The organism is Sphingomonas larreae (assembly GCF_051400595.1).
In the GTDB taxonomy this organism is placed as follows: Bacteria; Pseudomonadota; Alphaproteobacteria; order Sphingomonadales; family Sphingomonadaceae; genus Sphingomonas.
In genome coordinates, this window is sequence record NZ_JBLFFI010000002.1 from 54,132 (window position 1) to 281,419 (window position 227,288).

Genomic DNA, 227,288 nt, shown 5'->3' on the forward strand with positions numbered 1-227,288 from the left:
CGTCAGCCCACGCGAACTCGCTGCGACCATGCAGTTGCTGACCGGGCACCGTTTTCGGCTGGTCCGGCCGGGTGGCGTGCCGGTGCTGAGCGCAATGATCAGCGTGACTCGCCTGCTCGCTCCACAGCCCGGCTCGGTTTTTCCTGCGTGGCAAGGCATGCAGTACCTGCGCGACATGATGGAAGGGTGCGGCAAGCTCACGCCCCTCGACAATGACCGCTACCCGGACCTGACGTGGACCAAGGCACGCCAGGTGCTTGCCGACCCGACCATGCCGCACCCGGCTCGCTGAGCAGCCCGCAAACTGCATGAGGCGGCGGATCGTCGGAGGGAACCGAAACGTAGCGCTTGCCGCCGTCGCGCCGACCCGACGTCGATGTTGACCGCGCCGGTGTCAGCGATGCTCAGGTGAGCGAATAGCCAGTCCGCTGCGACCGGCTCAGCATGCGGTTCGCCTCCTCGTCGCCGATGAAACGCTCCGCTGCGGGATCCCACTTCAGTCGACGTCCGGTCTTCATAGCGGTCCAGTGCAGTAGGCAGGTGGAACAGGCGCGATGGCCGATCTCTGCCGGCGCAGAGACCGGGCCGCGCGTGCGAACGGCGTCGAGCCAGTCGCGATGCTGTTCCGGCGTCTTGCGCAGCTGGACCTCGCCTGGTCCGATGACGCTGTCGAGGATCTTGGGGTCGCTCGCCACCAACGGGACGATCTGCGGCCCGCCAGGATCGCTGGCCGTCACGGCACCGCTGCGGGTCACGAAGATCCAGCCCTTGTCACCGATAAGCTTTACCCCATTGGGGAACGTGCCGGAGATGGTCATCAGCACGCCATTGGCGTAGCGGCCATGAGTTTCGAACGAACCATGGACGTCCCACAGGCCGCCTTTAGGGAACTCGGCCTTGCCCCAGATCTCGATCGGCCCGGTGAGCTCGGTGTCCATGCCCCAGTGAGCGATATCGATGTGATGCGCTCCCCAGCCAGTGATCATGCCGGCGCCGAACTGCTCACAGCGCAGCCAGCCCGGGCGCGCATCGATCGAGTCCTGCGGATGGACCCGCATCTCGGTATAGAAGACCTCCGGCGTGGAGCCGAGCCAGGCGTCGTAGTTCAGGTTCTTCGGAATCGGCATGGCCGGCGCTTCAGGTCCGGACGGATCGCCCGGCAAGCCGATCTCCACCCGCTCCAGCTTTCCGATGCGTCCGTTGCGGACGAGCTCGCACGCGCGGCGGAACTGCGGCCACGGTTCCGATCCGCGCTGTTGCGATCCGATTTGCAGGATTCGGCCCGATGCCTTCACCGCGTCGGCCATGATGCGCCCCTCGCTGATCGTCAGCGATGCCGGCTTCTGCAGGTAAACGTCCTTGCCCGCACGCACCGCGTCCACCGCCAGCCGGGCGTGCTGGTGGTCGGGCGTGGAGATCAGGACGGCATCGATGTCCCTGTCCGCGAGCAGGGCGCGGTAATCATCGTGACCACGCGTGCCCTTGTACGGCTTTCCCGACTGGGCCGCATAGGCGGCATCGACAAACTGCTGCCCGGATGCGAGCCGCTTCGTGTCGAGATCGCACACGGCGACGATATGGGCGTCATTGTGACGCAGCACTTCCTTCATGTCGTGCCCGCGGCTGATACGGCCAACGCCGACGGCACCGACGTTGATGCGCTTGCTAGGCGCGGCGGCACCCAGCACGCTTGCCGGGACGATCGCCGGAAAGGCCATCATCACCGCGCCCTTGATTGCGCCACGCCGCGTGGTTGCCGCCGTCATCGGTCCTCCCCTTGCTTCTTGCTATAACAGGTCAGGTGGCGTTCTGCTGCGTCTGCACAAGCCCGGCGGCGAGAAGCGCGCTGTCAGACACGATCCGGTGCACAGAGCCTGCGTGCTTCATGCGGAACTCGGCTTGTGAGACATGTGAGATATTTCGGTCGGCCTCAGGTCAGTGGAAGCGCTCACCGCGCGCGAGCTGCTCGAGGATCTGCTGCATTCTGCGAGCCCGGGTCTCCGGTCGCTTGGCCGTCTGAAGGCGGTAGTAGATCGGATATAGGTTTTTGCGGTCGAGAGTTCGAAAGAACGCCTCTGCCTCCGGCAGGGCCGCCAGCGCGTCCAGAAGTCTTGCGGGATGACCATTGTGGCCGAGCCCTCATAGGCAGTGTCCCAACGTCCTCCTGCACGCGCGGCCTCGACATGGGCGAGGCCGGCCGGTGTCATGCGACCTTCAGCAATCAGCCGCTCGGCATGATCACGGTTTCTGGCGGACCAATTGGATCCTGGCCGGCGTGGCGTGAGGCGCTGGAGGTACGAGCGCTCGTCGCCAGCCTTCTTCAGCCCGTCGATCCAGCCAAAGCGGATCGCCTCCACGACGCAGTCGGTCCACGTGACAGAGCGCTGCCCGGAGCCTTCCTTGTAGATGCGCACCCAAAGCTCTCCGCTGCTGGGGTGATGCTCGGCGAGCCAGCCGGCGAGATCCGCAGGAGTCTCAGAGGCGAGCACCTCGGCGTGAGCGAGCGTCATCACCTGAGACTAACCAGGAACGGTCTTGCTGAGAAGCGGCCCGTTGCCGCCTCTTTCCTGCTGCAGCATGTGGCCGGCCGAGACCATGAGCCAGATGAGCAAGCGGCGGCTTTGCGGAAGCGCACCACGGGTGCCTCATGACTGTTTCTGGGTCTCGGCGGGCGCCACTCAGCTGACCCGCCGAGCGTATCGATCTGTCGCTGAAATTAAAGCGTGCAGGGTGTCCGGTTCGCTGAAGGAGTGGCCGGCGCCCTCAATCAAACAATAGTCCGCCTCTGGCCAAGCCCGATGCAGGTCGTGCGCGGTACGAGGCGGACACACCATGTCGTAGCGGCCCTGCACAATGGTCGCCGGGATCTGCCGCAAGCGCACCGCATCGGCGATGAGCTGGCCCTCCTTCAGCCAACCTCCATGAACGAAGTAGTGATTTTCGATCCTGGCAAAAGCCAGCGCGAAATGCGGATCCTTGAAGCCGGCGCTCGTCTCGGCATCGGGCAACAGGGTTATGGTCCGCCCCTCCCAGATGCTCCACGCCTGGGCGGCCGTGAGACGGGTCGTTTCATCGGCCGAGGTCAGGCGCCGGCGGTAGGCACCGCGCAGATCGTCTCGCTCCTCCAGCGGGATGGGAGCGAGGAACGCTTCCCAGAGTTCCGGGAACACTTCGGAGGCGCCAAACTGATAATACCAATCGAGCTCGGCCCGGCGCAGCGTGAAGATTCCGCGCAGCACCATTTCGCTGACGCGATCGGGATGCGTCTCGGCGTAAGCGAGCGCCAGCGTCGATCCCCACGAGCCGCCGAACACCAACCAGCGATCGACCCCGGCCATTTCCCGCAGTCGCTCCATGTCGGCCACCAGATGCCAGGTCGTGTTTGCCTCCAGGCTGGCATGCGGCGTCGATCGCCCGCAGCCTCGCTGATCGAACAGCATAACGTCGTACAACGCCGGGTCGAAGAGACGCCGGTGGCGCGGCGAGATGCCGCCACCCGGCCCGCCATGAAGGAAGATGGCGGGCTTCGCTCCCGGCGTGCCGCTGCGCTCGTAGTAGACGCGGTGACCGTCCCCCGCATCCAGCATCCCGGTCTCGTAGGGCTCAATCGGCGGGTAGAAGCCGCGCCGGGTGCTCGGGTCAGTCATCGGCCTGTGCGCCCTGAAGTCGCCGCGGCACGAGGCCGAGCGAGGCTCCGGTCGAGGCCTCGATTGCCCGCGCCATCAGGCCGTGGTCGGGCGCGCGGGCGCAAGCGGGATCGGTCGCGGCGGCATCGCCTGTCATCGCCAGCGCCTGGCAGCGGCATCCGCCCCAATCAATCTCGCGGCGGTCGCAACTGCGACACAGCTCCGGCATCCAGTCGGTGCCGCGGAAGCGCCGGAACGCGTCCGAGTCGTCCCAGATCGCACTCAGCCGCGTCTCGCGCACAGACGGAAAGGTGAAGCCCGGCAGCGTCTCGGCAGCGTGGCACGGCAGAGCCTTGCCCGATGGCGACACATTGATGAAGCGGTTGCCCCAGCCTCCCATGCAGGCCTTGGGGCGCTCCGCATAGTAATCGGGAACGACATAGTCGATTGCTATTCGTCCGCTCAGGCGTGTGCGGGCCGCCGCGACCGCGGCGTTCACCGTCTCCAACTGCTCGCGGCTCGGCAACAGAGCGCTTCGGTTCAGTAGCGCCCAGCCGTAATATTGCGTGTGCGCAATCTCTATGCGCTCCGCTCCCAGCGCTTCGCCGAGCTCGAGCATGTCGTCCACTCGGTCGACATTCTGACGGTGGACGACGAAGTTGGCGGTGAGCGGAAGTCCCGCGTCTCGGATCCGCGCCGCCGCCGCGAGCTTCTTCTCATGACCGCCGCGATAACCGCCGAAGCGGTCGGCTGGGCCGGCGAACGCATCCTGGAAGCTCAGCTGGATGTGGTCAATTCCCGCAGCGAGCAGAGCCGCCATCGCCGCGTCGCTCAGCAACACGCCCGACGTGATGATGTTGGTGTAAAGCCCGAGCCGCGCGGAATGGGCAACCAGGTCTGTCAGGTCACGCCGTGCCATCGGCTCGCCGCCGGAGAAGTGGACCTGCAGGACGCCAAGCGCAGCGGCCTGGTCGAGCACCGCCGCCCACTCCGATGTACTCAGTTCGTCCTTGGGAGAGTCGAGCGCCAGCGGGTTGGAGCAATAGGCGCACTGCAAGGGGCAGCGGTGGGTCAGCTCCGCGATCAACCCCATCGGCGGCGCTGCGCGGCTCATAGCTGCACGGCTCCGCGGATAGACAGGTCCTGCAGTGCCGCGGTGACGTCAGTGGCGATCACGTCGCGCGGCGCCTGGAAGCGCCCGGCGAGATCGTCGACGATGATGTCGATCGACCTTTCACCATCGATCAGCTTCAGGATCTCGACCGCGATTTCGTCGGGCATGAACAGCTTCTCGGGCGCGAGCAGCACCCAGGCCTGACGCACCGCATCGAAGCGGAACTTGACCCCTCGGCGAAAGCTAGGAACCCGGCTGCCGACGCTCATGGCACTTCCGGCACGAAGGCGCCGGGTGGAACGACTTTCGGCGCGACATAGGCAAGGTACAGCCCGTCGAGCTGGCACCACAGGACGTCGCACTTGAAGCGGAGTGCGGCAAGCACCGCCTCCTGCTTCTCCGCCGTGTCCGCGTGAGCCTTGACGTAGGCGAGGGCCCAGTCGCTGTCCTGTGTGGCCTGCGCCAAGCGCGGGGTGAAATAGGCGAGCGTGTCAGACGTGATCCACGGGTAGCTGGCGAGCATGCCCGACACCCGTTCAGCGATGATCGTCGGCGAGAACAGCTCGGTCAGCGAGGAGGCGACCGCCTCCAGCAGGGTGCGGTCGCGCACGAAATGAACATAGGCGTCTACCGCGAACCGGGTCTCCGGCAGGATCGCGGTTGCGCCCTCGACCAGCACCGGGTCGAGCCCCACGCCCTCCGCGAGCTTCAGCCATCGAGCGATGCCACCCGGGTTGTCCGCGGTCCCGTCATGGTCCTCGATCCGACGCCGCCACTCCCGTCGCTCGGCCGAGGACGGCAGGCGGGCCATCAGGATCGCGTCCTTCGCGGGGATCGATGCCTGATAATAGTAGCGGTTGAGCGCCCAGGCCTGCACCTGTCCCCGGCTGAGCTCGCCGCCGTGAAGAAGACGGTGGAAGGGATGATGGATGTGGTAGCGCTCGGCGCCGATCGCGCGCAACGCCGTCTCCAGCTGGTCGGGGGAGAGGATGTCGCTCACAGCTCGAGCCGCATTCCGTCGTACCCGATCTCCCACCCGGCCGCCTCGGCTTCCGCCCTCTCGGCGGAATCAGCCAGCAGCACGGGGTTGGTGTTGTTCATATGGATCAGGATCCTGCGATCGGCGGCAATCGATCGGAAGGCGGCTATCGTGCCCTCCGGTCCGCTCAGGCTCATGTGCCCCATGCGGAGGCCGCTCTTGGTTCCGGCGCCGGCCGTGACCATCTCGTCGTCACGCCACAACGTGCCATCGAAGAAGACCACGTCAACACCGTCCAGCCGCTTCGCGAGCGCAGGCGTGAAGGCGGCACATCCGGGTATGAAGATCATCCGAGCTCGACCCTGCGCGATCTCGAGGCCGACCGTCGTTCCATCGACCACGACCGGCTGCATTCCCTCGCCCTCCTCCATGTAGAGAGGCGCCTTGCCTGGAACTGCGAACAGGGTGGCGCTAAGCCCGCCCGCCAGGGCAAAGGGTACGTCGAGCGTCTCGACGGGCCGGGTGACGACATCGCGCGCCAGCACTTCGAAGACGGGATTGCCGTCGAGGATGCCATGGACCGCCGCCGTGGCATGGACGGCAAGCGGTTGACGCTCCCGCAACGTCAGCAGGCCGGCGATGACGTCGACGTCGCCGCCCGTCAGCACCACGCCGGCGATGGGTGAGTGCCGCGGACCCGCGCGAGGATGCAAGTCGGCGGTGCGTTCGATCTGCTGGCGGAGATCAGGCGCGGCGTTGAGAAGGTACCAATGTTCGCCATCGCCGCTAACGGCGAGGCTTGCCTGAGTGCGAGATGGCGCGGCCGGGTCGCCGGCGCGAGCGCGACGGCAACCCGGGCCGTTCGAATTCCATTGGGGGAAGCCGCCTCCAGCGGCCGCCCCCAACACCACGACCTTCACCTGTTGTCAGGCGGTCAGCTCGGCGCAGGCATAGCAGTTGATCTCGGCGCCAAGCGCCACTTCGACGATCTTCGGAGTCTTCCAGGCCATGACAATCTCCAGCTTGCGGGGTGTCCGCTGTTGAATAAAGGCTGGTTGTGCAGTCTTTTACAAGCCCATTATCACGCGTTTGCGACGATGCGAGGCGGCCGCCGGCTTCGCCGGAGGGCGGCGGTGTTCAGGCGCGCGGTCAAAGCGAGCGCTTCTATGTTCCTTGCTAGCGAAATGCGGCATCGATCGACATGAACGATCGATCGGTTCGGCGATCCCCGAGCGACTCCGAGTGACCGCTCGGGGGTCAGGACACTCGGATGTAATCGATAAACGCACGGAGCGGCGGAGGTACAAGGCGGCGGCTCGGATGGTAGAGGAAGGGCCCGGGGAAGGACTGCCACCAATCTTTCAGGACTGGTTCCAGCGCGCCGCTTTGCAGATGCGGCCGCAGCCAGTGCTCGAACAGGTGGATGACGCCGGCACCGGATAGGGCGGCGTCCACGCCGAGGTCCATCGCGCCGCCGACGCCGACGATCAGCCGCGCCCGTGGCTCGACGCGCACCACCTCGCCGCCGTGCTCGAACTCCCAAGGCGAAGTCAGCCGACCGCTCGCGAAGCGCCCGAGAATGCAGGGATGATCGAGCAGATCACGGGGGTGTTCAGGGCGGCCATGGCGGTCAAGGAGCGCGGGCGCGGCAGCGGTGGCGAAGTGCTGCACCCGCGGCCCGATCGGCACCGCGATCATGTCCTGCTCTAAGCGCTCGTCGTACCGGATGCCGGCGTCGCAGCCTGAGGCGAGCACGTCGACGAACCCGTCTTCCGCGACGATCTCCACGCGGACATTCGGATGGGCGGCGAGGAAGCCCGGCAGGATCGTGGGCAGCACGAGTCGCGCCGCGCTGACGGGCACGTTGAGCCGCAGTGTGCCGCTCACGCCGTCGCGAAGCTCGTCAACCGTGGTCAGCGCCGCCGCTACCTCCCTCAGCGCCGGTGCGAGCCGCTCCATCAGGCGCGCACCGGCCTCGGTCGGCGTCACGCTTCGGGTAGTACGATGGAGCAGGCGGACGCCGAGTGAAGCCTCAAGCCGGCGTACCGCCTCGCTGAGGGTGGACGCGCTCGCCCCAGCGGTGCGCGCTGCCTCGCGGAACCCGCGCGCCCGCGCCACGGCCAGAAAGGCGTTCAGGTCGGCAAGATCGACGTTCATTGTTCGGTATCCCGCACGGCCCGTGCAGATCTTGGCCGATTATCAGCATGATCGGCAATGACTAGCTTGAATTTGAAGGAGACAGACCCATGCAGACGATCGACAAGGCCGGCACCTTTCCCATCGGGAACCGCGAGGTGCGGCGGATGGGCTATGGCGCGATGCAGCTCGCCGGGCCGCACGTGTTCGGCCCGCCGAAAGATCGCGATGCCGCTCTTGCCGTGCTGCGCGAGGCGGTAGCGGCGGGCGTCAACCACATTGATACGAGCGACTTCTATGGTCCTCACGTCGTCAATCAGCTGATCCGCGAGGCTCTAACGCCTTACCCCAACGATCTGGTGATCGTGACCAAAGTTGGTGCAGTACGCGGTGAAGACGCGTCTTGGAACCGCGCCGCCTCGCCCGACGAGCTGCGGCGCGCGGTCGAGGACAATCTCAGCAACCTCGGCGTTGATGCACTGGAAGTGGTTAACTTTCGCGCCATGCTCGGCGGCGGCAATCACGGACCGATCGAAGGTTCGATCGCAGCTCCCTTCGAGGTGCTCGCCCGCCTGCGAGAGCAGGGGATGATCCGTCATCTCGGGATCAGCAATGTGACCGCGGCGCAGGTGGCCGAGGCTCGGAGCATCGCTCCTGTGGTTTGCGTGCAGAACCAATACAATCTCGCCCACCGTGCTGACGACGCGCTAATCGATGCGTTGGCGGACGATGGCATCGCCTATGTACCGTTTTTCCCGCTGGGAGGCTTCAACTCGCTCCAGTCGTCGCTGCTGGATGAGGTCGCCAGCGCGCTCAGCGCTACGCCGATGCAGGTAGCGCTTGCCTGGCTGCTGCGTCGTTCGTCCAACATCCTGCTGATTCCCGGCACCTCATCGGTTGGCCACCTCCACGAGAACCTGGCGGCGGCCTCACTCGACTTGCCGGAGGAAGCGCTGGCGGTACTGGACGGGATGGGGCGCTAGCCCGCGGCGGCCTTTTCTGTCCCATCAGCGCTCGCAGGAACTCGATCGCGCGACGATGTCCCGGTCCATACGCGCGGCTTTTTGCCGGTTAAGGGCCGACGTCGCGCGGCAAGCCGGTAATGTTCACCGCCGATGCCGATGGCACTTGACGTGAGCGTTAGAGTTGTAAGGTGGAAAGCGGCGCCGACATGCCGGGACACAACGCTGCATACGCAACACGTCAGGCATTGCAGCGACGCCGCCGATTACCTGAAACCGGACCAGCGTAACGAGCCGATCTGGACGCCTGGTGACCGACCGGCTTATCCTAGCCGTTCAACCAGTCAGCTGCGATCCTGCCTCGGTGCCCTTCCGGCGCGAGTGCCACGCGGAGAGCCTCCAGTAAAGGCGGCAGCGCCTGGGTGAAAGCGTAGGGCGGATTGATGATGAAGAGGCCTGCGCCGTTAAACGATCCAGGCTGATCGACATCATACAACCAATGCTCCACAGACAAAAATTTCGGAATGCCGAGCTTACGAAGATTGTCCTTCCATCGCTGATGCATTGCGCGGTCCTTCAGCGGATACCAGATCACCGTCACACCATGCGCCCATTTGCGGTGCGCCGCGGCGAGGGTGGCGGTGATGCGTGCGCGTTCGTCCGTCTGCTCATATGGTGGATCCACCACTACTACGCCGCGACCGGTGCGGGTCGGAAGCATCGCCAGCCAGAGCTCATGGCCGTCGCGCTCATGCACGGCAGCACTCGTGCCCCGCATCACGCCGCGGAGGGCCCTCGCATCCTCGGGATGCTTCTCATTGAGGATCAGCATGTCCTGCGGGCGCAGAAGGTGAGACAGGAACTGCGGGGAGCCGGGATAGAGACGCGGCTCCGCGCCGTCATTCACCGCCCGTATGATCGCACGATAGTCGTCCAATACAGTATTGTGGTCGGCAAAGGCTCGCAGCACGCCCTGAGCGGCTTCGCCAGTGCGTTGGGCCTGTTCGCCGCCGAGATCGTAGAGCCCGCAGCCGGCATGAGTATCGATCAGGGTCAACGCACCCTGTTTCTGCTGCAAAGCCCGGACAAGCGCGATCAACAAGCTATGCTTCACGACATCGGCGCTGTTGCCGGCATGAAAAGAGTGGCGGTAATTCACTGAAGCTCAGAACTCTGACGATTGGATAATTCTTCAAACCGGCCCGGTGCGATCCCGGCGACAGACCAGTCGCCTATCGACCAGCGGACCAGCCGCAGGCAAGGCAAACCGACGGACGCGGTCATGCGGCGCACTTGCCGGTTGCGCCCTTCGCGGATGGTGATCCTCAGCCAATTGTCCGGGATGGTCTTTCGCTGGCGGATCGGCGGATCGCGTGGCCATAGGTCTGGCGCCTCGATGCGATCCACGACCGCAGGCAGGGTCATGCCATCGTTAAGCCGGACGCCCTGCCGCAAGCGATCCAGCTCCAACTCCTGCGGGTCGCCTTCGACCTGCACCAGGTATGTTTTCGGCAGCTTGAAGCGCGGATCGGCGATCCGCGCCTGCAGCCGGCCATCATCGCACAACAGCAACAACCCCTCGCTGTCCCGATCGAGCCTCCCGGCGGGGTAGACGCCCTTCACCTGGATGAAGTCCGACAATGTCGACCGAGCCATCGGGGATCCGCGGTCGGTGAATTGTGATAAGACCCCGAAGGGTTTGTTGAACAGGAGCAGCCGGGTCATCCCGAGCTCATATCGCTTGAAAGCGATCGTGTCCTCAGGTGCATGTCGACGCAGATGGGCTGCGGCCCCATGCCGCCCGCGAGCCATCAACACGTGAGTGAGGTCTGGCGCCGCGGTTCGGCAACCGTGTCGATATTCTCATCGGCAAGGGGCGGGCGGACGCGCGGACATCTTTCGCCGCACGCCAGACGACGGCCGAACAGGCGTTCGTCTACGCTGGCTATCGCTTCGGCGACGATCCGGCGATCGTGTCGGTTGCCGGGCGCGGTGCGGTATCACGGGATGAGAATGGCGCGCCGCTGCCGGCGGTGAAGTCGACCGTGCGGCAGCGCGCGCGCAATCCCAAGGGCCATTTCCTGATGATCGAGTGCGACATGCACACCAGCAATCCCGACAAGGGCCTCCGGCAGAGATCGAGGTCGCGCTTGGTCATTCTGGATCAGAGTTTCCGGCGGGTTTGATGATCGCGCAGGATGGCGATAACGCCCCGCGCGCGCAGAATTTCAAGCTGGTGGATGGGCGCGCTATAAGCAAACGGCTTGGGTCTGATCTGCCGTAGCCTTGAAGGGTGATGCGCAGCGCGTCTTCGAGCGGCGTGGACGGCACCGGGCCGAGGAACCGGCGCAGCTTGTCATCCACCAATCGCAACGGTCGCTGCCAGAGATAGATCATCTCCCGCATCTCGCGCGCCGTCTCGTGAAACGGCGCTAGGGCATGCACGAAGAGCCAGGGGAAGCGGTAGATCGGCGCGCCCGGGCTGCCTGCGGCCAGCCGGATCGCCTCCGCGAACGCCCGATTGTCGTCCACCCAGGTGCCGCCGAACTGGAAGCAATCGAAGTCGGCCAGCTCGTCGCGCCGCTCCAGCAGCCGCACCATGGTCTCGGCGAGATCGGGCAGATACGCCCACGCATGCCCGACACCGGCGCGCGCCGGGTTGAAGACCCGCTTCACCGGGCCGGTGGTCGGCACCATGCCCTGCGCCAGCCAGCTGTTGCCGCATCGCGGACCGTAAAAGTCTCCGGCGCGCACGACGAGCGCCTTCGCACCGCGCGATGATGCCGTTCGCAACCGGCACTCCATTTCAACGCGGATTTTGCCTTTGCGCGTCACCGGATTCTGCGACGCACCTTCGTCCACTGCCTCACCTGCATCCGGGCCGTAATTGTAAACCGTGCCGGGCAGCAGCACGCGTGCGCCGTTCTTCACTGCCGCGGCGATCGTGTGGTCCAGCATCGGCAGGACCAGCCCACCCCAATTGCGATAGCCGGGTGGGTTCACCGCATGGACGATCACGGCCATGCCGTCCGCGGCCCGTTCGACCGAGGTGGGCTCCATCGCGTCCCCTTGTACCCAGTGTAGATCGGGATTGCTGGCCGCCGCGCGCATCGGGTTTCGATGTAGCGCCCGTACGTCCCAGCCGCGCGCGCGCAACACGCGTGCGACCTCGCTGCCGATCCCGCCCGTCGCGCCGAGCACCAGCGCGCTGTTCGAGGCGTCTGTCATATCTGCCCTCCTTCGTTGACGGCAGACAGATGAACCTACGGGGCCTCATCAGAAATTGTGTAAAGGTGCAGGGCTGCTATACATTGCCGCATGGATATAGCTGGCCCGGGCTGGGAGTTGTGGCGCACTTTCGACGCGGTGATGCGCGAAGGTAGCCTGTCGAGCGCCGCCCGCGCGCTCGGGCTGACCCAACCGACCGCCGGCCGGCATATCGCCGAACTCGAGGCGACACTGGCCGCCGGCGCGCTGTTCACACGGTCGCCTCGCGGACTCCAGCCGACGGAGACGGCTCGAGCGCTTGCCCCGCACGCCGAGGCCATGGCCGCAGCGGCCACCGCCCTTGTCCGCACCGCCTCCGCCCCGACCAAAGCGGCGGCCGGGATCGTCCGCATCAGCGTGAGCGAAGTCATCGGCGCCGAGGTGCTGCCGCCGATCCTGGCCGCGCTGCACGGCACCCATCCTGGCCTGACGCTCGAACTGGTGCTGACCAACAGCGCTTCCGACCTGCTGCGTCGCGAGGCCGATCTCGCGATCCGCATGACGCAGCCCCGGCAACAAGCGCTTGTTGCGCGATCGACCGGTCGCATCCGGCTCGGCCTCTACGCCCATCGCGATTATCTCGCACGCTATGCGCCCATCGTTCGTGCCGCCGATCTCGCCGATCACGCGCTGATCGGGTTCGACCGGGATGCGGCATCCCTGCGCGCGCTGGAAGCGGCGTGGCCCGATCTGCCCGGTTTCGCGCTACGCACCGACAATCAGATCGCGCAGGTCGCCGCGGTGCGCGCGGGCTTCGGTATCGGCGTGGTGCAGGATCCGATCGCGCTGCACGACCCGGCGCTAATGAAGGTGCTGCGCGACACCTTCGTCGCGCATCTGCCGGTGTGGATCGTGATGCACGAAGACCTGCGATCGACCCGTCGCATGCGAATCGTATTTGATGCTTTGGTCGACGGCATGACGGCACATGCCAACCTCTGTCCAACGTAGCAGCCCGCCCGACGTTCGGCCGTTCCACCGGCGCAAGCTGGCTGCCGGAAGCGGATGCTCGTTGATCGAACATCTCATTCGTAACGAGGTGTCCGGCCCGACATTGGTGATCGGCGCGACATGAACGATCGGCGTGCGGCATGAAGCAGCGCCGCCAGCCCGATCGCCGATGTAGCGGCTCCGGCGAGTGCCACCGCCGGATAGCCGAGCCCGGCAGCGATGACGCCGCCGCCGAGTGCCGCGCCGAAGGCGTTGCCGAGGTTGAACGCGCCGATGTTGACGGCCGAGGCGAGGTTCGGCGCGTCGGCCGCCGCGGTCATCACGCGCACCTGCAATGGCGGCACCAGCGCGAAGCTTGCCACGCCCCACAGGAAGATGAGCATGACACTGGCGCCGGCATGCGACATCAGCGCGGCATAGGCAACCAGGATGGCGGATAGTGCGGCAAGCGTGACGATCAGCGTGCGGTCAACCGAGCGGTCGGCGAAGCGGCCGCCCAGCCAGTTGCCCGCCGTCAGTCCCAGGCCATAGGTCACCAGCATCGCCGTGACGAAGCCGAGCGAGGCATGCGTCTCTTCACGCAGGATCGGCGCGATATAGGTGAACACCGTGAACATCGCGCTCGATCCGAGCACGGTCAGCGCCAGCGCGCCGAGAACCGCGCGCTTTGTCAGCACCCGCAGTTCGGCGGTTGCACTGCCCCCGTCAGGAGCAGGAAGCGGTGGCAGCGTCAGCCGCAGCGCTCCCATGATGATGACGCCCCATCCGGCGATGCCCCAGAAGGAGGCGCGCCAGCCGAGATGCTCACCCCCCCAGGTCGCCAACGGCACACCGACCACATTGGCGATCGTCAGCCCCATGAACATCGCGGCTACCGCGCTCGCCCGCCGCTCCGGCGCCACGAGGCTCGCGGCGACGATCGAGCCGACCCCGAAGAAGGCGCCGTGGTTGAAGGCGGTGAGCACGCGCGCGGCGAGCAGCATCGCATAGCTGTCCGACACCGCCGCCAACAGGTTGCCTGCGGTGAAGATGGCGGCGAGTGCAATCAGCAGCGCCCTCCGGGGGACGCGCCCGGTGGTTAGCGTCATCAGCGGAGCGCCGATCACCACGCCCAGCGCATAGGCGCTGATGAGCAGCCCGGCGGCGGGAATCGAGACATGGAGGTCGCTGGCGATCACGGGAAGCAATCCCATCGGCGCAAACTCGGTCACGCCAATGCCGAACGCGCCAATCGAAAGGGCCAGCAGGCCGGCGTTGAGCGTCATCGTCTTGTCCTCACACCAACGCCGGATCGAGGCGGGCGAAGCCCTCCTGCTGGCGATAGGGCGTATGGGGGTAAGGTGGGAGCACGTCGCTCGCCGCATCGAGCGCGGCGACCTGTTGCGGCGTCAGCGCCCAACCGACCGCGCCAAGGTTCTGCCGCAGCTGCTCTTCGTTGCGGGCGCCGATGATCACCGACGACACGGTAGGGCGCTGCAGCAGCCAGTTGATCGCGACCTGTGGTACGCTCTTCCCCGTTTCCCGGGCCACCGCCTCCAGCATGTCGAGGACGCGATAGAGGTGCTCCGTCTCGACCGGCGGCGCGAACTGCTCGGTCTCGTGCAGGCGGCTGCCGTGCGGCACCGGGCGGTTGCGCCCGATCTTGCCAGTCAACCGCCCCCAGCCAAGCGGGCTCCACACGAGCGCACCGACGCCCTGATCGGCCGCCAACGGCATCAGGTCCGCCTCATAGGCGCGGCCGATCAGCGAATAATAGACCTGATGCGCGACGAGGCGCGGCCAACCGTGGCGCTCCGCCAAACCCTGCGCCTTCATCAGCTGCCAGCCTGGATAGTTGGACACGCCGGCATAGCGGACCTTGCCCGCTGCGATCAGTGACGCGAGCGTCGCCATCACCTCCTCCGTTGGCGTCGAAGCGTCGAAGGCGTGCAGCTGCAGCAGGTCGATACGATCGGTGCCGAGCCGGCGCAGCGAATCCTCGACCGCACGGACCAGCCGCGCGCGCGATGCACCCCAATCCTGCGGTCCGTCGCCCATCGGCAGACCGGTTTTGGTCGAGATCAAGACGTTGTCGCGCCGTCCCTGGATCGCTTGGCCCAGGATCTCCTCAGACGCTCCGCCGGAATAAACGTCGGCGGTGTCGAAGAGCGTCACGCCTGCGTCGAGGCAGATGTCGATCAGCCGCCGGGCCTCTGCCGCATCGCTTTGCCCCCAGGCGCTGAACAGCGGGCCTCGTCCGCCGAAGGTGCCGGTGCCGAAGCTCAGCGCCGGTACGCGCAAGCCCGAACGTCCAAGTTGGCGATAGTCCATCATCCATCCTCGATCACAAGTCTCCGCGCATAGATGGACCGCTGCCGCATGAGGCAGTAGCGATCATCAACGCGGAGGATCTTTGCGATGGATGCAAAGCTGAACGGGGGTACGGACCGGGCTCGGGCGCTGGCGCTGTTCGCGGCGGTGGTGGAGCAAGGCAGCTTTTCGGCCGCCGGCCGTGTGCTCGATATGAGCCCTTCGGCGGTCGCGCGCGCGATCGACCGGATCGAGGCACGGCTGGGCGTGCGCCTGCTGCTACGCTCCACCCGCGCGCTGTCGCTGACGGCGGAGGGGCAGACCTATCTTCAGACCGCGCGCCGCATCCTCGCCGACCTGAACGATGCCGAGCAGCAGATTGCCGACCAGGGTAGCCCGCGCGGCAGGCTGCGCGTCAGCGCCGCGCTGTCACATGGGCGTTTGTGCGTGGTGCCCCTCTTGGGCGAGTTCGTCAGGACCTATCCCGACATCCTCGTCGACATCGCTTTGACGGACACGCTGGTCGACATCGCCGCAGGTCAGGCCGATGTTGCGGTGCGCTTCGGCCCGCTACCGGACAGCACGCTGACCGCGCGCAAGCTCGGTGAGACCCGGCGCATGATCGTCGCCTCGCCTGATTACCTAAGGCGAAACGGCACGCCGGAAGTGCCTGAGGATCTTCATCGGCATAATTGCCTGAACTTCAATTTCCGCCGGGCCGAGCCGGTGTGGCCGTTCCGTCGCGAAGGCCACGATTACACCCTATCGGTGAGGGGAAGCATCGAAGCCAACAACGGAGAGACGCTCGGGCAGCTTGCTGCCGAAGGAGTGGGGATCGCGCGCGTTGGAGCGTTTAGCGTGTCGGATGAGATCGCCGCGGGCCGGTTGATCCCTATACTCGAGGCGTTCAATCCTGGCGACGTCGAGCAGATCCATGCCGTCTTTGTCGGCGGCGGGAACACGCCTGCGCGCGTTCGTGTCTTCGTCGACTTCCTGGCGTCTCACCTGCGTTGACCCGCCATCGGTGGATCACGCGGTTCGCGCGTCCTGTTTTCTGCCGTTGGTTCATTTGCCGTGCGTGGCGCGCCTACGACCCTGACCGGCTGACCTCGCGACCGAGAGCCAGCACGACGCGACGTCGACGCGCTTGTGCCAAGACCTTCCGTGCTACCGCGCTATGATCGCCGGCAGGCGCGCGATCTCGGGTTTGGCGTACCAGAAGCCCTGGTGGAAGCGGATGCCGAGCTCGCGCAACGCACGCGCCTCATCCGCCGTTTCGATCCCCTCCGCGATAAGGAGAGTGTCGAGCTCTTCGCACATGCTTACGACCGACCGCACGATGGCGCGGCGACGAAGGTCCGTGTCGATATTCCGGATCAGGCTCATATCCAGCTTGACCTCATCCGGCGCGAAGCGCGCGAACATCTCCAGACCCGAATGACCAGCGCCGAAATCGTCGATCGCGACGGTGAAGCCGACGCTCTTGTACGTCTCGATGATGCTGTTGACGTGCTGGGGCGAGCCCATCTCTTCGTTTTCGGTGAACTCGAAGATCAGCCGTTCCCGCGGCAGACCGACTTTCTCTGCGGTGCGGAGCGTCAGCTGGATGCACGCGAGCGGTGAATAGACCGCGTTCGGGAGGAAGTTGATGGAGAGGCGCGCATCGATGTCGAGCAGTCCGGCGCTTAGCGCGCCCTCGATCGCCATGACGCGACAGGACTGATCGAACGCGTAGCGATTGGTCTCATTCACGCGTGACAGGACCGAGAGAGCGCCTGAACCGTCCACGCCGCGGATCAGCGCTTCATAGGCGAAGGGCCGTCCGAGTTCCACGTCGACGATGGGCTGGTACGCCATCGTGAACGGTACGTCGAAGTCGACGCCATCGCGGCAGCCAGAGCAGATTTTGCGCATTTCCATGCGGCGTAGCTAAAGGTACATCCTTAAAACAGCCTGAAACCAACGCCTTGATCTCGCCTCTCCGAGTTCGGGGCGGTGCTTCGGCGCGCCGGCACGTCTTGTCCTTGATACCGACCGTTCGACGCCCTGCTCGCTCAGCTGGATGGCATCGCGGCGGTCGAGCCGAGCGCACGCAGGGTGGATGAACATCAAGCGGTGCGGGTCCGGGTCAGCTCAAGCGGCAGCATCCCCTTTGCTGTCAGGCGGCATCGTGCGGACTTGGGCAAAGAGCAACTTTTACTGGCACTTAGCTGCGCGCCTCGCGTTTCCCGAGCCACAAACCCAGAGGTGATGTGTGGTCCAGCTCGGTGAGGTCCTCAAGGCCATCGGCCCAAACGCGTCGATCGTGTTCGCCGCCTGGATCTTCATGGGATTCCTGCAGCAGCGCTATGACAGTGCGATCGACCGCTACCGCGAAGCAGTCGGCGACTATCGCACCAACGAGCACGACGAGCGCCGCGCGGGCAATCTCAAGGACCAGATCCTCACCTACCAGCACCGGTGCCGCCACATGGGCAATGCCACTCTCCTCGGGTTGGTCGCGGCGATCCTGTTGATCGGCTCACTGATGTTCGGCGCCGCTGACGTCCTCATGCCCCGGCAGCCCCTCATCGCTGCTGGTGGTGTGGTAACATCGATGGTCGGCTTCGCGCTGGTGATCCTGGCCGCATGCTTCGTCATCGCAGAAGGCAGGATCGTCCGCCGGCAGCTCGACGACGAACTCCGCGACGTGCCCGACCTCGCCCGGGAAGCGAGGCACCGGGTCGAGGGCGCTTGAGTGCGAACCCTTGGGGGTGTTTCGTCCCGGCAAGATGTCCTGGCTTTGCGTCACCTGGGTCGGTGCGGGGCGAGGGCGGGTGACAGCCGTCACCCGCCGCGCTCACGCCGTCTTGTACGCGCGTCCGGACTGGATCAGGCGCTGGCGCGCGGTGTTGCCGGGCACCGCGATATGGGTCGCCGGGTCGAACTCCTGCCCCACGCCGGGGCTGTCGTCCGGCACCCATAGCTCGACCACCGTGTTGGAGTAGCTGGCGGGAAGATAGCGGACCCAATAGCCGTCGGGATGATGGCTCCAGCGCCGGCTCGGCACGTCGAGGCTGCCCTTGCCAGCGGGCGCCGCGCCGGCGAGCACCGCGACGCGCTCCAAGTCGCCGAAGCTGGTGCCGGGCGTGATCAGCATCCGGCGCAGGTCCGCCTCCGCCTGCATCGCCTGCCGGATCTCGCGCGGCAGATTGTCCGCGATCGGCCCCTGCGACACGATATCGAGCACGGAGCGGTTGAGCGCAGCGAGCAGCCGCGGCGGCAGCAGTTGCGCGGCGATCGCCTTGTGCTCGGTGGTGAGATCCTCGAGCTTCGCGCGCGCGACGATTGCCCACAGCAACGTTTGGATGTCGTGCTGGTCGATTTCCGGGTGCTGGACGGAGTTGCGCACGATCGTGATGACGGCGTCGCGCGCCGAACCGAGCGGCGGTGCGTAGAGGTACCCATCACCCCCGCCCGGACCGTATGTGCCGGCGTGGAGGCAATAGCTCTGATCATGGAAACTGTAATAGCCGGGCCGGAGGACGAAGCCGCCGGCGGGCGTGCGCTGGAGCTCGGTCAATGCGCGCTTGGCCGTAGGCGGGGTGAAATCGTCGCGGCTCGGGTCCGCCCAGCGCGCGTCGGCCAGGCTGGTCGAGATCGGCTCCTTGCGCAGGCTTGGCAGGTTGATCCCGCCGGGCACCAGCTTCTTCAGCATGCCGAACTGGCCGGTCGCCGGCACCGCGAGCGTGGCGACCAGCGAGGCGGCCACGGTCCCGAGCAGAAAAGCTCGCATTCTCAGATTCTCCCCCGATAAATCCTGCGGGTCGTTACGCGGGCGCAGCGCGGAAGAAAAGATGGGCTGCTGTGCATGCGCGCTTGCCACGGTAGGCAGCGGAGAGGCACGGCGATGCGATTGACAGCCGCGACAGATCATGGCTGATTTAGAGAATGGGGAATGCGATCTCCCCACGAGGCGTCAGCTAGAGAATCGCGTCCAGCACGAATAAGTTAGGGACGCGCCATGCCTGCCACCAACGCGATTTCCTCGGACAAGCTCGCCCGTCTCATCGCGCTGCCCACCGCGCCGCGGATCATCGATCTGCGCGAGGCGGCGGCGCAGACGATCCCCGGAGCGACCAGGCCATTGCAGCGCGAACCAGCGCAATGGGACCTCGCCCGCGGACAAAGCGTCATCGTCTTCGACGCGAAAGGGGACGGCCCCGCCGTGGCCGCGGCGGCGATCCTGCGGAGCGACGGCATAGCGGCGGAGGTGCTCGACGGCGGTTTCGCCGCCTGGATGGCATCGGGCGGGCCGACCGTGTCGCTCACCCTTTTTCCGCCGCGCCATGCGGACGGGCGCACCTGGTGGGTCACCCGTGCGCGGCCGAAGGTCGATCGCGTCGCCTGTCCGTGGTTGATCCGCCGCTTCGTCGACCCGGACGCGCGCTTCCTCTTCGTCGCGCCGGCGGAGGTGCTGCCGGTGGCCGAGCGAGAGGACGCCGAGCCGTTCGACGTCGCCGGCGACGGTGTGTTCTGGAGCCACCGCGGCGATCGCTGCACCTTCGACGTCATGGTCGAGGCATTCGGGCTCGGCGATCACGCGCCGCTCGTCCGCCTTGCCGCGGTAGTGCGGGGGGCGGACACCGATCGGCTCGACCTCGCACCGGAGGCGGCCGGCCTGCTCGCCATCTCGCTTGGCCTGTCGCGCACCTATGGCGACGACCATGAGCAGCTCGAGGCCGGGATGGCCATCTACGACGCGCTGTACCGCTGGGCGCGGGACGCGCATGCCGAGCGACACGATTGGTCTTCGCATCAGCCCTCGCGCGGGCGGGTGTCGGCATGACCGCGCCGGTGATCGGGCGAGCGGCATCGGTGCGTCCCGAACCGGTAACGCTGGCGCAGGCATCATGGGTATGGCTGCGCATCGCGCTCCTGTCGTTCGGCGGGCCCGCCGGTCAGATCGCGGTCATGCACCGCATCCTCGTCGACGAGAAACGCTGGATTGGCGAGCAGCGCTTCCTGCACGCGCTCAACTACTGCATGCTCCTGCCCGGACCCGAGGCACAGCAGCTCGCCACATATATCGGGTGGCTGCTGCACCGGACATGGGGCGGCATCGTTGCGGGGGTGCTATTCGTGATCCCCGGCGCGGTCGCGATCATGTCGCTGAGCTGGATCTACGTGCTGTACGGCCGCGTGGGTATCGTCGCGGCGCTGTTCTTCGGGCTCAAGGCCGCAGTGCTGGCGGTCGTGCTCCAGGCGGTCGTTCGGATCGGGGGGCGGGCGCTGCGGTCGCGGCCCGCCCGTTTCCTCGCCGCGCTGGCGTTCGTGCTCATCTTCTTTGCCGGCGCACCGTTCCCGGTCATCGTCGCCGGGGCGGGCCTGATCGGCTGGTGGTCGGCGAAGCGCGGCAGCACGGCCTTCCGTGGCGGCGGTCACCACGCCGCCGGGGGCGCGACAATAGCCGACGCCGATACGCTGCTCGGCGAGGACCTGCCGCCGCACGCCCGCCCGACCCGGGCGCAGACCCTCCGGACGACGCTTGTGTGGGTGGCGCTGTGGCTGGTGCCGATCGCGGTGCTGCTGATCGCGCTCGGGCAGGATGATGTGTTCAGCCGCATCGCCACCTTCTTCTCCGCCATGGCCGTGGTGACCTTCGGCGGTGCCTATGCGGTGCTCGCCTATGTCGCGCAGCAGGCCGTCGAAAGCTATGGCTGGCTTCGTCCGAACGAGATGCTCGACGGCCTCGGCATGGCGGAGACCACGCCAGGTCCGCTCATCATGGTGCTGCAGTTCGTCGGTTTCCTCGCCGCCTATCGCGATCCCGGAGCGCTGTCGCCGCTCGTCGCGGGCACCTTGGGCGGTCTGCTCGCGACCTGGGTCACGTTCGTGCCCTGCTTCCTGTGGATATTCCTGGGCGCGCCGTTCATCGAGCGGCTGCGTGGCAACGTCGCCGCCGCAGCGGCCTTATCGGCGATCACCGCGGCGGTCGTAGGCGTTGTCCTGAACTTGGCAATATGGTTCGCTCTGCACACGCTGTTCCGGCGCACCGCGCTGGTCGCGGTCGGACCGATCCGCTTCGACGCGCCGGTGCTGACCAGCATCGATCCCGCCGCGGTCGTCCTCTCCCTGGGCGCGGGCTATGCGATCTTCATGATGCGGGCCGGCGTGATCACAACCCTGCTCGCTACCTCGGCGGCCGGGCTGGGGCTCTATGCGCTGGGAGCCATCGGGTGAGGGGACCGCCCACCCGGCCAGCCTAGCCGTGCTCAGCTTCGCCGATATTGCGCGCGCACGATCCCGGCGGCGTCGCGAAGATGCTCGCTCGGGCCGTTGCCGAAGATACCGAAGCCCAGTCCTTCATCCGCCCAGGTCCACCCCGTCACCCCGCTTTCCTCGCGCGGCTTCAGGCGATCGGTGCCCTCGACCTCCATCGGGCGGACATAGACCCCGATCCAGCGCTGCGCACCGTCCTGATACAGATACAGCCCGGCCGGGCCATGCTCGGTCGCGACCAGTCGTCCGCCGACCAGCCGCAACCCCGCGGCGCGGAGATCAGGCGCCTTCACCGGGCGCGCGAGCCGCTGCGAGAACCAGCGATCGAGCGCAGCCTGCTGCGTCGCGGCGATCTCCACCGGTCGCGTGCGGTCGCCGACATAAACCGCGTAGCTCGAGGCGGCCTCGCGTGCGAGCGCGGCGGTGCCGGCGCGCGGCGGCGCGGCCCACCCCCGCAATGTCCAGCCCCCCGCCGCGCCGACCAGCATCAACGCCGCCACGCCAGCGGCGACCAGCCCGGACCCCGCAGTGCGGTCACGCCGCGCCCGGTCGACGCGCAAGCGCAGGTCGAGCCGCGGCGGCACCGGCTCGTCCGCGACCGGCGCGAAGGCGTGGCGCAGCTCTTCGGCCTGTGTGCGGTAGGCGGCAACGCGCGCGGCGGCGTCGGGATGCGCGCGCAGCCACGCGGCCACGAGGGCGGCGCGCTCGGGCGCGAGCCGGTCGTCGACCAGCGCATGGAGATCGGCCTCGGTCACGGGTGCCTCGGTCACGGCACGATCCTCAGCGCCGGCCGACTTGCCACCTCGCCCTCCATCATCCGGCGCAGCCGCTCGCGCGCGCGCGACAGCCGCGACATCACTGTACCCAGCGGCACGTCGAGCACCGCCGCGGCCTCGGCATAGCTCAGTTCCTCCACCGCCACGAGTAACAGCACGCTGCGCTGCTCGTCCGGCAGCGCGGCGACCAGCGCGAGCATGTCCCGCCGTTCCACCGCCTGCTCCTGCAGCGGCGGTGCGGCCAGCCGGGCCTCGGGCACGGCCTCGATCGGGTCGCTCGCGCCCTGCCGGGCGCGCCGCCGCAGCCGGTCGAGCGCGAGATTGTGCAGGATCGCGAACAGCCAGGAGCGCAAGCTGCCGCCGTCGCGGCGCCCACCCCACGCCTGGATCGCGCGCTCCAGCACGTCCTGCACCAGATCGTCGGCGTCGTCGCGGTGGCGCAGCATCGCTCGGGCATAGCGGCGCAGCGCCGGCACGAGCGGCTGCACCAGCACGATCATGTCCTCGCTCGCCGGCATCAGGGTTTCCATGGGTGATGGGACGTCCGCAGCGCGAAGTTATTCCCACACAGGCCCGGAGGCGACAGCGAAAAAGCGCGCGGCGTGGAATAAACCGCCGCACGCCACGTCCACCCCAGCAGCAGTCACCTGGGATCGACCGGCCGATGTTCTCCCGTCACCGTGCCAACACCGCCGCCGCCGCGCTGATCGGTGCGCTCATCCTCCTGCTGGTCGGCGGGTTCGCCTGGGCCGCCGGCTGGATCGGCGCGCGCCGGATCAACGGCGGCGACGTCACCCGCGCGCTCGAATACAACAACCACGGTGCCGCGCCGGGGTACCGCCGCGCGCATGCCAAGGGGCTGTGTTTTACGGGCGACTTCCGCGCCAACGGAGCGGGCAGGGCGATCTCTGCGGCGAGCGCGTTCGCGCCGGGGGAGTATCCGGTGACCGGCCGGTTCTCGGTCGCCGGCGGCAATCCGCTCGCAAGTGATGGCCGCAACGTATTCCACTCGATGGCGCTGGTGCTGCGCACGCCGGATGGCGCGGAATGGCGGATGGCGCTGGACCATACGCCGATCTTCCCGGTGGCGGATGTGGCCTCGTTCATCGCGCTCCAGCGCGCGAGCCGGCCCGACCCGCACACGGGCAAACCCGATCCCGCCGTCATGGCGTCGTTCGTCGCGGCGCATCCCGAGGTCAAGGCCTTCCAAGACGAGCTCGCGCGCGCGGTGCTGCCCAACAGCTTCGCCAACGCGACTTATTACAGCATCAACGCGTTCCGCTTCACCGCACCGGACGGCACGGCACGCGCGGTGCGCTGGCAATTCGAGCCGGAGGCGCCGCTTGCCGGGCTCGACAAGAAGCACCTCGATCGGCTCGGCCGCGACTATCTCTTCCGCGAGATGATCGCGCGGACCGCAGCCGGGCCGTCGCGCTGGCAGCTCCGCCTGGTGGTGGCCAATCCGGGTGACGTCACCGACAAGGCGACGGTGGCCTGGCGCGGCCCGCACCGCACGATCACGGCGGGTATGCTGACGATCAGCGCGGTTCAGCCCGAGCAAAGCGGGGCATGCCGCGACCTCAACTTCGATCCGACCATCCTGCCGCGCGGCATCGCGGTGTCGGACGATCCGCTGCTCGCGGCGCGGTCCAAGGCCTATTCCTCCTCGTTCACGCGGCGCGCGCTGGAGGGACCGCACCCCAGCGCCGCGGGTGCGGATTTCGCGGAGCGCGCACGATGAGCCGCGCCTCGCCCGACTTCGCGCTGCCGCTGCGGCTGCTCCACTGGTTGATGGCGGCGCTGGTGCTGCTGATGCTCTTCATCGGCGTCGGCATGGTGTCCACAACGGGGCCGGCCTACCTCACCCTGCTGTCGCTGCATCGGCCGGTCGGGATCGCGATCCTCGTGCTGGTGCTGGTGCGATGGCCGCTGCGGCTCGCCACCGGCGCACCGCCGCTCCCGGCCGACCTGCCGCGCTGGCAGCAGCGCGCCGCCTGGGCGTCGCACGTGCTGTTGTACCTCGCGCTGGTCGGCATGCCGCTGATCGGCTGGGGCATGTTGTCCGCAGGCGGCTATCCGGTGGTGCTGACGCAAGAGCTCACGCTGCCCGCGATCCTGCCGCACCAGCTCGCGCTCTACGCGGTGTTGCGAACGGCGCACACGATCGTGGCGCTGTTGTTCTTCGCGCTGATCCTGCTCCATCTCGCAGCGGCGCTGATGCACGGGCTGATCCGCCGCGACGGCGTGTTGCGCAGCATGACGTTGGGCCATCATCGCAACGATCAACCCCCGCCGATGGCTGACGCCGTCGCGCTTTCCCATCACTGACGAGGACAGAAAAATGCACGATACCATGACCGGCGCGCTGATCGTGCGCGAGACCGGGCGCCACTTCGACGTTGCCGGTGCGCACCTCGTGTGGAAGGCGCGCGCGGAGGAGACCGGCGGCGCCTTCTGCCTGTTCGAGCAGACGCTGTCGCCGGGCGAGAGCGTGCCCCCGCACCGGCATGGCTATACCGAGGTGTTCTATGTGCTGGCCGGGACGCTCCGGTTCGAGGATGCCACCGGAACGCCGCACCACTGCGGGGCAGGCCAGACCGTGATCGCCGCGCCCGAGGTGGCGCACAGCTTCTACAACGACGGCGACGAACCGGTGCGCTTGCTGAGCATCGCACCCGCCGCGCACCAGAACTTCTTCGACGCGGTGGAAGCGGCCGATCGCGCGGCGCCGTTCGCCGCCATGTCGCCGGCCGAGGCGATGATGCGTGTCGGCAAGATCGGCGCGGCGACCGACACGCGCTTCGAACCCGCGCCAGCTGCCGGCTGATCGTGGTCGGGCCGGCGCAGCAACCAGCGCGAGCGGCCGGCCCCAGCGGCGGACGGGCCATCACCGGTGATCTAGCTCAGCGCCGGCCGATCTTCCCGTCCGCCCACCGCAAAAAGGACGCCATGTTCGGGGCGTCCGTGTGGCCGCCCTGGTGCTGCCGCCAGGCGAGTTCACCCTCAAGCAGGTCTGTCGCTGGCGGCGGCATAAGCGCGGTCCGGTAATCATTGCCGCGACCGAGATCGCGCTTGCCGAGCAGCTGCCATGCTCGCCCGGCCGCGACCGTCGCCATGTAGCTGCCCTGCTGGTCGAGCCATTCGGCATCGCCCTCGACCGGTATGCCGTAGCTCACGAAGGCCAGCCGCGGGGCAACCAGCGCCAGTAGCTCGTGCGCGTCGACGGGTATATCGGCGGCGGTCTTGCGGCCCGGGCGACCCTTCTCGGTGCCGTATCGGAGAAAGTTGCCGGCCATCCAGTGGTGGCTTCCCGCCCCTGTGAGATTCTCTACCTGCTCGCCGAAGTTGCGGCGGTGTGGCTTGACGCCGCCTTCACCGGACGAGCCGATCAGGACCATCGCGAAGCGCTCGTCGAAGGCGGCGGCGACGAGGGCGGCTTTGCCCCAGCGCGATACGCCTTCCACGCCGACGTGCGCCGCATCAACCTCGCGCCGCGTCGTCAGATAATCCAGCAGTCGGCTCGCGCCCCAGCCCCAGGCGCGCAATGCGCCCCATTGCTCGGGTGTACGGGCGCGGCCCTGATTGACCAGGCCGATGATTCCTTGACGCAGGCCGGCGCCGTCGTCGGCCTGGATGCTCGCCGTATCGAGCAGTGCGACGCCCCAGCCGTCCGCGATCAGCTTGGTGATGCGGTCGTCGCGCGGCGGCGTCGGCGGGAAGCTGCCGGTTTCCACGAAGGCCAAGCCAGGATGCGCGGCAAAGATCGTCGCGAGCGACGGGTCGCGCTGAAGCAGCGTCGCCTTCATTGCCGCATTCAGTCGAGCCGCCTCTTGCGCATCCGGTTGAGAGGGCGCCGGGTACCGTGCCGGCGCAAACATGATGAGCAGAGGGACGGGGCCCTTCGCGTTGGCGGGCAACACGAGCGTGGCCTTCATGTCGACCGCGATGTGCGGCGCCGCTCGATTGTCGACGTGCCCGACCAATTGCTGTGCGAGTACCGGCCGACCAGCGATGAACTCACGGTCGTCGGTGTCGACGCGCCAGGTGGCCGGCGGCACGGCAGCAGGGACGCGGCCGTAGACCTCGCGCTCGAACAGCGCCACCAACTCTGGCCGGCGCTCCCGCTTCCACATCGCCGCGCTCAAGACCGGGCGCCCATCCTCCATCGTCAGCAGATCAGGCCAGACCGGATACGGGTTTGCCTTGGACGGATCGTAATTTGCCGCGTTCGGCGCATCCGGGTCGCCGCTTGCGCCAGGGCGCAGTTGCTCGATGCCCAGCTGCCGCATCATGTCTTGGTGTTCCCGCTCGGCGGGCGTTTGCGCGTCACCTGCGGCGGAGAGGAGCATTGCTGCGAGCGACAAGCCGCCCATCCGCCGACCAAGCAACCGCATCCCGTCCACTCCTGCGGCGCTCGTTCTCGCCGCGTGACAGCGTACCGTCGGATCGTCGCGCCGCAAGCCTGACTGGTGCCGGCCGGAGGCATTCGATCTTACCTGCCATGCCGTGCTCGCACCGGGTGCGGCGGGGCGGTCGACTGATCTCGAACACATTTATGTAAGACAAGCTGACGTCCGGTCGACGCGTTGCTACCGGCCCAGCGCTGTCACAGCGCCATGCCGTCGCTCGGTGTGATGTGCAGGCGCCTGATGTCTTGGCGTGGTGGGGCGCCGAACAGACGGCGATACTCCCGGCTGAACTGCGAAGGGCTCTCGTAGCCGACCGTGAAGCCGGCTGATCCGGCAGACATGCCGCCGACCAGCATCAGGCGTCGCGCCTCCTGCAGCCGCAAGTGTTTCTGATATTCGAGCGGCGTCATGCGCGTGACCGCCTTGAAATGGGCGTGCAATGAAGACGGGCTCATGCCCGCTTCGGAGGCGACCTCGTCGATGCGGATCGGCGCGTCGAAGTCGCGCCGGATGGCTGCGATGGCGCGACTCACCTGGCTCAAGTGGCTGCCCGCTGTCGCCACATGGCGCAGCATCGGGCCGTGTGGACCGTTGATCAAGCGGTAGAGGATCTCGCGCTCGATCAGCGGCGCCAAAGCTTGGATCGTGTCCGGCCGGTCGAGCAGGCGGATGAGGCGGCAGGCGGCGTCGATCAGGTCGGCGTCGTTCGGATAGACGCCCAGCACGGGCAGAGCCGTGCGCTCGACAGGTCCCCCCTGCGTCACCATGAGGTCGGCGAGGATCGCGGGATCAAGGTCGATCTTGCAGCAGAGATATGGCCGCTCAGGGCTTGCATCGATGACATGCCCGACGAGCGGCAAATCGACCGAGACGACCAGATAGTGCGCGGCGTCGTAAATGACGCTGTGCTCGCCCAGCGACACGCGCTTTGACCCTTGGGCGATCAGGCAAAGCGACGCTTCGTACACGGCTGGCGTCGGCGTGCTCGCCTGGTCCGCGCGGATCAATGACACGCGGGGCATCACCGTCGTGCAGATGCCATTGCCCCTGTCGTGACGATCGACGAGGTCAGCGAGTTCAGCGATCCGGTTCATCACCGTCCTCAATCCTCAGCTCGGTCGATTGTGCAAGCTTGCATGACGCCTTTGGAGGATCGTGCAAGACGTCTGGGTTATTGCTCTACCGCCCCGACCCGTCGACCCGCCATCTCCTGTCCCGTCACATCAACCGAAAGGAAGCATCATGACGGGAGCCATCGACAAGGTCGTGCTGATCACCGGCGCCTCGAGCGGGATCGGCGAGGCGAGCGCTCGCGAGCTGGCGGGCGCCGGAGCGAAGCTGTTCATCGGCGCGCGGCGCGGCGAGCGGCTGGGTATCTTGGCGGAGGAACTGGGTGACGCCGTCGCCTGGCGTCAACTTGACGTGACCGACGGCGAGGATTTCGACGCCTTCGTCGCCGCGGCGGAAGCGCAGTTCGGGCGCATCGACGCGCTGGTCAATAATGCCGGGGTCATGCCGCTCTCCCCGCTTGCTGCGGTGAAGCGCGACGAATGGAAGAAGATGTTCGACGTGAACGTCCATGGCGTCCTGAACGGGATTGCCGCAGTGCTTCCGCGGTTCGTCGCCGCGGGAGCGGGACACGTCGTCAATGTCGCATCGGTCGCGGCGCACATGGTGATGCCCACCGCGGCGGTCTATTGCGCCACCAAACATGCGGTGCGTGCGATCACAGAGGGACTGCGGATGGAGCATGACGAGATCCGTTCGACGCTGATATCGCCCGGAGTCGTGGCGACCGAGCTCGGCCACGACATCACCGATGCGAATGTCGCCGCCGCGCTTCAGGGCTGGCGGCGCAAGTCGCTGACCCCGGATGCGATCGCTCGCGCGATCCGCTACGCGATCGAGCAGCCGGCGGGCGTCGACATCAATGAGATCATCGTGCGCCCCGTCGCCGCGGACATGTGACCGGCGAGGGCGCGGAGGTTTCCGCGCCCTTCCGGTTCTTCGCCTCACTAGGCGGCCCTGCCAACCGCGACATCAATGGCGGACGTTCAAGCCTCGTCGGTGGGGACGTCCGCGAAGATCGTCTCGATGACGCAGCGGACGCCGTTCGGCGGAAAGCTCAGCTCCACCGGCGCCTCGAGTTCGGCGGCGAGCGCCCGCTCGATGAGGCGAGAACCGAAGCCTCGGGTCGCGGGCGGGCTGACCGGCGGCCCGCCGCTTTCCTGCCAGATCAATTGCAGTCGCTCCGGCGTGTCGCCGACGATTGACCATTTCACCTCGACCCGGCCGGTGTCGTTCGACAGTGCGCCGTATTTCACGGCATTGGTGCACAGCTCGTGCAGCGCGAGCGCGAGCGAGACGGCGGTGCGCGGCGGCAGCATGACCTCGGGGCCAGCCTTGTCGAAGCGGTCCAGGCTGGTGCCGCAGCCAGGACCTACCACGTTCGCGACGAGCACGGCAATCGACGCGGCGCGCCAATCCTGGCGCACGAGTTGATGATGCGCGGCGGCTACCGCGGCGAGCCGTGCGTCAAAGGCGCGGCGCGCCGCGGGCGACGCCTGGTCACCGCGGAACGTCTGCTGCGCCAGGCTTTGGACCACCGCGAGCGTGTTCTTCACCCGGTGGTTGAGCTCGAGCAGCAGCAATTGTTGCTGTGCCTCCGCGCGCTTCCGCTCGGTGATGTCGAGCGCCGCCGTGGCGAAGCGAGGAGCATCGACCGGACTGCCCGCAATCGGGCTGATGGTGATGGTGAACCACCGCACGCCGCTGGCGTAATCGATCGATCGCTCGAGGCTGGTCGGTGCGCCGCTCACCTGCGCCATCCTCAGCCGCTGGAGAAAAGCCGTCGCCGCCTCGGGTGGTTGGACCTCGCGTACGCTGAGCCCGCTGATGTCCTCACGTCCGTACAACCGCGAGAGCGCGCGGTTGGCGGTGAGGTAGCGTGCGTCGTCGCCACGCACCTCGACGATTGAGGCAAGGAGTCCCTCCGTCTCGAAGAAAGCGCGCAGCGTCGCCTCGCTCTCTCGCAAGCTCTCGGTGACCCGGCGTACCGTCACCAGCTTGTCGAGCTGCCTCGTGCCCCAGAGCGCGAGCGCCACCAGCAGGATAATGGTGAGAGCGGTCGTGAGGGCCAATCGGAAGTCGACCGGAAACAGGCCGGCCTCCGATCCGCGGAGTGCGAACCAGGCGACGCCTGCCGGCACGATCGTCACCACCGATATCAACCAGCGCGCGGCAGTGGCCGCCACGCTTTCTCCGACGAGCAGGCCGAGCCATCCGCCTGTTGGACGGATCGCCAGCACCCCGATCGCGCTCGCGCCCAGCGCCGCGGCGGTCGGCACAGCGACCTGGGTGAAGCCCAGGATGCCGGTAAGCGGCGCGACCGCGAAGAGATGGCTCAACAGCGCGACGGTCACCAGCATGAGCACCGCGGTCACGCAGGCGGTGAGAATGACGCTTGAGCGACGCCCCGGACGGCATGCGAGCAGGATCGCGACCGCGATGAGGAGAAACGACGTCGCGGTCGGCTCCGCCATCCTGCCCGGGAAGGCGTAATACGCTGGCTGGGCGGCGGTCGCGCGTGGAAACAGAAGTCGATCGGTGCCGAGGTCGACCCCAAGAACATGCTGAATGAGCGACTGGATTGCGATCACCGCGACCGACAGGGCGGCCGTCAGCGCCACGCCGTTTTTCCGCGCCGCAGCGCCGAGGATGCCCGCGCCAGACAGGATGGCGCACGCCGCGGTCACGGGCTGCATCGCGCTGCGACCGATAAAGAACTGGGTGAGCGCCGAAGCATTCAACGCCCAGCCGAGCATCACGATAATGCCGATGACGAGCGAGACGGCTGCGCTACACGCTGCGAGAACATGAAGCCGGGAGGCCGACTCGGCCGCGTTCGGCCGCGACGTCGCTGTCGACTTGGTCGTGGACCTTGAAATCGCTCGCCCGGCCAGCTGTTGCCTCCTCCACAGACGTGAGACTATCCGCATCCGATCACCGGTGCCGAGTGCTGCTCGGATCGCCGATCCAACGTAAACGAAGGACACCTACCTCGTGTCCCTGGCCGGCGCTTCATCGTGGAGGGCGCCAATGCGCACCATGAGTTCGTACGGGCGATCGCTGCCGGCAGGCAAATTCTCGTCACCCGCGCCGATCGCGCGATCGCACTGGACGAACAGGCGCCTGACCGACGCGAAGGCGCGCGGCGCCGGGATACCGTTGGCGGGGGCCGTCGCGCTGGCACGACAGCCGTGAGCCATGCGTCCACACCCGCGACGCCCGCCGCTGTGTCGGCCGCCGCAGCGACGTCGACCGACGCGACCGCGCCGGGCAAGAGTCATTATGTCGTGCTCGACGGCCTACGCGGCATCGCAGCGCTGATGGTGGTCATGTTCCACACATTTGAGGCCTATGCCGGGGGCGATCCGACGCGCCAGATCATCAATCACGGCTATCTCGCGGTCGATTTCTTCTTCCTGCTGTCGGGCTTCGTCATCGCCTACGCCTATGACGACCGCTGGGGCGAGATGGAGCGGGGCGAGTTCTACCTGCGCCGACTGATACGACTCCAGCCTATGGTGGTGCTGGGAAGCCTGTTCGGCGCGGCGCTCTTCTATCTTCAGGCAGGAGGACTGTTCCCGAAGATCGCGGTCCCCCCGGTGTGGCAGATGCTGCTGGTGATGATGCTCGGCTGCACGCTGCTACCGCTCCCCAAACAGCTCGACATTCGCGGTTGGGACGAGATCCACCCGATCAACGGCCCGGCCTGGTCGCTGTTCTACGAATATGTCGCGAACGTCGCTTATGCGCTGGTGCTGCGGCGGCTGTCGACGCGCGCGCTGACCGTGCTCGCGGTGCTCGCGGCGGCGCTGCTGCTCGAGGTCGCGCTGCTCGGCGAGCGGCGTGATCTCATCGGCGGCTGGTCGCTCGACGCCGCGGGCGTGCATATCGGCCTGGCGCGGCTGTGTTATCCCTTTATCGCCGGCATGCTGCTGATGCGCTCGGGCTGGCGGCTGCATAGCCGGCACGCCTTCGCGATCAGCGCCGCGCTGCTGATCGTCGCGCTGGCGCTGCCACGCATGGGCGACACGCCGCACCATTGGAGCAACGGCCTGTACGACGCCGCATGCGTGCTGCTGCTCTTCCCGCTGGTCGTCGCGATCGGCGCCGGCGACAAGGCCGCGACGGGGAAGGGCGTGCGCGTGGCGCGCTTCTTCGGAGACCTGTCATTCCCGCTCTACATCACGCATTACCCGCTGATCTACCTCTACACCGCCTGGGTGGTCGATCAGAAGGTACCTGCGCGCGTCGGCGCGCCCATGGGCGTTGCGCTCGTCATCGCCGCGGTGGTGGTCGCTTATGTCAGCCTTAAGCTCTACGACGAGCCGGTCCGACGGTGGTTAGGTCGACGTCTGCGCGATCACGTCGCGCGCCACGCGCGGGCGGGAGAGCCCGCGGCCGCGCCGAGCGTGATCACGCATACACGCTAAGAAGGGGTGGCGTTTTCGACCGCGAGGGGTGCGCTCCGGGCCTTGATCAGCGCTGTTTCTTGGACGGAGCGGCGTGGAAATCGGGGTCTTTTTTGGCAACCCAGTCCACGAACTTGCGGACGGTGGGGTCGGCGAGCAGCCCGTCGACGTTCATGCCATGCCGCTGCAGCTCGGAATTGGAGAAATGCGCGACCAACGTCTGCTGGCAGATCGGATGCATCGGCACGACGTCACGACCTCCGCGGCTTTTGGGCACGGGATGATGCCAGACAATAGTGGTGCCAAGCACGCGGCCACACAGCCAGCAGGGTGCGACCGTTGCCGAACCTTCCGCTTCGTCCTGCTGCGGCTCGTCCAGCGGGCCACGTTTCGAATATTTACGGGCCATGCGTTGTTATCGGATCCCTGACAGTAGTTCCGCCAACCGGCGGCACGCTAAGCGCCACTACACATGTGACGGCCAGGATTGCTACAGCATACGCGGCTGACAAGAGAGGCGTGTGTCAGCCCCTGAGTTTCGCCAGGAGCATCGTCGCCGAAGAGCGGTGCGTGCCCAGAATGATGCTGCCGGCCGATATGTTCGGCTGACGGACAACGGCTGCGCCGCTCCCCCGCGAAGGGGAGCGGTGAGCCGATGATCAGAGGGTAGTAAGCACCACACCGACCACCAGCGCTTGCGCCGCAATCGCCAGCGCGGTGCTGGCGGCGGTCTCGAACATACGCATCGATAGTCTCCGAAGCCGGAGTTGCCGGCAGGACGAGAGATGGCCATTGTTGCGCGTTCGCGCAATAATCTATCTCGGCAATCACGCATGCACGGATTGCAAGCGTACTCCTCCTCTGCATAGGAAGGCAGGCCGCATGTCCCGGCCAGGCGAACGTAATGCTCAGACGCGGGAGGGAGCCAGAAGGGTTCGATCGCGCGAACGATGCAGGTCGCTGGACCGTTTAACGACCGTGACGGTATCGCGTATAAGTGGACGCGGAGCGCTGCCATATACGCATCGGTCCCGAGACGGCCACTCAGGGCAAGAGGAGCGACGAACGCGCATGTTGAGCCGCCGCGAAGCGTTGTTGGCGAGCATCGCCACCGCTGCCTTGCCATCGCCCGCCCGCGCGGCCACGCCCGGCTCGTGGCCGACCTCTCCGGCCGAGGAGATCGAGCTGTGGCCCGGTACGCCGCCCGGCGCGCCTGCTGTCTTGCCGGTCGAGCAGGTGATCGAAAACGGCACCGCACAGCGTCACGGCCGGATGGTCAAAGGCATCGCCCGTCCGCGCATGAAGGTGTTTCGGCCCGCCCGGCCGAACGGGGCGGCGTTGTTGGTGACGCCGGGCGGGGGCTATTCCGTGATCGTCATCGACGCCGAAGGCTATCAGATCGGGCCATGGCTCAGCGAGCGCGGCTGGACCGTGTTTGTGCTCTACTATCGCCTGCCCGGGGAGGGCTGGGCCGACCGGGCGGATGTGCCGCTCGCCGACGCGCAGCGCGCCTTGCGGCTGATCCGCTCGCGCGCGGCGCAATATGGCGTCGACCCCGACAAGGTGGGCGCGCTCGGCTTCTCCGCCGGCGGCCATGTCTGCGGCGATCTCGCCACGCGATATGACGCGGCCGTCTACCGGCCGGTCGATGCCGCTGACCGCCTGAGCGCAAGGCCCGTGATCGCGGCACCGATCTACGCGGTCCAGTCGATGAGCCAGCCGCTCGCGCATCAGGGATCGCGCGACTTGCTGCTCGGTGCCGATCCGTCGCCGATGATTCAGCGCGCGCACAGCCCGTCACATAACGTCACCGCGGCCACGCCGCCCATCTTCATGGCGCATGCCGAGGACGACACAATTGTCTCGGCCGAGAACACGATCGAGATGCGGGCGGCGCTCAAGGCGGCAGGCGTGAGCGTCGAGACGCACCTGTTTGCCGCCGGTCAGCACGGTCTTGGCCTGCCCGGGCCCGCGGGAGAGCCCGCGCGGCGCTGGAAGGACATGTTCGTCAGCTGGGCGCAGGCGCACGGGCTTGGGTGACGGCTTGCTGCAATTGAGCCCTGACGCCGGGTGCGGTGACAGTCGGGCGGCGCTTCCGGTCATGCCGTCAGCAGGCGACGACACTGCGCGGCACCTGCCGCCGACACCGGATTGTAGAAGCTCAGCCGAACTGGCGCCGGCGTTCGCGGTGCCGCGCCAGCGGGTCGCCATCGGCACGCCGTTCGACTTGCGCTGACGTCGCCGGGGGGCCGCAATGGCGAGCACGAACTACGATTGCGATGGTGGGGCCGTCCCTGCCGCGATCGCGGGCGGGAAGGATCGGGCGAGATGGTCAATCAGGGCGCGGACTGCCGGCGGCAGGCCCCGCCGGGTCGTGAAGACGAGGTGCACGATCCCGATCTGGCCGTGCCACGCCGGCAGCACACGCGCCAATCGCCCGGCGTCCAGCAGCGGACGGCAGACGCGATCCGGCAGAAGCGCGATGCCCAGGCCGGCAACGGCCGCGCTGAGCAACTGCTCCATGTCGGCGCAGCCCAGGCGCGGCTCGACCCGAACCGTCTGCTTGCGCCCGTCCCGCGTCTCCAGGTTCCACTCGACCAGATCGTGCTCGTCGTTGGTGGACAGGATCGGCACGGCCGCGAGCTGATCCAATGCGCCGATCTGGCTCGCGAGCTGCGGACTGGCGACCAAAATCCGCGTCGACTGACCGAGCGTCCGAACCGTCAGCTCGGCGTCCGTGTCGAGACGGGTGCGTACCCGTAGCGCCACGTCGATGCGCTCCTCGATGAGATCAACCGCGCGGTCGGTGGCGACGAGCTGAAGCCGCACCCTGGGAAAGCGGGAGAGGAACGAAGCGACTGGCGCCGACACCGGCCCGATCATCCCGGTCGGACAGCTGAAGCGGATTCGGCCGTGCGGCTCCGCTTGCGCCTCCAGGATGAGCGCCTCCGCGCGCTCGGCCTCGATCAGCATCGCGCGGCAACGCTCGTAGAAGGCCTGTCCGGTGTCGGTCACGCGGAAACGCCGGCTGGAACGTTCGATCAGGCGCAGGCCGAGCCGCCCCTCCAGCCCGGCGACGCGCCGACTGAGCTTCGACTTGGGCTCGCGCAGTGCCCGCCCCGCGGCGGCGAACCCGCCGTGGCTCACCACCTCGGCGAAATAGGCGAGGTCGTTCAGATCGGTGTGGCGCATCGTTCCTCCATTGGAACGCTGCGTGCCGAAATCCTCGGCTACAAGCAACAGCGCAGCGCCGGCATTTAGCGGGGGCAGCGGCGCTCCGCCGCAGAGCCACAGGAGACAGACAATGACGGCCCGGTTTGAGGACAAGGTGGTGATCGTGACGGGCGGGACCAGCGGTATCGGCCTCGCCACCGCCAAGGCGTTCGCCGCGGAGGGCGCGGCGGTGTTCGTCACGGGACGGCGTCAGGATGTGCTGGACGCCGCGGTAAAGCAGATCGGCGGCCGCGTGACCGGCGTGCGCGGCGACATGGCCGATCTGCACGACATCGACCGCCTCTATGACGCCGTGCAGCAGCAGCACAACCAGATCGACGTCCTGTTCGCCAATGCGGGCGGTGGCGAGATGCTGCCGCTCGGCGCCATCACCGAAGAGCATTACCAGCGGACGTTCGACACCAATGTGAAGGGCGTGCTCTTCACCGTGCAGAAGGCGCTGCCGCTGCTAAGGGACGGCGCGTCGGTGGTTCTCACCAGCTCGAACGCCGGCGCCTCAGGTACGCCTGCGTTCAGCGTGTACGCGGCGAGCAAGGCGGCGGTCCGCAATTTTGCACGCAACTGGATTCTCGATCTGAAAGATCGTCGCATCCGGGTGAACGCGGTGAGCCCGGGACCGATCGAGACAATCGGACTCAACGATGTGTTCGGCGGGGGCGAGCAGGCCGAAGGGATCAAGACCTTCCTGGCTGGTCAGATTCCTGCGGGGCGGGTCGGTCAACCTGAAGACGTCGCCAACGCCGTGCTGTTCCTGGCCTCGCCCGAGGCGAGCTTCGTCAACGGCATCGAACTGTTCGTTGACGGGGGTCTGACCCAGATCTGAGCCACGATACGGACGCTGCGACGCGCCATCCCTGTCCGCGTGAGCGACGATGGCTGCAGTGGACGAGGTCGCCGCGCCGACGATGAGCCGGCGCGGCGTTGGCTCAGGCCTTCAAACCCTTGGCCATGTTGAGGTGCGCGGTCACGGTCGGCACCAGGCCCTGCGCAAAGGTCTTGAGCTCGGGCACGTCGCCCGTCGCGGCATAGGCCTTGAGCACGTCGAGCGTCTGCTGGTGCGCCGCGGTCTGCGCGGCGGCATAGGCCTTGTCGAAGTCTGCGCCCTTCGCGGCCTGAAGCTGGTCAACCTGCTGCTGCTGCTCCGGGCTGAGCGCCGGAACGGGCTGAAGTGCGGGCGAGAGCCCGGCAGCAACCGTCTTGAGCTTGGCGGTCGAGGCGGTGTGCGCGTCGATCATCTTTTGTGCATAGCTCTTGATCGCCGACGACGATGCGTTCGTGAGCGCCAGCTTCGATGTCGCGATCTCGAAGGCATCGCTGGCCGCGGCGGTATTGGCGAAACTCTGTCCGGCGCTGACGGTGGCGGTCGGGCTTGGCGTAACCATCCCGGTGGTGCCGAGATCGCCGGCGTTGGCGGTAGTGTTCTGCGTCGCCTCATTGCCGCGGCTGCACGCGCCGAGCGCCAGCACCGCGGCGGAAGCGAGGATCGTCAAACGAAGGCTCATGGTGTCACACCTCTCCAACCAGTCCGGCCTAAGCGTCTTCGCGCGCGCAACGTTCCGGCGACGAGCCCGATCGAGCGCGATCGTCGTTATGGGTGCGCGCGGCAGCGCCGTGTCTTACGTTCCAGGAGCGATCCAGCATGAGCATCTTCGGCAACATCATGGGCAAGATCTTCCATCACAAGGCGGCCACGCCGGCCACCCCGCCGGCGCAGCCCGGTGCGAGCGTGGCGCCGGCGCCCGCCACCCCCACGCCGCCCGCCGCGGCGGCGCCCGCCCCGGCTCCGGCGCAAAGCGTCGACGTTGGTGCGGTGCTGTCGGAGATGGCATCGCTCAAGGGCGGCGGTGGCAATTACCAGTCGTCGATCGTCGACCTGCTCAAACTGCTCGACCTCGACTCGAGCCTGACCGCCCGCAAGGAGCTTGCCAACGAACTGGGCGTCCACGCCGCGGAGGACGGCAGCGCGGAGCAGAATATCGCGCTGCACAAGGCCGTGATGGCCAAGCTGGCGGAGAATGGCGGCGTCGTGCCGGACAGCCTGCGCGGCTGACCGATCGCGTCCTGCCGCGCGGGTCGCGCGGCAGGACCGGCGGCGCTATTCCGTCGCGAGCGGGCCGGGCGCGGCGTCCGGGTGCGCGTCAGTCGGCTCGTAGTCCACGACCCACTTGGGATAACCCTCTGGGCTCATGACGATGTCGGGATGTCCGATCGGGTCGTCGCCGGTTTCCACCCAGCCGGCACCAAGGCAATGCGGACAGATCGCGCGTTGGCAGCGAAAACTGACCAGATCAATCTCGACGTTCCACTGACCATGGCCGTGACAGACCGGGCAGCGCGCATCGAGCGCACCGTTGCGCGGCTGGAGCGGGACGAGGTCGAGCGCGTGTGGCGCGTCAGGACCGGCACATCGGACCACATGGCTGGGGTGGGGCATCGCTCGTCTCCTCGGCGGCTCAACCTTCCAGGCAGCGGCCCGGTTGCCCACGCGCACGGTTCGGCGGCCCGGCATGAGCGCTCGACCCGACGTGCAGCGCCTTGTGCTCGCAGAGCGACAGCACGCTGTCGATCGCGAAGTGCAATTCATTGATCCACCGCAGTGGCGATCGTTTCGCCATAGCCTTGCCTCGCTCTGCCGACTAGGTGGCGCCGGTGCATGTCCAGGTAGGTTCGCTCGCCCCGGCGGCGGCTCGTATTCGCGTCTCGCCTGACGGTCCGTACTTCGTGACGGAAGACGGGCTCCCCTGGACCCCGATCGGGCACAACGACGCGATCACCTGGCCCGACCTTGCTCCCTTGTTCCGTCGTCGCGACCTGGCAGCGGTGGAGCGGCATCTGCTCGACCTGCGCGCGCACGGGGTAACCTGCATCCGGCTCATGCTGGAATATTGCCACGGCGAGCACCGCTATTTCGAGCGACCGGCCGGCCGTTTCGCGGCGAACATGGTGAAGCTGTGGGACGACCTGTTCGACCTGCTCGAGCGCGTCGGCCTGCGCGTGCTGCTCACGCCTTATGATACCTTCTTCATGTGGATACGCTGGCACCGGCATCCTTATGCCAGCGCGAACGGTGGTCCGTGCGCCAGCCGCGACACCTGGCTGACCTGTCCCGACACGCGGCGTGCGATCAAGCATCGCCTGGCGTTCGCGAGCGATCGCTGGGGCGCGCGCCCGGCCTTATTCGCCTGGGACCTGTGGAACGAGATCCACCCGGCGCATGGCGGCAATGATGCTGCGACGATCACGCCCTTCATCGACGATCTATCGACATGGCTGCGGGCCCGCGAGCGCGCGCGTCACGGCTATGCCAATCTCCAGACCGTCTCGATCTTCGGTCCCGAACTGATCCGCCATCCCGAACTGGCTGACCCGATCTTCCGCCACCCGACGCTCGATTTCGCCAACACGCACCTCTACGAACACGGCACGATCGACGATCCGCGTGACACCGTCGCGCCCGCGCTCGCCGCGGCGCGGCTGATGCGCGCCGCCGTGCTCGCGGCCGGGTCGTCGCGACCGGTGTTCGATTCGGAGCATGGTCCGATCCACAGTTTCAAGGATCGCCGGCGAACGCTGCCCAGCGCGTTTGACGACGAATATTTTCGTCACATCCAATGGGCGCATCTTGCCAGCGGTGGGGCAGGGGGCGGCATGCGCTGGCCCAACCGCCACCCGCACGTCCTCACCCCCGGCATGCGCGACGCTCAGCGCGCACTGGCGGACTTTCTGCCGCTGGTCGACTGGTGCAGCTTCCGCCGTCGCAACCTCACGCCGGACCTGCGCTGCGACGATTGCGGCGTCGCCGCAGTCGGCTGCGGCGACACGCGGCAGGCGCTCGCATGGCTCGTGCGCACCGACGCGACCGCGGGCGACGGCACCCTGAGCGGGCGCGACGACGCGGTCGCCACCTTCCTCCATGTGCCCGGCCTGGCGGACGGCGCGTACACTGTCGCCACCTTCGACACGCGCGCGGGCGTGGTCCTCTCGCGCGCGGTCGCCGAGAGCGCCGGTGGTGCGCTCGTCGTACCGGTCGGCGCGATCCGCCGCGATCTGGCCGTCGTCGTGCGCGCCGCCGCGTGACCGCGCCCGACGAGCCGCGCGCGGGCGAGTGGCGGGAGACGGCGCTTTATGCGCCCGTCAAAGCCTTTCTCGAGGCGCAGGGTTTCGCGGTGAAGGGCGAGGTCTGCGGTTGTGATGTGGTGGGGCTATGCGAGGGCGAGCCGCCGCTGCTGGTGATCGCCGAGCTCAAGCTCTCCTTCACGCTCGAACTGGTGCTCCAGGCGGTCGACCGGCTTCGCGGCGCCGACAGCGTGTATCTCGCCGTCGCCGCGTCGCGCCGCGGGCGCGATCAGGATCCGCGGGTCACACGTTTGTGCCGTCTGCTTGGCGTCGGCTTGCTCGCCGTCGACCTTCGTCTCGGGGCCGTCGCGGTGCTCTGCGAGCCGTCCCCCTATCGTCCGCGTCCGAACCTGCCGCTGCGGCGTCGCCTGCTGCGCGAGCATCGCTCGCGACGCGGCGATCCGAGCACTGGCGGCTCGACGCGCCAGCCGATCATGACCGCTTATCGCCAGCGCGCGATCGCGTGCGCGGCGGCGATGCGTGACGGAACGGCGCGGCCGCGTGACCTGCGACACCTGGCGGAGGACGCCGGCACGATCCTGTCGCGCAACGTCTATGGCTGGTTCGAGCGCGTGCGTCCCGGCCATTATCAGTTGACGGAGCGCGGACAAAAGGTCGTGGTGGAACGTGACGCGGAGAGCGCGTGACCGCCCGCGGCAAGCGCGTCCTCCGCACGCTTATCCGGCGCGCATCTCCGCCTCGATACCGCTGCGGTCGACCGCTACCGCGTCCTCGTTGCGCAGGCGCTCCGCCCGCCGCGTCTCCAGCGCGCCGCGAAGCGCGCGCACGGCGGCGAGCGACAGTGCGCCGGCCGCACCGGCGAGCAGCAGGCTCGGCCGCACCCCCGATGCCCGCGCGGCACGGTCGAGCGCCACCTCGGCGCCGCCAGCCGCGTCCACCAGCCGCGGCACGACCTGGGTGTCGAGGAAAAATTTGGGCGCGGACGGCCCGCCGCGCTTGCGGAGCATGTAGTCGCGATCGACCGTCATCAGAAATCTCCTCTATCAACCGCGTCTTAATCGAGGTGGTCGACGCGGCGGGGTGATGCGGTGTCAACGTGAGGCCGCGGCGAATGTTGCCCCCTGCCACCCGTCGCCGCCACCGGAGGTGCCCCGTGAAGCCCACGTTCAAACCCTATCGTCTTCCCTCCGGCGGCTGGGGATCGGCACGATCGGTTGGCAACATCCTGCGGCGCGAAGGCGTGGTCGGCAGCGCGGGCATCGCACTGTCGCGCCACAACAAGGTCGATGGTTATCAGTGCAACAGCTGCGCCTGGGTAAAGCCCGCCACGCCGCTGCCGTTCGAGTTCTGCGAGAACGGCGTCAAGGCGGTCGCCTGGGAGCTAACCGCGCACCGCTGCACCCCCGCCTTCTTCGCCGAGCATACGATCACCGAGCTGCTTGGCTGGGACGACTACCATCTCGAACAGCCCGGGCGCCTGACCCATCCGCTGCGCTACAATGCCGCGACGGACAAATATGTGCCCGTTTCGTGGGGCCATGCCATCGAGGAGATCGCGCGCGAGCTCCGCGCCGTGGACGACAAGCGGAAAGGCACCGTCTTCTACAGCTCGGGCCGGCTCTCCAACGAGGCGAGCTATCTCTATCAATTGTTCGCCCGGCTGTACGGCAACAACAACCTGCCCGACAGTTCGAACATGTGCCACGAGACCACCTCGGTGGCGCTGCCGGTCAGCATCGGTCAGGGCGTCGGCACGGTCGACCTCGGCGACTTCGCCGAGGCCGAATGCATCATGTTTTTCGGCCAGAACCCGGGCAGCAACTCGCCGCGCATGCTCCACCCGCTGCAGGAGGCGAGCCAGCGCGGCGTGCCGATCATCACCTACAATCCGTTGCGCGAGCGCGGGCTGGAGCGCTTCCTCAACCCGCAGTCGCCGACCGAGATGCTGACGGGCAAGGAGACGCGGATCAGCTCGCAATATCATCAGGTGAAGAATGGCGGCGACCTCGCCGCGCTGGCCGGCATCGGCAAGGCGGTGCTGAGCGCGCATGACAAGGCGATCGCCAGCGGCGGTGCGCCGGTGCTCGACCTCGCATTCATCGCCGAGCACACCACGGGTTTCGATCGCTACGCCGACTGGCTGCGCGCGCAGGACTGGGACGAGCTCGAGCGCCGCTCCGGGCTGCACCGCGCCGATATGGAGGCCACCGCGCGCGTCTATGCCGCGGCGGGGCCGACGATCGGCATCTACGGCATGGGGCTGACGCAGCATCGCGCCGGGGTCGAGACCGTGCAGATGCTGGTCAACCTGCTGCTGATGCGCGGCAACATCGGCCGGCGCGGCGCCGGCATCTGCCCGGTGCGCGGCCATTCCAACGTCCAGGGCCAGCGCACCATGGGGGTCACCGAAAAGCCCGAGCTGTTCCCGCTCGATCGTCTCGGCGAGCAGTTCGATTTCGTCGCACCCAAGGAGCCGGGCTACAACACGGTTGAGGCGTGCGAGGCGATCCTGAAGGGCGAGGTGAAGGCGTTCTTCATGCTCGGCGGCAATTTCGTCCGCGCAATCCCCGACCACGGCCAGATGGAGCCGGCATGGCGTACGCTGCGGCTGACCGTCAATGTGCTGACCAAGCTCAACCGCAGCGCGCTGCTGCCGGGCGAGGTGAGCTACATCCTTCCCGTGATCGGGCGGCTGGAGAAGGACGAGACCGCCGCGGGGCAGCAGGTGCTGTCGATGGAGGACACGTCGGGCTGCGTCCACGGCAACCGCGGTCTGCGCGCGCCCGCGTCGCCGCACCTGATCAGCGAGATCCGCCTGCTTTGCGAGCTCGCCAAGCAGGTGCTCCCGACCAACGTGCGCGTTCGCTGGGACGATTACATGACCGACTATGCCGAGATCCGGAGGGAGATCGCGACCACGCTGCCCGACAACTTCCACGATTATGAGACCCGGATGTGGGAGCCGGGCGGCTTCCAGCGCGACCTGCCCGCCAAGCGACGCGAGTGGCACACCGAAAGCGGCCGCGCACAGTTCGTCACACCCGAGGCGCTCGACGAGGATCTCGACATGCCAGCGGTCGGCCATGACGTGCTCAGGCTGATGACGCTGCGATCGAACGATCAGTTCAACACCACGGTGTATGGCTATGACGATCGCTTTCGCGGCATCAACGGCATCCGCGCGGTGGTGCTGATGAACCGGTCGGATATCGACCGGCTCGGGCTCAAGGTCGGCCAGGCGGTGACGCTGCGCACGGTCGCGGACGACGGCGTCGATCGCCATCTCTCCGGACTGATCGTGGTCGCCTATGACATTCCGATCGGCTGCATTGGCGGCTATTATCCCGAGTGCAACGTGCTGATGCCGGTGTGGCATCATGCGGTGGGCAGCAAGACCCCGGCGGCCAAGTCGATCCCGGTGACGATCCACAGCGACGGTGACGCGGTGCTGGAGCCGCAAATGGAATATGCCACCGGGTGAACCAATTGCCCGCGCCACGTCATGCAGCCGCACGCGATCGGACGCCTTGAACAGCCCGATGTCTCGGCCGTTGGTCACCAGCGGCCGGCGTGGCGGCCGAGCGGAAGATCGAGATGACGGCACCTGATCTGCTCCCGATGGAGGCGAAGTTGGTGGCGGAGCTGCCGGCCGACGGCGGCTGGCAGTACGAGCCCAAATGGGACGGCTTTCGTGCGCTCGTCTTTCGGAGCGACGACACCGTCGAGCTCATGTCCAAGTCGGGCAAGCCGTTGAGCCGCTACTTTCCTGAGATCGTGGCGATGTTCCGGGCGGTGGATTGCCGCGACTTCACGCTCGACGGCGAGCTGATCCTGCCGATCGGCGACGTGCTCTCGTTCGACGCACTGCAGGCCCGGCTTCATCCTGCGGCGAGCCGCATCGACCGGCTGTCGCGCGCGACGCCCGCGCAGATCATGCTGTTCGACTGCCTGAGGGTCGCGGGCACGGACTTGCTGGAGGCACCGCTGGCCGCGCGCCGGCCACGCCTGGAAGCGTTTCACCGCGCTTATGGCGGACCCTCCATGCTGCTGTCCGATCGGACGGACGACATCGCGGTCGCCGAGGGCTGGCTGGCGCGTGCCGGCGGCGCGCTCGACGGTGTCGTCGCCAAGCGGCTGGACTCGCCCTATCAGCCCGGCCAGCGCGCGATGTTGAAGGTGAAGCAGCATCGCTCCGCCGACTGCGTCGTGGGCGGCTTCCGCCGCAGCAAGGACGGCGGAGGCGTGGCCTCGCTTCTGCTGGGGTTGTACGACGATGCCGGCCGGCTGGATCACGTGGGCTTTACCTCGGGCATCGCCGCAGCCGAGCGAAGTGAGGTACTTGGCCGGTTAGAGTCGCTGATCGAGCCGCCTGGCTTCACTGGCAAGGCGCCCGGCGGTCCGAGCCGGTGGAACGACGGGCGAGAAAGCGAATGGACCCCGCTCAGAAGCGAGCTGGTGGTGGAAGTCAGCTACGATCAGGTCACCGGCGCGCGCTTCCGCCATGGCACGCGGCTATTGCGCTGGCGCCCCGACAAGAGCCCGAGCCAGTGCCGCATGGACCAGCTCATCCACGAGTTGCGCCCGGCCGAGCTCGCCACGATGAACGACTTGGCCGGGGCGAGCTGACACGCCAGTGGCACGGTGTGGCGCTCACCGGTACGAGCAACCGCGATCATTGAACCAGATTGGTCAACGCTCGTTCGAAGGGTTCGAAGTTGAATCGCTCGTCTTGGCGAGCGCGACGAGGAGGCCATCGTGGCGGAACTGACACCGCATGAGCTGTCCAAGAAGATGGCCAAGCTGGATTTCGCCGTGCTGGCGACGCGTGACGACGACGGCACGATCACCGCGCGGCCGATGAGCAACAACGGCGACGTCGAATATGACGGCGACAGCTTCTTCTTCGCCTATCGTGACTCGCGCAAGGTCAGCGACATCTCCGCTCAGCCCCAGGTCGGGCTGAGCTACACCGGCGCCGCCGGCATGCTCGGCGGGCCGCCGCTGTTCGTCGCGGTCGAGGGCAAGGCCGCTCTGATCGACGACAAGGCACAATTCGAGGCGCATTGGACCAAGGATCTCGACCGCTACTTCCCGCAGGGCATCGACACGCCGGGTGTGGTCATGATCAAGGTCGTGGCGGATCGGATCCGATATAGGGATGGTGGCGACGAGGGCGAGCTGCGCGCGTGAGCGCGTCGCCGCGATCGTGCAATCAGCGAATAGAGAGCGCGCGTCATGAGTGATCTCGTCAACGTTAACGTCGCCACCGCGGACGAGCTCGACGGTCTGCCGGGGTTGCGTGGACATGGTTTCGACATCGTCCGCTATCGCGAGGAACGCGGCGGCTTCACAGACCTTCGCCAGCTCGACGAAGTTCCGGGTCTGGCCGGTAAGGCGGATGGGGCAAGCGCGGCGCTGACGACCGGAGCCGCTTAACGCAGCGCGGTGACCGGAGCGGGACGACGGCGCCCGTCTGCGATCGTCGGTCGCATTGTACCGCGTCCTTGCTCCCGACGGCCAGGCCGGCGCTACGTTTCCCGGCCGGGCGCCGCGACATCGTCGCCCATCCCGGCACTCGCGGCGAACCATTCGGCATAAGCGGTGTTGCGGACCATGCGCCGGTTCTGGTCGGGGGCACCGTCGCGCCACCAGACCGCGCCGCGCTCGCCGAGGCCGACCTTGGCTTCATGTACCCGCGCCCGCGCGGCAACGAGCGCCGCATCGTCGCCGTCGCGCAACGCCGCGCCGACTGCTCGGCGCGCGCTCATCAGGTCCGCGACCAGTTCGGTACGGCGCGCCTCGCTCAGGTTTGGGTTGGCGCGCCGCCATAGCCGGCCGCGGACGACGATGTAGCGACCGTCCGGAGTGACCAGGGGCACGTCGCTGCGGGTTGGTGCGGCGCGCTGCGGCCGGTCACGGGATGATACGGCGTCGGCTGCCATGTCGCGACGACGCCCCGCGCACGCGCGTGTTCCGCGACCGAACGTGGTGATGCCGCGCGCCGACACCATATCGAGCCCATGCCGCTGCCCCACACGCTCATCGATCTGCGTCGGATCTACCTGGAGCCCGAGGTCCGCACGTTCCCACGCGGGCGCGAGGTGCTGGCGCGCTTTCCCGGTGCCGAGCTGATCGAGGTGGCGAGCCACTGGAAGATCCCCGACCTGTCCGATCCGGCGCTCGCCGACGATTGGTTGCGGGTGAAGCGCGAGATCCTGGTGCTCGGCGTCAAGAAGGGCCTGGCGATGCGCCCCAACGGCCGGTCGGCCGACTTCATCGCGCCCTCCTCCTCCAATGGCTGCGCCATGGCCTGCGCTTATTGTTATGTCGGACGGAGGAAAGGCTATGCCAATCCGATCAGCGTCTTCGTCAATATCGACGCGGTAACGCGCGCGATCGCGCGCCATGCGGCCAAGCTCGGGCGCAAGACCGAGCCGAACAGCATCGACCCGGTCGATTGGGTCTACGACCTGGGCGAGAACGGTGACCTGTCGATCGACGCGGCGCTGTCCGACAACGTACGCGATCTCGTCGCTGCGTTCCGCGCGCTGCCGAACGCCAAGGGGTCGTTCGCGACGAAGTTCGTCAACCGCGATCTGCTCGATTATGACCCGCAAGGGCGCACGCGCGTCCGTTTCAGCCTGATGCCCGAAACGATCGCCAAAGTGGTCGATGTGCGGACGTCGCCGATGCGCGAGCGCATCGCCGCGATCAACGATTTCGTCGCCGCGGGGTATGAGGTTCACGTCAACTTTTCGCCCGTGATCGTCCATGAGGGTTGGGAGGCGGACTGGAAGGCGCTGTTCGCCGAACTGGACGCGGCGCTCTCGCCCGCCGCGCGCGCGCAGCTCAAATGCGAGATCATCTTTCTGACGCACAACGAGGGGCTGCACGATCTGAACCTGCGCTGGCACCCGCGCGCCGAGGAGTGGCTATGGCGCCCCGACCTGCAGGAGCCCAAGTGGAGCCAGTCGGGCATGCGCAACCTGCGCTACAGGGCGGGCTGGAAGCGCCAGTGGCTGGATCGCTTCATCGGATGGTTGCGTGAGGCGCTGCCTTATTGCGAGGTCCGCTACGCGTTCTGAGCGCAGGCGGGTGTGCATGATCGCGGCGGCGTACGCGCGCAGGCGTCCGACCGGCGCGGCGTCGCACCGCGCTCACTCTTCGATGCCGAGCAGGTCGCGCCCCGCAGCCTGGAGCAGTTCCTCCACCGTCGGATGGTACCAGGGCTGGTCCGCGAAGGTGGCGACGTCGGTGTCGTGGTCGATTGCGAGCGCGACGAGATGGCCGAGGTGCTCGCCGCCGGGCGCCGCGATCTCGGCGCCGATCAGCCGGCCGGCAGCATCGCCATAAAGTCGGACCAGGCCCTGATCCTCGCCGTCGATCGTGGCGCGACCGTTGTCCTTGACCGCCGCCGTGCCGGTTTGCGCGTCCTCGGGCAGCGCGCCGAAGCCGCAGCCGACCGTCACCAGGTTGGGCTCGGTGAAGGCGATCGCCAGCGGCGGCAGCACGCGCGGCGACTCGCCCCCGGCCGCGACGTCGCCGGCGATGCGGCCGCCGCGCGCGGCCTCGTGCAGCACCGGTCGCCACGCCGTCGCATCACCGGCGAGGAAGATCGCGCTGGTGCCGCAGCGGCGCGAGTGCTGGTCAAACAGCGGTGTGCCGTGGTCGTCGAGCGCGAGCCCGGTCGTCTCGAGCGCGAGGCCGGCGAGGTTGGGCGGGCAACCGGTCGCCGCCAGGATCAGGTCGACCGTGACGCTTCCGTCCGCCCAGTCGAGCCGCGCGCGTCCGTCCTCGGTGGGCGCCGCGGTGAGGGAGACACCGAGCGCGATCGTCATCTCCCGCCCGAGCGCGTCGCGTGCCGCATCGCTGACCGCCGGATCGTGCAGGCCGCCGACCTGTTCGCCCTCGTCGAGTACGGTAACCGCGACGCCGAGCCGCGCGAACGCCTGCCCGAGCTCCAGCCCCAGCGGCCCGGCGCCGAGCACGGCGAGCGCGCGCGGCAGATCGCCAAGCTCGAAGATCGTCTCGTGCGTATGCACCAGATCCGCTACCGGCTCGAGCACGTCCGGGACGATCGGGTGGCCGCCCGTGGCGATGACGATCCCGCGTCGCGCGGTGACCCGCTGCCCGTCCACCAAGACCGCATCGGGCGCGCAGAAGCGCGCTGTCCCGTGTAGCCTGTGATCGTCCGGGATCGCGTGATAGTCTGCCAACACCGCGTCGACGAAGCGATCGCGCTCCGCACGCACGCGCCGCCACAAGCGCTGGCCGTCGATCGTCACCGCACCGACGTCCACGCCGAACTCGGCCGCGCCGCGCGCCTGATGCGCAGTGCGCGCGGCAGCGAGCAGCAGCTTGGACGGCATGCAGCCGACGCGCGTGCAGGTCGAGCCGCCCGGTCCCCGTTCCACGATCATCGTCTCGGCGCCGCGCGCGACCGCGGCCTTGTACGCCTTCAGCCCCGCCGTGCCCGCTCCCAGGATCAGTACGTCACAGTCGCGCTCGGTCATCGGCTATCCTCCGCCAGCTGGAAGGCGTGCATCGGATCGCCACGCTGCCGTGCCGAACGTGTTGCCCCGTCGTTCGTTGCACATAGGTTAGTGGCGGTGATGCGCCGGCGAGCAGAGCGACGTGGCCCGGGACGGAGCGGTGCGACGCTAGCGCGTCGCATGGGCCTCGGCGTGACGGACGACCGCCTCGCAGAGCGCGTGCGTCTGCAGGATCGACGCGGCGTCCACCGGTCGCCGCTCGCGGGCATCGTCGAGGAAGGCGTCGCACATGGCCTCGAAGCCACGTTGTCGCGCGACCGAGGTCCAGTCGCCGCGCCGCTGGCGCCGCTGAGCGCCGGCCGATTCGACCTGCTCGGCGAGGTCGAGGACCGTATGGCGCGCGCCGCCACCGATGACGTCGAGCCGTTCCTCGTCTAGCCCGCTATGACGATGCATCGTGCCAATCGCGCTGAAGCCGTCGCCCGCGAGCGTGAGCGTCACGGCGTGGAGCTTGCCGTCCGTGACCTGGGTCTCGATCGTGTGTCGCCGCACCGGAGCGGGCACGAGGAACAGCAAGGTGTCGACCACGTGGATGAAGTCGTCGAACACCACCCGTCGGATCGCGTCGGGCTGACGATGCCGATGCTTCTCCATCGTGATGAGGTTGGCACCGTGCTGGCGCAGCGCTGCATAGGCCGGGGCGAAACGGCGGTTAAAGCCGAGCGCGAGCGGGGTGCCGTGGCGCTCCGCCAGCTCAACCAGCGCTTCAACCCCGCTCAGCGTGTCCGCCAGCGGCTTGTCGACGAAGGTGGGTATACCGCGGCGTAGCAGGGCGTCCGCGATCTCGGCGTGGGCGCTCGTCGCAGTATGGACGAAGGCGGCGTCGAATGTCGCGGCGGCGAGTGCTTCCGCAACCGTGGCGTAGCGATGCGGGAGGCGCAGCCTGTTTCCGACTTGGTCGCGCACCGTGCGGTTCCGCGTTGCCACGTGGAGCTCGATGTCGGCGCGGTTCGCCAGCACCGGCAAATACGCCTTCTGCGCGATGTCGCCTAAACCCACCATCAGCACGCGCATGTCCGTCTCCATCATCTCTCCAGCCCGCGCGGCCGTGCGCGGCCTATCCGAGGCAGCGCCGTCGCGCCACCGCCTCTCGATTGGCCGGGCGATCTAGCGCTTTGACCACGCGACCGAGCATGCGCGCGCATCCGCCGCCTGTCCGGCACGCGCCACGCAACGGCCAGCATCTGGGTAAATGACCAGACTGCGGAGGGGGCACAATCTAGCTGCATCACTTGGCCGAGGACCGACGGCGCGCACGCGCGTTCCTGCGGCGCAGCTGATCGTCGCCATGAAGCGCCGCGTGCCAGCGCCGCGCCGGTGACGGTGCCCGGCGCGGCGGGTATCACTAAACTACTCTGCTCTACCGTTCGGACCGGCGATCCGCCGCCGCTGCCTCTTGCCGCATCTGCGCCTTGACCCGCTCGGCCGCCTCCATCACGCGCAGCACGTTGCCGCCGGCTAGCTTGGCGACGTCCGCGTCGGACCAGCCGCGGCGCATCATCTCGGCAAGCAGCGCGGGATAGGTTGAGACGTCGCCAAGCCCTTGTGGCAACGTCTCGCCGACACCGTCGAAGTCCGAGCCGAGCCCGACGTGATCGACGCCCGCCACCTTGGCGACGTGGACGATATGGTCTGCCACCTGCGCCAACGTCACCGTCGGGGCGGGATGCGCGCGGAGCCAGGTGGCGTAATCGGCTGCGGCTTTCTCCGGCTGGCCGATGTCGAGCCCGTTGTACGGTGGCGAGTTGAGCCGCGCCTTCTCGGCCAGCGAGTCGGCAGACCAGCGGCGGTAGGCGTCGGCGACATAGCCCGGCGCATAATCCACCATCACCACCCCGCCATTGCGCGCCACCAGCCGCAGCACGTCGTCCGAGACGTTGCGCGGATGGTCGTTGAGCGCACGTGCGCCCGAGTGCGAGAAGACCACCGGCGCACGCGTCACCGCCAGCGCGTCGCGCATCACCTTTTCGCTGACATGCGACAGGTCGACCAGCATGCCGAGCCGGTTGAGTTCGGTGACTACCTGCCGGCCGAAGACGGTGAGCCCATTGTGCCGCGGGTCGTCGGTGGCGGAATCGGCCCAGTCGATCGTGCGCGAGTGGGTGAGGGTGAGATAGCCCGCGCCCAGCGCGGCATAAGCGCGTAGTACCGAGAGACTGCCGTCGATCTGCCCGCCGCCTTCCACGCCGATGAGGCAGGCGATCCGCCCAGCAGCGTGCGCGCGCCGCACGTCGGCGGCGGTGCGCGCCAGCGCGAACGTGTCAGGGTACCGGTCGGCGAGCGAGCGGACGAGATCGATCTGCTCGAGCGTCTGCTCCACCTGCTCCTTGCCGGGCAGATCGGGCGAGACCCACACCGACCAGAACTGTCCGCCGACCAGCCCGCGCCGCAGCCGCGCGATGTCGGTGTTATAGGCAGGATCGCTCGCGCCGAGGTCGCCCAGGTCCATCGTCCAGCGTTTGTCGCCCTCGCGTTCGCGCAGCGCCTCGGGCCAGTCGTTGTGCCCGTCAATCAGCGGGGTCGCCTTGAGCACGCGCGCGACGCGGGCGGCATCGTCCTGCGCAACGGCGGGCGTGGTGGCGAGCAGAGCGGCCGCGGCGAGCAGGGCGGCCCTCATCGTGCGCCTCCGCTGCGGCGCGGGCGAGCCGGCGAGTCGTTCTCATTCTCCGCGCCGGGGCCGCGCTGGCCGTGGTGGAGCGTCAGCAGCGACTCCATCAATTCCTCCTCGGCGCTCGACATCACCGCGAGCACCTCGGCCTCCTCGCAGCCCGACGCGGCGAGATAGGCGTGGCCCATGCTCGAATCGATGTAGATCGCCTGACCGGGCTCCAGCGTAACCGGATCGTAGAATTCGGTCTGCACTTCCACCCGCCCGCTCAGCACGTAAAGGAACTCCTCGCCGGAGTGGCGCACCAGCTCGCCAAACTGCTCGGCCGAGCGTGCACGGATCTTGGTGACGACCGGAATCATCCGCTTCCGCCGCAGCTCGGTGCAGAGGTAATAATAGTCGTAGTTGGGCGTTTCCACGCGCACGGAATGCGCGACGTCGCCGAGGCTGCGCCGCGCGGTGACGGGCTGTGTCGCTTCCTGGCTCTCCTCGGCGAACAGGTCAGTCATGCGCATGCCGAGCCGCCGGGCGAGGGCCTGCAACTTGTCATAGGTAAGCGTCAGGCGATCGTGCTCGATCTTCGAGAGGGTCGAGACCGGGATGCCGGACTTGGCGCTCATCTCCTTGAGCGTCCAGCCCTCGCGCGCGCGAAGCCCCTTGAGGAGCGCGCCCAGGGTCGGCGGCGATGTCGGCAAGGCGGCGTCCTCCGTGAGGCCATTGACGAAGCGCCTAAACAGGATAACCTTGTCCTGATCAGGATGATACCTGAGGATAACGACAAGCGGAGGCGGCGGCAATGGGGACGGGACGGATGCTCGCGTGGCTGTCGGCGGCGCTCGGCGCGGTGGCGATCGCGGCGCTGGCGCCAGCACAGGCGCCGGTGAAACCGGGCGCACCGACGGTGGTGCGGCCCGCCGCGCCCGCCGCACCGGTCACGCCCCCGAGCGGTCGCGCGCTCACCGGTGACGACGTCACCGCCTGGCTCGACGGCTACATGCCCTATGCGCTGCACAGCGGCGACATCGCGGGCGCGGTGGTGACGGTGGTGCGCGACGGCCAGGTCATCGCGGCGCGCGGCTACGGCTATGCCGACGTGGCGAAGCGCCGCCCGGTCGACCCGAGCCTCACGCTCTTCCGCCCCGGCTCGGTGTCCAAGCTCGTCACCTGGACCGCGGTGATGCAGCAGGTCGAGGCCGGCAGGCTCGACCTCGACGCCGACGTCAACCGCTACCTCGATTTCGCCATCCCCGCCTATCGCGGCCAGCCGATCACGCTGCGCCAGATCATGACCCACACCGCCGGGTTCGAGGAGGCGAACAAGAAGCTGATCACCTATGACGCGCGCGACGTCGAGCCGATCGGCGCCTATCTCAAGCGCCACGTCCCCGCGCGGGTCTACGCGCCCGGCACCACCCCGGCCTATTCCAACTGGGCGACGACGCTGGCAGGCTATATCGTCGAGCGCGTCAGCGGCACGCCGTTCGACGATTATGTCGAGCAGCGCATCTTCCGGCCGCTCGACATGCGCACCGCCAGCTTCCGCCAGCCGCTGCCGCGGCGGCTCCGCGGGCTGATGGCTGAGGGCTATCCGCTCGGCTCGGGCGAGCCCAAGCCGTTCGAGATCGTCGTGCCCGGCCCGGCGGGATCGCTCTCGGCCTCGGGGCTCGACATGGCCAAGTTCATGATCGCGCACCTCGACGGCGGGCGCGGCGTGCTGCGCCTAGAGACCGCGGCGCTGATGCACGACAGCCCGCGCGCCAAGGTGAACCCGCGCTCGCTGATCCCGCCGCTCAACCGCATGGAGCTGGGCTTCTTCGAGACCAACATCAACGGCCGCCGCGTAATCGCGCACCTGGGCGACACCAACCAGATGCACACCTCGCTCCACCTCTTCCTGGCGGAGCGCACCGGGCTGTACGTCTCGTTCAACTCGGCCGGACGCGACGGCGCGGCGCATGTCGCGCGCGGGCAGCTGTTCCAGGACTTCGCCGACCGCTACTTCCCCGACGCGACGCTGCCGGCCGGGCGCGTCGACACGGCCACCGCGCGCCGGCACGCCGCGGCGCTGGCCGGCCACTGGCAGGTGAGCCGCTCGTCCTTCACCAACTTCGTCGACATCGCCAACCTGTTCGGCCAAGCCGAGGTGGGCGCCGACCCGCAGGGGCGGCTCGTCATCCCCTCGGTCAAGGGCGCCAACGGCGTGCCGGTCACCTGGGTCGAGGTCGCGCCCTATGTGTGGCGCGATCCCGCCGGACACGACCGGCTCGCGGCGCAGCTCGTCGACGGGCAGCCGGCGCGCTGGAGCTTCGACCTCGTCTCGCCCTTCATGGTGTGGGACCGCGTGCCCGCCTACCGCGACGCCGCCTGGCTGCTCCCCGCGCTCTACGCCAGCCTCGCCGTGCTGCTGCTGACCGCGCTGTTCTGGCCCGCCAACTGGTACCTGCGACGCCGCTATCAGGCGGCCGCGCCGCTCGCCGGGGTGCCGCTGCGCGCGGCCCGCGCGGCGCGGGTGATGGCGCTGGCGGTGCTGCTGGTGCTGGGCGGCTGGTTCTGGCTGATCTCGGTGCTGTTCGGCGACAGCGTGCCGGGCGACGGCTGGCTGACGCTGCTGCAGCTCGCCAGCATTGTCGTGTTCGTCGGCGCGGTCGGAATCGCGGGCTGGAACGCCGTCGTGACGTGGCGCGGCGACCGGCCGTGGACGCGCAAGCTGTGGGCGGTGCTGCTGCTGCTCGCCACCATGGTGGTGCTGTGGGTTGCCGTGGTCTTCCACCTGCTCGCGCTGACGGTGCATTACTGATGCTGCGGCTCTCCACCGAAACAGCGACGCTGCGGCTGGCACAGCCCTTCCGCATCTCGGGCTATGTCTTCGAAACCGCCGAAGTGTTGGTCGTCACGCTCGACGACGGCGCGCATCAGGGGCGCGGCGAGGGGGCCGGTGCCTATTATCTCGGCGACGATCTCGCGAAGATGCTGGCCGATGTCGAGGCGGCACGCGCGGCGATCGAGGCGGGGCCGACGCGCGAGCAGCTGCGCGCGCTGATGCCGGCGGGTGGTGCGCGCAACGCAGTCGACGCTGCTCTGTGGGAGCTGGAGGCGCGGCGGAGCGGCACGCCGGTGTGGCGTCTCGCCGGGCTGAGCGCGTCGCCGCGCCCGATCGTCACCACCTTCACCGTCAGCGCCGACACGCCCGAGGCGATGGCGGCGGTGGCACGCGGCTATGCGCGGGCGCGCTCGATCAAGGTGAAGCTGACCGGCGAGCTGGACCTCGACCTCGCGCGGGTCGCCGCGATCCGCGCGGCGCGTCCGGACGTGTGGCTCGGCGTCGACGGCAACCAAGGCTTTGCACGCGGCGAGCTCGACGCGCTGGTCGCGGGGCTGCTGCCGCACCGCGTGTCGCTGCTGGAGCAACCGCTCGCGCGCGGCGCCGAGGCGGAGCTAGACGGCTATCGCTCCGCCATTGCGATCGCGGGCGACGAGAGTCTGCTGACGCTCGACGACGTCGCGGGCGCGGTCGGGCGGTTCGACGTGGTCAACATCAAGCTCGACAAGTGCGGCGGGCTCACCGAGGGGCTGCTGATGGCGACCGAGGCGCGCCGGCTCGGGCTGGGCGTGATGGTGGGGACCATGATCGGCACCAGCCTTGCCACCGCGCCGGGCTTCGTGCTGGGCCAGCTTGCCGATCTGGTCGACCTCGACGGCCCGACCTTCCTCGCCGAGGATCGCGCGCCGGGCGTGCGCTACGACGACGGCCTGCTCTACGCCGGTGCCGAGGTGTGGGGCGGGTGAGCGCCGCCGCGCCGCCCGCGCCGACCTGGTTCGGTCAGCCGCGGGGGCTGACGGTGTTGTTCCTCACCAACATGTGGGAGCAATTCTCCTACTACGGGATGCGCGCGCTGCTGGTCTATTACATGACCAAGCAGCTGATGCTGGGGCAGGCACAGGCCTCGCTGATCTACGGCGCCTACACCGCCTGCGCCTATTTCACCCCGATCCTCGGCGGCGTGATCGCCGACCGGCTACTGGGCAAAAGGCGCGCGATCGTGCTCGGCGGCGCGATCATGGCGCTGGGCCATTTCATGATGGCGTTCGAGCCGCTCTTCTACGTCGCGCTGATGACGATCGCGCTTGGCAACGGGCTGTTCCTGCCGAGCCTGCCGAGCCAGATCGACGACCTTTACGCGCCCGGCGACCCGCGCGTTGGCTGGGCGTACAACGTCTATTACGTCGGCGTGAACATCGGCGGCTTCCTCGCGCCGCTGCTGTGCGGGACGCTGGGCGAGCTGTACGGCTGGCATTACGGCTTCGGCGCGGCCGGCATCGGCATGGTGGCGGGGCTGGGCATCTACCTCTGGGGGCAACGCTACCTGCCCGCCTCGGCGCGCGCCGCGCCGGTGCGCCACGCCACGCCGCGCGGCCGCTTCACGCGCGAGGTGGCGCTGCTGCTGGTGGCGGTGGCGCTGTGCGTCACCGTGTTCCGCGCCGCCTATGAGCAGGTCGGCAACACCGTGGCGCTCTGGGCCGATACCGGAGTCGATCGCCGCGCGGGCGATGCCATTGTGCCGATGACCTGGTTCCAGTCGCTCAACCCGTTGTTCGTGATGGCGCTGACGCCGCCGCTGCTGGCACGCTGGCGGCGCCGGGCCGAGCGCGGCGGTGCGGAGCGGCCGGTGCGGCGCATGGCGGTGGGCGCGCTGATCGTGGCGGGCGCCTATCTCCTGCTCGCCGCCCTGGCGGCACGCGGAGGCGCCTCGCACTGGCTGTGGCTCGCGCTGTTCTTCGCGCTGCTCACGGCGGGCGAGCTGCACATCCTGCCGACCGGGCTCGGGCTGTTCGCGCGGCTCGCCCCTGCTGGCCTGGGCGCCACCACCGTGGCGGCCTGGTACCTCGCCACCTTCGCGGGCAGCCTCGCCGCCGGGCTGGTCGGCACCGCCTGGACCGCGCTGGGGCACGGGGCCTTCTTCCTCTTGCTCGCCGGGCTGGCCGCGCTCGCCGCGGCGCTGCTGGCGGCGATCGACCCCGCGTCCCTCGCGGTGATCAGGGCGGGCGAGCGGCGTTGATTTTCGGTTGACTATTCTCCGATCAGGACATTAGCATCCTGATTGGCAACATCGAGGGGGAAGCGATGAGGAACATTCGTCGTGGCGCGTCGGTCGCGAGTGCGCTGGCGCTCTTCCTCTGCGGGGCCGCGGCGGCGCAGCAGGCGTCGCCCGACGACGCGTCGCCCGAGCGCGAGGCCGCACAGGTCGGCGACATCATCGTCACGGCGCAGAAGCGCGAGCAGCTCCTGTCCGACGTGCCGCAGTCGATGTCGGTGCTCGGCGGCGAGGCGCTGGAGCAGCGCCAGGCGCGCACCATCGCCGACTATGCCGCTTTGGTCCCCGGCCTGTCGTTCGAGTCGGGCAATCCCGGCCAGACCCGCGTCGTGCTGCGCGGCATCAACGCTGGCGGCGCGAGCCCGACGGTCGCGGTTTATCTCGACGACACGCCGTTCGGTTCGAGCACCGGCCAGACCAACGGCGCGACGCTGGCGGGCGACTTCGACACGTTCGACATCGAGCGGCTGGAGGTGCTGCGCGGGCCGCAGGGCACGCTCTACGGCGCCAACTCGCTGGGCGGCGTGGTAAAATATGTCACCGTCGCGCCGAAGCTGGGCGAGTGGGAGGCGCGCGGGCAGGGCGGCGTCGAGACGGTGCGCGACGGCGGCACCGGCTATTACGGAAATGCATTGGTCAACGTGCCGCTCGGCGACGCTGTGGCGCTGCGCGCGAGCGGCTTCTACCGTCGCACCGCGGGCTATATTGACGCGATCGGCATCGCCGACGAGGACGTCAACCGCGCGCGAAGCTACGGCGGCCGCGCCTCGCTGCTGCTCAAGCCGAGCGACCGGCTGTCGCTGCGGCTCACTGCGGTGTTGCAGAACATCGAGGTCGACTCGCGCAATGCCTTCGATGCGGATGCGGCGACGCTGCGCCCGATCACCGCCGACCCGTTCACCGGCGCGAGTGCCGGCGGACGCGAGGTGCGCTACCAGCTCTTCCCGGATCGCAATGAAGTGAGCTACCGCCTGTACACCGGCACGATCGACTATGACCTGGGCTTCGCCAGTTTCACCTCGGTCACCAGCTACAGCCGCCAGGTCGCGACCGATCGCAGCGACGTCTCGTACAACGCGGTCGGCGACGGCGTGACGCTGGCGCAGGCGGCGTCGGCAGGCGTGTATGGCGTCGCGCCCGACGCTTATGGCATCTATTATCCCAATCGCTCGACGCAGAAGAAGTTTACTCAGGAAGTTCGGCTGGCGTCCAACGACACGGCGACGCTGGAGTGGCTGGTCGGGGGCTATTACACGCGTGAGCCGGGGCAGCTGTACCAGCGTTATTTCCCGTTCGACACCGCGACCGGTCGCCCGATCACCCCGGTGCCGGAAATCCCCGGCTTTAACGGTCTGGTGCTGGCGCAGCTCGACTCGACCTACAAGGAATACGCCGGTTTCGGCAGCGCGACCTTGCACCTCAGCGACACGTTCGATCTTACCGCGGGCGCGCGCTACAGCCATAACGATCAGCGCACTACCCAGACGCTCGACGGCGCGCTGTTTGGCGGTCCATCGCAGAATCGCGCCACGTCCAACGAGGGCGTGTTCACCTGGTCGGTCGCGCCGCGCTATGAGTTCGCGCCACACAGCGAGGTCTATGCGCGCTTCGCCAAGGGCTATCGCCCGGGCGGCCCCAACGTCGTACCCCCGGGCGCGGGCGCCGACTATCCGACGCAGACCGATGCCGACACGCTGATGAGCTACGAGGCCGGCATCCGCGCCGAGACCGCCGACCGGACCTTCGGCATCGACCTGTCGGGCTATTACCTCGACTGGGACAAGACGCTGATCGTCGCGACCTTCCAGACCGACGCCGGGCCGATCTCAGCCGACGCCAACGGCCGCGGTGCGCGCAGCTACGGCGTCGAGGCGACCGCGACGTTGCGCCCGACGCGCGGCTTCATTGTCACCACCACCGTCGCCTACAACAACACGCGGCTGCGCGGCGACACCTCGAACGGCGGACGCGACGGCGACCAGCTGCCGTTCGCGCCGACCTGGAACGCCAATGTCTCGGCCGAATACAGCTGGGACTGGGATGGCGCACGGCCCTATGTCGGCGCCGATCTCGCGACCGTGAGCGACCGGCTCGGCAATTTCGACGCGGCCTATCGCGACGTCTACGGCCGGCGCATCACCTTTGATGGCTATACCACCGCCAGCCTGCGCGCTGGCGTGTCTCTGGGGCGCTTCGACCTGTCGGTCTACGCTCGCAACGTCGCCGACTCGCGCGGGCTGGTCTCGGCGGGGACGTTCCAGACGCGCCCCAACGGCGGGATCGAGGTGAGCCCGATCCAGCCGCGCACGATCGGTGCCACATTGGGCGTCGGGTTCTGACCGTGCGCCACGCTCCCGCCTCTCCCCCTCCCGCGGTGCACGGGCTGGCGGCGCCGTACCTGCTGTTCCTCGGCGACGCGACCGAGCCTGGGTTCGCCAAGACCGCGCTCGGGCTGCGTGACTGGGCGGCGGACAAGTGCCTCGCCGAGCACGCGCTGCCCGCCGCAACCGTCTCCACCGGCCTGCCGCGGATGAGCCCCGCCGCGGCCGCTGCGGCGGGAGCGCGCTCCATGGTGATCGGAGTCGCCAACCAGGGCGGCGTGATCCCCGCCTCTTGGATGCCCGAACTGCTCGCCGCGGCCGAGGCGGGGCTCGACCTCGTCGCCGGGCTGCATACGCGGTTGCGCGAGATCCCCGTGCTCAGCGAGGCGGCGGCGCGCGCGGGCACGCGGCTGGTCGACGTGCGCGAGCCGCCCGCGGCGCTGCCGATCGCGACCGGCGCGAAGCGCACCGGGCAGCGTCTGCTCACCGTCGGCACCGACTGCGCGCTCGGCAAGAAATACACCGCGCTGGCGATCGCGCGCGGGCTACAGGCGCGCGGGCGAGACGCGACCTTCCGCGCCAGCGGGCAGACCGGCGTCATGATCGCGGGTGAGGGGATCGCGATCGACGCGGTGGTCGCCGACTTCGCCGCCGGCGCCGCCGAGCTGCTCAGCCCCGCGAACGCGCCGACGCATCTCGACGTGATCGAAGGGCAGGGCTCGCTGTTCCATCCCTCCTACGCCGCAGTGTCGCTGGCGCTGCTCCACGGCAGCCAGCCCGATCTGTTCGTCGTCTGCCACCAGCCGACGCGCGCGCAGATCCTTGGCACGCCGGGCTATAGCGTCCCGTCGATCGAGGCGGTAATCGAGCAGACGATCGCGGTCGGGCGGCTGACCAACCCCGCGATCCGCTGCGCCGGTGTCAGCCTCAACACCGCGGGCATGGCGGAGCCGGACGCGGCGGCGGAGATCGCTTACACGGCGGAGCGGCTGGGCCTGCCCGCGGCCGACCCGATCCGCGGCGGCGACGCCTTCGAGCGACTGCTCGACGCATGCGCGGCCTGAGTCCCGCCGCGGCCGACTGCTTCCGGCGGTACGTGCTGCCCGGGCTCGCGTTCAAGGCGGTGGTGATCGGCGGCGGCTATGCCACCGGGCGCGAGCTCGCCGAGTTCTTCCTGCCCGCGGGCGCCTGGGGCGGGGTGCTGGCGATGGCGCTGGCGACGCTGATCTGGGGCGTCGTCGCCGCCGCCACCTTCCGGTTCGCGCATGCGGTCGGCGCGCGCGATTATCGCACCTTCTTCCAGGCGCTGCTGGGGCGCTATTGGGTGCTGTTCGAGGCCGCCTACGCGCTGTTCGTCGTGGTCGTGCTCGCGGTGTTCGGCGCCGCGGCGGGCGAGATCGGCGCGGCGACGCTGGGGTTGCCCCCACTGGCGGGGACGCTGGCGCTGCTCGCCGGCATCACCGCCTGCGTCGCCTGGGGCAACGCCGGGGTCGAGCGCGTCTTCCTCTGGGTCTCGGTGCTGCTCTACGCCACCTACGCGCTGTTCCTGCTGCTCGCGCTCACGAGCGTGGGCGGGCGGATCGGCGAGGCCTTCGCCGCGGCCGGGCCGCCCGCACCGGGCTGGGCGCTCGGCGGGCTGACCTATGCGGGCTACAATATCGTCGGCGCGGTGATCGTGCTGCCGGTGACGCGCCACTTCCGCTCCGGCCGCGACGCGGTGATCGCGGGCGCGCTGGCAGCGCCGCTGGCGATGCTCCCGGCGCTACTGTTCTTCGTCACGATGGCGGCGTTCCTGCCCGAGATCGCGAACGCGGTGCTGCCGTCCGACTATATTCTCGCGCGGCTCGGCCACCCGCTGTTCCACCTCGGCTTCCAGCTGATGATCTTCGCCGCCCTGCTGGAGAGTGGCACCGGCGCGGTCCACGCCGTTAACGAGCGGGTCGCGCGCGCGAGCGGGCGGGACACGCTCTCGCCCGCGGCGCGCGCGCTGCTCGCGCTGGCGCTGCTGGCGCCGTGCATGCTGCTGGCCGAGCGCGTCGGCTTGGTCGGGCTGATAGCGGGTGGCTACCGGCTGCTCGCGGCTTTGCTGATCCTGATCTACGTCGTGCCATTGCTGCTGCTTACCCTGACCGGGCGGAGCGGGTCGGCCCAGCCGGAGCCAACCGCATGAGATCCGCCGCACCCGTCGTGCTCGCCGCGCTTGCCGCCGCGCCCGCATCCGCCGCGCCGCCCAAGGGCTTCGACGCGCGCGTCGAGCAGGTGATGCGCGCCTCGGGCACGCCGGGCATAGCGGTGGCGATCGTCGAGGACGGCAAGGTCACGCTCGCCAGAGGCTATGGCGTGCGGCGGCAGGGCGCGCCCGAGCGTGTCGACGCGGACACCGCCTTCTTGATCGGCTCCACCGCCAAGGCGATGACAGCGGCAGCGATCGCCACGCTGGTGGATGCGGGCACGCTCGGCTGGGACGACCGTGTCGTCGACCATCTCCCCGGCTTCCAGATGTACGATGCCTGGGTGACGCGCGAGATGACGGTGCGCGACCTGCTGGTGCATCGCAGCGGGCTCGGGCTCGGCGCGGGCGACCTGCTGTATGTGCCGCGCGGCAGCTACGCGCGCGCCGAGATCGTGCGGCGGCTGCGCTACATCGCGCCCGCGACCAGCTTCCGCAGCGGCTATGCCTATGACAACGTCCTTTACACCGTGGCCGGGCAGCTGATCGAGGCGGTCAGCGGGCAGCGGTGGGAGGACTATGTCCGCGCGCACGTGCTGGGTCCAGCGGGCATGGCGGGCGCGACCGGCGAGCTGGCTACCTTTTGGGCGACGCCCAACCGCGCGCTGCCGCACGCGCGCTTTGGCGGCGCGGTGCGCGGCACCGGCGCGATGCGCGCGCTCGACGAGCGCGATCAGCTGCCGCAGGCCGCCGCGCCCGCCGGGCTGATCGCGGCGAGCGCCATCGACATGGCGCGCTGGCTCCAGGTGCAGCTGGGCGGCGGCGTGGCGGCGGACGGCACGCGCGTCTTCTCCGCCACGGCGGGGCGCGAGATGTGGGCGCCGGTGACGCCGATGCCGATCACCCCGCTACCCGAGCCGGTCGCCGCGACCACGCCGACCTTCGACGCCTATGCGCTCGGCTGGGAGGTGCGCGACTATCGCGGCGAGCGGATCGTGTGGCACGCCGGCGGGCTGTTCGGCATGACCTCAGTGGTAGTGCTGATCCCCGCGCGCCACGTCGGCTTCGCGATCGAGCTCAACAGCGAGGAGGCCGCGCCGCGGCACGGGCTGATGTGGGAGCTGATCGACCATTATCTCGGGGCGAAGCGGCAGGACTGGCCGGCGCGCTTCACGCGCTATCGCGCGCAGCGGATCGCCGCGGCCGAGGCCGCGGTGCGCGCCAAGGCGGCGACGCCCGCCCAGGTCGGCCCGTCGCTGCCGCTGGCGCGCTACGCCGGGCGCTACGTCGACCGCTGGTACGGCCCGATCGAGGTCGGCGGTGACGCCGCCGGGCTGACGGTGCGCTTCGTGCCGACACCGCGCATGGCGGGGCGGCTCGAGCATTATCAATACGATACCTTCGTCGCGCGCTTCGACGATCCCGCCATCGAGCCGGCCTATCTCACCTTCGCGCTCGACGCGGCGGGCAGGGTGGCGCGGATCACGGCGCGGCCGGTGTCGCCGATCGCCGACTTCAGCTTCGATTATGCCGACCTGCTGTTCGAGCCCGAGCCCGCGAGGTGAGAGGATGACGATGAAGACGCTTCTGCTGGCGCTCCTCCCCGCGCTGCTCGTCGCCGCGACGCCGGCCGCGCGCCCGCCCGTCGCGCCGCCCGCGGCACCCGGCACCGAGACGCCGCCGGCCCCCGCCCCGCCTGCGACCGCGCCGCAGCTCACCGCCGCCGACGTCGGCGCCTGGCTCGATGGCTACGTGCCCGCCGCGCTTCAGGCCGGGAAGATCGCGGGCGCGCAGGTCGCGATCGTCAAGGACGGCGCGATCCTGTTCGAGAAGGGCTATGGCTATGCCGACGTCGCCGCCAAGACGCCGATGGACCCGCGCCGCTCGCTGATGCGGATCGGCTCGACCTCCAAGCTGCTGACCTGGACCGCGGTGATGCAGCTGGTGGAGGCGGGCAGGATCGACCTGAACGCCGACGTCAACCGCTACCTCGACTTCCGCATCACCCCGCCGGGGCGCGCGGTGACGATCAACGACCTGATGCAGCATCGCGGCGGCTTCGAGGAGGGGCTCAAGGACCTGCTCGCCAGCGACCCCAAGCTGCTCAAGACCACCGAGCGCTACCTTAAGGAGAACACGCGCCCGTTCCTGTTCAAGCCGGGCGAGGCGCCGGCCTATTCCAACTATGGCGTCGCGCTGGCGGGCTATATCGTCCAGCGCGTCTCGGGCGAGCCGTTCGAGGCCTATGTGGCGCGCCACATCACCGGGCCGTTGGGCATGGCGCACACCACCTTCGTCCAGCCGCTGCCGCCCGCGCTCGCGCCGCTCGCCGCGAAGGGCTACGCCACCAGCGACGGGCCGCCGCACGCTTATGAGCTGGTCGGCACCGCGCCGGCGGGCAGCGTCGCCTCCACCGCGGACGACATGGCGCGCTTCATGCTCGCGCATCTCGGCGGCGGCCGCTACGGCGGCGCGCGCATCCTGCGTCCCGAGACGGTCGCGTTCATGCACCGCCCGCCGACGCCGCCGCCCGCGGGCTTCGACACGATGGCGCACGGCTTCTTCTGGATGCAGCGCAACGGCACGACCGTGATCGGCCACGGCGGCGACACGATCGTCTTCCACACTGACCTGGCGCTGCTCCCCGAGAAGAACGTCGGCCTGTTCATGAGCTTCAGCAGTCGCGGCGAGCGCGACGCGGTCTATGGCGCGCGCGAGCGGCTGTTCGACCTGTTCATGGACCGCTACTTTCCCGCCAAGCCCGCGGCGCTGCCGCCTGCGATCGCCAGCGCCGCGGCGGACGCGCGCGCGCTGGCGGGCCATTACGAGAGCTCGCGCCGCGTCGAGACCGGCTTCATCAGCCTGTTCTACCTGCTCCAGCAGGATGTGGTCAGCGCCAACGACGACGGCACGATCAGCGTCTCCTCGATCGAGGGCAAGCGCTTCCGCGAGATCGCGCCGGGGCTGTGGCGCGCGGTCGACGGCACGCGGCTGCTGCGCGTGACCGAGCTGCGCGGTCGGCGCACGCTCGTCGACAGCCAGAATCCGGTAGGCGTGCTCCAGGCGGTGCCGGCGGCGCGGAACTCGACGATGTTCCAGACGGTGGCGGGCCTGTCGTTGTTGGTGCTGCTGCTCACCGTGATCGCTTGGCCGGCGGGCTGGTGGATCCGCCGCCGCTACGCCGCGCCGCCGGTGGCGACCGGGCGCGCCGCGCGCGCGCGGCTGCTGGTGCGCGTCGCCGCCGTCGCCGACCTCGCCTATGTCGCGGGCTGGTACACCGTCGTGGCGCCGATCCTGAGCCAGCAGGTCGACGCCTACAATGCCACGCTCGACGGCATGATCCGGCTGCTCCAGCTGGCCGCGGTGATCCCGATCGCGGCGGCGCTGATCGGGGTGTGGAACCTGGTGGAGGCGTTCCGCGGCCCGTTCGGCTGGGGCGTGCGGCTGCGCGCCGCGCTGGTCGCGCTGGCGTTCCTTGGGCTGCTGGGGGTCGCCGCGATGGCGCATCTGATCGGCTGGAGCCTCAACTACTGAGCGTGGCACTCTCCACCAGCACCAGCGCGCGCATCTTGGCGAGGAGCAGCTCGGCGGCGCCGTCCTCCAGCCCGCTCACCGCGACGCCGATGCGATACGTGTCGCCGTCGCGCTCGACCGACGCCGCGTCGAACGCGATCGAGCGCAGCGCGAGCAGGTTGAGCACGCGCAGCGGCAGGTCGGGCGAGGCCTCGCCGGCGACGAGGAAGCGGACGGTCATGCGGGGAAACCTTCGTCGGATCGTTGGCGCACAGGATGGCAGCGGCGCGGCGGAAAAGGTCTCCTCATCCGCGCCGTGGCCGCTACGCTGGGGCATGATCGTCCCAGAAATGGCCGAATCGCGGCACGAATGACCCAGCTCGACGATTATGAGCGCCGCATCCTGCGCGAATTGCAACGCGACGGGCAGCAGACCGTCGCCGAGCTCGCCGCCAAGGTCGGCCTGTCCGCCTCGCCGTGCTGGCGCCGCATCGACCGGCTCGAGCGCGAGGGCGTGATCCGCGGCCGCGTCGCGCTGGTCGATCGCCGCAAGGTCGGGCTCAGCGCGCATATCTTCGCGCAGGTGCGGCTCAACGCGCACGGCCGCGCCAACCTCGACGAGTTCGCCGAGGCGATCCGCGGCTTCCCCGAGGTGCTCGACGCCTATGTGCTGATGGGCACGACCGACTTCATGCTGCGCATCGTCGCACGCGACATCGACGCCTACGAGCGCTTCTTCTTCGACAAGCTGAGCCGGCTGCCCGGCGTGCAGGAGATCACCTCCACCGTCGCGCTGTCCGAGATCAAGTCCACGTCCGAGCTGCCGATCTGACCCGATCTCCCCGAGGAGCCGCCATGAAGCGCCTGATATCGCTCGCTGCCCTGTTGCTCGCGCCGCTGCCACTGGCAGGTGCCGCGTCGCCGCCGCGCTACGATGTCGTGATCCGCGGCGGCACGATCTACGACGGCTCGGGCGGCACGCCCTTCGTCGGCGACGTCGCCATCACGGGTGACCGGATCGCGGCGGTCGCGCCGCATGTCGCGGAGCGCGGCGCGACCGAGCTGGACGCGCGCGGCAAGGCGGTGTCGCCGGGCTTCGTCAACATGCTCGCACACCCGGAGGAGAGCCTGCTCGTCGACGGCCGCGCGCTGTCCGATCTGGCGCAGGGTGTCACGCTGGAGGTGATGGGCGAGTTCTCGATGGGTCCGCTCAGCCCGGCGATGCGGCGCGACATGGTCAAGGAGCAGGGCGACGTCCGCTATCCCGTCACCTGGACGACGCTCGGCGGCTATCTCGACGTGCTGTCGCGCCGCGCGATCGCGCCCAACGTCGCCTCCTTCGTCGGCGCGGGCACGGTGCGCGAGGCGGTGCTGGGTGCCGACGACGTCCAGCCGACGCCGGCGCAGCTCGAGCAGATGCGCGGGCTCGTGCGCGCGGCGATGGAGCAGGGCGCGCTCGGGCTGACCGACATGCTGATCTACACGCCGGCCACTTTCGCCAAGACGCCCGAGCTGATCGCGCTGGCCAAGGTGTCGGCGGCGTGCGGCGGCATCTACACCGTCCATATGCGCAGCGAGGGCGACCGGCTGGAGGAGGGCGTCGCCGAGACGATTGCCATCGCCGAGGCCTCGGGCGCGCCCGCCGAGATCTACCATTTCAAACAGGCGGGCCGCGACAATTGGGGCAAGATCGACCGCGTCATCGCCGCCATCGAGGCGGCGCGCGCGCGCGGCGTGCGCGTCTCCGCCAATATGTACACCTATACCGCCGGCGCCACCGGGCTCGACGCGGCGATGCCGCCCTGGGTGCAGGCGGGCGGGCTCGACGCATGGATCGCACGGCTGAAGGATCCGGCGACGCGCGCCAAGGTCGCCGCGGCGATGCGCGACCCGCACCCGAAGGACTGGGAAAATCTGCTCGCCGGCGCCGGGGCGGAGGGCACGTTGCTGCTCGGCTTCAAGAACCCGAAGCTAAAGCCGCTCGCGGGCAAGACGCTGGCCGCGGTGGCGCGCGAGCGCGGTAGCTCGCCCGAGGAGACCGCGATGGACCTTGTGGTCGAGGACGGCTCGCGCGTCGGCATCGCCTATTTCCTGATGAGCGAGGACAACGTCCGCAAGGCGATCCGCCAGCCGTGGATGAGCTTCGGTTCGGACGAGGCCGCGCCCGCGCCCGAGGGCGTGTTCCTGCGCACAAGGGATCATCCGCGTGCCTACGGCAACTTCGCGCGGCTGCTCGGCCATTACGTCCGCGACACGCATGACCTGACGCTGGCCGAGGCGGTGCGGCGGCTGACCAGTCTGCCCGCCGACCATCTCGCGATCACCGACCGTGGCCGGCTGCGCGCCGGGCAGTTCGCCGACGTGGTGGTGTTCGATCCTGCCACTATCGGCGATCGCGCCACCTATGAGCGACCCGCGCAGCTGGCTACCGGCGTCAGCTCCGTGCTGGTGAACGGCCGCTTCGCGCTGCGCGACGGTCGCCCGACGGGCGCCGCGACCGGCCGCGTGCTGCGCGGCCGTGCCTTCAAGCGCGAGGAAGGCGGGGGATGCAGGCGTGCGGCTGCCGACTGGCGGTGGTGAGGGGCGCGACGTCTCAGAGGGGCCGTGACCGCTCGCGATGGGGCGTTGGTGCGCGGGGTTGCGAGTAACGCCAGTCCGGCGCGCGCGTCAGGAGCGCCGCGCCCGCACCAGCGCATAGCCGGCGACGCTACATAGCGCGAGCGCGATGACGAAGCCGATCGCGGCGCCGCCCGCCGCCCCGCGCGGGCCGCCCGCCAGCCCGCCCAGCGTGACGCCCACCAGCGGAAGGACGAGCAGCGCGAGGCAACCAAGTACGGCCATGACGTCGAGGTAGGTGGGGAGGCTTCGAGGTCAACGACTTCATGTTGGCGGCTGGGTGAAGCATCGTGCCGCATTACCCTGGACAGCCGACCACATAGGCTCGCCGGAGCCGGGGTCGTGTGGCACGACCCCGGCCCCTGTCTCACAGCCGCAGCGAGACGCCCGCGACGATCTGTCGGCCCAGCAGATCGTAGGCCATGATCGTGTTGCCGCGCAGCAGCCCGATGGTCGAGCGGCTGTCGGGCACGATCGGGGGATCGCGATCGAGCAGATTGTTGGCGGCGATGCGGAACGTCATCTGCTTGCTGACGTCAAACGCGACCGCGAGGTCGATCCAATTGTACGAGCCGATGCCGGAGAACTGGTCGCGCCGCGCACTCTCGTCCTGCCGGGGGATGCCGGTGTCCTCGGGCGAGTAGAAGGTCAGCGGCATGGCACCGCGATGGCGCCAGTTGACCGACACGCTGGTGCTATTGTCCGGCGCAGTCCAGGTGGTGCGCAGCTGATGCGCCCAGCGCGGCATGCTCTCGCCGCAGCCCGCGCCGTAATAGCCCGTGCAATTGCGCCGGATCGCGGCGGGCGAGGCCTGGCCGCCGTTGCGTGTCATCAGCGTGCCGTTGAAGCTCATGTCGAGCTTGCCATAGCCGCCCAGCGCGAGGTTGTACTGGCCCTGGAAATCCCAGCCGTACGACTGTTCGGTATAGCCGTTGGACGAGCCGCGCGCGACCCAGCCGGCTGCCGGGCTGGTTGCGGGCGAGCTCGACAGCGTGCCCGTGCTCGGGTTGCGGATGATGCCCCGGCAGAAATACTCCAGCCCGGTATTGAGGCACTCGTTGATGATGTCCTGCGGCTGAAGGAATACCAGCTGGTCCTTGAGGTCGATGAGCCAGCGGTCGACCGAGACGGTTAGCCCCGGCAGGAAGCGCGGCCGCAACACGACGCCGAACGTCTTGGTGAAGGCGGTTTCCGGCGTCAGGTTGAAGCCGCCCTCGCGCACGGTGCAGCGCTCGTCGGGGCAGATCAGCGTCGCGCTGCCGTAAAGGTTGGCGGGCAGGCCGGTGTTGGCGCATTGCGTCGGGCTGCCGAGCGGGGCGAGGCGCGGGCCGTTCGGATTGCTGGGGTCGATCCGCGGCGCGCACGGGTCGGAATAGAAACCCTGGTTCCAGGTGATGTTGCTCGCGCCCGCCGCGGCGCCCACGCCCGGCGCGGCCTGCGACTTGTTGTACGAGGCGCGGAAGGTGATGTCCGCCACCGGCGACCACAGCCCCTCGATCTTCCACGTATCGAACTTGCCCGCGAGCCGGTTGTACTTGGAGACGCGATAGCCACCGTTGACCTGCAGCAGCCGCGTCCACGACTGGTCTTCGACCAGCGGCGCCTGGATCTCGGCGTTGGCCTCGAAGATGTTCTGCGTGACGCGTTGGTTCTGGCCGCCGTTGTTCTGGACGAAGATCTCGTTGACGATCGTCCGCTCCATCTCCTCGCGATATTCGGCGCCGAGCGCGAGCGCGACGCCCTGCTGCGCCAGCGGCGAGGTGATGCCGTATTTGCCGAGATCGCCGCTGACCGTGCCGATGAACTGGAGCAGCCGCGGGATGCGGGTGCTGATCCCGCCGGTGGCGCCGCCGTAGAGATAGTCGTTGGTCGCCTGGTCGCGGTTGAACGGGATGAAGGCGTTGAACGGGACGCAGCTCGGATCGGTGCCGTTGACCACCGAGCGGCAGGTCGGGGTGCCGCCCACATTGATCACGTCGAGCGAGCGGTTGATCCGGTCGAAGCGCGCGAACGGCACGTCGATCGTGTCGAGCCGCGCACGCGAGACCATGCCGGCGATGTCATAGGACCAGACGTCGTCAAAGCCCTTGCCGCGCAGGCCGGCGACGATGCGATACCCCTCGTTGGTAAACTGCTGGCGGGTGAGCGGCAGGCCATCGAAACGGTAGCGCACGTCGAGTGGCGCATAGGCGCCCGCGTTGCCCGCATTGGCGCCGCACAGGTCGCCCGCCTGCGATGCCGAGAGGAACGGATTGTCGCAGTTCACACGGAACGGATCGGTGCCATAGAAGCCGAAGTTGAATGTGCGGTTGAGCTGGGTGTTGTACGACTTGTCGCGATAGAACAGCACGTTGCTGTACAGCTCGATATCGTCGGCCAGTTCGGCGGTCAGGAAGCCGCCGACGTTGACGCGGTTGAACGGGCGCTGGAAGGCCCAGTCGTCATACGGATTGGCCGAGCTGCCAGGTGGCCCACTGTTGATCGGGATGAAGGTGCCATTGCCGGTCGGATTGTTGACCAGGATCTGGCCGGCGCGTGGCCCCGCCTGTGGGATGATCGTGCCGGCGGGCGTGAAGCTGGCGCGCGTGCACGCCAGTGGCGCGGTGTTGCTCGGCTGGGTCACCTCGCAGACGCTGTTCGCACGGTCGACCAGCCGCACCAGGTTCGACTGGCGGTAATTGACGAAGCCGGTGAGGTTGACGCGCCCGTCGAACAGATCGGCGCCGGCGGCGAGGCTGACGTCGGCGCGGCCGCCGTCGTTGCTCATCCCGTTGACCGCGTTGAAGCCGGCGCGCTCGGCCGCGGCGGTGATCGCGCTGTCGCGGTTGTTGTGGTTGAAGAAGCTATAATTGCCGTCGATGCGGACGCCGGTGAAGTTCTTCTTCAGCACGAAATTGACCACGCCAGAGACCGCGTCGGAGCCGTACACCGACGAGGCACCGCCGGTCAGCACGTCGATCCGCTCGACCAGCGCGTTGGGGATGATGCCGACATCGACCGTGTTGGGCAGGCCGATGCGGAGTCCGTCGATCAGCATCAGCGTGCGCTCATAACCCAGGCTGCGCAGCTTGATCCGCTGGCGACCCTCGGAGTCGCTGAAGTTCTGCTCGGAATTGACCTGCACCTGCGGGAGGCGGTTGACCACCTCCTCGATCGTGGTGGCGCCCTGTGCGACGATGTCGGCGGCGGTGGTGGTGACGATCGGCGCGGCCGAGCGATTGTTCGGGCGCACGATCCGCGTGCCGGTGACGACCACGTCGTCGCTTGAGGTGTTGCCCTCCGCCGCGCCGGCGCGCTGGACGTCGGCGGCGAGCTTGGCGGAGGCGACCGGATCGCCGATCGCCGGCGTGCCGCCCTGCGCGCTGTCCGCCGCGCCATCGGTGGTGACCTGCGCGGCGGCCGGCAGCGCCAGCAGCGCCGCCACACAGCAGGACGTGGCGAGCATTCCCCTGAACATCATTATGTCTTCCCCTTCGTTTACCAACGAGCGTGGGTGAGACATGTCCGCGTGGTGGTCGCTGTGGTGCGACCTTCCCGCCTCGGCATGCACGCAGCAGGCTCCTGCCTTTACCGCGCGGCGACCCGCTCCCTCCCAGTTGGTAAGCATCATGCTGTCACGATGCTGGGGCCGAAACAATACCAATTTAGCATTTGATCCGTTGATGGTGCGGCACTTTGTTGCCATGGATCAACAAGTCTCCGGCGGACGCCGTTTAGGCCTTCGTGTTTGCCCATGGCGCATGGTCTTGGCACGGCGGATCGGTGTGCGACTAGCCAAGCAGCCCCGTCCTTCTATGATCCCCGCCATAAAGGGGAGGAACTGACATGAACGTGGACCCGATCGCGTGGGAGCAGGTGGCGGATGATCCGCGCTACCGTCGGCTGGTGCGGCGACGGGGGCGCCTGAGCGGCGCGCTGACCGCGACGATGCTGGCGGCCTATTTCGGCTACATCCTCCTGGTCGCGTTCGATAAGCCGCTGCTGGCACGATCGCTGTCCGGCGGCGCGACGTCGATCGGGATCCCGGTCGGGCTCGGCGTCATCCTGCTCGCGATCGCGCTGACCGGCCTCTACGTCCATCGCGCCAACCGCGAGTTCGACGCCGAGGTGGCAGCGATCGTCGCGGAGGCCGGCCGGTGAGCGGCGGCACCGGATGGTCCGCCCTGGCGATGTTCGCCAGCTTCGTGCTGCTGACGCTCGGCATCACCCGCTGGGCGGCACGGCGGACCCGCACCGCGGACGATTTCTACGCCGCCGGGGGCGGTATCACGGGCTTCCAGAACGGACTGGCGATCGCGGGCGACTTCATGTCGGCGGCGTCGTTCCTCGGCATCTCGGCGCAGATCTACGCCGATGGCTATGACGGCCTCATCTACTCGATCGGCTTTCTGGTGGGCTGGCCGATCGTGCTGTTCCTGATCGCCGAACGGCTGCGCAACCTCGGCCGCTACACCTTCGCCGATGTCGCCTCGTTCCGCTTCGCGCAGGCGCCCGTGCGCACGCTGGCGGCGATCTCAACGCTGATGGTCGTGCTATTCTACCTCATCGCGCAAATGGTCGGGGCAGGGCAGCTGATCCGGCTGCTGTTCGGGCTACCTTACCCCTATGCGGTGGCTATCGTCGGCGTGATGATGACGCTGTACGTGCTGTTCGGCGGCATGTTGGCGACCACCTGGGTGCAGATCGTCAAGGCCGTGCTGCTGCTCGGCGCGGCCAGCTTCATGGCGGCGGCGGTGCTGTGGCGCTTCGGCTCGCCCGAGGCGCTGTTCGCGCGCGCGGTCGCGGTGAAAGCGGCGGCGGCCGCTGCGAACGGTGCGTCCGCGACGGAGGCCGCCGCGGCCGGACGCGCGATCATGGGGCCGGGCGGCTTCATCAAGGATCCGGTGTCGGCGCTCTCGCTCGGACTGGCGCTGATGTTCGGCACCGCCGGACTGCCGCACATCCTGATGCGCTTCTTCACGGTCGCCGACGCGAAGGCGGCGCGCACCTCGGTGCTGTGGGCGACGGGCTGGATCGGCTATTTCTACCTGCTCACCTTTGTGATCGGGTTCGGTGCGATCGTGCTGGTCGGCACCGCGCCGGCCTATCTCGATCCCGGCGGCGCGCTGCGCGGCGGGGGCAACATGGCGGCGGTGCATCTGGCGCATGCAGTCGGCGGCGACCTGTTCCTCGGCTTCGTGTCCGCGGTGGCGTTCGCGACCATCCTCGCAGTGGTGGCCGGGCTGACGTTGTCGGGCGCCTCGGCGGTGAGCCACGATCTCTACGCCAGTGTGTTCCGGCGTGGACGTGCGGACCAGGCGGCAGAACTGCGCGTATCGCGCGTCACCGTGCTGGTGCTGGCGCTGGTGGCAATCGGGCTCGGCGTGCTGTTCGAGCGGCAGAATGTCGCCTTCATGGTCAGTCTCGCCTTCGCGCTCGCGGCGTCGGCCAACTTCCCGGTGCTGCTGCTATCGATCCTATGGCGCGGGTGCACCACACGGGGCGTCGTCGCGGGCGGGTCGGTGGGGCTGGTGACGGCGCTGACGCTGACGCTGCTCTCGCCGGCGATCTGGGTGAGCGTCCTCGGTCATGCGGCACCGATCTTCCCGTACGGCTCGCCGGCGCTGTTCTCCATGCCCGCGGCATTCGTCACTATCTGGCTCGTGTCGCTGCTCGATCGCAGCGGACGGGCGGCTGTGGACCGCGGCGGGTATCTGGCGCAGCGGGTCCGGTCAGAGACGGGCATCGGCGCCGCGCGGGCGAGCGGGCATTGACCGGGGCACACGCGCGACCTGCGATGCCGGGCTGCTCGGCGGAGCATTTTGCGCGCCGGCACGGCGATGGCGTCAGTCGCCGTCGCTTCGCGCGGCGGTCGCCTCCGGCGGCTCCGCCCAGCCGGCACACGGCGAGGAAGCGGCATAGGCGTTGACGATCGCCGGCAGCAGCCCGGGGAAGCGCTCCTCCACCTCTTCCCAGCGCGGATGATTGCGCACCTCGACACCGTGCCGCTCGCTGCGGATCAGGCCGGCCTCGCGCAAGACCTTGACGTGGTTGGAGAGCGAGGACTTCGGAATAATCCGATCGCCGACGGAAGCGACCGCCGAACAGGCCTGGCCGCAGCCCGCGCGCATGATCGCCGCGAAGATGGCGGCGCGCTGCGGGTCCGCGAGCGCGTGCAGGATCGCCTCGGGGCGAACCTCCTCCAACGTAGGGTGAAACAACGGCCTCATACGATCGCCATATAGGGTCTTGATCCGCGATGCATTAGTTCCGAAATGCCGAACTATGGGAGGAAGGCGCCACGGCGGCGTCTTGCCCATGTCGGAGGCAGAACAGATGGGTAAGCTCAGCGGTAAGGTCGCGGTGGTGACCGGGGCGTCGAAGGGCATCGGGGCGGCGATCGCGGCCGACCTCGCGCGCGAGGGTGCCGCCGTGGTTGTCAATTATGCATCGAGTCAGGAAGGCGCGGACGCGGTGGTTGCCGCCATCAGCGCCAGCGGCGGCACCGCCGCCGCGGTGCGTGCCGACGTGTCGAAGGAGGACGAGGCCGCGGCCCTGATCGACGCCGCGGTGTCGCGGTTCGGCCGGCTCGACGTGCTGGTCAACAACTCGGGCGTCTACGCTTTCGCGCCGATCGGTGAGGTCACCGAGGAGCATTACCGGCGCCAGTTCGACATCAACGTCCTGGGCGTCCTGTTCGCGACAAAGGCGGCGTCGGCGCATCTCGGCGAGGGGGCGAGCGTTATCAACATCTCGTCCGCGATCACGAACGTGAACACGCCCAATGCGGCGGTGTATGCCGGCACCAAGGGCGCGGTGAACGCGATCACGGGCGTGCTCGCCAACGAGCTGGCGCCGCGCGGCATCCGCGTCAACGTGGTGAGCCCCGGCTTTGTGGTCACCGAGGGCACGCATACCGCCGGTATCGTCGGCTCGGACATGGAGGCGGGCATCGTCGCGCAGACGCCGCTCGGTCGCGCCGGTCGACCCGATGATATCGCGTCGGTGGTCACCTTCCTCGCTTCCGACGACGCGCGCTGGCTCACCGGCGAGAACATCAGCGCCAGCGGCGGGATCAACTGACCCCCGCGCGCCGTGCTCGCGCCGCCATCAAGCGGCGGGCGAGCACGGCGTCGCGCTTCGACCCGGGCCGGGCGCGATGTGCTCGTCGTCCTCACGCCGATCAACCGCGAGTGCAAGGTCAGGCGAACATTTAAAAATGGCGCCTCGCCTCTCGGCAGTCAGGGTCTGGCGGCTCGCTTGCTCGAGACAATCCGCGCATTATCTTGCGATCGTGGTCGGCAGGCCGCGCGCGCGGTGCCGCCTCATTGGTGGAGCTTGGGACCGCCGCGCCTGCGAGTCACTGGCATGTGCGCTGCGCCGCTGCGCCCTTCAACCGCGGGTTTCGTCGTCGATCACGCCGCGGCACGGGTCTCGAGCGTGGCGGCGAACGCATCCGCCACCATCGGGCGACCGATTAAGTAGCCCTGCACGAGGTCGCAGCCGGCGTCGCGCAGCAAGGCGAGGCAGGCCGCGTCCTCGATCCCCTCCGCCACCACCTTCAGCCCCAGCCCGTGCGCCAGATCGATCGTAGAGCGCACCATCAGCGCGTCCGCCGGGTTGGTGTGCGCATGCTGGACGAAGCTGCGGTCGATCTTCAGCTCGGCGAGCGGCAGTTGGCGCAGATAGCTCAACGTCGATTGGCCGGTGCCGTAATCGTCCATCGAGATTGCCACGCCCTTGTCGCGGAAGTGGCGCAGATGCTCCGCGGCACGCTCGGGATCGGCCAACGCCGCGGATTCGGTCACCTCGAAGATCAATCGGTTGGCCGGCACCGCGTCGCGCTCGAGCAGCCGGTCGACAGCGGTGCGGAACGCGGGCTCAGCGATCAGCATCGCGGACAGGTTCACCGCCACGGACACGTCGTGCCCGCGCGCGCGCCATGCCGCGAGATCGGTGACCGCCTGAGCGAGCACGTGAAGCGTCAGCGCGGCGATCCGGTCGGCCTGCTCGGCCAGCGGGATGAAGAGGTCGGGGCGGATCATGCCGCGGCTGGGGTGACGCCAGCGCACCAGCGCCTCGGCGCTGACGATCCGGTCGGTCGCGAGCGCGAGCTTGGGCTGGTAATGAACCTCGATCTCGCCGCGTGCGATTGCCTGGTCGAGTTCGCCCATCAGCACCAGCCGGCGCTCGAGCGCTTCGGCATCGACATGAGCGTGGCGCCAGAATGCGCCGGCGGCAACGGCCGCGTCGGCCGCAAGCGTCGCGCTCACGAGGCGGTCGTGGATGTTGCCGTCGCTTGCCGACACGCCAAGATGCACCGCGGCATCGGCCCGGCGCCCAAGGATCTCCACCGGCTCGGTCAGCACGCTCCGCAGCGCCACCACGAGTGCCTCGACGTCGTCGGTCGCCGTTTCCACTGCGAGCAACCGCTCGCCGACGCGGTAGACCGTGCCGCCGACGCTGGCGCGCAGACGCTCGGCCAGACGCAGCACCAGATCGTGTCCGGCGCGCTCGCCGAGCAATGTGGTCAGCGCGTCGGCGTTGCCGATCGTCGCAACCAGCAGCGGCGCCTTCGTGGCGGCGGCACGGTGGCGCAGCAACGCGCGACGGTTCGGCAGGCCTGTGTCGTCGTCGATCTGGCGCTGCTGCTCGAAGCGGCGCGCGAGCGCGAGCCCGAAACGTGCCAGTGCCGCCAGCACCACCAACACCAGTGCCGGGGCGAGCGGGACGACCGCATGCCACGCTGCCTGGACATAAACCGCGGCGGCGACGAGCGCGACGGGCGCGGTCACCGCGAGCGCCACGGCCACGAAACGCCGTCGCGCCACCACGATCGGCGTGGCGAGCAGCAGCGCCAGCAGCAGCGGCAACGTCGCCCCGTATGCTGAAGGCACGCCGGCCATCAGCGTCTCCGCGGCGAGCGCCTGGACCAGCACGCCCGGGATCACGCCCCAGTGCGGCGTGGCATAACGATCCCCCATCTCGATCGCGGTCGCGCCGATCAGTACGTCACGCCCGCGCACCGCGCGCGGGTCGAACGCGCCGTCGCGCACTGCGACGAAGCTCAGTCGCGGTAGCCGCATCGGATCGATCCCGCCGTCAATCGGAAAGAACGTGTCCGCGGCGCCGGGCCGGCGCGCGATTAATGCCGAGAGCGACGGGCGCGGCATGCCCGCGGTGATCGTGCCGAACGGCGCGCGTCGCACCACCCCGTCGCTGTCCGGCTGCATGCTTACCGAGGCGAGTGCGGCGTTGGCGCGCAGGGCGGGGAGCGGCAGCGAGTCGATCGAGCGCCGCTCCCCCGAGCGCGCGCGCTGCGCGAAGGTGGGCAGCGCGACCAACCCCGGCGCGCGGGCGAGCGCCCGTGCCAGCGCCGCGTCGCCGCTCGGGGTGCCGGCGGACGAAAAGTCGACATCGAAGGTGATCGAGGCGGCGCCGGCGGCACGCAGTCGGTCGATCGCGCGCGCATAATGGTCGCGCGACCACGGCCATTCGCGAATCGCGGCGACGCTGGCGGCATCCATCTCGACCACCACGACCTGTCCGCTCGGCGCCCGCACCCAGGCGGCGGCACGCAGCGGATCGAGCAGCCGGTCGAGCCGCTCGCCGACACCGCTGGCGACCACCAGCAGCGCCATAGCCAGCGCGGCCGCGAGCGCGAGCAGCCGCGGGCGACGCAGCAGCGCGGCGACGCGACGGCGCGCATCCGCCCCAGCCATCGCCGTCGCGCCGTTCCGCCTCGTCAAGACGTCATGTCCGTGCATCAGAAGGTGCGCGACAGTCGCAGCGAGAGCCGCGGCGCCCGATTGCCGGTGTCGAAGCGATCGGCGTTGAGCGGATAGGCGAGCTCGACCATTCCGTCGAGCCGTCCCACGCCCGCGCGCACGCCCACGCCGGTTGAGGCCAAGGCGCCGCTTCCGGCGCCGTCACGCAGGTTGCTGACGCGTCCCGCGTCGGCGAAGGCATAGCCCTGCACGCGGTCGATGATCCCCGGCAGGACGCGGCCGACGTCGGCGCGCAGTTCGGCCGATGCCATGACACCTTGGTCGCCGGTGCGCTCGGCATAATCGTAGCCGCGCGCGAACCCTGGTCCACCGAGCCCGATCTCGGCAGTGGCGAGCAGCGGTCGCGAGGCGAGCTGCGCCGCGCCGGCGATCACCGCGCTGACGCGGCCGGTCAGCCGCCGCGTATAATCCATCTGCCAGGTCGCGGCGACGAACCGCGCGTCGCCGTCGGCGCGTGAGAGCAGCGCGTCGCCGGCGCGGCTTACCCCGGCGAGCGGCAGCCCGATCACGCCCGCCAGCTCACCGCGCATAGCGCCACCGGCGACACTCGCCTGTCCGCTCAGCGTCGCCGTCGCGGTGGCGAGCCGGTCGCGCCGCAGCCGCGCGCCCTTGAGCGTCTGGGTGACGGTGACCGCACGAAGCTCGGCACTGCCCCACAGGCTGCGCGCCCGCGTCCGCACCAGCGCGCGCGCATAGCTCACCGAGAGATCGCCGCTGCGTCCGACGACGTCGAGCGGCTTGAGCGCTGCGCCGGGATTGGAGCGCGCGATCGACCCCGCCACCGCCAGCACCGATCCCGCCGAGTCGACCGGCGCCGCATAGCGCGCGCGCAGGAAGGCGAACTCGCTCGGCTCGAACGGCGTCTGCGCGACGACCAGCGACAGCTCGTCGCCGTCGCCGGCGACGCCACGCAGCGCGGCGAGCAGGGTCGAGCGCACCGGCCCGACCTCGGTGCTGCCGCGGTTGTCGAGCTGCGCATAGGCGCTGGCGCGATCGGTCGCGATCGTCACCAGCAGGATGCCGAACCCGTCCTGGCGGACGTAGCGCGTGTCCGTGACACGGACGCCGGGCACGTCTCCGACCAGCAGCAGCGCGCGCTCGAGCATGGCCTGAGTCACCGCGCCGCGCCCGGTGAGCGCGTGTACCAGCAGCGTGTCGGCGGCCTCGCTGCGCGCGCCGATCACGCGCACCGCGTCGATCCGCCCCAGCTCGACGTCGACGTGGAGCGTGCCGTCCGCCATCGGCTGGGCGGCGACGGACGCGGTGGCGAAAGGATAGCCGCGTGCACGCACGACCCCGGCGATCTCGCCGGCAAAGGTCGCGAGCGTGCCGCGATCGAGTGCTCGACCGAGTCGCGGTGCGATCGCGGCATCAAAAGCGGACGCCGGGATTGCGTCGGCGCCTCGCACCGTCACCGCGCGCACCGGCGGCGTCACCGCGGCGCCAGCGGCGGCGCGGCTCGCCGCCTCCACCTCGGTGGCCGCAGCCCGCTCGGGCTGATCCAGCGAAGGCCGCGGCAACGCACGTGCGGCGATCGTCGGATCGGCCCGGTCAAGCGCGGTTTGCGCCAGCGCCGCCGGGGCGAGCGCGAGCGTCGCCGCACCGAGCAACAGAAGTCGGGTGGTGGTGTGAGATAGCATCGGGCGTCCCTGTTTGCGCGGCGGCCTAGGACGGAGCGGGTTCCGATTTGGTTACGAGCGTCGCGTCATCTCGCTAACCATTCGAGCTAAGCTCTTCGCAACGCTCAGCTTCTACCCCGCAGCTCGGCATGCCTGGGCGGCATGGGGAGATTAACATGCGTAAGCCGATCCTGGCGTTGCTGGCCGCATCCACCGCCACGCTGGCGCCCGCCGCCGGCGCGGCGCCGGCGGGATGGCGCATCAGCGAGGCGCAGGGCGAGGTGCAGGTCACGCGCGCGGGCATCACCAAGGTAGCGACGCGTGGCGCGGCGATCGCCGCGGGCGACACCGTGACCACCGCGAAGGGCGCCCGCGCGGTGCTGGTGCGCGGCACCGAGTTCATGCTGGTGGCGCCGGCCTCGCGGCTCACCCTGCCGGCTGCGACCGAGACCAAGGGCATGACCCGCATCGTCGAAGAGTTCGGCAACGTCGTCTTTATGATCAAAAAGAAGATGACGCCGCATTTTGAGGTGCAGACGCCGTATCTCGCCGCAGTGGTCAAGGGCACGACCTTCGGCGTCAGCGTCGGCGATACCGGCAGCTCGCTGCAGGTGATCGAAGGGGCGGTGGAGGTCGCTACCAGCGATGGCGGCGCGCATGATCTGCTCACCCCCGGCGCGGTGGCGCAGGTCGAGGCGGGCGATCGCTTCCGCATGGCGATCGAGCAAGGCGGCGTGCGCCGCGTGCTCGAGTCGCCGGCGCGGCCGAAAGAGGCGCCTGCCGCGCTACCGGTCGCGGTCGAAACCGCTGCGGTTGCCCCGGTCGCGGCCGCGCCCGCCGCTGCGATGCCGACGGAGACGGTGGCGGCAGTTGCTCCGGTGACCGCTGCGGCGGAGCCGGCCGTCGCCGCGGCGGCGCCCGTGGCGGCGCCAGAGACCGTCGTCGCGGTCGCCGAGACGGTTTACGCCGCGCCGGTCGCGCTCGCCGACACGACGGGCGGGCTGGTCCAGGGCACGCTCGGCCAGGGTAGCGCCGTTCCGGCCGCCGCCAACGTCGCGCTCGCCGCGGTGGCGAGTGCGGCCAAGACCGCCGCCGAGGCCTCCGTCGCGGCGGTCAAGGTGGTCGAGGTCGCCAGCGAGATCGCGGCGGCGCGCGGCGAGCAGGCCGTGGCGAGCGCGGCGGCGCAGCAGAGCGCGACCGAGGCGGCAGCGGCCGCCGCCGCCAACGCCGGGGCCGAGCGCGCCGCGGCAGAGGCGGCCGCCCGCGCGCAGGCGATCGAGGCGGCCGCGCAGGCCTCGTCGCTCGCGGCGGCGCAGGCGGACGTCGCGCATGAGCAAGCCGCGGCGGCACAACTCGCGGCGATGAGCCAGGCGGAGCAGAGCAGCAAGATGGCCGAGGCGGCGATCATGGCGCAGCAGCAGGCGGCGGCGCAGCAGGCGGCGATGACGCAAGCGCAGGTGACCGCTGCCGCGACCGAGGCGGCGGCTGCGGCAGCGCAGGCGCAGGCGGAGGCGAGCGCTTCCTCGCTCGAGCAGGCCGCCGAAGCAGCCCGCCAGGCCGCCGCCGCGGCGGAAGCAGCGGCGGACGCGCAGCACGGCGCCGACGAGGCGACTCGCGCAGCGGCGGCACAGGCGGCTGCCGCTGCGCGTGCGCAGGCAGCGCAGGCCGCTGGCGCGGCGGCGGCGGCCTCGAAGGGCGCGCGTGACGCTGCTGCGGCTGCGGCGCTCGCCGCGGCGGACAGGATCGCGCGCGACACCGCCAAGGCGCTGTCCGACGCTGCCGCGCAGCGCGCGGCGCAGGATGCCGCGAGAGCGGCGGACCAGGCGCAGAGAGCGGCCGATCAGGCGGCTCGCGCCGCGGCCGACAAAGCGGCGCGGGAGCAGGAGAAGGCCGCACGCGACGCGGAGAAGGCCGCGCGCGACCAGGCCAGGGCCGCGACCGACGCCGAGAAGCAGGCCGCCAAGGCAGCGGCGGATGCGGCCAAGGAGCAGGAGCGGATCGCCCGGGAGGCACAGAAAGCCGCGGACGACGCCGCTCGTGCAGCGCAGAAGGCCGCAGACGATGCAGCCAAGAAGGGCCATGTCGACGAGCAGGCGGTCAAGCACGTCGAGAAGATCGTCGGTCCCGGCAGGCCGTGACGCTTCCGGGCGACTAGGCTTCATGCGGCGCGGTGGCTGCTGCTTCTCGCGCTTTATCCTGCTAGCGCATCGCGAATGCTTAAGATTCGAAACAAGCGTCGCGTGGCCGAGTCCGGGCGAGCGCTCGAGCGCCTGGCCGCGGTACGCGCCGCGGTGATGGAACTCGGCGACGACGACCTGCTCGACTTCGCCGATATCTTCGTCGAACGCGATCCGTCCCCATTGCGCGAACTGGCGGAGGCCGAACTGCGGCGGCGGAATCTCAGCTTGTGAAGGCGTTGCCGTCGCGTTTTCGGCGCCTGGACGGTGCGCTTGCGGACCTGCCCGTGGCGGAGCCGATGCTCCTTACCGAGCTCGACGGCTTTCTCACCGGATTGCTGGTCTGCCCCGTGCCGATCGAGCAGGGCGAGTGGATGATGGTCGTGTGGGGAGCGGAGAGCGGGGGCGTTCCGCCCTTCGATGATCCGCTCGACGTGCATTGGTTCGCCACCGCCGTTGCCGCGCGGCGTGACGAGATCGCGCGCGATCTCGCGCGCGGCAAGCTTCAGCCGATCCTCGATGTGGACGATCGCGGCGGCGAGGTCCTGTGGGAATATTGGATCGACGGGTTCGCGGCGGCGATCGCGCTTCGCCCGGACGATTGGCAAGCGCTGGCCGACGAACCGCTGACGGCTGAGCCCTGTTCGCGCCTGGCGACGTTGATCGCGATCGCGCGCGAGGAGAGCGAACTCGACAGCGTGGAAATCAACGCGTTCGAGGAGCGGGCGGCGCGCGAGATGATCGACGCCGTTCAGCTGCTGTACGCGGCGCGCCCGTCTCCTCAGACTATCGGATCGCCTGCATCCACGCGCGCAGCGGAGGCCAAGAGGGGACGCAATGATCCGTGTCACTGCGGATCCGGGAAAAAGCACAAGCGCTGCTGCGGCTGAACGATTGTTCGTTCCGGCGATGAGTGCCGGCGCGACACAGCCGGGCGTGGCATCGGAGTAGACCGGCTCTTCCTTGACGCATGTTGCGACGTGAGGCGTCTTACATTGATGTAAGTGGCAAGTTTTAAAAAACGTCTTAATGACGTTTAAGATCAGAACCTTCTTTGTGCATGTCGAGTTGAGAACAGCATGCCGTGCTTTTCTCTCCGTTACATGGACAAGTCGAGCCACGTGATCGCGGATCAGCGGCTTCGCGTTCCCGATCTCTGGCACGCAATGGCCTGCGCCAATCGACGGCTCTGCCGCACCTTTGGCAGCAGCGGCGAACCGGCGTTGGACCCGAAGGGTCGCGTCGATGTGCTCGATCGCACCGGCGTCGTCGTCGCGCGCATCTATTGCGCCGAAGCGATCGCCGCGATGTCGTGACCGACGCTCCCGCTTCCGACGCCATCACCCTGCCGGGCCGCGACACCGACGTGTTCGACATCCCCGAGCCGCGCGACGAACCGTATGCAGGACCAATCGCGCTGAATGTGGACGCCAGCGACCGATGGCGCGGTATTCTCCGGGTGCGCGAGGTCATTCCGGTGACCCGGGCGGGGGAGCTGGTGCTGCTCTACCCCAAATGGCTGCCAGGCTTCCATGCACCGGTGGCGCCGATCGAGCTGCTCGCCGGCCTGTCGTTCACCGCCGCCGGCGAGCCGCTTCCGTGGCGGCGTCATCCCACGATGGTTCATGCCTTTGCGGTGACGGTGCCGCGCGAGGTCGATGCGATCACGGCGGAGTTCCAGTTCCTCTCGCCCACCGACCCGGCGCAAGGACGCCTCATCAGTTCGCCGGACATGCTGTTGCTGCCGTGGAATGCGGTGATCCTTTATCCCGCGGGCCATGCCGCCGCCGAAATCCGCGTCGACGCGCATCTCGCGCTTCCGGAAAAATGGGACGCAGCGTGCGCCATCGCGTTCGAGCGCGGTGACGGTGAGCGTCTGACGTTTGAGCGCAGCGCGCTCGACACGCTGGTCGACTCCCCCGTGCTCGCGGCGCAGCACTTTCGCACCGTTCCGCTGGACGAGCACGTCGACCTGCACCTCGCCGCCGACGAGGCGCGCCATCTCGCCGCCGCCGACGAACAGATCGCGCCGCATCGCGCGGTGGTGGCGGAGGCGTTGCTGCTGTTCGGCTCGCGTCCGTTCGATCGCTTTCATATGCTGTTCGCGCTCAGCGACACGCTCACCGCGGCGGGCGTGGAACATCACCGCTCGTTCGAAGCGGTGAGCGCGCCCGAATATTTCACCGGCTGGGACGCGCACGTGTCGCGCCGCGATACGATCCCGCACGAGTTCATCCACAGCTGGAACGGCAAGCACCGGCGCGGCGCGGATTCGTGTGCGCCCTCGTTCGATCGCCCGATCCGCAACAGCCTTTTGTGGGTCTATGAGGGGCAGACGCAATATTGGACCAACGTGCTGTGCGCGCGCTCGGGCCTGTGGTCGCGCGAGCTGACGCTGGGCGCGCTGGCGCTGACCGCGGCGCGCTACGAGGCGCGGCCCGGCAGCCGCTGGCGCCCGCTGCTCGACACCACGCGCGACCCGATCATCGCGGCGCGCAGCCCATTGCCATGGCCGAGCTGGCAGCGCAGCGAGGATTATTATGCCGAGGGCGCGCTGCTGTGGCTGGAGGTGGACACGCGCCTGCGCGAACTGTCTGGCGACACCCGGTCGCTCGACGATTTTGCACGATGCTTCTTCGGCGGCGCCGAGGGCGACTGGTCTACCCGGCCGTATCACCTGGACGACGTCGTGGCTGCGCTGACGCAATTGGTGCCGTTCGACTGGCATGCTTTTCTGTCGCAGGCGCTGGACGAGACACGGCCCGGAACGCTGCTGGGCGGTATCGAACGTGGCGGGTACCGACTCGATTATGGCGAGACGCCCAACCCCTATCAGCGCTGCCAGGAGGCGGAGTCGGGGATCACCGATCTCACGCACACCGTCGGTATCAGCGTCGCATCCGACGGTCGCATCAGCGATGTCCTCTGGGGCGGCGCGGGGTTCGACGCTGACCTCACGATCGGCTCGATCATCGTCGCGGTCGACGAACGTCCGTTCTCGGTGGAGCGTCTGCGCAGCGTACTGGAGAGCGGCGTCGACTCGCTCGCGCTACTGATCCGTCGCGGGGTGAGGGTGCGTTCCGTCCAGCTGCACACACCGGGGCGGCTACGCTATCCTCTTCTGGTCCGGCGCGACGATCGCGCCGATCGGCTCGGCGCCATCCTTCGACCGCGACGCTCGTCCTAGCGGCTGGTCCGCGCCGCGCGATGCGATGGTTTAGGGGCAAGACCCACCGCGATGCAGGCGCAGCGCGCGGCTGTCCGTTATCGTGTCAGCGTGCCAGCGGGGACGCGTCAAAGTCGGTGAGCAACGCCGCAACGTCGTCGTAGAGTGCGATCGCACCGGCGTCGCGCAGCGCCTGGTCGGCGAACGTGCCGGAGCGGACCGCCACCGCGGCGATGCCGCACCGTGCCGCAGCCTCGATGTCATAGGGGGTGTCACCCACGACGATCGTCTCGCTGGCGTGCAGCGGTGCCAGCTTCGCCAGCGCGGTGGCAAAGATGTCCGGCGCGGGCTTGGTCTTCTCGACGTCGTCCGATGTGGTCGTGCCGTCGATGAGTTCCTGTGCCTCGAGAAGCCCGACATAATGGTCGAGCTCTTCGCCGGAGGCGGAGGAGGCGAGCACCACTTTCCGGCCGCTGTCGCGGACGTGCCGCAGCAACGCGTGCGCGCGTGGAAACGGCGTCACCTTCGCGAGATAGCGCTCCTTGAAGATCCTGCCATGCGCCTCGCCGAGCCGCTGTTGTTCCGTCTCGCTCGCGCCCGGCAGCAAGGCCGGCACGAGCATGTCGGTGCCCTTGCCGATCTGATCATGGACAAGTTGGTCGTCGAATTTCGCGCCGACCGCGCGAAACGCCTCCTGCCACGCGGCGACATGATCGTCGTTGCTGTCGACGAGGGTGCCGTCGATATCGAACAGAACGGCCTTGATGATCATGGTGATGACGCTTTCGCTAGCAGGTGGTGCCCCAGTCTGCGCCGGCGTGGGCGGCGGGGGAAAGGGACGCCCCGCCGCCGCCGACTTACTTCTTGCTGCGCGCGCGCTTCGGGGCCGCGGCCGCCGCGGCGTCTTCTTCCTCGTCGGGCTGCTCTTCGCCCGCCTCGGTGAGCGCCTCGCCGAGCGCCTTCAGCTTGTCCTGCGACTTGTCCGACTTGTCGGCGATCTTCGTCGTGGCGGCGCCGAGGCGGTGCAGCAGGTCATGGACCCGATCCGCATCGGGCGAGTCCTTCTCGAGCTGTTTGCGCAGCGACGCGAGGTCGCGAAGGATGCCCTTGGCGCCGGGCGTGTCCACTTCCGCCAGCGCGGCCTCCCAATCCTCCACCATCGTGGCGCCCTTGGCCGGCTTAGTGTCCTCCAGGCCTCGGTTGATCGCGTTCATCGTTCCGGCGAATTTTACGGCCATCGCTTGATCCTCTCAGACGCCGGCGCATGCCGGCGGTCGTCAACGAGGCATGTCGCGAAAAGAACCCAGATAAATGAGCGAATTGAAAAGATCGCCTTTGCTGGCAACGCTTACGTGTCGCGGGGCGATCGGGGGTGGAGCGGGGTCGCCGGCTCGGTCCTCTGCCGTGCCGAGCACTCCCGTCACGCACGATTGGCGAGCTGTTCGGCGCGCAGTCGCGCTTCGACCAGACGCTGGACGATCCCTGCACCAGCGCGGCGGGCGGCCTGTTCCAGAGCAATCCGACGGTCCGCGCCAATTGCATCGCGAACGGCGTCCCCGCCGACGGCAGTTATACCGAGCCGCAGGGCGGGCAGATCAGCGTGCAGACCGGCGGCAACGCCGCGCTGCGCCCGGAGACGGCGCGCACCTGGGTGTTCGGTGGCGTGTACAGTCCGGCCTGGGCGCGGCAGGCCTTTGCCAGCGCGCTCAGCCTCGAGGTCAATTACTATGACATCAAGGTCGACGGCGCGATCGCGTCCATTCCCGCGGCGGTGCTGCTCAATCGCTGCGTCCAGACCGGTGATGCGCTGTCGTGCGGCGCGGTCGGGCGCACGCCGAACGGCTTCATCTCGGCAATCAACGGCGTGCTGCTCAACACCGGCGGCATCCGCACCCGCGGCATCGACGCCACCTTCAACCTGCGCACGCAGCCGACCGGCGCGGGCACCTTCGGCCTGTCGGTGAGCGGCAACTATCTGCTCCGGTACGAGGAGATCGTTCCCGCCACCGAGGGTACGACCAGCACCAACTATACCGGCACCGAGCGCGGCAGCCCCGACCAGGCCTATCCGCACTTCAAGGGCCAGGCGACGCTCGACTGGGATATCGGTCCGGTCGCGGCGGCGTTCACCGGCCGCTACATCGACGACGTGATCGAGACCTCGGGCGGCAACAAGCTGAAGAGCCGGTTCTACGGGGACGTGCAGCTGTCGTTCCGCCCGTCGTGGCTTGATGAAAAGATCGGGCTGACGCTCGGCGTCAACAATGTGTTCGACACCGATCCGCCGGCCTGCTTCTCGTGCAGCCTCAACAACTATGACCCGACGACCTATGATGTGCCGGGGCGGTTCGGCTATGCAGGTTTGAGCTACGGCTTCTGACGCGACGGCGGGAGCGGCCGCGGTCGCTCCCGCTGCTACGGAGATGGCGCACGGGCGTTGCAGTGGCGTCCAGACCCCGACAGCTTCCCGCGAAGACCCAAGTCCATGACCTGCCTTCACCCCTTCTCGCGCTATGTGCGGGAAAGGGGTTTTCTCGCGTGCGATGTCATCGGAACGTTGCTGTTGTCCGCTTCAAGTCATTGAGAACGTTCATCCGAATAAAATAAGTAAAAATGCAAAATGATCGTTGCGTGAATTCCGCATGCATCCTTATGCTCGCCTGCATGAGGCCTGGTGACGGCATCAGCCGACCGGTTTCGTTCAAGAGAAATGGGGCATGTACGATGCGGATGGGGATGAGGAAAACGACGCTGGCGCTGGTCGCGTCGACGATGCTGGCGACGCCGGCCTGGGCACAGCAGGCGCCCGCCGCGGAGCAGACCCCGCCCAACGTCACCACGCCGCAGCCTGAGACCGGCGGCACCGGTAGCACCACCGCGGAGGCGGTACCCTCCGAGGCGCAGGCCGAGCCGCAACGCGACGTCGTCGTCACGGGTTCGCGTATCGTGTCGAGCGGTTTCAACGCGCCGACGCCGACCCAGGTGCTCAGCTACGAGGCGATCACCAAGAACGCGCAGCCGAATGTCTTCACCACCGTCGCGCAGCTACCCGCGCTGCAGGGCTCGACCGGCGCCAGCGTCGGTGCCAACGGCACCTCGACCGGCGTGCAGGGGCTCAGCACGCTCAGCCTGCGCGGCCTCCAGCCAATCCGCACGCTGACGCTGATCGACGGTCAGCGCGTCGTCGGCGCCAATGTCACCGGCGTCGCGGACGTCAGCCTCTTCCCGCAGCTGCTGATCGAGCGCGTCGACGTGGTCACCGGCGGCGCCTCGGCCTCCTACGGCTCGGATGCGGTCGGCGGCGTGGTGAACTTCGTCACCAACACGCGCTTCACCGGTTTCCGCGCCAACGTGATGGGCGGCATCAGCACCTATGGCGACGACGCGAACTATACGGCGCAGGCGGCGGTGGGTAAGTCGCTCGCAGACGACCGGCTGCACCTGATCCTCAGCGGCGAGTACAGCCACGAGGACGGCATCCCCTCGGCCGGCTTCGGCGTGGGCAACGATCCCAACGGCGATGGGCCCAACGGCCGCACCTGGCTGGTGGCGCGCGGCGTGCAGAACCGCGGCATCGCCACGGACGGTCTGCCGCAATATCTCGTGCGCGATCACGTCCAGTCCACGTTGTTCGGCCGCTACGGGCTGATCAACGCCGGCCCGCTCGCCGGCACGGCGTTCGACAAGAACGGCAATCCGGTGCCCTTCCAATATGGCACCGGCTGTCTGCCAGGCTCGTGCATCGGCGGCGACCTGAGCGGCAGCGTCACCAACGGCAACAGCTTCAAGTCCGAGATCACGCGGATCAACAGCTACGCTCGGATCGGCTTCGACATCGCGCCCGATAACGAGATCTACGCCACCCTGAACGTCGCGCGGGTCGACACCAGCAACACGCCCAATCCGGGATCGGCGCAGGACAATCTGACGATCCAATGCTCGAACCCGTATGTACCGGCCGCGATCCAGGCGGCCTGCGCGACGAACGGTATCACCAGCTTCCGCTTCGGCACGGTCAACCCGATGTTCGATTTCATCGACGTCAACACGCGCCGGCACCAGTATCGCGGCGTGATCGGCGCCAAGGGCAAGGTCGCGGCGTTCGGTACCGACTGGCGCTACGATGCCTATTATGAGCACGGCACCGGCATCACCGACATCAACGTCAACAACATCCCGCTGATGCCGCGTTACCGCGCCGCGATCCAGGCGGTGCGCGGCGCCAACGGCGTGATCACCTGCGCTGATCCGGTCGCGGTGGCGAGCGGCTGTTCGCCGCTTAACGTGATCGGCGGGCAGACGCCGACTGACGCGGCGCGCTATTATGTCGAGCCGCAGAACGGGCCGTTCCAGCACACGCGCCAGACTCAGGATGTGGCGAGCTTCGCGGTCAGCGGCGAGCCGCTGGCGCTGCCGGCGGGTCCCTTGGCGGTCGCGTTCGGCGGCGAGTTCCGCCACGAATTCTACCGCGTCACTGCCGACCCCTACGGCAATGGCATCCTCACCGGCGACGGCTATAACGAGGATTACGCCGCTGATCCGCTGCTCAACCCCCAGGGCGGCAATTGGTATGCCGGCAATTACCGCAACGGCAGCGGCGGCTATGACGTTCTCGAATCGTACCTCGAGCTCAACGCGCCGCTGTTCAACAGCGACGCGATCGGTCGCGCGAACCTCAACGTCGCGGGCCGCGCGACCAACTACAGCACCTCCGGCACGGTCTACACCTGGAAGGTCGGCGGCACCTGGGACACCCCGGTCGATGGCTTCCGCCTGCGCGGCGTGACCTCGCGCGACATCCGCGCGCCCAACCTGTCCGAGCTGTTCGCCGCCCCGGTCACGAGCAACCGCACGGGGACGATCGACCCGTTCAACGGCAACCGCTCGATCACGGTGCTGCAGACCACCACCGGCAACCGTGCGCTCACCCCCGAGATCGCGCGCAACACCGAGGTTGGGTTCGTGCTGTCGCGCGCCAGCTGGCTCCCGGGTTTCAGCCTGTCGTTCGACTATTTCCGCATCAAGATCGACGATGCGATCTCGTCGCTCGACGCGCAGACGCAGATCAACCTCTGCTACGGCGGCGTGCAGTTCGCCTGCGGCTCGTTCGATCTGAGTAACCTCGATACCGCCTATGTCACGGTGCAGCCGTTCAACTTCGCGTCGATCTTCACCGACGGCTTCGATATCGAGACGAGCTACACCACCAAGCTGGACGGGATCGGCCTGCCGGGCCGGCTCAGCCTGCGCGGGCTGGCGACGCATACGATCAACTTCGTGCAGGACACGGGCCTGCCCGGCACGATCCCGCGGCAGCTCGCCGGCACCAACATCGAGGCCACCGCGGTGCCGCACTGGAAGGTGCTGGCGTCGCAGGACTGGAGCACCGACACGGTCAGCTTCACGGTGCAGGAGCGCTGGTTCAGCGCGGGCGTGTTCTCGAACGAGAACATCGTCTGCTCGACCAATTGCCCGGTTTCGACCGTCAACCGCCCGACGTACGATCACAACCGCGTGCCCGGCGCGCTCTACGTCGACCTCGCCGCGTCGTATCGCTTCACCCCCGCCTTCCAAGCCTATGCCAAGGTGGACAACGTCTTCAATCGCGACGGCGAGACGGTGCCCGGCAACATCACCACGCCGACGCTGTACGACGTGGTCGGTCGCGCCTTCCGCCTCGGTCTTCGCGCCAACTTCTGACCCACCCGATCCTCCCCGCTTGCCGGGGAGGGGGACCGCGCCCGCAGGGCATGGTGAAGGGGGCTCCCCACAGAGCAGCGCCTGCGGAAGCCCCCTCCGCCATGCTTCGCATGGTCCCCCTCCCCGCAAACGGGGAGGATCTGCGTGCGTTTGCTGAGAGGAACCAGGACCCGCCATGCTTTCTCTTCTGCTGATCGCGGCGCAGGCCGACACCTCCGCCGCGCCCGCGATCGAGCGCGCGATCGCCGCGATGACGCTGGAGGAGAAAGCCGCGCAACTCGGCAACGCTGCGCCGGCGCGGCCCGCGGCCGAGCTGCCCGCCTATGACTATTGGAGCGAGGGGCTGCACGGGCTCGCGCGCAACGGCGTCGCCACCGTCTTCCCGCAGGCGATCGGGATGGCGGCGAGTTGGGACGTCGACCTGCTGCGCCGCGTCGGCGACGTGGTCTCCACCGAAGCGCGCGCCAAGTTCAACGTGCGCCCGCGCGACGCGGACCGGCCGCGCTTCGCGGGGCTGCATATCTGGTCGCCCAACATCAACATCTTCCGTGATCCGCGCTGGGGCCGGGGGCAGGAGACCTATGGCGAGGACCCGTATCTCGCCGGGCGGCTCGGCGTCGCCTTCGTCCGCGGCATCCAAGGGCCTGACGCCGCCAACCCGAAAGCGATCGCGACGCCCAAGCATTTCGCGGTTCACTCCGGGCCGGAGGCAGGACGCAACGCCTTCGATGTCGACACGTCGCCGCGCGACATGGCGGAGACCTACACGCCCGCCTTCCGCCTCGCGCTGACCGAGGGCGGCGCGCTGTCGACGATGTGCGCGTACAATGCGATCCACGGGGTGCCCGCCTGTGCGTCGGAGACGCTGCTCAACGGCCGCGCGCGCGATCGCTGGGGTTTTCGCGGCATGATCGTCTCCGACTGCGACGCGGTCGGCTATATCGAGAGCTTCCACAATTACCGGCTGGACGTACCCTCGGCCGCCGCGGCCGCGCTGGCGGCGGGAACTGACCTCGACTGCGGGCCGAGCTATGACGCGCTGCCCGAGGCGGTTCGCCGCGGGCTCGTGTCCGAGACGAAGGTGGATGAGGCGCTGCGCCGGGTCTTCGCCTCGCGTGCCGCGCTCGGCATCGCGTTCGGCCGGCGCAGTCCGTGGGATCGGATCGGGCCGCATAGCGTCGACACCCCCGCACACCGCGACCTCGCGCTCGAAGCCGCCGAAAAGTCGCTGGTGCTGCTGACCAACAAGGACCGGCTGCCGCTCGCGTCCGGCACCCGGCTGGCGGTGATCGGCGCCAATGCCGACTCGCTCGACGTGCTCGAGGCCAATTACCACGGCACCGCCGCCGCGCCGGTCACCCCGCTGCAAGGCATCCGGGCGCGTTTCGGCGCCGCCAACGTGCGCTATGCGCAGGGCAGCGTGCTGGCGGAAGGGGTGGCGGTGCCGGTGCCCGAGACCGCGCTGTCAGCCGACGGGCGACCCGGCCTGCGCGGCGACTATTTCCGCGGGGCGACACCCGTCGGGCGGCCGCTGCTCACGCGCCAGGACCGCGTCATCGACTTCGACTGGGATCGCGCGCCGCCTGCGCGCGGGCTCCAGGACCGCCATTATGCGGTGCGCTGGACCGGTCAGCTGACGCCGCCCGCACCCGGCACCTACACGCTGCGCTTGGAAGTGCCGCGCTGCTTCGACTGCGACGGGCACGACGCGGTGCGGCTATGGGTCGATGGTCAGCCGGTGATCGCCGATCGCGGCAGCGACGAGGGAGTCGAGGCGAGCGTCGCCTTCGCCGATGCGCGCCCACGTGCGCTGCGCGTCGAGCTCGATCATGTCAGCGCCGACGGCGGCATCGGACTGCGCTGGGTCGCGCCCGCCGCGGCGCAGCTGGCCGAGGCGGTTGCGGCGGCGCGCGACACCGACGTGGTCGTCGCCTTCGCCGGCCTGTCGCCGACGCTCGAGGGCGAGGCGCTGCGGCTCGACGTGCCCGGCTTCGTCGGCGGCGACCGTACCAAGATCGAGCTGCCCGAGCCGCAACGCGCACTGCTCGCCGCGCTGGCCGCAACGGGCAAGCCGCTGGTGGTGGTGCAGATGACCGGCGCCGCAATCGCGGATCCCTGGACGAAGGACACAGCGGACGCGGCGGTTGCGGCCTGGTATCCCGGCCAGGCGGGCGGCACCGCGATCGCCGGGCTGCTCGCCGGCGACATCAGCCCGAGCGGCCGGCTGCCGGTGACCTTCTACGCCGCGACGCGCGATATGCCCGCCTTCATCGACTATAGCATGAAGAACCGGACCTACCGCTTCTTCACGGGCAAGCCCTTGTACCCGTTCGGTCACGGGCTGAGCTACACGCGCTTCGCCTACGCCGCCGCCACGCCCGCGGCGGTGCGTGTCGCCGCCGGCGGCGCGCTGGAGATGAACGTACGCGTCAGCAATCGCGGCACGCGCGCGGGCGAGGAGGTGGTGCAGGCGTACCTCGCACCGGTCGCATCGCAACCGCAGGGACGCACCGTGCCGGTGCTCCAGCGTCAGCTCGTCGGCTTCGCGCGCGTCGCGCTCCCGCCCGGCGCCACTCAGGACGTGCGGCTGCGGATCGATCCCCGCTCGCTCAGCCTGGTTGGGCGGGACGGCACGCGCACGATCGAGCCGGGGGCATATCGCCTGTTCGTCGGCGGCGGTCAGCCGGGCGACGCGGACGGGGTTTGGACCGAGGTGACGATCACGGGCACGCGGACGGTGCTGCCGGAGTGAGCCGCCGCGTCGCCGTCCGTCGGGCGATCCGCGCCACCAAGCCCCTCAGGCGATGATCCTGCCGCGCTCAGCGGCAGGCAGGCGTCGCGCATAGCAGGAGAATGTCTTGACCAGCCTTACCCTTCGCGCCGGTGTCGCGCTCATCGTGCTTGCCGCCGCCGGATCCGGGTTAGGGGCGGCCGCACAGCAGATCGAATGGCCGTCGTCGCGCATCGCGCATCCGAAGCGCGCCAGGATCGGCCCATACAGCGCCACCTTCCTGTCCGGTTCCGACGGCATCGAGTGGCTCGCGCAGGGCTATGCCGCTGACGAACGCCTGCCGGAGGCGCCACGCTGGACGTTCAGCGCCTGGATCAAGCCGACGCAGCTGGCCCGCGGGCGTGTCCCGGTGGCGGCGATCGGTCGCGTCGGCGACGCCGCGGCGCGCGTGCTGTCGCTCGACGACGGCCGCCCGATGTTCACTCTGGGCGACGTCACGATCGGCGCGTCGCGCCCGATCGCCGCCGGGCGGTGGCAGCTGCTCGCGGTCACCGCCGACGCCGGCACGTTGCGCCTCTACGTCGACGGACGCCTCGTCGGGAGCGCGCGTGGCACCGCGTCGGCGCCGCGCGCGTTGGTGGCGCTGGGGACGCGGGTCGCGGGAAGGGAAGGCTACGCCGGACTCATCGCCGAGGTCACGCTCGCGCCCGAGCTGGCCGATGTCGCCGCTTCGGCCAAGCGTCCGCCCAACGAGTCGCTCACCCGTTTCCAGGATGCCAGTCCGTCGTGGCCGCTCCAGGTGAAGACGCAATATGGCCTCACTACCCCGCAGCCCGCATGGGAGCTGCCGACGAGCAAGGCGCCGGCCGCGCGCCCGGTCGCGACGCCGGCGTCGGATGCACCCGCGCTGGCGCGTGCCGCGGCGGGACGCTGGGACGTCAATGGCTGGCGCATGGCGGCGGCGCCGGGCGTGCGCGCGGCGGGTGCGGCGATCTCGCGTCCGGGTTATGACGCGCGTGCCTGGCATGCCGCGACCGTGCCCGGCACTGTGCTCACCACGCTGGTCGATCGCGGCGTCTATCCCGATCCGACGATCGGGCTCAACAACATGGCCATCCCGGAGACGCTCGCGCGGCAATCCTATTGGTACCGCACCGAGTTCCACCTGCCCGCCGGCGCGAGCGAGCGGCTGACGCTCACCTTCAACGGCGTGAACTATGCCGCGCGGGTGTGGGTCAATGGCGAGGAGGTCGGCGAGATCAAGGGCGCGTTCATCCGCGGCAGCTTCGATGTCGGCGCGCGGATGCGCCGCGGCGCGCGCAACAGTGTCGCGGTGCTGGTCGCGCCGCCGCCGCACCCGGGGATCGCGCACGAGCAGTCGCTCGCCGGTGGTCGCGGCGACAATGGCGGCGCGCTGATGAGCGACGGCCCCACTTTCGGCGCAAGCGAGGGCTGGGACTGGATCCCCGCGGTGCGCGACCGCAACACCGGCCTGTGGCAGGGGGTCGAGCTGGCCGAGACCGGCGCGGTGACGCTCGGTGACCCCGCGATCTCGACGCGGCTGCCGCGCGCCGATCTGTCGCTCGCCGACGTGACGATCGAGGTGCCGGTGACCAACCATGGCGCCGGCGCGGTCGACACGTTGGTGCGCGCCGCGTTCGACGATGTGGTGGTGGAGCGCGCGGTGACGGTGGCGCCGGGCGCGACCGTGACGGTGCGCTTCACGCCGGAGGAGCAGCGGGCGCTCCACATCGCGCAGCCGCGGCTATGGTGGCCCAACGGCTATGGCGACCCCGCGCTCCACGCGCTGACGCTGACCGCGGCGAGCGGCGGTGCGACCTCGGATCGGCGCCAGCTCGATTTCGGCATGCGCACGGTGACGTACGAGCTCGGCTCGCTCAATGCCGCGGGCGCACTGCGGCGTGTGCTGGTCGACAACGACATGGCGCATCGCCTCGGTACGCCGGTGCTCGACGAACGGCACCCGGCGCTGCGCAAGGTGCGTGGCGGCTGGGCCAACTCGCTCATGCCGGGCGCCGAGCGCTCGCCCGCGGTGACGACTTTGCCCGACGACCCGCTCGGCACGCAGCTGGTGCTGCGCGTCAACGGCGTGCGCATCGCCGCGCGCGGCGGCAATTGGGGCATGGACGACATGATGAAACGCGTCGCCCCGGCGCGGCTCGACCCGTACTTCCGGCTCCATCGCGATGCCGGCATGAACGTGGTGCGCAACTGGATGGGGCAGAGCACCGAAGAGGCCTTCTACGCGCTGGCGGATCGCTATGGCCTGATGGTCCTCAACGATTTCTGGGAGTCGACGCAGGACAACGACGCCGAGGCACAGGACGTGCCGCTGTTCGTCGCCAACGCGCGCGACGTGGTGCGGCGCTACCGCACGCATCCCTCGATCGTGCTGTGGTTCGGCCGCAACGAGGGCGTGCCCCAGCCGGCGCTCCAGACCGCGCTGCAGGACATGGTGTGGGAAGAGGACGGTACGCGCCTCTACAAGGGCAATTCGCGGATCATCAACCTGGGTGGGTCCGGACCCTATGAGTGGCACCCGCCCGAGGATTATTTCACCAGCTATCCGCGCGGCTTCGCGGTGGAGGTGGGCACGTCGAGCTTCCCTACGCTCGAGTCGTGGCAGCGCACCGCGCCCGCCGCCGACCGCTGGCCGGTCAGCGACACCTGGGTGTACCACGACTGGCACCAGGAGCGCGGGGTCTCGATGGCGAGCTTCATGCGCGCGCTGGAGAGCGAGTTCGGGGCGGCGCGCAATCTCGCCGACTTCGAGCGCAAGGCGCAGATGCTCAACTATGAATCATACCGTGCGATTTTCGAAGGGTTCAACGCCGGGCTGTGGACGCAGAACAGCGCGCGCATGCTGTGGATGACGCACCCGGCCTGGCCGTCGACTGACTTCCAGATCTACTCGTCTGACTATGACACCCACGCCGCCTTCTACGGCACAATGAAGGGTGCCGAGCCGGTGCACGTCCAGCTCGACCAGCCCGAGCGCCGCGTGCTGATGGTCAACACCACGCGCGCACCGCTGTACGGCGTGCACGTGATCGCGCTCGTCACCGACGTCGCGGGACGCGAGGTACTGCGACGCGCGGCGCAGCTGGACGTGCCCGCGAACGCCACTGCCACCGCGTTGGCGCTGGGCGGCGACGCCGCGCTTACCGCGGCGCTGGCGCGCGGCCCGGTGCTGGTGCGGTTGCGCGCCGCGGGAGCGGATGGCGCGGCGCTGTCCGAGAACTTCTACTGGCAGTCGGCCAAGCCCGAGGACCTGCGCGCGCTCGCCGCCATGCCCGACGTAGCGCTGCGAGCGAGTGCCTCCGCGGCTGCGGGCAGCGATGGCGAGCGTGCGGTGGAGATCGCGCTGGCCAATGAGGCGACGACGCCCGCGCTTCAGGCCAAGCTGACGCTGTTCGACGCGCGCGGCGAGCAGATCCTGCCGGCCTATTTCAGCGACAATTACGTTTCACTGCTGCCCGGCGAGGCGCGGCGGGTCATGGTGCGCTATCCGGCGTCCCGTGGGGCGGCGACGGTGCGGCTGCGCGGCTGGAACATCACGGCAGCGGAGCTGCCATCGGCGCGGTGAGGGCATCGCCGCTCGCCGCGAGCGGGAATGTGGGTGGCGCCGTGGCGGCCGCGGGCAGCGGCACCATCTCGCCGGCGGGGGCGGGAGCCAAAGGCGTTGTGCGGCGCTCCCTCGCCTATACCAAGGCGGACAGGCCCAGCGTCAACAACAGCGCCACTACCGAGATCAGCGTCTCGCACACCGTCCAGCTGCGGATCGTATCGGCGACGCTCAGTCCGAAATATTCCTTCACCAGCCAGAAGCCGCCGTCGTTGACGTGGCTCAGCACCACCGACCCCGCGCCGGTGGCGAGCACGAGCAGTTCGGGCCGTACCCCCGGGTTGGCCGCGGCGAGCGGCGCGACGATCCCCGCCGCGGTCGCCATCGCCACCGTCGCCGAGCCGGTCGCGACGCGCATCAGCGCCGCAATCAGCCAGGCGAGCAGTACCACCGGCACATGCAGCTGTGCCGCCAGCGCGACGATCGCGTCGGAGACGCCGCTGTCGGTCAGCACGCGACCGAAGCCGGCGCCAACGCCGACCACCAGCGTGATCATCGCGGTGGGCGCGAGACACTCGTTGGTGTAGCGCTGGATCGTCGTCGCCGAGAGGCCGCGCGCCAACCCGAGCGTCCAGTAGCTCACCAGCACCGCGGCGAGCAGCGCGACCACGGGGGTGCCGAGGAAGCGCAGCGCCTGGTCGAGTGCGCTGCCCGGCACGGCGAGCGCGGGCGCGAGGCTGCCGAGCAGCATCAGCACGACCGGCAGCAGCAATGTCGCCAAGGTGATGCCGAAGCCGGGCAGCGCGTGCTCGGGCACCTCCTCGATCGCGGCGGACGCGGCGGCGGGCGCCAGCCGCGGTACTACCAGCCGGGCGTACAACGGCCCGGCGACCGCGGCGGTGGGGATGCCGACGAGCAGCGCGAACAGCACGGTCAGGCCGACGTCCGCGCCATAGGCTTGGGTGGCGAGCATCGCGGCGGGGTGGGGCGGCACCATCGCATGCACCACCGACAGTCCCGCCGCCATCGGCAACCCGAGCCGCAGCGGATGTTGGTGCAGCCGCGACGCCACCGCGAAGACGATCGGCACCAGCAGCACGAAGCCGACCTCGAAGAACACCGGCAGCCCGACGATCAGCGCAACCGTCATCGCCGCCCAGTCGGCGCGGCGCGGCCCGAAAAAGCCGATCACGCTGCGCGCGACGCGGTCCGCGCCGCCGGATTGGACCATCATCTTGCCGAGGATCGTGCCAAGGCCGACCACCAGTGCGATATGGCCGAGCGCGCCGCCGACCCCGGCCTCGAATCCCTTCACGATCGCCGCCGCGGGGATGCCCGCGACGAGCGCGAGGCCGAGCGACACCAGCGTGAGCGCGATGAACGGGCTGAGCCGCACGCGCACGATCAGCAGGATCAGGATCGCGACGGCGGCCGCCGCCTCGATCAGCAGCAGCGCGCCGCCACCCACTTAGGGCTGCTTCCAGGCGACGCAGTCGACCTCGACCTTGCAGTCGACCACCATCTGCGAGACGACGCACGCGCGTGCCGGCGGGTTGGCGCCGAAATATTCCTTGAAGATGCGATTGAACGACATGAAGTCGCGGGCGTCGTCGAGCCACACGCCGCAGCGCACCACATGCTCCGGCCCGTAGCCCGCTTCCGCAAGGATCGTGAGCACGTTGCGGATCGCCTGGTGAGTCTGCGGGATGATCCCGCCGTCGATGACTTCGCCGTTTACCATCGGCACCTGCCCCGAGACGTAGAGCCAGCCGTCGGCCTGGACCGCGCGCGCGAACGGCAGATGCTGCCCGCCGGTGCCGCTGCCGCCCTCGACGCCATAGCGCTTGATACCGTCCGTCATCGTTCACTTCCTTCGTTTTGGTTTCTTCTCAGGGCCACGCCCGCTATCGGCCTGAGTCGCGACCATCGGCCGCGTAGGTTAGGCTATCCTGTGCGCCGGGCCGCCATCGCCGGGCGCATCCGCGCGTCGCAACAGTCGGCCGCCGCGGGCGCCGGTGACGCCAGTCTCGTCGAGCGTGGCGACGCCGTTGACCCAGACGCCTCGCACGCCTTCGGCCGCCCGTACGGGGTCGTCGTAATCGGCCAGATCGAGGATGCGGGCCGGGTCGAACAGCACGAGATCGGCGGCCATCCCCTCCCGGACGTAGCCGCGATCGGTGAGTCCGAAGCGGTCGGCGGGGAGGCCGGTCATCTTGCGGATCGCCGCGGGCAGCGACAGCAGCCCGCGTTCGCGAACATAGTGCGCGAGCACGCGCGGAAAGCTGCCCCACAAGCGGGGATGCGGCCGCGGGTCGCATGGCAGCCCGTCCGAGCCGATCATGGTGAGCCGGTGCGCGAGGATGCGGTCGACGTCCGACTCCGCCATGCAGTGATACACGGCGCCCGCCGGCTGCAGCCGCACCGCCGCATCGCGCAGCGAAACGCCCCAGTCAGCGGCGATGTCGGCGAGCATCCGCCCCGCCTGCGCGGGTGCGGCGTCCGACCAGGTGATGAGGATCGGCGTCTCGGGCACCACCTGCTTGAGGTCGAGCGTGGAGGAGCTCGCGGTATAGGGATAGCAGTCGCATCCGACCGGATGCCGCTCGGCGGCCTGCTCGAGCCGGTGCAGGATCTCGCCACTGCGGCCATATTGGCTCGCGCCCGCGCACTTGAGGTGCGACACCACCAGCGGCGCGGCAGCGTGGCGCGCGATCGAAAGCGCCTCGTCGATAGCGGGAAGGATGTCGGCGCCCTCGCTGCGCAGATGCGTACAATAGAGGCCGCCGGTGCCGCGCAGCGCCTCTGCGACGGCGGTGACCTCCGCGGTCGAGGCGCTCGCCGCATTGGCGTAGGCGAGCCCGGTGGAAAAGCCGAACGCGCCGGCGTCCAGCGCGGTGGCAAGATCCGCACGCATCGCCGCCTGCTCCGCGGCGGTGGCGGCGCGGTCGAGTCGGTCGAGGTGGCGTGCGCGCAGCGCGGTATGGCCGACAAGCGCAACGACGTTGGTCGCCGGACGTGCCGCTTCGACCGCTTGCGCGTAAGCGGTGAAATCGTCGTACGCGAAATCACGAGGGGCGCCGAGCAGCACCATCGGATCGGGCAGCGTCGCGCCGCGCGGGCGCCCCGTGCCTGCGCTGATGCCGCAATTGCCGACCACCACGGTGGTCACTCCTTGGGTGATCTTGGGGAGCATCGCGGGCGCGGTGATGGCGACGAGGTCGTCATGCGTGTGCGCGTCGATGAAGCCCGGGGCGAGCGCCCATCGGCGCGCGTCGATCGCACCCTCCGACGGCACGTTCCGCGCCGGCGTCACCGCGGCGATTACACGGTCATCAATCGTCACGTCAGCGCGATACGCCTCGCCGCCGCCGCCGTCGTACAGCAGCGCGCCGGCGATGATCGTCTGTGTCATGGCGTCCTCTCCCGCGCGGCCGTGAACGCTACTGTCACGCGCGAAAAGAATAATGTAAACATCTTTTGTTATTTGGAGATTGGCAGTGGGAACCGGCGACATCGAACTGAACAAGGGCGTTGGCAGCCCCAGCGACGGCGCCGGCCCAGGCTGGGATCTGCTCGCCGGCGAGGTGCCGCTGCCCGCCGCGGTGCTGAGCGAATCGCGCATGGCGCACAACCTCGCCTGGATGCGCGCCTTTATCGCAGCCTATGGGATCGCGCTGGCGCCGCACGGCAAGACCACGATGGCGCCCGCGCTGTTCCGCCGCCAGCTCGACGCGGGCGCCTGGGGCATCACGGTCGCGACCAGCCAGCAGGCGCTCGTCGCCGCGGCGCATGGCGTCGAGCGGATCCTGATCGCCAATCAGGTGGTCGGCGCAGCCAATCTCGCCGCGGTCGCCGAGCTGGCGGCGCTGCCCGGGCTCGACCTGTTGTGCCTGGTGGACAGCCCCGCCGGCGTGGCGCTGCTCGGCGCGGCCTGCCGCGCGCGCGGCGCCACGCTGGACGTGCTGATCGAGCTCGCGCCCGAGCGCGACCAGCCCGGTCTGCGCTGTGGCGTGCGCGACGACGCGCAACTCGCCGCGGTGCTCGACGCGTTGGACGCATGGCGCGATGTGCTGCGGCTCGCCGGGATCGAGTTCTACGAAGGCGTACTGCCCGATGAGCAGGACGTGCGCCGTTTCGTCCGCCGCGCCGTGGCGGTGAGCGCGGCGCTGGTGGCGGACGGTCGCGTCGAGCGCGCGCCCGCGATCCTGACCGGCGCCGGCTCGGCCTGGTTCGACGTGGTAGCGGAAGAGAGCGCCGCGCTGGCGGACGCGGGTACGGTGCAGGTGGTGTTGCGCCCCGGCTGCTACATCAGCCACGACGACGGGCTGTACCGCGTCGCGCAGGAGCAGATCCTGCGCCGCAACCCGGTCGCGCCGCGACTGGGCGAACCGCTCCAGCCGGCGCTGCGGATCTGGGCGGCAGTACAGTCGATCCCCGATCCGGCGCGTGCAGTAGTGGCGATGGGCAAGCGCGACGTCGCGTTCGACGCCGGGCTGCCGCGCCCCGCAACGCTGTTCCGTCCCGGACGCGACGAGCGGCCGCACAGCGCGCCGGCGCATTGGGAGGTGACCGGGCTGATGGACCAGCACGCCTATCTCGCGATTGCGCCGGGAGACGATCTCGCGGTCGGCGACGTGGTGGCGTTCGACATCTCGCACCCGTGCCTCACCTTCGACAAATGGCGCCGCGTGCTGGTGGCGGACGACGATCACCGTGTGCTGGAGGTGGTCGAGACGTATTTCTGAGCCGGTTCGGCAGGGCGCCGCCGGTTAGCGACTTCGCCCTACGTGCGTTGTGGCGCTTCCGGCGCGTCCCGCGAGGTTGTGGGGCTGGTTCAGGGGATGAGCGGATGAGGTCGCTGGGCCCTTGCAGGATCCCTTTGCCAAACTCGTCCGTCATCCCGGACCACCACGCCAAATTCTTGCCTTACGGAGAGCGGCTCGGCGTGGATCGCGCGATGTGATCGCGCTGCAACTGCCCCGCCGCTGAAGAGACCTTTACGGTTGCGTGGCAAAGGTCTCACCGCCGCACCGCGGCGACGAGACCTCCGGACGGCTCAGCCCGCGTTCGACGGCGGGCGGTCCTCCTTCGCCGTGCCGAAGCGCGACGGGCGCGCGCCCATGACGAACTCCAGCTCGCCGCCCTGGATCAGGTCATGGTGCGCGATCCAGTTCTTGGTCCAAGGGCGGCCGTTCCATCGCACCGACTGGACATAGGGACGGTCGGGTGCGTTGCCGGTGGCGCGAACCCGCAACGTCCGCCCCGCACCGACGCGCAGCTCGGCCGTGTCGAACAGTGGCGAGCCGAATACATACACGCCGGTGGTCGGGTCGACCGGGTAGAAGCCGAGCGCGGAGAGGATGAACCAGGCGCTCATCTGGCCGCAATCGTCGTTGCCGATCACGCCGTCGGGATCGTCCTTGTACATCTCGGTGCACAAGCGGCGCACCATCGCCTGTGTCTTCCACGGTGCGCCGACATAGGCGTAGAGATAGGGCGCGTGCTGGTCGGGCTCGTTGCCATGCGCATACTGACCTACCAAACCGGCGATGTCCGGCGGCGCGTTGGCGGGCAGCGTCGATGGCGCCTCGAATAGCGAGTCGATCTTGCGCTCATAGGCGGCATCCCCGCCCATATGCGCGATCATGCCGTAAACGTCGTGCTGGTTGAGGAAGGTGGCCTGCCAGCCGTTGGCCTCGGTGTAATCGCGCCAGCGCGGCTCCGGCATGTGGCCGAGCTGGACCGGGTCATACGGCGTCCACCATGTACCGTCGGCGAAGCGCGGGCGCGCGAAGCCGATGCTGGGGTCGATCACGTTGCGCCAGTTGCGGCTGCGCTGGCGCAACCGTGCGGCATCGTCGCGCTCGCCGATCGCCTCGGCCAGCAGCGCCATGGCGTGATCGTCATACGCATATTCCTGGGTGCGACTTACGGACTCGCGGATCTTGTCCGCCGGGATATAGCCGAGCTTCATGTAATGGTCGCGCCCGAGCGTCGCGAGATTGTCCTTGTACGTCGGGTCAAAGGCGCGACGCTTCATATTGGGCCAGGCAGCGGCGTAATCGGCCGCGATCCCTTTGGCATGTGCCTCGGCGAGCACCACCACCGCGTGCCAGCCGTTCATGCAGCCGGTCTCGAAGCTCTGGAGCGGCCAGGTCGGCGGGCCGTAGGGGCTCTGCTGCGTCTGACGGATCAGGTCGTGGACGAAGCGCCGCGCCATGTCGGGACGCACCAACGTCATCAGCGGGTGCAGCGCCCGATACGTGTCCCACAGCGAGTAAGCGCTGTACGCAGAGTCGCCGGCGGGCAGGCGGTGCACCTGCTGGTCGAGCCCCATGTAGCGACCATCGCGATCGCTGAAGAGCGTCGGGCCTATGAAGGTGTGATACAGCGCGCTCGCCATGATTCGGCGCTGCGCCGGCGTGCCGCCCGACACCTTGACGGCGTCGAGCTCGCCCGCCCAGCGCCGCCGCGCCGCGGTGGCATAGCGGTCGAACTGCCAGTCCGGCGCCTCCGCCAGCGCCGCGCGCGCGCCGGCGACGTCGACCCCGGAGAGGCCGGTGCGGATCAGCAGCGGCGCCGCACCCGCATCGTCAAAGAACAGCGCCACCTTCAGCCGATGCCCGCGGACGCTGCGCGCGCCGGCCGCGGCGGGGCGGTCGTCGTCGCCGTAGAACTCGACCCGGTCGGGACGGCGCGACAGCTGCATCGCGAAGTGGATGCGGCGTCCTTCGGCCCAGCGGAACACTTGGCGGCTGCCGGTGAGCATGCCGTCGGCGTCGAGCGCGAGCGACGCGTCCTCGATCCGGATCAGCTCGTGCTCGCTCTCCTGCTTGCAGTGGGCGAAGTCGATCAGGACGTGCCCTGCGCCTTTGAGAAAGGTGTAGCGATGCAGTCCAGTTCGCTCGGTGGCGGTGAGCTCGGCGAGCACGCCGCTCTCGAGCCTGACGCGGTAATAGCCCGGCTCGGCATGTTCGTCGCTGTAGCGCTGGCGATAGCCGGCGTCGGGGGCCTGCGTCGTGCCGGGAACCAGCTTGAGCGGACCGCGCGTCGGCACCACCAGCACGTCGAGCATGTCACCGATCCCGGTGCCCGACAGATGCGTGTGGCTGAAGCCCATGATCGACCGGTCGGACTGGTGATAGCCGGAGCAGGCGTCCCAGCCGAAGTTGTTGGTGTCGGGCGAGAGCTGCACCATGCCGAACGGCAGCGTGGCGCCCGGAAAAGTATGGCCGTGGCCGCCGGTGCCGACGAACAGGTCGGGCGCGGTAGCGGCGGGAGCGCCGGCGCGCCCGGCGACGGCAGCGGTCGAGGCGCTCGCGCCGAGGGCGGCGAGGGCGGAGCCGGCGAGCAGCTCGCGGCGGTTGGCGCGGATCACGCGTTGGTCTCCCGATGAAGAGGGTGGATGAGAAGGGTCAGTAGCGGCGGGCGAGCAGGTCCGGCCGGCGCCGCTCGAGATCAAGGATGAGGTCGCCAAACAGGCCGTTCGCCCAGGCGAACCACGGGCGCGAGAAGCGCGTCGGATCGTCTTGGTCGAAGCTTTCGTGGATGAAGCCGGTGCCTGCGTGGGTGCGCTTGAGCCAGCCGAGGCACTCGACGATCTCGGCCTCGTCGTCGCTGGTCATGGCCCGAACGATGATCGACATCGGCCAGATCATGCCCAGGCCCTTGTGCGGTCCGCCTATCCCCGCGGCGGCCTTGCCACGGAAGAAATACGGGTTGCGCTCGCTCCACGCCAGCGCGCGGGTGCGGCGGTACAACGGATCGTCGCGGCGTGCGGCGCCGAGCAGCGGCAGCGCGGACAGGCTCGGCACGTTGGCATCGTCCATGAAGAAGGCGTTGCCGAACCCGTCGGTTTCGAACGCCCAGACCTCGCTGCCATCGGGCGCGCGGGTGCGGCCGTATGTGGCCAGGGCGGCGTCCACCTCGTCGGCGAGCGCGCGGCTGTCAGCCGCGGCGGCGCGGTCGCCCCGCGCCTCGTCCTGCACCTGCGCCAGCATGCGCAGCGCGGCAACGGCGAACAGGTTTGAGGGGATGAGGAAGGGCAGCGTGCAGGCGTCGTCCGACGGGCGGAACATCGAGTGGATCAGCCCGACCTTGGCGGTGGGCGCGCCGACGCCCTTGAGCATCAGCGTCTCGGTGGCGAAGCGATTGACCCGCTCGAACTGGTACGGACCATCGCCGTGCTTGCGCTGCTGCTCGCGCATCGTCGCCACCGCGCGCGCCATTGCCTCGCCCCAGCGCGCATCAAAGGGCGCCTTGTCGTGCGTGGCGGTCCAATAAGCGTGGGCGAGCCGCATCGGGTAACAGAGCGAGTCGAGCTCCCACTTACGCTCGGCGACGCCGGGTTTCATGTCGGTGAGATCGTCGATCGCGCCCAGATTCGACCTGGCGGCGGGATCGGCCATGAAGGCGTTCGCATAAGGATCGATCAGGATGCAGCGCGCCTGACGCTGGATCGCGCCGTGGAACAGCCGCCGCAACGCGGCGTCTCCCGGCGTGAGATGGACATAGGTTTGAAGCTGAGCCGAACTGTCGCGCAGCCACATCGCGTCGATGTCGCCGGTGATCACGAACGTGTCGGGCTGGCCCTCGGCCGTGCCCTGACGCACCGTGGTGTCGAGCGTGTTGGGATAGCAATTGGCGAACAGCCAGGCGAGCTCGGGATCCGCCAGCCGGCGCGTGACCCGGGCGATCTCGCGCTCCACCGCGACGCTGCGGAAGGCGCGTTTCGCCACCGGCGGCCGCTGACTCGAGAGCGCCGGCGCCGCGATGCCGCGCCCCGCGAAAGCCAATCCGGCGCCGGCGACCAGGCCGGTGCGGAGCACGTCACGCCGGGCGGGCTGGGGGGCTTCGTTGCGGACCATGGCTCTCCTCTCGCGTTCTCGGCGGCTTTTCTATGCGGTTGCAGGCTAGAAGCACGAAACGCGAGCGGCAAGGATAAACAAAATTGCTTTTAGTTTTTCGGGACAGGTCTGGTGAGGCGGTGCGTGCCGGGCGCGGGAGGGCAGGGTGGCGCTTGACCGTGATCGTGCGACCTGATCGAAGACAGCGATGAGTGAGCCATCGAAGCAGAGCAATGACGCCGGCACCCGCGCGGAGCAACGCGCGGTTGAGGCGGCGGCGATCCGGCGGCGCTGGATCACGCTGGGCGAGCTGCTGGCGCTGGTCGCGGTGATCATCTCGGCGCTGACGCTCTGGAGCAACTGGAGCGATCGCCGCGACGAGAAGGTCGCCAAGGCCGCGGAGGCGAGCCGTGCCTCGACTCGCGCGGCGACGCTGACGCTGGTGGCGGGCGAGGCGACCAAGCACCGCATCACGCTCAAGCCGGCGTCGGACACGCAGTCGGTGCAAAGCCAGACGATCCTCTTTCCCTCGTCGCTCAAGCTCGCTCCGGCGGAGACGACGGGCGAGCCGCGGATCGAGGGCGACTGGTTCGAGGACGCGCTCAAGAAGGCGCGCGCGGCGGCGCATCACCCCGACGACAGCCGCGGCGACGAGCAGATGCCGCTCGCGATCGTCACGCGTTACCTCGTCGACGGCGCGGCGCACGAGGATGTCGCGCTATACGATGTCGGCTATTCGATCAGCGGTCATCTGTTCAGCGGGCACACGATCAGCCTGCGCGGCATCTCGCTGGTGACGCACGTGCCGCGGGCGAGCGTCCAGGCGCGGCTCGACGCGCGCTGGGCAAAGCTGCTGCCGCCGCGCTGATCGGGCGATAACGCGCCCTAGCGGCGCCGCTCCTGCGCCTGCAGGAGCCTAGGGCCGCGGGTGCTGCGCTTTGTTGTTCTGGGCTCCTGCGCGCGCAGGAGCAGGTGGTCTCGCCATCTCGTCCATCGACAATCGCGCGCTCGAAAGGACGCGCACCGGCGCGGCCGCAGCGACCGCGCCCCGCCCCTGAAACCTCAGCGCGGCGGCACGTCATTCTGCGAGATCGGCACCACCTTGATCTCCACGCGACGGTTGGCGGCGCGGCCCTGCTCGGTGTCGTTGGTCTCGATCGGCTGGGTCTCGCCGAAGCCGCGCGTCGCGATCCGCGCCGCCTGCACGCCGTGGCTCGACAGATAGTCCGCCACCGAGGTCGCGCGCCGCTCGGACAGGTCCTGGTTGTACGCGTCGCTGCCGGTCGAGTCGGTGTGGCCGTACACGTCGATATAGGTCTGCGGGTAGTCCGCCAGCACGCTCGCCACCTTGTCGAGCGTGGCGCGGAACTGCGGCTGTACGTTCGCCGAATTGTAGGCGAAGTTGATCCCCGACGGGATGTTGAGCAGCAGGTCGTCGCCCTGTCGCGTCACCTGCACGTCGGTGCCGCGGGTGCGCTCGCGCATCTCGCGCTCCTGCTTGTCCATGTACGCGCCGACGCCCGCACCGGCGATGCCGCCGAGACCCGCGCCCAGGATCTTCTCGGTGCGATCGCGCCGGCCACCGACGAGGTCGCCGAGCAGATAGCCGCCCAGCGCGCCGCCCAGCCCGCCGATCGCGGTCTTCGACATGCGGCGCTCCCCCGTCTCCGGATCGGTGGTGCACGCGGTGACGGACACCAGCGACAGCGCTGACGCCGCGGCGACCAGCTTCGACGAGAGCTTCATGTTCTACCCTTTCCCCAGTCCACGCCCGGACAACCCGAGGCGCACGAGCATTGTTCCTGTCCCGCTGAATGCGGGCTGACGGAGCGATCCGCCACTTTGCGGATTGTCGCGCGAACGCTTTGCCGCCAAGAGAGACGATACGAACATGCTACCGCCGTTCCCCTGGATCGACGTCGTCATCATCCTGGCGCTGGTCGCGCTCAATGGCGTTTTCGCCATGAGCGAGTTGGCGATCGTGTCCGCGCGCAAGGCGCGGCTGGAGGCCATGGCGCGCAGCGGTCGTCGCGGTGCCGCTACGGCGATCGAGCTGGCGGCCGATCCGGGCAAGTTCCTGTCGACCGTGCAGATCGGCATCACCCTGATCGGTATCGTCGCGGGCGCCTATTCGGGCGCGAGCCTCGGCACCCCTACCGCGGCGCGGCTCGAGGCGCTGGGGCTGGGGCACGCCGCCGCGGAGCGGATGGGCTATATCCTCGTGATCGGGCTCACCACCTACGCGTCGCTGATCGTCGGCGAGCTCGTCCCCAAACAGTTCGCGCTGCGCAAGCCCGAGACGGTCGCGGCGTTGATCGCGCTGCCGATGGCGTATCTCGCGCGCTTCACCAAGCCGGTGGTGTGGATGCTCGATTCGACCAGCGCGCTGGCGTTCCGGTTGCTCGGGCTGACGCGCGAGAACGAGGATCAGGTCACCGCCGAGGAACTTCACCTGATCGTCGCGGAGGCGAGCAAGTCGGGGGTGATCGAGGAACATGAGCGCTCGATCATCTCGGGCGTGGTGCGGCTCGCCGATCGGCCGGTGCGTGAGGTGATGACGCCGCGTACCGAGGTCGAGTGGATCGACGTGTCGCTCGACGATGCCGCGGTGCGCGCCAAGCTGCTCGAGACCGCGCACAGCCGGCTGCCCGTGGCGGAGGGGTCGATCGATGCGGTAATCGGCGTGGTGCAGGCGCGCGATGTCGCGATGGCGCTGTTCCGCGGCGAGACGCTCGACCTGGCGCGGCTGATGCGTCGCGCGCCGGTGGTGGTGGATCAGATCGACGCGATGGACGCGCTCGACGCGCTGCGCCGCGCCGAGGTGCCGATGGCGCTGATCCATGACGAATACGGCCATTTCGAAGGAATCGTGACCCCGGCGGACCTGCTCGCCGCGATCGCGGGCGAGTTCGCCTCGGACGCCGATCCCGACGAGGCGCCCAACGTCGTCGAGCGCGACGACGGCTCGCTGCTGGTGGCGGGAACGATGGCGGCGGACGCGCTGGCGGAGCGGCTCGGCATCGATCTGCCCGAGGATCGTGATTATGCGACGGTGGCGGGGCTCGCGCTGGCGGCGTTCCGCAAACTGCCCGCGGAGGGCGAGAGCTTCGAGGAACAGGGCTGGAAGTTCGAGGTGGTCGATCTCGACGGGCGCCGCATCGACAAGCTGCTCGTCAGCGAGGCGTAAGCGCGGCGGCTCGGCGGATAGGCCGCCGCGCCGCCGATCGCTGCCGCCGATCAGAAGCGGTAGAGAGCGCTCGCCAGAACGGTGCGTCCCTGATCGCGGTAGCAATAGCCTGCGGCGCAGGTGACCGGCTCCGCGCCCAGCAGGTTGGTGGCGTTGAGTTGCAGCCGCAGCGGCGCGAGCGATGGCACGTCATAATGGATCACTGCGTCGACGAAGGTGCGTGCGCGGTTGCGGATGGTGTTGGCGTCCTCACCCCAGCTCGGCCCGAGGTAGCGCACACCAGCGCCGAACCCCAAGCCCCGAACCGGGGGCGCATAGTCGGCCCATAGCGACCCGCTGTGGCGCGGTGTCGCCGACAGGCGATTGCCGATCGTGCCCGTCGCGCCGCGCCGGATCCGCATGTCCGTGAGCGCATAGGCCGCGGTAAGGTCGAGCCCCGCGACGACGCGGGCGGAGGCTTCCAGCTCCACACCCTTGGAGCGGAGGTCGAGCTGGACCTGGCGGTTGATCCCGGTCGAGGCGTCGAACACCACGCCGTCGCGCTGGCGGATGTCGAATGCCGCGGCGCTGAGCAGCACGCCTGTCCGCGGCGTCCACTTGACGCCGCCTTCATATTGCCGCGCGCTGGTCGGCCGCGCCGGCGTGCCGTCGAGCAGCAGACCGACGTTGGGTTCGAACGACGTCGACCAATTGAGATACGGTACCACGCCCCCTGCTACGTGCAACGTTGCGCCGACGCGACCGCTCAGCCGCCGGTCGTCGCGCTCGATCGTCGGCGCGCCGGGCACGTCGGTGCGCGCGTCGAGCCAGTCGTGACGAAGGCCCGCGGTGATGCCGAGCGCTCCCGCCTCGACCTGGTCCTGCGCGTAGACGCCGACCTGTGCGAACCGCTGGCGCGTCGTCGGCACCAGCGCAGGCCGCGCCAGATTGGTGTCGCTCAGCGGCGCGGTGCCGAAGCCCTCGGCACTGCGGGAGCGGACATCATTATAGTCGAGCCCGATCAGCAGGCGGTGGCGCACCGTGCCGGTGGTCAGCTCGGCGCGCAGCTGATCGTCGAGATTGACGCTCTTGGTCCAGTCCGCCGCGCGCGCGCCCAGGCGGGTGACCGGCGCGGTCGGATCGGTGACGTAGGAATAGGCCATGTCGACGGTGACGTCCTGCACGCGCATGTTCTGATGCAGCGATACCGTGTCGCTCAGGCGGTGCTCGAGCGCGAGGCCGGCGCGCCACTGACGATGGGTCAGGTCGTTGAAGCGCGGGTCGCTCAGCGGGATCCTGGTCACGCCGCCGGCGTCGTTGAAGAAGGCGGCGCTCGCCCCCGTGCGCGACCGCATATATTCGCCAAGCAATGTCAGGTCAGTATCGTCGCCGAGCCGCACTGTGGCAGCGGGCGCGACGAAATAGCGATCGTCCTTGAACCCAGCGAGCGACGTGCCGCTATCGCGCGCCACGCCCGTGATCCGCAGCGCGACACCGTCGCCGACCGGTGCGGACACGTCGGCATTGAGCTGATAGCGGTCATAGCTGCCGACCATGCCTTGTATTTCGGCGAAGCGGTCGGCGCGCGGCCGCTTGCTGGTGACGTCGACCAGCCCGCCCGCGCCGCTGGCGCCGTACAGCACCGAGGCGGGGCCGCGCACCACCGCCACGCGCTCGATGCCATAGGGTTCGTTGCGCCACAGCGCGAGCGGACTGTTGAGCTGACGCAGCCCGTCGCGGAACACGCCGGTATAGGTCGCCTGGAAGCCGCGGATGAAGAAGGCGTCGAAGCGCGGGTCGAAGCCGTAGCTGGCCGTATTGACCCCGGGCACATACGCGAGCGCCTCGTTGAGCGAGCGCGAGGCACGATCCTCCAGCCGGCGGCGATCGAGCAGGGTGACCGATTGCGGTATGTCGGCGAGCGGCGTCGCGGTCTTGGTCGCGGTGGCGGTTGTGCCCGTTACGATAACGTCGTCGGCCGCCCCGTCCTGGGCGCGAGCGGTGAGCGGCGCGAGTGCGACGCCGACGATGAACGCGGCAAACAGGCGCTGGTTCATGCGGGATCCCCTTCGAAGGATCCCTATAGCAAGATGCGAATGCGTCGCAACAGCGGGCCGCTAAGCTGCTCGTCTTGTGCCGTTCCGCAGCATCGACTCAGCTTTGCCCGACGCTCAGCACCTCAATCGCGTCCTCGCGTCCGTTGAAGGTGACGAGATCGCCCTCGCTCGTTCCGAGCAATGCGCGCGCGAGCGGTGCGGAGAGCGCGATCAGCCCAGCGGTGGGGTCGGCCTCGTCGTCGCCGACGATCGTCACCCGCCGCTCGCGCCCGTCGAGCGTGAAGGTCACGGTGGTGCCGAAGCCCGCCACGCCGTCGCCGCGCGCGGCGGTCTCGATTGCGGTGGCGCGGCGCGTCTTCCAGTAGCGCAGATCGCGCGCGAGCGTCTTGCGCGCCTCTTCGTCGGACGTGCCTGCCAGCGACAGCTCAAGCGCGGCGACGCGCTCATCGATCAGCGTGCGGCCCCGCGCGGTGACGAGGTTGGGGCCCGGCGGGATCGGCAACTCGAACCGCGGCTCAAGATGCTCCTCGTCACTCTCGCGGCGAAAGGCGACGCTCATCCGATCCGTCCGAACTGCGCCTCGTAGGCGGCGCGGTCACCCTGCGCCAGCAGACGCGCCTGTTCGCGCCAGCGGTCGCGCTCCATGCGGCCGGTGAAGACACCCAATCGTGCGTCCAGCTGTGCTGCCTCGGCGTCATCCAGCCAGGCGAGCTGATCGACGCGGGTGATGCCGAGCTCGCCGAGGCGCGTCGCGATCTTGGGTCCGAGGCCCTTCAGCAGCGTGATCGGCTGCGCGCCGGGCGCGGCGTCGACGGACGTGGGTGCATCGGCCGCGGCGCTCGCGGGCGAGGCGTCGAGCGGGGCGGCGGCGGCGATCGGCTCGTCCGCGAGCGGGCGCTCGGGCGGCAGTTCGTCGGTGGAGGGGGGCGTCGGCGTCGGTGCGACCGCGGCTGGCGCCCCGCGCGAGCTGTCGACTGCACGCGGGGCCGCGGGCGCGTGCTCCGCAGGGCGGTTCGCCGCCTCCGCGCCGCCCAGGATCGGCGGCACGCCCCCGGCGGTGTTGGTCACCTCGACGCCGTCGGCGCGCAGTTCCTCGATGCGTTGCTGCTCTTCCGCCTCGGCGGCGCGGCGCTTGGCCTTTAGTCGCGCGCCCCAGATCATGCCGATCACGGTGACCACAGCGAGCAGCGCCGCCAGCGCCAGCGCGATCGTCACGAGCACCTGATCCTGCGAGATCGGCGCCAGGGCGTAGCCGGATGTGTTCATCGAATCGTCCTAGGGTCGGGCGTGATTGCCCGCTCAACCATCGGCGCGCGCCTTCGCTCCGATGTCGCGGCGGAAGAAGCCGGTGGGGAAGTCGATCGCGGCGACCGCGCGATAGGCCGCGGTCTGCGCAGTGCCGACGTCCTCGCCGATGGCGGTAACCGCGAGAACGCGACCGCCGCTCGCCACGAGCGCGTCGCCGTCCTGCCGCGTGCCCGCCTGAAACACGGTCGCGCCGGTCGCCTCCGCAGCGTCGATGCCGCCGATCGCGCCGCCGGTCTGCGGCGTGTCGGGATAGCCCTGCGCCGCCATCACCACCGTGAGCGCGGCGTTTCGGGCGAAGGCGGGGGCGGGCAGGTCGGCGAGGCGACCCTCGGCCACCGCCAGCAGTGTCTCGGCCAGATCGCCCTCGAAACGCGCCATCAGCACCTGGCACTCCGGATCGCCGAAGCGCACGTTATATTCGATCAGCTTGGGGCCGTCCGCGGTGAGCATCAGCCCGGCATAGAGCACGCCGACATAAGGCGTGCCCGCGGCGGCGAGCGCGTCGATCGTCGGGCGAACGATCTCGCCGAGCGCCTGCTCCTCCAGCTCGGGGGTGAGCACCAGCGCAGGGCTGTACGCACCCATGCCCCCGGTGTTGGGACCGGTGTCGCCGTCGCCGACCCGCTTGTGATCCTGCGCCGAGCCGAACGCGGCGGTGGTGGTGCCGTCGCTCAGCACGAACAGGCTCGCCTCGGGGCCCTCCAGCCGTTCCTCGATCACCGCCTCGACGGGGCCGTTGGCGTAGAGGTCGCGGATCGCCGCCTCGGCCTCGGCGCGCGACATCGCCACGACCACACCCTTGCCCGCAGCCAGGCCGTCCGCCTTGATCACGCAGGTGTCGCCGAAATCGTCGAGGCAGGCGAGCGCGCCGTCGCGCGAGGTCACCTTGAAATAGCGCGCGGTCGGGATGCCGACGCGCGCGCACAGGTCCTTGGTGAAACCCTTCGAGCCCTCCAGCCTCGCCGCCTCGCGCCCGGGGCCGAACACCGGCACGCCGATCGCGCGGATGTTGTCGGCCAGCCCGCGCACCAGCGGCACCTCGGGGCCGATCACCACGAGACCGATCTGGTGGCGCCGCACGAAGTCGATCACCGCGCGATGGTCGTCGATGTCCAGGTGCGCGATCGTGGCGTGCTGCGCGATGCCGGGGTTGCCCGGCGCGGCGAAGAGCGTATCGAGGCGGGAAGATTGCGCCAGTTTCCACGCAAGTGCGTGCTCGCGTCCCCCCGATCCCACCAGCAGGATGTTCATGGCCGACCCCCTCTACGATACTCAGGCGGGGCGGCTGGTAGCCGAGGCCACGCCCGGCGACAATGCGATGGCGGTCAGCGTCAGCGAGCTGTCGGGGCGGCTCAAGCGCATGGTCGAGGGTGAGTTCGGCAACGTCCGGCTGCGCGGCGAGATTTCGGGCTACAAACGCGCCGCCTCCGGCCATGCCTATCTGTGCCTCAAGGACGATGCCGCGGTAATCGACGGCGTGATGTGGAAGGGCAGCGCGGCGTGTCTGGCGTTCCGGCCCGAGGACGGGATCGAAGTGGTCGCGACCGGGCGGCTGACGACCTATCCCGGCCGTTCCAAATATCAGATCGTGATCGAGCGGATGGAGCTGGCCGGCGCGGGCGCGTTGATGGCGCTGCTCGAGAAGCTGCGGCTCAAGCTGGCGGGGGAGGGGCTGTTCGATCGCGAGCGCAAGAAGCCGCTGCCGTTCATGCCGCGCACCATCGGCGTCGTGACCTCGCCGACCGGAGCGGTGATCCGCGACATCCTTCATCGGCTCGAGGACCGCTGCCCAACGCACGTCATCGTCTGGCCGGTGAAGGTGCAGGGCGCGGGTGCGGCGGAGGAGGTGGCGGCGGCGGTGCGCGGCTTCGACGCGCTGCCGGCGGACGGTCCGGTGCGCCGCCCCGACCTGGTGATCGTCGCGCGCGGCGGCGGGTCGATCGAGGATCTGTGGGCCTTCAACGAGGAAGCGGTGGTGCGCGCGGTCGCAGCCTGCTCGATCCCGATCATCTCCGCCGTCGGGCACGAGACCGATACCAGCCTGTGCGACCATGCCGCCGACCTGCGCGCGCCGACCCCGACCGCCGCGGCCGAGATCGCGGTGCCGGTGCTTGCCGAGCTGCGGCTGTCGCTCGACTCGATGCGGCAGCGCACCGAGCGGTGCGCGCGACGCCACGTCGAGCGCGGGCGCGAGCGGCTCGACGCGCTTGCGCGGGTGATGCCGACGCGTGACCGGCTGCTCGGGCCGCAGCGCCAGCGGCTCGACGATCTCGGCGGCCGGCTCGATCGCGGACTGGAGCGCCGCACGACGCGCGCGCGGGGCGAGCTCGACCGGGTGGCGGGCGCGATCCGTCCCGCGGTGCTGGCGCGCCGGCTCGACGGCGCGCGTGCGCGGCTCGCCGATCTGGGTCGGCTAGTGGAGAGCCTCAATCCGGACAAGTTGCTGCAACGCGGCTATGTACGAGTCGAGGCGGCGGCGGGTGGCACCATCACCACCGCGGCGGCAGCGCGCGACGCGGGCGCGTTGCTGCTCCACTTCCGTGACGACGTAGTGGCGGCGCAGGTCGATGGCGCGCCGCGTCGTGTGCCCGCGGCGGCGGCCAAGCTTGAGCCCAAGCCGCCGCGTTCCTATCCTGAGAAGCCCGATCAGCCGCGTCTGTTCTGAAAGTGTCCCGATGTTGATGAGCCACACCGACCGCCCCGCCAAGCTCCATTACCTCGCCAACGGCTTCCGCGTCTTGGTGCCGGGCGATCACGTGGTCTGTGCGGTCTCGGGTGCGCGCGTGCCGATCGAGGACCTGCGCTATTGGGACGCCGCGACGCAGCGGCCGTTCGCCAGCGCCGCGATCGCTGGTGAGGCGCTGGCACCGCGGTGAGGCAGCCATCGCGCGCGGGCTGGTTGATCGCGCTGGCGGCGGGGGGATGCGTGCCGGCAGCCGCGCCCGTGACCTCCACTCCCATTGCAGTACCTCCCGCGATCGCGACTGCACCGACGCACCCGACCCTCCCGCCGCCGCCCGAACTGGTCACGCCGGCGCGGCTGGGTCTGCCTGCGGTGATCGCGCAGGGTGGCCTCGCGCTCGGCACCGCGCCGCCCGGCACCATGCGGCTGACGCTCGACGGTGCGGCCGTGCCGGTCGCGCCCGACGGACGATTTCTGATCGCCGTCGACCGCGACGCGACCGGCACGCTGACGCTCGTGGCGTTGCTCCCCGGCGCGCCCGCGCTCACGGTGTCATTGCCAGTGACGCCGCGTGCGTGGCGGCTCGAGCGGCTCGACCGCGTCGCCAAGGTGCCCGTACCCGATGCCGATTTCGCGCGCCGCCGTCCCGCCGAGCTGGCGCAGATCGCCGCCGCCCGCAGCGTCGGTTCGCCGAGCGCGGGGTGGCGCCAGCGCTTCCGCTGGCCGGTCACGGGGCGGATCTCCGGACTGTTCGGGGCGCAACGGATCTATCGCGGCGAGCCCGGCAGCTATCATGGCGGCGTCGACGTCGCGCGCGGCGAGGGCACGCCGGTGGTCGCGCCGGCGGACGGCGTGGTGACGCTCGCCGCAGACCCGCCGTTCACGCTCGAGGGTCGGTTGCTGATCCTCGATCATGGCGCGGGGCTGACCAGCGCCTTTCTCCATCTCTCCCGCATCGACGTGCGCGTCGGCCAGCACGTGCGCCAGGGCGAGCCGATCGGGCTGGTCGGCCGCACCGGGCGTGCCTCGGGGCCACACCTTCATTGGGCGATGACCTGGCGCGGCGCGCGGATCGATCCGCAGCCGGTCGCGGGCGCGATGCCGGCGGGGTAGCTTTATCTCCGCGCGGCCGACTCGGCGGCGCCGCGATCAGCGCACGCGCAGCGCGCGATAACCGCGTCCGTCGACGTTGAGGAAGAAGGCGCCCATCGCGCCCTTGCGGATCCGCACCTTGGCGCCGGGCTTGGGCGGGAAGTTCATCGGATCGGTGACCTGCCACACCGGCGTGCCCTCATCGGCCAGGGTGATGTCGACCCGGCCGTTGCTGCCGGCGCGGGCGCTGCGAACCGTCGTGTTGATCTCACTGAAGGCCTCGCGCTCGCCCTCGTCGCCGCGCTCGCCGCTGCCGCCGAACAGCCCGAGGTCCGGCACGTTGAGCCCGAACAGCGAGCGCCGGGCGCGGCGCACTTCGCTGCGGTCGACGATGCGCACGTCCTTGGCATTGACCGCCTGCTCCAGCGCAGCGCTCGCGCGATCGTAGCAGCCGAGGCGCGCCGCGCCGTCAGTGATCGCACGGCAGGCGGCGAAGCCATCGAGCACGCGCTGCGCGCCGCTGCCCTGCTGCGCGGCTACCGGCGCGCCGCTGAGCGCCGCTGCCACTGCCATCCACCGTCCCCACATCGCGCGTCTCCCACCTGCATCGCCGCCCAAGCAGCGAAGCGCCGGTTTTTCAATCTGTGTCGTTGAAGTTACACTCTTACAAAAACGCGCAGTCTCACGCGTGCCATGTTGCTGTGCAGCGCGGCTTCACGGTAGCCATCATGCATCCCGGGCGACCATGTCGCGCCGGAGCACGATCGGGGATGCCGGAAAACCGGCCCGAAAAAGGGGACCAAACTCAATGCTGAACGCCTATCGTTCGCGCCTGCTCGCCTCGACCCTGTTGGTCGGCGCGGTGATCGCCGCGCCGGCGACCGCGCAGACCGCGGATCCCGCCAGCCAGCCCGAGACGGGCGTCCAGAGCAACGATCCCAACGCGCCCGCGGCCGGCATCTCGAGCCAGGAAGCGGCTCCGCCGGCCGGCGAGAACAGCGCGGGCGACATCGTCGTCACCGGCACGCTGATCCGCAACCCCAACCTGGTGTCTTCCAGCCCGGTTGCGGTGGTCGGCGCGGAAGAGATCCAGCTGCGCCAGCGCAACACCGCGGAGGAGCTGCTGCGCGACCTTCCGGGCGTGGCGCCGTCGATCGGCTCGTCGGTCAACAACGGCAACGGCGGCTCCGCCTATGTCGATCTTCGCGGGCTCGGCAACTTCCGCAACATCGTGCTGCTCGACGGCGCGCGCATCACCCCGGCGAGCACAGTTGGTCGCGTCGACCTCAACAACATTCCGCTCGCGCTGGTGGAGCGCGTCGACACGCTGACGGGCGGCGCGGCGACCACCTATGGCGCCGACGCGGTGTCGGGCGTGGTCAACTTCATCACGCGCTCGGACTTCTCGGGCATGGAGGCAAACGTCTCGCAGGGCATCACCGAGCGCGGTGACGCTTCCTCGTTCCGCGCCGACCTGACGCTTGGGGCGAACTTCGACGACGGCCGCGGCAACGCGGTGGTGTCGTTCGGCTATCAGGACGTCGACCCGGTGTACCAGGGCGCGCGCGATTTCTCGCGCAATAACTACACCTCGACCTCGGGCGGCCGCGGCGGCTCGGGCACGACGGTGCCGGGCCGCTTCACCTTGGGCAACGCGTACAACACGATTGTGCCGGACACGGGCACGCTGCGCCCGTACGTCGGCGCGACCGACGGCTTCAACTTCAATCCGTACAACGTCTTCCAGACGCCCTTCAAGCGCTACAACATCTATGGTGCGGGGCATTACGAGCTGTCCGACCATATCGAGGTCTACGGCCGCGGGATGTTCTCGAAGAACACCGTGAGCACCATCATCGCGCCGTCGGGCGTGTTCGGTCAGCTGCTCACCATTCCGGTCAGCAACCCGTACCTGCCCGCCCCCGCGCGCGCGCGATTCTGCGCGAACAACGACTTCGATCCGAATACCGCGGGTATCCAGACGCTGACCGCGGCGCAGTGCGCGGCGGCGGCGACGGCGACCTCGCCGACCGACCCGAACTTCCGCACTTTCACCACCACCGCCGGACGCCGCTTCACCGAGGTCGGTCCGCGTGTGTCCGACTATGTTACCACGATGTTCGACTATCGTGCGGGCGTGAAGCTGGGCATTACCAACTCGATTTCGCTCGATCTGTCGGGCGCTTACGGCGAGTCGGAGAATCGCCAGACGCAGTCGGGCTACGTTCTGATCTCGCGGCTGCGGTCGGCGGTCTATGCCACCAACCCCAACACCTGCCTCGGTTCGTCGCCGGCGGTGCTCAACCCCGACCCACGACTCCCGCCACTCGCCAACGCGGGTGCGGGTACCAACGCGGGCTCGGGCTGCGTTCCGGTCAACGTCTTCGGGGCGGACGGTTCGATCTCGCCCAATCAGATCCCGTATCTGACCGCGGCGGCGACCACCTCGCAGAACACGTCGCTGGCACAGGCGCGCGCGCTGCTCAGCGGTGACATCGGCAAGACGCTGCCCTGGGCATCGGAGCCGATCGGCTTCGCGGTCGGTGCGGAATATCGCAAGTACACCGCCGAGCAGTTCGCCGACGAACTGTCGCAGACCGCGGGTGAACTCGGCGGCGCCGGCGGCGCCGTGCCGAACTATCGCGGCAGCTACGACGTCCGCGAGGGTTATGCGGAGATCATCGCCCCGCTCGTCAGCGACAAGCCGTTCTTCCACAGCCTGACGATCGAGGGCGGCGTGCGCTACTCGAGCTACAAGGTGCAGGCGGAGGGCAGCCCGGCCTATGACACCTGGACGTACAAGGGTGGTGGTAGCTGGGAGCCGGCAAGCGGGCTCAAGATCCGCGGCAACTACCAGCGCGCGGTGCGTGCGCCGAATATTGCTGAGTTGTTCTCACCGGTTAACACCGGGTTGACCTCTCTAGCGACTGATCCCTGCCGTACAACCCGTAATCCTACGACCGGTGCGATCACCTATGCAGGCCCGCTCGGCAACGCGAACTTGCAGGCTGTCTGCCTGGCTCAAGGGGCAGCACCGGAAACAATCGGCGGTATTGCCAACCCGACGGCTGGCCAAGCAAATGCTACGACTGCTGGCTCGACCACGCTGCGGCCAGAGACCTCGAACAGCTACACCATAGGCGCGGTGTTCCAGCCAAACTTCCTGCCCGGCTTCAGTATCTCGGTCGATTACTACAATATATCGATTCGAAACGCGATCTCGCAGCCTGTTCCTGGCGACCTCGTCTCGGGCTGCTTCGGCAACAGCAATGCTGGAGGAATCACCGCGACGAGCGTGAGCAATCCCATTTGCTCGTTGTTCCGGCGCAACTCGGTCACTGGTGGGCTCGATGGTGATCCGGCCACGACCCAGGGCCTTCTGTTCCCCGCGACCAACTCGGGCCGCATCCTGACCGATGGTATCGATCTCGGGATCAACTACCGTCGCGATCTCGGCTTCGCGAAGCTCAACCTGTCGTTCAACGGCAATTGGACGAACCGGTCGAAGTTCCAGGCTATCGTGGAAGGCTCCACCGTGCCGCTCGGCAACCCCATCGGCGCCGGGCTCGCGCTGCCGACGACGGTCTATCGCGAGTGCGTCGGCTTCTACAGCGGCAATTGCGGTTCGCCCGGTTCGGCTGGCCCGAGCTCGGCGGCGGGTTCGATCCAGCCGGAGTTCACCTGGAACCAGCGCACCACGCTCAGCATCGGCGACGTCGATCTGTCGGTGCTGTGGCGCCACCTTGACGGCGTCGAGGTCGAGCCGGGCGTGACCACCTTCTCGGGCACGATCGAGGCAGGTGCGCTCGCCGGTCGCGACGTCAATTTCGGGAAGATCCCGGCGTACAACTATTTCGACCTCGCCACCCGCTTCGGCGTCAGCGACAATTTCGACCTGACGGTGACCGTGACGAACCTGTTCGACAAGCAGCCGCCGCTCGTCGGTGGCACCGTGGGTGCGACCTCGTTCAACAGCGGCAATACCTATCCGTCGACCTATGACGCGCTGGGCCGCCGCTTCAACGTCGGCGCGCGCATCAAGTTCTGATCGCGCCCGGACGGACGTGAAACAGGGGGTGGGCTTCGGCCCGCCCCCTTTTTCGTGCGCGATGGCGTCGCACGCCGCCCTTGCGCCCTCGGCGGCACACCCGCACATCGCCTGCGATGGATCCCGTGGTCACCCGCTTCGCGCCATCGCCGACCGGGCGGCTGCACCTCGGCCACGCCTGTGCCGCGATACGCGCGCACGATCATGCGCGTGATCGCGGCGGGCGCTTCCTGCTGCGGATCGAGGACATCGACGGCACGCGCAGCCGCGCCGAGCATGTCGTGACGATCCTCGACGATCTCGCCTGGCTCGGCCTGACGTGGGACGGTGAGGTCGTCTTGCAGTCGCATCGGCTCGACCGCTACGCCGCCGCGCTTGATCAGTTGCGCGGGATGGGGTTGCTCTACCCCTGTTTCTGCACCCGCGCCGAGATCGCCGAGGCAATGAGCGCGCCGCATGCCGCCACGCCGATCTATCCGGGCACGTGCCGCGCGCAGCCCGCGCCCGATCTGTCGCGCCCGCACGCCTGGCGGCTCGACATGGCCGCGGCGGTGGCGCGCGCCGGCCCGCTCGCGTGGAGCGACAACGGCGGCTTCGTCCAAGCCGACCCGCTCGCGCTCGGCGACGTGGTGCTCGCGCGCAAGGATGCGCCGGCGAGCTATCACCTCGCGGTGACGGTGGACGACGCCGCGCAGGGGGTTACCGACGTCGTGCGCGGGGTCGACCTGTTCGAGGCGACCCACGTTCATCGCCTGCTCCAGGCGCTGCTCGGCCTGCCGGTGCCGCGCTGGCACCACCATGCGCTGCTCACCGGCGCGGACGGTCGGCGGCTCGCCAAGCGCGACGGCGCGCCGACGCTGGCAGCGCTGCGCGAACGTGGCGACGACGGTCGCGCGCTCGCGGCGCGACTGCGCGCGGGCGACTTCCCAAACGGCGATGGAGGTCCTACCTACCGGGCATGAACACCTTCCTCGTCATCCTGCTCGTCGCGGCGATGATCGCCACGGTGGTCGCGCTGGTCCGCGGCATCGTCTCCTTCCTCCAGGAGGCATCCGCCAACGCGCGCGGCGAGGGCGGCGGGCCGACCGCCGCGCAGCTGAAGAGCAACCGGATGATGCAGCAGCGCATCCTCTTCCAGGCGCTGGCGGTGCTGGTGGTGGTGGTGCTGCTGTTCGCCGCCGGGCGGACCTGATCCGCGGCGGTGGTCAAGCTCAACAAGATCTACACCCGCACCGGCGACGCGGGGACGACCGGGCTGGTCGACGGCAGCCGCGTGCGCAAGGACGACGCGCGAATGGCAGCGATCGGCGACGTCGACGAGGCGAACAGCGCGATCGGTGTCGCTGCCGAGACGATGGCTGACGCCGACATGCTGGCGGCGCTCCGTCGCATCCAGAACGACTTGTTCGATCTTGGCGCCGACCTCGCCACCCCCGGCGACGATTACGCGCCGTCCGCAATGGTCCTGCGCGTGGTGCCCGCCCAGGTCGAGCGGCTCGAGCGCGAGATCGATGCGCTCAACACCGATCTGCCGCCGCTCACAAGTTTTGTGCTGCCTGGCGGTGCGGCGGCCTCGCTGCATCTCGCGCGCGCGATCGTCCGCCGCGCCGAGCGGGCGGCGGTGGCGCTGCTGCCACATGCCAACCCGGTGGCGGTCATGTACCTCAACCGATTGTCGGATCTCCTCTTTGTCGCATGTCGCGCGGTGAACCAAAAGCGCGGTGGCGACGTTCTGTGGGTCGCGGGGGCAAATCGTTAACACAGGATAATCCCGCTGGCGTCGCGTGGGGCGGCGCGAGGAGCTGGTTGATGATAGCGCGTCTCGATCCACGGGCCGGCAGCGACGCGCTGGCCGAGCGCTATCGCCGGGTGCGCGCGTTGAGCGAGGCGCTGGTGGCGCCGCTCTCCGACGCCGATGCGACGGTGCAGTCGATGGACGACGCCTCCCCGGCGAAATGGCATCTGGCGCACACCAGCTGGTTTTTCGAGACCTTCGTGCTGCGCGATCATGTCGCCGGCTACCAGCGGCACGACGAGCGCTTCCCGTTCCTGTTCAACAGCTATTACGAGGCGGAGGGGCGACGTCACGCGCGCGGGCGGCGCGGCATGGTGACGCGTCCGACGCTGGCGGAAGTGCTGACCTATCGGGCCGCGGTGGACGCCGCGCTGCTTGCGGCACTGGCGACGCTGCCGGGCGCCGCGCGCGAGCTGATCGCACTCGGCTGCCATCACGAAGAGCAGCACCAGGAGCTGCTCGTCACCGACATGCTCCACCTTTTCTCGGAGAACCCGCTCGAGCCGGCGATCTGGCCGGCGGCGCGCAAGGTGCCGGTCGCGCTGCCGGGCGAGATCACGTGGATCGAACATGTCGGGGCGGTGGTGGAGGTCGGCCACGCCGGCGACGGGTTCGCGTTCGACTGCGAGGGGCCGCGGCATCGCGCGCTGCTGGCGCCGCACGCGCTGGCCGACCGCACCGTCACCAATGGCGAATGGGCTGCCTTCATCGGCGACGGCGGCTATCGTGATCCGCGCTGGTGGCTCTCCGACGGCTGGGCCTGGGTGCGCGGCGAAGGCGTCGCGGCGCCGCTCTACTGGGAGCAACGCGAGGGTGTGTGGACCCGCTTCGGGCTCGACGGGCGCCGCGCCATCGATCCCGCCGCGCCGGTCACGCACGTCAGCTTCTACGAGGCGGACGCCTATGCCAGCTGGGCGGGCGCGCGGCTGCCGACCGAATTCGAGTGGGAGGCGGCGGCCGCGGCGCATGATCCCCGCGCCGGTAACCAGCTCGACCTGGCGGGAGCGGTCGAGCCCCGCCCGGCGGAGGAGGGCCCCGCCTTCTTCGGAGATGTGTGGGAATGGACCGGCTCGGCTTATCGCCCTTACCCCGGCTTCCGCGCGGTCGAGGGTGCGGTCGGCGAGTATAACGGCAAGTTTATGAGCGGACAGTTCGTGCTGCGCGGCGGCAGCTGCGCCACTCCGCGGGGCCATGCCCGCGCGAGCTATCGCAACTTCTTCTATCCCCATCAGCGCTGGCAGTTCACCGGCGTCCGTCTCGCGAAGGATCTCTGATATGCTCAAGCCCGAGATCGCCGACGGTCAGGCCAGCCTCGCCGACCCGCAGTTCCGCGCCGACGTGCTGGCCGGCCTCGCGCGCCGGCCGCGCGCGATCCCGGCACGCTGGTTCTATGATCATCGCGGTTCGCAGCTGTTCGAGCAGATCACCGACCTGCCGGAATATTATCCGACCCGCACAGAGACCGCGCTGCTGCACGAACTTTGTCCCGAGCTGCATCGGCTGGCGGGGGCCGGCCGCGCCGTGGTCGAGTTCGGGTCGGGCTCCTCGACCAAGACGCCGACGCTGCTGCGCTGCCTGGAACCCGCGGCGTACGTGCCGATCGACATCTCGGGCGATTTTCTGCGCGAGTCGTCACAGGCGCTGGCACAGGCCTTTCCCGGGCTGCCGGTGCTGCCGTTCGAGGCGGACTTTACCCGGCCGCTGACGCTGCCGGCGCAGGTGACGGACGCGCCCAAACTCGGCTTCTTCCCCGGCTCGACGATCGGCAACCTGATCCCGCTCGCCGCGGTAGACCTGCTGCGCGCAATGCGTGCGTCGCTCGGCGAAGGGGCGATGCTGCTGATCGGGATGGACCGGATCAAACAATCTGATGTGCTGCTGCCCGCCTATGACGACGCGCAGGGTGTCACCGCGGCGTTCAACCTCAACCTGCTCGAGCGGATCAACCGCGAGCTGGGCGGCACGATCCCGGTCGACGCGTTCCGCCACTGCGCGCTGTGGAACGACGATCGCGCGCGCGTGGAGATGCACCTGGAAGCGCGGCGCGACGTGGCGTTCGAGGTCGATGGGCGCGATTTCGCCATCGGCGAGGGCGAGACGATCCACACCGAGAACAGCCATAAATATGGCGAGCGCGACGCGCGGATCCTGCTGCGGAGCGGTGGCTGGACGCCGATCCGCGAGTGGACCGACGAGAAGGGGCTGTTCGCGGTGATCCTCGCCGAGGCGCAGCCGGAACGGCCGGCGCCGTAGCGCCTAAGGCATGCGGTTCGAACGACCGGCGTGCTCCTGCGGAGCCGGGAGCCTAGAGCCACAGGCGTCGGTCCTTCGGCTTTGAGCTCCGGCGTTCGCCGGAGCACGTTCCAGCCTCAGTGCACCAGAGAGAGGCCAAAAGGCGTTACAGCAGCTCCAGCCACTGTCCGTACTTAGGGGAGAGCAGGGGTCGGGCGGATCCGCGCGCGCGGCACTGGAGGAGATGCCCCACCCCCGACCTCTCCCTTGCAGGGAGGGGAGAGTAGGGCCGATCTCCCTCACCAGCGACACGCTTAGCGGTTGGTGCGGATCCGCAGCGCCACCGACTGCGCATGTGCCGGCAGCCCCTCCGCGCGCGCCAGCGCGATAGTCGCGGGACCCAGCTCGTTGAGCGCGGTCTCGTCGAGCTGGAGGAAGCTGGTGCGCTTCATGAAGTCGGTCACGCCGAGTCCGCTGGCGAAACGCGCTCGGCGCCCCGTCGGCAGCACATGGTTCGGTCCCGCGACATAGTCGCCGATCGCCTCCGGCGTGTGCCGGCCGAGGAAGGCCGAGCCGGCGTGGCGCAATCGGTCGAACAGCGCGCGCGGGTCGTCGCAGGCGAGCTCGACATGCTCCGGCGCGAGGCGATCGACCAGTGGCATCGCGTCCGGCAGCGCGGGCACCACCACGATCGCGCCATTGTCCTCCCACGCGACGCGCGCCACCGCCTCGGTCGGCAGCACGGTGAGCTGGCGCTCGACGGCTGCGGCGACGCGCTCGGCGAAGCTGCTGTCGTCGGTGAAGAGGATCGATTGCGTGGTGGTGTCGTGCTCGGCCTGGCTGAGGAGGTCGGCGGCGATCCACTCGGGATCGTTGGCGCCGTCGGCGACGACGACGATCTCGCTGGGTCCCGCCACCATGTCGATGCCGACCACGCCATAGACCTGGCGCTTGGCCTCGGCGACCCAGGCGTTGCCCGGACCGGTGACGACGTCGACCCGCGCGATCCGCTCGGTGCCATAGGCGAGCGCCGCGATCGCCTGCGCGCCGCCGACGCGCCACACCTCGTCCGCGCCGGCGAGATGCGCCGCGGCGAGCACCAGCGGGTTGATCGCGCCGTCGGGTGTCGGCGTCACCACGACCAGCCGCTCCACCCCGGCGACGCGCGCAGGAATCGCGTTCATCAGCAGCGTCGACGGATAGGCTGCGCGCCCGCCCGGCACGTAGATGCCGGCGGCGTCCACCGCGCGCCAGCGCGCGCCGAGCCGCACGCCCGCGGCGTCGGTAAAGTCGGTGTCGGTGGGGCGCTGCTTTTCGTGATAGGCGCGGATGCGCGCGGCGGCGAGCTCGAGCGCGCTCCGCAGTTCCGGCTCGAGTGCCGCGAACGCCGCGGCGCAGGCGGCGCGTTCGATGCGCCAGCCGGTCTGGTTGAGGTCGTGGCGATCGAGCTTCTGCGTGAAGGCGTGAAGCGCGGCGTCGCCCTCGTCGCGCACGCTGCGCACGATCGTGGCGACGTCGCGCGCCACGTCCGTCGCGGCCTCGCGGCGTGCGTCGACCAGTGTGTCGAAGCGGGTGGCGAAATCGCCGTCGCGCGTGTCGAGCCGGATCATGCCGCCGCCTCCACCCGCATCGTCCCCACTGCGGCACGGAACGCCTCGACCAGCGGGAAGACGTGCGCGCGCGTCTTCATCGCGGCGCGGTTGACGACCAGTCGGGCCGAGACCGCCATGATCGGCTCGACCTCGACCAGACCGTTTTCCTTGAGCGTCCGCCCCGACGAGACGAGATCGACGATCCGCGCGGCTAGTCCCAGCGTCGGCGCCAGCTCCATCGCGCCGTTGAGCTTGATGCACTCGGCCTGCACGCCGCGGCGCGCGAAATGCTGTGCGGTGACGTGTGGATATTTGGTCGCGACGCGGACGTGGCTCCAACCGCGCGGATCGTCGCGCGCGGCCAACTCGGCGGGTTTGGCGACCGACAGGCGGCAATGGCCGATGTCGAGGTCGACCGGCGCGTACAGCTCGGGATAGTCGAACTCGGCGAGCACGTCCGAGCCGACGATGCCGAGCTGCGCCGCGCCGTGCGCGACGAAGGTGGCGACGTCGAAGGCGCGGACGCGGATCAGCTCTATACTGGGATCGGCGGTGCGGAAGCGCAGCGCGCGGCTGCTCTCGTCGCCGAAGGCGGGCTCGGGCACGATGCCGGCGCGCGCGAGCAGCGGCAGCGCCTCGCCGAGGATGCGGCCCTTGGGCACCGCGATGACGATCGGGTCGGAGGGGGCGGAGGGCTCGGACATGGCGGGGCTTTACGGCCGGCGCCACGCGGGAGCAACGGGTAGGGCAGGAGGTGACGGCGATGGGCGAGTCGGTGCGGGAGGCGTTCCGGATCCAGGCCTTTTATTGCGCGCGCATGGACGCGCCGATCTACGCGCGGCTGTGCGAGGTGATCGCCGACCGGCTCCAGCGCGACAGTGAGGTGGCCCGACGCGTGCTCGACTGGCCGGGCGAGCCCACGCGCGATGCCCTCCCGCTGCGGCTGATCGGCGGGCTGCACGCACTGGTGCTCGACCGTGCCGACGACGCGCTGGCGGCGGTGTTCGCGGGCATGGTGGCCGTGCCCGACGCGATCGCCGCGGTGCTCGCCGCAACCTTCGACCATCACGCAGCGCGGCTGCTGCCTTATCTCGACGGGCCCCCGCAGACCAACGAGCCCGGGCGCGCCGCGGCGCTGATGGTGGGGCTGATCGCGGTGGCGCGGCGGTTCGGACCGCGCGTGGAAACGCTGGAGATCGGCGCGAGCGCGGGGCTCAATCTGCTGATCGATCGCTACCGCTTCGATCTCGGCGGGACGGTGATCGGGCCCGCCGAAGCGCCGCTGACGCTCCGCCCCGAGTGGCGCGGCAACCCGCCCGAATCGCTCGCGCTCGACATCGTCGCGACGCGCGGCTGTGATGTCGCCCCGCTCGACGTGCGTGACGCGGCGCAGGCGCGTCGGCTCGAGTCTTACGTGTGGCCGGAGGCGCCGGAGCGGCTCGAGCGGCTGCGCGCGGCGGTGGCGATGGTGCGCGAACACGGCGTCGCGCTCGACCGCGCCGACGCCGCCGACTGGATCGAGGCGCGACTGGCCGAGCTGCAGGCGGCCGGCGTCACGCGCGTGCTGCTCCATTCGGTGGTGTGGCAGTATCTGCCGGTCGAGAGCGCCGACCGCGTGCGCGCAGCGATGGCCGCGGCCGGCGCGGGCGCCACACCCGAGCGCCCGCTCGCCTGGGTGATGATGGAGCCTGATCGTGCGAGCGCGCGCCAGCTGGTGCGCGTGCGCTCCTGGCCCGACGACCGCGGCTGGGAGACGGTGGCGAGCGCGCACGCCCATGCCGCCTGGATCGCGCCGGGCGCGCCGGCGGAGGAGGGGCCGGGGATCACGTTGCCGGAGGCGGCGGTGAGCGCGTCGGGGTGAGCGGCAATCCGGACGCAGCGGGCACGTTTTCATACGTGGCTGACTCGTGAACCCGTGGCGCAACCCGACGCCGTCATCCCGGGCTTGACCCGGGATCCATCGTGCCGCGAGCACGTGCCAGCGTTGCTCTCGCGGAGGAACGGATCCCGGCTCAAGGCCTGGATGACGACGCGGGATAGCGTAACGCTGGTGTTGCGACGTTCTCCGTGCGGTGACAACGCGGTGATTGTCACCAACGCCGTCGAACCGCGCTTACCGCAGCCGTCGCACGTCGATCGTGACGTGGCGGATGCGCTCGCGGTTCCAGCTGTAGGTCACGTGTACCACGCCGTCGCGGGCCTGGATCACCGCCGGGTACGCATAGCCGTCCGGTCGCGGCCGATCCTCCAGCGTCAGCACCTTGCGCCAGCGCACTCCGTCATCGGACAGCGCCACCGCGAGCGGCCAACGTGGCCCCGTGTCGCTGCCGGGCCGGTTGGTACTGTCGTTGTAGACCAGCAGCAGGCGTCCGTCGGCGAGCGTGACCGCGTCGGTGCCCGCGTTGGGATTGGGAAGCGCAAGCGCGGTCAGCGCTGACCAGTGCCGCCCCGCGTCGCGCGACCAGCTCGCCGCCATCACGCCCTGCCGTGTCCGCGCCACCGCCATCATACGTCCGTCGCGCAGCGTCAGCAGGCTCGGCTGGATCGCCTCGAGCCCGCGCGGCGAGGCGATCGCGGGCAACACGTGCCACGTCCGGCCGCGGTCGGTCGAGCGCTCGACCAGCGCGTACCAGCGGTTGTGCGCGGCGCTGCCGACCTCGCGGCTTGACGGCGCCAGCCACGCGCCATCACGCGCCACGACCGGCTTGTTCTTGATCGGCCCGAGCACGCCGGCGGGCAGGCGGCGCGGCGCGCTCCAATGGCGTCCGCCGTCGCGCGACTCGATCACCATGCCCCACCAGTCACGCGGGTTCGGTCCGACCTTGTAGAAGAGCTGGAGCGGCGCGCCCGGCGGCTGGAACAGCACTGGATTCCACGTCGGCTGGCCGTTCCCGGCGGCGACCGCGCGCGGCTTCTCCCAGCCCGCGGCGGTGCGGCGCGCGAACCAGATGCGGACGTCGCCGCGGCCCTCGCCGCTGCCGCCGAACCACGCCGCGGCGAGCGCGCCGTCGGCGAGCTGGACGATCGTCGAGGCATGCGCCTGCGGATAGGGCGGGGCGGGGTCGACGAACGCGCTGGCGAAGATCCCTGAGGGCGCGGTCTGGGCCAGCGTGGGAGCGGCGGCGAGCGCGAGCGCCAGCACGCGGAGGAGGGTCATGGTGGCGCCTCGGTGGTGAAGGCGTCGCGTGTAGGCGGCAAAGCAGGGCGCGTCACTGGTAGGGCTGAGCGTCTCCCCATCCTCCCGTCGCCCCGGCGGAGGCCGGGGCCCAGGTGGGGGACGCTGGTGAGCTTCACATGGGCTTTCCCAGCTGGACCCCGGCCTTCGCCGGGCCGACAGGTAGAGCGGGTGGCAGCCTCTCCTTCGCGCGCCTACCGACTCACCGCCGCTGCGCGCGCCTCACCGCCGCCGCGGGCCCCTCGGCCCAGACGCACCGCCGCCCGGCCGGCGCTGCGGCACGCGCGCCGCGCGCGGCGGCGCCGCGCCGTCCATCGGCTCGATGCGGACGCCGTTCTCGTCCTCGCCGTCGCTGTTCGCGGACGCACGCACCGCCGCGGCGAAGCGCGCGGCCAGCGCGCGCGGCACCTGGAACTGAGTCTCCATCGGCCCGATCCGGATCGCGCCGATCTCGCTCTTCGTCACGTGACCGCGGCGGCACAGCAGCGGCAGCACCCAGCGCGGGTCGGCGTTCTGGCGCCGGCCGATGTTCATGCGGAACCACACCACGTCGTCGAAGCCGTCGCGATGCCCCTTCTGCGCGCTCTCGCTCGGCGCCTGGCCGGTCAGCTCCTCGGGCGCGGGCAACGCGGCACGCTGCGCCGCTACCAGCGCGGCGGCGATGTCCTCGGGCGAGCGCTGCGCCAGCAGCTCGGCGGCGAGCGCGCGGTCGTCGTCGTCGAACTCGACCGGTGCGAGCAGGGTCTCGAGCAGGCGCTCGCGATCCTTGGCGCGGATCTCCTCGGCGCTCGGCACCTCGCCCCATTCGGTCGCGATGCGCGCGCCGCGCAGCATCATCTCGACGCGGCGCCGCCGCGGATAAGGCACGATCAGCACAGCGGTGCCCTTCTTGCCCGCGCGGCCGGTGCGACCCGAGCGGTGTTGAAGCACCTCGGCATCGCGCGGCATCTCGACGTGGATGACCAGGCTGAGCGTCGGCAGGTCGATCCCGCGCGCCGCCACGTCGGTCGCCACGCAGACGCGCGCGCGGCGGTCGCGCAGCGCCTGCAGCGCCTGGTTGCGCTCGTTCTGCGAATGCTCGCCCGACAGCGCCACGGCGGCGAAGCCGCGCTCGACCAGCCCGGCGTGAAGGTGGCGAACGTTGTCGCGCGTGGCGCAGAACAGCATCGCGGTCTCCGCCTCGTAGAAGCGCAGCAGGTTGATCACCGCATGCTCGATGTCCGCGGGCGAGACGGTGACGGCGCGATAGGCAATGTCGCCGTGGCCGCGCTGCTCGCTGACGGTGGAGATGCGCAGCGCGTCGCGCTGATAGGTCTTGGCGAGCTGGACGATCGGGCGCGGCAGCGTCGCGGAGAAGAGCAGGGTGCGGCGCTCGGTCGGAGTCTGGTCGAGCAGCGCCTCGAGATCGTCGCGGAAGCCCATGTCGAGCATCTCGTCGGCCTCATCGAGGATCGCGACGCGGAGTTGGCCGAGCTTGAGCGCGCCGCGCTCGGCATGGTCGCGCAACCGGCCCGGCGTGCCGACGACGATATGCGCGCCATGGTTGAGCGCGCGGCGCTCGCGGCTGGCGTCCATGCCGCCGACGCAGGTGGCGATGCGCGCGTCGGCGTAAAGCCACGCCAGCTCCTTGGCGACCTGGAGCGCGAGCTCGCGCGTCGGCGCGATCGCCAGGGCCAGCGGCGCCGCGGCGGGGGGCAGCGCACCGTCCTCGCCGAGAAGCTGCTCGGCCATGGCGAGGCCGAAGGCAACGGTCTTGCCCGAGCCGGTCTGCGCGGAGACGAGGAGGTCGCGGCCGTGCGCGGCCTCGGCCGTCACCTCGGACTGGACGGGAGTGAGCGCGGTATAGCCACGCGCGGCGAGCGCGCTGCCCAGCGCGGCAGGAAGATTCGGAAAGTCCATGAGGACTGCGCACATGGGCGCGATAGCGCAAAAATGCCAGTGGGAACGGTGCCGCAGCCGGGACGTTCGGCGCTTTTCTCCCTATCACGGCAGGATAGACGCGACATGGCGCTCGTCAACGACCCCGTATGGTTCATCACCGGCTGCTCCACCGGCTTCGGTCGCGAGCTCGCGCGGCTGGTGCTGGAGCGGGGCTGGCGCGCCGTGGTGACCGCGCGCGACTCGGACCGCGTCGCCGATCTCGTCGAGCAGTTCGGCGACCGCGCGCTCGCGCTGTCGCTCGACGTGGTCGATCAGGCGCAGATCGACAGCGCGGTGGCCGCGGCGACCGAGCGCTTCGGTCGGATCGACGTGCTCGTCAACAACGCGGGCTACGGCTATCAGTCGAGCATCGAGGAGGGCGAGGATCACGAAATCCGCGCGCAATTCGACGCCAACGTCTTCGGCCTGTTCGCGCTGACCCGCGCGGTGCTGCCCGGGATGCGGGAGCGCCGCGCCGGTGCGATCGTCAACATCACCTCGGTCGCGGGGCTCGTCGGCTTCCCGTCCTCGGGCTATTATGCCGCGTCGAAGCACGCGGTGGAGGGCTTCTCCGACTCGCTCGCCGCCGAGGTGGCGCCGCTCGGCATTGCGGTCACCTGCGTCGAGCCGGGCCCGTTCCGCACCGACTGGGCCGGCCGCTCGCTGCGCCAGACGCCGAGCACGATCGCTGATTATGCCGAAACCGCGGGCGCGCGGATGGCGTCCACCAAGGGTGTCTCGGGCAACCAGCCCGGTGATCCGGTGCGCGCGGCCGAGGCGATGATCGCGGCGGTCGAGCGCGACACGCCGCCGCGGCATCTCGTGCTCGGCAAATGGGGCTTTGACGCGGTGACCGAGCGGCTGCGCGCGCGCGTCGCCGAGATCGAGGCGCAGCGCGACGCCGCGCTCGGCGCCGACTTCCCGGCAGACGCTACCAGCGGTAATTGAAGCTCACGCTGATGCGGTCGGCCTTGGCGGTGCTGGGCATCACCTCGTGGCGCAGCCAGCTCTCCCACAGGAACAACGTGCCCGGCGCCGGCTCGGCATAGACGAAGGTGCCGTCGCGCGGCGGCGCCGCCATCAGCATCGGCAGCCGCGGGTCCTCGAGCTTCAGCGCGCCGGACCCGGGCGGCACCGCGACATAGAAGGTGCCCGAGATGGCGCTGTGCGGATGAAGATGGCCCGAATGGGTGCCGCCCGGCTTCATCACGTTGACCCACAGGCTGTCGAGCCTGAGCTTGCGCCCGCCGAGGTCGAGGCCGGCTTCGGCGGCGAAGGACGCGACGTGGCGATCGAGCAGGCGCTTGAGGCCGGCGAAGGCGGGGTCGCGCTGGGGCAGATCGTCGAGCGAGGCATAGCTCGTGTAGCCGCGATAGCCGTGCGCCTTGGACCAGCGCTTGCCGGCGATGTCGTCCGTGGCGAGCGCGAGGCAGGAGTCGGCCAGCTCGGCGAGCAGCGCGGGCTGGTCGAGCCGCGCCTCGTAGAAATGCGTGGGGAAGAGCTGGCGGAGCGGCATGATGGGTCCTTCGAGATCGGGCGAGCGCTTAGCCGAAGGCGAGCGACGGGGACAAACCCTTCCCGGAATGGGAAGGATGTGGTGCGCTCGCGACGTCCGCCTAAGCGCCCAGCCGCAGCGCGACGTCGTTCATGAAGCGCACGTCGTCGCCCTTGGCCAGCCAGCCCGCCTCCGCCGCGATCGCGCCGAGCAGGTCGCTGAGCGGGTCGATCTCGCTCTTGGCGTAGTTGCCGAGCACGTGACCGGTGACGCGATCCTTGTGGCCGGGATGGCCGATCCCGATCCGCACGCGACGGAAGTCTGGCCCGAGATGCTGGTCGATCGAGCGCAGGCCATTGTGCCCCGCGGTGCCGCCGCCCTGCTTTACTTTCACCTTCATCGGCGCGAGGTCGAGCTCGTCGTGGAACACGGTCAGCGCCTCGACGCCGAGCTTGTAGAAGCGCAGCGCCTCGCCGACCGAGCGGCCGCTGTCGTTCATGAAGGTGGCGGGCTTGAGCAGCAGCACCTTGACGCCGTCGACGCGCCCCTCCTGGAGCCAGCCTTGGAACTTCTTGGCCGGCGACGCGAAGCCGTGGACCTCGGCGATCGAGTCGACCGCCATGAAGCCGACGTTGTGCCGGTGCATTGCATATTGCGCGCCGGGATTTCCCAGGCCGACCCAGAGTTGCACGATGTTGGTCTCCTGATGAGGTGAACGAGCGGGAGGCCGCGCCTCACCGACCGTCATCCCGGCCCTGAGCCGGGAGCCACGCCGCCGAAAGCACCGAGGCCGGTTCGCTGGTGGCGCCATGGATGCCGGATCAAGCCCGGCATGACGGGCGTGGGCGACGGTGGCGACACCTTCACGAAAGCGAAAGGGGCAGGGGAGCGTCGCCGCTGCCCTGCCCCCCGAACGGCTCACGCGGAGCGCGACGGTCAGCCCTCGGCCGAACCCTCGCCAGCGTCCTCGTCGCCCGCGCCAACCGACTTCAGCGCCGACGGCGCAACCAGCGTCGCCACGGTGAAGTCGCGGTCTTCGATCGCGGGATGCGCGCCGGCGGGCAGCGACACTTCGCTGATATGGATCGAATCGCCGACGTCCTTGCCCGCGACCGAGACGTTGATCTCGCTCGGGATGTTGCCCGCGTCGACCACCAGCTCGAGCTCGTGGCGCACGACGTTGAGCACGCCGCCCTTCTTCAGGCCGGGCGATTCCTCTTCGTCGACGAACACCACCGGCACCGCGACGGTGACGGTCGCGTCGGCGGCGATGCGGAAGAAGTCGACGTGCGTCGGGCGGTCGGTCACCGGGTGGAAGGCGACGTCCTTGGCCAGCGTGCGCTGCCCGTCGACCATGATCACCGAGTTCATGAAGTGGCCGGTCATCAATGCCTTGACCAGCGCCTTCTCCTCCAGGTGAATCGCCGACGGCGCCTGGTTCTGGCCGTAGATCACGGCGGGGACGCGGCCTTCGCGACGCAGTGAGCGGGAGGCTCCCTTGCCAACCCGGTCACGCGTCTCGGCCGCGAGCGTGATGGTATCGCTCATGTGGGTGCTCCGAAACGTGGAATGACTGATATGCTCCCGCCACGCCTCCAGGGATGACCATGACGAGAAGTGCGCGCGCTTAGCCGCGACGCGCCCGAAACGCAATCAGTAGTTCACACGCACCGCCTTGAGGCGGTACGCGCCGAGCTGCGCCTGGACGCTCTGCGCGCCCGCCAGATGCCCAGCGCCGACCGCGACGAAGACGGTGCCGGGCTGCTTCATCCGCTCCGCAATCCACGCTGCCCACCGCTTGTTGCGGTCGACCAGCAGCGCCTTGGCGACCTCGGGAGAGTCCTTCAGCGATTCGTTCATCTCTTGCGCCACGCCGTCGGGGTCACCGTGCGACCAGGCGCTGACCAACGTGTCGAAGGTGCGCTCGGCGGTGGGCAGCTCGTCCAGCGTGCTCTCCAGCAGCTGGAGCTGCGCGGGCGGCGACAAGGTGTCGAAGATGCCGAGCTGCCCCTCGAACGTCTCCAGACCCACCACCTGCTTGCCCGCGGCGCGTGCCGCCTGGGTCAGCACCGTCTCGGGGCCATTGGCGGCCTGGTAGCCGAGCTTCTGCATCGGCAGCAGCGACAGCGTCACCGCCGCGAACCAGGGCCGCATCCGATCATAGGCCGCCGCGGTGATGCCGCCCTCGCTCATCGCCTTGGCGAAGGCGGGGCGGTAGTTGGGCGGCAGCTGTGTCGTCAGCACGCTGCCCGCCGGCGCGAACGCCTTGGCGGCGACGATCCGCTGCGACGTCGCCGCGTCCGGCTCGACCATCTCGAGCACCAGCGTCTGCGACTGGTCGAACGCCTTCTTCACGCCCTCGTCGAACCAGGAGAGGCCGGGCTTCAGCACGTGGATCGTACCGAAGAGGTAGATCGTCGTGTCCTTGTCCTTCACCACCCACAGAGCGGGATCGGCTTCGCCCGCCGCGGCGGGGGCGGGCACTCGCTGCGCGCAGGCGGGAAGCGCGAGGAACAGCGCAACGGCGGAGAGGGCGATCTTCATGGCAGCGGTCATGCGGCGGCGTCCCGACGAAGGAAAGGGGGCGCTATCGCTGCCCGTGCGGCGCGTCGCAAGGCGCGCGCGCATCAGCCGTGGCAGAGCCGCGCCGCGACCGAGTCGAGCGCACGCGCCGCCTCTGCCCGCGTCCCGACCGGCAGCCGCGCCTTGCCCGCGACGCGCGCGCGGACCTGATCCGTCTCCTGCCACAACGCATCGGCCTGTTGTTGCGTTAGCCGCTGCATCTTGCGTGCGGTGACGATGTCCGCCTGGATCACGTTGGCGCGGGTGGCCAGCACCGAGGTGGCCGGCGTCACGCCCTGCGCAAGGCCGAGCGGTCGACACGCCGGTAGCGCGCGTGACGCGCGCGCGCTCGTCTCGGCCGGCTGAGGCAAAGGCGAGAGCACCGGGTTCACCGGTTCGGCGAGAAGAAGGGCAGCAAAAAGAAAAGGATAGGCCATGAGTAGCGCTCCTTTTTATGATAGGGAAAGATGCGCGATAGCAGAAGATTGCTGAACAGCAGCCGACTCAACTTGTCTCGCTCTTCGATGCTCAGCGGTCAGTCATAAGTTATCGAGATAAAACAAAGGCAACACTATCAGCTATCTGCGGTCAGGTGCGGTAACCGACGCGGCTGCGCCACCACGCCGACGCGCCACTCGCTTGATTCCGCGCCGGGCTTCGGCCACAGCGCCGCGGTGACCGACACCAGCGCCAACCGCCCGCTCAGCTTCCAGGCGATGATCCTGCGGCTCCACCAATATTGGTCGGAGCGCGGCTGCGTGATCCTCCAGCCCTATGACATGGAGATGGGCGCGGGCACCTTTCACCCCGCCACCACGCTGCGGGCGCTCGGGCCCGATACGTGGAACGCCGCCTTCGTCCAGCCGTGCCGCCGGCCCACCGACGGCCGCTACGGCGAGAACCCCAACCGGCTGCAGCATTACTACCAATATCAGGTGATCCTGAAGCCGAGCCCGCCCGACCTGCAGGAGCTGTATCTCGGCAGCCTCGCCGCGATCGGGGTCGACATGGGCGTCCACGACATCCGCTTCGTCGAGGACGATTGGGAGAGCCCGACGCTGGGCGCCTGGGGGCTCGGCTGGGAGGTGTGGTGCGACGGGATGGAGGTGACCCAGTTCACCTATTTCCAGCAGATGGGCGGCTTCGACATGAAGCCGGTGGCGGGCGAGCTGACCTACGGGCTCGAACGGCTGGCGATGTACATCCAGGACGTCGACAACGTCTACGACCTGCGCTTCAACGATGCGGGCGTGAGTTATGGCGACGTCTTCCTCGAGAACGAGCGCCAGATGAGCGCGTGGAACTTCGAGGTGGCGGACACCGACGCGCTGTTCGACGCCTTCCGCAAGGCCGCGGCCGAGTGCGAGAACAGCCTCGTCGCGGGGCTGCCGATCCCGGCCTATGAGCAGGCGATCAAGGCGAGCCACACGTTCAACCTGCTCCAGGCGCGCGGCGTGATCTCGGTGGCGGAGCGCCAGGCGTATATCGGCCGCGTGCGCGACCTGGCGAAGGGCGCCTGCGGGGCGTGGATGGAGAAGAACGGGTGGGCGGCGTGAACCACATGACCGACTTCCTGCTCGAACTCCGCTCGGAGGAGATCCCCGCCCGCATGCAGGCCAAGGCGCGCGAGGATCTCGCCCGCCTGTTCGCTGCCGAGCTCGCACGCGCCGGGCTCGCCGCGGTAGAGACCGTCACCTACGCCACGCCGCGCCGGCTCGCGCTGATCGCGCGCGGGCTGCCCGAGGCGACCGCCGCAGTGTCGGAGGAGATCAAGGGCCCGCGCGCGTCCGCGCCGCCGCAGGCGCTCGAGGGCTTCCTGCGCAAGACCGGGCTCACCCGCGAGCAGCTCACCGAGCGCGACGGCGTGCTCTACGCGGTGAGCGAGAAGCCCGGCCGCGCCACGCCCGACGTGCTCGCCGAGGCGGTCGCTGCGGTGATCCGCGCCTTCCCCTGGCCCAAGTCGATGCGCTGGGGCGCGGAGTCGCGCTCGACCGAGAGCCTGCGCTGGGTCCGCCCGCTCCACGGCATCGTCGCGCTGTTCGGCGAGCAGCTCGTGCCGGTGAGCGTCGCGGGCGTGGAGAGCGGCGCGGCGACGCTCGGCCACCGCTTCCACCATCCCGGCGCGATCACGATCGGCTCGGCGGCGGACTATGTCGAGAAGCTGCGCGCCTGCCACGTCATCGTCGACCAGGACGAACGCGCCGCGCTGATCCGCGAGCGCGCCGCCGCGCTCGCCGCCGAGGCCGGGCTGGTGCTGGTCGAGGACGAGGGGCTGGTGGCCGAGAATGCCGGGCTGACCGAATGGCCGGTGCCGCTGCTCGGCCGCTTCGACCCCGCCTTCCTCGACGTGCCGCCCGAGGTCATCCAGCTCACCGCGCGCGTGAACCAGAAGTATTTCGTCTGCCGCGACGCTGACGGGCGGCTCGCGAACGCGTTCGTGTGCACCGCCAACATCGCCGCGAGCGACGGCGGCGCGCGGATCGTCGACGGCAACCGCAAGGTGCTCGCGGCGCGGCTGAGCGACGCGCGCTTCTTCTACGAGACCGATCTCAAGGTGCCGCTCGAGCAGCAGGCAGAGAAGCTCGGCAAGATCGTGTTCCACGAGAAGCTGGGCACGGTTGCGGACAAGGTGGAGCGCGTCGCCAAGCTGGCGCGCTGGCTGGTGGAAGAGGGCATTGTCGGCGGCTCGGGCGATGCCGCTTCCACGTCCTCCCGTCACCCCGGCGAAGGCCGGGGCGCCGCTACGGAACGGGTGCGACTGGACCCCGGCCTGCGCCGGGGTGACGCGGAGTTGGCGGATCAGGCGTATCGCGCCGCCAAGCTCGCCAAGGCCGACCTCGTCACCGGCATGGTAGGCGAGTTCCCCGAGCTGCAGGGGTTGATGGGCGGCTATTACGCTGCGGCGCAGGGCGAGCCGGCCGCGGTGGCCGAGGCGGTGCGTGACCATTACAAGCCGGTGGGGCAAGGGGATGAAGTGCCGACCGCGCCGGTGACGATCGCGGTGAGCCTCGCCGACAAGCTGGACACGCTTGCGACCTTCTTTGCAATCGATGAGCGACCGACCGGTTCGAAAGACCCGTATGCACTTCGCCGAGCCGCTTTGGGCATCATTCGGTTAGTAATACACAATGAGCTTCGTCTAGAATTGTTGCCTGTCCTCTTTCACGCGTGCTCCGATGTTCACTTCCGGTTGCAGCGGAGTCCACTTGAACGGATGTGGCCGATTATATCTGATTACGAGGCGATAAGCCGCCGCTTGATCAATCGTGAGACATTCAACCAGTTGGTTATTTCCGCTACTCAGGCGGCGAACGAGGATGCGGCCGCGTTCGTTGAGCAAGGTACAACTGACAGTCGTATTCTCTTCGCCTTCTTCGCCGACCGCCTCAAGGTGCAGCAGCGCGAGGCCGGCGTGCGCCATGACCTCATCGACGCGGTGTTCGCGCTCGGCGGCGAGGACGATCTCGTCTGCCTGCTCGCACGGGTGCGTGCGCTCCAGTCGTTCGTCGACACCGAGGATGGCGCCAACCTTCTCGCGGGCTACAAGCGCGCCGCCAACATCCTCAAGAAGGAAGGCATCACCGACACCGCACCGGCGCAGCGGCACCAACCCCTGTCCTACACGCCGGAAAAGGACGAAGCCGCGCTCGTCGTCGCGCTCGACTCGGCCGAGCCCGCCGCCGCCGCCGCGGTCGCGCGCGAGGACTTCGAGGGCGCGATGGCCGCGCTCGCGACGCTCCGCGCCCCGATCGACGCCTTCTTTGACCATGTGACCGTCAACGACCCTGACCGGGCCAAGCGCGACGCGCGGCTGGCGCTGCTCGCGCGCGTCCGCGCCGCGGTCCATACGGTCGCCGATTTCGCCAAGATCGAAGGTTGAGAGACACCGCGCCCGGCTCTCAACTTTCTCAACATTCGCGCGCCCGCCCTCGTCGAAACAAGGACTTGGAAGCATGACCGACCAGTACGTCTATCGCTTCGGCGGGGGGGTGTCGGAGGGCAAGGCGGGCGACCGGAACCTGCTTGGCGGCAAGGGCGCCAACCTCGCCGAGATGGCCTCGATCGGCCTGCCGGTGCCGCCGGGCTTCACCATCTCCACTGCGATGTGCGCGCGCTACTATGAGAAGGGCGAACGCTTTCCCGAGTCGCTGCGCGCCGAGGTGGCCGCCGGGATCGCGCATATCGAGGGCATCACCGGCAAGCATTTCGGCGACGCGGCTAACCCGTTGCTCGTCTCGGTGCGCTCGGGCGCGCGCGTGTCGATGCCGGGGATGATGGACACCGTCCTCAACCTCGGGCTCAACGACGCCACCGTCGAGGGGCTGGCGGCGGCGAGCGGCGACGCACGCTTCGCCTGGGACAGCTACCGCCGCTTCATCCAGATGTACGCCGACGTGGTGCTCGAGCTCGACCATGGCGCCTTCGAGGAGGCGCTGGAGATCGCCAAGGAGGACCGCGGCTACACGCTCGATACCGAGCTGTCGGCGGACGACCTGCGCGGGCTGGTCGCCGAATATAAGCAGCTGGTCGAGCAGCTCTGGGGCAGGGCGTTCCCGCAGGACGTCCACGATCAATTGTGGGGCGCGGTGGGCGCGGTGTTCGGCTCATGGCAGTCGGAGCGTGCCAAGGTGTACCGCCGGCTCAACCACATACCGGGCGACTGGGGCACCGCGGTGAACGTCCAGGCGATGGTGTTCGGCAACATGGGCGACACCAGCGCCACCGGCGTCGCCTTCACGCGCGACCCTTCGACCGGCGAGCGCGCTTATTACGGCGAGTTCCTCATCAACGCGCAGGGCGAGGACGTGGTGGCGGGCATCCGCACGCCGCAATATCTCACCCGCGCGGCGCGGGAGCGGGCGGGGGCGCGGCCGCTGTCGATGGAGGAGGCGCTGCCCGACGTGTATGCCGAGCTGGCGCGCGTCTTCGACACGCTCGAGACGCATTACCGCGATATGCAGGACATCGAGTTCACGGTGCAGCAGGGCGTGCTATGGATGCTCCAGACGCGCTCGGGCAAGCGCACCGCCAAGGCCGCGCTCAAGATTGCGGTCGACATGGCGGAGGAGGGGCTGATCACGCGTGAGGAGGCGATCGCGCGCGTCGACCCCTCCGCACTCGACCAGTTGCTCCACCCGACACTCGATCCCGCGGCGGTGCGCGATGTGCTGACCAAGGGGCTGCCCGCGTCGCCGGGTGCCGCCTCGGGCGCGGCGGTGTTCGACGCCGACACCGCCGAGCGCTGGGCCGCCGACGGGCGCGCGGTGATCCTGCTGCGCACCGAGACCAGCCCGGAGGACATTCATGGGATGCACGCCGCCAAGGGCATCCTCACCGCGCGCGGCGGGATGACCAGCCACGCCGCGGTGGTGGCACGTGGGATGGGGCGGCCGTGCGTCTCGGGTGCGGGCGCGCTCTCTATCGACGCGCGGGCGAAGGTGGCGCGGGTCGGCGGGCGCGAGCTGCGCGAGGGCGACGTGCTGACGATCGACGGCGCCACCGGCGAGGTGATGGCGGGTGAGGTGCCAACGCTCCAGCCCGAGCTCGCGGGCGATTTCGGCACGCTGATGGCATGGGCGGATGCGGTGCGCCGCCTCAAGGTGCGCGCCAACGCCGAGACGCCGGCGGACTGCCGCACCGCCCGCGACTTCGGCGCCGAGGGCGTGGGACTGTGCCGCACCGAACATATGTTCTTCGAGAGCGACCGCATCACCGCGGTGCGGCAGATGATCCTGGCGAGCGACGAGCGTGGCCGCCGCGCCGCGCTGGCGAAGTTGCTGCCCGCGCAACGCGCCGACTTCACCGCGATCTTCGAGGTCATGGCGGGCTTGCCGGTGACGGTGCGACTGCTCGACCCGCCGCTCCACGAGTTCCTGCCGCATGAGGAAAAGGAGTTCGCCGAGCTCGCCGAAGCGGCGGGGGTGGCGGTCGACATACTGCGCCGCCGCGCCGCCGAGCTGCACGAGTTCAACCCGATGCTGGGTCATCGCGGCTGCCGGCTGGGGGTAACGTATCCGGAGATCTACGAGACTCAGGCGCGCGCCATCTTCGAGGCCGCGCTCGACGTCGCCGGGAGGAGCGGCGAGGCGCCGATCCCCGAGGTGATGATCCCGCTCGTCGCGACCAAGCGCGAACTCGATCTCATGAAGGCGGTGGTCGACCGCGCCGCCGAGGCGGTGTTCGCCGAGCGCGGGCGGCGGGTGGACTATCTGGTCGGCACGATGATCGAACTGCCGCGTGCCGCGCTCAAGGCCGGCGAGATCGCCGCGAGCGGCGAATTCTTCTCGTTCGGTACCAACGACCTGACCCAGACGACGCTGGGGGTGAGCCGCGATGACGCGGCGCGCTTCCTCGGCGCCTATGTCGAGCAGGGTATCTATGCGCGTGACCCGTTCGTCAGCCTCGACGTCGAGGGCGTCGGCGAGCTGGTCGCACTGGCGGCCGAGCGCGGGCGTGCGACGCGGCCGGGGATCAAGCTCGGCATTTGCGGCGAGCATGGCGGTGATCCGGCGTCGATCGCCTTCTGCGAGCAGGTCGGGTTGGATTATGTCTCGGCGTCGCCGTACCGCGTGCCGATCGCGCGGCTGGCGGCGGCACAGGCGGCGCTGGCGGCGCGCTGAGGTCCTCTTCGACCGGGCGAGATGTACCGCGAGGAAGAGGTCGTCCTGGGGGAGCGGTCAACCTCTCACGTCATCCGGCCTGGTGCCAGGGCCCATTGCGCCGCGTACGTCGAACGTCGTTGCTTTTGCGCCAGCATGGATCGCGGCGCACGCCGGGATGACGGTCGAGCGTCGATCGGTCACTGCCTCACATCGTCAGACGATGCGGCGATCTGTCGGGTGCGCCGGCGCGGCAGCAGAGCGCGGCACCACGCCCTCGTCGCGGAACGTACGCTCGTCGCGGACCACGCGTTCGTCGTAGCTCGGTGGGTCGCCCAGGATCGGCCGCTCATCGCGTACGATACGCTCCTCCACCACCGGCGGCGCGGCGCGTAGGCGCTGGTTCTCGCGTTCGAGTTCGGCGATTCGCGCATTCTCGCGCTCGAGCTCGGCGATCCGCGCGTTGTCGCGTTCCAGCTCGGCAAGGCGGCCGTGATCGCGCTCTAGCTCCGCCACGCGCTTGTTCGTCACCGCATGGGCGTCGCGCTCTGCGATGTAGCGCGTCTTCCACTTGCGCCCGCCCGGATGGCTCGCCAGGCCGAACAGCCAGCCGGCGATCAGCGCGATGGCGAGCGCCACATATTGCGTCGACGTCGTGAACAGCATCGCATCCTCCCTGCCGCCGGGCACGAGTGCCCATAACGTCATAGCAACGAGCAGCGTGGACGCGGTGTTCCGGCGCGATCAAGCAGGCGGCGACACCCGCGTCGGGTCACTTGGCGTTGATGAAGGAGTCGTTGAGCGAGCAGGCTGCCGGGCCGAGAATGACGACGAACAACACCGGCAGGATGAAGAGGATCAGCGGCACCGTCATGATCGCGGGCAGTCGCGCGGCTTTCTCCTCCGCGCGCATCATTCGCTCGTTGCGGAACTCGGCCGAGAGCACGCGCAGCGCGCTGGCGAGGGGCGTGCCGTATTTCTCGGTCTGGATCATCGTCGTCACGACGCCGCGCACCGCATCAAGGTCGACCCGCATCGCCAAATTTTCGAACGCCTGGCGGCGATCGGTGAGGAAGCCCAGCTCGATCGCAGTCAGCGCGAACTCCTCGCCGAGCTCGGCATAAGCCTTGCCCAGCTCGCGCGAGACGCGGTGAAAGGCGGCGTCGACGGTGAGACCGGCCTCGGCGCAAATCACCAGCAGATCAAGCGCGTCGGGCAGCCCCTTGCGGATCGCGTCGCTGCGCTTGTTGATCTTGTTCTTGAGATAGAGATCAGGCGCCTTGTAGGCGAGCACCAGCGTCGAGGCGACCAGACCGTAGCGCTTGAGTGGCGTCCAGTCGGGGAAGGAGTCGAGCAGGTAGACGTAGACGATCATCAGCCCGCCGAAGACGATCGGCAGCACCATGCGCCCGAAGATAACCGCGACGGCCCACTCCTTCTTGCGGATGCCGGCCTGCATCAGCTTGTGCTGCGCCACCTTGAGCTGCTCGTCCTGCAGCACGCGCAGCGACGACAGGAAGGCGCGCATCCGATCGGCGGCCTCGTTCTTCTGCACCAGCTTGGCCCGGCGTTTGCTGGTGGAGGCGGTGATGCCCGCCTTGAGCTGCTCGCGTCGATCGTTGAGCGCGCGCACGCGCTTGCTCATCGGGTCGCGCACGCCCACCGCCGCGTAGATCGCGACGAACACCGCTGCCGCCGCGATGCCGGACAACAGGGTCGCGGCCCAGGCCACGTCGATGCCGAAGAAGGTGGGATGTGCAGCCATGTCAGATCTCGAAGCTCACCATCTTGGACATGATGAAGGCGCCAATGCCCATCCAGATCATACCGCCGCCGCCTGCGATCATCAGTCGCGGGTCGCTGAAGAAGTTGAGCATATACGGCGTGTTGATCACGTAGATCAGGCCGAACACGATGAACGGCAGCGCACCGACGATATACGCCGATGCCTTGGACTCGGACGACATCGCCTTGATCTTCAGCTTCATCTGCCCGCGCTGGCGCAGCACCGTGGCGAGATTTTGCAGCGTCTCGGCGAGATTGCCGCCGGTCTCGCGCTGGATCGAGATGGTGATGACGAAGAACTGGAACTCGGGCGTCCCGAGCCGGTCGGCGGTGTCCTGCAACGCCGCGTCCATCGTGCGACCGATCTTCATCTTGTCGGACACAGCGCGGAATTCTTCCCCGACCGGTCCCGGCACCTCGGCGCCGACGACCTGCATCGTCTCCGAGATCGGCAGGCCCGAGCGCAGGCCGCGCACCAGCAGCTCAATCGCGTCAGGGAATTTGGCGGTGAAAGCAAGGATGCGGCGCTTGATCAGCTTGCCGACGACGAGGTGCGGCACCAGCCCGCCCAGTGCCGCGCCGAGGAACAGCGCCAGCAGCACGGGCATGCCGCGCAGCAGCAGCAACAGCGCCATGCCGACGCCCACCGCCACGGTGGCGCCGCCGTACTGGCCCACCGTCCAGCTCTTGCCGGTCATCGCCAGCCGCTTCTGCAGCTGCGCGACGTTCGGCAGCAGTCGCATCGCGGCAAGATCGGCGCGCGTCGCCCCCTTGCCGGTGATGCGGCGCATCTGCGCCTCGATCGCGTTGGCAGGGGAGACGGTGTGGCGCTCACGCAGTGCGGCGAGGCGACGCGTCGTCGCCTTGCTGGTCGACGGACCGGCAAGCCCGAGGGCGAGCAGCAGCAGCGTCAGCGCGGCGCCGGCGAACAGCAGGATCAGCGGCAGGATCGGCATGGCAGCTCCGGGGCACCGGCGAGCGGGATCACTTCGCCTTGGCCGGCTTCTTGGGGATCAGCGCCTTCAGATCGGCGAATTTCGACAGCAGCGACCCGCCGCGTGCGCGCGCCGCGCCCGGCATCGCCTCGGCGTCTTCGGCACTGCGCAGCAGCTGATCGGCCACATCGGCGAGCGGTGCGATCGTCTTGCTCGCCTTGCCCACTTCCGCCAGCGGCTTGCCGAGCTTGGCGGCCTGTGCGGCGAGCTTCTGGTCGAACGGCACGAGCACGTCGATCTTGCGCTCGATCGATCCCTCGAAATCCTTCCGCGAGATCTCGGGCTGCGCGCCGGCGTGCACGCGATTGGCCAGCACCGTCACCTGCACCTGCGGCGCGTTGCTGCGCAGATAGGAGAGCAGCCGGATCGAGTCGCGGGCCGAGGCAAGCGTCAGCTCGGTGACCAGCACCGCGGCGTTGACGTCGGCGAGCAGATGCGGGTGCTGCACCAGCATGGATCGCGGCAGGTCGATAACGGTCGCCTCGAAGGCGGCGCGCATCTCCTCCTGCAATTGGTAGAAAGCCGCGCCGTCGGTGACGATCGGCGCGCTGATCGGCGCCTCGGCGGAGAGCACCGAGAGCTTGTCCGACGCGCGCACCATCGCCCGCTCGATGAAGAGCCCGTCGATGCGGCTGGGATTCTCGATCGCGTCGGTGAGGCCGCGACCCGGCTCAAGGTCGAGCGCCAGCGCACCCGTGCCGAAATGCACGTCGAGATCGAGCAGCGCGGTGGCGCGCTGGCCGCGCTCGCTCATCAGCCACGCCAGCGACGTGGCGATGGTGGAGGCGCCGGTGCCGCCGCGGCTGCCGATCACCGCGACGGAGCAATGCGGCCCCACCAACGACGCCTCGGCCGGCTTCGGCGCGTTGAGCATCGCCTGCGCCTGCCCCAGCGCGTCGCGCACCGCGTCGGGCTGGAGCGGCTTGAGCAGATAGTCCTGGATTCCGCTTGCGAGCAGGTCACGGTAGAGCCGCACGTCATTGACCTGGCCGGCGGCTATCACGATCGTGCCGGGTTCGCACACCTCGGCGAGACCGTTGATGTCGCCGAGCGGGTCGCTCGACTCCGCGAGGTCGACGAACAGCACGTGCGGGGAGGACGTCACCGAGAGCGTCTGCACGGCATTGCGCAGCCCCCCCTTGTAGACGTTCTCGCTCGGCCAGCCGAGCTCGGCCGCGATCGGGCGCAGCGCCTCGGCCGAGACGTCGTCGCACGCGAAGGCGAGGAACGGGGCGCGGCTGCCGGTGCTGCCCGGCTTCCATGGTGCGTTCATCTCACTTGCCTCCCGTCGACTCGGATTTCAACGCGGCGCCGCCCGCGCCGGTGGGGGCGGCACGACGTTGCGCCGTGATCGCCTTGCCGCCGGTGAGCGGATCATAGCTCGCGTCGTTCGCGACGCCGCGCACCAGGTCGGTCGGATTGGCCACCATCGCGGCCAGATTGCCGTTGACCGCGCAGCCGTAATTGCCGCTGGTGCGCGCGTCGAAGTTGAACACGCCGCGGTTGCCTTCCGGCGTGCAACTCGTCACCGCCGCGGTGGTACGCGATACCACGACGCGGACCGTGCCGGAGGCGACCGGCGCGCCGGTGGGCGCGGCGACGTCGGCGAGCCGGAGCCCGTAGCGGCCGGTGACGGCGGCGACGTCCGCGCGGGCGGCCGCGGCCTCGCCGTCGGCCGGGTCGACCGCGACGCTGTCGCCATAGCCGAGCCGCAGCGCGTCGAGCCAGCCGCGCAGCCGCTGCGGCTCGCCGGGCGCGAGCCCGTCGGCCGTGGCCTGGAGATCGAGCGCGAACTCGCTGCGCGACACCACCGGCTGGTGGATCGACTCGACGCCGCGATAGCTGCCGCAACCGGCGAGCGGAACGGCCAGCGCGAGCGTGGCGAGAAGGAGCGGGCGGGTGAGCATCGTCATGAGCCTCAGTTGATCGAGAAGCCGGGCGCGGGCACCGCGGCCTTGCGGTTCGACGGCTTCACCGCCGTGTGGCCGTCCGACACGGGCGCCTGCGCCGGCGTTGGAGCGGGCGCGACGGGAACCGCGGTCGCCGGGGACGGCGCAACCGCGCCGATCGCGGGGGCAGCGCCCGGAGCAGGAGTCTGCATCACCGGCTTGGGGCGGTCATCGGCGCGGTTGCCGTTCTCCAGCGAGCCGAGGAACACGCGCTCGAAGTCTCCAGGCGCGCGATAGCTGTCGGTCGGCAGCTTGATGTCGTTGCCGTTGACCGGCTTCACCAGATACGGCGTGATCACGATCACCAGCTCGGTCTCGTTGCGCTGGAAGCCGTTCGACTTGAACAGCGCGCCGATCACCGGAAGGTCCGCGATCCCGGGGGTCTTGTCATAGCTATTGTTGTGAGTGTTCTGCATGAGCCCCGCGATCATGAAGCTCTGGCCCGAGCCGAGCTCCACCGTGGTCTCGGCGCGACGCGTGGTGAGCGCGGGGACACGCCCGGCACCTACTGTCACCGCGTTCGAATAATCGAGCTGCGATACCTCCGGGCGGACGCGCAGCGAGATGCGCCCGTCGGACAGCACGGTAGGGGTGTAGGCGAGGCTGACGCCAAATTGCTTATATTCGATCGTGGTGGTGCCGAGCGCCTGGCTGATCGGGATCGGGATCTCGCCGCCGGCCAAGAAGGTGCCGGTCTCGCCCGAAAGCGCGGTGAGGTTGGGATTGGCGAGCGTCGTCACTTGGCCCATCGTCTCCCCGAGGTCGATCGCGGAGAGCACGTCCATGCCGAGCAGCCGGCCGGCGAGCCCAAGCGTGGTCCGCGTGCCGCTCGGATCCTTGGTCACGCTGTATTGCGTGCCACCGGTGACGAACTGCCGCTTGACCGGATCGAACGGGAGCGAGATCGAGCCGGCCGGGAGGCCGTACAGCGACGACGCGTCCAGCTTCGGCAGGTTCGACAGGTCGGCGTCCGCGATTGTGCCCGGGTTGCGGCCCGACGCGCCGAGGAAGGTGAAGCCGCCGCTGTGATCGCGGTTGACCAAATTGTTGCCGATGTTCTTGAGGAACGAGCGGCTCACCTCGGCGAATTTGACCTGCAGGTTCACCTGCAGCGGGGTAGCGGTGCGCAAGCGGCTGATGACGCCGATCTTGAGCACGGCATTGTTCGCGCTGGTGTCGATGCCGGGGTTCAGCAGGGTCGTGACGAGACGTTGCGCCTGCTCGATGTCCGCGGGCGAATCGACGGTGCCGTTGAGGACGGCGAGCTGGCCGACCTGGGTAACCCGGATGTCCACCCCCGGCATCGCCGCCTTCAGCATGCGGTCGATCGAGGTCGAGTTCTGCGCGACATGGACGCTGGCCGAATAGACCACCGCGCCGCTGCGATCGGTCGCGAACACGGTCGACTCGCCGAACGCCTTGCCGAAGAGATGGATCTGGCGCGGATTGGCGACATAGACGTCGGCGGTGTCCGGGCTGGAGGTCCATACTTCACTGACCGTCGAGGGCAGCGTGATCAGCTCGCCTTCGCCGATCGAGAGCCACTTCTCGACGCTGGGTTTGGTGACGCCGACCGGCGGCAGGCCGGTGCGCACCGCGCGGGCGGCGACGGTCGGCGCGGCTGCGGTGCTGGTGCGGCGAGCCGCGGGTGCGGCGCCGGCCGGGGGCAAAGCGACGCCGGCCAGCGCGGCCAGCGCGGCACCGCGCGCGAGGAAGGGGGGCAGACGCATCTCAGTTCTTTCCTGCGACGGAGACTTCGGTGACGTTGTTGCCACGCGCGATCCGCACCAGCGGGGTCGACGCGCGCGGCGCGGCGCCGGCGGTGATCGGCGCGCCGGGAACGACGGGGCCGGGGGCGGCGGCGGTCGCCTTCGCCGGTACGCTGCGGCGCTGGAAGCGTGACACGTCGGCACCGACGACATAGCTCGCGTCGCCGGACTGCGGCGTGTTGGCGAGCCGGTCGAGCATCGCCTGCTCGGCCTTGGAGTCCTTGGCATCGCCGACGCTCACCGCGCCCGAGGCGATCGCCTGATCTAGTTCGGACGCGTTGTCCGCGATCGAGCGCAGCGACAGCGACAGCGTGCCGATCGTCTGCGCCACCGCGATCTGTTCGGCCATCTTCGGCGTGGCCTCGACGGTCACGTTCGAGAAGGTCTGGACGATCGTATTGCCATGCTCGTCCTTCTGGTCGCTGGTGCGCTGGTCGGTGGCGAGCACGCGCAGGTTGCGGATCACCGTCTCGCTCGTCTTGAGCGGAGGGCCATCACCGCCGCCGTCGACCGACTGGGTGAGGATCAGGTCGATATGGTCCCCCGGGAAGACGAACCCGCCAACCGAGGTCTGCGCCGACACCGGCACGGTGACCGCGCGCATGCCCGCGCCGAGCGCCGCGGCGAGGAAGCCGCGATCGCCCGGCTTGACCAGCTGGCCCTGGGTGACCGGCTGGCCGGCGGTGATCGGCAGGCGGACCACGGTGCCGATCAGCTTGGCCAGATCGGTCTGGTCCTTCTGGTAATAAGCGTTCTCCACCAGCTCCTTGGGCCAGGGCTGAAACTTCAGCGCGGTGGCGTCGAGGATCGTGCCGACGGGCAGCGCGCGGGTCGCCACCAGCACCTCGGGGCCGTCCACCGCCGGCGCGACCGGCGCGGCCACCGCCGCCGCCTCGGGCGCCGCGGCGCCGGCGACGAGCGAGCGCGCCGCAACCGCGGTGATCACCGCGACCACCAGCGCCCCGACCAGCATGATGAGCTTGCGACTATCCATCGGTGAGAAGGTCCTCTGAGCGCGCACGGCGGCGCGTTATCCACGCCGGCTATGGGTGAAATTGGTTAACAAGCGGTTCGGCTAACGTGAGCAGCCCGGCCACCGCGATGGCCACGCCATAGGGCACCTCGACCGCGCCCTCGCGCGGGTGCCAGCGCCGCTCGATCACGAAGAGGAGGGTCAGCACGCCGCCGAGCACCGACATCACCAACAGGGTGTCCAGCAGCCGCAGCGGCGTGAGCCACAGCGCCAGCGCGCCGATCAGCTTGACGTCCCCGCCGCCCATCTGCCCGATCGCGAACGCGCCGATGAAGAGCGCGAACGCCGCGAGCGCGACGCCGACTTGCAGCACCATGTCGGGCCAGGGATCGAGCCCGATCGCCAGCCACCAGACCGGCGCCAGAAGGGCAATCGCGGCGTTCTTCAGGTTGGCGATCTCGCGCGTGCGCGCATCCTCGATCCCGGCGGAGAGCAGCAGCAGACCCATGACGGCGGGCAGCAACCAGGCGAGCAGAGGATGACCCATGGCGGCGGTGCTAGACGACAGGGTTTGAGAAACCGTAACCATGTTGGGCATGATGATCGACCCCGCCATCCGCCGCCGCATCCCCGCCGACGCGAACGTGACGAGCATGCCCGCCGCGGACGGTTGGCCGCTGCGCCGGTTCGAGTGGCCCGGCAGCGGACGCGGTACGATCCTGTTTCAGACCGGCCGCGCCGACGTGTTCGAAAAGTATCTCGAGGCGTTCGCGCATTGGCACGCCGCCGGCTGGACCGTAGCGGCCTTCGACTGGCGCGGGCAGGGCGGGTCGGGCCGGCTGTGCGCCGACGCGGCGGTCGGCCATTGCGACGATGTCGCGCCCTGGCTGAGCGATTTGGCCGAGCAATGGCACGGCTGGATCGAGCGGCTGCCCGCGCCGCACGTGATCATCGGCCATTCGATGGGCGGCTTTCTCGCGTTGCGCGCGCTGGTCGACGGATGCGTCCGCCCGCGCGCGGCCGTATTGGTGGCGCCTATGCTCGGGCTCGCCTCACCGGTGGGCGCATGGCTTGGTGGACGCGTCGCGCGACTGATGGGTCGGCTCGGTGATCCGGCGCGCGCGGCCTGGAAGAGCGAGCGACCCGGCCGCACGGCGCGCCAACAGCTGCTCACCGGCGATGCTGATCGGTACGCGGACGAGGCGTGGTGGTATGATCAGGATCCGACGCTGCGGCTCGGCCCGCCGAGTTGGGCGTGGCTCGATGCGGCGTTCGCCGCGACCGCGCGGCTGCGCGCCGATCCGGCGCTCCGGCGGCTCGACGTGCCCGTGCTCTTGCTGGTGGCGGACGCGGACCGACTGGTCGACTCGCGCGCGGCGCGACGCGTCGCGGCACGGCTGCCGCAGGCCACGCTGGTGCGCTTCGGCGCCAGCGCGGCGCACGAGTTGCTGCGCGAGCGGGATGCGGTGCGCGACAGAGCGCTGGCCGCGATCGACGACTTCCTCCATGAGCACGCCGCGTGAACAGTTCTGACCTCAGCGTGGATGTCGCGATCGTAGGTGCCGGGATCGCGGGCGCCAGCCTCGCCGCGGCGATCGGTGATCGGGCGCGCGTGCTGCTGCTCGAGGCCGAGGATCAGCCGGGATATCACGCTACCGGCCGCTCCGCCGCCTTCTGGTCCGAGACGTATGGCGGCCCTGCGATCCAGCCGCTCACCACGGCGTCGGAGGCGATGCTGCGCGCCGGCGGCTATCTCGATCCGCTCGGCGCGGTGCACGTCGGCCGCGCCGAGGATGCCGCCGCGATCGAGGCGCTGCTCGCCGAGTTCGACGGCAGCAGCGTCGCGCTCACGCCGGTCGACCCGCGTCCGCTGGTGCCGGGGCTGCGCGAGGGGTGGTCGCTTGGGGTCAGCGAGCCGAGCTGCGCCTATATCGACGCGGCGCGGCTGCATGCCGACTATCTTGCGGCGGCGCGGCGGGCGGGCGCGACGCTGTGGACCGCGGCCCGCCTCGTCGCCGCCGCACGCGGCACGGGCGGTTGGCGGCTGACGCTCGCGGACGGTCGGCGGATCAGCGCCGCGCTGCTCGTGAACGCGGCAGGGGCCTGGGCGGATGCGGTCGCCGGGCTCGCCGGTGCCGCGCCGCTGGACATTCGTCCGTTCCGACGCACGGTGGCGCAGCTCGCGGTCGATCCGCCGGTTCCGGCGGCCATGCCGTTCGTGATCCATGCCGGCGGCAGCTTCTATTTCAAGCCCGAGACGGGCGGGCGGCTGTGGCTGAGCCCGCATGACGAGCATCCGGTGGTGCCGCACGACGTCGCCGCCGAGGAGCTCGACGTGGCGGTGGCGATCGACCGGTTCGAGCAGGCGGTAGACTGGCGCGTACGCCGGGTCGAACGCAGCTGGGCCGGGCTGCGCTCGTTCGCGCCGGACCGGCTGCCGGTCTATGGCTTCGCCGAGCCCGGCTTCTTCTGGTTCGCCGGGCAGGGCGGCTTCGGCATCCAGACCGCGCCGGCAGCCGCGGCGGTGGGCGCAGCGCTGCTGCTGGGGGATGAACCGCCGGTGGCGATCGAGGCGGCGCGGTACAGTCCGGCCCGGTTCGCGCAATGAGCGGGGCGATCACGATCAGCTGCGCCTGTGCCGGGCGCGAGCAGGCGCGCGTCATTGCCGACGCTTTGGTGAACCGGCGGCTCGCCGCCTGCGTCCAGCTCAGTGCGGTGGAGAGCGTGTATCGCTGGGACGGCGCCGTCCGCCACGAGGAAGAGGTGTTGCTGATCGCCAAGACGCTGGCGCGCCGCTTCGACGCGGTGGCCGCCTGTATCCGCGAACTGCACAGCTACCAGGTGCCCGAGATCATCGCACAGCCGATCGTCGCCGCGCCGTCGGATTACATCGCGTGGCTGGAGGCAGAGGCGGGGTGACGCGCGCGAAGGTGGAGGTGGCTCTGACCAGCAAGACTTGGTTGTCATCCTGAGCTCGTGGCAGGATCCACGGTCGCGCGCGCGCCGCACGCTTCGTGTGCGGCACGGTGGATCCTGAGACGGATCCAGGATGACGCGCGTGGGAGGGTGCGCCTTCTACTCACTCGCTACCGGCCGACGCGAGCGTCACGCGTCGGCCAGTCAATCAGAACGCCTTCCTCCCGCATCACCCAGCCGGGCACGTATCCGCCGCGCCGGCGTCGAGATCGAGGCAGCGGCCATCGAGACCGCTCACCGGCAGGCCGATCGTCGCCGCGAGCGTCGGCGCAATATCCACCGTCTCCACCGACAGCGGCTGCTCGAACCCGGCCATGCCCTTGCGCCAGAACAGGATCGGCACGCGGCGGTCATAGTCCCACGGGCTGCCGTGGGTCTCGACATAGCCCGGCCCCGGCGCCGCGATCGTGGTGACGCGCGGACGCAGCAGCACGGTCAGGTCGCCCGATCGCTCGGGATCGAAGGAGGCGCGTGCGCGCTCGAGCAGCGTCCAGGTCTCCGGCGGCGTGGTCGCCATCCGTGTGGCGGCGATTTCGTCACGCGTGAACGCGGCGGCCACCTGCGGCTGCGCGAGAAAGCGCTTCTTCGCCTCCGCGAGCACCTGCGCGCGCTTCGCCGCGGGTACCGAGTCGGCGAGGTAGACGTCGCCCTCCGGCCCGAGCAGCACTGGTCCCGCGATGCCGAGGTCGCGCCCGATCGCGGCGCCGATCACCTTGGCCGAGGCGGTAGGCGCGATGTGCGACTCCATGGGCATGGCGCGCTGCTGCTGGCGCTCGGTCATGTCGTGCGCGCCATGGTCCGCGGTGAGCACCACCTCATAGTCGACGCCGGTGCGATCGAGCTCCGCGAGGAAGCCGCCGATCGACTCGTCGAGCTGCGCCATCTGGATGCACATCTCGGCGCCCTGCGTGCCGAGCGAGTGGCCGATATAGTCGGTCGCCGAGGCCCCGACCGCGATCAGATCGGTCGCGGAACCGCGGCCGAGCTTCATGTCCTCGATCATCGCCGCCGCGAGCGCGAACACCGCGCCATCCAGCGCGGGCGAGGCGCGAAACGCCTTGGCGTCACCCGCGGCGCGCTCGAACCGCCCGGTGCCGAGCGTCTGCCCGCCGACCGCGATCGGGCGCGACAATGTCTTGCAATAGCCCGGCAGCGGCAGCGCCGCCTGCGGCCTGGCGAGCAGCGCGCCCACCGCGGCGTTGGCGCGCGTGACCACCGCGGGTTCCTGCCGCCCGGCGAGCGAGATGAACTTCTGCCCGCCCCAGAACCAGATCTGGTCAGTGGTGTGGCCGCCCATCATGATCGCGGCGCGGTCCTTCCCCGCCACGGCGGCGACGCGTGACTGTGGGTTGGCGCGCTTCATCATGTCGCCGAGCGTGGGCACCTTCAGGTGGAGATCCGAGGGCGTGTAATGTTCGTGGTCGCCGCCCGCGCGCTCGTCCTCGGCGCAGTAGACCGTCTTGTCCGCGCGGCCGACCTTCTGGTCGAGCCAGCTGTTGGCGATGATGCCGGTGTGCGCCGGGCGCATACCGGTGAGAATCGTCGAGTGGCCCGGGCAGGTCTCGGTGGCGGCGTGGCTCTGATAGCCCGAAGGGAAGACCACGCCGGTCAGCAGCCGCGCCATGCCGTCGCTGAAGTGGTTGCGATATTGCGCGAACAGGTCGGCGGAGAACTGATCCACCGAGATCGCCACGATCAGCTTGGGCGGGGTGCGCGGCGCGGTTGCGGCCGGTGCCGGCGCGGACGCGGCGGTCTGCGCGCCCGCGGGCAGCGCGGCGGCGGTGGCGAGCAGGGCGAGGAGAAGCGTTTTCATGGCCAACCTTGGTGCAAGCGGGAGCGACCGCGGCTATGGTCCGCGTCCGATGGTCAGGCAAGCTGTGCGCGCGGCGCTTTTCATCCTCGTGACACTGCTGACCGGGAGCGGCGCGTTGGCGCAGCCCGCGCGCCACGTCGCGCTGACGCTGGTGGCGGAAAGCGACCGGCCCGCGGCGGGGAGCGATGTCGCGCTGGCGTTTCGCGCGGTGCCCCAACCCGGCTGGCACGGCTATTGGAAAAACCCGGGCGACGCCGGCGTGGCGACGCGCGCAGCCTGGACCTTGCCCGCGGGCGCGACCACGGGGGAGCTGACCTATCCTGTGCCGTCGCGGCTGCTGATCGCCGGGCTGATGAACTATGTCTACGAGAAGCCGTGGGCGCTGCTGACGACGCTGCACGTTCCCGCCGGGCTCGCCGCGGGAACGCGGCTGCCGCTGGCGGTGAAACTCGACTATCTTGTCTGCACCGAGGAGATATGCGTCCCCGAGACGCAGACGCTGACGCTCGATCTGCGCGTAGGCGACGGCGCGATCGACTCGGCGCGGCGTGCGCAATTCGATCAGTGGCGACGCGCGCTGCCGCGCCCGCTCTCGACGCCCGCGACGTGGCAGCGCACGGGCGACCGCTTCCGGCTCGCGGTGCCGCTGCCGGCCGACGCGGCGGTGAGGGACGCCTGGTTCTATCCCGCCAGTGGGGGCGCGATCGACTATGCCGCCCCCCAGACCGTGTCGCGCGATCGCGACACGCTCGTGATCGAGACCAAAGCCGCCGCCAGTGCGACCAGCGCTGACGTGGCTGGGGTGCTCGCTACCGGTGACGGCGGCGGGCTGGCCCTGAGCGCACGGCCGGGTACGGTCGCGGCGCCGGGTGCGGGCGGCGGCATGGTCGCGACCGCGCTGATCGCGTTCGCGGGCGCGGTGCTCGGCGGGCTGCTGCTTAACGTGATGCCGTGCGTCTTCCCCATCCTCAGCCTCAAGGCGCTCGGACTGGCGCGGTCGGGCGAAAGCGCGACGCACGCGCGGCGCGAGGCCCTGGCCTATACCGCCGGGGTGCTGCTGGTGTGCGTCGGGCTCGGTGCGGGGCTGCTGGCGCTGCGCGCCGCCGGATCGAACGCGGGCTGGGCGTTCCAGCTGCAGGATCCGCGCGTGATCGGCGCACTGCTGCTGCTGGTGGTGGCGATCGCGCTCAATCTCGCCGGCTTGTTCGAGCTGCCGACGCCGCAGTTCGCGGCACGTGGCGGCGCAGCCGGGGCGTTCGCTACCGGCGCGCTCGCCGCGTTCGTCGCGACGCCGTGCACCGGGCCGTTCATGGGGGCCGCGCTTGGCGCTGCGCTGGTGCTCCCCGCCGCGGCGGCGCTCGCGGTGTTCGCAGGGCTGGGGCTCGGCATCGCGCTGCCGTTTCTGCTGATCGGCTTCGTGCCCGCGCTGCGCGCGCGATTGCCGCGACCGGGCGCCTGGATGACGCGGCTGCGGCACCTCCTGTCGCTGCCGATGTGGCTCACCGCGCTCGCGCTCGCCTGGGTGCTCGGGCGCCAGGCGGGTGTCAATGGCATGACGCTCGGGCTGGCGGCGGCGCTGCTCGCTGCGGTGGGGCTATGGTGGACCGGGCTGCGCCAGCACGCCGGGCGCGCCTTGACGTGGTGGCCGGCAGGCGTGGCGCTGGCGCTTGCGCTCGGCCTGGTCGTGACGGTCCGTCCGGCGGCGGGCGGAGCGAACGCGGTGGCGGGGCTGCCCGGCGCCGAGCCTTTCAGCGAGGCGCGGCTGGCCGCGCTGCGCGCCGAGGGGCGGCCGGTGTTCGCCTATTTCACCGCTGACTGGTGCCTCACCTGCAAGGTCAACGAGAAAGCCGCGATCGAAACCGCGACCACGGCGGACGCCTTCAAGCAGGGCAGGGTGGCGGTGCTGGTCGGCGACTGGACCGACGGCGACCCGGTGCTCGGCCGCTTCATCGAGGCGCACAATCGCGCCGGCGTGCCGCTGTACCTCTGGTACGCGCCCCGCGCGGCCGAACCGCGCGTGCTGCCTCAGGTGCTCACCAGCGGCATGCTTGCGGCGCTGCCAGCCGCGGACTGAACCAATCGCCGCTTGTGCGGTGCAGCTGAGTTCGCCAGCATGGGTCGAAATCCACTTTCGTGCGTTGCTGGGGGTTGATGGGGATAACGGCTTTTGACGAGATCATGGGGGCGGCCGATCGCGACGGCGCTCGCCCCGAGTTGGCGGAGCTGTGTCGCTGGCTCGACGACACGCCCGCCGAGGAATTGCGTCGGCGCCAGCGCTCCGCCGAGGTCACCTTCCGCCAGCTCGGCATCACCTTTGCGGTGTACGGCGAGAGCGAGGCGAGCGAGCGCATCATCCCGTTCGACATCGTGCCGCGCGTCTTCCTCGCCGATGAATGGGCGCGGCTCTCCGAGGGGTTGGTGCAGCGCGTCGAGGCGATCAACGCGTTTCTGGTCGACATCTATGGTGAGCGTCGCATCCTCAAGGAAGGCGTGCTGCCGGCTGATCTGATCCTCGGCAACCCGCAGTTCCGACCCGAGATCGCCGGCATTCGCCCGCCGCATGATGTCTGGGCGCATATCTGCGGGATCGACCTGGTGCGCACCGGGCCGGACCAATTTTACGTGCTCGAGGACAATGCGCGCACGCCCTCGGGAGTGAGCTATATGCTCGAGAACCGCGAGGCGATGGTGCGGCTGTGCCCCGAGCTGTTCGCCAAGTTCCGCGTCGCCGCGGTGGACAGCTATCCCGACATGCTGCTCGAGACGATGAAGTCGGTCGCGCCGCGCGGCAGCGGTCAGCATCCCAATTGCGTGCTGCTGACCCCGGGCCACTATAATTCGGCCTATTACGAGCACAGCTTCCTCGCCGACTCGATGGGGATCGAACTGGTCGAGGCGGCTGACCTCGTGGTCGACGACGACCTCGTCTACATGCGCACGATCGCCGGGCGGGTGAAGGTCGACGTGATCTACCGCCGCGTCGACGACGACTTCCTCGATCCGATCGTCTTCCGCCCCGACTCGCTGCTCGGCGTTCCCGGGCTGATCGCCGCTTATGCCGCGGGCAATGTCGCGATCATCAACGCGCCCGGCAACGGTATCGCCGATGACAAAGCGATTTACAGCTACATGCCCGAAATCGTGCGCTTCTACTCGGGCGGCGAGGCCAAGCTGCCGATCGTGGAGACGTGGCGCTGCCGCGAGCCCGCGGCGCTGCGCTATGTGCTCGACCATCTCGACGAGCTGGTGGTCAAGCTGGTCGATGGCTCGGGCGGCTACGGCATGCTGGTCGGCCCGACCGCCTCCCAGGCCGAGATCGAGCGATTCCGTGCCGCGCTGGTGGCCGAGCCGCACCGCTATATCGCGCAGCCGACGCTGGCGCTCTCCACCGTGCCGACGCTGGTGGAGCAAGGGGTGGCGCCGCGCCACGTCGACTTCCGCCCGTTCGTGTTGAGCGGCGCGCGTGGCGTGAAGGTAGTCTCCGGCGGGCTCACCCGCGTCGCGCTGCGCGAGGGCTCGCTGGTGGTCAATTCGTCGCAGGGCGGTGGGACCAAGGACAGTTTCGTGCTGATGCCGGGCGCGCCCGCCATGACCCAGGCCATCGGTGGCATGACCCAAACGCTCGGCGGTCACGCCTGATGCTCAGCCGCACCGCCGCCTCGCTCTACTGGCTCGGCCGCTACGTCGAGCGCGCCGATTTCATCGCTCGGCTGGTCGAGGCGACGCTGCGCCTCGATGTGCTGTCCACCCGCCCGGCCGGCGAGGACGCGTGGCGCTCGGCGCTGGCGGTGACCGAGACCGAGCCCGCCTTTGCCGCGGTCGGCGGTGACCTGACGCGTGAGGAGGTGGCGCGCTTCCTTCTCGCCGATGCGGGTCACCCCGGCTCGATCCTGCGCTGCGTCGGCATGGCACGCGACAATGCGCGCGCGGTCCGCACCGCGCTCAGCCGCGAGGCGTGGCAGGCGATCAACAGCGCGTGGCTGCTCTTCGACCAGCGCGTCGCGCGGCTCGATCCGGGCACGACCCTGGCGCTGGTCGATGCGGTGAAGGCGGAGACGCGCGGTTTCGAGGGCGCGGTGCATCGCATGCTGCGCAACCAGACGACGTTGTTCATCCGGCTCGGCCAGGCGCTGGAGCGCACCGACAACACCGCCCGGCTGCTCGACGTCAAATACCATCTGCTATTGCCCGCGGGCGAGCCGGTCGGCGGCACGGTCGATCGCGACCAATGGACCACGATCCTTCAGACGGTGTCTGCGGTGACCGCCTATCGCTGGCTCTACAGCGAGGGGCTCGCGCCCGCCAACGTGATTGACCTTCTGCTCAGCCGCGGCGAGCTGCCGCGCAGCGTCGCGGCCGCGACCGAGGAGACTGTCACCGCGCTCACCGGCCTGTCGCGATCGAGCGGAACCCAGGGCGAGGCCGACCGCATGGCGCGTACCCGTCAGGCGCGGATCGCGCGCACCCGCACCAGCGATGTGATCACCGCCGGGCTTCACCAGCACCTTCAGGCCATTATCGTGGAGAATGCACAGCTTCACGACGCGATCGGCCGCCAGTTCAAGTTCGCCTGATGCGCCTCTCGATCGAACATCGCACGAGCTATCGCTTCTCCGCCCCACAGGCGCGGATCGTCCAGCTGCTGCGCATGACCCCGCGCAACAGCCACGACCAGACGGTCGCGGAATGGCATATCTCGGTCGACTGCGATGCGCGGCTGCGCGAGCATCGCGACGGCTTCGGCAACCGCACCACGATGCTCTACGCCGAAGGACCGCTCGACGGAATCGAGATCGCGGTGGCGGGCGAGGTGGTGACGAGCAGCTCGCGTGGCGTGCTCCACGGCACGTTCGAGCCTCTTCCGCCGGCGCTGTACCTGCGGGCGACGCCCACCACCGCCGCCAATGTCGCGATCGAGGACTTCGCCCGCATCGCGGCCGGCGACGCCGCGCCGATCCCTGCGCTGCACGCGCTCAACCGCGCGCTGCACGAGCGGTTTGCGATATCGTCGGAGCGCCCCGATCCGGGTCTCACGGCCATCGCAGCATTCGCGCGCGACTCCGCCGCACCGCGCGACCTCGCGCAATTGTTCGTCGCCGCGGCACGTGCGCTGGCGGTGCCGGCGCGCTACGTCACCGGCTATTGCGACCTGCAGGACGGCCGGCGCGCCACCCCGCACGGTTGGGCCGAGGCGTGGGTGGAGGATCTCGGCTGGCTCGGCTTCGACCCCACGCTCGGTGAGTCGCCCGAGGAACGTCACGTGCGCGTCGCGGTCGCGCTCGACGCGACCGGGTCATCGCCCGTGGCGGGCTCGCGGCTGGGCGAAGGGCGGGAGTGCCTCGAGGTCGAGGTGCAGGTCAGCGCGCAGGACTGAGCGAGCCGCTCAGGTCAGCGGCCAGCGCGCGACCGCTTCGTAGCGTGCGCCCGCGGCCGTCAGATGGCTCTCATACAGCAGCAGATGCTCCAGCCGGAAGTCGGGCGTGGTCAGCGCGGCATGCGCTTCCGTCCAGCGCGCGACCGCAGCCGGGTCGACGCCGCGACGCGGCAGCCGGGCCAGCGTGATATGCGGCAGGTAGCGCCGCTGGTCGGGCGCGATCGCGGCGCGGCGCAGCGCCTGGTCGACCTTGCGGTGGAGTGCGGCGAGCGGGTCGGCGGGTACGACCCGCGCCCATAACGTGTCCGCGCGGCCGCCGCGATCGAACGCGCCGACACCTTCCACGCGCACGATCGGAACAGGCGCGATGACACCCGCGAGCGTCGCGGCAACGTCCTCCGCCTGGGTACGCTCCACCGCACCGATGAAGCGCAACGTCAGGTGCAGCTGTTCGTCGTCCTGCCAGCGCGCGCCTGGCAGCCCCGATCCGGGCGTCGCCAGCAGCGTGGCGCGGATCGCGGGGGGCGGGCGCAGAGCGACGAACAAGCGGTGCATGAAATCTCTGTAACGAAGGGTTGCTGCCGTCGGAATGGGGACCCCCTTCCTTGAAATGGAAACGGCGCGCGGCGATATTCGTCGCATCCGGCAACTAGCCGGCCGAAGGAGTTTTGAGACAATGGCCAACTGGTCCGATCCCCGGCCCTCCGCTGCCGCGTTCGGCGGAACCGCTTCGGGCACCCGCGACGCGGCGTTCGACGCCGGGCTGCGGTCGTACATGCTGTCCGTCTACAATTACATGACATCGGGCGTGCTGCTCACCGGCATCGTCGCGCTGGCATTCGCGCTGTCCGGCTATGCCGCGATGGTGTTCCAGACGCCGCTGCGCTGGTTGGTGGCGCTGGCGCCGCTCGGCTTCGTCTTTGCGATGAGCTTCGGGCAGGGCAAGTTCTCCACCTCCACGCTGAAGGCCATGTTCTGGGGCTTCGCGGTGGCGATGGGGCTGTCGCTCTCGTCGATTTTCTTCGTCTACTCGCCGGTCGCGATCGCGCAGGCGTTTGCCGCCACCGCGGCGGGCTTCGGTGCGCTCAGCCTCTATGGCTACACGACGAAGCGTGACCTGTCGGCGTTCGGCGCGTTCCTGATTATCGGCCTCGTCGGCCTGATCGTCGCCAGCCTGATCAACCTGTTCGTCAACTCGGGTCCGCTCGGTCTGATGATCTCGATCATCGGCGTGCTGCTGTTCGCGGGCCTCACCGCCTATGACACGCAGCGCACCAAGAGCCTGTACTTTCAGGTGGCGGGCTATGGTCCCGAGATGGTCGGCAAGGCGGTCGTGATGTCGGCGCTGAGCCTCTATCTCGACTTCATCAACATGTTCCTCTTCATTCTGCGGCTGTTCGGCGGCAATCGCGACTGACCGCGGCGCCGATCGACGTTCGGCAGCGTTAGGAAGGGGCTCGACGGGCAACCGCCGGGCCCCTTCGCTATGGGGCTCCGTCACGCGGGCCGGAGTTCGATCACATGCGCCTCTCGATCCAGGTATTGCTTGATTACGGCTTCCCGGAGCCCGCCGACGTGCTGCTCCAGATCGAGGCAGCGGCGTTGCCCGATCAACGGCTCCACACCCAGTCGCTGGTGATCGAGTCCGATCATCCGATCCGCGCCGTGGCCGGCGAGGAAGGGGTGGGGCAGCGCTGCTGGGCGCGCGGCGAGCGCCGGCTGGTGGCGCGCTATGCGGCGACGCTCACGATCGAGCGTGCGACGGTCGATTTCGCGACGCTCGGCGCCACGCCGGTGACCGGATTGCCCGCCGCGACGATCCCGTACCTGCTGCCGAGCCGCTATTGCGAGTCCGACCAGCTCGAGCATTTCGTGCGCCGGACCTTTGCCGGCCTCTCGGGCGGTGCGCTCGCCCGCGCGCTCGCGGACTGGGTTCATGGGCATCTCACCTATGACGGCAGCGCGACCGACACGCGCACCACTGCGATTGCCACGCTGGCGCAGGCGCGTGGCGTGTGTCGCGACTATGCGCATCTGCTTGTGGCAATGGCTCGCGCGGCGGAGATCCCGGCCCGATGCGCTGCGGTCTACGCTCCCGGGGTCGACCCACCCGATTTCCACGCGGTTGCGGAACTGTGGCTGGACGGCGCCTGGCACCTCGTCGATGCCACCCGCATGGCGCGTGCGGACGAGATGGCGCGCGTGGCGGTGGGGCGGGACGCCACCGACATCGCGTTCATGACGGTGTTCGGTACCGCGCTCCTGTGGGAGCAGACGGTTCGGGTGATCCGTCTGCCCGACTGAGTGGCAGGAACGCGGGGTGGCGCGCGGCGTTAGGTGTGACAGAAGATTGCCGCCTCAAAGGAGAGAGACAGATGACCGACCAGAGCCCGATCGACGACCGCGCGCTCGATAGCCTGTCGGTGGCGCCCGAGGCTGGAAACGCAGGCGGCGCCAAGGATCCGCGGCAGGATGCGGGACAGGACCGCTCGATCGAGAAGCGGCTGCAGAAGCATCCTGACAGCGCCGACGCGAAGGTCGACCAAGGGCTCGACGAGTCGATGGACGCGTCGGATCCGGTCTCCGCGACTCAGCCGGGGCGAAACGATCCGGCGCCGTCGTCGGGTTATGACGAAGCCGAAGAGGCCGAGCGCCAGCGCGATGCCTGAGCGCCTTATCTGAGGCGACCCGACGGCCATCGCGGGACGCCCCTCTTTGATGTGGGGCGTCACACGAGGCCGCTTCCGCCGTGAGCGGTTGCATCGCCGCCGAGCAACATGCCGGCCGGCTCTTCATCTGGATGAACGCTCTACCTCGCTCAACCCCACTCCGAGCAAGCCGATGGCGCGAACGATTGTTGCCCGAAAGACGCGTCGCAGGCGCATTATCCACCATGATACAACTGCTGGTCGCATCCATGTTGCGGTGCGGCACGGTTCGTGATGGATTGATGACAATCGGGCGAGCGGTGCGTGAAGGGTCGCATTAACCTTTCCCGTGCATGATCGTCCCGGTTGAAACACGCTGGGGCGGGGTACGATCATGGGTGCCAGAAGGAAGCCGGCCGAGGGCGCGATGACATTGGCCGAAATGAAGGAGTTCGCCGGCTTCGCGGCGGCGACGCAGCGCTATGTGCGACGCAGTCTCGATGTCGGGCTTGACCGCGACGACGCCATGACTCGCTGGTCGCGCGATGTCGTCGAGTCAGCGAGCATTCGGGCGCAGGCGCACCATTATCGTCGCCTCCCCGCGATCCGCGCGATGGTGCCCGATGACAGTGGACTCGAGACTGCCGAGCAACTGCTCGCGCCGCTGGTGACGCTCTCCGCCTTCGACCTGGGGCAGGGACGCATCACCACCTTCTCGGCATATCGCTTCCTGTACGAGCGGCTGGTCGGCGCGCAGGTGCGGCCGTGGCTGCCGTCTGCCTTCTGCGCCGCCGCCGCGATGCCGCATCTGCATCCCGAGCTGCGCCGCACGTTGCTGCAATCGATCAGCGAGGCGGCGGCGACCGCCTCGGGTTGGTCGTCGCGTCAGCCCGCCTTCTTCCCCGCCTGGGTCGAGAAGGTGGACGTCACCGCGCTGCCGCACTGAGGCACGGGCTGCGGCCGCGTCGGAGGGGCGCGGCCGTGGTCGGGCACGCGGCGAAGTGCCCGTGCGTTAGTGGGGGTGGGGCGTGATTGCTTCCATGCTTCGCCGCCTTGTCCCTCGCCGCGGCTCAGCGGCAGGCCCGCCACGCCGTGGCACCTCGCGCGGCCTGGTCGAGGTGGAAGTGATCGCGGTGCGCGGCATTATAGTCGGGCGACAGCACCGTGGCGAACAGGCCGCACGCGCCGTCGCGGACCTCGTGGAGAAAGGCGCTCTTGGGGCCGGGCGCACGCCAGTCGCGCCGCACGCTGACCGGGGTACCGTCAACCAGGCGGAAGCCGACCACGTCAAGCGCATTGGCGCGCGCATGCTCGCTCCAGCCGCCGTTCACGCGCCCGTATAAGCGTCGGCACGAATAGCTGCCGACATGCTCGATCTGCACCACCCGCTGGCCGAAGTGACGTTGCGCTGCGGGCGCGACGACGTCCCACTCCCACATTGCCAACGCAGCCGCGACCGGACAGGCGATGCCGACGCGCGCCGGCGTGAGCGCGATCTGCCGCGCACCGCCTCGAACGAGCCGCACCGCTCCGGCGTACCCGCATTGCCGGGAGGCGTCGCGTCGGGGCGGTAGGCTGGTGTAGCGGACGCCGGCGTGATCAAGCAGCGCGGCACAACGCGCGGGATCGGTCCCGAGCGCGGCGAGCTTACGTCCGGTGAACAATCCGACGGGCTCACCCAGAGTAAGGGGTGCCCAGGGAGTGTCCTGCGGTCGCGCGCGCAGAAAGGCCCAAAAGATCAGGCCCGCCGCGGCGAGCAGCGCCAACACCATGGTTGTGGTGATCAGCCGGCGCAGGCCGCGAAGCACGCGCCCGGCGCCGCTCAGCCGCGCCGCGCCGCCGCCACGGGCTCTGCGGTGACGGGATAGCCGAGATCGTCGGGGATGCAGAGGTGGTCCACTCCGGCGCGCGTCTCGATCCAGGGCGTGATCCGCCGCAACGGAGTGGCCCGCGCCTGCGCCACCGCCTCGTCGTAGCTGGCAAACTGCGCCAGCCGCTCGAGGTTGCGCCGGGTGGGGAAGATCAGGCTGCGCTCGCCTTGCGCGGCGGCCTCCAGCGTCGCACGCGCGCTGGCCCATTCCAGCCGCACGTTCTCGGTCGCATCGACCTGCGCCGGTCCGGCGTGCGCCGGCAGGCGGGCGAGGTAGAAGCGCGTGTCGAAGACGCGCGTATGGCGCTCGCCCGGGCACCAGTGCGCGAAGGGAACAAGATGATCGAGCGCGAGAGTCATGCCGCTCAATGCTTCCTCGAAGGACCGCCCCTCGTGCAACGCAGCCCGGATTGCGTCGACGCGGGTTGGCGCGGCAAGGCCGATCGCGACACCGGCTTCTTCGATCGTCTCGCGGATCGCGGCGATCCGTGCGTCGGCGTCGGGTACGGCATCGAACCCCCATGTCGCCGCGAGCGCGAGATCGCCGGGATCCACCCGCCCTCCTGGAAAAACGGTGGCGCCCGGTGCGAAGGCAAGCCGGCGCGACCGTTCGACCATCAGCAGGTCCGGAGGGCCGTCGGGGCGATCGCGGAAGACGATCAGGGTCGCGGCGGGCATGGCCGGCGGCAGCACGTGCGATGAAGGATCGTTCGTCATCAGGGCTCCAGCGGCGGTGCGCGCTGGGAGCATCGGGCGGGTGGTGGAGCCGAGGGGGATCGAACCCCTGACCTCTGCAGTGCGATTGCAGCGCTCTCCCAGCTGAGCTACGGCCCCGCCCGCGTTCCCCGCTTGTGCCGGGGAGCGCCGCCCTTAACCGGGGCCTAAACGGCTTGCAACCTGAAATGCGGGCAGCGAGCGAAATCTCCCGGCAGGCCAGCCGGTGGCACGGTGCGACGAGCCGCCGTTGCGCTACCGCAACGGCAGGAACGAACACGGCGCTTGATCCTTGTCAGTAGGCTCGCTCGCGACGACGCAGAAGTGTCGCGCGAGGTGTCACGCAGGAGAACCATCATGGGTTACGAACGCTACCCGCGCGGGACCAATCCGCAGGACGATTATTACGGCCGCAGCGAGACGCAGGATTACGGTCGCGATTACGGATCGGGTCGCAATCAGAGCTATTCCAGCGCCCGCGACTATCAGGCTGCCGGTCGCCTTGATCGCGGCGATGAGCGCGGCGGTTTGAGCGACCGCAGCGGCGACAGCCAGCGCGGCTACGGCAACGCCGGCTATGCGCGCGGCTATCGCGACGAAGGACGCGATTACGGCGATCGCGGCTATGGCGAAAGCGGCTTCGGCAACGGTGATCGCGGCCGGTATGGCGCGCAGCAATACGGCCAGTCGCGCTACGGCGAGCAGGACCGCGACCGTTTCCAGCGCCAGGATTATGGCAATCAGGACTATGGCAATCGCGGCTATTCGCAGCAGGGTTATGGTCGCCAGGATTATGGGCAGCAGCGCTCCGGGCGCGGCGATACCGGCCAGCAGGGCTATCGCAACGAGTATCACGGCAGCTACGCGTCCGACGGGCGCCGCTTCGAGGACGTAGGGTCGCGTCGCCATGCCGACGACGACAATTACCGTGGGCGCCCGTCCGGTGGACGCGACTATGGTCGTCAGCCGCAAGGTTACGACTATGAGGAGCGTGGCTTTCTCGCGCGGGCGGGTGACGAGGTGCGCAGCTGGTTCGGCGACGAGGACGCCGAGCGCCGTCGCGAGGCCGACACCCGCTACGACGAGCGCTCGTACAGCCAGCGCGGCGATCAGGACCGTGATGGCGATTATCATAGCTGGCGTTCGAACCAGATTGCGTCGTTCGACCGTGACTATGACGAGTATCGCCAGGAGAACCGCACCAAGTTCCACAACGAGTTCGCCTCGTGGCGCACGGAGCGCCAGGGTCAGCGGGACTCGCTCGACAAGGTGCAGGAGCATGACGAGGTGGTCGGCTCGGACGGCAGCCATGTCGGTACCGTCGACAAGGTGCGTGGCGATCGCATCCTGCTGACCAAGAACGACGCCGACGCGGGCGGTCAGCACCACTCGATCCCGTCGCGTTGGATCAAGTCGGTCGAGGACAAAAAGGTGACCCTGTCCAAGACCGCGGACGAGGCCAAGCAGCACTGGCGGACCGAGGAGAAGAACCAGGCGATGTTCGGCTATGGTGATCGCGGCAGCGACGATCGTCAGCGCGACACCCACTCGACCAGCGGCACGAGCGCAAGCGCCGGTGGCACCGCGACGGGTACGACCGGGGCGACCGGTTCGGCGTCGGGTACCACGTCGAGCGATAGCAACGCGGGGTCGACCAACCTGAACAGCAGCTTTTCGGGCACCTACTGAGTCGTCACGGTCGCGCGCGGGTCACTGACCCACGCTCAAAGAAGGCTCCGGGCGGCGACGCCCGGGGCCTTTCCGTTCTTGAATGGTGGTGGTCAGGCGGCGTGCGCGAGCCGCCGCACATGGTCGCGGGGCGCCTGAGCCTCGCCGACGACGAAGCGCGCGACCTCCTGCGTCAGCGAGTTGGCCCCACTCTCGAGGTTTCGCGATACAGCGGTGATCTCCTCGACCATGGCGGCATTCTGCTGCGTCACCCCGTCGATCTGCGCCAGCGCAGTGTCGATCTGGTCGAGGCCGCTGGCCTGCGACCGCGCCGAGGCAGCGATCTCGGCCACTAGCTGACCGATGCCACTGATCTGCGTGGTGATGCGATCGAGCGCCGCACCGGTCTCGTTGACGAGGCGAACGCTGGCATCGACCTGTTCGCCACTCTGCGTGATGCGCTGGCGCACGTCCGTCGCAGCCTCGGCGCAGCGGGCGGCGAGCGCGCGGACCTCGTTGGCGACCACGGCGAAGCCCTTGCCCGCGTCGCCCGCACGCGCCGCCTCGACTCCGGCGTTGAGCGCGAGCAGATTGGTCTGGAACGCGATCGCGTCAATCACCGCGATGATGTCGCCGATCTCGGCGGAGGCCTGCTCGAGCCGCCCCATAGCCGCCACCGCGTCGCGCACCACCGCGCCGCCGCGCTGTGACTCGCCGTGCACCGTCTCCATCGCCTCGCGCGCCTTGGCGGCCCCGTCGGCAGCCTGTCGCATCGTGCCGGCGATCTCGCTCATCGCCGCGGAGGTCTCCTCGAGGCTCGCGGCTTGATGTTCGGTGCGGCGCGAGAGATCGTCGGATGCCTGGCTCAGCTCCGCCGTATGCCCGTGCACCGCCGCGCTGCCGTCGCGGATCGCGCTGATCGCACCGCGGATTTCCTCCAGCGCATGATTATAGTCGGCGCGGAGGCGCTCGTAGCTGTCAGGGAAGGGGTCCTGGATACGCGCCGTGAGGCGCCCGTCCGCCAGCGCGGCGAGGTGACGCGCGAGCGTCTCGACCACGTCGCGCTGTTCCTCATCAGCGCGCGCCTTCTCCAGCGCGCCTTGGCGGAACACGCTGACCGACTTGGCCATGGTGCCGATTTCGTCTCGGCGATCCAGCCCCGGCACCGTGATCTGGAGCTCGCCACGGGCGAGCTGCTCCATCGCGCCACGCATCTGGGCGAGCGGGCGGAACATGCGCCGGGTGACGCCGAGGCAGACGAGCGCTGCCGCAACCGTGACGATCAGCGCGGCGAGTGCAATGCTGAACTGCACCTCGTGCAGGTCGGCGAGGAAGTGCGCCGCGGGGATGCCGACGTAGAGCACGCCGACCACCTTGCCATCGGCATCTTTGATCGGATCGTACGCGGTGAAGAACGGGGTGCCGAGGATGTCGGCGCGACCGCGATAGGGCTTGCCGTCGCGCAGCACCGCATCCCGCACTGCCGGGCTGGTCAGCGTCGTGCCGACCGCACGCGACCCGTCCGGGTTCTTGACGTTGGTGGCGATGCGGACGTCGTCGCGGAAGATCGTGGCGGTGCCGCCGACCAGCGCCTTGACGTGATCGACCGCTGGATTGTCGCCGTTGAGCGCATGGCCGCCGATCGCCAGCGTGTCGCCGTCGCGCCGCGCATCGCGGCCATAACGGTGCAGCACGTCCCAGGCGACGCGCATATTGGCTTCCTGGCGTTCGTTGGCGCGCTGCTCGGCGTTGGCGCCGAGGATCTTGGCGGTAACACCCGCGGTCACCAGCGCCAGCAGCGAGAGCGACAGCACGATCAACATCGTTACCTTCGCCGACAGGCTGCGCCCCGCCAGCGTATTCGCCATTCCCATGTACCGACCCGTTCTCGTTGAGCTGAGAGGGCGGCGCGTCCACGGCGCCGCGCTGTCACCTCAATGAGCGGAAATGCTTAAATTACAGCTACCAGCTTTGATAAGGTTCGATGCGCAGGCGTCATCGCGGCGCCGCTTCGCTAATACTGTGCCGTCATCCCGAGGTAAGGGAGGACGGCACGGTGCGGGCGGTCGCAGGTTGGTGCGACCGCCACGTCGCTCCGTTGCGGCGCACTCCCGCTTAGATCTGGCCCGAGAAGGTGTCGCATTGCGCGGGATCACCCGTCTCCATCCCGCGGCGGAGCCAAGTCTGCCGCTGCGCCGAAGTGCCGTGGGTGAAGCTGTCCGGCACGACGCGACCCTGCGCCTCGCGCTGGAGCGTGTCGTCTCCGATCGCCTGCGCGGCGCGCATGCCTTCCTCGACGTCGCCCGGATCGAGCCGCTGTCGGTTCTGCGCCGCCCATACGCCCGCGTAGCAATCCGCCTGCAGCTCGAGCCGGACCGACAGCGCATTGCCCTCGCGCTCGCCGCCGCGTGCCTGCGCGCGCTGCACCTGGTCGGAGGTGCCGAGCAGCTTCTGGATGTGATGGCCGAACTCATGCGCGATCACATAATATTGCGCGAAATCGCCGGGCGCCTTGAAGCGGTTGGTGAGCTCGTCGAAGAATTCGGTATCGAGATAGATGCCGTTGTCGCTCGGGCAGTAGAACGGGCCCATCGCCGACATCGCCTGGCCGCAACCCGATCGTCCGCTGCCATTGAAGAAGCGCAACATCGGCGGGCTGAAGCGTTGCCCTTCCTTGGCGAAGATCTGCTCCCAGGTATTCTGCGCGTTGCTGAACGCCTGGCACGTTTCGCGGCGCTGCGGCGAAGCGTCGCACACCTGGCGGACGTCGCTGCCCTCGGAGCGGCCTATCTGCGTGGGCGCGGACGTCGTACCGCCGCCGAACATGCTGCCGAGATTGCCGAGCCCGCCGAACACCGCGAGCAGCAGCAGCACCACGACGATGCCGCCGCAGCCAAACCGGCTGCCGATCATCGGCAACAGGCCGAGCAGCAGGCCGCCACCGCCGCCGCCGCCCAGGCCGCCGCCACCGCCGCGCGCCTCGCCGACGTTGATGTCATTGTCGTAATCGTCGAGGCGCATCGATCGGGTCCCCCCACGCGTTTCGTTGCCGTCGCGGTATGAATGCGCGCGGGGTGCGACGGGTTGCACGCGGACGGGCTTTGCTGATCCGCGGTAAGGGCGGAGGAGACGGGCGGATGATGCTGAGCGGGAAGAGCGCGGTGGTGACGGGATCGACCTCGGGCATCGGCCTTGCCGTCGCGCGTGCACTGGCGGCGGAGGGCGCGAGCGTGATGATCAATGGTTTGGGTGACGCCGCCGCGATCGAACAGACCCGCGTCGAGCTTGCCGCAGCGAGCGCCGCCGACGCGCTGTACGATCCCGCCGACATGACCCGACCCGACGAAATCGTCGCGATGATCGAGCGCGCGCACGCCGCGTGGGGCGGCCCCGATATTCTCGTCAACAACGCCGGCGTCCAGCATGTCGCGCCGATCGCCGAGTTCCCGGCGGAGAAATGGGATGCGATCATCGCGATCGGCCTCTCCGCGTCGTTTCATGCAATCCGCACCGCCGTGCCGCACATGCGCGCGCGCGGCTGGGGTCGCATCATCTCCACCGCCTCCGCGCACAGTCTCGTCGCGAGCCCCAACAAATCCGCTTATGTCGCCGCCAAGCACGGGCTGGTCGGTCTCACCAAGACGGTCGCGCTCGAGACCGCGGGGGACGGCATCACCGCAAATTGCGTATCGCCGGGCTATGTGTGGACACCGCTCGTGGAGCAGCAGATCCCCGCCACGATGGTGGCGCGCGGGCTCACCCGCGAGCAGGTGATCGACGACGTATTGCTCGCCGCGCAGCCGACGAAACGGTTCGTCACCGCCGAACAGGTCGCTGCGCTTGCCCTCTTCCTGTGCGGCGACGCGGCGGCGGCGATCACCGGCGCGAACCTGTCGGTCGACGGCGGCTGGACCGCGGCGTGAGGCGGCTCGCCGCGGGTGCGCTGCTGCTGATCGTTTCCACGGCGTGTGGCGTCACGGCGCTCGCGGCACCGGCCACGCCGCAGCCAGGTGCCAGCTGGCGTCGCGTTGCGACGGCCGCGGATCGCGAGCGCCTGCGCGGCTGGCGCTTGTCGTGGCAGCGGGCGCTCGAAGGGGCGCGTCGTACCGCGCCCGACGCGGTGGCGGCGGAGCGCGAGCTGTTCGACTATGACCACGCACTCGACGCGCCGATTCCGCCCGAGGGCGATTATCAATGTCGCATGATCAAGCTGGGCGCACAGGCGGCCGGTCAGCGCGACTATGTCGCCTATCCCGCGGCCAGCTGTCGCATTTTCGTCGACGAGCGCGGCATGCGCCGACTCGAGACGCTCGGCGGGCCGCAGCGGCCGGCTGGGATCATCTACGCCGACAATGGTCTCCGCGCCGTCTTCCTCGGTACGCTGGTGGTGGGCGACGAGACGCGCGCTTATGCCTATGGCCGCGAGCCCGCGCGCGACCTCGCGGGCTGGATCGAGCGAGTCGGGCCGACACGCTGGCGCGTGGCGCTGCCGCGGCCCGTCTTCGAGTCGCTGCTGGACGTGATCGAGCTGGTGCCGGCCCGCTAGCGCGCCGGCGTCCCGGGCGCGAGCGCGGCGGCGTCCTCATGGCGCTCGGGCCGGATGTAAATTGACGACAGCCGCGGCTCGGCGGCGCGGAGTTGGTCCTCGATCGTCTCGATCATCCGCTCGCCCTCGCCCATAGTGAGCGCATCGTCGAAATCGGCACTGATCGCGACGAAGATGCTGTCGGGCGCGGTATGGATCGTGCGGACGTGGTTGACCGCGGTGACGCCGTGCTGCGCTTCTACCATCGCGCGGACGCGCGCGACCACCGCGGGATCGGCGCGCTCTCCGATCAGCAGCCCTTTGCTCTCTCGCGCGAGCAGCACTGCGACGAGCGCCAGGATCACCCCGATCGCCATCGAGGCGAGCCCGTCGATGCGCGGGTCGGCATAAGCGTGGCTGGCCCAGACTCCCGCGGCGGCGATCACCAGGCCGGCCAGCGCCGCCGAATCCTCGAAGAGCACCATGAAGCCGGGAGGATCCTTCGAATCGCGGATGGCGCGCCACCAGCCGGACTCGCCCTTTGCCGCAGCAAACTCGCGCATCGCGATGCACCAGGACGTGCCTTCGAGCGCGAAAGCGACCGCCAGGACGATATAGTTAAGCAGCGGGTCGGCAAGCGGTTCGGGTGCGCGCCAGTGCCGCCAGCCCTCGTAGATCGATACGCCCGCGCCCACCGCGAAGATCAGGATCGCGACCACGAACGACCAGAAGTACAGCTCACGCCCATAGCCGAACGGATGCGCGGCATCGGGCGCGCGCCGCGCCTTCGACTGGCCGTAAAGCAGCAGGATCTGGTTGCCGCTGTCGACCAGCGAGTGGACGCCCTCGGTGAGCATCGACGAGGAGCCCGAGATTGTGGCTGCGACGAACTTGGCGATCGCGATCCCCACGTTTGCCGCCAACGCGCCGTACAGAACGATATTTTCGCGCACGCGCGCGGCGAGGGTGGCCATGCCGTCTCCTTCAGCCGGCGTCGCCATGCCGGTGAAGGCGCCAACGCGCGAGTGCGCCCGGCAGGCGCGTTCTCAAATCGGCTTGTCTCGATCAATGCCACTTCGGTGCTGATAGTAGCGTCTGCTTCATCCTTCCTCCTGTACAGCGTCGCCTTCCGCCGCGGGGCGTGAGGAGAGCAGCGTGGGGGTGACCGTCTATGAGCCCGCGCCCACGCCGGATGACGAGTCGGCGCGCGGGCGCCTTGTCGAGCGATCTGGCGCGCTCGCGGTTCGCCATGACGCCGTATTGCAGGCACTGACCGAAGACGTCCGCGAGACGCTACAGACCGGCGCCGCCGCGGTGTCGATTGTCTACAAGGACTGGCAATATGTGATTGCGGGCGCCGGCTTCGCGGCGGGCGCGTATAGCCGCCGTACGTCGCTGTGCGGCCACGCGGTGATGTCCGCGGGCGTGTTCCACGTCGGCGATATCGCGGCGGACGGACGGTTCGCAGGCAATCCCGTGCTGGTCGAGAATCATCAAATGCGCTTCTATGCCGCGGCGCCGCTGCTGGCGGGCGCCGGAACGGCACTCGGCACTCTGTGCGTGTTCGACCGCGCGCCGCGCGCCGACTTTCCGAGCGGGCACCGCGCCTACCTTCACCGTCAGGCCGGCGCGGTGATGGCGCGGCTCGATCGCCTCCAGGCGCGCTGAGGGCGCGCGCTCAGCCCTGCTGCGCCGCGCGATGGTGGCGGATCACCTCGTCGATGATGAAGCGCAGGAACTTTTCCGAAAATTCGGGGTCGAGCTCGGCCTCCTCGCTGAGCCGGCGGAGCCGCGCGATCTGCGCTTCCTCACGCCCCGGGTCGGCCGCGGGCAGCCCCGAAGTCGCCTTGTACGCGCCCACCGCTTGCGTGATCTTGAACCGCTCCGCCAGCAGGCACACGAGCGCGGCATCGATATTGTCGATACTCTTGCGATAGCGTTTCAGGACGTCATCGGTCATCGCTCGGCTCCCCGCGTGCGCCGCCTCCATGCTGATCGATGTCGGCGAGGGCAAGCCTGTGCTTGCGTTGCGCGCGTGCGACCTCCTAAGGGCGGGAGCAGATGAGCGCCACTCTCCACCGTCTCGCCGGCACTTCGCCGTCGCTCGACCCGATCATGACCTTGGTTGCCGACGACATGGCGGCGGTCAATCGCGTGATCGTCGACCGGATGCGCTCGGAGATCCCGCTGATCCCCGAGCTGGCTGGGCATCTGATCGCGGGCGGGGGCAAGCGGCTGCGGCCGATGCTGACCCTCGCCGGGGCACGGCTGCTCGGCTATGGCGGCACGCGCCACCACCTGCTCGCCGCCGCGGTGGAGTTCATCCATACCGCGACGCTGCTGCACGACGACGTGGTCGACGGCTCCGACCTACGCCGCGGCAAGCGCACCGCCAACATCATCTGGGGCAATCCGGCCAGTGTGCTGGTGGGCGATTTCCTCTTCTCGCGGTCGTTCGAGCTGATGGTGGAGGGCGGCAGCCTGCGCGCGCTCGAGATCCTGTCCAACGCCAGCGCGGTGATCGCGGAGGGCGAGGTGAACCAGCTTACCGCGGTGCGCCGGATCGACCTGGGCGAGGAGCGCTACCTCGATATCATCGGCGCCAAGACGGCGGCGCTGTTCGCCGCCGCCTGCCGGATCGCCGCGGTGGTCGCCGATCGCGCCGACACCGAGGCTGCGCTCGATGCTTATGGCCGTAATCTCGGCATCGCGTTCCAGCTGGTCGATGATGCGATCGATTACACCAGCGACTCGGGCACGATGGGCAAGGACGCCGGCGACGACTTCCGCGAGGGCAAGATGACGCTGCCGGTGATCCTCGCCTATGCGCGCGGCGGCGAGGAGGAGCGCGCCTTTTGGCGTGACGCGGTCGCTGGCCGGCGCGCGAGCGACGCCGACTTCGACCATGCGGTCGGCCTGGTGCGACAGAGCCGCGCGGTGGACGATACCTTCGCGCGCGCGCGTCATTACGGCCAGCTCGCGATCGATTCGCTGGCCCCGTTCCCGGCGAGTGCGGCCAAGGACGCGATGGTCGAGGCGGTCGAGTTCGCGGTGGCGCGGGCCTATTGATCACCGCGCTGGTCGGGCGCGGGTGAGAGTCGGCCCCGCCTCGTCCTCGCCTCGCGCAGGGACGATCCGCCCATGCGCCGCTAACGCGGGGCCTGCCGGTTCACACCTTGCCTTCGTCGGCCAGCCCGCACGGCGCGCCGGTCTCGACCTGGATCGTGGCGTGGCCGATCCCGAACCGCTCGTGCAGCATGTCCTGCGCGGCGTGGAGGAACGTGTCGCCCGGATGACCAGCGGGCAGGCAGAGGTGCGCGGTGAGCCCCGGCTCGGTGGTCGACATCGGCCAGATATGCAGATCATGCACTTCTGCCACGCCCGGTAGCGCGGCGAGCGCGGCGCGCACCCCGTCGTAGTCGATCCCACGGGGCACCCCCGCCAGCGCCATCTCCACGGTTTCGCGCAACAGCCCCCAGGTCTGCCAGAAGATCAGCGCGGCGATGGCGAGGCTCACCAACGGGTCGATCCACGCGAAGCCAGTGAAGTAGAGCGCGATGCCGGCCGCGACGACGCCGGCGGAGACCAGCGCGTCGGCGAGCATGTGCAGATAGGCGCCGCGGATGTTGACGTCGCCCTCGCGTCCGCGCGCGAACAGCCAGGCGGTCACCGCATTCACCGCGATGCCCGCACCCGCCACCAGCGACACGGTGAGCCCCGGCACGGACTGCGGCGCATCGAGCCGATGCACCGCCTCGAGCGCAATCGCGCCGAGCGCCACCAGCAGCAGCAGCGCGTTGGCGAGCGCGGCCAGGATGGTGGAGCCCTTCAGGCCGTAGGTGAAGCGTTTTGACGGCGCCGCGCGCGCCAGCGTCGCGCCGCCCCAGGCGACCGCCAGCCCGAGCACGTCGGACAGATTGTGCCCGGCGTCCGCGAGCAGCGCCATCGAGCCGAACGCGAGCCCGGCGCCTCCCTCAGCGACGACATAGGCCAGGTTGAGCGCGATCCCGATCGCAAAGGCGCGGTCCCAGCGCTCGGGCGGGGCATGATGGTGGTGGCCGTGACCGTGGTGATCGTGACCGTGGTGATCGTGACCGTGGTGATCGTGCCCGTGGTGATCGTGGTGGCGCGCGTGCGCGTGATGATGACCCTGACCCATGGGCGCGCGTCTACCACTGGTGGGGGAGGGCGCACCAGCGTCCCCGCGCGGGGCCGCAGTCGTCAAAATGGAGACGTGACCATGCGCTCGCGCCGTATTGCCGGTTCAAGCCCGGCCTGGCGGTGTCACGCCGCTTCGAGCAGCCGCTCCGCCTGCGCGCGCGCCTCGTCGGTCACCGTTGCGCCCGAGAGCATGCGCGCGATCTCCTCGCGCCGCTCGGCCGGATTGAGCGGCCTGACACCCGTGCGCGTCACCACGCCATCGCTCGATTTCGCGATCAACCAGTGCGTCGCGCCGCGCGCCGCGACCTGCGGGCTGTGCGTTACCACCAGCAACTGCGTGCCTTGCGCCAGCCGCGCCAGCCGCTCGCCGATCGCGCTGGCCACGGCGCCACCGACGCCGCGATCGATCTCGTCGAAGATCATCGTCGACGCGCCGCCTTCCTGCGCGAGCGCCACCTTGAGCGCGAGGATGAAGCGTGACAGCTCGCCCCCCGAAGCGATCTTCGCGAGCGCCGCGAACGGCGCGCCGGGGTTGGTGGCGATCTCGAACTCGACCCGGTCGCGCCCCGCAGCGGACCAGTCACCTTCGGCGAGCGGCGCCACCACGGTGCGAAACCGCGCCGCGTCGAGCTTGAGCGGCGCCAGTTCCGCCGCGACCGCCGCATCGAGCCGCGTCGCCGCGGCCGTACGCCCCGCACTGAGCGCCGCGGCTGCCGCCTCGTAGCGCGCCCGCGCGCTCGTCACCGCGCGCTCGAGTCCGGCGAGACCTTCCTCGCCGGCGTTGAGCCGTTCGAGCTGCGTCGCGAGATCTCCCGCCAGCGCCGCGAGCTCGTCGGGTTGGACGCGATGCTTGCGGGCCATCGCGCGCAGCTCGAACAGGCGCGCCTCATCGTCCTCCAGCTGGCGCGGATCATAGAGCAGCGCCGCTGCCGCCTCGCGAAGCCGCTCCTCCGCCGCGCCGCCCTCGATCAACGCGCGATCCACCGCCGCAAGCGCGTCGGCGAGCGCGGGATGGTCTTCCGCGATCCGTTCGAGCACCCGCGCAGCCTGGCGCAGGTGGGTCAGCGCGCCGTCGCCACCGTCAAGATGATCGGTCACCGCGTTGAGATCGTCCGCCACCTTCTCGGCGCGCTGCATCGAGCGGCGGCGCTCCGCAAGCGCCTCCTCCTCGCCAGGTTCGGGCGCGAGCTTGGCCAGCTCCGCGACCGAATGTTCGAGCCACTCGCGATCGCGCTGCGCCGCGGCGATGCCATCGCGCGCGGCATCGAGCGCACGTTCGGCGGTGCGCCAGGCGGCATGCGCTTCGGCGACCGCACGCGTGTCGCTCCGTGCAAAGGCGTCGAGCAGCGCGCGATGTCCCGTCGCCGCCAGCAGCCCGCGATCGTCATGCTGACCGTGGATCTCGACCAGCAGGGCGCCGATCTCGCGCAGCAGCGCGGCGGAGGTGGGCTGGTCGTTGACAAAGGCGCGGCTGCCCCCGTCTGCCTTGACGAGGCGGCGGATGATCAGCGGCTCGCCGGGATCGAGCTCAAGCCCATTCTCGGCGAGCAGCGCCGCGGCCGCCGGCGGCGCATCGAAGGTGGCGGTCACCACCGCCTGCGCCGCGCCGCTGCGGACCAGGCCGCTCTCACCGCGCCGGCCAAGCGCAAGGCCGAGCGCGTCGAGCAGGATCGACTTGCCCGCGCCGGTCTCGCCGGTGAGCACGCCGAGCCCGGGCCCGAATTCCAGTTCGAGCGCCTCGATCAGCACGACGTCACGGATGGATAGCGCGGTCAGCATCGGCCTGCGCTCCTTAACGGCGAATCGCCCGCCTGTTTACCCCTTTCGTTCCGCCGCGCGCGTGTGTCACTGCGGTCCGGTCGGCGTGGTGGCAGGCGTGTCGGTCACCGCGCCGGGCGCGGTGCTGCCCGAGGGATTGTCACCGCCGGTCGTGGCCGGGGTCGGCCGCGCGGGCGCGTCGGCGCTCGGCGGTGCGGCGGTCGGCTCGCCCGGAATGCCGGGCGCGTCAGCGGCGCGGGTGGCGACCGGCACGACCTGCTCGCCGGGCTTGAGCGGCGCGATCGGCGTGGCGGGATATTCCTGCATCAGCTTGTACGCGCGCTGATACCATTCGCTGCCAGGATAGTTGGCGCCGAGAACCGCCGCGGCCTTCTCCGCCTCGGGGCGCACGCCGAGCGCCAGATAAGTCTCGGTGAGCCGCATCAGCGCCTCGGGCGCGTGCGTGGTGGTCTGATACTGGTCGACGACACGGCGGAAACGCAGCGTGGCGGAGAGCCACTGCCGGCGGCGCTCGTAGAAGCGGCCGATCTCCATCTCCTTGCCGGCGAGATGGTCACGCACGAGATCGATCTTGAGCCGCGCATCCGCGGCGTAGCGCGTGTTCGGATAGCGCCGGGTGAGTTCGCCAAGTGCGTCCTGCGCTTGCGAGGTGATCTTCTGGTCGCGCGTGACGTCGTTGATCTGCTCGTAATAGCTCATCGCGACGAGGTAATAAGCGTAGGGCGCGTCGCGGTTGCCGGGGTGCACCGAGAGGAAGCGCTGCGCGCCCTGAATCGCCTGCGTGTAGTCCCGGTTGAGATAGTAACTGAACGCGCCCATCAATTGCGCGCGGCGCGCCCAAACCGAATAGGGATGCTGGCGCTCGACCTCGTCGAACAGCGCCGCCGCTTCCTTGTACCGGCCTTGGTCAAGCCGCTGCTTGGCCGCCGAGTAGAGCGTCCCCACGTCGCGCGCGACATAGGGCAGATCGGCCCGGTTGCGGTTGCCCGCGCAGCCGGCGACCGGCAGCGCCAGCGCGGCGACGAGCCCGAGCGCGAGCGGCCGGGCGAGGGGGGAGCGGAAAAGGGGGGTACGCATCGCCCCGGCTCTTAGCTTAAGGAGGTTGCGGCGAACAACGGCTTTCGCGCGGATGCAACACGCCGCGTGCACGACCCGTTATCGCCGCCGATCGCTCGTATCCGAAGGAGTCCGCATGCCCGCCACTTTGCTCGCCACCAAGCGCGTCGAGAAACCCTGGGGGCGGCATCATCTCTTCCCCGGCTTCCCCGATCCCGCCCCCGGTGCCGAGCCGATCGGCGAGATCTGGTTCCAGTCGCCGCATCCGGAAGAATCGGAGCTGTTGATCAAATATCTGTTCACCAGCGAGAAGCTGTCGGTGCAGAATCATCCGTCCGATGAGGAAGCGCACAAGCGCGGCCTACCGCGCGGCAAGGACGAGTGCTGGACCATCCTCGCCGCCGAACCCGATTCGACGATCGCGCTTGGCCCGCTTCAGCCGATCACGCGTGAGGAACTGCGCGCCAGCGCCGAGGATGGCAGCCTCGAGCACAAGCTTTTCTGGAAGCCGGTCCAGGCGGGCGACTTTCTCTATTCCGAATCCGGCGTGATCCACGCCATCGGCGCGGGGCTGACGCTCATCGAGGTGCAGCAGAACTCCGACACGACCTACCGACTGTTCGATTACGGCCGCCCGCGCGAGCTGCACCTCGACGACGGCGTCGCGGTGGCGCACCTCGACCCATATGTGCCGTATGTCTCGCCGGGACAGGTCTCACCCGGGCGCACCATCCTGGTGGAAGGCCCCAAGTTTGTGCTGGAGCGCTGGACGGGCGGCGCGCGCGAGATTGCGCTGCCCGAAGGTACGGTCGGGTGGCTCGTGCCGATCCGCGGCGAAGGCGTGATCGCCGGCGTGGAGTGGAAGGCGGGCGAGTGCGTCACCGTCACCGGTCACGAGCAGCTCCACGCGTCGAACGACGCCGACCTGCTGTTTGCCTATCCCGGTGACCGGCGGCTCTGAGCTGCCACGATCGGTTACGCCTTCGGCCTCTCAGCGACTAATCGGTCCGTAGTAAATCTTCTTCGCCCCACTCCCGTGCGTGCTATGTTAGCGATCTGTATTAGCAGACCGCTTGGCGGCAGGATCACGGGGGTGGGAGATGGATCGCGCGGCGTCGCGCAGCCTGAAGAGTTGCCTGACGGACGAGCAGATGCGGATCGTCGATGCGGATGACGACTATGTCGCCATGCTCGGCTATGAGCGCGATCTGCTGATCGGTCGCACCTTCCTCGAGATCACGCATCAGGACGATCGCACCGTCAATCGTCAGCGTGCCGAGGCGCTGATGGCGGGTGGTGACCCTTTCTCGATCACCAAACGCTATATCGTCGCGGATGGCAGCGTCATCTGGGTGACCAATCACGTCAGCCTTCTCCACGTCGGCGCCAACCGGCGGCAGCTCGTCACCGTGGAGTTGCTGGAGACGCCGCGGCCGGAGGACCGACGCCGTCTGCTCCGCCTCGCGGCCGAGCGCATCCTTGCCAAACGGCGGTTGCGCACACATTATTTTCAGGGCGAGATGTTCGGGGAACCCGCCTTCGATCTGCTGCTCGATCTGTTCGTACAGGAAATGTCCGGCCGGCAGACCTATACCACCAGCGCGGCGGTCGCGTCCGGGGCGCCGCTCACCACCGCGCTGCGCCAGATCGCGATGCTGGTCGAGCGCGGTCTGGTGACCCGCGACCCCGATCCGGTCGATCGCCGCCGAGTGCTCCTGCGCCTCAGCGACGAAGGCTCCAAACAAATGTGGGACTATCTGGCAGCGACCGAGAAGATCTGAAGCGGCTACACGGCTCGTCGTCGTGTCGGCGCGCTTCATCGCAGTGCCGCATCGCGCGTCATTGCCGGTTCAGCCGCCAGCCGGTCTAGACGGCCGCCCGGCCCGGCGACGGGCCACTAGTCCATTCCGCCGCCGGCGCGCGGCGGGGAGTGTAGTATCGCATGACCGACGTCCCTCGCCCGCGACCGGGACGGATCTTCGCCGCCGCGCTCTCCCCGCTGGCGCTCGCGGCGGTGCTGTCCGTGGGCGCGCCGAAGCCCGCCTGCGCGCAGGCCGTGATGCCGGTTGCCAACCCCGACGCCGACCGGCTCGCCGAGCTGGTACGCCGCCTCGGCGCCTCGCCGCGCGATCTGTCCGCGCTGGTCGAAGCGGGCGAGCTGTCGTTCAAGCTCGGCGATGCCACCGCTGCCGCGGCGCTCTACAAGCGCGCGGAGGCGATCGATCCCCGCAACGCGCGCGTGAAGGCGGGGATTGCGCGCATCCTCGTCAACGGCGAGCGGCCGGGCGAGGCGCTGCGCTATTTCGACGAGGCGCAGCGCTACGGCGCGGTGATGGCGCGCTACGCCGACGATCGCGGGCTGGCCTATGACCTGATTGGCGAGCAGGAGCGTGCGCAGCGCGACTATCGCCTCGCCCTGGCGCAGAGCGGTGCGCAGGGCGACGAGCTCGACGAAATCCGCCGCCGATACGCACTGTCGCTCGGCATTTCGGGACGGCAGCAGGAGGCACTGGCGGAAATCGACACGCTGCTGCGACGCTCCGACCGGGGCGCGTGGCGCGCGCGCGCGTTCATCCTGGCGATGGGCGGCGACGTGACCGGTGCGAACCGGATCGCGGCGGGCATGATGCCGACGGGCATGGCCACGGGGCTCGCTGCCTTCTTTCAGCGCCTGCCCACGCTCGGTGCGGCCGATCGCGCTTTCGCGGTGCACTTCGGCGAGGTGACGCCCACCGCCGCGCGGCTCGCCGACGCGCGGATGGTGCCGATCCTGCCCGTACTTGGCGTCGACCCTTATGCGCCGCGGCGGGTCGAGGTTGCTGCGGCAGCGCCGACACCGGTCGCGACCAAGCCGCTGTCGCGCAGCGAACAGCGCCGACGCCTGCGGGAGGCGGAGCGTCAGCGTGAGCTAGCGGCGCGTGAGGCGGTCCGTTCCGGACGACAGCCGAGCGCGCGGCCGGCGACTCCGGCACCTGTACCGGCGCAGCAGGTCGCGGCGGCGCTGCCCTCGTCCGTGCCAGCGGCGAGCAACCTTCCCTCAACCGCGGCGCCGCAGCTCGCATCAGCGACGCCGCTGCGCACGCCGACGGCAAGCGCGAGCCGAGGCCCAGTTACGTCCGCGATCACCGCCGCTCCGCAGCTTGGCGCGGTCGCTACCGCCGCGCAGACGAGCGGTGCCGTCGCCCCATCGGCTGGGTTCGGGTCGCGGACGACCAATGCGGCGCCGACCCTACCCGTGCAGCTCGCCAGCGCCCCCAGCCTGGCCGTGCCGGCCGCGGTCGGCCGCACCACGCCCACGCCCGCGCCTACGCCCACGCCCGCGCCGGCGTCGCCCACGCCCGCGGCGTCCTCGCTTGCGAGCGCGCCGCTGCCGCGCGCGGCGGCGGCGGCGACGCCGGCGGTGGCAAGTGCCGCACGCCCGACCCCGCCCCGGCTCGGCGAGGACTCGATCCTCGCGCGCATCGTTGCCGGCATCTCGGTGCCCGCCGCCGAGCTCGGCGTAGCCCCGATGCCGGGTGCGCAGCGCACGGTAGCGGTCGCCGCGACCCCCGTGGCGACCGGCGCGTCGCTCGACGAGGCGGCGCAGGCGGCCGAACGCAACGCCGCGGCGGACGAGCAGAAGCGCCAGCGGCTCGTCGCAGCAAAGCGGGTCGCGACTCGCGACGTCGTTGACGAGCCGGAGCCAGCGTCCACACGCGCGAAGGGGCGCCAGCTTGCCGCGCCGGAGAGCAGGCGCAAGGGGCGAGCCGTCGACGAGGAGGAGGCGCCCGTCGCAAAGAAGGGCGCGCGCGGTCGTGTGACCGGCGACGACGACGCACCGGTCACGAAGAAAGCCGGGCGCGGCGCTGCTTCCAGCGGGGAAGACGCACCCGCTCCCCGCAGGGGCGCACGCGGCAAGGCGGCTGCCGAAGAGGAGGCCGTGGCCAAGGAGGCGGCGGCCAATAAGGGGGCGGCGGGCAAGAAGCTCGGCGGCAAGAGAAGCGCGGCCGACGAGGACGACCTCAAGGTCGCCGGCAAGGGGACCGCGAAGGGCGCGGACAAGGCGAGGGGCAAGGCCGAGCGCGACGAGCCGCCGCGCATCTGGGTCCAGGTCGCGGGCGGCGCCAACCCGGATGATCTTGGCAAGGCATGGAAGGCGGCGCAGGGCAAGGCGGCCGCGCTCGCCGGCAAGCGCGCCTATACCACGCCGCTGCGCGCAACGCACCGCGTCGTCACGGGGCCGTTCAAGACTCAGGCAGAGGCGCGCGCGATGGTCAACACGCTCGCCAAGCAGGGGCTGTCCGCCTTTACCTTCACCAGCGAGGCGGGGCAGAAGGTCGACCGGCTCGACACGAAGTGAGCACCGTCGCGACCCACGCGCCTTGGGCAGCGGACCCGGCCCGCAGTCGTGGCCGGCTGCATTCCGAAGAGGCGGGTGACCGCGGCCCGCGCGACGCTTTCCAGCGCGACCGCGACCGTATCATTCACTCGATCAGCTTCCGCCGTCTCCGCCACAAGACCCAGGTGTTCCTCGCCCCCGATGGCGACCATTTCCGCGTGCGGCTGACGCACAGCCTTGAGGTGGCGCAGATCGGACGCACGATCGCGCGCACGCTCGGGCTCAACGAGGATCTGACCGAGGCGCTGTGCCTCGCGCACGACATCGGTCATCCGCCTTTCGGTCACGCCGGCGAGGACGCGCTGCGCGCCGCCACCCACGCGCATGGCGGGTTCGACCACAACGGACACACGCTGCGGACGCTGATGCGGATCGAGCGTCCGTATCCGCGCTGGCCCGGGCTCAATCTGACGTGGGAGACGCTCGAGGGGCTCGCCAAGCACAACGGTCCGGTGCGCCACCCCGGCTGGGAACTCGCCGAGGCGGATGCCGAGGCGGCGCTCGCGCTCGACACGCACGCCTCGCTCGAGGCACAGGTGGCGGCGCTCGCCGACGATATCGCGTATGACAATCACGACATCGATGACGGGCTGCGGGCGGGTCTGCTGACGCTCGACCAGATCATGGCGGTGCCGCTGGTGGCGCAGGGGTGGGAGCGCGTCGCCGCGCGCTTCGCGGACGTGCCACGCGCGCGACTCGCGGGTGAGCTGATCCGCAGTCAGATCGGCGCAATGGTCAACGACCTGATCGAGGAGTCAGGCCGCCGCATCGCTGCGGCAGGGGTAACGAGCGTCGACGACGTGCGCGCGGCCGGGCACGCGCTGATCGGCTTCTCGCCCGCGATGACGACCGCCGAACGCGACCTGAAGCGCTTCATGTACGCGAACCTGTACCACCATCCGCGCCAGCTCGCCGCGGCTGCGGCGGCAGCGCAGGTGGTGGCGGGCCTGTTCGCCGCCTATCGCGACGATCCGGCACGGCTGCCGGACGAGTGGCGCTCGCGTCTTCCGGCGGACGAGCCGGGCATCACGCGTCACCTCGCCGATTTCATCGCCGGCATGACCGACCGCTACGCGATCGCGCGTTACCGCGAGGTGGTGGGCGCGATTGATTTGCCGGAGGGCTTCTAAGGAAGGCCGCGCACTGATCGTGCCGCGGCGGTCATCGAATCCTCGGGCGACATCAGCCTTCGCTGAGGCCCGTTTCGGTATCCACCCACCTGCACGCCCGTTGGGCGTTCGCTCGTGGTGGATACCGGACGGGTCGGGCGAGACGCTCGCCGGTGCGAAGGCGAGCGTGGCCGATCGGATCAGTTGGCAGCGCCCGCGGCGTTGACGGTGAGCGACTGCGCCGCGCGGAACGACACGGGCACGCCATTGGCCTGGCCCGACACGCGATTGCCGTTGACCACGAAGCGGAAGCGGCCGCCGCGCTCCGCCTCATGCCCTTCGATCAGCGTGCGCTGCTCGTCGAGCGCGCTGGTGGTGTAGACATAGGTGTGGCCGTCACGCGTAAAGCTGCGCTCGACGGGGGCGGCCGTCGCCGCGGTAGCGACCAGCGTGGCCGCGGCGGCAGCGAGGATCGTGAGAGTGCGCATGATCGTTGCTCCAGCTTGGGGACTGACGTCCGTTTGATGCGGTGCAACATGCGTGCTGCGATGCAATATGTGCAAATCACCGTTGCGCATGCGTGATTGCAGCAAGTGCAGCTGTGCCGGTGCGAAACGCACGCATGGCTTTTGCGTCACTCCAAGCCATGAGCTAAGGCGCCGCCGCTATGACACTCTTCACTCGTTTCGCCGCTCACGTCGATGCCGCACTCGATACGCTCACCGCGGCTGGCACGCTGCCGGCCGGCCTGGACCGCCGCAACGTGACGGTAGAGCCGCCGCGTGACCCGAGCCACGGCGATCTCGCCACCAACGCGGCGATGGTGCTCGCCAAGCCGGCTGCGACCAATCCGCGGGTGCTGGCCGAGGCGCTCGCGGGCGAGCTGCGCGCGCTGCCCGACGTCGCCGAGGTGAGCGTCGCCGGCCCTGGCTTCATCAATCTGCGCCTGCGCGACGATGTGTGGCGTGGCGAGATCAAGGCGATCCACGACGCCGCGGCCGACTATGGGCGCTCCGCAACCGGCGAGGGCGTCACCGTCAACATCGAATATGTCTCGGCCAACCCGACCGGGCCGATGCACATGGGGCATTGCCGCGGCGCGGTGGTCGGTGACGCGCTCGCCAGCCTGCTCGAGTTCGCCGGCCACCGCGTCGTGCGCGAATATTACGTCAACGACGCGGGCGGGCAGGTCGACGTGCTCGCGCGCTCGGCGCACCTGCGCTACCGCGAGGCACTCGGCGAGGACGTTGGTGCGATTCCGGAGGGCTTGTACCCGGGCGATTATCTCGTGCCGGTCGGTCGCGCGCTCGCGGCCGAGTTCGGCGATTGCTACGCCGCCGCGCCGGAAGGCGAGTGGCTGGCGCTCTTCCGCACCCGCGCGGTCGCGGCGATGCTGGTGCTGATCCGCGACGACCTCGCCCTGCTCGGCATCCACCACGACCTGTTCTCGTCCGAGGCGGAGCTGCAGGCGGCGGGCAAGCCCGAGGCGGCCGAGGCCTGGCTGCGCGCGCGCGACCTCGTCTATGACGGCGTGCTCGAGGCGCCCAAGGGGGAGACGCCGGAAGACTGGGAGCCGGTCGAGCTACCGCTGTTCCGCTCCAGTCGGTTCGGCGACGATCAGGATCGACCGATCAAGAAGTCGAACGGCAGCTGGACCTATTTCGGCGCCGACCTCGCTTACCACTTCCAGAAAGCGGAGGGTGCGGACCAGTTGATCGATATCTGGGGCGCAGACCATGCCGGGACGGTGAAGCGCATCCAGGCCGCAGTCGCCGCGCTCACCGAGGGCAAGACCCGCTTCGACGTCAAGCTGGTGCAGATGGTACGGCTGCTGCGCGCCGGCGAGCCGGTGAAAATGTCCAAGCGCGCGGGCAATTTCGTGACGCTCGCCGACGTGGTGCGCGAGGTCGGCAAGGACGTGGTGCGCTTCACGATGCTGACGCGTCGCGCCGACGCGCAGATGGACTTCGACTTTGCCAAGGTGGTCGAGGCGTCGAAGGAGAACCCGGTTTTCTACGTGCAATATGCGCACGCCCGGGTCCACTCGCTGCACCGCCGCGCGACCGAGGCCGGAATCAGCGCCGCGGCGGCCGATCTGTCCCGGCTTGATACGGAGGAGCTGGCGCTGGTGAAGCTGGCCGCGCAATTCCCGCGCGTCGTCGAGACCGCCGCCGCGGCGCGCGAGCCGCATCGGATCGCCTTCTATCTCTATGATCTTGCGGCCGAGTTCCACGCGCTCTGGAACGTCGGCAACGATCGGCCGGAGCGCCGCTTCCTCGTCCCGGAGGACCATCAGGTCACCGCCGCGCGCTTGTCCTTGGCCAGCGCGATCGGTCAGATTATCCGCAATGGCCTCGCCATCATGGGCGTGGAGGCGGTCACGGAGATGCACTGATGACGAGGTCTGGGTCGTTCGCGCGCGGCGACGAGGACCGCCTGCCCTGGCTCGAAACGGTCGAGCCCGACGAGCCCGAGGGTGCGCCGGTCGGGCGCGTCGTGCTGCTCGTGCTGCTCGGGCTGGCGGTGCTCGGCGCGGTGCTGTTCGGCCTGTACCATTACCAGCGCGGCGTCGCGGGCGAGGGCGCGCTGATCGCGGCGCCGGCGGGCGACTATAAGGTTCGCCCCGACGAACCTGGCGGAATGAAGGTGGAGGGCGAGGGCGACTCTGCCATCGCGGCGAGCGCGGGCAGCAACGCCGCGGCGGCGATCGACCTTTCTGCTGTGCCGGAGGCGCCGATCGCACGGCCCAGCGCGGCGCCGAGCGCGACGCCAACCGTGGCGGGGGGCGCGCCCTCGGTAAGCGCGACGGTGCCGCAGGCTGCCGCGCCGCTGCGCGCGGCACGGCCAGTGGCAGCGCCGCCACCGCGCGTGCCGGGTGCGGGGACGGGCGGCACGCTGGTGCAGCTCGGCGCCTTCCCGACCGAGGCGGCGGCGAACGTCGCCTGGAGCGCGATCGCCAAGCGCTTCGGCTATGTCGCTGGGCTGGGGAAGCTGGTGCAGCCGGCGACGGTCAACGGCCGAAACGTCTATCGGCTGCGCGTCAACGCCGGCAGCGCCGGCGCCGCGGCGGACCTGTGTGGCCGGCTGAAGGTGGCCGGCGAGGCCTGTTTCGTCACGGGGTGAGGAGAAGCTGCGGGTCTGAGGCGACGAAAGGCCTGCCAGCCTGGTCTTCAGCAGGACCAGCGTGAGATGCGCGAGCCGGCCCTTACATTCTCCGTCATCCCGGACCGAATCCGGGATACACTCCTCCGCGAGAGCAGCGCTTCGAGTACAGGCGCCCCGGTGGATCCCGGACCAAGTCTGGGATGACGGAAGGTTTCTTGGTCGAATGTCCCGCTAAGCCGACGTGACGATGCTGGCTGACATCAGCCGAAGGATGGTCTTCCGCATCGCCGATCGATCAAGACAGACCTCACCTCTTACCGAACTTGCGCTGCGTCTTGCCGAAGCGGGTCTTGCGCGTGCCCGGCTTGCCCTCGTTAGAGCGGCCCATCAGCGGCGCCTTGTGCTGTTCCACCGGCAGCCCCAGCTCCTCCTGCTCCAGCTGGCGGATCTCGTCGCGCAGCCGGCCGGCCTCCTCGAACTCGAGGTCGGACGCGGCCTTGCGCATTTTCTTCTCGAGCTCCTCGATATAGGCGCGCAGATTGTGGCCGACCATGTGCGGCCGCTCGTCGTCGATCTCGACCGTGACCTGGTCCTTCGAGGCGACGTGCGCGATGATGTCGCCGATGTTGCGGCGGATCGTCGTCGGCGTGATGCCGTGCTCGCGGTTATACGCCTCCTGTTTCTCGCGGCGGCGCGCGGTCTCGTTCATCGCGCGCTCCATGCTGCCGGTGATCCGGTCGGCGTAGAGGATCACGCGCCCATCGACGTTGCGGGCGGCGCGGCCGATGGTCTGGATCAGCGATGTCTCGGAGCGAAGGAAGCCCTCCTTGTCGGCATCAAGGATCGCGACTAGCCCGCACTCGGGAATGTCGAGCCCCTCGCGCAGCAGGTTGATGCCGATGAGCACGTCATAGACGCCCAGCCGCAGGTCGCGGATCAGCTCGATGCGCTCCAGCGTCTCGACGTCGGAATGCATGTAGCGGACCTTGATCCCAGCCTCGTGCATATACTCGGTGAGATCCTCCGCCATCCGCTTGGTCAGCGTGGTGACGAGCGTGCGATAGCCCTTCTCGGTGGTGGCGCGGCACTCGACGATCAGGTCCTGTACCTGTTCCTCGACCGGCTTGATCTCCACCGGCGGGTCGATCAGCCCGGTCGGGCGGATTACCTGCTCGGCGAAGACGCCGCTGGCCTGCTCCATCTCCCAGCTGCCCGGGGTGGCCGAAACGCACACGGTCTGCGGGCGCATCGCGTCCCACTCGTTGAAGCGGAGCGGGCGGTTGTCGATCGCCGAGGGCAGGCGGAAGCCATACTCGGCCAACGTGATCTTGCGGCGATGGTCGCCGCGCGACATGCCGTTGATCTGGCCGATGGTCTGGTGGCTCTCGTCGACGAAGAGTAGCGCATTCTCGGGCAGATACTCGAACAATGTGGGCGGCGGCTCACCCGGCAGGCGGCCGGTCAGGAAGCGGCTGTAATTCTCAATGCCGTTGCAGCTGCCGGTCGCCGCGATCATCTCCAGATCGAAGTTCGTGCGCTGCTCCAGCCGCTGGCGCTCCAGCAGCTTGCCCTCGATCTCGAGTTCCTTGAGGCGCTCGGTCAACTCGTGGCGGATCGCCTCGGCGGCCTGCTTCATCGTCGGCCCGGGCGTGACATAGTGCGAGTTGGCATAGATCCGCACCGAATTGAGGCCGGCGTTTTTCTTGCCGGTGAGCGGATCGAATTCGACGATCTCCTCGATCTCGTCGCCGAAGAACGACACCCGCCACGCGCTGTCTTCATAGTGCGACGGAAAGATCTCGAGCGTGTCGCCCTTCACGCGGAAGTTGCCGCGCTGGAAGGCGGCATCGTTGCGCTTGTATTGCAGCGCGACCAGCTTGCGCACGATCTCGCGCTGATCGACGGTCTGACCCTTCTTGAGGTCGAAGATCATCGCCGAATAGGTCTCGACCGAGCCGATGCCGTACAGGCACGACACCGAGGCGACGATGATCACGTCGTCGCGCTCCAGCAGCGCACGGGTGGCCGAGTGGCGCATCCGGTCGATCGACTCGTTCACCGAGCTCTCTTTCTCGATGTACGTGTCCGACCGCGGCACATAGGCCTCGGGCTGGTAGTAATCGTAATAGCTGACGAAATACTCGACCGCATTCTCCGGGAAGAAGCTCTTGAACTCGCCGTAGAGCTGCGCCGCGAGGATCTTGTTGGGCGCGAGGATCAGCGCGGGGCGCTGCATCTCCTCGATCACCTTTGCCATGGTGAAGGTCTTGCCCGAGCCGGTGACGCCGAGCAGCACCTGATCGCGCTCGCCGGCCTTGGCGGCATCGACCAGTTCGCGGATCGCGGTCGGCTGGTCGCCCGAGGGCTGGTATTCGCTGACCAGCTTGAACGGTCGTCCGCCCTCGACCTTCTGCGGGCGGTTGGGGCGGTGCGGAACGAAGTCGGTGCCGGTCTCCGGCTCGGCAAGGGACGTGCGGATCTGGATCGCCATGGGCCTGATATGGGCGCGCGGCGTTGCCGGGGGAAGGGCGGGGGCTCATTCCCTTGCAAGCGAGGATCGATCGCGCTATTGCGAGGCAGTCGCAAGCTCGGGGGTTTCGATGTACCGCTTTCTCGACCGGCCGCTCAACCAGCTCGACGAGCATCTTCACTTCCTCGTCAGCGCGATGCGACACTGGACGCTGATCACCCGCCGTGGCGGGTGCGCGTGCCGCGTGCTTGCCCCTGCCTTCACCTGGCGCGGCGTCAACGTGGCGCTGCCGGATTTCGCCAATGCGATGGCGAGCTTGGACCGCGACGGCAAACGCTGGCTCCGCTTCGGCGATGCGGCCGCGCCGGCCGTCAGCGACGACGAGGCGGTGTTGCTTGCCCTGATCGACGCGGCAATGCGGGGAGAACGCGACGCGGTGCGGCGGATCGCAGCGACGCTCGTCACCGAGGCCGCGCTCGCGCGCACCATCGCGGCGGTGGAGTGGGTCGCGCTGCGCTTCCTGCAGGCGCCCTTGGTGCAGCGCGACGGCGCGTCCGGACAAGCCTGACGGCGGCGCTCCCAAGCGGCACTATGTTGACCCGTCGCGCCCGGCGCCATAATGCGCGCCATTCGCACGACATTCCCAGCTCCCAGACCGGATCGCCGATGACCGACCTCCGCGCGCCAGTGCTTATTCCTGAATCCACCGCCTTCCACAGCGTTGCGGTCACCTGGGTGCGGCACTGGAACGGGCATCTGTTCAGCTTTGCGGTCGAGCGTCCCGCCTCGTTCCGCTTCCGCTCGGGCGAGTTCGTGATGATCGGCCTGCCCGGGATCGCGGGCGACGACGGCAAGCCGGCCAAGCCGGTGATGCGCGCTTATTCAATCGCCAGCCCGGCCTGGGCGGAGGAGCTCGAGTTCCTCTCGATCAAGGTGCCCGAGGGGCCGTTGACCGGCCGGCTCCAGCAGATCGAGGCGGGTGACCAGGTCTATCTCGGCAAGAAGCCGACCGGCACTCTGGTGCTCGACGCTTTGCTCGGCGGACGGCGGCTGTTCCTGCTGTCGACCGGCACGGGGCTGGCGCCGTTCCTCAGCGTCGCGCGTGACCCGGACGTGTACGAGCGGTTCGACGAGGTGGTGGTGGTCCACGGCGTCCGCCGCGTCGACGATCTCGCCTGGCGTGAGATGCTCGAGGCGAAGCTGGCGGACGATCCGTTGGTGTCGGACCAGGCGGCCGCGCAGTTCCGCTATTTGCCGACGGTGACGCGCGAGGACTTTCCGGTGCAAGCGCGTATCCCTGCTCTGATCGAGGACGGGCGCCTGTTCGACGGGCTGGGCGGCGAGCCCAAGTTCGACCCCGAGAACGACCGCGTGATGCTGTGCGGCTCCACCGCGATGATCCGCGAGGTGGCGGCCATGCTCGAGCAGCGCGGGCTGGTCGAGGGCTCTAACGCCAATCCCGGCCAGTTCGTGATCGAGCGCGCCTTCGTCGACTGATCCTGCGGCTGTGGGGCCGGTCTGCGGCCACACGGTCGACCTGTCACTTGCGTCATCCCGGACGTGGTCCGGTATCGACCGTCCTGCATGTTCCTCGGACGACTTACTCGCGAACGGCTGGACTCCGGCTTTCGCCGGGGTGACGCCGATGGGCAGGTGATGACGGGTACATTTGGACGCCCATTCGTCCATCTGCCGACCAGCGCACGCTGGCGACTCCGCTATGCTTGCTCTACTCTCCCGTGAAAAGAGGGGAGAGAGGTGATGGCGACGTTCGCGTCGGTGGATACCCCGAGCTACGCGCCCGGCGAGTGGGAGGCGCGGGTCGACCTGGCCGCCGCTTATCGCTTGGTCGCGCTGTACGGCTGGGACGACCTCATCTTCACTCATCTCTCGGCGCGCGTACCCGGGCCCGAGCATCATTTCCTGATCAATCCCTATGACATGATGTTCGAGGAGATCACCGCCTCGACGCTGGTGAAGATCGACGTCGAGGGCCAGCCGGTCGGCGTCGCCTCCCACCCGGTCAACCCGGCGGGCTTCACGATCCACTCCGCCATTCACATGGCGCGTGAGGACGCCCATGCCGTGATGCATCTGCACACGCCTTATGGCCAGGCGGTGTCGGCGATGGCGTGCGGGCTGCTGCCGCATACCCAGACCGCGATGATCGCGCATCATGACGTTGCCTATCACGACTATGAGGGCATCGCGACCGACCTCGATGAGCGCGAGCGGCTGGTGGCGGATCTCGGCATCAAGAACACGATGATCCTGCGCCACCACGGCACGCTTGCGGTCGGCAACTCGGTCGCGGCCTGTTTCCTGCGGCTCTACTTCCTTGAGCGCGCGTGCCAGGCGCAGGTCCATATGCTGGCCGCCGGGCGCGACGGGCTCAATCCCCCGCCCGCCGGGGTGGAGGAGAAGGTGGCGCGACAGGCCAGCCCCGCCGGCCTGGGGATGGTGGCGCAGGCGCTCGCCTGGCCTGCGCTGCTGCGCAAGCTCGACCGGGTGAGCCCCGGATACCGGGAGTAGCGACCGACCATCATCACACCTCGCCTTCGTCCACGTCCGGCGTCTCGTCCGCTGCCGCCGCGCCGCTCTCCAGCGCGGCCTCGTCCGCCGCGAGCGCGTCGGCGTCGGCCGCGGTGATACCGAAGCGCGCCGCCACGTCGGGGGCGTAGCGCAGCAGGTCGGGGCGCAGCTTGAGCAGGCTGACGTCCTTGGCCTTGCCCTCCATCATCACGTCGAACACCAGCCCCTCGGCCATGCGCATGAAGGTGGCGAATTCGAACGGGTTGGTGAAATCGGCATGGCCGGTCCACACCGGCGGGCGCAGCACCGTCTTGACCCGTGCGCCCGCCTTCACCGGCGCCTTGACCAGCTCGCCCTTGCGCACCGTCTTGCCGCTGGCGCGCTGCTTGGCGGTGATCTTCTGCTTAACCTCGCGCATCTCGGTACGTGGCGACGAAAAATGGATCTTGGGGCGCACCCCGGCGGGCCAGGTTGCCAGGAAGCGTTCCAGCGTCTCGCGCATATCCAGCCCCTCGGGGTTGAGACACCAGAAGTGCTGATAGTCGAAGATCAGCCGCACGCCGGTGCGCTCGTGGATCCACAAGGCGTCGGCGGCGGAGAAGCGCAAATCGTCGTTTTCCAGCACAAGGCGCTGGCGGACATGCTCGGGGCAGCGCTCCCAACCCTTGATCCAGCGTGCGCGGCTGGCATCGTGGTCGTCATAGACGCCGCCGACATGCGTCACCATCACCGCTTCCTCGTCGAGCCCCATGCGATCGAGCATCTCCGCCTGCGACGACAGGTCCCAGATCGACTTGGCGGTGAGCGTGTCGTCGGGGCTGTTGAGCAGCACATATTGCGACGGGTGGAACGACAGCCGGATGCCGAGCGCGCGCGCCTTGGCGCCGAAGGCGGCGAGCTCGGCATCGCTCTCGCGCACCATGTCGTGGAACTGTGGCATGTCGGGGTGGGTGGCATAAGGCGCCAGGTCCGACGACAGCCGATACATGTCGAGCCGCTCGCTGGCGAGATAGTCGAGCACGCGGTCGACCTGCTCGAGCGAGCATTTGAGGTGCGGATTGGCCTGCCAGCGACGGGTGTCGCCGCTCTTGAGGCCGGGCTTGCCCATCACCTTGACCGGAAAGCCAAGGCGGAGCGGATGATCGGGGGCGGTAGGCATGGCGGGGTAACGCCGCCGGGCGGGCGCGGGTGCCCGACGAAAGTTCAATGAGTTGAGGGCAGGGCGCCCCGCGAATGTTGAGAATGTTGAGACGCGCGCGGGGTTCGTGTGCCGCGAACGTTGAGACACGGGTACGGGTGCGTCGTCAATGTTGAGGCGCCCGGGAGTGACGCAGGCGAACCGCGGCTCGGCGACCAGCGAGCGCCGGGGGTCGAGCGCGGTAGGAGCGGCGGCAAGTGACAGGCGCATGGCTCGCCTCTGCCCGATGATGTGATCCGTAGGACAGTATGCGGGCGCGTCTCCCCGCTCGGCTGCAAGGCAGGGCTATGGCATATCAGCCTGATCCACCTCGCCTGAACCGCCAGCGTGCTCCGGCGAACGCCAACAACCTTGCTGCCTGGGCTCTGGGCTTCCGCCTGCGCGGAAGCGCGCTTCAGCGTGGAGGAAACCGGCCTTCATGGCTGAGCGACCAGTCCGGAGCGCTCCGCCTTCCCGTTATCCCGGCCTCGAGCCGAGATCCAGCGACGGGTGACGAGCGCCCCGTTCTGGTCAGGTCGGGCCGGAGCCTGATCGATGGTTGCTCTTTCGAGAGTGCCGGGAAGGTCCTTCGGCCCCATGGCGACAGAGGCAGCGCCCGCTCCTCCAGCGACCGCGCCCCGGAACGCGAAACGGCCCCGGCATCGCTGCCGGGGCCGTCACTTGGTCACCCGATAATGAGGCGACCAATCAGTCGCGGTCGCCGGTCAGGAAGGCCGGGGCGAACGCGGGCGCGTCGCCCTCGTCGCCGCCTTCCTTGGCACCACCCTCGCTGCGCTCGCGGCGCGGGCCGCGGCCCTCGCGGCGCGGACCGCGGTCACCGCCACGATCGCCGCCGCGGTCACCACCGCGGCCGCCGTCACGCCCGCCGCCCTCGCGGCGCGGGCCACGATCGCTGCGCTCGCCGCGCGGCTCGCGCGCCGGACGGGTGTCCTCCAGCTCGGCGCCGGTCTCCTGGTCGACGACGCGCATCGACAGGCGGACCTTGCCGCGCGGGTCGATCTCGAGGACCTTGACCTTCACTTCCTGGCCCTCGGTGACGACGTCACCCGGCTTCTCGACACGCTCGTTCTTCATCTCGGAGACGTGGACGAGACCGTCCTTGCCGCCCATGAAGTTCACGAAGGCGCCGAAGTCGACGATGTTGACGACCTTGCCGTTGTAGATCTTGCCGACCTCGGCTTCCTCGACGATGCCCTTGATCCAGTTCATCGCCGCCTCGATCTGCGCGCCGTCCGACGAGCTGATCTTGATCACGCCCTCGTCGTCGATGTCGACCTTGGCGCCGGTGGTGGCGACGATCTCGCGGATCACCTTGCCGCCGGTCCCGATCACGTCGCGGATCTTCGACTTGTCGATCTGCATCGTCTCGATCCGCGGCGCGTGCGCCGACAGCTCGGTGCGCGTCTCACCCAGCGCCTTGTTCATCTCGGCGAGGATGTGCGCGCGGCCCTCCTTGGCCTGCGCCAGCGCGACCTTCATGATCTCCTCGGTGATGCCGGCGATCTTGATGTCCATCTGCAGGCTGGTGATGCCCTCGGACGTGCCCGCCACCTTGAAGTCCATGTCGCCGAGGTGATCCTCGTCGCCGAGGATGTCGCTGAGGACCGCATAGTCTTTGCCCTCGAGGATGAGGCCCATCGCGATGCCCGAGACCGGACGCTTGAGCGGCACGCCCGCGTCCATCAGCGCCAGCGAGCCGCCGCACACCGTCGCCATCGACGAGGAGCCGTTGCTCTCGGTGATGTCGCTGGTGACGCGGATCGTATAGGGGAACTCCTCCTTCGACGGCAGCACCGGGTGCAGCGCGCGCCACGCCAGCTTGCCATGGCCGATCTCGCGACGGCCCGGCGCGCCGAAGCGGCCCACTTCGCCGACCGAATAGGGCGGGAAGTTATAGTGCAGCATGAAGTGCTGGTACGACAGGCCGTTAAGCCCGTCGATCATCTGCTCGGCGTCGCGCGTGCCCAGCGTCGTGGTGGCGATCGTCTGGGTCTCGCCGCGGGTGAACAGCGCCGAGCCGTGCGCGCGCGGCAGGAAGTGCACCTCCGCGGCGATCGGACGCACCGTCTTGGTGTCGCGCCCGTCGATGCGGCGGCCGCTCTTGAGGATCGCGCCGCGGACGACATCGGCCTCGAGCTTCTTCACCAGCTTGAGCGTGCCGAGATACTGCGCCGGATCGCTCTCCTTGAGGTCCGCGAAGGCCTCGCGCGCCTTGGTGCGTGCGGCGTTGAGCGCGTTCTGCCGCGCCTGCTTGTCGGTCAGCTTGTAGGCGGCCTCGACGTCCTTGCCGATCGCCTTCTTCAGCTTGGCCATGGTCGCCGACTTGTCGTCGACCGGGGCGAGCTCCCACGGGTCCTTGGCCGACTGCTCGGCGAGGTCGATGATCGCGTCGATGATCTGCTGCGACGCCTTGTGCGCGAACATCACCGCGCCCAGCATCACCTCTTCCGACAGCTCCTTGGCCTCGGACTCGACCATCATCACCGCGTCGTGCGTGGCGGCGACGACCAGGTCGAGCTCGCCCTCGGCGACCTCGCCGTCGGTCGGGTTGAGCTGGTACTCGCCGTCCTTGTAGCCGACGCGCGCGCAGCCGATCGGGCCCATGAACGGCACGCCCGAGATGGTCAGCGCCGCCGAGGCCGCGACCATCGCGACGATGTCGGGCTCGTTCTCGCCGTCATACGAGAGCACCTGCGCGATGCAGTTGATCTCGTTGTAGAAGCCTTCCGGGAACAGCGGACGGATCGGGCGATCGATCAGGCGGCTGATGAGCGTCTCGCGCTCGGTCGCGCCGCGCTCGCGCTTGAAGAAGCCGCCCGGGATACGGCCGCTGGCGGAGAACTTCTCCTGATAATGGACGGTGAGCGGGAAGAAGTCCTGCCCCTCCTTGACGGTCTTGGCGGCGGTCACCGCGCAGAGCACGACCGTCTCGCCGAGCGTCGCGATCACGGCGCCGTCTGCCTGACGCGCGACGCGGCCGGTCTCCAGGGTCAGCGTCTTGCCGCCCCACTGGATTTCTACCTTCTTGGTATCGAACATATCATATCCTTCACTCCCCGGTGCGGATCACCGGGGGGCCTGCGAATGGGCCAGTAGCGGCCCAGGGAAGGGCGGACCTTATTGTCCGTCCTCCCGCGCCGGCTCCAGCGGACCGGCCGGGCGCTCCCGCGCCCCTGCTTGCTGGATCCCGGACCATGGTCCGGGATGACAAAAGGGGCGGACCTTGCGGACCGCCCCTTTATGTTACTTGCGAAGGCCGAGCTTCGCGATCAGGGCGACGTAGCGGTCGCCGTCGCGCTTGCGGAGATAGTCGAGCAGCGAGCGCCGCTTGTTGACCATCATCAGCAGGCCGCGGCGGGAATGGTTGTCCTTCGCGTGGCCCTTGAAGTGCTCGGTCAGATTCTTGATCCGCTCGGTCAGGATCGCGACCTGGACCTCAACCGACCCGGTGTCGCCATCGGCGCGGGCGTGATCCTTGATGACTTCCTGGCGGCGTTCAGCGGTGATCGTCATTTAATTTCCTAGCGACATCGATGCGTTACAGGTTGAAGCCGCGGACGACGCGGGCGAGCCCGCTTTCCACCTCGACCAGCGCGACGGGTGTTCCACCCAGCAGCGCGACGGCCTGGCCGTCATCGGCGGCGATCCCGGCCAGCACTCGCCCCTGACGGAGCGCCCCTGCCTGGTCGGGAGTGAGCGAGAGAGCCGGGATGTCGTCCAGCCCCGCGCCCAGCGGCAGAAGGGAGTGTTCAAGACCGCGCGCCTTAGCGAGTTCGTCGAGTTTGTCCAGCGATATCGCCTCGGCGAGCGTGAACGGGCCGGCCTTGGTGCGGCGCAGGTAGGTGACATGGCCGACCGTGCCGAGCGCCAGCGCGATGTCGCGTGCCAGGCTGCGGATGTAGGTGCCCTTAGAGACATGGGCGGTGAGGGTGATCTGGTCGAGAGGGGCAGTGTCGTCCCTTCCGCCGTCATCCTGAACTTGTTTCAGGATCCACCCGTCGGCGCGCACCTCGGCCGCTGGATCTGCCGCGCCGTGGATCCCGAAACGAGTTCGGGATGACGGCGGGGACGGAATGAGCGTGTCGGGCTCAGCGGGCGCCAATCCATGCACCGTCACGTCGCGCGTCGCGAGCACCACCTCCTCGCCCGCGCGTGCGAGGTCATACGCCCGCGCGCCGTCCACCTTGAGCGCCGAATAGGCCGGCGGCACCTGCGCGATCGGACCGGTGAAGCGCGGCAGCACCGCCTCCACCTGCGCCAGCGTAGGACGCACGTCGCTCGTCGCGATCACCTTGCCCTCGGCGTCGAGCGTCTCGGTCTGCTCGCCGAAGCGGATCGTGAAGTCGTAGACCTTGTCGCCGTCGAGCATCCGCCCGGCGAGCTTGGTCGCCTCGCCGATCGCGATCGGCAGCACGCCGGTGGCGAGCGGGTCAAGCGTGCCGCCGTGCCCTACCTTCAGCTTGGGCGCTCCCGCGGTGCGCAGCGCGCGCTTCACCGCGGAAACACCCTGGGTCGACCCCAGCCCGAGCGGCTTGTCGAGGATCAGCCAGCCGTGCACGCGCTCAGCCCGCGATCGACTGGGCGAGGCCGAGATACCATTCGGTCAAAGCCTGCGCAGGCGGCGCGACCAGCCGCTGGACGATGTTGGCGCCGGGCACGATCGACGGCAGCACCAGCAGCAGCAGGATGAAGAGCAGCAGCCCGTAGCGCGCAAGCTGGTCCCAGCGCTGCGCCAGCCGCTCGGGCAGCAGCCCGGCGACGACATGCCCGCCATCGAACGGCGGCAGCGGGATCAGGTTGAAGATCGCGAGGAAGACGTTGATGATCACGAAGTTGAGCAGATTGGCCGCGACGAAGGCGGTGAGGCTGCCGGGCGCGATGCCATAGAGGCTGGGGGTCAGCGCGCCGAGCAGCACCGCGCCGACCAAGGCGAGCACGAGGTTCGATCCCGGCCCGGCGAGCGCCACCAGCATCATGTCGCGCCGCGGATGGGGCAGGCGACGCGCGTCGACCGGCACCGGCTTGGCCCAGCCGAACACCGGCGCCTTCGCGAGCGCGAGCAGCAGCGGCAGGATCACCGTGCCGACCGGGTCGACGTGGCGCAACGGGTTGAGCGACAGCCGGCGCTGCTCGGCGGCGGTGGGGTCGCCGAGCGCGCGCGCGGCGAGCCCGTGGCTCACCTCGTGGAAGACGATCGCGAGCACCAGCGGGATGATCCACACTGCCGCCCGCCAGATGATGCCGGTGGGGTCCATGAAGCGCGAGATAGGCGAGGGCGCGCGGTTCGGCTAGGTGGCGGCGTCCGCGCCCTTGTGACGATCTGTTCGCCGTGTTCTGCTCGGGCGATGTCCTCGCCACCTATCGCGCATCTGCTTCACGGATTTCTCGGCGTCGGCAAGACGACGTTCGCAAGGCGGCTCGAACAGCAGCGACGCGCGATCCGGTTCACGCACGACGAGTGGGTGGAGACGCTGTTCGGCCGCGATCCTCCAGCCGATCACTTCGCCGGTATGTCGGCCCGCGTGAGCGCTGTCATGGAGGGTACGTGGACCCGCTGCTTGCAGGTGGGAACAAGCGTCGTCCTCGATCTTGGCTTTTGGACGGGGGCCGATCGTTTCGCGGCCATGCGGCTCGCGCGCGAGTACGGGGGCACGGCGGTGCTGTATCGGCTCGACTGTCCCGACGACGTTGCGATGGAGCGGATCGAACGACGGAATCGCAGCGACGCCGCCGGGCTCTATGTCTCACCGGCAACCTATCGCATGCTGCGCGCCAACTTCGAGCCGCTAGGCGAGGACGAGCCATGTATCGAGGTTGCGCCCAACTGTGACTGGTGAGTCACCCCTTCGCCAGTGCCGCGCTGAAATGGCGGCGGCACAGCGCGACATAGCGGTCGTTGCCACCAATCTCGGTCTGGCGCCCAGCGCTGACGGGGTGACCGTCGGCGTCGACGCGCAGGTTCATCGTCGCCTTGCGCCCGCACGCGCACACCGACTTGATCTCCTCCAGCGAGTCCGCCAGCGCGAGCAGCCGTGCCGAGCCGGCGAAGAGCTGGCCGAGGAAGTCGGTGCGCAGGCCGTAGGCGAGCACGGGCACGTCCTCGACGTCGGCGAGCCAGGCGAGCTGGTCGACCTGCGCCGCGGTGAGGAACTGCGCCTCGTCCACCAGCACGCACGCCAGCGGCGCGCGCGCGTGCTCGGCCGCGACCAGCGCGGCGAGGTCGGTCGCGGCGTCGAACATCGTCGCCGGCGCGGCGAGGCCGATCCGCGAGGTGATCGTGCCCGCGGCGAAGCGATCGTCCACCGCGGCGGTGAACAGCATCGTGCGCATGCCGCGCTCGCGATAGTTGAAGTCGGCCTGGAGCAGGTTGGTCGACTTCCCCGCGTTCATGCTGGCATAGTAGAAATACAGCTTGGCCATCAGGCGAGCGTCTCGATCGCGAGCGGCGCGTCGGTGCCGGCGTGGCGCGCGAGGCGGCGGTCGAAGGTGACGAAGCGTGTGGCTTCCGCCGGTACGACGAGGTGGATCATGTCGGCGAAATCGGCGCCCAAGCGATATCGCCCGATGGCCCAGCGCACGCCGTCCTCGTGCTCGAGTGTCACCGTCGTGGTCTCCGCGATTTGCTCGAGGAGGGTGGCGATGGTGTCGCGCCGCATCGCGTACCGTCGTCCGCGCAAGACCCACTCGGTCTCCAGCAAGACCGTCGTGGTGATGACGACAGGCTTGTCGAAGATCGGATCGGCGAGCGCGGCCTGTACCGGATCGTCGCGCGTGATCCACCGCAGCACCACGTTCGTGTCGACCGCGGTGGTCACCAGCGCTCGGCTCGACGGGCGACCTCCTCGGCGATCGCCTCGTCCATCTCCTCGAGCGTGACTGGCGGACCCTGATGCTGGTAGATCTCCTTGAAGCGCGCCACCGCCTCTGACGGCGTCAGCGTCTTGATCCGACGGCGCGGCCGCAGCAGCACACCGTCGCCGGCGTCGACTACCTCCAGGTCGAGCCCCGGGGCCCAGCCTTTCAGGTCACGGATCGCCTTGGGGACGACGACCTGGCCCTTATCCGAAAGTCGCGTGATCGCGTTCATGCCGGTAAGATGGGTCTTACCGGTGAGAGCGTCAATCGTCCTCGCCCTCCGCCGGCAGGTCGCGCGCCACCTCGGGGCGGCGCAGCAGCGAGTCGATGTGGCTGCCCTCGTCGAAGCTCTCGTCCGCCAGGAACTTGAGCTTGGCTGCATATTTCGTCCGCACGCGATGTGCGACCTCGCGCTGGAGATAGGCGGTGTTGGTGCGCAGCGCCTTGAGCACCGCTTCCTCGTCGCGCCCTAGCAGCGGCTTCACGAACACCGTGGCATGGCGCAGGTCGGGCGACATCCGCACCTCGGTGATGCTCACCATGTGCGAGGCCAGCGTGTCGTCATGCACGTCGCCACGCTGGAGGATCTCCGACAGCACGTGACGCACCTGCTCGCCGACGCGCAGCGTGCGAACGGATTTCTCCTGAGGCTGGTTCATTCTCGTTCGTGTCCCCTTCGCGAGGAAGATCGGCAGCGAGCGCGTTCGCGCGTCGATATAGCGTCATCCCGGACTTGCTCCGGGATCCAACGCCCCGCGAACGCCACGATGTGGTGCGTGCGGACGATGGATCCGGCGCAAGGCCGGGATGACGAGATGCTTGCGACGGGCCTCCGGGGGAGACCGGCGCAGCGGCTTACAGCGTGCGCTCGCGCAGCTCGACCTCGTACGTCTCGAGATAGTCGCCGGCCTTGATGTCGACGAAGTTCTGCGAGAACGTCACACCGCACTCCAGGCCCGCGCGCACCTCTGCGACATCGTCCTTGAAGCGGCGCAGCGACGCGATCTCACCCTGATAGATGATGACGTCGTTGCGCGTGATGCGCGCCTTGAGCGCCTTGCGGATGATACCCTCGGTGACGAGCAGACCCGCCGCCTTGCCGTGCTTGCCCGCGGAGAAGACCTCACGGATCTCGGCGCGGCCGACCACCGTCTCGAATGCCTCCGGCCCGAGCTCGCCCGCCATGCCGGCACGGATCTCGTCGATCAGGTCGTAGATGACGTCATAGTACTTCAACGCCACCTTCTGCCGCTCGGCGATCTCGCGCGCCTTGGCATTGGCGCGGACGTGGAAGCCGATAATCGGCGCCCCCGATGCCCCTGCCAGCGTCACGTCGCTCTCGGTGATCCCGCCCACGCCCGAGTGGAGCACCCGCGCCTTGATGAGATCGGTCGAGATCTTGTTGATCGACGCGACGATCGCCTCGACCGTGCCCTGCGTATCGGCCTTCACCACGAGCGGATATTCGATCGCGGCATTGGCGCGCAGTGCCGAGAACATGTTCTCGAGGCTGGTCGGCGCCGCCGTGGTGCGCTTTTGGAGCAACACGCTCTGGCGATACTCGGCGACCTCGCGCGCACGCGCCTCGTTCTCGACCACCTGGAGCTGGTCGCCCGCCGACGGCGTGCCCGACAGACCGAGCACCTCCACCGGCATCGACGGACCCGCCTGCTTGAGCTGGCGCCCCTTGTCGTCGACCAGCGCGCGGACCTTGCCGCTCTCGGCGCCGACGACGAAGACGTCGCCCACCTTGAGCGTGCCGCGCGTGACGAGCACCGTGGCAACCGGGCCACGACCCTTGTCGAGCTTCGCCTCAATCACGCTGCCCTCGGCGGCGCGATCGGGGTTGGCGGTGAGATCCAGCAGCTCGGCCTGGAGCTGGATCTTCTCGATCAGCTCGTCGAGTCCGGTCTTCTTGAGCGCGGACACCTCGACGTCCTGCGTCTCGCCGCCCATCATCTCGACCTGGACGTCATGCTCGAGCAGACGCTCGCGCACGCGCTGCGGATTGGCATCGTGCTTGTCGATCTTGTTGATCGCCACGATCATCGGCTTGCCCGCCGCCTTGGTGTGGTTGATCGCCTCGATCGTCTGCGGCATCAGCCCGTCGTCCGCGGCGACCACCAGCACCACGATGTCGGTCACGTCCGCGCCGCGCGCGCGCATCGCGGTAAAGGCCTCGTGGCCCGGCGTGTCGAGGAAGGTGATCTTCGACTTGTCCTTCAGCGTCACCTGATAGGCGCCGATATGCTGCGTGATGCCACCCGACTCACCCTTGGCGACGTCGGTGCCACGCAGCGCGTCGAGCAGGCTGGTCTTGCCGTGGTCGACATGGCCCATGATCGTGACGACTGGGGGACGCGGCTGGAGCTGGTCCCCCGAATCCTCAGTGGTGTCGAGCGCGAGGTCGACGTCCGAATCGGAGACGCGCACGATGTTGTGGCCGAATTCGGTCACCAGCAGCTCGGCGGTGTCCTGATCGATCGTCTGCGTCATGGTGACGGGCATGCCCATCTTGAACAGCGTCTTGACCAGGTCGGCGCCGCGCTCCGCCATGCGGTTGGCGAGCTCCTGCACGGTGATCGCCTCGGGCACCTGCACGTCGCGGACCTGCTTGGCCTGCGGCTCGCGCGGGCCGGAGAAGCCACGCCGCTCCTTCTCGCGCGCGCGCTTCAGCGCGGCGAGGCTGCGCGCGCGCGCGCCGTCCTCGTTGAGCGCGCGAGTGACCGTCAGCTTGCCGCCGCGGCGCTCGTCGCCCTTGCGATCACGCTGCTGTGGACGCGCGGCCGGTGCGGCGTTGCGCGGGGTGGCCTGACCGCTCGGCAGGCTGCGCGGTGCGCCGCCGGCCGGGCCGCCGCTCGCCGCCGGGGCGGCGCTAGCGGTCGGAGCCGGCGCGGGCTTCGGCTCGGGCTTGGGCTGCGGCTTCGGGATCTCCGGGCGCGCCACCGGCGAGAAGCGCCGCGGCGCCGGCATCGCGGGGTCGCGCGCGAGCTCCAGCACCGGTGGGGGCGGGGCCGCAGGCGGGGGCGCCGCGGGGGCCGGGGCCGGCGTCGGACGTGGTGCCGGAGTCGCGGCCGCAACCGGCTCGGGCTGCGGCGTCGGCGCGGCCACCTCCGGAGCCGGAGACGCGGGCGCGCTCGGTGCCGCCTCCACGGGCGCGGGGGCGGGAGCCGGAGTCGGCTCGGGTGCCGGGCTCGGCTCGGGCGTGGGGGCCGGCGCGGCAGCGGCGGCGCGCGCCTCGGCCTCGGCGCGGGCGCGCTCCTCGACGCGACGACGCTCCTCTTCGGCCGCGCGCTGGCGCTCGGCCTCCTCACGACGACGCGCTTCCTCCAGCGCATGCATGCGCTGGTCCTCGGCCTCACGCAGCAGGCGCGCCTGGCGCTCCTGCGCGGTCTCGTTCGAGACCGGCGGACGCGGGGCGGGCCGCTCGGGCGCGGGCGGCGGGGTCGCCGCGACCGGCTCAGGCGCGGGCGCCGGCGTGGTCTCGGGCGTTCCCTGCGGACCGAGCACGCGGCGACGCTTCACCTCGACCACCACCGTATTGCTACGGCCGTGGCTGAAGCTCTGCTTCACCTTGCCGGTCTCGACTGTGCGCTTCAGCCCCAACGGCGCGCGCATCCCGAGTTTCGGCTTGTCGTTGTCGGTCTCGCTCACTCAAATTCCTCGTGCATTCTCACGGCCGAAGCGGGCCCGGCGATGCCGGGCGCCGATGCGCCTTGCGCGGCCGTAGCGCAAGGTGCGGGGGTCAGTTCAGGGCCGATAAAGTGCAGCCAGCGGTCGAGCGCTTCGCCCAATCGTCCGGCCGCGGTGCGGTCAATGACGCCGATATGTACCACATTCTCGCGGCCCAGCGCCAACGACAATATGGGGCGCCCGACCGGCAACGCCAAGCCCTTGAGGTCACTTCCTTCGCGATCGCTGCCGACGCGCCACGCCTGCGCCAGCTTGCGGCAGCCATCGTCGCGCGCGTCAGCCGCATGATAGAGCGCGTGGAGCTTGCCCGCGCGCGCCGCGGTCTCGATCCGCTCGGCGCCCGTAGCGATCGTGCCGGCACGCGCCTCGAGCCCGAGTCGGTCGAGCGCGTTTCGCTCCAGCGCGGTGGCGATCAGGTCCGGCAGATCGTCCGGGATGGTGAGGTCGCCGGACTTGAACGCGCGCGCGAGCGCACCGCGGAGCTTGCCCTTGGCGATCGCCTGTTCGAGCTCGGGACGCGCGACCCCGATCCACGCACCCCGCCCGGGCGCCTTGGCGCGGACGTCGGGCAGCACGCGCCCGTCCGGCGCGAGTGCGAGGCGGATGAGCCGCGCCGGGTCGGCACGCTCGCGCGTGAGGATGCAGGAGCGGACGGGGTCGCTCATGCGCGCGCGTCTCCCATAATGGAGCGGGAGGGTCGCCGATGCGCGAACGCGTGCCCGGCGTGTACCTGCGGGCGAGTGCGCCTCATGGCACCATGTACGTCGGCGTTACGGCGGACTTGGCGGCGCGGATGACACAGCATCGTGAAGGCACCGCTGACGGCTTCACCAAGAGACACGGGATCACGCGGCTCGTCTGGTACGAGACAGCTGCGACGATGGTCGACGCGATCGCCGCCGAGAAGCGCATCAAACGATGGCCCCGGCTGTGGAAGTTCAATCTCGTTGAGCGCGACAATCCGCATTGAGATGATCTGGCGATCGGTCTGGGGCTGCCACGGCTGCGAGGGTGAGAGTTGGTCCGGCCAACTCCACCCGTCACTCCGGACTTGTTCCGGGGCCCACTCGTCCGCGTGCGTCATGGCTGGCGAGCGCGCGGCACGGTGGATCCCGGCACAAGGCCGGGATGACGGGTGAGCCAGCGACTGCGCGAGACCGCCTAGGGTCTCATTGCCCGGGTGCCGCATGCGCGTCTCCCTGGCTGGAAGAGACGGCACCCGTCGTGCCCGCGTCGCGGTCGGCGAGCAATTGCCCGCCGGCGCCGTAATTCTCGGTCGACACTTCCTCGATCACGATCTGCACCGCAGCCGGGTTCTTGCCCAGCCGCGTCACCAGCGAGGACGTGACATCAGCCACGATCCCCGCCTTCTGCTCGCGCGTCGCGCTGCCCGCCAATCGGATCGAGACGAACGGCATCAGGCCTGCGTCTCCTGCTCGGCATTCTCCTCACCGGCGCTGTCCGCGTCGGCCGTCTCGCCGCCTTCGTCCTCGAACCAGTGCGCGCGCGCGGCCATGATGATCTCATTGCCCTGCTCGTCGCTCAGACCATATTCGCCGAGCACGCCGCCGTTGCCGCGGCCGTCGTTGCGCGAGTCACGCCGCGGCGCGTCGTCGTTGCGGCGGCGCGGCTCGGCGCGCTTCTTCTCGACCAGCTCGTCGGTGGCGAGATCCGCCAGATCGTCGAGCGTCTTGATGCCGGCCTTGCCGAGCGTGACCAACATCGCCTCGGTGAGATACGGCAGCTCGGCCAGCGCGTCCTCGACGCCCAAGGCGCGGCGCTCCTCGCGCGCGGCCTGCTCGCGGCGGTCGAGCGCCTCCTGCGCGCGGCTCTGCAACTCCTGCGCCAGATCCTCGTCGAAGCCCTCGATCCCGGCGAGCTCATCGAGCTCGACATAGGCGACCTCTTCCAGCGCGCCAAAGCCCTCGGCCACCAGCAGCTGCGCCAGCGTCTCGTCGACGTCGAGCTCGTTCTGGAACAGCTCGGAATTCTTCACGAACTCCTGCTGGCGCTTCTCGCTGGCGTCGGTCTCGGTGAGGATGTCGATCGCCTTGGCGGTGAGCTGCGAGGCAAGGCGCACGTTCTGGCCGCGGCGGCCGATCGCGAGGCTCAGCTGATCGTCGGGGACGACCACCTCGATGCGATCCTCTTCCTCGTCGATCACCACGCGCGCGACATTGGCCGGCTGCAGCGCGTTGACGACGAAGGTGGCGGTATCGGGCGACCAGGGAATGATGTCGATCTTCTCGCCCTGCATCTCCTGCACCACCGCCTGGACGCGGCTGCCCTTCATGCCGACGCAGGCGCCGACCGGGTCGATGCTGGAATCGTGCGAGATCACGCCGATCTTGGCGCGGCTGCCCGGATCGCGCGCGGCCGCCTTGATCTCGATGATACCGTCGTAGATTTCGGGCACTTCCTGCGCGAACAGCTTCTTCATGAAATCGGGGTGCGCGCGGCTGAGGAAGATCTGCGGCCCGCGGTTCTCGCGCACCACCTTGAGGATCAGCGAGCGGATGCGGTCGTTGACTCGCACCACCTCGCGCGGAATTTGCGCGTCACGGCGGATCACGCCCTCGGCGCGGCCGAGATCGACGACGATATGGCCGAACTCGACCCGCTTGACGACGCCGGTGATGATCTCGCCGGCGCGGTCCTTGAACTCTTCGTACTGACGCTCGCGCTCGGCGTCGCGCACCTTCTGGAAGATCGTCTGCTTCGCGGCCTGCGCCTGGATGCGGCCGAATTCGATCGGAGGCAGCGGGTCGACCAGATAGTCGCCGACGCTCGCGCCCGGCTGCAGCTTCTGCGCGCCGGCGACATCCACCTGCTTGTAGATGTCGTCGACCAGCTCCACCACCTCGACGACGCGCCACAGCCGCAGGTCGCCGTTGTTGGGATCGAGCTTGGCGCGGATGTCCATCTCCTGGCCGTAGCGGGTGCGCGCGGCGCGCTGGATCGCGTCCTCCATCGCCTCGATGACGATCGCCTTGTCGATCATCTTCTCCGACGCGACCGAGTTGGCGATCGCGATCAGCTCGGCACGGTTGGCGGTGACCCCGGTGGCCATCAGTTCGATTCCTCTTCTTCCACGCTGTCCGCGTCAGCGGACAAGTCTTCTATCTCTTCGTCGGCGCCCTCCATCGAGAGCGGCACGGTTGCGGCGATCAGCCGGTCGGTGAGCACCAGCTTGGCGTCGGCGATCAGGGCGAACGGCACGCGCGCCAGCTCGTGCGTGCGGGAATGACGGATGGCGATCTGGCCATCGGCATCGATGCCTTCCAGATCGCCCTTGAACTGCTTCTGCCCGTCGACCGGCTCGGTGAGCACGATGCGTGCCTCATGACCCGCCCAATCGGTGAAATCCTGACGGCGCGTCAGCGGCCGGTCGATCCCGGGCGACGACACTTCGAGCCGGTACGCGCCCTCGATCGGATCGCGCCCCTCGGCCTCGAGCTGATCGAGCATGTCGGAGAGCCGGCGCGACAGCTCGGCGCAATCGTCGATGGTGAGCTGGCGCGTGTCGGGGCGCTCGGCCATCACCTGGAGCGTGCGCTCATCGCCCTTGCCGAACAGCCGCACGCGCACCAGCGCGAAGCCGAGCGCCTGGGCCTCGGGCTCGATCAGTCGTTGAAGGGCGTCGTTATCGCTCAAGTGCACCTGCCGGACATGCGTTGGTCGCCGCCGCGGAGCGAGCCCCGCAGCCCCTTGCACCTCGCGATGTAAGAGAAAGCACGGCGGATATAGCGCCGTCGTCGCCACGTCGCAAGCGCGAGGGTGAGCGTCGAATCATTTAGCGCAACGGGCGCCGTGGCGCCGCGCGTCCGTGCGCCGCTTGCCTGGTCGCGCGCCCGCCTTGACCTTGACGCTGCACTGCACCATCGCCAGCTGTACACGCTCGCGCACCACGACAGAGGACAGATATATGGCGACCCTCGTCGCCGACGCGCGTCATGCGCCCGTCGGGCTGATCCACCTGTCGCTGGCGGTCGGCGGCTTCGCAATCGGCACCACCGAATTCGCGACGATGAGCCTGCTGCCCGAGATGGCGCGCAGCCTGCACGTCGACGCGCCCACCGCGGGCCACGTCATCAGCGCCTATGCGCTGGGCGTGGTGGTCGGCGCGCCGACGCTCGCGGTACTCGGCGCACGGATGGCGCGGCGCACCTTGCTGATCGCGCTGATGACGTTGTTCGCGGTCGGCAACCTGCTGTCCGCCGTGGCGCCGAGCTACGCGACGATGATGCTAGCACGCTTCGTGGCGGGTCTGCCGCACGGCGCCTATTTTGGCATTGCGATGCTGGTCGCTGCCTCGCTGGTGGAGCAGGGCAAGCGCACCCAGGCGGTGGCGCGCGTGATGCTCGGGTTGACGGTGGCGACGATCGTCGGCGTGCCGCTGGCCAACTTCATGGGGCAGCTGATCGGCTGGCGGTCGTGCTTCGTGGTGGTCACGGCGCTCGCCGGGCTGACCGCCGCGCTGGTTGCCGCCTTCGCACCGCGCGATCGCGGTGATCCCGCCGCCAGTCCGCTGCGCGAGCTCGGCGCGCTGCGTCGCGCGCAGGTGTGGCTGACGCTCGGCATCGGCGCGATCGGCTTCGGCGGGATGTTCGCGGTCTATACCTATCTCGCCGATACGATGGCGGCGGTGACGCAGGTCGGGCCGCGACTGGTGCCGTTCGCGCTGATGGCGTTCGGCATCGGCATGACGCTGGGCAATATCGTCGTGCCGCGCTTCGCCGATCGCGCGCTGCTGCCGACCGCGGCGGGCGTGCTGGTGTGGGCGCTGGTCGCGCTGCTGCTCTGGCCGCTCGCCGCGACCCATTTCGCGACGGTGCTGGTGGCGATGTTCGCGATCGGCCTCAGCGGCGCGCTCGGCAGCGTGCTCCAGACCCGGCTGATGGACGTGGCGGGCGACGCGCAGGCGCTGGCGGCGGCGCTCAACCACTCCGCGTTCAATACCGCCAACGCGCTCGGGCCGTGGCTTGGCGGTATGGTGATCGCGGCGGGTTATGGCTGGACCTCGACCGGCTATGTCGGGGCGGGGCTGGCGCTGTGCGGGCTGGCGGTGCTGGGGGCGTCGGCGCTGGTGGAGCGTTCTGCGTCGCGGTGAGCGAGCGCGTTACATCACGATACCCGGTTTCGCTTCCGCGATCGCGGCGAGGACCATCCGTTCCCACACTGCGACGTCTCCGGCCGCCGCCATCGCCGGGCTCGGCGCCCGCAGCGTGTGGAGCACCGCGATCGCATCGTCGCGATAGTCCTTCCAGGTCGCGTCGACCTGCGCGCCCGCAGATTCTGAGTCGCCGTGGCCGTTGGCGCTGAGGTGCTGTCCGGCGAGCACGCGGGCGATGCGGTCGACGGCGGGCGAGGTGGCGGTGTCCATGCGAGTTGCTCCTTCTCCTGACGACCAAACGCCTTAGCGCCGACACGGCTCCGCCGATGCGCGCGCGCCGCGAACGCGATTGACTCGGGCGGCGCTTGGCCTAGAGCGGCAGCACGTCGATGCCGGGCAACCGGCATGGGCAGGCGCGGGAGAGCGCGGCGGGCCTTGCAGGCCCTCAGCCGCCGCCGAAGGAGCAACCACCCCGGAATCTCTCAGGCATCAGGGACCGCGCCGGCCTTCATCGACACTCTGGAAAGCGGCGGCGGGCCTTCGGGATCGCGCCTCCCACCGAAGGGGTAACCCGGGCGCGGTCCGGGGAAAGCTCTCAGGTTCCGTGACAGAGGGGGACATGGATCAGCGCCGGGACCACCGGCACGATTCGCCCTCGCACGCACGGACATTGATCATGAGCGACTCCGTTCCCGACACCGACGACGATTTCGAGCCGATCGAGATCCTCACGCTCCCGCTCGATGCCTGGCACCGCGAGCGCGGCGCGCGCATGGTGGAGTTCGCCGGTTACCACATGCCCGTCCAATACGAGGGCATTATGGCCGAGCATCTGTGGACGCGCGAGCATGCCGGGCTGTTCGACGTCAGCCACATGGGCCAGCTCAGCATCAGCGGGCCGAACGTCGCCGCCGCGCTCGAGGCGCTGATGCCCGCGGCGATCAGCGACGCACCGCTCAACAAGGCGCGCTACTCGCTGCTGCTCGACGACGAGGGCGGCGTGCTCGACGACCTGATGCTGACGCCGCAGGCCGAGGACCGCGTCTACATGGTCGTCAACGGCGCGACCAAGTACGACGACGTCGCGCATATGATCGAGCGCCTGCCCGACGAGATCACTCTCAACCTGATGGAGGATCATGCGCTGCTCGCGGTGCAGGGGCCGGAGGCGGTCGCCGCGGTGGCGCGGCTGATCCCCGGCGTCGACGCTTTGGTGTTCATGCAGGCGGGCGCGTTCGACTGGCAGGGCCATGAGCTGTGGATCAGTCGATCGGGCTATACCGGCGAGGATGGGGTGGAGATCTCGGTTCCCGCCGAGGCGGCGGTCGCGCTCGCCGACGCGCTGGCGGCGCAGCCCGAGATCAAGCCGGTCGGCCTCGGCGCGCGCGACTCGCTGCGGCTCGAGGCGGGGCTGCCGCTCTATGGTCACGACCTCGATCCCACGACGACACCGGTGATGGCCGACCTCGGCTTCGCGCTCGCCAAGCGCCGCCGCGAGGCCGCCGATTTCCCCGGCGCCGCGCGCGTGCTCGCCGAGCGCGAGGCCGGGCCCGCGCTGCGGCGGGTTGGGCTGCTCGTCGAGGGGCGCCAGCCCGTGCGCGAGGGCGCGACCGTGATCGACGCCGCCGGCGACACCGTCGGCCGGGTCACCAGCGGCGGCTTCGCGCCGAGCGTCGGCGCGCCGATCGCCATGGCCTATGTTCCCGCGGCGCTCGCTATCCCCGGCACCGGCGTGACGCTGTCGCAGCGCGGCAAGCCGCACCAGGCGACCGTCGCGCCGATGCCGTTCGTTCCCCACCGTTACTTCCGAGGAGTGAAGTGAGATGAGCCGTTATTTCACCGAGGACCACGAGTGGATCGAGGTCGACGGCCAGACCGGCACGGTCGGCATCAGCGACTATGCGCAGGGCCAGCTTGGCGACATCGTCTTCGTCGAGGCGCCGGACTCGGGCCGCAGCCTGAGCAAGGGCGATGAAGCCGCGGTGGTCGAGAGCGTCAAGGCGGCGTCGGACGTCTATGCGCCCGTGTCGGGCACGGTGACCGAGGGCAACCCGGCCCTCGCCGACGAGCCGTCGCTGGTCAACTCGGACCCGGAGGGCGAGGGCTGGTTCTTCAAGCTGACGCTCAGCGATCCGAGCGAGCTCGAGTCGCTGATGGACGAGACTGCCTACGCCGCTTTCGTCGCGAAGCTGTGATCTGACGCCCTCCCTGCAAGGGAGGGTTTGGGGGTGGATAGCCTGCTCATGCCACGGTGACGTGTCGCGAGCGGCCGGCCGTACCACCCCGACGCGGACCCACCCCCGACCTCTCCCTCGCAGGGAGAGGAAAGGCGATCCCCTCCGCAGCGGAGGGGGGAGAGACCCTAAGATGCGCTACCTTCCTCTCACCCCGTCCGACCGCAGCGACATGCTCGCGGTGATCGGTGCCGGCTCGATCGACGACCTGTTCCTCGACGTGCCCGAATCCGCACGGCTCGACGGTCCCGTGCACGACCTGCCGCTTCATGCCAGCGAGCTGGCGGTCGAGCGCCATATGACCGCGCTCGCGCGCAAGAACATCGTGGCGGGCGAGGTGCCTTTCTTCCTCGGCGCCGGCGCCTATCGCCATCACGTGCCCGCCTCGGTCGATCATCTGATCCAGCGCGGCGAGTTCCTCACCGCCTACACGCCCTATCAGCCCGAGATCGCGCAGGGCACGCTGCAGATGCTGTTCGAGTTCCAGACGCAGGTCGCGCGCCTGCTCGGGACCGACGTGGCCAATGCCAGCATGTACGACGGCTCGACCGCCTGCTGGGAGGCGATCGGCATGGCGCGGCGGATCACGCGGCGCGGCAAGGCGCTGCTTTCGTCCGGGCTCCACCCGCATTACGTCTCGGTCGCCAAGACCATGGCGCGCTACACCGGCGACCTGCTCGAGACCGGCGCGCCCGCGCTGACCGCCGAGACCGACATCGACCAGTTGATTGCCGCGATCGACGCCGACACGTCGTGCGTCGTCGTGCAATATCCCGACATCCTCGGTCGCGTTGCCGATCTGACACCGCTCGCCGAGGCGTGCCAGGCGAACAAGGCGGTGTTGATCGCGGTGGTGACCGAGCCGGTCGCGCTGGGGGCGCTGCGCGCGCCGGGCGAGATGGGCGCTGACATCGTCGTCGGCGAGGGCCAGTCGCTCGGCGTCGGGCTCCAGTTCGGCGGGCCGTACGTCGGGCTGTTCGGCTGCAAGGACAAATATGTCCGGCAGATGCCCGGCCGGCTGTGCGGCGAGACCGTCGACGCCGACGGGCGCCGCGGCTTCGTGCTGACGCTGTCGACGCGCGAGCAGCATATCCGCCGCGAGAAGGCGACCAGCAACATCTGCACCAACTCGGGGCTGTGCGCTTTGGCCTTCTCGATCCACATGACCTTGCTGGGGGAGGCGGGGCTGCGCCGGCTCGCCGGGATCAACCACGCGACCGCGTGCCGCGCCGCCGACCGGCTCGCGCGCGTGCCCGGCGTGCGCGTGATCAACGAGGCCTTTTTCAACGAGTTCACGCTCGACCTCGGGCAGGAAGCGCGGCCGGTGGTGCGCACGCTGGCGGAGCGGGGCGTGCTCGCCGGCGTGTCGCTCGGGCGGCTCTACCCGGGCGAGGCGGCGCTGGAGAACGGCCTGGTGGTGGCGGTGACCGAGACGGTGACCGACGAGGATATCGAGGCGCTGGCGACGGCGCTGACGGAGGTGCTGGCATGACGATCAACCAGAGCGGCTGGAAGCCGACCGCGCCCGCGGGCCGCGGCGACGCGGCGGGCGCGACCTTCACCGGCAACAAGGCGCTGATGCTGGAGGAGCCGCTGATCTTCGAGATCGGTGACGACCAGACCACCGGCGTCGATTTCACCGCGGGTGATGTCGCGGGCTCGCGGCTCGGTGGCCTCACGCGCAAGGATCCGATCGGGCTGCCCGGCCTGTCGGAGCCCGAGACGGTGCGCCATTACACGCGGCTCAGCCGGCAGAATTACGCGATCGACCTCGGCCTCTTCCCGCTTGGCTCGTGCACGATGAAGCACAACCCGCGGCTCAACGAGAAGATGGCTAGGCTGCCCGGCTTCGCCGACGTCCATCCGCTGCAGCCGATCGACACGGTGCAGGGCGCGCTGGAGGTGATCCACCAGCTCGCGCACTGGCTCGTCACGCTCACCGGCATGCACTCGGTGGCGATGAGCCCCAAGGCGGGCGCGCACGGCGAATTGTGCGGCATCCTCGCGATCAAGGCGGCGCTGGAGAAGCGCGGCGAGGGGCATCGCAAGGTGATCCTGGTGCCCGAGTCGGCGCACGGCACCAACCCCGCCACCGCGGCATTCGCGGGCTTCAGCGTGGAGGACATCCCCGCCACCGCCGAGGGGCGCGTCGACACCGCGGCGCTCACGGCACGGCTCGGCCCGGACGTGGCCGGGGTGATGATCACCAACCCCAACACCTGCGGCCTGTTCGAGCGCGACCTCAAGGCGATCTCGGACGCGGTCCATGCCGCGGGCGGCTACGTCTATTGCGACGGCGCCAATTTCAACGCGATCGTCGGGCGGGTGCGCCCGGGCGATCTTGGCGTCGACGCGATGCACATCAACCTGCACAAGACCTTCTCCACCCCGCACGGCGGCGGCGGACCGGGCTCGGGGCCGGTGGTGTTCTCCGAGGCGCTGACCCCGTTCGCGCCGCTGCCGTTCGTCGAGCGCGACGGCGACCAGTTCCGCCTCGTCGAGGAGGAGAATGCGGACGAGCATCACGCCGACAGCTTCGGCCGCATGGTCGCCTTTCACGGCCAGATGGGCATGTTCACGCGCGCTTTGACCTACATCCTCAGCCACGGCGCCGACGGGCTGCGTCAGGTCGCCGAGGACGCGGTGCTCAACGCCAATTACGTGCTGCGCCGGCTGGAGGTCACGCTCGACGCGCCGTTCGCCGGCTCGGGCTCGTGCATGCACGAGGCGATTTTCTCGGACCGCGGGCTGGCGCCGGGCTTCTCCACGATCGACGTCGCCAAGGCGCTGATCGACGAGGGCTATCACCCGATGACCATGTATTTCCCGCTGGTCGTCCACGGCGCCATGCTGGTGGAGCCGACCGAGACCGAGAGCAAGGCGGCGCTCGATCAATTCATCGGCGCGCTGCGATCGGTCGCGGAGCGCGCCAAGGCCGGCGACGAGTCGCTCAAGACCGCGCCGCATTTCGCCCCGCGCGCGCGGCTCGACGAGACGCTCGCGGCGCGCAAGCCCGTGCTGGTGTGGAAGCCGAAGGTGGCCGAGGCGCAGGCGGCGGAATAGCGGGCAGACTGGCGGGCGTGCCCGCGGTCTTTAGCAACGACGTTGGCGCCTCCAGCGCCACGTCGTTGCTACAATGAAGGATGAGGATCTCGATCGACTGGCGGGAGGTGGCGGCGCAAAGGCTTGCCTATCTGCTGGACAGTCTGTCCTGGGTGACCGCGGCAGAACCCTCCAAACCACTCGATCTGCTCCGACGCGATCTCGCGGCTTTGGCGCGCGGCGAGCCGCTGACCTCCGCGAACACCATCGCGCCTTGGCGTGCGATATGGGCCGCTGCGTCGGGCGCGCGGAACCCGATAGCGCTCATTACCTGCTTCTTACTGGCGCTTCTGCTGGTGGAAGGCGCGCGCAAGCGCAGACGCGATTACCTCTGCTGCGGCGCCTTCGTCGGCCTGACGCCGGCCGGCCCGGCGATGTTCGTGCTCTCGCCGGCAAGCCAAGGGAAGTTCCTGTGCGTGCCGGGCGCGGTCGGCGTCGCGGTAGCGGCCGTCACATGGCGCCTCATCATCTCACCGGATCGATCCGGACCGTCGCGTCTCAAGCGCGGGTGACGCCGCCGCGTCCGAACCGACCTCGTCGCTCAGCCGATCCCCTGCGCCATTGCCTGTCGCGTCTCCTCACGGCGGCGGACGTGCTCGCGCCACACGATATACAGCCCCGCCGCGACGATCACCGGCGCGCCGACCCAGGTAGCACGGTCGGGCAGGTGGCCGAACACCAGCCAGCCGAGCAGCGTCGCCCACAGCAGCGAGGTATAATCCATCGGCACCACCGCGGAGACCGGCCCGAAGGTGAGCGAACTCGTCATCGCCACCTGCGCCGCGCCGCCGAACAGGCCGCAGGACACCAGCACGGCCCACAGCCATGCCGTGTGCGGCTGCGCCCAGATCGCGTAGGCGATGCCAAGCGGCACCAGCGACAGCGTCGAGAACCAGAAAACGGTGGTAAGCGGCTTTTCGGTGCGCCCGATCGTCCGCAGCAGGATCGTCACCACTGCGGTCAGTACCGCGGCGATCAGCCCGCTTAGCGCGCCGTGGAACGGGATCTCATGTCCGCCCGGCTGCGTGACGATCACGACGCCGGCGAAGCCGATCGCGACCGCCGCCCAGCGGCGCCATCCGGTCGGCTCCTTCAGCACCAGCGCGCCGAGCACGGTCGCGAAGATCGGCATCGAGAAGCCGATCGTCGTCGCCTCGGCGAGGGGCAGCACGGTCAGCGTGTAGAAGGTGAAGGCCATCGAGATCAGGCCGACGGTGGCGCGCGCGAGATGCGCGCCGAAGCGGCGCGTCGGCAGCGTCGTGAAGCCGGGCCCAGCGCCCACCACCGCGGTGACGAGCAGCGCGGCACCGCACTGGCGCCAGAAGAGGATCTCCGCGAGATGCGCGCCGCCAGCCTCGGCCAGCTTGATGCAGGTGTTCATCAGCGCGAACAGCGCCACCGAGGTGAGCCGCAACGCGACGGCGAGCAGGATACGATCGGAGGCCACGACGCGGCCTTAGAGGCTTTCGCGCGCGGTGCGAGTCGATGTTGCGCGAGCCGGCGTAGATGTCGTGCCTGATGGTGGTAACAAGCACCACCGCGGCGCACCCTGCAAACGTCCGCGGCTCTGACGCCGTGCCACCACCAACCTGCCGCGGCGGTTTACGCGCGCCCGGGTTCGCGTGTACGGGCGCGCGATGATCAAGCATGCTCTCCCCGTCACGCGCGAGGCCGACTTCGCCGCCTGGTATCAGTCCGTCATCGCCGAGGCCGACATGGCCGAGGAATCGGGCGTGCGCGGCTGCATGGTGATCCGGCCATGGGGCTATGGCATCTGGGAGCGCATCCAGCGGCTGCTCGACGATCGCATCAAGGCGACCGGGCACGAGAATTGCTATTTCCCCGTCTTCATCCCGCTTTCCTATTTCGAGCAGGAGGCCGCGCACGTCGAGGGCTTCGCCAAGGAGATGGCGGTGGTCACCCACCATCGCCTGATCGCCGACGGCAAGGGCGGGCTGGTGCCCGATCCCGAGGCCAAGCTGGAGGAACCGCTGGTGGTCCGCCCCACCTCGGAAACGGTGATCGGTCATGCCTTTGCGCGCTGGGTGCAGTCGTGGCGTGACCTGCCGGTGCTGATCAACCAATGGGCTAACGTGGTCCGCTGGGAGATGCGCACGCGGATGTTCCTGCGCACCGCCGAGTTCCTGTGGCAGGAGGGGCATACCGCGCACGCCTCGGCCGAGGAGGCGCGCGAGGAGACGCTGCGGATGCTCGAGGTGTACCGCGACTTCGCCGAGAGCGATCTCGCATTGCCGGTGGTCGCGGGCGAAAAGCCGGAGAATGAGCGTTTTCCCGGCGCGGTCGCGACCTACTCGATCGAGGCGATGATGCAGGACGGCAAGGCGCTCCAGGCGGGCACCTCGCACTTCCTCGGCACCAATTTCGCCAGCGCGCAGAACATTCGCTTTCAGAACAGCGCGGGTGAGCTCGAGCTGGCCAACACGACGAGCTGGGGCGTGTCGACGCGCACGATCGGCGCGCTGATCATGGTTCATGGTGACGACGACGGGATGCGCGTGCCGCCGCGCGTGGCGCCGTGGCAGGTAGTGATCGTGCCGATGCTGCGCGACACGCCCGAGGACGAGGCACTGGTGGCCTATTGCCGCGAGCTCCAGCAGGCGCTCGCGCGGCAGAGCGCGTTTGGCGAGCCGCTCCGCGCGCTGCTCGATCTCAAGCCGGTGAAGTCGACCACCAAGCGCTGGGGCTGGGTGAAGAAGGGCGCGCCAATCGTGATCGAGGTCGGCGGCCGTGACATGGCGGCCGGGAACGTCTCAGTGATCCGCCGCGACCGTTTGTATCGTGCCGACGGCAAGCTCGACAGCGTGGGCACGCCGCGCGACGCCGTCGCTGCCGACGCCCCCGCGTTGCTGGAGGCGATCCAGCGCGCGTTGTTCGACGAGGCGGCCGAGCGGCTGCGTGCCGGGATCACGCCCGCGGCCGACTGGGCGGCGGTGGCGGCGCATTTCGCGCCCGAGGCGCGAAACCCGGGGTGGCTCGAGGTGCAATGGTCACGCCCGACCGGGGCGGCGCTCGACGCGGTGGTGGAGCGGCTCAAGACGCTCAAGCTGACGCTGCGCAACGCGCCGAGCGATCAGGCGGCGGCGGACGGCGCGTGCGTGTTCACTGGCGAACCCGCGGTGGAGCGCGTGCTGGTGGGCCGCGCTTATTGAGCGGCGAAGAGGGGAGCGCTCCACTCTGAGGTGCGCCCCGGGCTTGCGGCGGCGGATGCGGCTTTGTACCGCAGCGACGATCGTCCGCATCCGGGAGCGTGCGTGCAATTCGTCGAGCCCCTCCGCCCACGTCGCGCCCCTAACGTGCTGCCGCGGCTGATCTATCTGTGGCGGTTCGGGCGATGGCCCGATCTCGCCGCGCCGCGTCGCTTCAGCGAGCTGGTATATGCGCGCAAGCTGTTCGAGCGTGATCCACGCTGGCCCGCGCTCGCGGACAAGGTGGCGGTAAAGGCGCATGTCGCGGCGACGCTGGGCGACGATTGGGTCATCCCGACACTATGGCACGGCACAACGCTGCCCGAGACGCCGCCATGGCCGCGCCCGTTCGTGCTCAAATCGTCGCACGCCAGCCAGCAGAGCGTCTTCGTCCGGGCCGGCGAGGCGCTGGACTGGCCCGCGGTGCGACGGCGCGCGGCGCGCTGGCTTCGTCGCCCCTATGCCCCGCTGCTGCACGAATGGCTCTACTCGGAAATCGAGCCCCAATTGCTGGTCGAGCCGCTGATCGGGTGCGGGCGCGTGCTGCCGTTCGACTATAAGTTCTTCGTTTTCGGAGGGCGGGTCGAGTTCATCCAGGTCGATCTCGACCGCGAGCACCGGCACCGCCGGGTGATGTTCGATCGCGCGTGGCGCCGGCTCGACCTTGCCTTCGAGTTTCCCGCCGACGCGCGACCGATGACGCCGCCCCGCTCGCTGGAGCGGATGATCGCGGCGGCGGAGACGCTCGGGGCACCGCACGATTTCGCGCGCGTCGACCTCTATGATGTCGACGGGCGGCCTTATTTCGGTGAGATCACGCTCTATCCCGGATCAGGGCTGGACCGCTTCCGTCCGGGCAGCTGGGACCTTCACTTCGGCTCCTATTGGGCCGAGCAACGTCCCGCGCCGCCTCAGGCCGCCAGGCGGTACGGCTCGGCCACGACGGGTGCGATGACCGGCTGCGCTGCGACCGGCGCGACGATCCGCGCGCGCTCGGCCCGGCGATGGCTCACGATGAGGTAGATGAGCGAGAACATGATGACCCCTGCCTGCTGATGCTGCGGTGCAGCACTAGCCCTCATCTGGCTAACGAAAGGTAAGCGCGCAATTGCAAGCACGGCGATCGACCATGCGCGTGATGCAATCGCGCGCGCGCGAGCGGCAGACCGGCGAGCCATAGCGGCGCGAGCATCAGTCCCCAGTAGCTGTTCTCGGGACGTCCGACGATCAGTGCCGGCGCCAGCCATGCCAGCAGCGTCAGCGTGACGCGGCGCGCATAGGCGCCCGGCGCCGTTGCCCAGCCGTACATCGCGAGCGGCACCAGCACCGCCGTCGCCGTGGCGGGGAGCAGCGCGAGCGGCGTCGTCGTGCGCGCCATCGCCAGATCGAACGTCCAGCCACCGGCGCGAACCCAGCCCTGCGACGCGGCATCACCGGGTCGGATCGCCCCGGCGACCGCGGCAGCGTGAGCGGCGAGCGCGAGGGCGGCGACGATCGCCGCGCCGGCCCACGCCAACGCCTCGCCGCGTCGTCGCTCCGACGACGCGGCGAGTGCCATTGCGGCGAGATAGGGCAGGGCAAGCTCGCGGAACAGCGCCGCGCACAGCCCGACGACGACCGCTGCGCTCCACCGCCGATCGGTGCGCAGCGCGAGCGACAGCGCCACCAGCAGGCCCGCCCAGCACTCGGGCCATAGCGCCACCACCGGCGTGGCGAGCGGCAAGATCGACAACGTCGCGATTGCGGTCGCTGCGCCCCAGCGGAGCACCGACCCCGCCGCGGCGACCAATCGCGTCGCCGTCAGCACGAGCGTGGTCAGCGCCAGCGCGCGCAGTAGCCACTGCGCCGCATCGCTTCCCGCCAGCGCGTAGAGCCGGGCCCGCGTCGGCAGCCGCACCGTGACAAAGGGGCGCAACGGATAGTCACGGGCGCGCTGCTCCGCGACGGCGGCCGGATAATAGCCTTGGCCGCTGCGCAGCCGTTGGTCGATCGCGCGGTACAGCGCGGCATCGCCCTGCTCGGTCGCGAGCGCGGGTGGGGCGACCGGGGGTGCGGATGGCGATGCGGCCCATCCCAACGCGATCAACGCCAAGGTGACAGCGAGCAACCACCTCGTCGCTCGGGTCGACAAGACGGAAGCGTCGATCAGGCGCGCGCGAAGAGCGGACATGCCACCTACTTGCCGCGCGAAGGTTAAGGCGCGGTCACCACCCGTGCGCGGGACTCAGCAGCCGGCAAAGCGCAGGTAGAAGCGGTACAGCCACAGACCGGCGACCGCGCCACTCATCAGGAGGCACAAGCGCGAGCGCGGGCGGCACCAGGCGCAGGCGACGAGCGCGACCACGGGCAGCAGCAGCAACGTGCCCAGCAAGGGGCTCGCCGGATCGCTCGCGACGGGAACGGCGCACAGCGTGCGCGCGGGAGTGCCGTCCTGCTCGCGCATGATCCACTCATAGGGCTGGATCGACAGTACCACGATGGCCATCGCGGTCGCGAGCGCGAGCAGGGCGAGCGCCAGCCGCTTGGCGCGGGCGAGGTGGCGGGCACTGCGCCCGCGCGGTTCAGGCTCGTCCGCGGCAACGCCCGGATGCGCCGGCGCTTCCTCCGACGGCGTGGTGCCATCCGGATCGTCGGGGGAGGGGGGCATCCCGCCCTCAGCAGGCGTCAACCAGCGCGCGATAAGCGGCCGGGTGCATCGCGGGCACGTCGGCTCGGCACGACGCCTGCATCGTCCACACCGCCGTTACGGCACAATCAAAGCGCTTGGTGCGGGTACGCAGCGCGTCGGCGGGGCGGTCCGGCTGGTTGATCATGCGAGCGCTCCGCTGGGGTAACCGTCTCTTCCTAGGACGCTCTCATTCGGACCGATCAGTTCGGGGCAGAAAAAAAAGCCGCCGCCCGGTCTCCCGGACGGCGGCTGGATCGGGTCACCCGTGGCGGATCGCTCCGCCGCCGGGCTCACTCCTCGTTGAGATACTCACCCGCATCGGCATCGGTGCCGGTGCCCGAGGGCACCACCGCCGCCAACGGGTCGCTGCCGGTGCCGGCGTCGTCGCGCGGGCTGCGCGCGGTCTCCGCGGCGCGCGTCTGCGACGCGCTACCCGCGGCACCCGCCGCGATCATCGCGTCCTGCAGCTTGCGCTGCTGAACCCGCAGTGCCGCATCACGCGACGAGGCCGCCACACGCAGGCGGTTCATGCCCGCGCCGGTACCCGCCGGGATCAGCCGGCCGACGATCACGTTCTCCTTGAGGCCCATCAGCGTGTCCTGCTTGCCCTGGACCGCCGCCTCGGTGAGGACGCGGGTGGTCTCCTGGAACGACGCCGCCGAGATGAAGCTGCGGGTCTGCAGCGACGCCTTGGTGATGCCCAGCAGGATCGGCTTGCCCGCGGCGCGCGCCTGGCCGTCCTCCAGCTTCTCGTTGATCGCGTCCATCTCCTCGCGGTCGACCTGCTCGCCGACCAGCAGCGTGGTGTCGCCGCTCTCGGTGATCTCGACCTTCTGGAGCATCTGGCGGACGATCGTCTCGATGTGCTTGTCGTTGATCTTCACGCCCTGGAGACGATAGACCTCCTGGATCTCCGACACGAGATATTCCGCCAGCGGCTCGATGCCGAGCACCTCGAGGATGTCGTGCGGGTCGGGGCTGCCGCCGATCAGATTGTCGCCACGCTTGACGTAGTCGCCTTCCTGAACGTCGATCACCTTCGACTTGGGCACGAGATACTCGACGACCTCGCCGCCGTCCTCGGGCTGGATGCCGATCTTGCGCTTGGCCTTATAGTCCTTGCCGAACACGACGCGGCCGGAGACCTTGGCGATGATCGCATTCTCCTTGGGCTTGCGCGCCTCGAACAGCTCGGCGACGCGCGGCAGACCGCCGGTGATGTCGCGCGTCTTGGCGGACTCACGGGCGACACGTGCGAGCACGTCGCCGGCCTGCACGGTCGCATTGTCCTCCACCGAGAGCACCGCGCCCGACGCCAGCAGGTAGCGCGCCGCCTCGCCCGAGCCCTCGTCGAGCAGGGTCATGCGCGGGCGCAGATCCTCCTTCGACTTGGTGGTCGCGCGATATTCGGTCACCACGCGCTGCGCGATACCGGTCGCCTCGTCGACCTGCTCGGTGAGCGTCTTGCCCTCGATCAGGTCCTGGAACCTCACGGTGCCGCCGGTCTCCGTGATCACCGGCATGGTGAACGGATCCCACTCGGCCATGCGGTCGCCCTTGGAGACGATATGGCCGTCGTCGAACATCACGTACGCGCCGTACGGGATCTTGTGGACCGCCAGCTCGCGCCCGTCCATGTCGACGATCGCGATCTCCGCCGAGCGGCTCAGCACGACGCGACGGCCGCGCTGGTCCTCGATCACGCGCACGTCGCGGAACTCGACGGTGCCGTCGACCGGCGCCTCGAGGTTGGACTGCTCGTTCAGCTGCGCCGCGCCGCCGATGTGGAAGGTCCGCATCGTCAGCTGCGTGCCCGGCTCGCCGATCGACTGGGCCGCGATCACGCCGACCGCCTCGCCGATGTTGACCGGGGTGCCGCGCGCGAGATCACGCCCGTAGCACTTGCCGCAGACGCCGACCTTGCTCTCGCAGACCAGCGGCGAGCGGATCTTCATGCCCGGAATGCCCAGCGCCTCGATCTGCGCGACCATCGGCTCGTCGAGCAACGTGCCGACCGGGATCACCACCTTGCCCGTCTTGGCGTCGACCACGTCCTCTGCCGTGGTACGGCCGAGGATGCGCTCGCCGAGCGACGCGATGGTCGATCCGCCCTGCACGATGGCCTTCATCTCGAGCGCGCGTTCGGTGCCGCAATCCTCCTCGATGATGACGCAATCCTGCGACACGTCGACAAGGCGGCGGGTGAGATAGCCCGAGTTGGCGGTCTTCAGCGCGGTATCCGCGAGGCCCTTACGGGCGCCGTGGGTCGAGTTGAAGTACTCGAGGACGGTCAGGCCTTCCTTGAAGTTCGAGATGATCGGCGTCTCGATGATCTCGCCCGAGGGCTTGGCCATCAGGCCGCGCATACCCGCCAGCTGCTTGATCTGCGCCTGCGAGCCACGCGCACCCGAGTGCGCCATCATGTAGATCGAGTTGATCGGCTTCTCGCGGCCCGTCTCCGGGTCGACCTTCACCGCCTTGATCTCGTTCATCATCGAGGCCGCCACCTGGTCGCCGCAGCGGCTCCAGGCGTCGATCACCTTGTTGTACTTCTCCTGCTGCGTGATCAGGCCATCCTGATACTGCTGCTCATAGTCCTTCACCTGGTCACGCGTCTCGTCGACCAGCTGCTCCTTGTCGCCCGGGATGATCATGTCATCCTTGCCGAAGGAGATGCCGGCGCGGAACGCGTGGCGGAAGCCGAGCGCCATGATCGCGTCGGCGAACAGGACAGTCTCCTTCTGCCCGGTGTGGCGATACACCTCGTCGATGACGTCGCCGACGTCCTTCTTGGTCAGCAGCCGGTTGACGACGTCGAAGGGCACCTTGTGGCTCTTCGGCAGCGTCTCGCCCAGCAGCATGCGGCCCGGGGTGGTCTCGAAGCGCTTGAGATAGGTGTTACCCTGCTCGTCCGTCTGCGGCACCCGGCTGATGATCTTCGAGTGAAGCGTCACCGCACCGGCGTAGAGCGCCTGATGCACCTCGGCCATGTCGCCGAGGAGCATGCCCTCGCCGGGCTCGCCCTGCTTCTCCATCGACAGATAGTAGAGGCCCAGCACCATGTCCTGTGACGGCACGATGATCGGCTTGCCGTTCGCGGGGCTGAGGATGTTGTTGGTCGACATCATCAGCACGCGCGCTTCCAGCTGCGCCTCGAGGCTCAGCGGAACGTGCACGGCCATCTGATCGCCGTCGAAGTCGGCGTTGAACGCGGAGCAGACCAGCGGATGAAGCTGGATCGCCTTGCCCTCGATCAGCACCGGCTCGAACGCCTGGATGCCGAGCCGGTGGAGCGTCGGCGCGCGGTTGAGCAGCACCGGATGCTCGCGGATCACCTCGTCCAGAATGTCCCAGACTTCCTTGCGCTCCTTCTCGACCCACTTCTTCGCCTGCTTGAGCGTCATGCTCAGGCCCTTGGCGTCGAGGCGCGCGTAGATGAACGGCTTGAACAGCTCGAGCGCCATCTTCTTGGGCAGGCCGCACTGGTGCAGCTTGAGCTCCGGACCGGTCACGATCACCGAGCGGCCCGAATAGTCGACGCGCTTGCCGAGCAGGTTCTGGCGGAAGCGGCCCTGCTTGCCCTTGAGCATGTCGGACAGCGACTTCAGCGGACGCTTGTTGGCGCCGGTGATCGTGCGACCACGACGACCGTTGTCGAAGAGAGCGTCGACCGCCTCCTGCAGCATGCGCTTCTCGTTGCGCACGATGATGTCGGGCGCGCGCAGCTCCATCAGCCGCTTGAGGCGGTTGTTGCGGTTGATGACGCGACGGTACAGGTCGTTGAGGTCCGACGTGGCGAAGCGGCCACCGTCGAGCGGCACCAGCGGGCGCAGCTCGGGCGGGATCACCGGAATGACCTCAAGGATCATCCACTCGGGCCGGTTGCCCGACTCAAGGAAGCTCTCGACGACCTTGAGCCGCTTGATGATCTTCTTCGGCTTCAGCTCGGACTTGGTCGTCGCCAGCTCCTCGAGCAGCGCAACCTTCTCGCCCTCAAGATCGAGGCTCTCGAGCATGATGCGGACCGCCTCGGCGCCGATCCCGGCGGAGAAGGCGTCCTCGCCATATTCGTCTTGCGCCTCGAGCAGTTCATCCTCGGTGAGCAGCTGGAACTTCTCCAGCGGGGTGAGACCCGGCTCGACGACGATATACGCCTCGAAATACAGGACGCGCTCGAGCTGCTTGAGCTGCATGTCGAGCAACAGGCCGATGCGCGACGGCAGCGATTTGAGGAACCAGATGTGCGCGACCGGGGCGGCCAGCTCGATATGGCCCATGCGCTCGCGGCGGACCTTCGAAACGGTCACCTCCACGCCGCACTTCTCGCAGACGATGCCCTTGTACTTCATGCGCTTGTACTTGCCGCACAGGCACTCGTAATCCTTGATCGGACCGAAGATGCGCGCGCAGAACAGGCCGTCACGCTCGGGCTTGAACGTGCGGTAGTTGATCGTCTCGGGCTTCTTGATCTCACCAAACGACCAGCTGCGGATCTTGTCCGGCGACGCGATCCCGATCTGGATCTGGTCGAACGTCTCCGGCTTGGCGAGCGGATTGGCGAAATTGGTCAGTTCGTTCATGATCTTACCTCTTTTTCCTCTCCCCGTGGGAGAGGAAGGGGCCCGCCCGGCGCAGCCGGGTGGGAAGGTGAGGGTGGGGTGGTGGCGACCGAGTCACCCTCACCCTTCCGCCGCCTGCCGGCGGCTCCCTCCCTCTCCCGCTGGGAGAGGGAGAGTCAGGCTCACTCTGCTGCGATCGCGACGCCGTCCTCGTCCACGCCCAGGTCCATCGTCTTGAGATCGACGTTGAGACCCAGCGAGCGCATCTCCTTGACGAGCACGTTGAAGCTCTCGGGGATGCCGGCCTCGAACGTGTCGTCGCCCTTGACGATCGCCTCGTAGACCTTGGTGCGGCCGACCACGTCGTCGGACTTCACCGTGAGCATCTCCTGCAGCGTGTAGGCGGCACCATAGGCCTGGAGCGCCCACACCTCCATCTCGCCGAAGCGCTGGCCGCCGAACTGCGCCTTGCCGCCCAGCGGCTGCTGGGTGACGAGCGAGTAGGGCCCGATCGAGCGCGCGTGGATCTTGTCGTCCACGAGGTGGTGCAGCTTGAGCATGTAGATGATGCCCACCGTCACCTTGCGGTCGAACTGGTCGCCGGTGCGCCCGTCGAACAGGTCCGACTGGCCCGAGCGATCAAGCCCGGCTAGCTCCAGCATCTCGGCGACATCGGCTTCCACCGCGCCGTCGAAAACCGGGGTCGCCATCGGCACGCCCGCCTTCAGGTTCTGCGCCAGCTCGACGATCTCGTTGCCGTCGCGGGCGCGGATGTCGTCGAGATAATGCTCACCGTACACCGTCTCGAGCCGCTCCTTCACCGCCGCGGGCATATCGCCCGCCTTGGCGTCGGGGTTGGCCTCGCGCCAGTCCTCCAGCGCGTGCGCAATCTGCTGGCCGAGGCCGCGCGCGGCCCAGCCGAGGTGGGTCTCGAAGATCTGCCCGACGTTCATGCGCGACGGCACGCCCAGCGGGTTGAGCACGAGGTCCACCGGCGTCCCGTCGGCGAGGAACGGCATGTCCTCGACCGGCAGGATGCGGCTGATCACGCCCTTGTTGCCGTGGCGGCCGGCCATCTTGTCGCCCGGCTGCAGCTTGCGCTTCACCGCGACGAACACCTTGACCATCTTGAGCACGCCCGGCGGCAGCTCGTCACCGCGCTCAAGCTTCTCGCGGCGATCCTCGAACTTGTCGCGGATCTTCTTGGCGGCCTCGTCATACTGCGCCTTGACCGCTTCCAGGTTGGCCTGGACCGCATCGTCCTGCACCGCGAACTTCCACCACTCGTGGCGGTCGACGCTGTCGAGCAGGTCCATGTCGATCGTGGCGCCCTTCTTCAGGCCCTTCGGCACCGCCGTCGCGACCTGACCGAGCAGCATCTCGCGCAGACGCGACCAGGTGGCGCGGTTGAGGATCGTGCGCTCGTCGTCCGAGTCCTTCTTCAGGCGCTCGATCTCCTCGCGCTCGATCGCCATCGCGCGCTCGTCCTTGTCGATGCCGTGGCGATTGAACACGCGCACGTCGACGATCGTCCCGGCGACGCCCGGCGGCAGACGCAGCGAGGTGTCGCGCACGTCGCTGGCCTTCTCACCGAAGATGGCGCGAAGCAGCTTCTCCTCCGGCGTCATCGGGCTCTCGCCCTTGGGCGTGATCTTACCGACGAGGATGTCGCCCGGCTCCACCTCGGCGCCGATGTAGACGATGCCCGCCTCGTCGAGGTTGCGCAGCGCCTCCTCGCCGACGTTGGGGATGTCGCGGGTGATGTCCTCCGGCCCGAGCTTGGTGTCGCGCGCCATCACCTCGAACTCGTCAATGTGGATCGACGTGAACACGTCGTCCTTCACGATCCGCTCGGAGATGAGGATCGAGTCCTCGTAGTTATACCCGTTCCACGGCATGAACGCGACGAGTGCGTTGCGACCCAGCGCCAGCTCGCCGAACTCGGTCGACGGGCCGTCGGCGATGACGTCGCCGACGTTGACCACGTCGCCCACCTTCACCAGCGGGCGCTGGTTGATGCAGGTCGACTGGTTCGAGCGCTGGAACTTCATCAGCGTGTAGATGTCGACGCCCGACTCGGTCGCGCTGACATCACCCGTGGCGCGGATCACGATGCGGCTGGCGTCGACCTGGTCGACCACGCCGGCGCGCTTGGCGGCGATCGCCGCGCCCGAATCGCGCGCGACGGTCTCTTCCATGCCGGTGCCGACGAACGGCGCCTCGGCCTTGACCAGCGGCACCGCCTGGCGCTGCATGTTCGAGCCCATCAGCGCGCGGTTGGCGTCGTCGTTCTCGAGGAACGGGATCAGCGACGCCGCGACCGACACGAGCTGCTTGGGCGAGACGTCCATCAGCGTGATCGTCTCAGGCAGCGCCATCAGGAACTCGCCCGCCTGACGCGCGGAGACCAGCTCCTCGGTCAGCCGGCCCTCGCCGTCGAGATCGGCGGAGGCCTGCGCGATCGTGTGCTTGGCCTCTTCCATCGCCGACAGATAGACCACCTCGCCGGTGACCTTGTTGTCGACGACCTTACGGTACGGCGTCTCGATGAAGCCGTATTTGTTGACGCGGCTGAAGCTCGCGAGCGAGTTGATCAGACCGATGTTCGGGCCTTCCGGCGTCTCGATCGGGCAGATGCGGCCATAGTGCGTCGGGTGGACGTCGCGAACCTCGAAGCCCGCGCGCTCGCGGGTAAGCCCGCCCGGCCCGAGCGCCGAGACGCGACGCTTGTGCGTCACTTCGGACAGCGGGTTGGTCTGGTCCATGAACTGCGACAGCTGCGACGAGCCGAAGAACTCGCGCACCGCGGCCACCGCGGGCTTGGCGTTGATTAGGTCGTTCGGCATCACCGTCGACACGTCGACCGACGACATGCGCTCCTTCACCGCGCGCTCCATGCGCAGCAGGCCGACGCGATACTGGTTCTCGAGCAGCTCGCCAACCGAGCGGACGCGGCGGTTGCCGAGATTGTCGATGTCGTCGATCTCGCCCTTGCCGTCCTTGAGGTCGACCAGCGTCTTCACCACCGCGAGGATGTCCTCGGTGCGCAGCGTCGTCACCGTATCCTCGGCGTCGAGGTCGAGGCGCATGTTCAGCTTGACGCGGCCCACCGCCGACAGGTCGTAGCGGTCCGGATCGAAGAACAGGCCGGCGAACAGCGACTCAGCGGTCTCAAGCGTCGGCGGCTCACCGGGGCGCATGACGCGATAGATGTCGGACAGCGCCTGCTCGCGCTCTTCGGCCTTGTCGGCCTTGAGCGTGTTGCGAATCCACGGACCGGTGGTGACATGGTCGATATCGAGCAGCTCGATCCGGTCGATTCCGGCCTTGTCGAGCTTCTCGAGGCTCTCTGGCCCCATCTCGTCACCGGCCTCGACGTAGATCTCGCCCGTGGTCTCGTTGATGAGGTCATAGGCGGAGTAGCGGCCGTAGATCTCCTCGGTCGGGATCAGCAGCGTCTGCAGCCCGTCCTTGGCCGCCTTGTTGGCGGCGCGCGGGGTCACCTTGGTGCCCGCGGCGAACACCACCTCCCCCGAGGCGGCGTCGATCAGGTCGAACGTCGGCTTCACGCCGCGCCAGTTCTCGGCCGCGAACGGAATCTGCCAGCCACCCTCGCCGCGCACATAGGTGACGCGGTTGTAGAAGTGGTTGAGGATCTCTTCCGAGTTGAGGCCGAGCGCGTACAGCAGCGCCGTCACCGGCAGCTTGCGCTTCCGGTCGATACGGACGTTGACGATGTCCTTGGCGTCGAACTCGAAGTCCAGCCACGAGCCGCGATAGGGGATGACGCGCGCGGCGAAGAGATACTTGCCGCTCGCGTGGGTCTTGCCGCGATCGTGGTCGAACAGCACGCCCGGCGAACGGTGCATCTGCGAGACGATCACGCGCTCGGTGCCGTTGATGAAGAAGGTGCCGTTCTCGGTCATGAGCGGCATGTCGCCCATGTAGACGTCCTGCTCCTTGATATCGAGTACCGAGCGGGTCTCCGTATCGGGATCCACCTCGAACACGATCAGGCGCAGCGTGACGCGCATCGGCGCCGCATAGGTGATGCCGCGCTGGCGGCACTCCTCGACGTCGAACTTCGGCGGCTCGAGCTCGTAGGTCACGAAGTCGAGCTCGGCGGTGCCGGCGAAATCGCGGATCGGGAACACGCTGCGCAGCGTCTTCTCGAGACCCGAGACATAGCCGATCGAGGGATCCGAGCGCAGGAACTGCTCGTAGCTCTCGCGCTGGACCTCGATCAGGTTCGGCATCTGCACGACTTCGTGGATGTTGCCGAAGACCTTGCGGATGCGCCGCTTGCGCGTGCCGCTGAGCCGGTCGGAGCGCGCGGAGCCCGCGTCGATCGCCTTGGTTGCCATAGGAGCGTGTGCCTCGTCAGCCAGAATATACGGGCGCATGGGACCGAACGGCGAAAGGCCGCGCGTCTGATCCCGACAGGCGGGAGACGGCGACCTTCAGCGTCCTGAACCCCTCGACCCATACGTATGACGCGCTGCGCGACGGCGTGTCATGTCCCGAGATCGAAGGAAGTGAGCGGAATATAGGCTCGTCGTGTTGGAGCGTCAACCGGGCCGGCGCGGCGCGGCGGCGCGGGGCAGGGCGGTTGACCTCGCCCGTGCGGGCACTAGCGGATGGCACGATGTTCATGCGTACACCTCTTCTCCTGCTGGCGACCGTGCCGCTCGCCGTGCCCGCGTCGGCGCAACAGGCAGCGCCGGCGCCGGTGACCACCGTGCCGCCCGCCGACTCGGCGGTCCCGCCGCCGATCAGCTGGTCGCTGCCGCCGGGGCCGGGGGCGACGCCGACTGCGCCCGCCGCGGTCGCGCCCGTGCGAGTCGCGCCGACCCCGCGCCCTACGCCCGCGCCGCGTGCTACAGCCGCGCCGACATCGCGTGCGACCGCCGCGCCGCGCACCACCGCGGCACCGGCACCACGCACCGCGGCCAGCCCGCGCGGACGCGCGGCGGACGCCTCCGCGGCGCCTGCTGTCGCGCCGACCTCCGCGGCGACACCGGTAGCCGTGGCGCCCGCCCGCGCGCCGGTGCCGGCGGAGTCGCCGGCCGCCACGGCGACTGCCGCCGCGCCGGTGCCCCCGCCCGCCTCCGCGCCGCCGGCGCCGCTGTGGCGGGCCGATTGGCTCATCGCCGGCGCGCTCGTACTACTTGGCGGTGCGGCGCTGCTGCTATGGCGCCGACGACGCGCCAGCACGATTGAGGCGTTGGCCGGCGACGTCGCGGACTCCCCCGCGCCAGTCGAGT

200 protein-coding genes, 1 tRNA gene, 1 pseudogene and 2 riboswitches (2 of these 204 cut by a window edge) are annotated in these 227,288 nt (G+C 69.2%); of the genes and pseudogenes, 98 read left to right on the forward strand and 104 right to left on the reverse strand.

The features are described 5' to 3' along the window. Positions 1–292: the end of an NmrA family NAD(P)-binding protein gene (locus ACMGDM_RS08530; RefSeq protein ID WP_436803712.1), read on the forward strand. Its footprint begins 629 nt before the window's first position; only the last 292 of its 921 coding nucleotides appear in the window; its start codon lies beyond the left edge, outside the window; it ends in the stop codon at positions 290–292. A 112-nt stretch (positions 293–404) separates the two neighbouring features. Here the strand turns inward: ACMGDM_RS08530 and ACMGDM_RS08535 are convergent, their stop codons facing one another. The 10 genes and pseudogenes from ACMGDM_RS08535 to ACMGDM_RS08580 all read right to left on the reverse strand — a co-directional run. Further along, positions 405–1,766 carry a Gfo/Idh/MocA family protein gene (locus tag ACMGDM_RS08535; RefSeq protein ID WP_436803713.1) on the reverse strand — a complete coding sequence of 454 codons (1,362 nt, stop codon included), beginning with the start codon at positions 1,764–1,766 and terminating at the stop codon, positions 405–407. Between the two features lie 117 nt (positions 1,767–1,883). Then, positions 1,884–2,510 carry a YdeI/OmpD-associated family protein gene (locus ACMGDM_RS08540; RefSeq protein ID WP_436803714.1) on the reverse strand — a complete coding sequence of 209 codons (627 nt, stop codon included), beginning with the start codon at positions 2,508–2,510 and terminating at the stop codon, positions 1,884–1,886. Positions 2,511–2,678: 168 nt separating this feature from the next. Then, positions 2,679–3,647: a prolyl aminopeptidase gene (gene pip, locus ACMGDM_RS08545; RefSeq protein ID WP_436803715.1), complete on the reverse strand. Its 969-nt coding sequence runs from the start codon at positions 3,645–3,647 to the stop codon at positions 2,679–2,681. Beyond that, a complete protein-coding gene (gene pqqE / locus ACMGDM_RS08550) occupies positions 3,640–4,740 on the reverse strand; it encodes a pyrroloquinoline quinone biosynthesis protein PqqE (protein ID WP_436803716.1) in 1,101 nt (366 codons plus the stop codon). Before pqqE ends, pip begins: the two co-directional genes overlap by 8 nt. Next, complete coding sequence (gene pqqD / locus ACMGDM_RS08555; RefSeq protein WP_436803717.1) at positions 4,737–5,009, reverse strand: pyrroloquinoline quinone biosynthesis peptide chaperone PqqD; 273 nt, start codon at positions 5,007–5,009, stop codon at positions 4,737–4,739. The genes pqqE and pqqD overlap by 4 nt, the downstream gene beginning before the upstream one ends. Next, a complete protein-coding gene (gene pqqC / locus ACMGDM_RS08560; protein ID WP_436803718.1) occupies positions 5,006–5,740 on the reverse strand; it encodes a pyrroloquinoline-quinone synthase PqqC in 735 nt (244 codons plus the stop codon). Before pqqC ends, pqqD begins: the two co-directional genes overlap by 4 nt. Continuing rightward, entirely contained in the window at positions 5,737–6,639 is a 903-nt protein-coding gene (gene pqqB / locus ACMGDM_RS08565) for a pyrroloquinoline quinone biosynthesis protein PqqB (protein WP_436803719.1), read from the reverse strand. Before pqqB ends, pqqC begins: the two co-directional genes overlap by 4 nt. Before the next feature lie 6 nt (positions 6,640–6,645). Beyond that, positions 6,646–6,729 (reverse strand): pyrroloquinoline quinone precursor peptide PqqA, encoded by an 84-nt coding sequence (gene pqqA / locus ACMGDM_RS08570; protein WP_436804246.1) that lies wholly within the window; start codon positions 6,727–6,729, stop codon positions 6,646–6,648. 247 nt (positions 6,730–6,976) lie between these two features. Next, positions 6,977–7,678: a LysR substrate-binding domain-containing protein gene (locus ACMGDM_RS08575; protein ID WP_436804247.1), complete on the reverse strand. Its 702-nt coding sequence runs from the start codon at positions 7,676–7,678 to the stop codon at positions 6,977–6,979. 21 nt (positions 7,679–7,699) lie between these two features. After that, positions 7,700–7,876 (reverse strand): annotated as a pseudogene (locus tag ACMGDM_RS08580) (helix-turn-helix domain-containing protein); the annotation flags it as partial. Between the two features lie 89 nt (positions 7,877–7,965). Here ACMGDM_RS08580 and ACMGDM_RS08585 point away from each other — a divergent pair. Further along, positions 7,966–8,838, forward strand: coding sequence for an aldo/keto reductase family oxidoreductase (locus ACMGDM_RS08585; protein WP_436803720.1), 873 nt, complete (start codon positions 7,966–7,968; stop codon positions 8,836–8,838). A gap of 307 nt (positions 8,839–9,145) precedes the next feature. On the opposite strand, the gene ACMGDM_RS08590 is transcribed toward ACMGDM_RS08585, so the two are convergent. The 4 genes from ACMGDM_RS08590 to ACMGDM_RS08605 form a co-directional block, all read right to left on the reverse strand. Continuing rightward, positions 9,146–9,976, reverse strand: a complete 831-nt coding sequence (locus ACMGDM_RS08590) for a 23S rRNA (adenine(2030)-N(6))-methyltransferase RlmJ (RefSeq protein ID WP_436803721.1) — start codon at positions 9,974–9,976, stop codon at positions 9,146–9,148. Then, positions 9,973–10,542 (reverse strand): pseudouridine synthase, encoded by a 570-nt coding sequence (locus ACMGDM_RS08595; RefSeq protein WP_436803722.1) that lies wholly within the window; start codon positions 10,540–10,542, stop codon positions 9,973–9,975. Before ACMGDM_RS08595 ends, ACMGDM_RS08590 begins: the two co-directional genes overlap by 4 nt. 220 nt (positions 10,543–10,762) lie before the next feature. Further along, positions 10,763–10,975 (reverse strand): hypothetical protein, encoded by a 213-nt coding sequence (locus ACMGDM_RS08600; RefSeq protein WP_436803723.1) that lies wholly within the window; start codon positions 10,973–10,975, stop codon positions 10,763–10,765. Beyond that, complete coding sequence (locus tag ACMGDM_RS08605; RefSeq protein ID WP_436803724.1) at positions 10,972–12,045, reverse strand: NAD-dependent epimerase/dehydratase family protein; 1,074 nt, start codon at positions 12,043–12,045, stop codon at positions 10,972–10,974. Before ACMGDM_RS08605 ends, ACMGDM_RS08600 begins: the two co-directional genes overlap by 4 nt. Before the next feature lie 90 nt (positions 12,046–12,135). Between ACMGDM_RS08605 and ACMGDM_RS08610 the strand changes: the two genes are divergently transcribed. Further along, on the forward strand, positions 12,136–13,035 hold the full coding sequence (locus tag ACMGDM_RS08610; RefSeq protein ID WP_436803725.1) for a LysR family transcriptional regulator: 900 nt from the start codon (positions 12,136–12,138) through the stop codon (positions 13,033–13,035). Between the two features lie 74 nt (positions 13,036–13,109). Here the strand turns inward: ACMGDM_RS08610 and ACMGDM_RS08615 are convergent, their stop codons facing one another. Together ACMGDM_RS08615 and ACMGDM_RS08620 are read right to left on the reverse strand one after the other, a co-directional pair. Further along, complete coding sequence (locus ACMGDM_RS08615) at positions 13,110–14,300, reverse strand: MFS transporter (RefSeq protein WP_436803726.1); 1,191 nt, start codon at positions 14,298–14,300, stop codon at positions 13,110–13,112. 10 nt (positions 14,301–14,310) lie between these two features. Then, on the reverse strand, positions 14,311–15,345 hold the full coding sequence (locus ACMGDM_RS08620; RefSeq protein ID WP_436804248.1) for an aldo/keto reductase: 1,035 nt from the start codon (positions 15,343–15,345) through the stop codon (positions 14,311–14,313). An 87-nt stretch (positions 15,346–15,432) separates the two neighbouring features. Here ACMGDM_RS08620 and ACMGDM_RS08625 point away from each other — a divergent pair, with 87 nt between their 5' ends. Further along, complete coding sequence (locus tag ACMGDM_RS08625; protein ID WP_436803727.1) at positions 15,433–16,338, forward strand: LysR substrate-binding domain-containing protein; 906 nt, start codon at positions 15,433–15,435, stop codon at positions 16,336–16,338. A 153-nt stretch (positions 16,339–16,491) separates the two neighbouring features. Here ACMGDM_RS08625 and ACMGDM_RS08630 read toward each other — a convergent pair whose 3' ends face one another. Then, positions 16,492–17,244, reverse strand: coding sequence for an EAL domain-containing protein (locus ACMGDM_RS08630; protein WP_496047872.1), 753 nt, complete (start codon positions 17,242–17,244; stop codon positions 16,492–16,494). A gap of 334 nt (positions 17,245–17,578) precedes the next feature. On the opposite strand from ACMGDM_RS08630, the gene ACMGDM_RS08635 reads away from it, so the two are divergent. Beyond that, positions 17,579–18,061: a DUF2721 domain-containing protein gene (locus ACMGDM_RS08635; RefSeq protein WP_436803728.1), complete on the forward strand. Its 483-nt coding sequence runs from the start codon at positions 17,579–17,581 to the stop codon at positions 18,059–18,061. A gap of 102 nt (positions 18,062–18,163) precedes the next feature. On the opposite strand, the gene ACMGDM_RS08640 is transcribed toward ACMGDM_RS08635, so the two are convergent. After that, positions 18,164–19,099, reverse strand: a complete 936-nt coding sequence (locus tag ACMGDM_RS08640) for a hypothetical protein (RefSeq protein ID WP_436803729.1) — start codon at positions 19,097–19,099, stop codon at positions 18,164–18,166. 228 nt (positions 19,100–19,327) lie between these two features. On the opposite strand from ACMGDM_RS08640, the gene ACMGDM_RS08645 reads away from it, so the two are divergent. Both ACMGDM_RS08645 and chrA read left to right on the forward strand, forming a co-directional pair. Next, positions 19,328–20,152, forward strand: a complete 825-nt coding sequence (locus tag ACMGDM_RS08645; protein WP_436803730.1) for a chromate resistance protein ChrB domain-containing protein — start codon at positions 19,328–19,330, stop codon at positions 20,150–20,152. Then, positions 20,149–21,546: a chromate efflux transporter gene (gene chrA / locus ACMGDM_RS08650; protein ID WP_436803731.1), complete on the forward strand. Its 1,398-nt coding sequence runs from the start codon at positions 20,149–20,151 to the stop codon at positions 21,544–21,546. The genes ACMGDM_RS08645 and chrA overlap by 4 nt, the downstream gene beginning before the upstream one ends. Before the next feature lie 32 nt (positions 21,547–21,578). Here chrA and ACMGDM_RS08655 read toward each other — a convergent pair whose 3' ends face one another. Then, positions 21,579–22,355 (reverse strand): anti-sigma factor family protein, encoded by a 777-nt coding sequence (locus ACMGDM_RS08655; protein ID WP_436803732.1) that lies wholly within the window; start codon positions 22,353–22,355, stop codon positions 21,579–21,581. Further along, positions 22,352–22,891, reverse strand: coding sequence for an RNA polymerase sigma factor (locus ACMGDM_RS08660; RefSeq protein ID WP_436803733.1), 540 nt, complete (start codon positions 22,889–22,891; stop codon positions 22,352–22,354). Before ACMGDM_RS08660 ends, ACMGDM_RS08655 begins: the two co-directional genes overlap by 4 nt. A 134-nt stretch (positions 22,892–23,025) precedes the next feature. On the opposite strand from ACMGDM_RS08660, the gene ACMGDM_RS08665 reads away from it, so the two are divergent. The 3 genes from ACMGDM_RS08665 to ACMGDM_RS08675 are packed head-to-tail and all read left to right on the forward strand — an operon-like array spanning position 23,026 to position 25,188. After that, positions 23,026–24,102 carry a catalase family peroxidase gene (locus tag ACMGDM_RS08665; RefSeq protein WP_436803734.1) on the forward strand — a complete coding sequence of 359 codons (1,077 nt, stop codon included), beginning with the start codon at positions 23,026–23,028 and terminating at the stop codon, positions 24,100–24,102. Next, positions 24,099–24,689 (forward strand): cytochrome b, encoded by a 591-nt coding sequence (locus ACMGDM_RS08670; RefSeq protein ID WP_436803735.1) that lies wholly within the window; start codon positions 24,099–24,101, stop codon positions 24,687–24,689. Before ACMGDM_RS08665 ends, ACMGDM_RS08670 begins: the two co-directional genes overlap by 4 nt. A 13-nt stretch (positions 24,690–24,702) precedes the next feature. After that, positions 24,703–25,188: a cupin domain-containing protein gene (locus ACMGDM_RS08675; RefSeq protein WP_436803736.1), complete on the forward strand. Its 486-nt coding sequence runs from the start codon at positions 24,703–24,705 to the stop codon at positions 25,186–25,188. A 76-nt stretch (positions 25,189–25,264) separates the two neighbouring features. Here the strand turns inward: ACMGDM_RS08675 and ACMGDM_RS08680 are convergent, their stop codons facing one another. Together ACMGDM_RS08680 and ACMGDM_RS08685 are read right to left on the reverse strand one after the other, a co-directional pair. Further along, on the reverse strand, positions 25,265–26,755 hold the full coding sequence (locus ACMGDM_RS08680; protein WP_436803737.1) for a glucuronyl esterase domain-containing protein: 1,491 nt from the start codon (positions 26,753–26,755) through the stop codon (positions 25,265–25,267). 212 nt (positions 26,756–26,967) lie between these two features. Continuing rightward, positions 26,968–27,864: an AraC family transcriptional regulator gene (locus tag ACMGDM_RS08685; protein WP_436803738.1), complete on the reverse strand. Its 897-nt coding sequence runs from the start codon at positions 27,862–27,864 to the stop codon at positions 26,968–26,970. A 148-nt stretch (positions 27,865–28,012) separates the two neighbouring features. On the opposite strand from ACMGDM_RS08685, the gene ACMGDM_RS08690 reads away from it, so the two are divergent. Next, positions 28,013–28,738 (forward strand): SDR family oxidoreductase, encoded by a 726-nt coding sequence (locus ACMGDM_RS08690; RefSeq protein WP_436803739.1) that lies wholly within the window; start codon positions 28,013–28,015, stop codon positions 28,736–28,738. A gap of 86 nt (positions 28,739–28,824) precedes the next feature. Here ACMGDM_RS08690 and ACMGDM_RS08695 read toward each other — a convergent pair whose 3' ends face one another. Beyond that, entirely contained in the window at positions 28,825–30,594 is a 1,770-nt protein-coding gene (locus tag ACMGDM_RS08695; RefSeq protein ID WP_436804250.1) for a sensor histidine kinase, read from the reverse strand. Positions 30,595–31,029: 435 nt separating this feature from the next. Between ACMGDM_RS08695 and ACMGDM_RS08700 the strand changes: the two genes are divergently transcribed. Next, positions 31,030–32,268 (forward strand): acyltransferase family protein, encoded by a 1,239-nt coding sequence (locus ACMGDM_RS08700; RefSeq protein ID WP_436803740.1) that lies wholly within the window; start codon positions 31,030–31,032, stop codon positions 32,266–32,268. A gap of 46 nt (positions 32,269–32,314) precedes the next feature. On the opposite strand, the gene ACMGDM_RS08705 is transcribed toward ACMGDM_RS08700, so the two are convergent. Further along, positions 32,315–32,656, reverse strand: coding sequence for a hypothetical protein (locus ACMGDM_RS08705; protein ID WP_436803741.1), 342 nt, complete (start codon positions 32,654–32,656; stop codon positions 32,315–32,317). Positions 32,657–33,318: 662 nt separating this feature from the next. On the opposite strand from ACMGDM_RS08705, the gene ACMGDM_RS08710 reads away from it, so the two are divergent. Both ACMGDM_RS08710 and ACMGDM_RS08715 read left to right on the forward strand, forming a co-directional pair. Beyond that, positions 33,319–34,287, forward strand: coding sequence for an alpha/beta hydrolase (locus ACMGDM_RS08710; RefSeq protein WP_436803742.1), 969 nt, complete (start codon positions 33,319–33,321; stop codon positions 34,285–34,287). Continuing rightward, positions 34,280–34,483, forward strand: a complete 204-nt coding sequence (locus ACMGDM_RS08715; RefSeq protein WP_436803743.1) for a hypothetical protein — start codon at positions 34,280–34,282, stop codon at positions 34,481–34,483. The genes ACMGDM_RS08710 and ACMGDM_RS08715 overlap by 8 nt, the downstream gene beginning before the upstream one ends. A gap of 32 nt (positions 34,484–34,515) precedes the next feature. Here the strand turns inward: ACMGDM_RS08715 and ACMGDM_RS08720 are convergent, their stop codons facing one another. Next, positions 34,516–35,439, reverse strand: coding sequence for a LysR substrate-binding domain-containing protein (locus ACMGDM_RS08720; RefSeq protein WP_436803744.1), 924 nt, complete (start codon positions 35,437–35,439; stop codon positions 34,516–34,518). A 112-nt stretch (positions 35,440–35,551) separates the two neighbouring features. On the opposite strand from ACMGDM_RS08720, the gene ACMGDM_RS08725 reads away from it, so the two are divergent. Beyond that, positions 35,552–36,304 carry an SDR family NAD(P)-dependent oxidoreductase gene (locus tag ACMGDM_RS08725; RefSeq protein WP_436804251.1) on the forward strand — a complete coding sequence of 251 codons (753 nt, stop codon included), beginning with the start codon at positions 35,552–35,554 and terminating at the stop codon, positions 36,302–36,304. Between the two features lie 103 nt (positions 36,305–36,407). On the opposite strand, the gene ACMGDM_RS08730 is transcribed toward ACMGDM_RS08725, so the two are convergent. Further along, the gene (locus ACMGDM_RS08730; protein ID WP_436803745.1) at positions 36,408–36,983 is read right to left on the reverse strand and encodes a DUF4142 domain-containing protein; all 576 of its coding nucleotides are present in this window, start codon (positions 36,981–36,983) and stop codon (positions 36,408–36,410) included. Positions 36,984–37,120: 137 nt separating this feature from the next. Between ACMGDM_RS08730 and ACMGDM_RS08735 the strand changes: the two genes are divergently transcribed. After that, complete coding sequence (locus tag ACMGDM_RS08735; RefSeq protein WP_436803746.1) at positions 37,121–37,531, forward strand: DUF3597 domain-containing protein; 411 nt, start codon at positions 37,121–37,123, stop codon at positions 37,529–37,531. Between the two features lie 45 nt (positions 37,532–37,576). On the opposite strand, the gene ACMGDM_RS08740 is transcribed toward ACMGDM_RS08735, so the two are convergent. Further along, positions 37,577–37,915 (reverse strand): hypothetical protein, encoded by a 339-nt coding sequence (locus ACMGDM_RS08740; RefSeq protein ID WP_436803747.1) that lies wholly within the window; start codon positions 37,913–37,915, stop codon positions 37,577–37,579. Positions 37,916–38,130: 215 nt separating this feature from the next. On the opposite strand from ACMGDM_RS08740, the gene ACMGDM_RS08745 reads away from it, so the two are divergent. Continuing rightward, the gene (locus ACMGDM_RS08745) at positions 38,131–39,558 is read left to right on the forward strand and encodes a glycoside hydrolase 5 family protein (protein ID WP_436803748.1); all 1,428 of its coding nucleotides are present in this window, start codon (positions 38,131–38,133) and stop codon (positions 39,556–39,558) included. Continuing rightward, positions 39,555–40,244, forward strand: coding sequence for a DUF2161 family putative PD-(D/E)XK-type phosphodiesterase (locus tag ACMGDM_RS08750; RefSeq protein WP_436803749.1), 690 nt, complete (start codon positions 39,555–39,557; stop codon positions 40,242–40,244). Before ACMGDM_RS08745 ends, ACMGDM_RS08750 begins: the two co-directional genes overlap by 4 nt. Positions 40,245–40,274: 30 nt before the next feature. Here ACMGDM_RS08750 and ACMGDM_RS08755 read toward each other — a convergent pair whose 3' ends face one another. After that, entirely contained in the window at positions 40,275–40,586 is a 312-nt protein-coding gene (locus tag ACMGDM_RS08755; protein WP_436803750.1) for a hypothetical protein, read from the reverse strand. A 125-nt stretch (positions 40,587–40,711) separates the two neighbouring features. Between ACMGDM_RS08755 and ACMGDM_RS08760 the strand changes: the two genes are divergently transcribed. From ACMGDM_RS08760 to ACMGDM_RS08775, 4 genes are all read left to right on the forward strand, one after another. Beyond that, positions 40,712–43,039, forward strand: coding sequence for an FdhF/YdeP family oxidoreductase (locus tag ACMGDM_RS08760; protein ID WP_436803751.1), 2,328 nt, complete (start codon positions 40,712–40,714; stop codon positions 43,037–43,039). A gap of 113 nt (positions 43,040–43,152) precedes the next feature. Next, positions 43,153–44,184 (forward strand): ATP-dependent DNA ligase, encoded by a 1,032-nt coding sequence (locus tag ACMGDM_RS08765; RefSeq protein ID WP_436803752.1) that lies wholly within the window; start codon positions 43,153–43,155, stop codon positions 44,182–44,184. 129 nt (positions 44,185–44,313) lie between these two features. Continuing rightward, a complete protein-coding gene (locus ACMGDM_RS08770; RefSeq protein ID WP_436803753.1) occupies positions 44,314–44,748 on the forward strand; it encodes a pyridoxamine 5'-phosphate oxidase family protein in 435 nt (144 codons plus the stop codon). 45 nt (positions 44,749–44,793) lie between these two features. Continuing rightward, positions 44,794–44,994 carry a ComEA family DNA-binding protein gene (locus tag ACMGDM_RS08775; protein ID WP_436803754.1) on the forward strand — a complete coding sequence of 67 codons (201 nt, stop codon included), beginning with the start codon at positions 44,794–44,796 and terminating at the stop codon, positions 44,992–44,994. 92 nt (positions 44,995–45,086) lie between these two features. Here ACMGDM_RS08775 and ACMGDM_RS08780 read toward each other — a convergent pair whose 3' ends face one another. Beyond that, entirely contained in the window at positions 45,087–45,593 is a 507-nt protein-coding gene (locus tag ACMGDM_RS08780) for a hypothetical protein (RefSeq protein WP_436803755.1), read from the reverse strand. Here ACMGDM_RS08780 and ACMGDM_RS08785 point away from each other — a divergent pair. Next, entirely contained in the window at positions 45,579–46,643 is a 1,065-nt protein-coding gene (locus tag ACMGDM_RS08785; RefSeq protein ID WP_436803756.1) for a spore photoproduct lyase family protein, read from the forward strand. The genes ACMGDM_RS08780 and ACMGDM_RS08785 overlap by 15 nt on opposite strands. A 72-nt stretch (positions 46,644–46,715) precedes the next feature. On the opposite strand, the gene ACMGDM_RS08790 is transcribed toward ACMGDM_RS08785, so the two are convergent. From ACMGDM_RS08790 to ACMGDM_RS08805, 4 genes are all read right to left on the reverse strand, one after another. Further along, on the reverse strand, positions 46,716–48,071 hold the full coding sequence (locus ACMGDM_RS08790; RefSeq protein ID WP_436803757.1) for a dihydrolipoyl dehydrogenase: 1,356 nt from the start codon (positions 48,069–48,071) through the stop codon (positions 46,716–46,718). A gap of 147 nt (positions 48,072–48,218) precedes the next feature. After that, positions 48,219–49,139: a Gfo/Idh/MocA family protein gene (locus ACMGDM_RS08795; RefSeq protein ID WP_436803758.1), complete on the reverse strand. Its 921-nt coding sequence runs from the start codon at positions 49,137–49,139 to the stop codon at positions 48,219–48,221. Between the two features lie 331 nt (positions 49,140–49,470). After that, on the reverse strand, positions 49,471–50,727 hold the full coding sequence (locus ACMGDM_RS08800) for a dipeptidase (RefSeq protein ID WP_436803759.1): 1,257 nt from the start codon (positions 50,725–50,727) through the stop codon (positions 49,471–49,473). After that, positions 50,724–51,413 carry a helix-turn-helix domain-containing protein gene (locus tag ACMGDM_RS08805; RefSeq protein WP_436803760.1) on the reverse strand — a complete coding sequence of 230 codons (690 nt, stop codon included), beginning with the start codon at positions 51,411–51,413 and terminating at the stop codon, positions 50,724–50,726. Before ACMGDM_RS08805 ends, ACMGDM_RS08800 begins: the two co-directional genes overlap by 4 nt. 101 nt (positions 51,414–51,514) lie before the next feature. Here ACMGDM_RS08805 and ACMGDM_RS08810 point away from each other — a divergent pair, with 101 nt between their 5' ends. The 8 genes from ACMGDM_RS08810 to ACMGDM_RS08845 all read left to right on the forward strand — a co-directional run bounded on the left by ACMGDM_RS08810 (position 51,515) and on the right by ACMGDM_RS08845 (position 63,836). Beyond that, a complete protein-coding gene (locus ACMGDM_RS08810; protein ID WP_436803761.1) occupies positions 51,515–53,515 on the forward strand; it encodes a serine hydrolase domain-containing protein in 2,001 nt (666 codons plus the stop codon). Beyond that, positions 53,515–54,504, forward strand: coding sequence for a dipeptide epimerase (locus tag ACMGDM_RS08815; protein WP_436803762.1), 990 nt, complete (start codon positions 53,515–53,517; stop codon positions 54,502–54,504). The genes ACMGDM_RS08810 and ACMGDM_RS08815 overlap by 1 nt, the downstream gene beginning before the upstream one ends. Next, positions 54,501–55,775 carry a peptide MFS transporter gene (locus tag ACMGDM_RS08820; RefSeq protein ID WP_436803763.1) on the forward strand — a complete coding sequence of 425 codons (1,275 nt, stop codon included), beginning with the start codon at positions 54,501–54,503 and terminating at the stop codon, positions 55,773–55,775. Before ACMGDM_RS08815 ends, ACMGDM_RS08820 begins: the two co-directional genes overlap by 4 nt. Before the next feature lie 65 nt (positions 55,776–55,840). Next, positions 55,841–58,150, forward strand: a complete 2,310-nt coding sequence (locus ACMGDM_RS08825; protein ID WP_436803764.1) for a TonB-dependent receptor — start codon at positions 55,841–55,843, stop codon at positions 58,148–58,150. Then, positions 58,147–59,196 (forward strand): N-acetyltransferase DgcN family protein, encoded by a 1,050-nt coding sequence (locus ACMGDM_RS08830; protein WP_436804252.1) that lies wholly within the window; start codon positions 58,147–58,149, stop codon positions 59,194–59,196. The genes ACMGDM_RS08825 and ACMGDM_RS08830 overlap by 4 nt, the downstream gene beginning before the upstream one ends. Next, positions 59,184–60,302: a hypothetical protein gene (locus tag ACMGDM_RS08835; RefSeq protein ID WP_436803765.1), complete on the forward strand. Its 1,119-nt coding sequence runs from the start codon at positions 59,184–59,186 to the stop codon at positions 60,300–60,302. Before ACMGDM_RS08830 ends, ACMGDM_RS08835 begins: the two co-directional genes overlap by 13 nt. Next, on the forward strand, positions 60,299–61,867 hold the full coding sequence (locus ACMGDM_RS08840; RefSeq protein ID WP_436803766.1) for a serine hydrolase: 1,569 nt from the start codon (positions 60,299–60,301) through the stop codon (positions 61,865–61,867). Before ACMGDM_RS08835 ends, ACMGDM_RS08840 begins: the two co-directional genes overlap by 4 nt. 10 nt (positions 61,868–61,877) lie before the next feature. Then, entirely contained in the window at positions 61,878–63,836 is a 1,959-nt protein-coding gene (locus tag ACMGDM_RS08845; protein WP_436803767.1) for a serine hydrolase domain-containing protein, read from the forward strand. Here the strand turns inward: ACMGDM_RS08845 and ACMGDM_RS08850 are convergent. Further along, positions 63,826–64,056: an ACT-like domain-containing protein gene (locus tag ACMGDM_RS08850; RefSeq protein ID WP_436803768.1), complete on the reverse strand. Its 231-nt coding sequence runs from the start codon at positions 64,054–64,056 to the stop codon at positions 63,826–63,828. The two genes, ACMGDM_RS08845 and ACMGDM_RS08850, sit on opposite strands and share 11 nt — an antisense overlap. 129 nt (positions 64,057–64,185) lie before the next feature. Here ACMGDM_RS08850 and ACMGDM_RS08855 point away from each other — a divergent pair, with 129 nt between their 5' ends. Together ACMGDM_RS08855 and ACMGDM_RS08860 are read left to right on the forward strand one after the other, a co-directional pair. Next, positions 64,186–64,647: an Lrp/AsnC family transcriptional regulator gene (locus ACMGDM_RS08855; protein ID WP_183942799.1), complete on the forward strand. Its 462-nt coding sequence runs from the start codon at positions 64,186–64,188 to the stop codon at positions 64,645–64,647. A gap of 23 nt (positions 64,648–64,670) precedes the next feature. Further along, positions 64,671–66,395: an N-acyl-D-amino-acid deacylase family protein gene (locus tag ACMGDM_RS08860; RefSeq protein WP_436803769.1), complete on the forward strand. Its 1,725-nt coding sequence runs from the start codon at positions 64,671–64,673 to the stop codon at positions 66,393–66,395. A gap of 87 nt (positions 66,396–66,482) precedes the next feature. Here ACMGDM_RS08860 and ACMGDM_RS08865 read toward each other — a convergent pair whose 3' ends face one another. Both ACMGDM_RS08865 and ACMGDM_RS08870 read right to left on the reverse strand, forming a co-directional pair. Then, positions 66,483–66,656 (reverse strand): hypothetical protein, encoded by a 174-nt coding sequence (locus ACMGDM_RS08865; protein ID WP_436803770.1) that lies wholly within the window; start codon positions 66,654–66,656, stop codon positions 66,483–66,485. A 142-nt stretch (positions 66,657–66,798) separates the two neighbouring features. Then, the gene (locus ACMGDM_RS08870) at positions 66,799–69,891 is read right to left on the reverse strand and encodes a TonB-dependent receptor plug domain-containing protein (RefSeq protein WP_436803771.1); all 3,093 of its coding nucleotides are present in this window, start codon (positions 69,889–69,891) and stop codon (positions 66,799–66,801) included. 365 nt (positions 69,892–70,256) lie between these two features. Here ACMGDM_RS08870 and ACMGDM_RS08875 point away from each other — a divergent pair, with 365 nt between their 5' ends. Together ACMGDM_RS08875 and actP are read left to right on the forward strand one after the other, a co-directional pair. After that, positions 70,257–70,571: a DUF485 domain-containing protein gene (locus ACMGDM_RS08875; RefSeq protein ID WP_436803772.1), complete on the forward strand. Its 315-nt coding sequence runs from the start codon at positions 70,257–70,259 to the stop codon at positions 70,569–70,571. After that, positions 70,568–72,184, forward strand: coding sequence for a cation/acetate symporter ActP (gene actP / locus ACMGDM_RS08880; protein ID WP_436803773.1), 1,617 nt, complete (start codon positions 70,568–70,570; stop codon positions 72,182–72,184). The genes ACMGDM_RS08875 and actP overlap by 4 nt, the downstream gene beginning before the upstream one ends. Positions 72,185–72,256: 72 nt before the next feature. Here actP and ACMGDM_RS08885 read toward each other — a convergent pair whose 3' ends face one another. After that, entirely contained in the window at positions 72,257–72,640 is a 384-nt protein-coding gene (locus tag ACMGDM_RS08885) for an ArsR/SmtB family transcription factor (protein WP_436803774.1), read from the reverse strand. Between the two features lie 106 nt (positions 72,641–72,746). On the opposite strand from ACMGDM_RS08885, the gene ACMGDM_RS08890 reads away from it, so the two are divergent. Next, entirely contained in the window at positions 72,747–73,493 is a 747-nt protein-coding gene (locus ACMGDM_RS08890) for a glucose 1-dehydrogenase (RefSeq protein WP_436803775.1), read from the forward strand. Between the two features lie 332 nt (positions 73,494–73,825). On the opposite strand, the gene ACMGDM_RS08895 is transcribed toward ACMGDM_RS08890, so the two are convergent. Together ACMGDM_RS08895 and ACMGDM_RS08900 are read right to left on the reverse strand one after the other, a co-directional pair. After that, positions 73,826–76,132, reverse strand: coding sequence for a putative bifunctional diguanylate cyclase/phosphodiesterase (locus ACMGDM_RS08895; RefSeq protein WP_436803776.1), 2,307 nt, complete (start codon positions 76,130–76,132; stop codon positions 73,826–73,828). 44 nt (positions 76,133–76,176) lie between these two features. Further along, positions 76,177–77,838, reverse strand: a complete 1,662-nt coding sequence (locus tag ACMGDM_RS08900; protein ID WP_436803777.1) for a ShlB/FhaC/HecB family hemolysin secretion/activation protein — start codon at positions 77,836–77,838, stop codon at positions 76,177–76,179. A 155-nt stretch (positions 77,839–77,993) separates the two neighbouring features. Here ACMGDM_RS08900 and ACMGDM_RS08905 point away from each other — a divergent pair, with 155 nt between their 5' ends. The 5 genes from ACMGDM_RS08905 to ACMGDM_RS08925 all read left to right on the forward strand — a co-directional run bounded on the left by ACMGDM_RS08905 (position 77,994) and on the right by ACMGDM_RS08925 (position 83,181). Then, entirely contained in the window at positions 77,994–79,955 is a 1,962-nt protein-coding gene (locus ACMGDM_RS08905; RefSeq protein WP_436803778.1) for a FecR domain-containing protein, read from the forward strand. A 102-nt stretch (positions 79,956–80,057) separates the two neighbouring features. Next, complete coding sequence (locus tag ACMGDM_RS08910) at positions 80,058–80,228, forward strand: hypothetical protein (RefSeq protein ID WP_436803779.1); 171 nt, start codon at positions 80,058–80,060, stop codon at positions 80,226–80,228. After that, positions 80,225–80,884, forward strand: coding sequence for a UPF0149 family protein (locus ACMGDM_RS08915; protein ID WP_436803780.1), 660 nt, complete (start codon positions 80,225–80,227; stop codon positions 80,882–80,884). Before ACMGDM_RS08910 ends, ACMGDM_RS08915 begins: the two co-directional genes overlap by 4 nt. Positions 80,885–81,115: 231 nt before the next feature. Continuing rightward, entirely contained in the window at positions 81,116–81,310 is a 195-nt protein-coding gene (locus ACMGDM_RS08920; RefSeq protein ID WP_436803781.1) for a hypothetical protein, read from the forward strand. Beyond that, positions 81,307–83,181, forward strand: a complete 1,875-nt coding sequence (locus ACMGDM_RS08925) for a M61 family metallopeptidase (protein ID WP_436803782.1) — start codon at positions 81,307–81,309, stop codon at positions 83,179–83,181. Before ACMGDM_RS08920 ends, ACMGDM_RS08925 begins: the two co-directional genes overlap by 4 nt. A gap of 85 nt (positions 83,182–83,266) precedes the next feature. Here ACMGDM_RS08925 and ACMGDM_RS08930 read toward each other — a convergent pair whose 3' ends face one another. After that, the gene (locus tag ACMGDM_RS08930; protein WP_436803783.1) at positions 83,267–83,932 is read right to left on the reverse strand and encodes an HAD family hydrolase; all 666 of its coding nucleotides are present in this window, start codon (positions 83,930–83,932) and stop codon (positions 83,267–83,269) included. Between the two features lie 85 nt (positions 83,933–84,017). After that, on the reverse strand, positions 84,018–84,398 hold the full coding sequence (locus tag ACMGDM_RS08935) for a hypothetical protein (RefSeq protein WP_436803784.1): 381 nt from the start codon (positions 84,396–84,398) through the stop codon (positions 84,018–84,020). A 134-nt stretch (positions 84,399–84,532) separates the two neighbouring features. On the opposite strand from ACMGDM_RS08935, the gene ACMGDM_RS08940 reads away from it, so the two are divergent. From ACMGDM_RS08940 to ACMGDM_RS08955, 4 genes are all read left to right on the forward strand, one after another. Beyond that, complete coding sequence (locus ACMGDM_RS08940; protein ID WP_436803785.1) at positions 84,533–85,540, forward strand: TonB-dependent receptor domain-containing protein; 1,008 nt, start codon at positions 84,533–84,535, stop codon at positions 85,538–85,540. A 356-nt stretch (positions 85,541–85,896) separates the two neighbouring features. Beyond that, the gene (locus ACMGDM_RS08945) at positions 85,897–88,860 is read left to right on the forward strand and encodes a TonB-dependent receptor plug domain-containing protein (RefSeq protein WP_436803786.1); all 2,964 of its coding nucleotides are present in this window, start codon (positions 85,897–85,899) and stop codon (positions 88,858–88,860) included. Between the two features lie 175 nt (positions 88,861–89,035). Next, positions 89,036–91,612, forward strand: coding sequence for a glycoside hydrolase family 3 C-terminal domain-containing protein (locus tag ACMGDM_RS08950; RefSeq protein ID WP_436803787.1), 2,577 nt, complete (start codon positions 89,036–89,038; stop codon positions 91,610–91,612). Positions 91,613–91,718: 106 nt separating this feature from the next. After that, positions 91,719–95,198: a glycosyl hydrolase 2 galactose-binding domain-containing protein gene (locus tag ACMGDM_RS08955; protein ID WP_436803788.1), complete on the forward strand. Its 3,480-nt coding sequence runs from the start codon at positions 91,719–91,721 to the stop codon at positions 95,196–95,198. 115 nt (positions 95,199–95,313) lie between these two features. Here ACMGDM_RS08955 and ACMGDM_RS08960 read toward each other — a convergent pair whose 3' ends face one another. From ACMGDM_RS08960 to ACMGDM_RS08970, 3 genes are all read right to left on the reverse strand, one after another. Next, positions 95,314–96,645 carry a GntT/GntP/DsdX family permease gene (locus ACMGDM_RS08960; RefSeq protein ID WP_436803789.1) on the reverse strand — a complete coding sequence of 444 codons (1,332 nt, stop codon included), beginning with the start codon at positions 96,643–96,645 and terminating at the stop codon, positions 95,314–95,316. Beyond that, positions 96,646–97,038: a RidA family protein gene (locus ACMGDM_RS08965; RefSeq protein WP_436803790.1), complete on the reverse strand. Its 393-nt coding sequence runs from the start codon at positions 97,036–97,038 to the stop codon at positions 96,646–96,648. 78 nt (positions 97,039–97,116) lie between these two features. Beyond that, the gene (locus ACMGDM_RS08970) at positions 97,117–98,589 is read right to left on the reverse strand and encodes an N-acyl-D-amino-acid deacylase family protein (RefSeq protein WP_436803791.1); all 1,473 of its coding nucleotides are present in this window, start codon (positions 98,587–98,589) and stop codon (positions 97,117–97,119) included. A gap of 85 nt (positions 98,590–98,674) precedes the next feature. On the opposite strand from ACMGDM_RS08970, the gene ACMGDM_RS08975 reads away from it, so the two are divergent. Further along, the gene (locus ACMGDM_RS08975) at positions 98,675–99,922 is read left to right on the forward strand and encodes an amino acid deaminase (protein WP_436804253.1); all 1,248 of its coding nucleotides are present in this window, start codon (positions 98,675–98,677) and stop codon (positions 99,920–99,922) included. Between the two features lie 311 nt (positions 99,923–100,233). On the opposite strand, the gene ACMGDM_RS08980 is transcribed toward ACMGDM_RS08975, so the two are convergent. Further along, positions 100,234–102,555, reverse strand: a complete 2,322-nt coding sequence (locus ACMGDM_RS08980; protein WP_436803792.1) for a GH92 family glycosyl hydrolase — start codon at positions 102,553–102,555, stop codon at positions 100,234–100,236. A 37-nt stretch (positions 102,556–102,592) separates the two neighbouring features. After that, the gene (locus tag ACMGDM_RS08985; RefSeq protein ID WP_436803793.1) at positions 102,593–104,044 is read right to left on the reverse strand and encodes a glycoside hydrolase family 125 protein; all 1,452 of its coding nucleotides are present in this window, start codon (positions 104,042–104,044) and stop codon (positions 102,593–102,595) included. 187 nt (positions 104,045–104,231) lie between these two features. Here ACMGDM_RS08985 and ACMGDM_RS08990 point away from each other — a divergent pair, with 187 nt between their 5' ends. Beyond that, positions 104,232–104,891 (forward strand): hypothetical protein, encoded by a 660-nt coding sequence (locus ACMGDM_RS08990; RefSeq protein WP_436803794.1) that lies wholly within the window; start codon positions 104,232–104,234, stop codon positions 104,889–104,891. Positions 104,892–105,085: 194 nt separating this feature from the next. Here ACMGDM_RS08990 and ACMGDM_RS08995 read toward each other — a convergent pair whose 3' ends face one another. After that, a complete protein-coding gene (locus tag ACMGDM_RS08995) occupies positions 105,086–105,769 on the reverse strand; it encodes a YiaD family glycine zipper/OmpA-like lipoprotein (RefSeq protein WP_436803795.1) in 684 nt (227 codons plus the stop codon). Positions 105,770–105,914: 145 nt separating this feature from the next. Between ACMGDM_RS08995 and ACMGDM_RS09000 the strand changes: the two genes are divergently transcribed. Beyond that, on the forward strand, positions 105,915–107,210 hold the full coding sequence (locus tag ACMGDM_RS09000; RefSeq protein ID WP_436803796.1) for a hemolysin family protein: 1,296 nt from the start codon (positions 105,915–105,917) through the stop codon (positions 107,208–107,210). Positions 107,211–107,260: 50 nt separating this feature from the next. Here ACMGDM_RS09000 and ACMGDM_RS09005 read toward each other — a convergent pair whose 3' ends face one another. The 4 genes from ACMGDM_RS09005 to purD all read right to left on the reverse strand — a co-directional run bounded on the left by ACMGDM_RS09005 (position 107,261) and on the right by purD (position 111,805). After that, positions 107,261–109,246 (reverse strand): TonB-dependent siderophore receptor, encoded by a 1,986-nt coding sequence (locus ACMGDM_RS09005; protein ID WP_436803797.1) that lies wholly within the window; start codon positions 109,244–109,246, stop codon positions 107,261–107,263. Positions 109,247–109,343: 97 nt separating this feature from the next. Then, entirely contained in the window at positions 109,344–109,805 is a 462-nt protein-coding gene (locus ACMGDM_RS09010; protein ID WP_436803798.1) for a GreA/GreB family elongation factor, read from the reverse strand. Continuing rightward, positions 109,802–110,512: a helix-hairpin-helix domain-containing protein gene (locus tag ACMGDM_RS09015; protein WP_436803799.1), complete on the reverse strand. Its 711-nt coding sequence runs from the start codon at positions 110,510–110,512 to the stop codon at positions 109,802–109,804. Before ACMGDM_RS09015 ends, ACMGDM_RS09010 begins: the two co-directional genes overlap by 4 nt. A gap of 33 nt (positions 110,513–110,545) precedes the next feature. Then, a complete protein-coding gene (gene purD, locus ACMGDM_RS09020) occupies positions 110,546–111,805 on the reverse strand; it encodes a phosphoribosylamine--glycine ligase (protein ID WP_436803800.1) in 1,260 nt (419 codons plus the stop codon). Between purD and xseA the strand changes: the two genes are divergently transcribed. From xseA to ACMGDM_RS09035, 3 genes are all read left to right on the forward strand, one after another. Continuing rightward, positions 111,804–113,219, forward strand: a complete 1,416-nt coding sequence (xseA, locus tag ACMGDM_RS09025) for an exodeoxyribonuclease VII large subunit (RefSeq protein WP_436803801.1) — start codon at positions 111,804–111,806, stop codon at positions 113,217–113,219. The two genes, purD and xseA, sit on opposite strands and share 2 nt — an antisense overlap. A 10-nt stretch (positions 113,220–113,229) precedes the next feature. Then, positions 113,230–113,430 carry a DUF2093 domain-containing protein gene (locus tag ACMGDM_RS09030; RefSeq protein ID WP_436803802.1) on the forward strand — a complete coding sequence of 67 codons (201 nt, stop codon included), beginning with the start codon at positions 113,230–113,232 and terminating at the stop codon, positions 113,428–113,430. 68 nt (positions 113,431–113,498) lie between these two features. Further along, positions 113,499–114,350, forward strand: coding sequence for a M23 family metallopeptidase (locus tag ACMGDM_RS09035; RefSeq protein WP_436803803.1), 852 nt, complete (start codon positions 113,499–113,501; stop codon positions 114,348–114,350). A gap of 36 nt (positions 114,351–114,386) precedes the next feature. On the opposite strand, the gene ACMGDM_RS09040 is transcribed toward ACMGDM_RS09035, so the two are convergent. Continuing rightward, on the reverse strand, positions 114,387–114,902 hold the full coding sequence (locus ACMGDM_RS09040) for a hypothetical protein (RefSeq protein ID WP_436803804.1): 516 nt from the start codon (positions 114,900–114,902) through the stop codon (positions 114,387–114,389). Between the two features lie 235 nt (positions 114,903–115,137). Between ACMGDM_RS09040 and ACMGDM_RS09045 the strand changes: the two genes are divergently transcribed. The 6 genes from ACMGDM_RS09045 (at position 115,138) to egtD (ending at position 122,425) form a co-directional block, all read left to right on the forward strand. Further along, positions 115,138–118,377: a TonB-dependent receptor domain-containing protein gene (locus ACMGDM_RS09045; RefSeq protein WP_436803805.1), complete on the forward strand. Its 3,240-nt coding sequence runs from the start codon at positions 115,138–115,140 to the stop codon at positions 118,375–118,377. Positions 118,378–118,493: 116 nt separating this feature from the next. Beyond that, positions 118,494–119,339, forward strand: a complete 846-nt coding sequence (gene gluQRS, locus ACMGDM_RS09050; RefSeq protein ID WP_436803806.1) for a tRNA glutamyl-Q(34) synthetase GluQRS — start codon at positions 118,494–118,496, stop codon at positions 119,337–119,339. Continuing rightward, a complete protein-coding gene (locus ACMGDM_RS09055) occupies positions 119,336–119,569 on the forward strand; it encodes a twin transmembrane helix small protein (RefSeq protein WP_436803807.1) in 234 nt (77 codons plus the stop codon). Before gluQRS ends, ACMGDM_RS09055 begins: the two co-directional genes overlap by 4 nt. A gap of 9 nt (positions 119,570–119,578) precedes the next feature. Then, positions 119,579–120,136 carry a cob(I)yrinic acid a,c-diamide adenosyltransferase gene (locus ACMGDM_RS09060; RefSeq protein WP_436803808.1) on the forward strand — a complete coding sequence of 186 codons (558 nt, stop codon included), beginning with the start codon at positions 119,579–119,581 and terminating at the stop codon, positions 120,134–120,136. Between the two features lie 50 nt (positions 120,137–120,186). After that, positions 120,187–121,446, forward strand: a complete 1,260-nt coding sequence (gene egtB / locus ACMGDM_RS09065) for an ergothioneine biosynthesis protein EgtB (RefSeq protein WP_436803809.1) — start codon at positions 120,187–120,189, stop codon at positions 121,444–121,446. Between the two features lies 1 nt (position 121,447). Further along, on the forward strand, positions 121,448–122,425 hold the full coding sequence (gene egtD, locus ACMGDM_RS09070; RefSeq protein ID WP_436803810.1) for an L-histidine N(alpha)-methyltransferase: 978 nt from the start codon (positions 121,448–121,450) through the stop codon (positions 122,423–122,425). A 293-nt stretch (positions 122,426–122,718) separates the two neighbouring features. Here egtD and hisD read toward each other — a convergent pair whose 3' ends face one another. Together hisD and hisG are read right to left on the reverse strand one after the other, a co-directional pair. Then, complete coding sequence (gene hisD / locus ACMGDM_RS09075; RefSeq protein ID WP_436803811.1) at positions 122,719–124,014, reverse strand: histidinol dehydrogenase; 1,296 nt, start codon at positions 124,012–124,014, stop codon at positions 122,719–122,721. Beyond that, positions 124,011–124,700 carry an ATP phosphoribosyltransferase gene (gene hisG, locus ACMGDM_RS09080; protein ID WP_436803812.1) on the reverse strand — a complete coding sequence of 230 codons (690 nt, stop codon included), beginning with the start codon at positions 124,698–124,700 and terminating at the stop codon, positions 124,011–124,013. The genes hisD and hisG overlap by 4 nt, the downstream gene beginning before the upstream one ends. Before the next feature lie 59 nt (positions 124,701–124,759). On the opposite strand from hisG, the gene ACMGDM_RS09085 reads away from it, so the two are divergent. After that, complete coding sequence (locus ACMGDM_RS09085; RefSeq protein ID WP_436803813.1) at positions 124,760–125,857, forward strand: DUF2332 domain-containing protein; 1,098 nt, start codon at positions 124,760–124,762, stop codon at positions 125,855–125,857. Positions 125,858–126,109: 252 nt separating this feature from the next. Here the strand turns inward: ACMGDM_RS09085 and ACMGDM_RS09090 are convergent, their stop codons facing one another. Further along, a complete protein-coding gene (locus tag ACMGDM_RS09090; RefSeq protein WP_436803814.1) occupies positions 126,110–127,153 on the reverse strand; it encodes a sialidase family protein in 1,044 nt (347 codons plus the stop codon). A gap of 240 nt (positions 127,154–127,393) precedes the next feature. Then, positions 127,394–129,070, reverse strand: a complete 1,677-nt coding sequence (locus tag ACMGDM_RS09095; RefSeq protein WP_436804254.1) for a DEAD/DEAH box helicase — start codon at positions 129,068–129,070, stop codon at positions 127,394–127,396. A 105-nt stretch (positions 129,071–129,175) separates the two neighbouring features. Here ACMGDM_RS09095 and ACMGDM_RS09100 point away from each other — a divergent pair, with 105 nt between their 5' ends. Continuing rightward, positions 129,176–130,039: an oxidoreductase gene (locus ACMGDM_RS09100; RefSeq protein WP_436803815.1), complete on the forward strand. Its 864-nt coding sequence runs from the start codon at positions 129,176–129,178 to the stop codon at positions 130,037–130,039. Here the strand turns inward: ACMGDM_RS09100 and ACMGDM_RS09105 are convergent. The 5 genes from ACMGDM_RS09105 to ACMGDM_RS09125 form a co-directional block, all read right to left on the reverse strand. After that, positions 130,023–130,607: a TIGR02466 family protein gene (locus tag ACMGDM_RS09105; RefSeq protein ID WP_436803816.1), complete on the reverse strand. Its 585-nt coding sequence runs from the start codon at positions 130,605–130,607 to the stop codon at positions 130,023–130,025. The genes ACMGDM_RS09100 and ACMGDM_RS09105 overlap by 17 nt on opposite strands. Positions 130,608–130,707: 100 nt before the next feature. Continuing rightward, positions 130,708–131,277 carry an aminoacyl-tRNA hydrolase gene (gene pth, locus ACMGDM_RS09110; RefSeq protein WP_436803817.1) on the reverse strand — a complete coding sequence of 190 codons (570 nt, stop codon included), beginning with the start codon at positions 131,275–131,277 and terminating at the stop codon, positions 130,708–130,710. 245 nt (positions 131,278–131,522) lie between these two features. Next, positions 131,523–132,134 (reverse strand): 50S ribosomal protein L25/general stress protein Ctc, encoded by a 612-nt coding sequence (locus tag ACMGDM_RS09115; protein WP_436803818.1) that lies wholly within the window; start codon positions 132,132–132,134, stop codon positions 131,523–131,525. A 105-nt stretch (positions 132,135–132,239) separates the two neighbouring features. Further along, positions 132,240–133,142 (reverse strand): TraB/GumN family protein, encoded by a 903-nt coding sequence (locus ACMGDM_RS09120; protein WP_436803819.1) that lies wholly within the window; start codon positions 133,140–133,142, stop codon positions 132,240–132,242. 71 nt (positions 133,143–133,213) lie between these two features. Continuing rightward, a complete protein-coding gene (locus tag ACMGDM_RS09125) occupies positions 133,214–133,585 on the reverse strand; it encodes a hypothetical protein (protein ID WP_436803820.1) in 372 nt (123 codons plus the stop codon). Positions 133,586–133,864: 279 nt separating this feature from the next. On the opposite strand from ACMGDM_RS09125, the gene ACMGDM_RS09130 reads away from it, so the two are divergent. The 3 genes from ACMGDM_RS09130 (at position 133,865) to ppdK (ending at position 139,768) form a co-directional block, all read left to right on the forward strand. After that, positions 133,865–134,704, forward strand: coding sequence for a glycine--tRNA ligase subunit alpha (locus ACMGDM_RS09130; RefSeq protein WP_436804255.1), 840 nt, complete (start codon positions 133,865–133,867; stop codon positions 134,702–134,704). 5 nt (positions 134,705–134,709) lie between these two features. Further along, entirely contained in the window at positions 134,710–137,028 is a 2,319-nt protein-coding gene (gene glyS, locus ACMGDM_RS09135; RefSeq protein WP_436804256.1) for a glycine--tRNA ligase subunit beta, read from the forward strand. A gap of 73 nt (positions 137,029–137,101) precedes the next feature. Further along, positions 137,102–139,768: a pyruvate, phosphate dikinase gene (ppdK, locus tag ACMGDM_RS09140; protein ID WP_436803821.1), complete on the forward strand. Its 2,667-nt coding sequence runs from the start codon at positions 137,102–137,104 to the stop codon at positions 139,766–139,768. Positions 139,769–139,963: 195 nt separating this feature from the next. Here the strand turns inward: ppdK and ACMGDM_RS09145 are convergent, their stop codons facing one another. The 8 genes from ACMGDM_RS09145 to ACMGDM_RS09180 form a co-directional block, all read right to left on the reverse strand. Continuing rightward, positions 139,964–140,413 carry an MreC domain-containing protein gene (locus ACMGDM_RS09145; RefSeq protein WP_436803822.1) on the reverse strand — a complete coding sequence of 150 codons (450 nt, stop codon included), beginning with the start codon at positions 140,411–140,413 and terminating at the stop codon, positions 139,964–139,966. A gap of 106 nt (positions 140,414–140,519) precedes the next feature. Then, a complete protein-coding gene (locus ACMGDM_RS09150) occupies positions 140,520–141,512 on the reverse strand; it encodes a type II secretion system F family protein (protein ID WP_436803823.1) in 993 nt (330 codons plus the stop codon). A 1-nt stretch (position 141,513) separates the two neighbouring features. Then, positions 141,514–142,488, reverse strand: a complete 975-nt coding sequence (locus ACMGDM_RS09155) for a type II secretion system F family protein (protein ID WP_436803824.1) — start codon at positions 142,486–142,488, stop codon at positions 141,514–141,516. A 28-nt stretch (positions 142,489–142,516) separates the two neighbouring features. After that, positions 142,517–143,800, reverse strand: a complete 1,284-nt coding sequence (locus tag ACMGDM_RS09160) for a CpaE/TadZ family protein (protein ID WP_436803825.1) — start codon at positions 143,798–143,800, stop codon at positions 142,517–142,519. A gap of 1 nt (position 143,801) precedes the next feature. Continuing rightward, on the reverse strand, positions 143,802–144,440 hold the full coding sequence (locus tag ACMGDM_RS09165; RefSeq protein ID WP_436803826.1) for a CpaD family pilus assembly lipoprotein: 639 nt from the start codon (positions 144,438–144,440) through the stop codon (positions 143,802–143,804). Between the two features lie 5 nt (positions 144,441–144,445). Then, a complete protein-coding gene (locus ACMGDM_RS09170) occupies positions 144,446–146,206 on the reverse strand; it encodes a type II and III secretion system protein family protein (protein WP_436803827.1) in 1,761 nt (586 codons plus the stop codon). Position 146,207: 1 nt separating this feature from the next. After that, on the reverse strand, positions 146,208–147,239 hold the full coding sequence (gene cpaB / locus ACMGDM_RS09175; protein ID WP_436803828.1) for a Flp pilus assembly protein CpaB: 1,032 nt from the start codon (positions 147,237–147,239) through the stop codon (positions 146,208–146,210). 49 nt (positions 147,240–147,288) lie between these two features. Further along, complete coding sequence (locus ACMGDM_RS09180; protein ID WP_436803829.1) at positions 147,289–147,765, reverse strand: A24 family peptidase; 477 nt, start codon at positions 147,763–147,765, stop codon at positions 147,289–147,291. Between the two features lie 49 nt (positions 147,766–147,814). Here ACMGDM_RS09180 and ACMGDM_RS09185 point away from each other — a divergent pair, with 49 nt between their 5' ends. From ACMGDM_RS09185 to cutA, 3 genes are read left to right on the forward strand one after another with little or no spacing between them, the layout of a single operon-like run. Beyond that, entirely contained in the window at positions 147,815–148,741 is a 927-nt protein-coding gene (locus ACMGDM_RS09185; protein WP_436803830.1) for an alpha/beta fold hydrolase, read from the forward strand. Next, entirely contained in the window at positions 148,738–149,826 is a 1,089-nt protein-coding gene (locus ACMGDM_RS09190; protein WP_436803831.1) for an NAD(P)/FAD-dependent oxidoreductase, read from the forward strand. Before ACMGDM_RS09185 ends, ACMGDM_RS09190 begins: the two co-directional genes overlap by 4 nt. After that, on the forward strand, positions 149,823–150,137 hold the full coding sequence (gene cutA, locus ACMGDM_RS09195; RefSeq protein WP_436803832.1) for a divalent-cation tolerance protein CutA: 315 nt from the start codon (positions 149,823–149,825) through the stop codon (positions 150,135–150,137). The genes ACMGDM_RS09190 and cutA overlap by 4 nt, the downstream gene beginning before the upstream one ends. A 226-nt stretch (positions 150,138–150,363) precedes the next feature. On the opposite strand, the gene ACMGDM_RS09200 is transcribed toward cutA, so the two are convergent. Continuing rightward, a complete protein-coding gene (locus tag ACMGDM_RS09200) occupies positions 150,364–152,007 on the reverse strand; it encodes an alkaline phosphatase family protein (protein ID WP_436803833.1) in 1,644 nt (547 codons plus the stop codon). A gap of 49 nt (positions 152,008–152,056) precedes the next feature. On the opposite strand from ACMGDM_RS09200, the gene ACMGDM_RS09205 reads away from it, so the two are divergent. The 4 genes from ACMGDM_RS09205 to ACMGDM_RS09220 all read left to right on the forward strand — a co-directional run bounded on the left by ACMGDM_RS09205 (position 152,057) and on the right by ACMGDM_RS09220 (position 157,381). Further along, positions 152,057–154,081: a protein-disulfide reductase DsbD family protein gene (locus ACMGDM_RS09205; protein ID WP_436803834.1), complete on the forward strand. Its 2,025-nt coding sequence runs from the start codon at positions 152,057–152,059 to the stop codon at positions 154,079–154,081. A gap of 77 nt (positions 154,082–154,158) precedes the next feature. Continuing rightward, positions 154,159–155,646: a circularly permuted type 2 ATP-grasp protein gene (locus ACMGDM_RS09210; protein WP_436803835.1), complete on the forward strand. Its 1,488-nt coding sequence runs from the start codon at positions 154,159–154,161 to the stop codon at positions 155,644–155,646. Then, positions 155,646–156,581 (forward strand): alpha-E domain-containing protein, encoded by a 936-nt coding sequence (locus ACMGDM_RS09215; RefSeq protein WP_436803836.1) that lies wholly within the window; start codon positions 155,646–155,648, stop codon positions 156,579–156,581. The genes ACMGDM_RS09210 and ACMGDM_RS09215 overlap by 1 nt, the downstream gene beginning before the upstream one ends. Continuing rightward, on the forward strand, positions 156,581–157,381 hold the full coding sequence (locus ACMGDM_RS09220; RefSeq protein WP_436803837.1) for a transglutaminase family protein: 801 nt from the start codon (positions 156,581–156,583) through the stop codon (positions 157,379–157,381). Before ACMGDM_RS09215 ends, ACMGDM_RS09220 begins: the two co-directional genes overlap by 1 nt. A 9-nt stretch (positions 157,382–157,390) precedes the next feature. Here the strand turns inward: ACMGDM_RS09220 and thpR are convergent, their stop codons facing one another. Continuing rightward, the gene (thpR, locus tag ACMGDM_RS09225; RefSeq protein WP_436803838.1) at positions 157,391–157,936 is read right to left on the reverse strand and encodes an RNA 2',3'-cyclic phosphodiesterase; all 546 of its coding nucleotides are present in this window, start codon (positions 157,934–157,936) and stop codon (positions 157,391–157,393) included. Between the two features lie 121 nt (positions 157,937–158,057). Between thpR and ACMGDM_RS09230 the strand changes: the two genes are divergently transcribed. From ACMGDM_RS09230 to ACMGDM_RS09245, 4 genes are all read left to right on the forward strand, one after another. Then, positions 158,058–158,798: a Bax inhibitor-1/YccA family protein gene (locus tag ACMGDM_RS09230; RefSeq protein ID WP_436803839.1), complete on the forward strand. Its 741-nt coding sequence runs from the start codon at positions 158,058–158,060 to the stop codon at positions 158,796–158,798. A 104-nt stretch (positions 158,799–158,902) separates the two neighbouring features. Next, positions 158,903–159,685, forward strand: a complete 783-nt coding sequence (locus ACMGDM_RS09235) for a transglutaminase-like domain-containing protein (protein ID WP_436803840.1) — start codon at positions 158,903–158,905, stop codon at positions 159,683–159,685. 71 nt (positions 159,686–159,756) lie between these two features. Further along, on the forward strand, positions 159,757–160,050 hold the full coding sequence (locus ACMGDM_RS09240; RefSeq protein ID WP_436803841.1) for a hypothetical protein: 294 nt from the start codon (positions 159,757–159,759) through the stop codon (positions 160,048–160,050). Positions 160,051–160,423: 373 nt separating this feature from the next. Further along, entirely contained in the window at positions 160,424–160,975 is a 552-nt protein-coding gene (locus ACMGDM_RS09245) for a hypothetical protein (RefSeq protein ID WP_436803842.1), read from the forward strand. A 124-nt stretch (positions 160,976–161,099) separates the two neighbouring features. On the opposite strand, the gene ACMGDM_RS09250 is transcribed toward ACMGDM_RS09245, so the two are convergent. From ACMGDM_RS09250 to ACMGDM_RS09260, 3 genes are all read right to left on the reverse strand, one after another. Further along, a complete protein-coding gene (locus tag ACMGDM_RS09250) occupies positions 161,100–161,801 on the reverse strand; it encodes an extensin-like domain-containing protein (protein ID WP_436804257.1) in 702 nt (233 codons plus the stop codon). A gap of 50 nt (positions 161,802–161,851) precedes the next feature. After that, positions 161,852–162,616, reverse strand: a complete 765-nt coding sequence (locus ACMGDM_RS09255; RefSeq protein WP_436803843.1) for an NUDIX hydrolase — start codon at positions 162,614–162,616, stop codon at positions 161,852–161,854. 41 nt (positions 162,617–162,657) lie between these two features. Beyond that, positions 162,658–162,733, reverse strand: a tRNA-Ala gene (locus ACMGDM_RS09260). Positions 162,734–162,970: 237 nt separating this feature from the next. Between ACMGDM_RS09260 and ACMGDM_RS09265 the strand changes: the two genes are divergently transcribed. After that, positions 162,971–164,302 (forward strand): DUF2171 domain-containing protein, encoded by a 1,332-nt coding sequence (locus ACMGDM_RS09265; protein ID WP_436803844.1) that lies wholly within the window; start codon positions 162,971–162,973, stop codon positions 164,300–164,302. Between the two features lie 92 nt (positions 164,303–164,394). Here the strand turns inward: ACMGDM_RS09265 and ACMGDM_RS09270 are convergent, their stop codons facing one another. Continuing rightward, on the reverse strand, positions 164,395–166,149 hold the full coding sequence (locus ACMGDM_RS09270) for a methyl-accepting chemotaxis protein (RefSeq protein ID WP_436803845.1): 1,755 nt from the start codon (positions 166,147–166,149) through the stop codon (positions 164,395–164,397). A gap of 247 nt (positions 166,150–166,396) precedes the next feature. Beyond that, entirely contained in the window at positions 166,397–167,302 is a 906-nt protein-coding gene (gene ypfJ / locus ACMGDM_RS09275; RefSeq protein ID WP_436803846.1) for a KPN_02809 family neutral zinc metallopeptidase, read from the reverse strand. Positions 167,303–167,418: 116 nt separating this feature from the next. Between ypfJ and ACMGDM_RS09280 the strand changes: the two genes are divergently transcribed. Both ACMGDM_RS09280 and ACMGDM_RS09285 read left to right on the forward strand, forming a co-directional pair. Further along, entirely contained in the window at positions 167,419–168,204 is a 786-nt protein-coding gene (locus ACMGDM_RS09280) for a 3-hydroxybutyrate dehydrogenase (protein WP_436803847.1), read from the forward strand. Next, positions 168,201–168,827, forward strand: a complete 627-nt coding sequence (locus ACMGDM_RS09285; protein WP_436803848.1) for a DUF4893 domain-containing protein — start codon at positions 168,201–168,203, stop codon at positions 168,825–168,827. Before ACMGDM_RS09280 ends, ACMGDM_RS09285 begins: the two co-directional genes overlap by 4 nt. On the opposite strand, the gene ACMGDM_RS09290 is transcribed toward ACMGDM_RS09285, so the two are convergent. Continuing rightward, positions 168,824–169,780 carry a cation diffusion facilitator family transporter gene (locus ACMGDM_RS09290; protein WP_436803849.1) on the reverse strand — a complete coding sequence of 319 codons (957 nt, stop codon included), beginning with the start codon at positions 169,778–169,780 and terminating at the stop codon, positions 168,824–168,826. The two genes, ACMGDM_RS09285 and ACMGDM_RS09290, sit on opposite strands and share 4 nt — an antisense overlap. Before the next feature lie 181 nt (positions 169,781–169,961). Here ACMGDM_RS09290 and ACMGDM_RS09295 point away from each other — a divergent pair, with 181 nt between their 5' ends. Further along, positions 169,962–170,474, forward strand: a complete 513-nt coding sequence (locus ACMGDM_RS09295) for a GAF domain-containing protein (protein ID WP_436803850.1) — start codon at positions 169,962–169,964, stop codon at positions 170,472–170,474. A 10-nt stretch (positions 170,475–170,484) separates the two neighbouring features. Here the strand turns inward: ACMGDM_RS09295 and ACMGDM_RS09300 are convergent, their stop codons facing one another. After that, a complete protein-coding gene (locus ACMGDM_RS09300; RefSeq protein WP_436803851.1) occupies positions 170,485–170,766 on the reverse strand; it encodes a chorismate mutase in 282 nt (93 codons plus the stop codon). A gap of 101 nt (positions 170,767–170,867) precedes the next feature. On the opposite strand from ACMGDM_RS09300, the gene ACMGDM_RS09305 reads away from it, so the two are divergent. Beyond that, the gene (locus ACMGDM_RS09305; RefSeq protein ID WP_436803852.1) at positions 170,868–171,875 is read left to right on the forward strand and encodes a polyprenyl synthetase family protein; all 1,008 of its coding nucleotides are present in this window, start codon (positions 170,868–170,870) and stop codon (positions 171,873–171,875) included. 100 nt (positions 171,876–171,975) lie between these two features. Here the strand turns inward: ACMGDM_RS09305 and ACMGDM_RS09310 are convergent, their stop codons facing one another. The 3 genes from ACMGDM_RS09310 to ACMGDM_RS09320 form a co-directional block, all read right to left on the reverse strand. Then, positions 171,976–172,965, reverse strand: coding sequence for a cation diffusion facilitator family transporter (locus ACMGDM_RS09310; protein WP_436803853.1), 990 nt, complete (start codon positions 172,963–172,965; stop codon positions 171,976–171,978). A gap of 125 nt (positions 172,966–173,090) precedes the next feature. After that, complete coding sequence (gene recN / locus ACMGDM_RS09315; RefSeq protein ID WP_436803854.1) at positions 173,091–174,746, reverse strand: DNA repair protein RecN; 1,656 nt, start codon at positions 174,744–174,746, stop codon at positions 173,091–173,093. Between the two features lie 66 nt (positions 174,747–174,812). Further along, positions 174,813–175,823: an outer membrane protein assembly factor BamD gene (locus ACMGDM_RS09320; protein ID WP_436803855.1), complete on the reverse strand. Its 1,011-nt coding sequence runs from the start codon at positions 175,821–175,823 to the stop codon at positions 174,813–174,815. A 115-nt stretch (positions 175,824–175,938) separates the two neighbouring features. Here ACMGDM_RS09320 and ACMGDM_RS09325 point away from each other — a divergent pair, with 115 nt between their 5' ends. The 4 genes from ACMGDM_RS09325 (at position 175,939) to ACMGDM_RS09340 (ending at position 181,310) form a co-directional block, all read left to right on the forward strand. Further along, positions 175,939–176,763 carry a class I mannose-6-phosphate isomerase gene (locus ACMGDM_RS09325; protein WP_436803856.1) on the forward strand — a complete coding sequence of 275 codons (825 nt, stop codon included), beginning with the start codon at positions 175,939–175,941 and terminating at the stop codon, positions 176,761–176,763. Between the two features lie 139 nt (positions 176,764–176,902). Continuing rightward, positions 176,903–177,583, forward strand: a complete 681-nt coding sequence (locus tag ACMGDM_RS09330) for a PAS domain S-box protein (protein WP_436803857.1) — start codon at positions 176,903–176,905, stop codon at positions 177,581–177,583. 161 nt (positions 177,584–177,744) lie between these two features. Further along, complete coding sequence (locus ACMGDM_RS09335; RefSeq protein WP_436803858.1) at positions 177,745–180,141, forward strand: tetratricopeptide repeat protein; 2,397 nt, start codon at positions 177,745–177,747, stop codon at positions 180,139–180,141. Beyond that, positions 180,138–181,310, forward strand: coding sequence for a deoxyguanosinetriphosphate triphosphohydrolase (locus ACMGDM_RS09340; RefSeq protein WP_436803859.1), 1,173 nt, complete (start codon positions 180,138–180,140; stop codon positions 181,308–181,310). The genes ACMGDM_RS09335 and ACMGDM_RS09340 overlap by 4 nt, the downstream gene beginning before the upstream one ends. 179 nt (positions 181,311–181,489) lie before the next feature. Here ACMGDM_RS09340 and ACMGDM_RS09345 read toward each other — a convergent pair whose 3' ends face one another. Next, a complete protein-coding gene (locus ACMGDM_RS09345) occupies positions 181,490–181,777 on the reverse strand; it encodes a hypothetical protein (protein WP_436803860.1) in 288 nt (95 codons plus the stop codon). 179 nt (positions 181,778–181,956) lie between these two features. Between ACMGDM_RS09345 and argS the strand changes: the two genes are divergently transcribed. Next, a complete protein-coding gene (argS, locus tag ACMGDM_RS09350; protein WP_436803861.1) occupies positions 181,957–183,684 on the forward strand; it encodes an arginine--tRNA ligase in 1,728 nt (575 codons plus the stop codon). Continuing rightward, a complete protein-coding gene (locus ACMGDM_RS09355; RefSeq protein WP_436803862.1) occupies positions 183,684–184,412 on the forward strand; it encodes an SPOR domain-containing protein in 729 nt (242 codons plus the stop codon). The genes argS and ACMGDM_RS09355 overlap by 1 nt, the downstream gene beginning before the upstream one ends. 289 nt (positions 184,413–184,701) lie before the next feature. Here the strand turns inward: ACMGDM_RS09355 and uvrB are convergent, their stop codons facing one another. Continuing rightward, positions 184,702–186,885 (reverse strand): excinuclease ABC subunit UvrB, encoded by a 2,184-nt coding sequence (gene uvrB, locus ACMGDM_RS09360; protein ID WP_436803863.1) that lies wholly within the window; start codon positions 186,883–186,885, stop codon positions 184,702–184,704. 109 nt (positions 186,886–186,994) lie between these two features. On the opposite strand from uvrB, the gene ACMGDM_RS09365 reads away from it, so the two are divergent. The 3 genes from ACMGDM_RS09365 (at position 186,995) to ACMGDM_RS09375 (ending at position 189,396) form a co-directional block, all read left to right on the forward strand. After that, the gene (locus tag ACMGDM_RS09365; RefSeq protein WP_436803864.1) at positions 186,995–187,432 is read left to right on the forward strand and encodes a hypothetical protein; all 438 of its coding nucleotides are present in this window, start codon (positions 186,995–186,997) and stop codon (positions 187,430–187,432) included. A gap of 98 nt (positions 187,433–187,530) precedes the next feature. Next, positions 187,531–188,361: a ferredoxin--NADP reductase gene (locus ACMGDM_RS09370; RefSeq protein WP_436803865.1), complete on the forward strand. Its 831-nt coding sequence runs from the start codon at positions 187,531–187,533 to the stop codon at positions 188,359–188,361. A gap of 264 nt (positions 188,362–188,625) precedes the next feature. After that, positions 188,626–189,396 carry a class II aldolase/adducin family protein gene (locus ACMGDM_RS09375; protein ID WP_436803866.1) on the forward strand — a complete coding sequence of 257 codons (771 nt, stop codon included), beginning with the start codon at positions 188,626–188,628 and terminating at the stop codon, positions 189,394–189,396. 13 nt (positions 189,397–189,409) lie between these two features. On the opposite strand, the gene uvsE is transcribed toward ACMGDM_RS09375, so the two are convergent. From uvsE to ACMGDM_RS09400, 5 genes are all read right to left on the reverse strand, one after another. Continuing rightward, the gene (gene uvsE, locus ACMGDM_RS09380; protein ID WP_436803867.1) at positions 189,410–190,555 is read right to left on the reverse strand and encodes a UV DNA damage repair endonuclease UvsE; all 1,146 of its coding nucleotides are present in this window, start codon (positions 190,553–190,555) and stop codon (positions 189,410–189,412) included. Positions 190,556–191,281: 726 nt separating this feature from the next. Next, positions 191,282–193,633: a polyribonucleotide nucleotidyltransferase gene (gene pnp / locus ACMGDM_RS09385; protein ID WP_436803868.1), complete on the reverse strand. Its 2,352-nt coding sequence runs from the start codon at positions 193,631–193,633 to the stop codon at positions 191,282–191,284. A gap of 204 nt (positions 193,634–193,837) precedes the next feature. After that, entirely contained in the window at positions 193,838–194,107 is a 270-nt protein-coding gene (gene rpsO / locus ACMGDM_RS09390; protein WP_219753998.1) for a 30S ribosomal protein S15, read from the reverse strand. A 25-nt stretch (positions 194,108–194,132) separates the two neighbouring features. Further along, complete coding sequence (gene truB, locus ACMGDM_RS09395) at positions 194,133–195,152, reverse strand: tRNA pseudouridine(55) synthase TruB (RefSeq protein ID WP_436803869.1); 1,020 nt, start codon at positions 195,150–195,152, stop codon at positions 194,133–194,135. Between the two features lie 4 nt (positions 195,153–195,156). Continuing rightward, positions 195,157–195,849: a site-2 protease family protein gene (locus ACMGDM_RS09400; protein WP_436803870.1), complete on the reverse strand. Its 693-nt coding sequence runs from the start codon at positions 195,847–195,849 to the stop codon at positions 195,157–195,159. A gap of 57 nt (positions 195,850–195,906) precedes the next feature. Between ACMGDM_RS09400 and ACMGDM_RS09405 the strand changes: the two genes are divergently transcribed. Then, positions 195,907–196,431, forward strand: coding sequence for a P-loop nucleotide/nucleoside kinase family protein (locus tag ACMGDM_RS09405; protein ID WP_436803871.1), 525 nt, complete (start codon positions 195,907–195,909; stop codon positions 196,429–196,431). Position 196,432: 1 nt separating this feature from the next. On the opposite strand, the gene ACMGDM_RS09410 is transcribed toward ACMGDM_RS09405, so the two are convergent. From ACMGDM_RS09410 to ACMGDM_RS09435, 6 genes are all read right to left on the reverse strand, one after another. Further along, positions 196,433–197,014: a thymidine kinase gene (locus tag ACMGDM_RS09410; RefSeq protein WP_436803872.1), complete on the reverse strand. Its 582-nt coding sequence runs from the start codon at positions 197,012–197,014 to the stop codon at positions 196,433–196,435. Next, complete coding sequence (locus ACMGDM_RS09415) at positions 197,014–197,409, reverse strand: type II toxin-antitoxin system VapC family toxin (protein ID WP_436803873.1); 396 nt, start codon at positions 197,407–197,409, stop codon at positions 197,014–197,016. The genes ACMGDM_RS09410 and ACMGDM_RS09415 overlap by 1 nt, the downstream gene beginning before the upstream one ends. After that, the gene (locus ACMGDM_RS09420; protein ID WP_436803874.1) at positions 197,406–197,681 is read right to left on the reverse strand and encodes an AbrB/MazE/SpoVT family DNA-binding domain-containing protein; all 276 of its coding nucleotides are present in this window, start codon (positions 197,679–197,681) and stop codon (positions 197,406–197,408) included. Before ACMGDM_RS09420 ends, ACMGDM_RS09415 begins: the two co-directional genes overlap by 4 nt. A gap of 31 nt (positions 197,682–197,712) precedes the next feature. Continuing rightward, positions 197,713–198,108: a 30S ribosome-binding factor RbfA gene (gene rbfA / locus ACMGDM_RS09425; protein WP_436803875.1), complete on the reverse strand. Its 396-nt coding sequence runs from the start codon at positions 198,106–198,108 to the stop codon at positions 197,713–197,715. Between the two features lie 196 nt (positions 198,109–198,304). Next, positions 198,305–201,103, reverse strand: coding sequence for a translation initiation factor IF-2 (gene infB / locus ACMGDM_RS09430; RefSeq protein WP_436803876.1), 2,799 nt, complete (start codon positions 201,101–201,103; stop codon positions 198,305–198,307). After that, positions 201,100–201,807 (reverse strand): DUF448 domain-containing protein, encoded by a 708-nt coding sequence (locus ACMGDM_RS09435; protein WP_436803877.1) that lies wholly within the window; start codon positions 201,805–201,807, stop codon positions 201,100–201,102. The genes infB and ACMGDM_RS09435 overlap by 4 nt, the downstream gene beginning before the upstream one ends. 38 nt (positions 201,808–201,845) lie before the next feature. Between ACMGDM_RS09435 and ACMGDM_RS09440 the strand changes: the two genes are divergently transcribed. Next, positions 201,846–202,112, forward strand: coding sequence for a GIY-YIG nuclease family protein (locus tag ACMGDM_RS09440; protein ID WP_436803878.1), 267 nt, complete (start codon positions 201,846–201,848; stop codon positions 202,110–202,112). Between the two features lie 199 nt (positions 202,113–202,311). Here the strand turns inward: ACMGDM_RS09440 and ACMGDM_RS09445 are convergent, their stop codons facing one another. The 3 genes from ACMGDM_RS09445 to rimP are packed head-to-tail and all read right to left on the reverse strand — an operon-like array spanning position 202,312 to position 204,796. Next, complete coding sequence (locus ACMGDM_RS09445) at positions 202,312–202,560, reverse strand: tautomerase family protein (RefSeq protein ID WP_436803879.1); 249 nt, start codon at positions 202,558–202,560, stop codon at positions 202,312–202,314. Beyond that, complete coding sequence (nusA, locus tag ACMGDM_RS09450) at positions 202,560–204,212, reverse strand: transcription termination factor NusA (RefSeq protein WP_436803880.1); 1,653 nt, start codon at positions 204,210–204,212, stop codon at positions 202,560–202,562. The genes ACMGDM_RS09445 and nusA overlap by 1 nt, the downstream gene beginning before the upstream one ends. Next, positions 204,212–204,796: a ribosome maturation protein RimP gene (gene rimP / locus ACMGDM_RS09455; protein WP_436803881.1), complete on the reverse strand. Its 585-nt coding sequence runs from the start codon at positions 204,794–204,796 to the stop codon at positions 204,212–204,214. The genes nusA and rimP overlap by 1 nt, the downstream gene beginning before the upstream one ends. Before the next feature lie 271 nt (positions 204,797–205,067). On the opposite strand from rimP, the gene ACMGDM_RS09460 reads away from it, so the two are divergent. After that, positions 205,068–206,252: an MFS transporter gene (locus ACMGDM_RS09460; protein WP_436803882.1), complete on the forward strand. Its 1,185-nt coding sequence runs from the start codon at positions 205,068–205,070 to the stop codon at positions 206,250–206,252. A 9-nt stretch (positions 206,253–206,261) separates the two neighbouring features. Here ACMGDM_RS09460 and ACMGDM_RS09465 read toward each other — a convergent pair whose 3' ends face one another. Beyond that, positions 206,262–206,525 carry a hypothetical protein gene (locus ACMGDM_RS09465; RefSeq protein WP_436803883.1) on the reverse strand — a complete coding sequence of 88 codons (264 nt, stop codon included), beginning with the start codon at positions 206,523–206,525 and terminating at the stop codon, positions 206,262–206,264. Positions 206,526–206,661: 136 nt separating this feature from the next. Beyond that, positions 206,662–206,764, forward strand: a riboswitch (glycine riboswitch). Continuing rightward, a riboswitch (glycine riboswitch) is annotated at positions 206,765–206,876 on the forward strand. It begins immediately after the preceding riboswitch. A gap of 55 nt (positions 206,877–206,931) precedes the next feature. Between ACMGDM_RS09465 and gcvT the strand changes: the two genes are divergently transcribed. The 5 genes from gcvT (at position 206,932) to ACMGDM_RS09490 (ending at position 212,103) form a co-directional block, all read left to right on the forward strand. Then, on the forward strand, positions 206,932–208,077 hold the full coding sequence (gcvT, locus tag ACMGDM_RS09470; RefSeq protein WP_436803884.1) for a glycine cleavage system aminomethyltransferase GcvT: 1,146 nt from the start codon (positions 206,932–206,934) through the stop codon (positions 208,075–208,077). A 1-nt stretch (position 208,078) separates the two neighbouring features. After that, positions 208,079–208,450 (forward strand): glycine cleavage system protein GcvH, encoded by a 372-nt coding sequence (gene gcvH, locus ACMGDM_RS09475; protein ID WP_436803885.1) that lies wholly within the window; start codon positions 208,079–208,081, stop codon positions 208,448–208,450. 172 nt (positions 208,451–208,622) lie between these two features. Beyond that, on the forward strand, positions 208,623–209,981 hold the full coding sequence (gcvPA, locus tag ACMGDM_RS09480) for an aminomethyl-transferring glycine dehydrogenase subunit GcvPA (RefSeq protein WP_436803886.1): 1,359 nt from the start codon (positions 208,623–208,625) through the stop codon (positions 209,979–209,981). Next, the gene (gene gcvPB, locus ACMGDM_RS09485; protein ID WP_436803887.1) at positions 209,978–211,552 is read left to right on the forward strand and encodes an aminomethyl-transferring glycine dehydrogenase subunit GcvPB; all 1,575 of its coding nucleotides are present in this window, start codon (positions 209,978–209,980) and stop codon (positions 211,550–211,552) included. The genes gcvPA and gcvPB overlap by 4 nt, the downstream gene beginning before the upstream one ends. Before the next feature lie 80 nt (positions 211,553–211,632). Next, positions 211,633–212,103, forward strand: a complete 471-nt coding sequence (locus tag ACMGDM_RS09490) for a hypothetical protein (RefSeq protein ID WP_436803888.1) — start codon at positions 211,633–211,635, stop codon at positions 212,101–212,103. Between the two features lie 29 nt (positions 212,104–212,132). Here the strand turns inward: ACMGDM_RS09490 and ACMGDM_RS09495 are convergent, their stop codons facing one another. Then, positions 212,133–213,038: a DMT family transporter gene (locus ACMGDM_RS09495; RefSeq protein WP_436803889.1), complete on the reverse strand. Its 906-nt coding sequence runs from the start codon at positions 213,036–213,038 to the stop codon at positions 212,133–212,135. A 190-nt stretch (positions 213,039–213,228) separates the two neighbouring features. Between ACMGDM_RS09495 and ACMGDM_RS09500 the strand changes: the two genes are divergently transcribed. Beyond that, complete coding sequence (locus tag ACMGDM_RS09500; RefSeq protein WP_436803890.1) at positions 213,229–214,761, forward strand: aminoacyl--tRNA ligase-related protein; 1,533 nt, start codon at positions 213,229–213,231, stop codon at positions 214,759–214,761. Positions 214,762–214,905: 144 nt separating this feature from the next. Beyond that, a complete protein-coding gene (locus tag ACMGDM_RS09505; protein ID WP_436803891.1) occupies positions 214,906–215,820 on the forward strand; it encodes an ATP-grasp fold amidoligase family protein in 915 nt (304 codons plus the stop codon). A 55-nt stretch (positions 215,821–215,875) separates the two neighbouring features. On the opposite strand, the gene ACMGDM_RS09510 is transcribed toward ACMGDM_RS09505, so the two are convergent. The 5 genes from ACMGDM_RS09510 to rpoB all read right to left on the reverse strand — a co-directional run bounded on the left by ACMGDM_RS09510 (position 215,876) and on the right by rpoB (position 226,388). Next, complete coding sequence (locus tag ACMGDM_RS09510) at positions 215,876–216,904, reverse strand: hypothetical protein (RefSeq protein WP_436803892.1); 1,029 nt, start codon at positions 216,902–216,904, stop codon at positions 215,876–215,878. Positions 216,905–217,021: 117 nt separating this feature from the next. Then, positions 217,022–217,444, reverse strand: coding sequence for a DUF2645 family protein (locus tag ACMGDM_RS09515; RefSeq protein ID WP_436803893.1), 423 nt, complete (start codon positions 217,442–217,444; stop codon positions 217,022–217,024). A gap of 7 nt (positions 217,445–217,451) precedes the next feature. Next, the gene (locus tag ACMGDM_RS09520; protein WP_436803894.1) at positions 217,452–217,610 is read right to left on the reverse strand and encodes a hypothetical protein; all 159 of its coding nucleotides are present in this window, start codon (positions 217,608–217,610) and stop codon (positions 217,452–217,454) included. A gap of 145 nt (positions 217,611–217,755) precedes the next feature. Beyond that, a complete protein-coding gene (gene rpoC, locus ACMGDM_RS09525; RefSeq protein WP_436803895.1) occupies positions 217,756–222,045 on the reverse strand; it encodes a DNA-directed RNA polymerase subunit beta' in 4,290 nt (1,429 codons plus the stop codon). A gap of 161 nt (positions 222,046–222,206) precedes the next feature. Beyond that, on the reverse strand, positions 222,207–226,388 hold the full coding sequence (gene rpoB / locus ACMGDM_RS09530) for a DNA-directed RNA polymerase subunit beta (RefSeq protein ID WP_436803896.1): 4,182 nt from the start codon (positions 226,386–226,388) through the stop codon (positions 222,207–222,209). Positions 226,389–226,675: 287 nt separating this feature from the next. On the opposite strand from rpoB, the gene ACMGDM_RS09535 reads away from it, so the two are divergent. Further along, positions 226,676–227,288, forward strand: the 5' portion of a protein-coding gene (locus ACMGDM_RS09535; protein ID WP_436803897.1) for a hypothetical protein. 587 nt of this gene lie beyond the right edge of the window; only the first 613 of its 1,200 coding nucleotides appear in the window; it begins with the start codon at positions 226,676–226,678; its stop codon lies off the right edge, out of view.

Bases quoted from the DNA above. Each gene is read 5' to 3' on its own strand.
- chrA (WP_436803731.1), top strand. From the start codon at position 20,149: ATGACCGCGCCGGTGATCGGGCGAGCGGCATCGGTGCGTCCCGAACCG.
- ACMGDM_RS09520 (WP_436803894.1), bottom strand. From the start codon at position 217,610: ATGATCAACCAGCCGGACCGCCCCGCCGACGCGCTGCGTACCCGCACC.
- gcvPB (WP_436803887.1), top strand. From the start codon at position 209,978: ATGACGATCAACCAGAGCGGCTGGAAGCCGACCGCGCCCGCGGGCCGC.
- ACMGDM_RS09435 (WP_436803877.1), bottom strand. From the start codon at position 201,807: ATGAGCGACCCCGTCCGCTCCTGCATCCTCACGCGCGAGCGTGCCGAC.
- cutA (WP_436803832.1), top strand. From the start codon at position 149,823: ATGAGCGGGGCGATCACGATCAGCTGCGCCTGTGCCGGGCGCGAGCAG.
- ACMGDM_RS09145 (WP_436803822.1), bottom strand. From the start codon at position 140,413: ATGCTGTTCACGACGTCGACGCAATATGTGGCGCTCGCCATCGCGCTG.
- ACMGDM_RS09015 (WP_436803799.1), bottom strand. From the start codon at position 110,512: ATGAACACATCCGGCTACGCCCTGGCGCCGATCTCGCAGGATCAGGTG.
- ACMGDM_RS08680 (WP_436803737.1), bottom strand. From the start codon at position 26,755: ATGCGGTTGCTTGGTCGGCGGATGGGCGGCTTGTCGCTCGCAGCAATG.
- ACMGDM_RS08900 (WP_436803777.1), bottom strand. From the start codon at position 77,838: ATGCTATCTCACACCACCACCCGACTTCTGTTGCTCGGTGCGGCGACG.
- ypfJ (WP_436803846.1), bottom strand. From the start codon at position 167,302: ATGCGCCTCGACGATTACGACAATGACATCAACGTCGGCGAGGCGCGC.
- uvsE (WP_436803867.1), bottom strand. From the start codon at position 190,555: ATGCCTACCGCCCCCGATCATCCGCTCCGCCTTGGCTTTCCGGTCAAG.
- ACMGDM_RS09115 (WP_436803818.1), bottom strand. From the start codon at position 132,134: ATGAGCGATACCATCACGCTCGCGGCCGAGACGCGTGACCGGGTTGGC.
- ACMGDM_RS09245 (WP_436803842.1), top strand. From the start codon at position 160,424: ATGGGTGCCAGAAGGAAGCCGGCCGAGGGCGCGATGACATTGGCCGAA.
- ACMGDM_RS09400 (WP_436803870.1), bottom strand. From the start codon at position 195,849: ATGGACCCCACCGGCATCATCTGGCGGGCGGCAGTGTGGATCATCCCG.
- ACMGDM_RS09345 (WP_436803860.1), bottom strand. From the start codon at position 181,777: ATGCGCACTCTCACGATCCTCGCTGCCGCCGCGGCCACGCTGGTCGCT.
- ACMGDM_RS08895 (WP_436803776.1), bottom strand. From the start codon at position 76,132: ATGGCTGGGGCGGATGCGCGCCGTCGCGTCGCCGCGCTGCTGCGTCGC.
- ACMGDM_RS09085 (WP_436803813.1), top strand. From the start codon at position 124,760: ATGGGCGAGTCGGTGCGGGAGGCGTTCCGGATCCAGGCCTTTTATTGC.
- ACMGDM_RS08665 (WP_436803734.1), top strand. From the start codon at position 23,026: ATGTTCTCCCGTCACCGTGCCAACACCGCCGCCGCCGCGCTGATCGGT.
- ACMGDM_RS09165 (WP_436803826.1), bottom strand. From the start codon at position 144,440: ATGACGATGCTCACCCGCCCGCTCCTTCTCGCCACGCTCGCGCTGGCC.
- ACMGDM_RS09250 (WP_436804257.1), bottom strand. From the start codon at position 161,801: ATGGTGTTGGCGCTGCTCGCCGCGGCGGGCCTGATCTTTTGGGCCTTT.
- ACMGDM_RS09280 (WP_436803847.1), top strand. From the start codon at position 167,419: ATGATGCTGAGCGGGAAGAGCGCGGTGGTGACGGGATCGACCTCGGGC.
- ACMGDM_RS09230 (WP_436803839.1), top strand. From the start codon at position 158,058: ATGGCCAACTGGTCCGATCCCCGGCCCTCCGCTGCCGCGTTCGGCGGA.
- ACMGDM_RS09440 (WP_436803878.1), top strand. From the start codon at position 201,846: ATGCGCGAACGCGTGCCCGGCGTGTACCTGCGGGCGAGTGCGCCTCAT.
- ACMGDM_RS09185 (WP_436803830.1), top strand. From the start codon at position 147,815: ATGATGATCGACCCCGCCATCCGCCGCCGCATCCCCGCCGACGCGAAC.
- ACMGDM_RS08815 (WP_436803762.1), top strand. From the start codon at position 53,515: ATGCTGCGGCTCTCCACCGAAACAGCGACGCTGCGGCTGGCACAGCCC.
- ACMGDM_RS08835 (WP_436803765.1), top strand. From the start codon at position 59,184: ATGCGCGGCCTGAGTCCCGCCGCGGCCGACTGCTTCCGGCGGTACGTG.
- ACMGDM_RS08845 (WP_436803767.1), top strand. From the start codon at position 61,878: ATGAAGACGCTTCTGCTGGCGCTCCTCCCCGCGCTGCTCGTCGCCGCG.
- ACMGDM_RS08605 (WP_436803724.1), bottom strand. From the start codon at position 12,045: ATGACAGACGCCTCGAACAGCGCGCTGGTGCTCGGCGCGACGGGCGGG.
- ACMGDM_RS09120 (WP_436803819.1), bottom strand. From the start codon at position 133,142: ATGACCGCTGCCATGAAGATCGCCCTCTCCGCCGTTGCGCTGTTCCTC.
- ACMGDM_RS09150 (WP_436803823.1), bottom strand. From the start codon at position 141,512: ATGGCTGCACATCCCACCTTCTTCGGCATCGACGTGGCCTGGGCCGCG.
- ACMGDM_RS09370 (WP_436803865.1), top strand. From the start codon at position 187,531: ATGACCGACCTCCGCGCGCCAGTGCTTATTCCTGAATCCACCGCCTTC.
- ACMGDM_RS09235 (WP_436803840.1), top strand. From the start codon at position 158,903: ATGCGCCTCTCGATCCAGGTATTGCTTGATTACGGCTTCCCGGAGCCC.
- ACMGDM_RS08765 (WP_436803752.1), top strand. From the start codon at position 43,153: ATGACGGCACCTGATCTGCTCCCGATGGAGGCGAAGTTGGTGGCGGAG.
- ACMGDM_RS08990 (WP_436803794.1), top strand. From the start codon at position 104,232: ATGAGTGAGCCATCGAAGCAGAGCAATGACGCCGGCACCCGCGCGGAG.
- ACMGDM_RS08675 (WP_436803736.1), top strand. From the start codon at position 24,703: ATGCACGATACCATGACCGGCGCGCTGATCGTGCGCGAGACCGGGCGC.
- ACMGDM_RS08945 (WP_436803786.1), top strand. From the start codon at position 85,897: ATGAGGAAAACGACGCTGGCGCTGGTCGCGTCGACGATGCTGGCGACG.
- ACMGDM_RS09465 (WP_436803883.1), bottom strand. From the start codon at position 206,525: ATGGACACCGCCACCTCGCCCGCCGTCGACCGCATCGCCCGCGTGCTC.
- ACMGDM_RS09240 (WP_436803841.1), top strand. From the start codon at position 159,757: ATGACCGACCAGAGCCCGATCGACGACCGCGCGCTCGATAGCCTGTCG.
- thpR (WP_436803838.1), bottom strand. From the start codon at position 157,936: ATGCACCGCTTGTTCGTCGCTCTGCGCCCGCCCCCCGCGATCCGCGCC.
- ACMGDM_RS08810 (WP_436803761.1), top strand. From the start codon at position 51,515: ATGGGGACGGGACGGATGCTCGCGTGGCTGTCGGCGGCGCTCGGCGCG.
- ACMGDM_RS08950 (WP_436803787.1), top strand. From the start codon at position 89,036: ATGCTTTCTCTTCTGCTGATCGCGGCGCAGGCCGACACCTCCGCCGCG.
- ACMGDM_RS08970 (WP_436803791.1), bottom strand. From the start codon at position 98,589: ATGACACAGACGATCATCGCCGGCGCGCTGCTGTACGACGGCGGCGGC.
- ACMGDM_RS08705 (WP_436803741.1), bottom strand. From the start codon at position 32,656: ATGGCCCGTAAATATTCGAAACGTGGCCCGCTGGACGAGCCGCAGCAG.
- ACMGDM_RS08935 (WP_436803784.1), bottom strand. From the start codon at position 84,398: ATGGCCGTAAAATTCGCCGGAACGATGAACGCGATCAACCGAGGCCTG.
- ACMGDM_RS08800 (WP_436803759.1), bottom strand. From the start codon at position 50,727: ATGAGGGCCGCCCTGCTCGCCGCGGCCGCTCTGCTCGCCACCACGCCC.
- ACMGDM_RS08865 (WP_436803770.1), bottom strand. From the start codon at position 66,656: ATGGCCGTACTTGGTTGCCTCGCGCTGCTCGTCCTTCCGCTGGTGGGC.
- ACMGDM_RS09325 (WP_436803856.1), top strand. From the start codon at position 175,939: ATGCCCGCCACTTTGCTCGCCACCAAGCGCGTCGAGAAACCCTGGGGG.
- ACMGDM_RS09170 (WP_436803827.1), bottom strand. From the start codon at position 146,206: ATGCGTCTGCCCCCCTTCCTCGCGCGCGGTGCCGCGCTGGCCGCGCTG.
- ACMGDM_RS08740 (WP_436803747.1), bottom strand. From the start codon at position 37,915: ATGCCCCACCCCAGCCATGTGGTCCGATGTGCCGGTCCTGACGCGCCA.
- nusA (WP_436803880.1), bottom strand. From the start codon at position 204,212: ATGGCCACCGGGGTCACCGCCAACCGTGCCGAGCTGATCGCGATCGCC.
- ACMGDM_RS09010 (WP_436803798.1), bottom strand. From the start codon at position 109,805: ATGAGCGTCGCCTTTCGCCGCGAGAGTGACGAGGAGCATCTTGAGCCG.
- ACMGDM_RS08615 (WP_436803726.1), bottom strand. From the start codon at position 14,300: ATGACGCTCAACGCCGGCCTGCTGGCCCTTTCGATTGGCGCGTTCGGC.
- gluQRS (WP_436803806.1), top strand. From the start codon at position 118,494: ATGGATCCCGTGGTCACCCGCTTCGCGCCATCGCCGACCGGGCGGCTG.
- ACMGDM_RS09265 (WP_436803844.1), top strand. From the start codon at position 162,971: ATGGGTTACGAACGCTACCCGCGCGGGACCAATCCGCAGGACGATTAT.
- ACMGDM_RS08660 (WP_436803733.1), bottom strand. From the start codon at position 22,891: ATGGAAACCCTGATGCCGGCGAGCGAGGACATGATCGTGCTGGTGCAG.
- ACMGDM_RS09090 (WP_436803814.1), bottom strand. From the start codon at position 127,153: ATGACCCTCCTCCGCGTGCTGGCGCTCGCGCTCGCCGCCGCTCCCACG.
- ACMGDM_RS08850 (WP_436803768.1), bottom strand. From the start codon at position 64,056: ATGACCGTCCGCTTCCTCGTCGCCGGCGAGGCCTCGCCCGACCTGCCG.
- ppdK (WP_436803821.1), top strand. From the start codon at position 137,102: ATGACCGACCAGTACGTCTATCGCTTCGGCGGGGGGGTGTCGGAGGGC.
- ACMGDM_RS08640 (WP_436803729.1), bottom strand. From the start codon at position 19,099: ATGCGAGCTTTTCTGCTCGGGACCGTGGCCGCCTCGCTGGTCGCCACG.
- ACMGDM_RS08720 (WP_436803744.1), bottom strand. From the start codon at position 35,439: ATGCGCCACACCGATCTGAACGACCTCGCCTATTTCGCCGAGGTGGTG.
- ACMGDM_RS08840 (WP_436803766.1), top strand. From the start codon at position 60,299: ATGAGATCCGCCGCACCCGTCGTGCTCGCCGCGCTTGCCGCCGCGCCC.
- ACMGDM_RS09305 (WP_436803852.1), top strand. From the start codon at position 170,868: ATGAGCGCCACTCTCCACCGTCTCGCCGGCACTTCGCCGTCGCTCGAC.
- ACMGDM_RS09125 (WP_436803820.1), bottom strand. From the start codon at position 133,585: ATGGCCTATCCTTTTCTTTTTGCTGCCCTTCTTCTCGCCGAACCGGTG.
- ACMGDM_RS09180 (WP_436803829.1), bottom strand. From the start codon at position 147,765: ATGGGTCATCCTCTGCTCGCCTGGTTGCTGCCCGCCGTCATGGGTCTG.
- ACMGDM_RS08905 (WP_436803778.1), top strand. From the start codon at position 77,994: ATGCGTAAGCCGATCCTGGCGTTGCTGGCCGCATCCACCGCCACGCTG.
- ACMGDM_RS08575 (WP_436804247.1), bottom strand. From the start codon at position 7,678: ATGGAGCGGCTCGCACCGGCGCTGAGGGAGGTAGCGGCGGCGCTGACC.
- ACMGDM_RS09160 (WP_436803825.1), bottom strand. From the start codon at position 143,800: ATGAACGCACCATGGAAGCCGGGCAGCACCGGCAGCCGCGCCCCGTTC.
- ACMGDM_RS09490 (WP_436803888.1), top strand. From the start codon at position 211,633: ATGAGGATCTCGATCGACTGGCGGGAGGTGGCGGCGCAAAGGCTTGCC.
- rpoB (WP_436803896.1), bottom strand. From the start codon at position 226,388: ATGGCAACCAAGGCGATCGACGCGGGCTCCGCGCGCTCCGACCGGCTC.
- ACMGDM_RS08775 (WP_436803754.1), top strand. From the start codon at position 44,794: ATGAGTGATCTCGTCAACGTTAACGTCGCCACCGCGGACGAGCTCGAC.
- ACMGDM_RS08625 (WP_436803727.1), top strand. From the start codon at position 15,433: ATGGATGCAAAGCTGAACGGGGGTACGGACCGGGCTCGGGCGCTGGCG.
- ACMGDM_RS08965 (WP_436803790.1), bottom strand. From the start codon at position 97,038: ATGACGGACGGTATCAAGCGCTATGGCGTCGAGGGCGGCAGCGGCACC.
- ACMGDM_RS08695 (WP_436804250.1), bottom strand. From the start codon at position 30,594: ATGCTCGGCTGGGCGTTGAATGCTTCGGCGCTCACCCAGTTCTTTATC.
- ACMGDM_RS08595 (WP_436803722.1), bottom strand. From the start codon at position 10,542: ATGACCCGGCTGCTCCTGTTCAACAAACCCTTCGGGGTCTTATCACAA.
- gcvPA (WP_436803886.1), top strand. From the start codon at position 208,623: ATGCGCTACCTTCCTCTCACCCCGTCCGACCGCAGCGACATGCTCGCG.
- ACMGDM_RS09375 (WP_436803866.1), top strand. From the start codon at position 188,626: ATGGCGACGTTCGCGTCGGTGGATACCCCGAGCTACGCGCCCGGCGAG.
- egtB (WP_436803809.1), top strand. From the start codon at position 120,187: ATGATAGCGCGTCTCGATCCACGGGCCGGCAGCGACGCGCTGGCCGAG.
- ACMGDM_RS09320 (WP_436803855.1), bottom strand. From the start codon at position 175,823: ATGCGTACCCCCCTTTTCCGCTCCCCCCTCGCCCGGCCGCTCGCGCTC.
- ACMGDM_RS09500 (WP_436803890.1), top strand. From the start codon at position 213,229: ATGATCAAGCATGCTCTCCCCGTCACGCGCGAGGCCGACTTCGCCGCC.
- ACMGDM_RS09365 (WP_436803864.1), top strand. From the start codon at position 186,995: ATGTACCGCTTTCTCGACCGGCCGCTCAACCAGCTCGACGAGCATCTT.
- ACMGDM_RS09330 (WP_436803857.1), top strand. From the start codon at position 176,903: ATGGATCGCGCGGCGTCGCGCAGCCTGAAGAGTTGCCTGACGGACGAG.
- rpsO (WP_219753998.1), bottom strand. From the start codon at position 194,107: ATGACGATCACCGCTGAACGCCGCCAGGAAGTCATCAAGGATCACGCC.
- ACMGDM_RS09335 (WP_436803858.1), top strand. From the start codon at position 177,745: ATGACCGACGTCCCTCGCCCGCGACCGGGACGGATCTTCGCCGCCGCG.
- ACMGDM_RS08875 (WP_436803772.1), top strand. From the start codon at position 70,257: ATGAACGTGGACCCGATCGCGTGGGAGCAGGTGGCGGATGATCCGCGC.
- ACMGDM_RS08620 (WP_436804248.1), bottom strand. From the start codon at position 15,345: ATGGACTATCGCCAACTTGGACGTTCGGGCTTGCGCGTACCGGCGCTG.
- ACMGDM_RS09105 (WP_436803816.1), bottom strand. From the start codon at position 130,607: ATGCCGCTCCGCCAGCTCTTCCCCACGCATTTCTACGAGGCGCGGCTC.
- pqqE (WP_436803716.1), bottom strand. From the start codon at position 4,740: ATGAGCCGCGCAGCGCCGCCGATGGGGTTGATCGCGGAGCTGACCCAC.
- ACMGDM_RS08540 (WP_436803714.1), bottom strand. From the start codon at position 2,510: ATGACGCTCGCTCACGCCGAGGTGCTCGCCTCTGAGACTCCTGCGGAT.
- uvrB (WP_436803863.1), bottom strand. From the start codon at position 186,885: ATGGCGATCCAGATCCGCACGTCCCTTGCCGAGCCGGAGACCGGCACC.
- ACMGDM_RS09100 (WP_436803815.1), top strand. From the start codon at position 129,176: ATGGCGCTCGTCAACGACCCCGTATGGTTCATCACCGGCTGCTCCACC.
- pip (WP_436803715.1), bottom strand. From the start codon at position 3,647: ATGACTGACCCGAGCACCCGGCGCGGCTTCTACCCGCCGATTGAGCCC.
- ACMGDM_RS09095 (WP_436804254.1), bottom strand. From the start codon at position 129,070: ATGGACTTTCCGAATCTTCCTGCCGCGCTGGGCAGCGCGCTCGCCGCG.
- ACMGDM_RS08930 (WP_436803783.1), bottom strand. From the start codon at position 83,932: ATGATCATCAAGGCCGTTCTGTTCGATATCGACGGCACCCTCGTCGAC.
- ACMGDM_RS09270 (WP_436803845.1), bottom strand. From the start codon at position 166,149: ATGGCGAATACGCTGGCGGGGCGCAGCCTGTCGGCGAAGGTAACGATG.
- ACMGDM_RS08585 (WP_436803720.1), top strand. From the start codon at position 7,966: ATGCAGACGATCGACAAGGCCGGCACCTTTCCCATCGGGAACCGCGAG.
- ACMGDM_RS09130 (WP_436804255.1), top strand. From the start codon at position 133,865: ATGATCCTGCGGCTCCACCAATATTGGTCGGAGCGCGGCTGCGTGATC.
- ACMGDM_RS09005 (WP_436803797.1), bottom strand. From the start codon at position 109,246: ATGAACCAGCGCCTGTTTGCCGCGTTCATCGTCGGCGTCGCACTCGCG.
- ACMGDM_RS08825 (WP_436803764.1), top strand. From the start codon at position 55,841: ATGAGGAACATTCGTCGTGGCGCGTCGGTCGCGAGTGCGCTGGCGCTC.
- pqqD (WP_436803717.1), bottom strand. From the start codon at position 5,009: ATGAGCGTCGGCAGCCGGGTTCCTAGCTTTCGCCGAGGGGTCAAGTTC.
- ACMGDM_RS08735 (WP_436803746.1), top strand. From the start codon at position 37,121: ATGAGCATCTTCGGCAACATCATGGGCAAGATCTTCCATCACAAGGCG.
- ACMGDM_RS08730 (WP_436803745.1), bottom strand. From the start codon at position 36,983: ATGAGCCTTCGTTTGACGATCCTCGCTTCCGCCGCGGTGCTGGCGCTC.
- ACMGDM_RS09030 (WP_436803802.1), top strand. From the start codon at position 113,230: ATGTTGATGAGCCACACCGACCGCCCCGCCAAGCTCCATTACCTCGCC.
- gcvT (WP_436803884.1), top strand. From the start codon at position 206,932: ATGAGCGACTCCGTTCCCGACACCGACGACGATTTCGAGCCGATCGAG.
- cpaB (WP_436803828.1), bottom strand. From the start codon at position 147,239: ATGGATAGTCGCAAGCTCATCATGCTGGTCGGGGCGCTGGTGGTCGCG.
- ACMGDM_RS09255 (WP_436803843.1), bottom strand. From the start codon at position 162,616: ATGACGAACGATCCTTCATCGCACGTGCTGCCGCCGGCCATGCCCGCC.
- hisD (WP_436803811.1), bottom strand. From the start codon at position 124,014: ATGATCCGGCTCGACACGCGCGACGGCGATTTCGCCACCCGCTTCGAC.
- rbfA (WP_436803875.1), bottom strand. From the start codon at position 198,108: ATGAACCAGCCTCAGGAGAAATCCGTTCGCACGCTGCGCGTCGGCGAG.
- ACMGDM_RS09445 (WP_436803879.1), bottom strand. From the start codon at position 202,560: ATGCCGTTCGTCTCGATCCGATTGGCGGGCAGCGCGACGCGCGAGCAG.
- pqqA (WP_436804246.1), bottom strand. From the start codon at position 6,729: ATGGCCTGGAAGACTCCGAAGATCGTCGAAGTGGCGCTTGGCGCCGAG.
- pnp (WP_436803868.1), bottom strand. From the start codon at position 193,633: ATGTTCGATACCAAGAAGGTAGAAATCCAGTGGGGCGGCAAGACGCTG.
- ACMGDM_RS08795 (WP_436803758.1), bottom strand. From the start codon at position 49,139: ATGATGGAGACGGACATGCGCGTGCTGATGGTGGGTTTAGGCGACATC.
- ACMGDM_RS08855 (WP_183942799.1), top strand. From the start codon at position 64,186: ATGACCCAGCTCGACGATTATGAGCGCCGCATCCTGCGCGAATTGCAA.
- ACMGDM_RS08985 (WP_436803793.1), bottom strand. From the start codon at position 104,044: ATGGTCCGCAACGAAGCCCCCCAGCCCGCCCGGCGTGACGTGCTCCGC.
- ACMGDM_RS08670 (WP_436803735.1), top strand. From the start codon at position 24,099: ATGAGCCGCGCCTCGCCCGACTTCGCGCTGCCGCTGCGGCTGCTCCAC.
- ACMGDM_RS08630 (WP_496047872.1), bottom strand. From the start codon at position 17,244: ATGGAAATGCGCAAAATCTGCTCTGGCTGCCGCGATGGCGTCGACTTC.
- ACMGDM_RS08860 (WP_436803769.1), top strand. From the start codon at position 64,671: ATGAAGCGCCTGATATCGCTCGCTGCCCTGTTGCTCGCGCCGCTGCCA.
- purD (WP_436803800.1), bottom strand. From the start codon at position 111,805: ATGAACATCCTGCTGGTGGGATCGGGGGGACGCGAGCACGCACTTGCG.
- ACMGDM_RS09420 (WP_436803874.1), bottom strand. From the start codon at position 197,681: ATGAACGCGATCACGCGACTTTCGGATAAGGGCCAGGTCGTCGTCCCC.
- ACMGDM_RS09460 (WP_436803882.1), top strand. From the start codon at position 205,068: ATGGCGACCCTCGTCGCCGACGCGCGTCATGCGCCCGTCGGGCTGATC.
- ACMGDM_RS08725 (WP_436804251.1), top strand. From the start codon at position 35,552: ATGACGGCCCGGTTTGAGGACAAGGTGGTGATCGTGACGGGCGGGACC.
- ACMGDM_RS09205 (WP_436803834.1), top strand. From the start codon at position 152,057: ATGGTCAGGCAAGCTGTGCGCGCGGCGCTTTTCATCCTCGTGACACTG.
- ACMGDM_RS09040 (WP_436803804.1), bottom strand. From the start codon at position 114,902: ATGGCAGTGGCAGCGGCGCTCAGCGGCGCGCCGGTAGCCGCGCAGCAG.
- ACMGDM_RS09355 (WP_436803862.1), top strand. From the start codon at position 183,684: ATGACGAGGTCTGGGTCGTTCGCGCGCGGCGACGAGGACCGCCTGCCC.
- ACMGDM_RS09055 (WP_436803807.1), top strand. From the start codon at position 119,336: ATGAACACCTTCCTCGTCATCCTGCTCGTCGCGGCGATGATCGCCACG.
- ACMGDM_RS09290 (WP_436803849.1), bottom strand. From the start codon at position 169,780: ATGGCCACCCTCGCCGCGCGCGTGCGCGAAAATATCGTTCTGTACGGC.
- recN (WP_436803854.1), bottom strand. From the start codon at position 174,746: ATGCTGACCGCGCTATCCATCCGTGACGTCGTGCTGATCGAGGCGCTC.
- ACMGDM_RS09215 (WP_436803836.1), top strand. From the start codon at position 155,646: ATGCTCAGCCGCACCGCCGCCTCGCTCTACTGGCTCGGCCGCTACGTC.
- gcvH (WP_436803885.1), top strand. From the start codon at position 208,079: ATGAGCCGTTATTTCACCGAGGACCACGAGTGGATCGAGGTCGACGGC.
- ACMGDM_RS08755 (WP_436803750.1), bottom strand. From the start codon at position 40,586: ATGACGGTCGATCGCGACTACATGCTCCGCAAGCGCGGCGGGCCGTCC.
- ACMGDM_RS08685 (WP_436803738.1), bottom strand. From the start codon at position 27,864: ATGAACCGGATCGCTGAACTCGCTGACCTCGTCGATCGTCACGACAGG.
- ACMGDM_RS09300 (WP_436803851.1), bottom strand. From the start codon at position 170,766: ATGACCGATGACGTCCTGAAACGCTATCGCAAGAGTATCGACAATATC.
- xseA (WP_436803801.1), top strand. From the start codon at position 111,804: ATGGCCGACCCCCTCTACGATACTCAGGCGGGGCGGCTGGTAGCCGAG.
- ACMGDM_RS08995 (WP_436803795.1), bottom strand. From the start codon at position 105,769: ATGAAGCTCTCGTCGAAGCTGGTCGCCGCGGCGTCAGCGCTGTCGCTG.
- ACMGDM_RS09515 (WP_436803893.1), bottom strand. From the start codon at position 217,444: ATGCCCCCCTCCCCCGACGATCCGGATGGCACCACGCCGTCGGAGGAA.
- ACMGDM_RS09045 (WP_436803805.1), top strand. From the start codon at position 115,138: ATGCTGAACGCCTATCGTTCGCGCCTGCTCGCCTCGACCCTGTTGGTC.
- ACMGDM_RS08690 (WP_436803739.1), top strand. From the start codon at position 28,013: ATGACGGGAGCCATCGACAAGGTCGTGCTGATCACCGGCGCCTCGAGC.
- egtD (WP_436803810.1), top strand. From the start codon at position 121,448: ATGCTCAAGCCCGAGATCGCCGACGGTCAGGCCAGCCTCGCCGACCCG.
- argS (WP_436803861.1), top strand. From the start codon at position 181,957: ATGACACTCTTCACTCGTTTCGCCGCTCACGTCGATGCCGCACTCGAT.
- ACMGDM_RS08890 (WP_436803775.1), top strand. From the start codon at position 72,747: ATGGGTAAGCTCAGCGGTAAGGTCGCGGTGGTGACCGGGGCGTCGAAG.
- ACMGDM_RS09310 (WP_436803853.1), bottom strand. From the start codon at position 172,965: ATGGGTCAGGGTCATCATCACGCGCACGCGCGCCACCACGATCACCAC.
- rpoC (WP_436803895.1), bottom strand. From the start codon at position 222,045: ATGAACGAACTGACCAATTTCGCCAATCCGCTCGCCAAGCCGGAGACG.
- glyS (WP_436804256.1), top strand. From the start codon at position 134,710: ATGACCGACTTCCTGCTCGAACTCCGCTCGGAGGAGATCCCCGCCCGC.
- ACMGDM_RS09410 (WP_436803872.1), bottom strand. From the start codon at position 197,014: ATGGCCAAGCTGTATTTCTACTATGCCAGCATGAACGCGGGGAAGTCG.
- ACMGDM_RS08645 (WP_436803730.1), top strand. From the start codon at position 19,328: ATGCCTGCCACCAACGCGATTTCCTCGGACAAGCTCGCCCGTCTCATC.
- ACMGDM_RS09000 (WP_436803796.1), top strand. From the start codon at position 105,915: ATGCTACCGCCGTTCCCCTGGATCGACGTCGTCATCATCCTGGCGCTG.
- ACMGDM_RS08885 (WP_436803774.1), bottom strand. From the start codon at position 72,640: ATGAGGCCGTTGTTTCACCCTACGTTGGAGGAGGTTCGCCCCGAGGCG.
- ACMGDM_RS08870 (WP_436803771.1), bottom strand. From the start codon at position 69,891: ATGATGTTCAGGGGAATGCTCGCCACGTCCTGCTGTGTGGCGGCGCTG.
- ACMGDM_RS08600 (WP_436803723.1), bottom strand. From the start codon at position 10,975: ATGACCAAGCGCGACCTCGATCTCTGCCGGAGGCCCTTGTCGGGATTG.
- ACMGDM_RS09155 (WP_436803824.1), bottom strand. From the start codon at position 142,488: ATGCCGATCCTGCCGCTGATCCTGCTGTTCGCCGGCGCCGCGCTGACG.
- ACMGDM_RS08710 (WP_436803742.1), top strand. From the start codon at position 33,319: ATGTTGAGCCGCCGCGAAGCGTTGTTGGCGAGCATCGCCACCGCTGCC.
- ACMGDM_RS09210 (WP_436803835.1), top strand. From the start codon at position 154,159: ATGGGGATAACGGCTTTTGACGAGATCATGGGGGCGGCCGATCGCGAC.
- ACMGDM_RS08790 (WP_436803757.1), bottom strand. From the start codon at position 48,071: ATGACCGAGCGCGACTGTGACGTACTGATCCTGGGAGCGGGCACGGCG.
- ACMGDM_RS08610 (WP_436803725.1), top strand. From the start codon at position 12,136: ATGGATATAGCTGGCCCGGGCTGGGAGTTGTGGCGCACTTTCGACGCG.
- ACMGDM_RS08785 (WP_436803756.1), top strand. From the start codon at position 45,579: ATGCCGCTGCCCCACACGCTCATCGATCTGCGTCGGATCTACCTGGAG.
- ACMGDM_RS08535 (WP_436803713.1), bottom strand. From the start codon at position 1,766: ATGACGGCGGCAACCACGCGGCGTGGCGCAATCAAGGGCGCGGTGATG.
- hisG (WP_436803812.1), bottom strand. From the start codon at position 124,700: ATGTCCGAGCCCTCCGCCCCCTCCGACCCGATCGTCATCGCGGTGCCC.
- ACMGDM_RS09220 (WP_436803837.1), top strand. From the start codon at position 156,581: ATGCGCCTCTCGATCGAACATCGCACGAGCTATCGCTTCTCCGCCCCA.
- ACMGDM_RS09200 (WP_436803833.1), bottom strand. From the start codon at position 152,007: ATGAAAACGCTTCTCCTCGCCCTGCTCGCCACCGCCGCCGCGCTGCCC.